The organism is Hymenobacter negativus (genome assembly GCF_017571495.1).
GTDB classification, from domain to species: Bacteria; Bacteroidota; Bacteroidia; order Cytophagales; family Hymenobacteraceae; genus Hymenobacter; species Hymenobacter negativus.
Window position 1 is genome coordinate 57,672 of record NZ_JAGETZ010000013.1, and the last position, 167,900, is coordinate 225,571.

General features: G+C 58.8%; 128 protein-coding genes and 1 pseudogene. 65 read left to right on the top strand and 64 right to left on the bottom strand.

What is annotated here, in order from left to right:
• Positions 1-141 precede the first annotated feature (141 nt).
• The 7 genes from J4E00_RS22315 to J4E00_RS22345 form a co-directional block, all read right to left on the bottom strand.
• The gene (locus J4E00_RS22315) at positions 142-570 is read right to left on the bottom strand and encodes a cytochrome c maturation protein CcmE (RefSeq protein ID WP_208177500.1); all 429 of its coding nucleotides are present in this window, start codon (positions 568-570) and stop codon (positions 142-144) included.
• 108 nt (positions 571-678) lie between these two features.
• Positions 679-927, bottom strand: coding sequence for a CcmD family protein (locus tag J4E00_RS22320; RefSeq protein ID WP_236050043.1), 249 nt, complete (start codon positions 925-927; stop codon positions 679-681).
• Positions 917-1,672 carry a cytochrome c biogenesis protein CcsA gene (ccsA, locus tag J4E00_RS22325; RefSeq protein WP_236050045.1) on the bottom strand — a complete coding sequence of 252 codons (756 nt, stop codon included), beginning with the start codon at positions 1,670-1,672 and terminating at the stop codon, positions 917-919. The genes J4E00_RS22320 and ccsA overlap by 11 nt, the downstream gene beginning before the upstream one ends.
• Before the next feature lie 21 nt (positions 1,673-1,693).
• Complete coding sequence (locus J4E00_RS22330) at positions 1,694-2,362, bottom strand: heme exporter protein CcmB (protein ID WP_208177624.1); 669 nt, start codon at positions 2,360-2,362, stop codon at positions 1,694-1,696.
• 56 nt (positions 2,363-2,418) lie between these two features.
• Positions 2,419-3,948 carry a T9SS type A sorting domain-containing protein gene (locus J4E00_RS22335; RefSeq protein WP_208177501.1) on the bottom strand — a complete coding sequence of 510 codons (1,530 nt, stop codon included), beginning with the start codon at positions 3,946-3,948 and terminating at the stop codon, positions 2,419-2,421.
• A 123-nt stretch (positions 3,949-4,071) separates the two neighbouring features.
• A complete protein-coding gene (locus tag J4E00_RS22340) occupies positions 4,072-7,332 on the bottom strand; it encodes a PD40 domain-containing protein (RefSeq protein ID WP_208177502.1) in 3,261 nt (1,086 codons plus the stop codon).
• A gap of 187 nt (positions 7,333-7,519) precedes the next feature.
• The gene (locus J4E00_RS22345; RefSeq protein WP_208177503.1) at positions 7,520-8,596 is read right to left on the bottom strand and encodes an NAD(P)/FAD-dependent oxidoreductase; all 1,077 of its coding nucleotides are present in this window, start codon (positions 8,594-8,596) and stop codon (positions 7,520-7,522) included.
• An 80-nt stretch (positions 8,597-8,676) separates the two neighbouring features.
• Between J4E00_RS22345 and J4E00_RS22350 the strand changes: the two genes are divergently transcribed.
• The 5 genes from J4E00_RS22350 (at position 8,677) to J4E00_RS22370 (ending at position 16,967) form a co-directional block, all read left to right on the top strand.
• Complete coding sequence (locus J4E00_RS22350; protein WP_208177504.1) at positions 8,677-9,318, top strand: MBL fold metallo-hydrolase; 642 nt, start codon at positions 8,677-8,679, stop codon at positions 9,316-9,318.
• 130 nt (positions 9,319-9,448) lie between these two features.
• The gene (locus tag J4E00_RS22355; protein WP_208177505.1) at positions 9,449-10,168 is read left to right on the top strand and encodes a CDP-alcohol phosphatidyltransferase family protein; all 720 of its coding nucleotides are present in this window, start codon (positions 9,449-9,451) and stop codon (positions 10,166-10,168) included.
• A 148-nt stretch (positions 10,169-10,316) separates the two neighbouring features.
• Entirely contained in the window at positions 10,317-14,312 is a 3,996-nt protein-coding gene (gene porU, locus J4E00_RS22360) for a type IX secretion system sortase PorU (RefSeq protein ID WP_208177506.1), read from the top strand.
• A gap of 49 nt (positions 14,313-14,361) precedes the next feature.
• Positions 14,362-15,597: a type IX secretion system outer membrane channel protein PorV gene (gene porV, locus J4E00_RS22365; RefSeq protein ID WP_208177507.1), complete on the top strand. Its 1,236-nt coding sequence runs from the start codon at positions 14,362-14,364 to the stop codon at positions 15,595-15,597.
• 68 nt (positions 15,598-15,665) lie between these two features.
• Positions 15,666-16,967 carry a M16 family metallopeptidase gene (locus J4E00_RS22370; protein WP_208177508.1) on the top strand — a complete coding sequence of 434 codons (1,302 nt, stop codon included), beginning with the start codon at positions 15,666-15,668 and terminating at the stop codon, positions 16,965-16,967.
• A gap of 124 nt (positions 16,968-17,091) precedes the next feature.
• Here the strand turns inward: J4E00_RS22370 and J4E00_RS22375 are convergent, their stop codons facing one another.
• The gene (locus J4E00_RS22375) at positions 17,092-18,471 is read right to left on the bottom strand and encodes an NAD(P)/FAD-dependent oxidoreductase (RefSeq protein ID WP_208177509.1); all 1,380 of its coding nucleotides are present in this window, start codon (positions 18,469-18,471) and stop codon (positions 17,092-17,094) included.
• A gap of 218 nt (positions 18,472-18,689) precedes the next feature.
• Positions 18,690-19,382 (bottom strand): carboxypeptidase-like regulatory domain-containing protein, encoded by a 693-nt coding sequence (locus J4E00_RS22380; RefSeq protein WP_208177510.1) that lies wholly within the window; start codon positions 19,380-19,382, stop codon positions 18,690-18,692.
• A 100-nt stretch (positions 19,383-19,482) separates the two neighbouring features.
• On the opposite strand from J4E00_RS22380, the gene J4E00_RS22385 reads away from it, so the two are divergent.
• From J4E00_RS22385 to J4E00_RS22410, 6 genes are all read left to right on the top strand, one after another.
• A complete protein-coding gene (locus J4E00_RS22385; RefSeq protein WP_208177511.1) occupies positions 19,483-19,872 on the top strand; it encodes an ArsR/SmtB family transcription factor in 390 nt (129 codons plus the stop codon).
• A 69-nt stretch (positions 19,873-19,941) separates the two neighbouring features.
• A complete protein-coding gene (locus tag J4E00_RS22390; RefSeq protein WP_208177512.1) occupies positions 19,942-20,262 on the top strand; it encodes a (2Fe-2S) ferredoxin domain-containing protein in 321 nt (106 codons plus the stop codon).
• Positions 20,263-20,389: 127 nt separating this feature from the next.
• Complete coding sequence (locus J4E00_RS22395) at positions 20,390-21,646, top strand: BamA/TamA family outer membrane protein (RefSeq protein ID WP_208177513.1); 1,257 nt, start codon at positions 20,390-20,392, stop codon at positions 21,644-21,646.
• 633 nt (positions 21,647-22,279) lie between these two features.
• Positions 22,280-23,713: a carbohydrate-binding protein gene (locus J4E00_RS22400; protein WP_208177514.1), complete on the top strand. Its 1,434-nt coding sequence runs from the start codon at positions 22,280-22,282 to the stop codon at positions 23,711-23,713.
• A 78-nt stretch (positions 23,714-23,791) separates the two neighbouring features.
• Complete coding sequence (locus J4E00_RS22405) at positions 23,792-26,254, top strand: carbohydrate-binding protein (RefSeq protein ID WP_208177515.1); 2,463 nt, start codon at positions 23,792-23,794, stop codon at positions 26,252-26,254.
• A gap of 135 nt (positions 26,255-26,389) precedes the next feature.
• Positions 26,390-27,697, top strand: coding sequence for a glycosyltransferase (locus tag J4E00_RS22410; RefSeq protein ID WP_208177516.1), 1,308 nt, complete (start codon positions 26,390-26,392; stop codon positions 27,695-27,697).
• Here the strand turns inward: J4E00_RS22410 and J4E00_RS22415 are convergent.
• From J4E00_RS22415 to J4E00_RS22425, 3 genes are read right to left on the bottom strand one after another with little or no spacing between them, the layout of a single operon-like run.
• Positions 27,648-28,244, bottom strand: coding sequence for a class I SAM-dependent DNA methyltransferase (locus J4E00_RS22415; protein WP_208177517.1), 597 nt, complete (start codon positions 28,242-28,244; stop codon positions 27,648-27,650). The genes J4E00_RS22410 and J4E00_RS22415 overlap by 50 nt on opposite strands.
• Positions 28,241-28,996: a PIG-L deacetylase family protein gene (locus J4E00_RS22420; protein WP_208177518.1), complete on the bottom strand. Its 756-nt coding sequence runs from the start codon at positions 28,994-28,996 to the stop codon at positions 28,241-28,243. Before J4E00_RS22420 ends, J4E00_RS22415 begins: the two co-directional genes overlap by 4 nt.
• Before the next feature lie 18 nt (positions 28,997-29,014).
• Complete coding sequence (locus tag J4E00_RS22425) at positions 29,015-30,223, bottom strand: acyl-CoA dehydrogenase family protein (protein ID WP_208177519.1); 1,209 nt, start codon at positions 30,221-30,223, stop codon at positions 29,015-29,017.
• Positions 30,224-30,417: 194 nt separating this feature from the next.
• Here J4E00_RS22425 and purH point away from each other — a divergent pair, with 194 nt between their 5' ends.
• From purH to J4E00_RS22460, 7 genes are all read left to right on the top strand, one after another.
• Complete coding sequence (gene purH / locus J4E00_RS22430; RefSeq protein ID WP_208177520.1) at positions 30,418-31,953, top strand: bifunctional phosphoribosylaminoimidazolecarboxamide formyltransferase/IMP cyclohydrolase; 1,536 nt, start codon at positions 30,418-30,420, stop codon at positions 31,951-31,953.
• 374 nt (positions 31,954-32,327) lie between these two features.
• A complete protein-coding gene (locus J4E00_RS22435) occupies positions 32,328-33,353 on the top strand; it encodes a rod shape-determining protein (RefSeq protein WP_208177625.1) in 1,026 nt (341 codons plus the stop codon).
• Positions 33,354-33,505: 152 nt separating this feature from the next.
• Complete coding sequence (mreC, locus tag J4E00_RS22440; RefSeq protein ID WP_208177521.1) at positions 33,506-34,444, top strand: rod shape-determining protein MreC; 939 nt, start codon at positions 33,506-33,508, stop codon at positions 34,442-34,444.
• Complete coding sequence (locus J4E00_RS22445; RefSeq protein ID WP_208177522.1) at positions 34,441-34,968, top strand: hypothetical protein; 528 nt, start codon at positions 34,441-34,443, stop codon at positions 34,966-34,968. The genes mreC and J4E00_RS22445 overlap by 4 nt, the downstream gene beginning before the upstream one ends.
• Positions 34,969-35,111: 143 nt before the next feature.
• Positions 35,112-36,971, top strand: a complete 1,860-nt coding sequence (gene mrdA, locus J4E00_RS22450) for a penicillin-binding protein 2 (RefSeq protein ID WP_208177523.1) — start codon at positions 35,112-35,114, stop codon at positions 36,969-36,971.
• 121 nt (positions 36,972-37,092) lie between these two features.
• Complete coding sequence (locus tag J4E00_RS22455) at positions 37,093-37,809, top strand: 3-ketoacyl-ACP reductase (protein ID WP_208177524.1); 717 nt, start codon at positions 37,093-37,095, stop codon at positions 37,807-37,809.
• A gap of 165 nt (positions 37,810-37,974) precedes the next feature.
• Complete coding sequence (locus J4E00_RS22460) at positions 37,975-38,943, top strand: hypothetical protein (RefSeq protein ID WP_208177525.1); 969 nt, start codon at positions 37,975-37,977, stop codon at positions 38,941-38,943.
• A gap of 151 nt (positions 38,944-39,094) precedes the next feature.
• On the opposite strand, the gene J4E00_RS22465 is transcribed toward J4E00_RS22460, so the two are convergent.
• The 5 genes from J4E00_RS22465 to J4E00_RS22485 form a co-directional block, all read right to left on the bottom strand.
• Positions 39,095-39,793 (bottom strand): M15 family metallopeptidase, encoded by a 699-nt coding sequence (locus J4E00_RS22465; protein ID WP_208177526.1) that lies wholly within the window; start codon positions 39,791-39,793, stop codon positions 39,095-39,097.
• A 12-nt stretch (positions 39,794-39,805) separates the two neighbouring features.
• Positions 39,806-40,630 carry a hypothetical protein gene (locus J4E00_RS22470; protein ID WP_208177527.1) on the bottom strand — a complete coding sequence of 275 codons (825 nt, stop codon included), beginning with the start codon at positions 40,628-40,630 and terminating at the stop codon, positions 39,806-39,808.
• Positions 40,631-40,772: 142 nt separating this feature from the next.
• Positions 40,773-42,173: an NADH-quinone oxidoreductase subunit N gene (locus tag J4E00_RS22475; RefSeq protein WP_208177528.1), complete on the bottom strand. Its 1,401-nt coding sequence runs from the start codon at positions 42,171-42,173 to the stop codon at positions 40,773-40,775.
• Between the two features lie 122 nt (positions 42,174-42,295).
• A complete protein-coding gene (locus J4E00_RS22480; RefSeq protein ID WP_208177529.1) occupies positions 42,296-43,762 on the bottom strand; it encodes a NuoM family protein in 1,467 nt (488 codons plus the stop codon).
• A gap of 391 nt (positions 43,763-44,153) precedes the next feature.
• Complete coding sequence (locus J4E00_RS22485) at positions 44,154-45,476, bottom strand: serine hydrolase (RefSeq protein ID WP_208177530.1); 1,323 nt, start codon at positions 45,474-45,476, stop codon at positions 44,154-44,156.
• Between the two features lie 291 nt (positions 45,477-45,767).
• On the opposite strand from J4E00_RS22485, the gene J4E00_RS22490 reads away from it, so the two are divergent.
• The 4 genes from J4E00_RS22490 (at position 45,768) to J4E00_RS22505 (ending at position 48,882) form a co-directional block, all read left to right on the top strand.
• Positions 45,768-46,553, top strand: coding sequence for an outer membrane beta-barrel protein (locus J4E00_RS22490; protein ID WP_208177531.1), 786 nt, complete (start codon positions 45,768-45,770; stop codon positions 46,551-46,553).
• A gap of 16 nt (positions 46,554-46,569) precedes the next feature.
• A complete protein-coding gene (locus J4E00_RS22495) occupies positions 46,570-46,962 on the top strand; it encodes a VOC family protein (RefSeq protein ID WP_208177532.1) in 393 nt (130 codons plus the stop codon).
• A 79-nt stretch (positions 46,963-47,041) separates the two neighbouring features.
• Positions 47,042-47,992 carry a helix-turn-helix domain-containing GNAT family N-acetyltransferase gene (locus tag J4E00_RS22500; RefSeq protein WP_208177533.1) on the top strand — a complete coding sequence of 317 codons (951 nt, stop codon included), beginning with the start codon at positions 47,042-47,044 and terminating at the stop codon, positions 47,990-47,992.
• Positions 47,993-48,003: 11 nt separating this feature from the next.
• On the top strand, positions 48,004-48,882 hold the full coding sequence (locus J4E00_RS22505) for a glutamate--tRNA ligase family protein (RefSeq protein WP_208177534.1): 879 nt from the start codon (positions 48,004-48,006) through the stop codon (positions 48,880-48,882).
• Positions 48,883-48,899: 17 nt separating this feature from the next.
• Here J4E00_RS22505 and J4E00_RS22510 read toward each other — a convergent pair whose 3' ends face one another.
• Both J4E00_RS22510 and nfi read right to left on the bottom strand, forming a co-directional pair.
• Complete coding sequence (locus J4E00_RS22510; RefSeq protein ID WP_208177535.1) at positions 48,900-50,696, bottom strand: T9SS type A sorting domain-containing protein; 1,797 nt, start codon at positions 50,694-50,696, stop codon at positions 48,900-48,902.
• Positions 50,697-50,869: 173 nt separating this feature from the next.
• The gene (nfi, locus tag J4E00_RS22515; RefSeq protein WP_208177536.1) at positions 50,870-51,559 is read right to left on the bottom strand and encodes a deoxyribonuclease V; all 690 of its coding nucleotides are present in this window, start codon (positions 51,557-51,559) and stop codon (positions 50,870-50,872) included.
• 96 nt (positions 51,560-51,655) lie between these two features.
• On the opposite strand from nfi, the gene J4E00_RS22520 reads away from it, so the two are divergent.
• Positions 51,656-52,243 carry a DUF1990 family protein gene (locus J4E00_RS22520; protein ID WP_208177537.1) on the top strand — a complete coding sequence of 196 codons (588 nt, stop codon included), beginning with the start codon at positions 51,656-51,658 and terminating at the stop codon, positions 52,241-52,243.
• Positions 52,236-52,946: a DUF1990 domain-containing protein gene (locus tag J4E00_RS22525; RefSeq protein WP_208177538.1), complete on the top strand. Its 711-nt coding sequence runs from the start codon at positions 52,236-52,238 to the stop codon at positions 52,944-52,946. The genes J4E00_RS22520 and J4E00_RS22525 overlap by 8 nt, the downstream gene beginning before the upstream one ends.
• A gap of 15 nt (positions 52,947-52,961) precedes the next feature.
• On the opposite strand, the gene J4E00_RS22530 is transcribed toward J4E00_RS22525, so the two are convergent.
• Positions 52,962-53,648, bottom strand: a complete 687-nt coding sequence (locus J4E00_RS22530) for a head GIN domain-containing protein (protein WP_208177539.1) — start codon at positions 53,646-53,648, stop codon at positions 52,962-52,964.
• 14 nt (positions 53,649-53,662) lie between these two features.
• Complete coding sequence (locus J4E00_RS22535) at positions 53,663-53,887, bottom strand: hypothetical protein (RefSeq protein ID WP_208177540.1); 225 nt, start codon at positions 53,885-53,887, stop codon at positions 53,663-53,665.
• 218 nt (positions 53,888-54,105) lie between these two features.
• Here J4E00_RS22535 and J4E00_RS22540 point away from each other — a divergent pair, with 218 nt between their 5' ends.
• The 3 genes from J4E00_RS22540 to J4E00_RS22550 all read left to right on the top strand — a co-directional run bounded on the left by J4E00_RS22540 (position 54,106) and on the right by J4E00_RS22550 (position 56,744).
• Positions 54,106-54,552, top strand: a complete 447-nt coding sequence (locus J4E00_RS22540) for an SgcJ/EcaC family oxidoreductase (protein WP_208177541.1) — start codon at positions 54,106-54,108, stop codon at positions 54,550-54,552.
• 24 nt (positions 54,553-54,576) lie between these two features.
• Complete coding sequence (locus J4E00_RS22545; protein WP_208177542.1) at positions 54,577-55,557, top strand: helix-turn-helix transcriptional regulator; 981 nt, start codon at positions 54,577-54,579, stop codon at positions 55,555-55,557.
• A 134-nt stretch (positions 55,558-55,691) separates the two neighbouring features.
• Entirely contained in the window at positions 55,692-56,744 is a 1,053-nt protein-coding gene (locus J4E00_RS22550) for an NAD(P)-dependent alcohol dehydrogenase (RefSeq protein WP_208177543.1), read from the top strand.
• Between the two features lie 263 nt (positions 56,745-57,007).
• Here the strand turns inward: J4E00_RS22550 and J4E00_RS22555 are convergent, their stop codons facing one another.
• The 3 genes from J4E00_RS22555 to J4E00_RS22565 form a co-directional block, all read right to left on the bottom strand.
• Positions 57,008-58,546 carry a serine hydrolase gene (locus tag J4E00_RS22555; protein ID WP_208177544.1) on the bottom strand — a complete coding sequence of 513 codons (1,539 nt, stop codon included), beginning with the start codon at positions 58,544-58,546 and terminating at the stop codon, positions 57,008-57,010.
• A gap of 114 nt (positions 58,547-58,660) precedes the next feature.
• Positions 58,661-59,176 (bottom strand): hypothetical protein, encoded by a 516-nt coding sequence (locus J4E00_RS22560; RefSeq protein ID WP_208177545.1) that lies wholly within the window; start codon positions 59,174-59,176, stop codon positions 58,661-58,663.
• 39 nt (positions 59,177-59,215) lie between these two features.
• Entirely contained in the window at positions 59,216-60,031 is an 816-nt protein-coding gene (locus J4E00_RS22565; protein WP_208177546.1) for a ribonuclease H-like domain-containing protein, read from the bottom strand.
• A gap of 85 nt (positions 60,032-60,116) precedes the next feature.
• On the opposite strand from J4E00_RS22565, the gene J4E00_RS22570 reads away from it, so the two are divergent.
• Positions 60,117-61,403: a helix-turn-helix domain-containing protein gene (locus J4E00_RS22570; RefSeq protein WP_208177547.1), complete on the top strand. Its 1,287-nt coding sequence runs from the start codon at positions 60,117-60,119 to the stop codon at positions 61,401-61,403.
• Positions 61,404-61,488: 85 nt separating this feature from the next.
• Here the strand turns inward: J4E00_RS22570 and J4E00_RS22575 are convergent, their stop codons facing one another.
• Both J4E00_RS22575 and J4E00_RS30320 read right to left on the bottom strand, forming a co-directional pair.
• Positions 61,489-62,196 carry a T9SS type A sorting domain-containing protein gene (locus J4E00_RS22575; protein WP_208177548.1) on the bottom strand — a complete coding sequence of 236 codons (708 nt, stop codon included), beginning with the start codon at positions 62,194-62,196 and terminating at the stop codon, positions 61,489-61,491.
• A gap of 39 nt (positions 62,197-62,235) precedes the next feature.
• Positions 62,236-62,295: pseudogene (locus J4E00_RS30320) on the bottom strand (RCC1-like domain-containing protein); the annotation flags it as partial.
• A gap of 416 nt (positions 62,296-62,711) precedes the next feature.
• On the opposite strand from J4E00_RS30320, the gene J4E00_RS22585 reads away from it, so the two are divergent.
• On the top strand, positions 62,712-65,219 hold the full coding sequence (locus tag J4E00_RS22585; protein WP_208177549.1) for a TonB-dependent receptor domain-containing protein: 2,508 nt from the start codon (positions 62,712-62,714) through the stop codon (positions 65,217-65,219).
• Positions 65,220-65,252: 33 nt separating this feature from the next.
• Here the strand turns inward: J4E00_RS22585 and J4E00_RS22590 are convergent, their stop codons facing one another.
• Positions 65,253-65,984 (bottom strand): LytR/AlgR family response regulator transcription factor, encoded by a 732-nt coding sequence (locus tag J4E00_RS22590; protein ID WP_208177550.1) that lies wholly within the window; start codon positions 65,982-65,984, stop codon positions 65,253-65,255.
• 60 nt (positions 65,985-66,044) lie between these two features.
• On the bottom strand, positions 66,045-67,064 hold the full coding sequence (locus tag J4E00_RS22595; RefSeq protein ID WP_208177551.1) for a sensor histidine kinase: 1,020 nt from the start codon (positions 67,062-67,064) through the stop codon (positions 66,045-66,047).
• Positions 67,065-67,277: 213 nt separating this feature from the next.
• On the opposite strand from J4E00_RS22595, the gene J4E00_RS22600 reads away from it, so the two are divergent.
• From J4E00_RS22600 to J4E00_RS22610, 3 genes are all read left to right on the top strand, one after another.
• Positions 67,278-68,135, top strand: coding sequence for a carboxypeptidase-like regulatory domain-containing protein (locus J4E00_RS22600; RefSeq protein ID WP_208177552.1), 858 nt, complete (start codon positions 67,278-67,280; stop codon positions 68,133-68,135).
• Positions 68,136-68,261: 126 nt separating this feature from the next.
• Positions 68,262-69,164: an ABC transporter ATP-binding protein gene (locus J4E00_RS22605; RefSeq protein WP_208177553.1), complete on the top strand. Its 903-nt coding sequence runs from the start codon at positions 68,262-68,264 to the stop codon at positions 69,162-69,164.
• Between the two features lie 162 nt (positions 69,165-69,326).
• On the top strand, positions 69,327-72,983 hold the full coding sequence (locus J4E00_RS22610; RefSeq protein WP_208177554.1) for an ABC transporter permease/M1 family aminopeptidase: 3,657 nt from the start codon (positions 69,327-69,329) through the stop codon (positions 72,981-72,983).
• A 359-nt stretch (positions 72,984-73,342) separates the two neighbouring features.
• Here J4E00_RS22610 and J4E00_RS22615 read toward each other — a convergent pair whose 3' ends face one another.
• From J4E00_RS22615 to J4E00_RS22640, 6 genes are all read right to left on the bottom strand, one after another.
• The gene (locus tag J4E00_RS22615; protein ID WP_208177555.1) at positions 73,343-73,747 is read right to left on the bottom strand and encodes a carboxypeptidase-like regulatory domain-containing protein; all 405 of its coding nucleotides are present in this window, start codon (positions 73,745-73,747) and stop codon (positions 73,343-73,345) included.
• Between the two features lie 254 nt (positions 73,748-74,001).
• Entirely contained in the window at positions 74,002-74,667 is a 666-nt protein-coding gene (locus J4E00_RS22620) for an SdpI family protein (protein WP_208177556.1), read from the bottom strand.
• 31 nt (positions 74,668-74,698) lie between these two features.
• Complete coding sequence (locus J4E00_RS22625; protein WP_201984004.1) at positions 74,699-74,953, bottom strand: autorepressor SdpR family transcription factor; 255 nt, start codon at positions 74,951-74,953, stop codon at positions 74,699-74,701.
• 113 nt (positions 74,954-75,066) lie between these two features.
• Positions 75,067-75,450, bottom strand: coding sequence for a hypothetical protein (locus J4E00_RS22630; RefSeq protein WP_208177557.1), 384 nt, complete (start codon positions 75,448-75,450; stop codon positions 75,067-75,069).
• A gap of 98 nt (positions 75,451-75,548) precedes the next feature.
• Complete coding sequence (locus J4E00_RS22635) at positions 75,549-76,151, bottom strand: RNA polymerase sigma factor (protein ID WP_236050048.1); 603 nt, start codon at positions 76,149-76,151, stop codon at positions 75,549-75,551.
• Between the two features lie 238 nt (positions 76,152-76,389).
• The gene (locus tag J4E00_RS22640; protein ID WP_208177558.1) at positions 76,390-84,240 is read right to left on the bottom strand and encodes a T9SS type A sorting domain-containing protein; all 7,851 of its coding nucleotides are present in this window, start codon (positions 84,238-84,240) and stop codon (positions 76,390-76,392) included.
• 376 nt (positions 84,241-84,616) lie between these two features.
• On the opposite strand from J4E00_RS22640, the gene nuoK reads away from it, so the two are divergent.
• The 3 genes from nuoK to J4E00_RS30070 all read left to right on the top strand — a co-directional run bounded on the left by nuoK (position 84,617) and on the right by J4E00_RS30070 (position 89,005).
• A complete protein-coding gene (nuoK, locus tag J4E00_RS22645; protein WP_208177559.1) occupies positions 84,617-84,961 on the top strand; it encodes an NADH-quinone oxidoreductase subunit NuoK in 345 nt (114 codons plus the stop codon).
• A gap of 118 nt (positions 84,962-85,079) precedes the next feature.
• The gene (gene nuoL / locus J4E00_RS22650; protein WP_208177560.1) at positions 85,080-87,032 is read left to right on the top strand and encodes an NADH-quinone oxidoreductase subunit L; all 1,953 of its coding nucleotides are present in this window, start codon (positions 85,080-85,082) and stop codon (positions 87,030-87,032) included.
• A 377-nt stretch (positions 87,033-87,409) separates the two neighbouring features.
• Positions 87,410-89,005 carry an OmpA family protein gene (locus tag J4E00_RS30070; protein WP_208177561.1) on the top strand — a complete coding sequence of 532 codons (1,596 nt, stop codon included), beginning with the start codon at positions 87,410-87,412 and terminating at the stop codon, positions 89,003-89,005.
• Positions 89,006-89,266: 261 nt separating this feature from the next.
• Here J4E00_RS30070 and J4E00_RS22660 read toward each other — a convergent pair whose 3' ends face one another.
• Positions 89,267-91,942 carry a TonB-dependent receptor gene (locus J4E00_RS22660; RefSeq protein ID WP_236050066.1) on the bottom strand — a complete coding sequence of 892 codons (2,676 nt, stop codon included), beginning with the start codon at positions 91,940-91,942 and terminating at the stop codon, positions 89,267-89,269.
• A gap of 57 nt (positions 91,943-91,999) precedes the next feature.
• The gene (locus J4E00_RS22665) at positions 92,000-92,362 is read right to left on the bottom strand and encodes a winged helix-turn-helix domain-containing protein (RefSeq protein WP_208177563.1); all 363 of its coding nucleotides are present in this window, start codon (positions 92,360-92,362) and stop codon (positions 92,000-92,002) included.
• Between the two features lie 267 nt (positions 92,363-92,629).
• Between J4E00_RS22665 and J4E00_RS22670 the strand changes: the two genes are divergently transcribed.
• Positions 92,630-93,700, top strand: a complete 1,071-nt coding sequence (locus J4E00_RS22670) for an NAD(P)-dependent alcohol dehydrogenase (protein WP_208177564.1) — start codon at positions 92,630-92,632, stop codon at positions 93,698-93,700.
• Positions 93,701-94,024: 324 nt separating this feature from the next.
• Here the strand turns inward: J4E00_RS22670 and J4E00_RS22675 are convergent, their stop codons facing one another.
• Genes J4E00_RS22675 through J4E00_RS22690 form a run of 4 tightly spaced genes read right to left on the bottom strand, consistent with a single transcriptional unit; the run spans position 94,025 to position 96,276 of the window.
• Positions 94,025-94,750 (bottom strand): DUF72 domain-containing protein, encoded by a 726-nt coding sequence (locus J4E00_RS22675; protein ID WP_208177565.1) that lies wholly within the window; start codon positions 94,748-94,750, stop codon positions 94,025-94,027.
• A 32-nt stretch (positions 94,751-94,782) separates the two neighbouring features.
• Complete coding sequence (locus J4E00_RS22680; RefSeq protein WP_208177566.1) at positions 94,783-95,670, bottom strand: DUF72 domain-containing protein; 888 nt, start codon at positions 95,668-95,670, stop codon at positions 94,783-94,785.
• Entirely contained in the window at positions 95,553-96,062 is a 510-nt protein-coding gene (locus J4E00_RS22685; protein WP_208177567.1) for a DUF2243 domain-containing protein, read from the bottom strand. Before J4E00_RS22685 ends, J4E00_RS22680 begins: the two co-directional genes overlap by 118 nt.
• A complete protein-coding gene (locus tag J4E00_RS22690) occupies positions 96,049-96,276 on the bottom strand; it encodes a hypothetical protein (protein ID WP_208177568.1) in 228 nt (75 codons plus the stop codon). The genes J4E00_RS22685 and J4E00_RS22690 overlap by 14 nt, the downstream gene beginning before the upstream one ends.
• A 204-nt stretch (positions 96,277-96,480) precedes the next feature.
• Between J4E00_RS22690 and J4E00_RS22695 the strand changes: the two genes are divergently transcribed.
• A complete protein-coding gene (locus J4E00_RS22695) occupies positions 96,481-98,943 on the top strand; it encodes an alpha/beta hydrolase family protein (protein ID WP_208177569.1) in 2,463 nt (820 codons plus the stop codon).
• A gap of 249 nt (positions 98,944-99,192) precedes the next feature.
• Here the strand turns inward: J4E00_RS22695 and J4E00_RS22700 are convergent, their stop codons facing one another.
• The gene (locus tag J4E00_RS22700) at positions 99,193-104,352 is read right to left on the bottom strand and encodes a M36 family metallopeptidase (protein WP_208177570.1); all 5,160 of its coding nucleotides are present in this window, start codon (positions 104,350-104,352) and stop codon (positions 99,193-99,195) included.
• 523 nt (positions 104,353-104,875) lie between these two features.
• Here J4E00_RS22700 and J4E00_RS22705 point away from each other — a divergent pair.
• From J4E00_RS22705 to J4E00_RS22725, 5 genes are all read left to right on the top strand, one after another.
• Positions 104,876-106,165: a T9SS type A sorting domain-containing protein gene (locus J4E00_RS22705; RefSeq protein WP_208177571.1), complete on the top strand. Its 1,290-nt coding sequence runs from the start codon at positions 104,876-104,878 to the stop codon at positions 106,163-106,165.
• A 137-nt stretch (positions 106,166-106,302) separates the two neighbouring features.
• Complete coding sequence (locus J4E00_RS22710) at positions 106,303-107,316, top strand: T9SS type A sorting domain-containing protein (protein WP_208177572.1); 1,014 nt, start codon at positions 106,303-106,305, stop codon at positions 107,314-107,316.
• 231 nt (positions 107,317-107,547) lie between these two features.
• On the top strand, positions 107,548-108,918 hold the full coding sequence (locus J4E00_RS22715; RefSeq protein WP_208177573.1) for a PQQ-dependent sugar dehydrogenase: 1,371 nt from the start codon (positions 107,548-107,550) through the stop codon (positions 108,916-108,918).
• An 845-nt stretch (positions 108,919-109,763) separates the two neighbouring features.
• Entirely contained in the window at positions 109,764-111,455 is a 1,692-nt protein-coding gene (locus J4E00_RS30075) for a T9SS type A sorting domain-containing protein (protein ID WP_208177574.1), read from the top strand.
• Between the two features lie 227 nt (positions 111,456-111,682).
• A complete protein-coding gene (locus J4E00_RS22725; RefSeq protein ID WP_208177575.1) occupies positions 111,683-113,671 on the top strand; it encodes a 7TM diverse intracellular signaling domain-containing protein in 1,989 nt (662 codons plus the stop codon).
• Between the two features lie 3 nt (positions 113,672-113,674).
• On the opposite strand, the gene J4E00_RS22730 is transcribed toward J4E00_RS22725, so the two are convergent.
• Both J4E00_RS22730 and J4E00_RS22735 read right to left on the bottom strand, forming a co-directional pair.
• The gene (locus tag J4E00_RS22730; RefSeq protein ID WP_208177576.1) at positions 113,675-114,598 is read right to left on the bottom strand and encodes a pirin family protein; all 924 of its coding nucleotides are present in this window, start codon (positions 114,596-114,598) and stop codon (positions 113,675-113,677) included.
• A 41-nt stretch (positions 114,599-114,639) separates the two neighbouring features.
• Positions 114,640-116,631, bottom strand: a complete 1,992-nt coding sequence (locus tag J4E00_RS22735; RefSeq protein WP_208177577.1) for a gliding motility-associated C-terminal domain-containing protein — start codon at positions 116,629-116,631, stop codon at positions 114,640-114,642.
• 353 nt (positions 116,632-116,984) lie between these two features.
• Between J4E00_RS22735 and J4E00_RS22740 the strand changes: the two genes are divergently transcribed.
• From J4E00_RS22740 to J4E00_RS29645, 18 genes are all read left to right on the top strand, one after another.
• Positions 116,985-118,574, top strand: coding sequence for an ABC-F family ATP-binding cassette domain-containing protein (locus J4E00_RS22740; protein WP_208177578.1), 1,590 nt, complete (start codon positions 116,985-116,987; stop codon positions 118,572-118,574).
• 47 nt (positions 118,575-118,621) lie between these two features.
• On the top strand, positions 118,622-119,155 hold the full coding sequence (locus J4E00_RS22745; RefSeq protein ID WP_208177579.1) for an NUDIX hydrolase: 534 nt from the start codon (positions 118,622-118,624) through the stop codon (positions 119,153-119,155).
• Positions 119,156-119,503: 348 nt separating this feature from the next.
• Positions 119,504-120,046: a hypothetical protein gene (locus tag J4E00_RS30080; RefSeq protein ID WP_208177580.1), complete on the top strand. Its 543-nt coding sequence runs from the start codon at positions 119,504-119,506 to the stop codon at positions 120,044-120,046.
• A gap of 527 nt (positions 120,047-120,573) precedes the next feature.
• Positions 120,574-121,296, top strand: a complete 723-nt coding sequence (locus J4E00_RS22755; protein WP_208177581.1) for an NADPH-dependent F420 reductase — start codon at positions 120,574-120,576, stop codon at positions 121,294-121,296.
• 350 nt (positions 121,297-121,646) lie between these two features.
• Positions 121,647-121,868, top strand: coding sequence for a cupin domain-containing protein (locus tag J4E00_RS22760; RefSeq protein WP_236050049.1), 222 nt, complete (start codon positions 121,647-121,649; stop codon positions 121,866-121,868).
• Positions 121,869-122,055: 187 nt separating this feature from the next.
• The gene (locus J4E00_RS22765) at positions 122,056-122,493 is read left to right on the top strand and encodes a hypothetical protein (protein WP_208177583.1); all 438 of its coding nucleotides are present in this window, start codon (positions 122,056-122,058) and stop codon (positions 122,491-122,493) included.
• A gap of 102 nt (positions 122,494-122,595) precedes the next feature.
• Positions 122,596-122,814, top strand: a complete 219-nt coding sequence (locus J4E00_RS22770) for a hypothetical protein (RefSeq protein WP_208177631.1) — start codon at positions 122,596-122,598, stop codon at positions 122,812-122,814.
• Complete coding sequence (locus J4E00_RS22775; protein ID WP_208177584.1) at positions 122,814-123,020, top strand: Txe/YoeB family addiction module toxin; 207 nt, start codon at positions 122,814-122,816, stop codon at positions 123,018-123,020. The genes J4E00_RS22770 and J4E00_RS22775 overlap by 1 nt, the downstream gene beginning before the upstream one ends.
• Positions 123,021-123,236: 216 nt before the next feature.
• A complete protein-coding gene (locus J4E00_RS22780; protein ID WP_208177585.1) occupies positions 123,237-123,476 on the top strand; it encodes a hypothetical protein in 240 nt (79 codons plus the stop codon).
• Positions 123,473-123,892 (top strand): type II toxin-antitoxin system VapC family toxin, encoded by a 420-nt coding sequence (locus J4E00_RS22785; protein WP_208177586.1) that lies wholly within the window; start codon positions 123,473-123,475, stop codon positions 123,890-123,892. Before J4E00_RS22780 ends, J4E00_RS22785 begins: the two co-directional genes overlap by 4 nt.
• 272 nt (positions 123,893-124,164) lie before the next feature.
• Positions 124,165-124,587 (top strand): hypothetical protein, encoded by a 423-nt coding sequence (locus tag J4E00_RS22790; protein WP_208177587.1) that lies wholly within the window; start codon positions 124,165-124,167, stop codon positions 124,585-124,587.
• A 91-nt stretch (positions 124,588-124,678) separates the two neighbouring features.
• Positions 124,679-125,449 carry a DUF3800 domain-containing protein gene (locus J4E00_RS22795; protein ID WP_317196660.1) on the top strand — a complete coding sequence of 257 codons (771 nt, stop codon included), beginning with the start codon at positions 124,679-124,681 and terminating at the stop codon, positions 125,447-125,449.
• Positions 125,450-125,663: 214 nt separating this feature from the next.
• On the top strand, positions 125,664-126,101 hold the full coding sequence (locus tag J4E00_RS22800; protein WP_208177588.1) for a hypothetical protein: 438 nt from the start codon (positions 125,664-125,666) through the stop codon (positions 126,099-126,101).
• Positions 126,102-126,415: 314 nt separating this feature from the next.
• Positions 126,416-127,021, top strand: a complete 606-nt coding sequence (locus J4E00_RS22805; RefSeq protein ID WP_208177589.1) for a hypothetical protein — start codon at positions 126,416-126,418, stop codon at positions 127,019-127,021.
• Positions 127,022-127,082: 61 nt separating this feature from the next.
• Positions 127,083-128,315, top strand: coding sequence for an ATP-binding protein (locus J4E00_RS22810; RefSeq protein WP_208177590.1), 1,233 nt, complete (start codon positions 127,083-127,085; stop codon positions 128,313-128,315).
• 144 nt (positions 128,316-128,459) lie between these two features.
• On the top strand, positions 128,460-131,069 hold the full coding sequence (gene clpB / locus J4E00_RS22815; protein ID WP_208177591.1) for an ATP-dependent chaperone ClpB: 2,610 nt from the start codon (positions 128,460-128,462) through the stop codon (positions 131,067-131,069).
• Positions 131,070-131,151: 82 nt separating this feature from the next.
• Positions 131,152-131,949 (top strand): toxin-antitoxin system YwqK family antitoxin, encoded by a 798-nt coding sequence (locus J4E00_RS22820; protein WP_208177592.1) that lies wholly within the window; start codon positions 131,152-131,154, stop codon positions 131,947-131,949.
• 126 nt (positions 131,950-132,075) lie between these two features.
• A complete protein-coding gene (locus tag J4E00_RS29645; RefSeq protein WP_236050050.1) occupies positions 132,076-132,207 on the top strand; it encodes a DUF6364 family protein in 132 nt (43 codons plus the stop codon).
• 367 nt (positions 132,208-132,574) lie between these two features.
• Here J4E00_RS29645 and J4E00_RS22825 read toward each other — a convergent pair whose 3' ends face one another.
• Positions 132,575-133,195 carry a TetR/AcrR family transcriptional regulator gene (locus J4E00_RS22825; protein ID WP_208177593.1) on the bottom strand — a complete coding sequence of 207 codons (621 nt, stop codon included), beginning with the start codon at positions 133,193-133,195 and terminating at the stop codon, positions 132,575-132,577.
• Here J4E00_RS22825 and J4E00_RS22830 point away from each other — a divergent pair.
• Positions 133,176-133,649 carry a VOC family protein gene (locus tag J4E00_RS22830; protein WP_208177594.1) on the top strand — a complete coding sequence of 158 codons (474 nt, stop codon included), beginning with the start codon at positions 133,176-133,178 and terminating at the stop codon, positions 133,647-133,649. The two genes, J4E00_RS22825 and J4E00_RS22830, sit on opposite strands and share 20 nt — an antisense overlap.
• Positions 133,650-134,564: 915 nt before the next feature.
• On the opposite strand, the gene J4E00_RS22835 is transcribed toward J4E00_RS22830, so the two are convergent.
• On the bottom strand, positions 134,565-135,485 hold the full coding sequence (locus J4E00_RS22835) for a helix-turn-helix domain-containing protein (protein ID WP_208177595.1): 921 nt from the start codon (positions 135,483-135,485) through the stop codon (positions 134,565-134,567).
• Positions 135,486-135,697: 212 nt separating this feature from the next.
• Here J4E00_RS22835 and J4E00_RS22840 point away from each other — a divergent pair, with 212 nt between their 5' ends.
• Positions 135,698-136,588, top strand: coding sequence for an AraC family transcriptional regulator (locus J4E00_RS22840; protein WP_208177596.1), 891 nt, complete (start codon positions 135,698-135,700; stop codon positions 136,586-136,588).
• 83 nt (positions 136,589-136,671) lie between these two features.
• Positions 136,672-137,409 (top strand): SDR family oxidoreductase, encoded by a 738-nt coding sequence (locus tag J4E00_RS22845; RefSeq protein WP_208177597.1) that lies wholly within the window; start codon positions 136,672-136,674, stop codon positions 137,407-137,409.
• 76 nt (positions 137,410-137,485) lie between these two features.
• Here the strand turns inward: J4E00_RS22845 and J4E00_RS22850 are convergent, their stop codons facing one another.
• From J4E00_RS22850 to J4E00_RS22895, 10 genes are all read right to left on the bottom strand, one after another.
• Entirely contained in the window at positions 137,486-138,355 is an 870-nt protein-coding gene (locus tag J4E00_RS22850; protein WP_208177598.1) for an aldo/keto reductase, read from the bottom strand.
• A 308-nt stretch (positions 138,356-138,663) separates the two neighbouring features.
• Positions 138,664-143,346, bottom strand: coding sequence for a hypothetical protein (locus J4E00_RS22855; protein WP_208177599.1), 4,683 nt, complete (start codon positions 143,344-143,346; stop codon positions 138,664-138,666).
• Between the two features lie 68 nt (positions 143,347-143,414).
• Positions 143,415-144,464: a hypothetical protein gene (locus tag J4E00_RS22860; protein ID WP_208177600.1), complete on the bottom strand. Its 1,050-nt coding sequence runs from the start codon at positions 144,462-144,464 to the stop codon at positions 143,415-143,417.
• A gap of 49 nt (positions 144,465-144,513) precedes the next feature.
• Positions 144,514-145,356, bottom strand: a complete 843-nt coding sequence (locus J4E00_RS22865) for a hypothetical protein (RefSeq protein WP_208177601.1) — start codon at positions 145,354-145,356, stop codon at positions 144,514-144,516.
• Between the two features lie 107 nt (positions 145,357-145,463).
• Positions 145,464-146,084 (bottom strand): hypothetical protein, encoded by a 621-nt coding sequence (locus J4E00_RS22870; protein WP_208177602.1) that lies wholly within the window; start codon positions 146,082-146,084, stop codon positions 145,464-145,466.
• 5 nt (positions 146,085-146,089) lie between these two features.
• Positions 146,090-146,956, bottom strand: a complete 867-nt coding sequence (locus J4E00_RS22875; protein WP_208177603.1) for a hypothetical protein — start codon at positions 146,954-146,956, stop codon at positions 146,090-146,092.
• A complete protein-coding gene (locus J4E00_RS22880) occupies positions 146,949-147,953 on the bottom strand; it encodes a hypothetical protein (RefSeq protein WP_208177604.1) in 1,005 nt (334 codons plus the stop codon). Before J4E00_RS22880 ends, J4E00_RS22875 begins: the two co-directional genes overlap by 8 nt.
• A gap of 98 nt (positions 147,954-148,051) precedes the next feature.
• The gene (locus J4E00_RS22885; RefSeq protein ID WP_208177605.1) at positions 148,052-150,490 is read right to left on the bottom strand and encodes a hypothetical protein; all 2,439 of its coding nucleotides are present in this window, start codon (positions 150,488-150,490) and stop codon (positions 148,052-148,054) included.
• A gap of 567 nt (positions 150,491-151,057) precedes the next feature.
• Positions 151,058-151,957, bottom strand: coding sequence for a hypothetical protein (locus tag J4E00_RS22890; RefSeq protein ID WP_208177606.1), 900 nt, complete (start codon positions 151,955-151,957; stop codon positions 151,058-151,060).
• A 146-nt stretch (positions 151,958-152,103) separates the two neighbouring features.
• Complete coding sequence (locus J4E00_RS22895; protein ID WP_208177607.1) at positions 152,104-152,577, bottom strand: hypothetical protein; 474 nt, start codon at positions 152,575-152,577, stop codon at positions 152,104-152,106.
• A 335-nt stretch (positions 152,578-152,912) separates the two neighbouring features.
• Here J4E00_RS22895 and J4E00_RS22900 point away from each other — a divergent pair, with 335 nt between their 5' ends.
• Both J4E00_RS22900 and J4E00_RS22905 read left to right on the top strand, forming a co-directional pair.
• A complete protein-coding gene (locus J4E00_RS22900; RefSeq protein WP_208177608.1) occupies positions 152,913-153,506 on the top strand; it encodes a HupE/UreJ family protein in 594 nt (197 codons plus the stop codon).
• Positions 153,507-153,594: 88 nt separating this feature from the next.
• On the top strand, positions 153,595-155,952 hold the full coding sequence (locus J4E00_RS22905) for a M1 family metallopeptidase (RefSeq protein WP_208177609.1): 2,358 nt from the start codon (positions 153,595-153,597) through the stop codon (positions 155,950-155,952).
• Positions 155,953-156,128: 176 nt separating this feature from the next.
• Here J4E00_RS22905 and J4E00_RS22910 read toward each other — a convergent pair whose 3' ends face one another.
• The 9 genes from J4E00_RS22910 to J4E00_RS22950 form a co-directional block, all read right to left on the bottom strand.
• Positions 156,129-156,800, bottom strand: coding sequence for a cytochrome b/b6 domain-containing protein (locus tag J4E00_RS22910; RefSeq protein ID WP_208177610.1), 672 nt, complete (start codon positions 156,798-156,800; stop codon positions 156,129-156,131).
• 23 nt (positions 156,801-156,823) lie between these two features.
• The gene (locus J4E00_RS22915) at positions 156,824-158,065 is read right to left on the bottom strand and encodes a pyridoxal phosphate-dependent aminotransferase (protein ID WP_208177611.1); all 1,242 of its coding nucleotides are present in this window, start codon (positions 158,063-158,065) and stop codon (positions 156,824-156,826) included.
• A gap of 73 nt (positions 158,066-158,138) precedes the next feature.
• Entirely contained in the window at positions 158,139-159,113 is a 975-nt protein-coding gene (locus tag J4E00_RS22920) for an N-acetylmuramoyl-L-alanine amidase (protein ID WP_208177612.1), read from the bottom strand.
• 80 nt (positions 159,114-159,193) lie between these two features.
• Positions 159,194-159,982 (bottom strand): hypothetical protein, encoded by a 789-nt coding sequence (locus J4E00_RS22925; RefSeq protein WP_208177613.1) that lies wholly within the window; start codon positions 159,980-159,982, stop codon positions 159,194-159,196.
• 117 nt (positions 159,983-160,099) lie between these two features.
• Positions 160,100-161,788, bottom strand: a complete 1,689-nt coding sequence (rny, locus tag J4E00_RS22930) for a ribonuclease Y (protein WP_208177614.1) — start codon at positions 161,786-161,788, stop codon at positions 160,100-160,102.
• A gap of 132 nt (positions 161,789-161,920) precedes the next feature.
• Entirely contained in the window at positions 161,921-162,214 is a 294-nt protein-coding gene (locus J4E00_RS22935; RefSeq protein ID WP_208177615.1) for a cell division protein ZapA, read from the bottom strand.
• A gap of 40 nt (positions 162,215-162,254) precedes the next feature.
• Positions 162,255-162,722: a hypothetical protein gene (locus J4E00_RS22940; protein ID WP_208177616.1), complete on the bottom strand. Its 468-nt coding sequence runs from the start codon at positions 162,720-162,722 to the stop codon at positions 162,255-162,257.
• A gap of 200 nt (positions 162,723-162,922) precedes the next feature.
• Positions 162,923-164,467, bottom strand: a complete 1,545-nt coding sequence (locus tag J4E00_RS22945) for a hypothetical protein (protein ID WP_208177617.1) — start codon at positions 164,465-164,467, stop codon at positions 162,923-162,925.
• A gap of 196 nt (positions 164,468-164,663) precedes the next feature.
• Positions 164,664-167,678 carry a M16 family metallopeptidase gene (locus tag J4E00_RS22950; RefSeq protein WP_208177618.1) on the bottom strand — a complete coding sequence of 1,005 codons (3,015 nt, stop codon included), beginning with the start codon at positions 167,676-167,678 and terminating at the stop codon, positions 164,664-164,666.
• Between the last annotated feature and the right edge of the window lie 222 nt (positions 167,679-167,900).

The following is a 167,900-nucleotide window of genomic DNA, read 5'->3' on the forward strand; positions in this document are numbered from 1 at the left end:
AGAGCGGAAAAAAGAACGTCATGCTGAACGCAGTGAAGCATTCCTACTGCACCACTAATCTTCTCAATTGGATTAGGTGCGCGGTAGAAATGCTTCACTGTGTTCAGCATGACCGCCAAGGGATTCCTCAATACACTGTCTTTACTTAACCGAAGCCGTTGCGCCTTTCAAATCCTTCTTGACGTATTTGCTGGGACACTTCAGCAGGATGTTGTCGGCCATGAATACGTTGCCCTTCATACACCCGGTAATAACCACTTGCTCGGACGTTTCGAAGTCCTGCGGCTGCGGCTGGTTATACACCACGCGTTGTGCAACGTGCGTACTATCCACCAGTGTGAAGGCGAAGTAGTTGGGATCCGTCATCGGGTCGTACTGCAGGTCGATAGGGCGCTTCTGGCTGTCGCGCAGTAGTTTGCCCACTACGTGCACTTTGGTGTTGTTGCCCTCGGCGGCGCGTTGCCGGGCCTCGCTGAAGCCTACGTACACGCTGGCATCGGCGGTGGTGCTGAGAATGATGGCGGAGGCTACCGCAATAATGGCCAGAATAAAAAGGTGCGACTTCTTCATAGGACCGCAGAATTGATTGATTTCAACAGATTGAAACGGAGTATTGGGTTCCGGTTTCTTTCCAGGATTACAGGCTGCCAACAGTCGCTGGTGCGCCGAGGTGCCCGGCTAGTTTTTTATTTCCTTTTCGAGGCGGCTCACCTTGCGGTCGAGGTTAATAAGGTAGCCCAGCAGGCCGACCACAATGATGGCTACCACGGCTACCACCACGTAGATTTTACCGCTGGCGCGCAGGTCGTCGGCCATGGCAGGTGCCACCTCGGGGGCCTGCGCGAAAGCCAATGAAGCTAGCATCAGCAGTGGCAAAATCAGCCCGAAGAATCGGCCCAGCGGGCGTGTGAAAAGCTTATTGTTCATCATGTTTCAGTTTCAGGAAAACGTAGCGGCTGCTGACCTGCGCCACCCAGAAGGCAAATAGAATCCAGCCAATAACGGCTGGGTAAAACACCTTGCGCATAGTGTTGTCGAGGTCATATTGGTTGAAGCCGGGGTTGCCGGTCTGACCGGGGTGCAGCGAGGGCCCACTAAGGCGGGGCAGCACAAACAGCAGTGGAATAGCTGCCGCAAAAGCAAAAATGTTGTAAATGGCCGAGACCCGAGCCCGTTGCTGCTCATCCTGAAACGAGCCGCGTAACACCAGGTAAGCCCCGTAGATAAGCATGGCCACGGCCGCCCCGTTCAGGCGCGGGTCGGGTGTCCACCACGCGCCCCAGGTGAAGCGGGCCCACAGGCTACCCGTAGCTAGGCCCAACAGTCCCAGCACAATGCCGGTTTTGGCCGACTCGTGAGCCAGTACGTCGAGCCGGGATGACGGCTCGCGCAGGTACCGAATGGAATACCACACCGACACCAGCAGTACCATAATCATGGCAAACCACATCGGTACGTGGAAAAATAGATTGCGAATGCTCTCGTTCACGATGGGCAGCGCCGGCACCGGGGATAAAAAGCCTGCCACCGTAGCGCCCACAATCAGCAGCACAGCCAGGCCTTTCCAGATTGCGCCACCGCCGCGCTGCTCTACCAGGCGCTGCCCGCCCCACACGCCCGCCACCGTCATGGCCACGCCCGATACACTACCGATAATTGCCGCTGTCGTCATAAGTATTCGATTAGAATTCGATTAGCCGCGCCACAAAAAAGGAAACAACACATAAGAAGTGGCGCCTACTATCATGTTCAGCGCCAGCAAGGTGAGCAGCGACTGCTGGCTAACGCCGCGGTCCAGCCCATCCAGCGCATTCTTGCTCACCTTGATGAGCAGCAGCAGCATGGGCACCATCAGCGGGAAGCCGAGGATGGCCATGAGCGTAGCGCCGTTGCCGCCTGCCTTAGCTGCAATACCCGACACCAGTGTGAGCGTAGTAGCAAAGCCGATGGCACCCAGCAGCAGGTTGGCCACAAACAGCGCCAAGTCCTGAATGGGGTTGCCTAGGAAGACGGTGTAGAGGAATAGGCCGAGCAGCGCCACGGCCGTCAGCAGCAGGGCGTTATAAATGATTTTGGCCAAAACAACAGCTTGGGGCCGCACCAGCGTATAGTAGTACAGGCGCTGGCCGGGGCTTTCCTGCATGAAGCCCTTGGCTACGGCGTTGATGGCCGCGAAAAGCAAAATGACCCAGAGCAGCGCGTTCCAGGCCGGCGGCGGGGGCGTGCCCCCGCGCAGGCTGAAGCTCAGAAAGCACACAAACACTGTGCTGCCCACGTAGAGCAGCAGCCCGCCCAGCGCCGCCCGCTGCCGCCATTCCAAGCGGAAGTCTTTGGCTAGCAGGGTGGAAATTTCGCGAAGCAGGGGCACAGTCGGAAGTTCGGTTTGGGGCCGCAAAGATACGTCCGACCTACCCCGAATTATTCCCCTACGACCACTTTTGCGGTAGCCGTCCGGTCTTGCTGCCTTACGGTCAGCACGTAAAGACCTTGAGTCAACCGGTCTGCTGGAAGCGTGAGTTGTCCGTTGGCAGGCGTGGCCTCCGCCGCATAAACCACCTGGCCCAGCGCATTGCGGAGTGACAACCTGACCGGCGCATTGTTGGGCAGGCGCAGGGTCAGTGCATCGCGCACGGGGTTCGGATAGGTGGCCAGTTCCAGTACTGAGGCAGGGCGGGCGGCCAGCACGGTGGTAGGCCGCATAGGCATGAAGTTGAGCAGGCCCAGCGCGGGCTGGTCGACCTGATGCACGATGTGGCTTTCGGCTACGGCGGCCGAGTTGGTGCCCCAGTCATTGTTCTGGGCCAACATGTTGTCGGGCATGTTCAAGTAGAAGTCGTACACCTGACCACCGTTGCCGTTGCTATAAAGCTGGTTGAGGCCTATATTCAGGCTGTCGGTGCTGCTGGCGTCGCCGAAGCTCATGGTAGGGCCGGGCGTGGTGCTAGTAGTGGAGGTGCGCAGCACGGTTACGCCCCAAAGGTTGCCGCGCAGCACATTGCGGCTGGCCACGCCGGTGAGCGTCGCGCCGCCTTGCAGGTTGATGCCGCTGCCCCCCGTGTTAGCATTGGGGTTGATGTTGTTATTCTCAATAATATTGCGCGTAATAACTGCACTAATACCCGAGCCCAGCAGCGCAATGCCGTAGCGGTTGTTGGCAATGCGGTTCTGACGGATGCGCACCTGCGTGGTACCAACTGCACCCACCAGGTTGGAAACCGAAATGCCTCCGGCCATATTGTAGCTACCCCCGATAACGCGGCACTCTTCAATTACGATGGGTGTGGCCCCGCCAATGCCCAGGTTAATCTGTGGATAATTAGCGTTTTCGGTGTCGTTGTTGCGGAAAACACAGTTCTGAATAGTGGGTGAAGTATTCCGATTAGATGGACTTAGAACCCCAGAGCGAGCATTGCTATAGATATGGCAGTTAAGGATACGTGGCGCTCCGCCCGACGGGCTGATGGCCCCACTGTTGGTGTTGACAGTGCCGATACGTGACACCTGATAGCGTACTACGCAGCTGTCCAGCAGCAGGTCGCAGTCGACAGTTTTGATACCGCCGCCGTATTCCACAATGGTTTTGCGGAGCCGCGAGCCTTGGCTAGTAGCCGAAAACCAAAAGCTATGAAACGGCGCCGTAGCCACCTGCGCCGTGATTTTGACGGAGTCACTCGGGTTGACCAGCAGTACACCATCGACGTTCACTTGGGCCAGCGACGCTAAGCGCAGGGTGGCGTTGGTGGTAATAGTCAGCGTATCGGTAGGGCTGAGGCGCAGGTTACCATTTACGGCATAGATGCCGGGGCTGGAAAGCACCACATTGGAGCCAGGCGCGGCTGCCAACTGAGCCAAGGTCCAGCGCACGCCGGTGCCGGGCGTTTGAAATTGGGCATGGGCATTGGTACCAGCAAGTGTGAGTATTAGGCCAGAAAGTAGCAGCTTTTTCATAGCGGAAAGGACTAAGGTTAGAACACAAAGAACGCAAAACCACTGATATCAGCCTTGGCACCCAACGAAAAAGGCCCCTGGCAATTAAGCCAGGAGCCTTTTCAAGATTCGTTAAATTAACTGCTAAAAGTCGTAGCCCAGCGTGAAGTAGAATTTCGGGCCGCTGGTTATGTAGTCCTGCTGGCCCCAGGCTACGTCCATCTTGCCATAAAACCCTAGCAGCGTGGTGCGAATGCCCGCGCCGTAGCCAATCAGGAAGGGGTTACGGAAGTTAATGACCGTGGCGGAGAAGTAGCTGCCGTTGCCGGGCTTTATCTCCGTGTTGGCAGAGTTGTCGGTGCTGAACGGATTGGTGCCTGAGTAGGCCGTGCCGATATCGGTGAAGCCGGTAAGCTGCAAGTTGCGGAAGAAGCCCGAATAGATGGGACGGTGCGCGAAATACTGTACAATAGGAATGCGCAGCTCACTGTTGAACAGCACGTAGCGAGGGCCAGTGCGGGCGCTGTAATCGAATCCGCGCAGGTTGGTAACGAAATCCTGGTAAAAGGTCTGGTCGGGAGCAAATGGGGTGGAGCGGCCACCATCCTGATACCCGGCGTTTAGCCAGTTGTCCATGCCGCCCAGGCGGAATATCTGTTCCCGCGCCCCAAAAAACTGGCCGTAGCTGGCCCGGTTCGCCCACACAATAGACCGGCTGATTTTCTGGTAGTGCCGGAGGTCAATCACGAACTTACCAAAGCTCAACCCGCCGTCATTCATGTTGGTCATGTTCAGCAAGCTGGCTTTCATGCGGGTCCCGTGCACCATGTTTACACCGGTCGCCACGCTGTTGTCAAACACCAGCTCGCCATTGTAGCCAATGTAATTGGTGCTTAAGTCCTGCTCCGTCGATACATTGCCGAGCTGGGTGCGCGAAATAGTGACGAAGCGCGGGCCGCCCCGCACACTTAGGTTGTGCGTGAGTGGGTAGGCAATGGTAGTCGCTACCTCGTGCCGGCCGTAGCGGAAGCGACCGGCTTCCAAATCGAAGAAGTAGGCCTGTTTCTGATAAGACACGCCCCAGTCGTAGCGGTGCGTCAGGTTAGTATAGGAAGCCCGCATGTTGCTGGTACGCAAGTCGAACAAGCCAAACAGACTAGCATCAATGCGCTGATTTTCCAATACATCCGTCAGCGCTGCCCTGAATTGCAGGCCCAGGCCCAGCAGCGGGTCCACGTACAGGGCCGTCGATACGTTGTCGGCCATGAAACGGGTGTCGTAGCGGTAGGGGCCGGTGATGGCAGGAGCTTCTGCCTGAGCTTTGGCTGCTGCCGCTGCTGCAGTAGAAGCCGGCGTTGCCGTCGAGCGGCGGCGCTTAACCGCAGACACGGGCTCATCTTCCTCAAACTGGTAGTCGCTGGTATTCACGGCCTCATTGGCTTTGCGCAGGGGGCGACGCGTTGCGGGAGCCGACGTTGTATCGGTACCAGCCGGGGCTGTAGCAGCGGCGGCTACGGGTGCGGCGGGCTTGGGAGTTGCCGGTTTGGCAACAGCCACCGACCGGTCTTCCAGCGTTTGCTGACGAGCGGTTTTGGTGAGGGGTAGCGTGGTGGGCAGCGGGTACTCGGGATACACGTACAGAATATCGCGGGCCTGGGCTGGGGCCACAAACACCAGGGCCGAAGTGGCCGGGTTGTAATCGAAATCCTGCGTATTGGCTAGCCAGTTAGTGAGTAGCGTTTTCTGTTTGGTTTTCAGTGAGTAACGATACACAGCTCGCACGCCGCTCTCTTCGCCAAGAAAGAGAATTTCGTCGTCGGAGATGGCGCGGGGCCGGGTTTCGTTTGAAATGGTGCTGACCAACGTGGTCACCGGTGTCGGTCGGCCATCGAGGTGGTACTCAAACAAATCGTAGTTATTCACCACGTTCTGGAAATACGCCGGCCGGGCCTGCCCTGCCGAATCCAGGTAGCGGTTAGAACTGAATACTAGGCCCTGCCCACCGGGTAGAAACACCGGCTGCACATCATCGAACAAGTCATTGGTGAGCTGCTCTACCTGCCGGCTACCAGCACGAAGTAGGTAAATGTCATTCTGCCCGTTGCGCACCGCGCTAAAAGCCAATGCCTTCCCATCGGGTGAGTAGTTCATGCTCAGAATCTGGTCGTAGGCCGCGAAGAGTGAGGCTGGCCGCGAAAACTGAATGGCTTCCCGCACACGGCGTATCAGGCTGCGGCCTTCGGCATCGCGCAGGTGTAGGGCCATCTCGCCCCGCTTCATCTCGGCCACCGCCACTTGGCCATTGCCGCGCCAAGCCAAAATGGGCAGACGGGTTTCCACTTGCTGGTCCGGGGTTTTGTAGCCGCCCCGGCTCAGAATGCGGCGGTGCTTGCCGGTGCGGTCCACTACTACCACGCGGTAGCGGCCACCCTCGTTCTGGGCGTAGGCTATCTGCTGGCCGTTGGGGCTTACGATGGGCTGCGAGAACACATCCGCGTGGCGGTTGCGGCCACTTTGCCGAAATTTCTTGTCGGGCTCAACCAGCGTGGCCACGGGCTGGCCGTTAATGTCGCGGTAATAAGTGAGCCAGTCCTTCAGAAATACCTTGAAAGGCACGTTCAGCGAAGAACTGATGCCTACTTCCACATCGCGGGTAATGCGCGTGAGGTTCAGAATGTTCTGAATAGTGGTGTAGCCGTAGCGCTCGGCCACATAGTTCCAGATGCTTTGGCCAGCCAGCGTAGAGTTGCGCAGGAAGAACGGGGCTGTGCGGTTGCCAGTAGGGTACTGTTTGCTCATGTCGCGCATATAGCCGTCCATGTCCACGCTCCAGCCCTCGGCCGCATAGGTCGAGGCCCCCTTGATGAACCAGTCGGGCAACTGGAGCAAGTAGCTGCTTTGCAGCACTTCCTTCAGCGAGCCGCCGTACATCATGTCGTTCAGCAGCACTTCGGTAATCTGGGTACTCAGCTCGCGCTTGAACTCCGTTTCCTGACCGCCAAACGCAATCTGGACCTTGCTCATGCGGGCCAACGGGGTCTCGCCGCCGTTTATCTGCTGCTGGGTGGCGGTAAGGCCAATATTGCTCTGCCGCAGGTCACCTATCGAGTTGTAAAACAGTAGCGTGGACTTCGAATACGGATAGTAGCCGATGAGCGCGGTGATGCGTTGGAGCTCCTTTTCGGCGTACTCGGCCGCACGGCGGGCACTGGCCTCGCCGCCTTCGTAGTACATCACGTTGAAATTCTGCGTAGTCAGCTGCTGCCACCGAAACGACTTGTACTGAATGCGCACCCGGCCAAAGGGCTCCTGCGCCGTCTGAGCCCGGGCGGCGGGCGCAGCCAGCAGCGGCAGCAACAACGCCAAGCCCCCCAGCGCACGCTTCGTGAATAAGGAAATCATCATAATGGAAGCAACGAGCAAAAACGAAAATAAATCCGCCGGAACCCTAAAAAAAATATGGCCGGTTTGGTAAACACCAGCTTCGCCCACCAGCCGCGGACGAATACTGACTAAAAGGCGGTTAACGTGGAAAGGTTGCGGTGGTAAGCCTATAAATAGCAAGACCCGCCTCCCCGCTTCGCAAAGACGGTTAGCCGACGCTGGCTAGCCGCAGCTTTTCGTAGCGCCACAAGCTCACGTCGGGCCAGATTTCGGCCGTGCCCTCCAGCCAGTCGGCCAGCAACACGGCTAGTCGCGGGGCCAGCATCACGCCCTTTGAGCCGTAGCCACCGCAAAAGCTTAACGCCGGTACCACTGGGTGCGGGCCGAGCAAAGGCCGCCGGTCGCGCACGGCTGGCCGCACCCCCGCCCGCTGCCCGGTTACCACGAACGGCAGGTCAGTAATCACAGTCAGTCGGGCGGCTAGCTCTTCGCGGCCCACAGCCGTCGGCCCGTCGCTAAACGGAGGCCAGCGGTACGTAGCACCCACCCGAAACTTTGTTCCGCCCACCGGCACCACATAGGCTCCCCGATTGAGAACCTGCGTCGTGCTCAGGCCCGGGCACTCCACGTCCAGCACCTCGCCCTGGTTGGGGGTGAGGGGCAGCCACTTGAAATACGGATTACGCACAGCCGCCGCCCCTTCGCAGCAGATGACGTGGCGTGCCCGCACCTGCCCGGCATAAGTGGCGCCGGTCGGGTCGGTAACCAGCTGCGCCCAGTCAAAAGTTTCGCTGCGCAGCCAGCCCTCACGGGCGCCCTCGGCCGCCAGGGCCGCCAGCATTTCGCGCACTGCTACGTGGCCGCCGTGCTGCAGCCAAGCTCCGCCAAACGGCGCATGCACGCCCGGTAGGCCGGGGTCGGTAGTTGTGAGGCTGGCCACGAAGTCGCCCCACGGCTGTTCGGCGTTGCGGGCCAGCATGGCGTTCTGTTCCTCGAGCGAGCCAAAGAGCTTGAAAATGGGCGTTGCGGTAAAAAAAGACTGGTCGTAGCGCTGTTCCAATTTCCGGTAAAACGTAGCAGCAAAAGGCAGCAATTCGTCTGCTTCCCAGCTGAGGGCGAAGCGCTTGCCGGCCACCGGGTTCATGAGCCCGGCCGCTACATTGGAGGCCGAATTGGGTTGGCCGGGGTCGTACACTAGTACTTGGTGGCCCCGTTGGCGCAACACATATGCCAGTGTGGCGCCCGCAATGCCGTGGCCCACCACCAGAAAATCACAGTCCGTCATGGCCGGCAAGGTAAGCACAGCGCCCCCTATTACGCCAAGCGTCCTTACCTTTCCGCCTTGCTAAAATACCTTGCCTTGTTATGACTGTCGTCGGTTTCACATTCAACACATTCTCCGAAAATACCTACCTGCTGATTGATGACGCCACCCGGCAGTGCGCCATCGTAGACCCCGGCTGCTACTCGCCGGATGAGCAGCAGGTGCTACGGCAGTACATCGAAACTAATGACTTGCGCGTTTCGCTGCTGCTCAACACCCATGCCCACATCGACCACGTGCTTGGCAATCAGTTTGTGCTCGATACCTGGCCCGGCACGCCGTTTCTGCTGCATCGCCTCGATTTGCCCACGCTCCGCTCCGTACCTACCTACGCCGCAAACTATGGCTTTCCGCAATACCACCCCGCCGAGCCTACCGGCGAGCTGGTAGCCGGCCAGCCCGTGCACATTGGCGAGACCGAGCTGGAAGTACGCTTCACGCCCGGCCATGCGCCCGGCCACGTAGTGTTCTACCATGCGCCGACGGCTACCGTTATTGGCGGCGACGTGCTGTTTCAGCGCAGTATCGGCCGCACCGATTTGCCAGGTGGCAACCATGCCACGCTCCTGCACAGCATCGAGCACGAGCTGATGACCTTGCCGGATGCGACCACCGTGTACCCCGGCCACGGCCCCGCCACCACTATAGGGGAGGAGCGGCACAGCAACCCGTTTTTAAATTAAGCTTTTGCAGAAGAGCTCCGCTGAATATGCCAATCAGGTATAAGCTGTGCTATCAGGCAAGTAATCAATCATCTTTGTAGAAGCGCGAGCAAGCTGCTCCGCACTGCATGCCCCGTTACGTTTAATTATTTTGAAAAAACACCTGCCCAACGCGGTTACCTGCATCAACCTCCTGTTTGGTTGCCTAGCGCTGACTGCCATCTTCAACGGCCAGTTGGCATTAGGAGCCTATTTTGTAGGCGCCGCCGCTGTGGCCGACTTTTTCGACGGCCTGCTGGCGCGGGCCCTGCGCGTGTCCTCCGCCATTGGCAAAGACCTGGATTCGTTGGCCGACATGGTGTCGTTCGGTGTGGTGCCGGGCGCTATTCTATTTCAACTTCTCCTTAAGTCGCTGACTGCACCAGAACCTGGATTACACACGCTGGCTGGCTGGGGAAGCTACTTGCCTTATTTAGGCTTTATTGTCAGCGTATTCTCGGCGCTACGGCTGGCCAAGTTCAACAACGATACCCGGCAGACTACTTCCTTCATTGGCTTGCCTACGCCAGCTTGCACGCTGGTGGTAGCCTCGTTGCCCCTCATCTTGTTGAGCGACCAGTTTGGCATCACTTCCATCATCTTAAATCCTTTGGTGCTGCTGGGCCTCACGGTGCTGCTCTCAGGCTTGCTGGTGGCCGAATTGCCGCTGTTTGCGCTCAAGTTTAAGAACCTGCGCTGGGCCGATAACCGGCGCCGTTTTCTCTTTGTGCTACTGGCGGCAGGATTATTGCTAGCACTGCATGCTACCGCCGTACCGCTCGTGGTACTCATCTACGTGTTGATGTCGGTGCCAAAAACCGCGGCGCGATAAAATAGATTTGGGGTGGCAGCTACAATAAATAGATTATTTGGTTGTTAAGAAGCTACTGCCGGGTGAACCTGCCGCCCGGCGGCGCTGTTGCCGGGCCACACAGGTGGCGAGACAATGCTGGCGGCGGGTGATAAGACACAATTTGCGTATGCGTCCTTTTTTTCTCTTTGTTGCGTTCGCGGGCTTATTATTGGGGGCAGCTCGGCCGGTACAAGCCCAGCCCGACGGGCCCACCATCCACCGCGACCTTAAGTGGGGCAGTTATGGCGAGGTGGTCTATCCCAACGGCCGCAAGCAAAAAGTGCCCGTCACTGCTGATGCTAGCACTCTTTTCAACGACCAGGTAGGTTGGATATCTCAGCGCTTATCGGGCGCTGCGGCCCAAGGACAGTTCACCAGCCTAAAATATGAGGTCTTTCCAGCGGCCGATGCCCGGCTGTACGATGCCAGCAAGCTGCCCGCCGACCCCGAGCCTCAACTGATAACCGGTATTGAGGCCAAGCGACCGGTGACGTTTTTGCGCCTACGCCCCGTGCGCCGCAACCCCCAGACCGGCCAGCCCGAACGGCTGATGTCCTTTGACTACAGCTACGAGCCCAGTTCTGGCACTGCCGCGCGTGGCACAGCTTCCACCCGTTTCTATGCTTCCCAATCGGTACTGAACCAAGGCAGCTGGTATAAGATGGGTGTGGCCGAAAGCGGTATCTACAAACTCGACAAGACAACTTTAAGCAGCATGGGCGTCAGCCTGCAAGGCTTGAACCCCAATAACCTGCACGTCTTCGGCAACTCAATGGGGATTCTGCCCCAGCCCAATGCTACCAAGCGCCCCGATGATTTGGTGGAAAACAATATCATGTTTGTAGGGAATGCAGATAGCAATTTCGACGACAACGAATACTTTCTTTTTTACTCGCCTGGTGCGCATACCTGGGAAGCGCTAGGTGGCGTATTCCGTCACCGCAACAATATCTACACTGATACCACCTATTACTTTGTGAAGGTGGATGCCGCCGCCGGCCGACGGGTAACCACGACCGCGCCGCTGACTGCCAACAGCGCTACGGCCAATGTCAGCACGTTTACCTACCGTGACTTCCACGAGTACGACTTGGTAAACCTGCTAACCTCGGGCCGCAACTGGGCTGGTGAAGGGTTCCGCAACAATGGGCAATTGGAAATAGGCTTCGGTACTATTCCTGATTTGGTGTCAGGGAGCCAGGTAAAGGTGGTGGCCTCGGTACTGGCCAGTGCCAGTACAAGCAGCAGTTATCAATTTACACTAAACGGTGCCCCTTTGGGTAGCATCGTATTCCAAAATGGTCTAATCGCACAAGCGTATTATCCCATTGCTAAGACTGAAACGAGCACATTATCTGCCACTTTGGGCTCAGGTACCGACTTGCGGGTAGGCATGACGCTGAACAGCGGTGACCCTGGGGCGACAGGCTATCTTGACTATCTAGAGGTCAACGCCGAGCGTCAGCTCCGACTGGCTGCTTCCCAACTGGAATTCCGCTCGCTGGCTAATATCGCGCCGGGAGCCCGCAAGCAGTTTACATTCACTGGTCTGCCGGTCGGTGCTGTGGTGTGGGACGTAACCGACCCGCGTCGCCCGATGGGCCGCTCAATTGTCAATAGCAGCTTTATCGATACTTCCGACACATTGCGGGAGTATGTGGCCTTTCAGCCTACCGGCTCATTCAAGACGCCACGCGCCTTCACGAAAACGGCGCTGCCTAATCAGAACCTCCACAGTTTAAATAGCAGTTCCAGCGCGTTGCTCGACCTGATTATTGTGACCTATCCGGCATTCAAGGCGCAGGCACAGCGGCTAGCTGACTACCGCACCCGTCACGACAATTTGCGTACGAAAGTGGTGACTACAACGGAGGTATACAATGAATACGGTTCGGGTGGACAGGATGTAACGGCTATCCGCGACTTTATGAAACAGCTGTACGACCGCGACAATCGGACACCTTCTCACCGAAATCTATCGCTGCTGCTGTTCGGAGATGCCTCATTCGATTATAAATCTGACCCTTATAATGACGCATCAGCTGAGCCGACATGGTGGCGCAACCGGGTGCCGTTCAAAAGCGACGCCAACTTTGATGCGGCTAACCAGAACTATGTGCCCACGTATGAGTCGCGCGAGTCGCTGGCAGCTTTCTATCAGGGAGCTTCTTACTCATCAGATGATTACTATGCTCTACTCGACGATACGGAGGGTGAGTGGGTGGAAGGTGGCCTCAATGAGTTGATGGATATTGCAGTGGGGCGTCTGCCAGTGCGTACTCCTAAGGGCAGTCCTGGCGATGCTACTCAGGCTCAGCAGATTGTAGATAAGATTATCAGTTACGATGCGACAACATCATTTGGCAAATGGCGCAATCGTATCACTCTTATGGCTGACGATGGCGATGCCAATTTGTTCATTAATAATAGCCCCACAGCACTGGGTTCTGATGCGTTAGCAACTATTATTGGAAACGATGCGCCAGTGTACAATCTTCATAAAGTGTACTTGGACCTCTACCCCCAGATTTCGGTAGCGGCAGGGCAGCGCTCACCCGATGCCAACCGGGCAATCGACCAATCCATCGAGCAAGGCTCACTTATTGTGAATTACCTCGGGCACGGTGGTCCCAAAGGATTGGCTGATGAGCAAATTGTGACCAATGCCTCGGTAATGGCACTACGCAACCCCAATAATCTAACGTTTCTCACGACCGGCACCTGCGATTTCAGTACATACGATAATCCTGACTTTGTATCGGCTGGCGAGCAGGTGCTCACTGATAATACAACGGGTGGTGCAGTGGGTCTTTTCACTACAACCCGCGTGGTAGAAGCCACCAGCAATGCAGGGTTGGTTAAAGCCTATTTCAATCGGGTGTTGCATCCAATTAACGGCATTATGCCTTCTATCGGATACGTGGTAATGCTGAGTAAGAATGATTACTTAGCTGGCGGCATCAACAATCGAAACTATTCCCTGCTAGCTGACCCCAGCATGACGCTAGCTTACTCGAAGCAAACGGTGATACTGGATAGCATCCGGCAGCGCAACCCTGCTAATACTGGTTGGGATACGACCAGCACTTTCAAGGCACTGGCTCGCATTCGCCTGCATGGCCGCGTGCTGAATGGTGGGGCTTTGAACACCAGCTTTACCGGCCGGGCTCAGGTCACGATTTATGACAAGCCCACTACAGTTCGTACACTTGGCAATGAACCCGTAGATGCTGTGCAGGATGTAACTATTCAGGAAAGCGTGATATACGGCGGGCAGGCTAACGTTGTGAATGGGGAGTTCTTCCTGACTTTTGTAGTGCCCAAAGACATCAACTACAAGCGGGGGATGGGCAAAATCAGTCTCTATGCTTCCGATGCTAGTCACGTCGTTGATGCGAATGGCTACCAGCTGAAAGCGGTGGGCGGAGCAATGGGCGGGGCGCTTGCTGATAGCCTTCCACCGCGCATCAACCTATTCATGGATAACCGGTCGTTCGTGTTCGGCGGTCTCACGGCCCAGAACTCAACCCTGCTGGCCGACCTCAGCGACGAAAGCGGTATCAATACGACGGGTGCAGGCATTGGTCACGACATCACGGCGACTCTCGATAACGACCCCAATAAGGTGTTGGTGCTTAACGAGAGCTATGTGTCGAACGTGGGCGACTTCACGTCAGGCAGCGTTAATAACTTATTTAAAGACTTGGCCCTCGGTCCGCACATGCTGCGTCTGAAAGCCTGGGACACCTACAACAATTCGGCTGAGAAGGAAATTGAGTTCATGGTGGCCCACGATGAAAAGCTGGCTCTCGACCATGTGCTGAACTACCCCAATCCATTTGCCAACTCTACTACGTTTCTCTTCGACCACAACCAGGCCGACGGTGTACCCGATAACCTCGACGTGCAGGTTCAGATTTTCACTGTAGCCGGCCACTTGGTGCGTACCCTCAACGCCACTGTTTCCACTACCGACTCGCACCAGAAGAGCATCACCTGGAATGGCCGCGACGAATACGACGACCAACTGGCTCGCGGCGTATACGTGTACCGCTTGAGCGTGCGCTCGCAGCGCAACAATACGGTGGCATCGAAATACGAAAAACTCGTCATCCTTAATTAATCCGCGTTTATTTGCGCCTCGGCCGCGCATGGCCGTTTTTTTCTCCCTTATGCAGCTTTCCAATTCCCGTTCGCGCCTGGCGCTGACTGCCGGCCTGCTGGCCACGGCCGCTACGGCCCAGGCCCAGCTTGTGCAACACACCATCACTACGGCGGTGCCTATTCTGACGCTTAGTCCTGATGCGCGGGCGTCGGCGCTGGGAGAAGCCGGAGTAGCTACATCACCTGATGCCAATTCTGCCTATTTCAATCCGGGTAAGCTTGGGTTTGTGCCGTATAAGTATTCGGTAGCTGCCTCATACTCGCCTTGGTTACGCAACATCACCGACGACATGAGCCTGTCGTACCTCTCGGGCTATGGCAAGGTGGGCCAGCGCTCAGCCTTTGGTGCTTCGCTGATGTACTTCGACCTGGGTACCATCGATTATCGCAATGGCAATAACCTGCCCCAAGGCTCCTTCAACCCCAAGGAGTACGCTATAACAGTTTCTTATGGTCTGCAGTTAACTGACAACTTCGGGGTCGGTGTCTCAGCACGCTATATCCGCTCCAACCTGGTGGGCACTGTGAACGGCAATGACGCCAAGCCGGGCAATGCTGCTGCTGTTGATTTAGGGGCTTACTATTCTAAGGATTTAACCATTGGAACCGGGCTGTACAATCTGGCCCTGGGAGGCTCGATTAGCAATATCGGCAACAAGATTACCTACAACGAAGTTGAGAGCCCGAGCTTCCTACCTACTACCCTGAAGCTGGGTACGGCTATCACGCGTGAGATTGACCAGTACAACAAAATCTCGCTGGTGTTTGACGCTACCAAGCTGCTGGTGCCCTCGCCCTACTATGAGGACCCCTACAACCCTGCCGACCCCATTCAGAAAGCGCGGGTAGACGCCACAAATGACAGTCGCAACAGACAGGGCATCGTGAGTGGCATATTTAACTCGTTTAGCGACGCGCCCGGCGGTTTTAAAGAGGAGTTGCGTGAGATTAATCTCTCTACCGGTCTGGAATACAACTACAACGACCTGCTATATGCCCGGGGCGGCTATTTCTACGAGGCAGCCGATAAAGGCGGACGTCAGTACGTGAGCCTGGGCCTGGGCGTGCGCTACCAGGTGTTTGGCATCGATGGTACTTACCTGGTGCCTACCGGCGACAACTCGCAGGCCAACCCACTGGCCCAAACCATTCGGGTGTCACTGCACTTCAATTTTAACAAATTGTCGGAGGCCTTTGATGATAACGGTGCCGGCGGCACCAGCGGCGAAACTCCCTCAAACTAACGCCTCCTTTTTTAGTTGCACCACAGCTCCCCTTCTCGGTTGAGGAGGGGAGCTTGCTATTACCGCTTATGCTTACTGCTTCTTCCATGCTCGACCGTACCATTGCCCCACCCGTGCAGCCGCTGGCCCGAGTGGAACTGCCCGCTGCCGATGTGCAGGTGCTGCCCGGCGGCGCCCGCCTCCATACACTGGCCAACGATGCCCAGCCCGTAGTGCGCCTGCAAGTGGTGTTCCGGGCCGGCAAAATAGCCGAGTCCCAGCCAGGGCTGGCTTCCCTCACGGCTCGCATGCTGCTGGAAGGCACTACCACCCGCACTGCCCGCCAGATTGCCGACGAAGTAGCTTTCTACGGTGCTTCGCTGGAATGCGACGCTGGCTTCGACCGCTCCACGCTTACGCTGTATTGCCTTACCCGCCACTTGCCCACGCTGCTGCCGCTGGTGCTTGATGTACTAACTAATCCTGCCTTCCCGGCGGCCGAGTTGGAGCAGCTAAAAACCCGTACCATTCAAAACGTACGCGTAGAGCGCAAAAAGACCAGCTATTTAGCCTCCGAGCGCTTCAATGAGCTAACCTTCGGGGTCGATACGTCCTACGGCCGAGCCTTCGATAGCGCCGCCTACCAAGCCCTGACGGTTGAAGAAGCGCAGGCTTTCCACCAGACTGCCTACGCATTCAGCAACGCTGAGATTTTCCTCTGCGGAGATGTTGCTGCTGAGCAGGAACTGGTAGCAGCAGCTTTTAGAAATGACACAATGACCGCGCCTGCACTCAATACTGTTGTGCCAGTAGCTGAAGCCGCGCCAACCGCCACCCCCGACCGTGTGGCCGTGGCCGGCAGCTTGCAGGCTTCTATTCGGATGGGGCGGCGCTGGCCCAGCCCTAAGCACCCCGATACTCACCGCCTCAAGCTGCTGGTGAGCGTGTTGGGTGGTTATTTTGGCTCGCGGCTAATGCGTAATATCCGGGAAGACAAGGGCCTGACGTATGGCATTTACGCCAGCGTAGCTCCGCGTGAGTTCGGTACCTCGCTTGTTATCGGCACCGATGTGAAGGGCGAAAGCGCCGGCTTCGCGGTGAGCGAGATTGAAGGAGAGCTTCGCCAACTGCAGGAAGAACTGATTCCAGCTGAAGAGCTGGAAACGGTGAAGAACTACATCCTGGGCAAATTTGCTAATGAGCTATCCACTGTTTTTGAGCAGTGCGATAAATATAAAAACATCATTTTTCTGGACCTGCCAGCTGATTATTACACCCAATTTGTGCAGCAAACTGAATCGGTCAGTGCTGAGACATTACGTGAGTTGGCGCGGGAATACCTCACGCCGGCCGATATGCAAATTGTCATTGCCGGGCCAGCAGGGGAGTAGTATTACAGCTTGTTTGAATTGAGGCTGCCATGCTGAGCAGCGCGAAGGACCTCGTCACGTTGAAACAAATCGTTCCAACGTGACGAGGTCCTTCGCGCTGCTCAGCATGGCAGTTGCTTTATCGTTAGCCGCCTACCGGGGCCTGAATAGCCGGCGGTGTAGCATTATACTCAGCCGTGGCAGTGCGATGCTCGGCCGTTTTCTTACCCTTGTCGTCCTTCATGTCCTTGCGGCTGAAAGGCCGGATGATGAGCCGCAAGGCTTGGTCGGTGCTGAAGTAACTGAAGGCCCAGTCCACAAATGCTACCACTTTGTTGCGGAAGCCTACCAGCGTCATCAGGTGCACAAACAGCCACGTCAACCATCCAAAAAAGCCGTTGAAGTGGACGTTCTTTGGTAGGTCCACTACAGCTTTGTTGCGGCTCACAATGGCCATTGAGCCCTTGTTGTTATACACGAAGTCGCGGGGAGTTTCGCCACGCAGCAGTCGTTGGAGGTTGTTGGCGAGATGGTCAGCGTGCTGTTGAGCCACCGGCGCCAGCATGGGCAGCCCCTTGGGCATGTCGTCGGTTACCATGTTGGCCACGTCGCCGATGGCGAAAATGTTAGACTGGCCCTGCACCAAGTTCCAGCTATTCACCGTGATGCGCTTGTTGCGGGTGACGGCTTCGGCGGGTAGGCCGGGCACTTCGGCACCGTTCACGCCGGCAGCCCACACCAGGTTTTCAGTTGGAATAAACTCGGTATCGGAGAAATAAGCTTTGCCGTCCTCGTAGCGCTTGATGGACGTATTGAGTTTCACCATTACCCCCAACTCATCCATATAGCGTTTGGCATCGGCTTGTGAAGCCGGCGACATTGGCCCAAGTAGGGCCGGACCGGCTTCAACCAGAAAAATCTGCATGGCTTGCAGGTCGAGTTCCGGGTAGTCTTTGGGCAGCACGTGCTTGCGCATTTCGGCCAGTGAGCCGCTGATTTCTACCCCGGTGGGGCCTCCACCTACTACCACTATATTCAGCAAGGCCTGCTTTTCAACCGGGTCGCTGGTAAGCAGGGCTTTTTCGAAATTCTGGAAAATGAAGCTGCGCAGATTCAGGGCATTGGGAATGCTCTTGATTTGCATCGCATTACGCTCGATGCTTTCCAAACCGAAGAAGTTGGTGAGCGAGCCGGTGGCCAGTACCAGGTAATCGTATTTGATATCGCCTACACTGGTTGTCAGCATATTGGTGGCAGGGTCTACGCGCTGCACGTCGGCCATGCGGTAGAAAAAGTTGGTCTGGCCCGCGAAAATCTTCCGAATCGGGTACGCAATGCTGTCTGCCTCCAGGGCTCCGGTGGCTACCTGGTAGAGCAGCGGCTGGAAGTTATGATAATTGTTGCGGTCGACGACGACCACTTGCACAGGTGCATGGCGCAGGGCTTTTGCCAAACGCAGGCCACCAAAACCACAGCCGACAATGACAACACGGGGCTTATCCGAAACGGGAAGGTTGGTATCCATAGGGACCACAGATTGAGTTGATTTCAACTGATTAAACAGATTTCTGTGGTTTCGGGTTGGCTATTTGCTCGAATTACTTGTGTTTGTGGTTGAGCTAATTAGGCCGATTTATCAGTCGCTTCGGCACCAGGCTGGCAGCACCGAGGCGGGCATAAAAAAGGTCGGCTCTTCGCGGGCCGACCTTTTCCTGGTAGCTGGCTAAGCCGCTAAGCCTGTGCTTAGTAATCGTCGTCGCTGGCCTTCTTTTTGAACTCGCCTTTCTTCACCTGCTGAATCAGCTGCAGCCAGCTGAAGGGGTTGAGCAGGGGGTTGTTGGAGTATTGGTTGGGGGCAATGCCCATCTTGCGGTCGTAGTCGTACTGCTGGGTACTCATGGTTTGCCGGAAGTTGGCCACGGCGCCCATCGGCTGCGTCCGGAAAATCTTGTTCATGAGTTCCTGGTTCAGGTTGTCGGCTGCCGCGCTGCCGCGCTCGGTGGGCAGGCGCAGGGCCAGGAAGGCTTTTTTGAAGTCGCGCTCAGTAGTGTAGGGGAACACGCGTACTTCAGGTAGTACCGTGGCATCTTCCTTCAACTGGATGATGACGGAGTAGCTCAGGCGCTGGAAATCCTTGGGGATGACGATGGTTTGGTTGGCGTAGCCCAGCGAGCGAATCACGATGCTGTCGCCGGCCAGCACGGCCATTGAGAAGTAGCCGTAGGCGTTAGAGGTGGTGCCGCGGCCGGCCTTGGGCACGTAGATGGTGGCGCCCGGCACGCCCAGCAGGCTGTCGCCGGTGGCGACAATGCCCGTGAACTGGACAATTTTGCGCTTGCCCTGGGCGTGTGCGGCCGGTGACGCCAGCAACAGCCCGCCTAGCATAGCCAGCGCGAAAAACAGAGGAAAGCAACGAAGGCGCAAAGAATCAGGCATGTTCAAGGGGCAGGAAGACAAATATACGGCGCCGGGTTCGGGGCCGATGGTAACTTTGGACGGAAAGTAGGACGGGCAAACTTCCATTCCCAGACAGCAGATGCGCTTGAAACATTTCACGGTTGCTTTTGGGCAGCAACTTTTTAAATCATTGGGTGATGAAAGCCGGGTTCGCATCCTGCATTTGCTGCTGCGCAATCGGGAAATGGTGGTAGCTGACCTGGAGCAAGTGCTGGACTTTACCCAGACCAAAACCAGCCGGCAATTATCGTACTTGAAGAATGCAGGTTTGGTGAACGTGCGCCGGCTCGACAACTGGATGTACTACTCGCTTAAGGAAGAGACGGCCGAATTGCTCCAGCAGTTGCTGGGCTTTATGGAGAAAGACCCACAGCTGCTGCACGACCAGCAGATTTACCAAACCCTGTGGTCGAACCGCGAGCTGGCCGCGTATAAGCTGCAAAACCGCCACTGGCACGGACCAGTGTAGGGGTTTGTTAGGTTAATAAATAATGTCGACTATGCTTAGCATGACGTTCAGTTTCATATTCCGCATCACATGAGTGAAGTTCGCCGCCTGTTTGTGTGCACCAACCAGAAATCTGGGGTAGGCGAGGACGTGGCCAAAGCCCTGAAAAAAGAGTTGAAGATTCAGGGGTTGAAAAAGCTGCTCACTGGAGGCGAGAAGCAGCGCGTACGGGTGCAAACCTGCAACTGCCTTGACTTGTGTAAGCAGTGTAAGAAAGGGGCTGGCGCGGCGCTCATTGTATATCCGGAGGGCACCGCTTATGGCAACGTGCGGCCTGGCGATGCTACTGAAATAGTAGCCGAGCACCTTGGACGTGGCCACGTAATAAAGCGCCTGCGCATCGACCATTAAGTCAGTGCACGCAAGCATTCACAACCTGAGAAACACCATTTGCCTGCCGTTGGCTGTCCGTATTCCAACCGTAAAGCGATGCAATCCGTTGATAGGATAATTCATCTGCTTTTCACCCCACCGCTCCATGCGCTTTTCTCTTGCAGCCCTGCTTCTGACCGGGCTGGCCTTCACTGCCGCCGCTACGCCGGTTGCCCCTCCCGATTCCGCTTCCACTACTCCCGGCGCTGGCCTTGCGCCATTGTCGACCCGAATGCCAGCCCGTGGGCCGCAGTCCTTCGGTCAGATTGGTAAGAACAAAACGCTGACGCTACTGCCCATCCCGGTGCTGTTTTACCAGGCCGAAACTGGGCTGGGCTATGGCTTAGGCGGCTTGTTGAGCGGCCGTTTTTCGGCTGATACCCTCACCCGACCGTCCAACGCCCGCGTCCAGTACTGGACTACCACCGAAGGACAGTCGCTTATTCAGCTAGTGCACACGGTGTACACGCCGGGCGAAAAGTTCTACCTCAACGGTGAAATCAGCGCCTACGACATTCTGCTGTACTACTATGGCAAGGGCGCAAAATCTGCCAGCGCCAACGAGTCAGAAACAGAGTACAAGCTGTTCATTATTAACCAGCGGCTGCAGAAGCAGATTGCGCCAAAGCTGTTTTTTGGCGCCCAATACCGCTACACCAAAATCACGGGTGTGAGCAGCCCCGCTACCAATACCGACAACAACGCCACCAGCGTGTTCTATACCGACCCGCGCATGACGGAGCGCGAGCGGCAGAATACCCAGATTTCCGGCCTCGGCCCAGTTATCACGTATGATACCCGCGACGTGCCGCTGGCGGCTTTCCACGGCAACCTGCTAGACTTTGGAGCCACTTTCAATGGTACGGGCCTGGGCTCCGACTACCGCTTTGTGCGCTACCAACTCGATGCCCGTCACTTCCAACCCATTGGGTCCAACAACACCATTCTGGCAGCGCAGTTTCTTGGGCAGTTCCACACCGGCGATGTGCCGTTTCGCGAGCTGGCCGGCATCGGCGCTAACTTAGGCGGCACACTCTACAATAACGCCAACCTATTGCGTGGCATCTACGAGCAGCGTTTCCGCGACAGGCAGATGATTATGTTTCAGGCCGAGCTTCGCCAGAAGCTGTTCCCCAACTCCGACAACGAATGGCTGAGGCGGTTTGATGGCGCCATCTTTGGCGGTGTGGGCAACGTGAATCAGTACATCGATAAATTCAACATCGGTGACACCAAGTATGCCGGTGGCGCGGGTATCCGCTTCAACTTTATCCGGCGCGACCGGGTGAATCTGCGCCTCGATTACGCGGGCGGTACCGGCAGTGCGCCGGGCATTCTGTTTGCCATAGGCGAAGCTTTCTAGCCTTCGGCTAGGTAAACCAATCTGACCCAGCAACGCACTGCATGGAATTGGGGCCGGCAGCTAGCGTACCCAGATACGAGTAACTCTGATAGTAGAAGCTCCTCCGGAAACGGAGGAGCTTTTTTGTGTACAGGTTGGTCTGGAGAAACCCGGCAGAAAGGCTGTGTATGGAGTAGAATCAAAGCAGGATTTTTCAGGAATATATTACTAGTAGTTCTGCAAACGATTCCGGTGATTCAGATTGAAGGAAAAAACTTGCTGTTATTTCTCTAAAAACCACTTGTTTTTTATCCGCTAGCAGAATTGGAAGACGGATGCGAAAGCAGCGTGCAAAAGGCCTTGTCACGTTACGTATGGCGTGTGCCGTAAGTGTATATGAGGGTAGCAGCTATGCGGCTATGCTGTGGCTAAGTGGTTTTTAGGGCTTGCGTTTCAAAAAACCAGGTGGGTATATTTGGTCAGTTCCGCTCTCCGCTTTGAACCCTTTTTGAGGGTTTTGCGCGCCGGTTTCCGGCATTCGAAGCGGCTGACCAGACTGCAGCTGGTCACCGTTTGGTAGCGCCTGCAACAGGGATGATGCCGCGGAAGAGCGCATCTGTCCGTTCATACCAACCTCACTAAAACCCACCTTCGATGAACAAGCTTTTTACCACGCTTTGGCGTGCCTTGGCCGTATTGGCCTTGTGCAGCCCGACGGCCGCCCGGGCCCAAACTTACCAGCAGGTCTGGGCCGATGAATTCACCAACGGCATCAGTTCCAGCTGGGTATTTGAAAACGGCGGCGGCGGCTGGGGCAACAACGAGAAGCAGTATTACCAGCCGGCCAACGCCACGGTGGTGAACGGTGAGCTCCAGATTACGGCCCGCAAGCAGAGCGTGGGCGGCCTGCCCTACACGTCGTCGCGGCTGAAAACCCAGGGCCTGCGGCAGTTTACCTACGGCAAAGTGGAAGCCCGTATCAAGCTGCCGTTGGGGCAGGGGCTGTGGCCTGCATTCTGGATGCTGGGCAGCAACATTAACACGGTGGGCTGGCCCTCTTGCGGTGAAATCGACATCATGGAGCAGGTAAATGCCGACAGCCGCACCTACGGCACCGTGCATTGGGACAACAACGGCCATGCCCAATACGGTGGCAACACGGCTATTTCGGCCAATACCTACCACGTTTACAGCATTGAATGGACGCCGACTTACATCCGCTGGTTTGTGGACGGCAACAAGTTCCATGAAATCAACATTACCAACGGCACCGGCGGTACTGAGGAGTTTCAGAAGCCGTTTTTCCTGCTGCTGAATATGGCCGTGGCCGGCGACTGGCCCGGCCAGACCGTGGACGAAAGCAAGCTGCCCGCCACCATGTCGGTCGACTACGTGCGCGTGTACCAGCTCACTAACACCCCGCCCGCTTCCTCCTCCGTCACACTGCAGGCCGAAGCTGCTAACGTAAACAACGGCATGACTGTAGAAGCCTGCTCGGATACGGGTGGCGGCCAGGACATGGGCTACATCGACGCTGGCGACTACCTGGTCTGGAACGCCATCAATTTCCCCACCACCGGCACCTATAACATCGAGTACCGTGTGGCCAGTGGCGCTAATGGCGGCACTATCTCTTCGGATTTGAATGCGGGTTCCATTCAGTTGGGCAGCACGGCCATCCCGGCCACCGGCGGCTGGCAGAACTGGACCACCGTCTCAAAAACCGTCACGGTAAATGCTGGTACTTACAACTTTGGCGTATATGCCCAGACCGGCGGCTACAACCTCAACTGGGTCCGCATTACCAAAGTCGGGGCCCGCTCGGCCTTGGCTACCTCGGCCGCAGCTGACGGTAAACCGACCATGAGCGTCTACCCGAACCCCGTCGTCGACCGGCTGACGCTGGAGGCCAAGCCGGAGTTTCTGGGTGGCGAGGTCTGCATCCGGAGTGTGGAAGGCCGTGAGGTGTGGCGGGGCACCTACCGCGGCGAAACCGTGGACGTCTCGGCCCTCAAAGCAGGTCTGTACACCCTGACAATAGCGGCCAAAGACCAGCCTACGGTGGTGAGCCGCTTCAGCAAGCAATAACGTGAAAAGAGGAGCGGGCGCAGCCTGCTCCTCTTTTTTTAGCTTCAACCATTTTCACTCCTTTCCCTTCCAAAACGCATGAAAACATTTTATTCAGCTGGGTTGAGCGCGGCCCTGCTACTCGGGGGCCTAAACAGTGTGCAAGCCCAAAGCCAGCGGCTATCCGGCCCTGGTGGCTATGCCCTGGGCACGGCGCAGGCGTTGGTGCAACAGCTCGAAAACCAAGTAGCTACCGGTGCCGCCCGGCGCACTACACCTACCGTAACGCTGCGTGTAGCGGCTAGTCAGGCGTTTACCGGCCAGGTCAATTACCGTGAAGATTTAACCAAAACGGGCGAGTATGTAGTGGGCGAAATCCAGGGCGTGCCCGGGTCTTCGTTCCTGCTTCGCATCGAAGACAAAACGGTGGAAGGCAACATTATCCTGCGCAAAACCCGGCAGGCCTACCGCTACTCGGCCGATGGCCAGGGCAACGTTTCCGTGCAGCCCGTGGACATTGATAAGGTGGTGTGCGTGGACTACAACAAGCCGGTGGGCTACCAGAGTCCGGTGCAGGCCACCAACGGTGCTGCCCGTGCTGCTGTGGTGTCGCTCCAGAGCTTTCCCGGCGCCCGCGGCTGCGTAATGCTCGACTGCGACGGATATAGCTTACCCGCCGGCACCGGTTGGAACAACGGCAATGCCTACAATGCAGCCTCGCCAAACATGACCGATGCCAATGTGCAGGCCATGTGGGAGTTGGTAAGCGAGGATTTTCGCCCGTTCAGCATCAACGTGACCACCGATGAGAACGTATTCAATACCTACCCCAAAAACATGCGCATGCGTTGCGTGATATCACCGGGTAGCGGCAGTACCATTGCGCCGGGTGCCGGCGGGGTAGCCTATGTCACGTCCTTCAAAACCAACGATGACACGCCTTGCTGGGTGTTCATGTCAGACCCGAAATCGGGTGGGGAGGCGGCTTCGCACGAAGTGGGCCATACGCTGGGCCTGAGCCACGACGGCCGCATCAGCCCCAACGAGGGCTATTACACCGGCCAGGATAATGCCGGTGCCTGGGCACCCATCATGGGGGCGGGCTACTACAAACCCGTTACGCACTGGAGCCGGGGTGAGTATAATTCGGCTAATAATCAGCAAGATGACTTAGCTATTATGTCGGGGACGACCTACAACGTGGGTTACCGCAACGACGACCACAGCAATAGTACTGCCGGTGCTACCGCGCTGGGCCGCAACGGTACCAGCCTGTCGGGTGGCGGCATTATTGAGCGCACTTCCGACCAGGATTATTTCACCTTCAGCACCGGCGGCGGGACCGTAAGCCTGAACGTAAACACCGTGAGCCGCTACGGCGACCTCGACATTGTGGCGCGCCTTTTCAATAGCAGCGGCGGGCAAATTGGCACCTACGATACTGCGGGTGGTGGCAACCTCAACGTCTCGTTCAGCGTGAGCCTGGGCGCGGGCACCTACTACCTCCAGATTGACGGCACCAGTTCCGGCAATCCGGCCACGGATGGCTATTCTGATTACGGCTCGTTGGGTACGTTCAATATTTCGGGCACTGCGCCCGCACCGTCTAGTGGCGTGGCCACCGTGTATAAGGACTGCAACTACGCCGGCACGGCCGTAGGCCTGCCCGTGGGCGACTACAATCTGGCAGCGCTACAGGCTCGGGGCATTCTCAACGACGACATCTCCTCACTAACTGTGAACGGTGGCTACCAAGTGGTTGTGTATGAGAACGACAACTTTACTGGAAACACGCTTACCGTTACGGCCAGCAATAGCTGCTTAGTGAACAATCCGCTCGGGACAGGCAATTGGAACGACAAAGCCACTTCACTGCGGGTGCAAACGGCCTCGGCCGCTTTCAGCCAGCAGCTGGAAGCTGAAGCAGCCAACGTGAACAACGGTATGACGGTGGAAGCCTGCTCGGATACGGGCGGCGGGCAGGACATGGGCTTCGTCGATGCCGGCGACTACCTGGTCTGGAACGCCATCAGTTTCCCCACCACCGGCACCTATACCATCGAGTACCGCGTAGCCAGCGAGTCCAGCGGCGGCACCATTTCGGCGGATTTGAACGCGGGCGCCATTCAGCTGGGCAATACGAACATCCCGGCCACTGGCGGCTGGCAGACCTGGACCACCGTCTCGAAAACCGTTACGGTAAATGCCGGGACTTACAACTTCGGCATCTACGCTCAGACCAGCGGCTACAACCTCAACTGGGTCCGCATCACCAAGCAGGGCGCTGCCCGTGTGGCTTCCGCAGCCGAAGCAGCTGATGCGGCGCCTGTTGCCAGCGCCATCGAACTCTACCCAAACCCCGTTGTGGACCAGTTGCTGCTGCGCTCGGCACAAGAGTTGTCGGGCAGTCCGTTTCAGATTATAGACCACTGGGGCCGGACCGTAGCTAATGGCACCGTCAGCTCCAATGGTGTAAATGTTTCGGCGCTGAAACCTGGCATCTACACCATTCGGGTAACTACCGAAGGCAACATCCAGACCATGAAACGCTTCATTAAATAATGGCCGAGTAAGGCCAAAATTGCCCAGGTGGCCCAGCTTATTTTTCAGGAGTTGAAAGTCAGTGAAATACTGATTTTAGCCCTTGAATAGTAAGCTGGGCCTTATCCTTTAGGCCAGAGCGGCGTAAACTGGGCCGTGAACCACGCTACTCCCGCCCGTTTCCTGGCCGCCCACGAGGCCACCGATACCACCCTGATTTCTCCATCCGCTTCGGCATTGACGGAATCACCAAGCCGGGGCCGTTATGCCTCGTTGTTGCATCAGCAGCTGCCACCACCGCGCCCCGAGCTGCTGGTCAGCGTCATCATCCCGGCCAAGAATGAGGTGTCCGCGCTACCAGCTACGCTGGCTGCCCTGGCTGCTCAAACCACTTTAGCTGGCCGGCTGCTGCTCAGTAGCAGTTTCGAGGTCATTGTTCTCGCCAACAATTGCACCGACTACACCGCCGCCGTGGTGCGCCAGCAGGCCCAGCGGTTTCCGCAGCTTGTGCTACACGTAGCCGAATTGTGCCTGCCTGCCGCCAAAGCCCATGTGGGCCGGGCGCGCCGCCTGCTCATGGACGAAGCCTGCGCCCGATTGGAGCGGGTGGGCCGCCCCGCTGGCATCATCGCCAGCACCGATGCCGACACCTGCGTAGCGCCGACCTGGCTAGCGGCCATCCAAGCCGAAATTCTGGCCGGAGCTGATGCCGTGGGTGGCCGTATCCTCACCGAAATGACGGGTCGTGCCTTGCAGCCCCTGCGCCGCATTCAAGCGCGTGACGCCGCCTACCGCCAGCTCTGCGCCCGCCTCGAAGACCTTATTGACCCCACGCCTATTGACCCCTGGCCGCGGCACCATCAGCATTTCGGGGCCAGCCTGGCCCTCACGGCCCGAGCCTACCGTCAGGTGGGTGGCCTGCCCGAAGTTCGTTTTTTGGAAGATGAAGCCTTGTGCCAGGCCCTGATACGCCACGATTTGGGTTTGCGCCACAGTCCGGAAGTGCAGGTGCTCACCTCTGCCCGCCGCGATGGCCGGGTGGAAGTAGGCCTCTCGTGGCAGCTGCGCGAGTGGCTGCACATGAGCCAGCAGCAGCGCGAGCCGCAAGTCGCCAATCCCAGCCAGTTGGCAGCAGTCTGGCAACTGCGCCGACAGCTGCGCGCTTACTGGGCCAGCCAGTCAGAGCTTCAATCCAACCTGCTGGCTGCCCAGTTGGAGCTGCCCGCCGGGGTGCTGCTGGCCCGTATGCGCCGGGCCACTACGTTTGGAAGGCTGTGGGATTGGCTGGTGAAAAAAGGTCATGTCCCAGCGGTTAGCATCATGCCTTTATCACTGGCCCTGCGGGAATTGCCGGAACTCATTAAACAGTACGAAAAGCAGGGCAGGCCGAAAGAAGTAGCCATTGGCCTGTCAGCTAGCGCTTTTCCAGCAAGTCGAGCCGATAGGTGGCGTGCCGTTGCGTAGCGAGGTGCCGCAGGGGACCATCAGCAGCAGCTTTGGCTAGGAAAAACTCGTGCACTTCGTCGCCGGTCAGGGGGTAATCATGGACTGGCGGCGTCCAGTGCACCAGCAATAACTGGCCGTCAGGCGTCAGGCTGTTCAAGATTTGTTCGGTAGCACGGGCCAGGTCAATTGGCGACCAGTAATACCCCACTTCAGAAACCAGCACCAAATCGAACTGCTGGGCCGGAAATTCTTCTGGCACACGCAGTAGCTTGATGTCTACCTGGGGCAGTTCCGCGCATCGGGCCCGCGCCTGCGCCAGTGCGGCTTCGCTTACATCCACCGCTAGCAAGTGGTCGCACCGTGGTGCCAGTTGCGCCGTGAGCACGCCGAGCGAGCAGCCAATCTCGAATGCTTGGGCGTAGTGCGGCCGTGGCAATGCTGCCAACGTAGCCGCGTATTTTTCCCGCTCGTAGGGGCTGGTTTCAAAATCCCACGGGTCGCGGTTGGCCTGATAAACGTGGTCAAAATATTCCGGCGGGAGGGAGTTGGGCTGGTTCTCGTTCATAAATCAGCGGCTTCAAAAAAGACTTCATACGGCCCAGCGAAGTGCGCGAGCATTTCTTCTGACAACAGAAAGCCGCTCGGGTCATCGGTGAAAACGCCGGGCGCCACCTGCGAGCGGTGCGCCGCAATGGCCCGTTGCTTCTGTGCCGCTACGGCACTTACATCCACGCGGAATCCACGCACACCATCCGTTGGTGTGGGCAAGTCTGCGGGGGCGGCCCGTTCCCAAGCCCATACCACATACTCCAGGCGGCGCGGTGGCTGCGTCATTTCTAGTAAAGCTGCCGCTACCAGCTGGCTGGTCGCGCGATGGTCGGGGTGAGGGTCGCGCCGCCAGGGCACCAGCACGGTAGCTGCCTGATGCCGTTCCAGAAACCGACGAAGCTGAGCCACCGCTTCCAGAAAGCCGGGCTCCTGGGCCTGGCCGGGTACCCGGCCATCGGGAAGGCCTAATAGCAGCGGCTCGGTTTGGTCGGCACCAAGAATAGTGAGCGCATGCCGGAACTCACCCGTTCGCACCGCCTGCCGTGCCGGCGTTGAAAAAAGCACAGATTTGGGGTGTGACATGCTCCCGTCGCTCACCAAAACTGCCGCCACTGGCTGGCCTACCTGGTGGAGCAGCGCCAGCAGCCCGCCGCACCCCAGCGCCTCATCATCGGGGTGGGGGGCAATGACGACGGTAGCGCCCAAAGCTGCGGCAAAGATGGATGGCCGCAGTGGGTAATCGGCAAAAGGCAGGGTTGTGTCAGGCAAAGTAGAAAGGGGCAAAAGTTAGAAATTCTTGCCGTCGAGTACGAAGCGGCCCACGTCGGCCAGGGCGCCGTCGGGTGCCGGCTGACGCAGGTAGTGGGTCAGGTCGCGGTGCAGGCGCTCGAAGGGTAGGGGCTGGAGCAAGCCGCGGGCCCCCACGCAACGTTCGGCTAGCTGGAGCATATCGAGGCATATTTTTTCGATTGCCGTACGCATCATGTTGGTGTAAGCTACGGTAGCTTCGGCTCCTTCGGTAGTACCAGCGCCGACACGAGCGGCGTGTTCGGCAGCACCACGCACCCACTGCCGGCCACTTTCCAGCATGATGGCCATTTCGCCCAGCCGCTGGCGCTGGTAGGGGTCATCGGTGCGGCCGAGGGAGCGCAGAAAGTGGCGGGTTTCCTCAAAAACGGCTTCAGCACCACCTAGCTGCACAGCTGCAAACCGGATGGCCCCACCACTAAACGCTGGTTGCTGATAGTACGCGTTGGGGGAGCCAATAAGGTCTTCGGGCCCAATTTCCAGTCCCGTCAAATCGGCTCGGAAGCTGGCCGTAGCCCGCATTCCCAACGGCCGCCAGAAGGAACGGTCCAGTACCGGTGGCTGCGCATCGGCTGGCAGTACAAACAGCTGCCACCCCCGGCCTTCAGGCAGTGCCCCGGTGATAAGCGGCCGCGCCAGATGCCCCGCGCCGGAAGCAAAGGTTTTGGCCCCGCGCAGGCGATAGCGGCCATTTGGTAGGGCTTCCAGGTGCACGCCATCGGTTGGATTTTCCGTGTTCCAAACACCAAATAGCAGCCCGGCCCGGGCATCGGCCGCGTAGCGTGCTGCCTGGTCCGCGCTACCCAACTGCTGGATGAGCAGCAGCGCATTCAGGTGTCCCTCAAACACACGGCCCACCGACAAATTGCCACGCCCGATGTGCTGCAAAACCCGCAGCAGCGGCAGCGTAGCGGCTGGCGTATCAAGGCCAGCGCCACCCAGCCCGGCCGGCAGGGTAGCGGTGAGTAGCCCTGCCTCGTGCAGCCAATCAAATTCCTGGGTCGGAAAGCCGCTCTCCACATCCGTTTCACCTGCTTCTGCGAACAGGCGTGGAGCTAGTTGAGCTGCGGCTGCTTCTGCCTGCGCAGGGGTAGTGGGCACAATTTGCAGCGGCACTGCATGGTTGGGCTCGGCGTGGACTGGGCTGGTTTCAGGCGAATGGAGCAGGGGCAGGAAATCAGCCGACATACCGGAATTGGGAAAGGTGCAGGGGGAGCTAGCTATACTTCAGAAGGCGGTTCAGTGTTCATTTTTATTGATTTGCTGCCGGTTTTGGGTAGAATAAAAATTCAACCATGTTTCTATTGGGACCTCGCCAAACAGCAGGCGTACCTTTGCGGCGGCAATAGTGCTTCGTTTTTTCCTGCAAAAACTCAACTTTTATGTCGTCTCGTCCCATTCGTGCTGCGTTGCTCTCCGTGTATCATAAAGACCGTCTCGCGCCGTTGGTGCAGGTATTGCGGCAGCACGGCGTGACGCTGTACTCCACCGGCGGCACCCAGAAATTTCTGGAAGATGAAGGCGCCGAAGTAACCGCCGTAGAAGACCTGACGGGCTTCCCCGAAGTGTTTGGTGGCCGCGTGAAAACCCTGCACCCCAAGGTGTTCGGTGGGATTCTGCACCGCCGCCACGACGTGGCTGACCTGGCCGAGGCCGAGTACCACGCCATTCCACCCATCGACCTGGTAGTGGTCGACTTGTATCCTTTTGAAGAAACTGTCGCCAGCGGTGCTGAAGAGGCCGACGTCATCGAGAAAATAGACATTGGTGGCATCTCCCTGCTGCGCGCCGCTGCCAAAAACTACCGCGACGTGTTGGTGGTAAGCAGCCGCGACCAGTACGCCGCCGTGACCGAGCTACTGACCGCCAAAAACGGCGGCACCGATATCGAAGACCGCCGCTACTACGCAGCCGCTGCCTTCGCTACCACCTCGCACTACGATACCGAAATTTTCAAGTACATGAGCCAGGGCACGGCCGTGGATGGTGGCGTCCTGCGCGTCAGTGCTCAGCCCGCCACACCACTGCGCTACGGCGAGAACCCCCATCAGGCCGGTACCTTCTACGGCGACCTCACGGCACTGTTCGACCAGCTCCATGGCAAGCAGCTGAGCTACAATAACCTGGTAGACGTGGACGCCGCCGTGGCCCTCATGGCCGAGTTCACCGACGGCGCGCCCGCCTGCGCTATCCTCAAGCACACCAATGCCTGCGGCGTAGCCCAGGCCAGCACCCTGCGCGACGCCTACGTGAATGCCCTGAGCTGCGACCCAACCTCTGCCTTTGGAGGCGTCATCGTTGTGAACAAGGAAGTTGACGCGGCTACGGCGGCCGAGCTGAATCAACTGTTCTTCGAAGTGCTGATTGCGCCCGGCTTTGCTGCCGATGCGCTGCCTGTGCTCCAGAGCAAGAAAAACCGGATTCTGCTACTGCAAAAGCCAGTGGCGTTTCCGAAGAAGCAAATCAAAACCCTGCTCAACGGCATCATCGAGCAGGATGCCGACCGCCAGACCGAAACGGCCACTGATTTCCGCACCGTCACCCAATCGGCTCCTACTGCCGAGGAGACGGAGGCCCTCGTATTCGCCGCCAAAATCTGCAAGCACACCAAGAGTAACACCATCGTGCTGGCCCGTGCCGGCCAGCTTCTGGCCTCCGGCGTTGGCCAGACCAGCCGCGTTGATGCCCTGCGCCAGGCCATTGAGAAGGCTGGCAGCTTCGGCTTCGACCTGCACGGTGCCGTAATGGCATCTGATGCTTTCTTCCCCTTCCCCGACTGCGTGGAAATTGCTGGTGCCGCCGGCATCCGCGCCGTGGTACAGCCCGGCGGCTCCATCAAAGACGGCGACAGCATCAAAGCCTGTGACGACCTGGGCATGGCAATGGTGCTGACGGGGGTGCGGCACTTCAAGCACTAAGCATTCCTTCAGTATAACAAGAGGTTATCTCGTCATCAATAACCTTAACTACCTCAAGTTGCAGACTAGCTACTTAGCAGCGGCTGGTTTGTAGAAATGAGTGGCTAAGGAAAAAGGCCGCTTAGCGGTGACAGAGCAACTTGGGATAATTAAAAATACCCAAGCCCCGGTGCTGTACAGTGCCGGGGCTTGTTGCGTTAGAAAGGATATGGTTTTAATAAGGACGGATTGCTTCGGCTTTATCCCGCAATGACACGCCGGTATTTCCACAAATGCCATAACTCCGTGCACAAAGCCCGCACAAACCTTCCGTACCTTTGCGCATTATTCTGCCCGGCCCTAAAACCGGGCTCCGCCTTATCGCCGCTAACTCAATGGGTTTCTTTAATTTCCTGACCAGCGACATTGCCATCGACCTGGGCACGGCCAATACGCTCATCATTCACAACGACAAAATCGTGGTGGATGAGCCGAGCATTATCGCCAAAGACCGTACCACCAATAAAGTCATCGCCGTGGGCCGCCAGGCTCAGCAGATGCATGAAAAGACGCACGACAACATCCGTACCATCCGCCCACTGAAGGACGGGGTAATTGCCGATTTCCACGCCGCTGAGGAAATGATTAAGGGCATGATTAAGATGATTGACACGCGCAATCGCCTGTTTCAGCCCTCACACCGCATGGTCATCTGCATTCCGTCGGGCATTACCGAAGTGGAGAAACGTGCTGTGCGGGATTCCGCCGAGCACGCCGGAGCCAAGGAAGTCTGGATGATTCAGGAGCCCATGGCTGCCGCCATCGGCATCGGCATTGATGTGGAGCAGCCTGTGGGCTCAATGATTATCGATATCGGAGGTGGCACGACGGAAATTGCCGTTATCGCCCTATCGGGCATTGTGTGCGACCAGTCGATTAAAACCGCCGGCGACGTTTTCAACCAAGACATCCTCGACTACATGCGCCGGCAGCACAACCTGCTCATCGGCGAGCGCTCGGCTGAGCGTATCAAGATTGAAGTAGGCGCCGCTCTCACCGAGCTCGACGTGCCGCCGCCCGACCATGAAGTGCGCGGACGCGACCTGATGACGGGCATTCCGAAGGTTATCAAAGTGACTTTCTCCGAAATCGCCATTGCACTCGATAAGTCGGTGGCCAAAATTGAGGAAGCCGTACTGAAAGCCCTCGAAATCTCCCCGCCCGAGCTGTCGGCCGACATTTACGAAAACGGCATTCATCTCACCGGCGGCGGTGCGCTGCTACGCGGCCTCGACAAGCGCTTGGCTGCTAAAACCAAACTGCCCATTCACATTGCCGAAGACCCGTTGCGCGCCGTAGTGCGTGGTACCGGCAAGGCCATTAAAGACATCCAAGCATTTAAAGGCGTGCTGCTGACTTAATTACAGAACGAAACACCAGCGCGTCATGCTGAGCGTAGCCGAAGAATATCTACCGCGAGAGTAATTAATTACTGTTGCCCGTGAGATGCTTTGGCTACGCTCAGCATGACGTTCTGTTAGTTGCCGTTCTTCTAAATAATTAATTACCACCCGTGCGGAACCTGTTTCTTTTCTTATTTCGCTTTCGCGGGGCGCTGGTATTTAGCTTGTTGGAAGTTTTCAGCCTTTATCTGTTCGTTACCAATAACTCTTATCAGCGGGCGGCGTTTTTTCATTCGGCCAATGCGTATGCCGGCGTGGTGCTGGCCCGCCGTACTCAGATAGCTGATTACTTCCATCTGGCCGAGGTCAACCAGCAGCTGGCCGTTGAAAATGCGGGCCTGCGCCAGCAGCTTTACCTGCCCGATACCACCCGGCGCGAAGCCGATTCGGTGGCCATTCCACCGGCCCGAACTGACTCACTCCGGCGGGTGCGCTACTTGCGGCCCGCCGCCAAGCCCGATACTTTGCTGCTCGGACAGCAGCGGTTGGCTGCTCGCGACCCTAGTTATCCACTTATTCCGGCCCGAGTTATCAACAGTGCGCTCTATAATGTGGATAACTACATCACATTGAACGTGGGTCGCGCCAATGGTGTGCAGCCGGGCTTGGGCGTGGTGGGGGCCGACGGGGTGGTGGGCCGCGTGAAAGTGGTGAGCGAACATTACGCCACCGTGTACAGCCTGCTACACTCACAGACCCGCATCGCATCCAAAATCAAGCGCGATAACACGTTCGGTACCATCCGGTGGCTGGGCGATGACCCAACCCATGCCTTGCTCGACAACGTGCTGCGCGAAACCAAGCTCGTGAAAGGCGACACCATCGTGACCTCCGGCTACAACGCGGTATTTCCGGAAGGCATTTTCGTGGGCACCATCGATTCTTTTGTGAAGGAGCCGGACAAGAATTTCTGGACCATCCGGGTGAAGCTGGGCGTCAATTTTGCGAATCTGACCTACGTGTATGTGGTGACCAACCGCGGCCGGTCCGAGCGCGATACCCTGGAAGTGCACACGGGCATTCAGCCGAAAGGAGGAGAGCATCCATGAGCGGACTACGATTTATCCTGATTCAGGTGTTGCGCTTCGGCCTGTATGCGGGCGTGCACGTGCTGCTGATTAGCCGACTGGTGCTATTCGACTTGGGCTGGTGCTTTTTCTACCTGGGCTTCCTGTTGTTTTTGCCCATCAATACGCCCATTGTGGTCCAGCTGCTGTTGTCGTTTGCCATGGGGCTCACGATGGATATTTTCTACGATACCGGGGGGCTGCACGCGGCGGCGGCGGTATTGCTGGGCTTCCTGCGGCCGTGGGTACTGCGTCTGCTTACCCCGCGTGATGGTTACGACAGTGCCGATACCGTGAACGTTCACCAGATGGGCTGGCAATGGTTCACGGTGTACCTCTCGCTGCTGGTGCTGCTGCACCACACGGCATTCTTCCTGCTGGAGCTGGGCAGTTTCCTGCATTTCGGCATCACGCTGGGTAAAGTTCTGGTAAGTGCACTCTTTACCAGCCTTGCGCTGTTAATTGTGCAGCTGCTGTTTTTTCCGGTGCGGAGGGGGAGAAATTAGAAGTTGATTTTGTTATGCCTATCAATTAGCACGTCATGCTGAGCGTAACCGAAGCATCTCTACCGCAGGAATAAATAATTACTTCGGCACGTGAGAGGCTTCGGCTACGCTCAGCATGAAGTTCAAGAGAATCCAAACTATCAATGCAGTACCTCGAAGGCCGCAAATACGTTGTCCAAGGCATCTTTTTGGTGGTGGCCCTCATCTTCCTCACGCGCCTGTTTTTTATGCAGGTGTTGGACGGAACGTATAAGCTAGCGGCCGACAAGAACACGCTTCAGCGCCTGGTGCAGACGCCGTACCGGGGCCTGATTTACGACCGCAAGAACCTGCCGCTGGTGCAGAACACACCCGTGTACGACCTTATGGTGGTGCCCCGGGAAGTGAAGCAGCTCGACTCGGCCAAGTTTTGCGAGCTGCTGCAGATTCCGATTGAGGACCTGCGTGCCCGCATGCTGGCGGCCAAAAAGTACTCGCGCAACAAGCCCTCGCCCGTAGTGCAGAACCTGACGACGCAGGATTTGGCCGCGATTCAGGATAAGTTGATGGACTTTCCTGGCTTCCGGCCGCAGACGCGCATGGCGCGGGCCTACAACACGCATAATCTGGCCCACGCCCTGGGCTACGTAGGTGCCATTACGCCGGCCTTCCTCGAAAAGCCGAAGTACGCGAAGTACCAGCCGGGCGAGAATATCGGGATTTCGGGTCTGGAAGCGTACTACGAAAGCACGCTGATGGGCCGCCGGGGCGTGCAATTCAAGATGGTGAACGTGCGCGGCATCGAAAAAGGCAAGTTCCGGGATGGCGAGTTCGATACGCTCTCGGTGGCTGGACAGGACCTGCACCTGACCATCGATTCGGAGTTGCAGGCGTATGGTGAGAAGCTGCTGGCTGGCCGCCGTGGCTCCATCGTGGCCATCGAGCCGAAGACGGGCGAAATCCTGGCCTTCGTGTCGGCCCCGCATTTCGACCCCGCGCTACTTACTGGCAAAGGCGCGGGCAACCGCTACATGGACCTGTTGAACAACCCCAACCTGCCGCTATTCGACCGGCCCCTACAGGCGTCGTACTCGCCGGGCTCGGTTTTCAAGCTGGTGAATGAACTAGTGGCTTTGCAACTGGGCGTGGTCACGCCCAACACGCCTTTCGAGTGCAATCAGAAGCTGGTGCACTGCACTCACCGCCACGAATATCCGCGCAACGTGGACATTGCCATTAAGCAAAGTTGCAACCCCTATTTCTACCAGGTGATGCGAGCGGCCATCCTGCGCGGCCAGGCCCCCAACAAGTACGACGACTCCCGCATTGGCCTGGCGCAGTGGCAGAAGATGGTGAAGTCCTTTGGCCTCGGCGAGAAGCTGGGGGTGGACATGAGCCAGGAAAAGCGCGGCCTTATTCCCTCGCCAGAGTTTTATGACAAGAAGTTCTTCGACAAGAAGCGCAACCGCCAGCAGCGCTGGAGCTACCGCAACGTGTACTCGCTCAGCATTGGGCAGGGCGAGGTGCAGGTAACTGGCATTCAGATGGCCAACATCCTGGCTACTATTGCCAACCGCGGCTGGTACTACACACCGCATTTCGTGCGCGGCATTGGCAACGGCGGCCCGCTGCCGCAGTTCCAGCAAAAGCACTTTACTGCCGTCGATACGACGCTGTTCAAATACGTCATCCCCGGCATGCAGATGGTAGTAGACGGCAACGGTGGTACCGGCGAGCTGGCTTCGCTGGCCCAGTTTGGCATCACCATGGCCGGTAAAACCGGCACCGTACAAAACCCCCATGGCTTCGACCACGCCACTTTTGCCGCCTTTGCCCCGGTGAATGACCCGAAAATTGCCATCGCCGTGTTCATCGAAAACAGCGGTTTCGGCGGTACCAGCGCGGCCCCCGCCGCCGGCCTTATGATTGAGAAGTACCTGCGCGGCCACGTAGCCGGCTACCGCAAGCGTTGGGAAGATTGGGTGATGTACGGCGACTTCACCCGGAAGCTGCACTCGATGTAGGGCTGGCAAATAGGAAAAGAGAACGTCCTGCTGAGCGCAGTCGAAGCGTGATGTTCTCTGAGAAGTGCCCAACCTTTCGCGCCCATCCCCGGTTTTACCTCCTCACAACCCCCGAAAACACATGGAATCCCTTCAAGGAAAAGTCGCCCTTGTTACTGGCGCGGGCAAAGGCATCGGCCGCGCGGTAGCCCTCGCCCTAGCTGCTGAAGGCGTGCAGGTTGGCCTGCTGGCCCGCACCGCCAGCGACCTGCAAGAAGTAGCCGCCGAAATCATTGCGGCCGGAGGCAACGTCATCACTACCGTAGCTGATGTGGCCGACCGCCTCGCCGTGAACCTGGCCGTGGCCCGAATTCACGAAGAGTTGGGACCGATTGACATCCTCATCAACAACGCCGGTATTGGAAGCTTCGCCAAGTTTCTGGAGATGGAGCCCGAGCAGTGGGAGCACATCATCCAGGTAAACGTGATGGGCACCTACTACGTGACCCGTGCCGTATTACCCGTGATGATTGCGCGCCAGACCGGCGACATCATCAACATTTCTTCCACCTCCGGCCTGCGGGCCGCCGCCGGCAGCAGCGCCTATAGTGCCTCCAAATTCGCCGTCATGGGCCTCACCGAAGCCCTGATGCAGGAGGTGCGCAAGCACAACATCCGCGTGTCGGCCCTCACACCGAGCACCGTGGCCACGCCACTGGCCATCGGCAACAACCTCACCGACGGCAACCCCGAAAAGGTGATGCAGCCCGAGGACCTGGCCGAGTTCATGGTGTCGCAACTGAAGCTAAACCGCCGCATCTTTATCAAAGAGGCAGGCATGTGGTCGACTAATCCGTAACTCAGGTTTTGCTGGTTGCCAAGGCGCCCCCGTGACGTGAGTTGCGGGGGCGCCTTACTCTTTCCGGCCATCTGTATAGTGCTTTGGAAGCAGCATAACAATTTGATTATGCAGGGCTAATGTTGAAAGAGGGAGCTTTGCGCCTCCTTAATTCAGTCCATTTCCATGAAGCATTTCATACGCCTTGCTACTTGTGCCGTCGCGGCGCTTGCCCTCACGCAGTGCAGCACCGACCGCGCAGCCGAGGTGAAACCCATCGCCCCGGCCCACCTAGCTGATGCCACAGCCGTTGGAACCCTGGTTGGCCCGCTGGCCGAGAAGAAATTCTACAAGCTATTTGACGGCTACAAAAGCGGCGATGATTTTGAAGGTAGTGGCGTGTACGTCAACGGCGGACGCTACTACGTGGTGTTCGACAACCGCTACAAGCTTGGCTCCATCGCCAGCAGCCTACCCGAAAATAGCGCCCAGAACACGCTCACTGGGAGCGGCTCGGGCTCGTCCAACTTTGAGGCCATCACCTACGACGCCAACAATACCCCACATTACTATGTGACAGAGGAAACCGTGCCGCACAATGGCGCCTATTATCCCCGTGTTCGCCAGTACGATGCCAGCTTGGGCTACCAGAACAGCCTCTGGACTGATGTCGCTTTCAGCAGTGCCAACAGCAACAAGGGTTTCGAGGGTACCGCCTATGTGCGCCGCGACTCCGACGACTACCTTCTGGGCCTTATTGAAGGCACTGGTCAAATCAAAGTCCTGAAGAAAACCAGCAGCGGCTGGGTCACCCAGGCCACCATGACTGTGCCCGTGGCCTTCCCCGACTACAGCGATATTGACATCTCGGGTAGCCGAGTGGCCATTACCACCCAAGAGGGTAGCCAGCTGTGGGTAGGTACTCTCAGTCCTCTCACCTGGAGCTTTACCGATGCCGGCCGCGTCTATGATTTTCCGCGCGGCAGTAGTACCGGCACGGTGGGCGCCGGCTCCAACGTACTTTATGGCAACATTGAGGGCGTGAGTTGGGTTGACGCTACCACTTTGGTCTGCGTCAGCGACAAGGCCGGTAACTCGCAGCCCAGCTACCAGCAGTACAAGGACCAGAGCATCCACGTATTCCGGCTACCGTAGTAAGGGCAGTTAGATAGGCGGTTGGCGGCACTGGCCTAGATTCGAACTACTTAAAAGCGAGTGATAAGGCCAATCGGTTAGCTAGGCGTAGCCAAAGCGTTGTGTATGACCAGCGTTTCGTAATCTGGTAGAGCAGCGGTTTGCTTTCTGTCTAGAGCTTATCGAACGGAACATCCTGAATTGGATACGATTTCCATTCCTTATAATCGAAGTGCCACCACTCGGCTGGCAGCACCGTGAAGCCATGCGCTTCCATGAGGCGGCGCAGCAGGTCGCGCTGTTCGCGCTGCCGGGCTGTGCCGCCGGTATAAGTTGCGTAGGAGCGGGGGCTCATCTCGTCATAAGCGCCGGGCATCTCAATTTCCTGACCTGTGGCGAGGTTGCACAAGCTCAGGTCGACGGCGCAGCCCCGGTTGTGACGTGAGCCCTTGCGCGGGTCGGCCACAAACTCCCTTTTGGCGGCGGGCGTGCGGTCCCACATCTGTTTGGTGATGCGCCAGGGCCGGTAGCCGTCGAACACCAGCAGTCGGTAGCCCAGCGGCTTTAGCTCCGCATTCACCTGCACCAGCGCTTCAGCCGCGGGCCGCTGCAAAAATACCCGCGCCTGCGGATACAGCACCTGCCCCATAAAATTGTGCACCGTAGCATAGCGGATATCCAGCTTGATAGTCGGGTCGAGCCGAACCAGTTCCACCAGCTCATTGGCTTGAAACGGGCCGGCTTCATGCGGCGGCTGAGCCGCGCAGCTGCTACAAATGATAAGGAAGAGCAGCAGCCACAAGCGTTGAATAACGGCATCCGCCTTGTTCAGGCTAGCATACTGGGTAAATGGAGAAGTGTTAGTCCACATTTGCTGAAAGGACTAGTGACGTTTGGAACTGCCTTTCGGCAAATCTTTTACGGCAATGCCCGGCTGCCCTTTGTCTTTGAAGCCTTGAAACACGCCATATTCTGCCAGCACTTTTCGCTTGGTTAAAACTGAATCGAACACTAAGCCGGTTGGCCTTACTTTGTAATATAGGGTGGGGACATACATCATTCGGTGTTGCCCTTTTTCATCGTCCCATTCTTCGCCGTAGCCATAAAAACCAGCAAATTCCAATTCTGCATCTTGGTCGTAGTTTTTGGCAGGCCCATTAAATGTGAGTATGGTGTCGATTCTGGTTACCCGATTATTTTGAATGAAATAGCGCCGTGCTAATTCTTTAGATGGTCTGTTGTCGAAGGCGACCAATAGCTCCCCATCAGTCTGCCCAGTTGGTATCCAAATGGGATACCGTTTACGAATTTCTGGCTGTTCAGAAAAATCATAAGTCATCCCATTTGCCGTATCCCTATAAATAACTCTGCCCTTTTGCAAAATCGAAAAGGTAGCTTTTATATCCCACGGGTCATGAATAACAGCTGTAGCTGGTTGCTGAATAGATTTGATAATAACGACTAGGCCCGGTGCCACTGTCCGACGTTCCTCAAATGGAATATGCAAAGCGGGGACATCTTCCAAAGGCGATGCTTGCGCTGATTCAGCGAATGTGTCGGCAGCAGAAATGTGAGTGGCTGCAAGCGTATCGGGTCGCAGCTTCGGAACGGCTTTTGAGGATGGAGTTTCAGCAGTTGCCGAAGTTTTGTTGCTCTCGCAACCAGCTACCAACAACCAGATGAGCAAGGCTCCTACTAAGGAGCGCATGGGTAGACATTGCATGACAGCAATCTGCTTTCGTGGAAATCAGGGCTGAAGGTAGAAGCTTTCAGGCCTTAAGAATAGGGCAGGGCAAATAAAAAAGGCGACCTGAATAGGGCGCCTTTTTCTTCAATCAAAAACTTTCGTTCTACAACAGTCCGCTCATAAAGCCAGGCACAATGCCCAGCACAATGGTCAGCAGCGCCAGCACCACCAACGTTGCGGTCTGGATACCATCGACCGGAACTGGGGTGGCATCGGCCGGAACTGGCTGCATGTACATGGCAATAATGGGGCGCAGGTAGTAATACAGGCCTACCATGCTCATAATCACGGCAAATACCACCAAGCCGATGTAGCCCTGGCCCACGGCCGCAATCAGCAGGAACAGCTTGCCCAGGAAGCCCCCGGTAAGCGGGATGCCGGCCAGTGAGAGCATAGCCACCGTCATCACAAAGGCCAGCAGCGGGTTGGTTTTGCCCAAGCCGTTGAGGCCAGCATAGCCGTCCTGCAGACGGTGCTCATTCACAAGCTTTAGCACGCCGAACGCCGCTACCGTGGCAATGGAATACGCCAGTGAGTAAAAGAAAATGGCACTGGCCGATTCGCCTTGCAAAGCGCCTTTGCTAGCTACGAGTCCGATGAGCAAATAGCCGGCATGGCTTACGCTAGAGTAGGCCAGCATGCGCTTGGGGCTGGTTTGCACGGCCGCACCCACGTTGCCGAGCAGCAGCGTGAGGGCGCACATAGCTTGAATAGTCGGCATCCAGAAGCCCTGGGCACCGGGCAGGGCCACAGCCAGCAGCTTGAGGAAGGCAGCAAAACCAGCCGTTTTCACCACCGTGCTCATGAAGGCGGTGAAGAAAGTGGGCGTGCCCTCATACACATCGGGCGTCCAGAAGTGGAACGGCGCAGCCGACACTTTGAAGCCGATGCCGATAATCATCATCAGAATGCCGATGTAAAGCATCGGTTGCAGGCTGGCATTAGCGGGGGAGGCGATGGCAGTGGCTAACTCTGACAGGACAAACTTGCCAGTAGCACCATACAGCAGCGCAATGCCGAAAAGCAGGATGCCGGTGGCAAACGCGCCCATCAGAAAGTATTTCAGGGCGGCTTCGTTCGAGCGCGAGTCGCGCTTGCGCGAGCCCGCCAATACGTACATGCTGATGCTCAGGATTTCGATGCCCACAAAGAGCATCAGCAGGTGGTCGTAGCCCATCATCATGATGGCGCCCACCAGTGAGAACAGCAGCAAGGCGTAATATTCGGCTAGATTGGGTTCCCCGTCGGTCACGTAGCTGCGCGAGAAGGGCAGCAGCAGGATGGTAGTAAGCAGCACAATGCCCGTGAAGGCCACCGTGTAGTTATTCACTACCAGCATATTGTTGAAGTAGGGCGCATGCACGACGTTCCAGTCGGCGTAGTTGGCCCCGAACACGGCCAACAGCAGCAGCATAGCGCCGGGCAGCAGCACCTTATTCGAGCGCAGGAAGCCCAGGAACAGGTTGAGGATGCCGAAGACGGAGAGGAGAATGATGGAAGTCATGTTGCTTCACCCCACCACCCGGCTCCTTTCCCTCCGGGAGAGGGGGAGCCAGACGATACCTTGGGGCTTTTGGTTTAAGTAAATCAAAAGCCCTCCCCCGGAGGGGAGGGGTTGGGGAGGGGTTAGCGGCCGACCAGCGTCAGGATATTCGCCACGGCCGGCTCCGAGATGTGCAGGAACGAACCAGGGAACAGGCCCAACCAGAACACCAGCGCGATGAGCGGCACCAAAATCAGCAGCTCGCCACCGGTGAGGTCGGTGATGGTTTCGGAGAACGAGGAGTCAGGGCCGAGCATTACACGCTGGAACATGCGCAGCAGGTACACGGCCGAGAAAATGATGGTGAGGCCCGCAATTGCGCCCACCCAGGCATTGTACTGGTACACGCCCGCCAGCAGCAGGAACTCGCCCACAAAGCCGCCGGTGAGCGGCAGGGCCACCGTGCTCAGCAGCATTACCAAGAAGCACACCGAGAGGATGGGCGTGCGACGAGTGAGACCACCCAAGTCCGGGATGTGGCGGGTACCCGTGCGGCGCTCAATGGCATCGGCGATGAAGAACATGCCCACCACGTTCACGCCGTGGGCCAGCATCTGGATGACGGTGCCTTGCAGGCCGATTTGGGTGAGCGAGAACACGCCGGCCGCCATCAGGCCCACGTGGGAGAGGGACGAATAGGCGATGAGGCGCTTCACATCCTGCTGCCGAATGGCGATGATAGCACCGTAAATGATGCCGATAACCGAGAGAATGATAACCGGCTTCTGCCACTGGCTCACGCCCAGCGGCACCACCGGCAGCAGCCAGCGCATGGTGCCATAAATGCCCATTTTCAGCATGATGCCCGAGAGAAGCATAGTGGCCGGCGCGGGGGCTTCGGTGTAAGTATTGGGCTGCCAGGTGTGAAAAGGGAAGATGGGCATCTTCACGGCGAAGGCGGCGAAAATCAGCCAGAACAACCACGACTGCTCTGATGCGCTCAGCTTCAGGCCATAAAATGCGGAAAGCTCTGACGAGTGGGCTGCCAGTGAGCCAGCTGCCGGGCCGGTTTGCAGGTACAGGTACACGAAGCCGGCCAGCATCAGGAGCGAGCCCACTACGGTGTAGAGGAAAAACTTGAGGGTGACGGCGATGCGGCGCTCACCGCCCCAGGCGCCGGCCAGCAGGTAAATCGGAATCAGGGCCACTTCCCAGAAGAAGTAGAACAGGAAGGCATCGAGCGACACAAATACGCCCAGCAGTCCCGTCTGCATAAACAGCACCAGGGCGTAGAACGTGGATGGGTTGTCGTAGTCGCGCTTGAAGGCCGAGAGCAAAATCAGCGGGACCAGGAAAGTGGTAAGCAGTACCAGCAGCAAGCTCAAGCCATCGAGCCCAACGTGAAAGTTGATACCGGCCGAAGGAATCCAGTTGTAGTTGAGGTTGTAGGCGGCCGAGCCATGGGCACTGAAGTCGAACGCGGCGTAGGCCGCAAGACCGAATTCAACGAGCGAGGCCCCGAAAGCGAGGGCGCGGGCGGCGGCTCCCTTAACGAATAGCAGCAGCAGAGCGGCGGCCAAAGGGAGAAAAAGCAGTACAGCAGTCAGCATCAGCAGGCGGATTGGGCGCGTTGCGGCATGGGGGAACCCACTCGCAAATTGACCGCAAACTTACGCACTGCCAGGTAAGGCTGCGCAGTATTTTTGGAACTTCTACGCTTAAGTAGATGACTTGATGCGCGACCGGAAGCTCGTAGCCAATTCTGAAAAGCCAGACAAATTGTGTTTCATAAGCAAAAGATGGCCCCGATTTCTACTGTGGAGTAGTTAGTGCTGCTTGCTTTTGCCGCTTAGCGGATGCACGTCGGCGCTTTTTGACCATGTGTTCCTGCATAATACTTTGGCCCAACCCATAGCGGGTGCGCGTGCTGGACGCAACTGCGCTCGCTAAAGCCGCCCACAACAATTTGCTCGATGAATACCGCCGCCTCTGGCTCGATATCTAGCGGGCCACTTTCCGGCTCATCAGCACGCGTCCGCTGGCATCCAGCCATTGCGCCACATACAGCCCTGAGGACTGAGCGGCAACCGAAACAGACGTCTCGGTGCCAGTGATTGGCTGGCGCAATACTTCGCGGCCCAGTGCATCGAGCAGGCGCACGCTGGCAGCCGTTTTAGCGGGCTGGCGCAGGGTGAGCACCTCCGCAGCCGGGTTGGGGAAGGCCAGGAAACCTGCTGCATCGGCCGCGGCGGCCGTGGCCGTGGGCCGGCAAAAAACGGCCATGATTTTAGTCCACAACTCGTTGTCGAAAGAAGATGCCGCCAGGCGGCTGGCTCCGGCCGAGTTGCCCTGACGCACCACCACGAGGCCCAGACTGGGCACCACGTACACCTTCTGGTCATTTTTGCCGAGGGCGGCAATCATGTCGGCAGGGGCGGCGGGGATGACCGAGCCGGGGAAGTTGGTTTGAGAAGCAGGCAGGCGGTAGCTGCTTTGGCCGTTAATCCACCAGAGGTAGCCGTAGCTGCGGTTGATGGTTTGGCTGGGCGTGGTCATGCGCCGAAAATAGGCTGTGTCGGTCATGATTTGGGTGCCGTTCCAACTGCCCCGGGCCAGGATAAACAGGCCGAAGCGGGCCATGCTGCGGGCTTTGCTGTAGAACACGTCGTTGGCCCACAAGCCCGACATGCCGATGCGGGCACCCAGGCGCTGGCTGGTGTAGCTGCTGATGTTGGTTGCGCCGCTGGCTTGCACCAGCACGTCTTGCAGGGTGCGGTAGGCGCCGGTGTGGTAGGCCCAGCGGCTGGCGGGCGGCGCGAGGTAGAGCAGGCAGCTGGGCGTGGTGCTCTCGTTGTCACAGGGGGCTGGCGGACTGTCGTCGAGCCCGGTCGTCATAGTGAGTTGATGGCGAATAAGGAGTTGACGTTGCTGCGCGCGGGTAGCATTGGTCCAGCGGCCAAGGTACTTGGAGGTGCTATCGGTGATGCTCAGCAAGCCGTCCTGCTGGGCCAGGCCCACCAGCGTAGCCGTGAGCGACTTGCCTGCCGATGCCCAGTACCAGGCCGAATCGGCGGTGTAGGTGCCATAATAGTGCTCCACTACCATCCGGCCATCCTTCAACAGCAGCAAGGACTTGCTGCCCTTGCGCCCGGCAAAGGCAATAAGCGAGTCGAACTGCGGCTGACACCAGCCCAGGCTGGCGGGCGCAGTGGTAGCCCAGGTAGCCCCCGTGACCGGCGGAAAGTAGAGGGCCGTGGGTTGGGCCTGGGCCAGTTCAGTGCTCAAAGCCAGGAGGAGCAGGATGTAGTGTAGGTATCGGAGCATAGCAAGCAGCAAATCAGGATATTTACTGCAAGACACAGCTCGGCCATCCAGGTTTAGCTAAAGCAGCCAAAGGATAGGCGCTAGGAGAGTCTGTAATGTCATAAAAAATAAACCCTTACGATTGTCTGCCAATGATTTATGGCCTGAGTGCTCTTTTTTGAAAGTCCAGTTTTGAAAGATGTTTATTTCTTCTATAACTGTCGGACGGTCACCTTTGCCAGCATCGTTCATCGGCAAGCTGTCAGTTCTTACCTCAGTCTGCATTCCTTTCCCATTTTCATAGCCCTCAGCATGCGCAACTTTACTCTTTTTCTACTAATTACTGGTTTGAATGTGAGCTTGGTCCAGGCCCAAACCAGCGTTAGCTTTGGCCCGCGCTTGGGCGGCAACCTTTCCACGGCCACCTTTAGTAGTTTGGAGCAGACCACTGGCGGCAGCGGCACCCTCACTTCCAGCAGCACGCCGCTGTTGGGTTGGCAAATAGGGATGGCCGCCTCCTTTGGCAAAGGCCCTTGGATGGTGCAGCCAGCCCTGATATTTACCCAGAAGGGCGTGAAGCAAAAAGCAAGCGCATCTGACAGCTTCGGCAGCCAAACCCTTACTGCCACAATTGACGCCACTAGCCGCGTCAATTTTCTCGAGCTGCCCGTCAATGTAGTGTATGCCTTCGGGGCCGATGGTCAGGGCTTCCAAGTATTTGCCGGGCCATACCTGGCAATAGGCGTGGGTGGCAAAGCCGAGATTTCGGAAAAGCTGACTTCCAGCGACCCCAACAGCTTATTCAACGGGGAAGGCAACGGGAGCAAGGGCTATGCCTTTGGCAATACATTCGTGGAACCAGACCCTAACAGCCCGAATGACTTCGCGTTTGATGCCCGGGTGCGTCGGTTCGATGCCGGGGCCAACCTTGGGGTGGGCTACCGCACCGGGCCATTTCAGGTGCAGTTGAGCTATGCTTTCGGCCTGCTGAATGCCCAACCCGATTACCCGGTCAACTACCAGATTGAAAACACCACCGGCTACCACCGCAATACCCAACTTACCGCCACTTACTTTTTGCCCCAGTTCAGCCGGTAGCCCGGTGTTGTATAGGATGCTTGTTCCCACCCTCCGCGTAGCTCGGCCCACCGACAACCTGCCAGCGTTGCTTCGCTTCTACTGCGACGGCCTCGGCCTGCAACAGCTCACCGCTTTCGCTGCGCACAACGGCTTCGATGGCGTAATGCTTGGGCACCCGCAGGCGCCTTACCATCTGGAATTCACGCACCAACCCGGGCATGCCGTTGGCCGGGCCCCCACAGCCGATAATCTCCTGGTCTTCTACCTTCCAGACGCCGCAGAATGGCAAGCCGCCGTGCGGCGTATGGAGGCCACTGGCTTTGCGCCGGTACCATCCTACAATCCGTACTGGGACGAGCTGGGACGCACTTTCGAAGACCCCGACGGCTACCGGGTCGTGCTGCAACGGTCGGCCTGGAGTTTATAGCGGGCAAGCTGAATTGAAGAAAAAATTTGGTGGCAGCAAATCCATTATTAAGTTTGTGTAAGTACTTACATAAATTCTAATGGATTTTTTACAGCAGCTTGGACCCGTAGCATTGGGTAGCCGCCTGCGTCGGCTAAGCGAATACCTCACCAGCGAAGCAGGGAGCATTTACGCCGATTACGGACTGAATTTTCAGCCCCGTTGGTATCCGGTGTTCTATCTGGTAGCGCACCGGCCGGGCATTTCCAGCAATGAAATTGCCGAGCAGATTGGGCATACCCACGCCTCGGTAAGTCAGATTGTGAAGGAACTAGTTGGCAATGGCCTGCTCACAATGACGCCCGATACCCAGGACCAACGCCGCCGGCTGATGGCCCTGACGCTGCTGGGCCACGAGGTGCTGCCGCAGTTGCGCACCCAAACCGACGACGTGCGCCGTAGCATGCAAGCGCTGCTGACGGCTGCAGAGGTAGATTTATGGCGGGCCCTTGACGGCTTCGAGCAGCAGCTCCAGCAGCTTAGCTTGCGCCACCGGGTAGCCGAAGCCCGCACGCAGCGTGAGGCAGCGCCGATGCAACTGCGCGATTTCCGGCCGGGCGACCAGCCCATCTTCCGGCAATTGAACGAAGAATGGATTTCCCACTATTTCACCCTCGAACCGGCGGACTTCAAGGCCCTCGACCACCCCGAAGAATATATCCTGCAGCCCGGTGGCTGCATCCTATTGGCCGAAATCAACCAGCAGGTGGTAGGAACCTGCGCGCTGATAAAAATGCCGGAAGGCAGCTATGAACTGGCTAAAATGGCCGTCTCGCCAGCTGCGCAGGGACAAGGCGTGGGGCTGTTGCTGGGCCAGGCCGCCATTCAGCGCGTGCGGGACCTGGGCGGTGGGCGAGTCTATTTGGAGAGCAACTCGAAGCTTGGGCCCGCCCTGGCCCTGTACCGCAAGCTTGGGTTCCGGGATTTGGCACAGCCGAATCCGTCGCCCTATGACCGGGCCGATGTGCAAATGGAATTGCTGCTAACCTAATGCATACACTTATGCCCGGAACTACCTCCGTTGTGTCGCGCCTTGCGCCCACGCCCAGCGGCTACCTGCACCTCGGCAATGCTGTGAACTTCGTGCTGGCCTGGCTGCTCACGCGGCGGGCGGGCGGCACCCTGCACCTGCGCATCGACGACCTGGACCGCGCCCGCCTGCGCCCGGCGTATCTGGACAACATTTTCCGCGTCATCGACTGGTTGGGCATTGACTACGACCACGGTCCCACCGGCCCCGATGACTTCCTGCGGCACCATTCGCAACTGCTGCACCTGCCCGACTACAACAGCGTGCTGCGTCGTCTGGCCCAACAACCCGATTTGGTACGCGCAAGCCAGCGCACCCGTACCGGCGGCCCGGCGGCTACCGTACCACTTGAAACGCCCGGGGCCGCGTGGCGGGCACACGTTCCTACTGGCACCGAAATCCGCTTTGCAGATGCCTGGCAGGGCAAAGCCGGAGTTCCACTTGGTGCGTTGATGCCGGATTTTGTGATTCGCAAAAAAGACGGTGTAGCCGCTTATCAGGTAGCTTCGGTGGTGGATGACTTGCGGCTCGGCACCACCCTCATTGTGCGCGGACTGGACTTGGAGCCCAGCACGGGCGCGCAGCTCTGGCTGGCCAGCCAGTTATCGGAAACCAGCGCGTTTAATGCCCAGCGCATCGCGTTTCATCACCACCCGCTGCTAACCAACGAGGCCGGCCAGAAACTATCCAAAACGCAGCAGCAGCCGTTAGACACGGGCGTGCTGGGCCAGGCGCAGGGACAGCGGGCCGTATTTGCGGCCGTAGCATCGTTGTTGCACCTGCCAACAACAGCGGGGGAGTCGCTGGCCGCTTTGCAACAAGCGTTCAGCAACTCCCCCGAGATTTGGTAACTCGTTATTTCAGTGAATTATTCCTTCACAAGGCGGGCACGGACGCTGCCCGTTGCAGTACGTGCTTCTAATAGGTAGATACCAGCGGCCAGGCCCGCAACGGGTACCGTGGCCGTGTTGCGGCCCGTGGGTACCGCACCCGTCCACACGAGGCGGCCGTTGAGGTCGGTGAGCAGCAGTTGGGCATTGCCTTTCAGGTGGTCGAGGTCGATTTGCACGGCATCGGAAGCGGGCACCGGGCTGGCCTGAATGCTCAGCCCATCGGGGCCGGGTTGGCCCACGCGCGTGGCCAGCGGGCCCGTGGTCCCAAACACCTTGAATGCCATGGCTTGGTTAACGCTGGTCGCACCAGTACCCGTGCCGGCATCAACCAGCGCCGTCCAGGTGGTGACGCCGGCTGTGGTGCTGCCTTGCAGAGCGTTGGCCCCCGTCTGGGTGCGGGCGCCCACGGTGGTCACGGGCACGTAGAAATGGGTGCCGCCCCCAGTCACGGTCGACGACCAGCTAACCCAGTAGGTGCCGGGCGTCAGCACTACGGCGGGCGCAACGGTGGCCTGCACCTCCCAGACTTTGCGGGTGGTGCCGGGGGCAGCAGGTGTAGGATAGAGGCTGTTGAAAACGCGGTAAGTCAGCGCGTCAGTGGACGTACCCAATCGGTTGGTGGTTGCGTCGCCGAATACTACCGTGGCGCCCGCGGTGCCCGGCTGCCCGCGCCACACGCGAATGGATAAGGTAGCGAAAGGCGAAGGCGTGGCCGCTGCCCCGGTTTGGTAGCCGAAAAAACTGAAGCTATTCACCGTCCAGCTCTGGCCCGCTGGCACCACAAAGTCGTCGGCTAGTTCGAGCGAAGGGCTGAGTGATTGGCTGGCGGTGTAGCCGGAGTTGGTGTTGGCCACGGCCGTGTTGCCGGTGTCGTTCTGGACCTCGCTCCACTGCGTGCCCGTGGGCGCGGCGACCCCGCTTTTGCTGGTAGCCCCGGTAGCAATGGAGCTGGCGGTCAGGCTGGTGGCTCCATTATTGAACAGCGGCGTGCCTGCACTAGGCGTGGTGGTCGTGCCCAGGACCCTGAAGGCCATGGCTTGGTTGACAGTGGTGGCGCCGGTACCGGTGCCAGCATCGGTGAGGGCCGTCCAGGTGGTGGTGCCCGAAGCGGTAACGCCTTGTAGGGCATTGGCCCCCGTTTGGGTGCGGGCACCCACGGTGGTCACGGGCACGAAAAAGTGCGTGGCATTGGCCGTCACGTTGGACGACCAGCTAATCCAGTAAGTGCCGGCAGGCAGTACCAAAGCCGGGGAAACGGTAGCCGCTACTTCCCACACCTTGCGGGTGGTGGTAGGTGCTGCAGCCGTGGGGTACAGGCTGTTGAAAATGCGGTATGCTGCCGCATCGGTGGACGTGCCCAGCCGGTTGGTGGTCAGGTTGCCGAAAACAACGGTGGCGCCCGCGGTGCCTGGCTGCCCGTTCCACACCTGAATGTATAGCTCGGTGAAGGGGGAAGTGGTGGCTCCGGCTCCGGTTTGGTAGCCGAAAAAGTTAAAGCTGCTCACCGTCCAGCTTTGGCCCGCCGGCACCACAAAGTCGTCGGCCAACTGGTAGCTCAGGCTTTGGTTAGCGGTGTAGCCGGAGTTGGTGTTGGCCACGGCCGTGTTGCCGGTGTCGTTCTGGACCTCGCTCCACTGCGTGCCCGTGGGCGCGGCGACCCCGCTTTTGCTGGTAGCCCCGGTTAAAATAGAGCCGTTGGTGAATAGCTGCTGGGCCCAGCTACTGAAAGTAGCGGATGTGAGTAGCGTAAAAACAAGGAAGAGCTTTTTCATTTTTAGGAGTGGAAAGGTGGAAAATGTGAAAGCAATAACAGGTTCAGTCCTTAAATATATATTGTTAGTAATATAAAACAAGCCTTTTTCAAAAAGTAATGTCCTGTCAACGTTGGTATTCAACATTGACAGGACATGGGTTTGGCAGCATTTGCGGCGGAGGTAGCCGCTGGTTATCGCACCTCTTTCTTGAACTCTTCGGCCCAGTGGTCGGCAAGCCGGGTGGGTTCGGGTAGCTTGTAGCCTTTCAGGCAGGCCAGGGTGAGGCGCGTGGCCGTGGCTTGGTCGCAGCGGTGGCCGGGGCTCACGAACAGCGGCAATACTTTGTCCTTGCTGCGGATAACTTCGCCAATCAACTCGCCGGATTTTGCATCGATAAGCGGCGAGATGTTGCCGCGCTCCAGGCCGGGCTCTTGGAATGTGCCGGTCAGCTTCTGCTTGGCCACGCCGAAGGTGGGCATATCGAGCAGCACGCCGAGGTGCGCGGCAATGCCCATGCGGCGTGGGTGCGCAATGCCTTGCCCATCCACCATGATGACATCCGGCTTGTTTTGGAGCTTGGCAAAAGTGTGAATAACATTGGGCGCCTCGCGGAACGAGAGGAAGCCGGGCACGTAGGGCATGTCTACGGGGCCATGGTTATACACTTTTTCTACCAGCTCCAGCGAGGGAAATTTCAGCACCACGAACACCGACAGAATGGTGTCCGGGGTGGGGAACGACGAGTCGCAGCCCGCAATCAGACGCGGCTCCTGGGCCAGCGGCTCGGCGCGCACGCGCAGGCGCATTTCCTGCTGTTGCTGGGTGAGGCTTTGAACGAGGACGGGGTCGGGCGGCGGGCCAGGTGGGCGGTAGTAGGCCATTGAAGACGGAAAAATCAAAGTGGAGCGAAATAGCCCAACCGTAGCATCCTACGGCGACGACGGGCGTATTAAGAGCCATACGTTTCTTCGTCGGTCATGTCTGATTCTGTTTCCACGCACTCTGAGCAACCTGCTTCCTCCGGCTCCGGTCCGCTGCTGGAGCGCCGCTATTTTATCGATGTGGCCCGGCCTCGTCGCTCCCCAGCCCAACTCATGGCCGCGGTGCAAGCCGATGTGCCACACTTCTCGCCCGATGCCCTGGCCAATTTCAAAAAGAAAGACGGCGACGACAGCGAGCTGAGAGTTGGCGACGAGTTCAGCATCACCATTCTGGGGCCTTGGGATGGCTGCGTGCGCGTCACCGAGGTCAGCGCCACGACTTTCGAATTCATCACCCTCGAAGGCCACCCCGAAGCCGGCCGCATTCGCTTCGAGGCGCATTACCTGGACGAAAACCCCGATGTGCTGCGGTTTGAAATCCGCTCTTCGGCCCGCTCGCGCGACGGCCTGGTGGCTTTTGCCTACGATACCATCGGCGGTGGCAAGCTGCTGCAGGAGGCCACTTGGGTCGAGTTTTGCCGGCGCGTGGCGGCGGCCAGCGGTGGCCAGGCCTTGGCCGATGTTGTGGTCGAGACTTTCCGGCATGGCGGCACCGGCCACGTTGAACACACTCGCCATGAATAACCAGACCGCCTCTGTGCCTGCCTCAGCCAAGCCTCCCATGTGGGAGCAGTACCGTGCCCGCCTCGACGCCTACACCAACGCCAAGGTTAACTACGATTTCTCGCGCCAAAACGAGTACACCAGCGAAACCGGCTGGCGCCTCGACGACTACGAAGCTGACCTGCCCGCTGAAGCTCCCGGCCCGCCCGAAGCCGCCGGCTCTTTCGCCGCTGCCCAGGACGTGCTGCGCCGCTACGCCTTCCCACCGCCCGACCTCATCACCGGCATCTTCAACCCCGAAGGCCCGCTCGAAAAGCGCATCATGGTGCTGCGGGCGCAGTTTCTGTTCTTTAAATTCTACTTCGGCGTGCGTGTGAGTGAGGTGACCGACGAAGAAGCCCGCGATACGCCCCACGGCCCCGAGCGGGTGTGGGGCTACGGCTACCGCACCCTCGAAGGCCACTTCGAACGCGGTCAGATTGACTTCACCATCCACAAAAACCTGAAATCCGGCGCGGTGCAGTTTCGCATTCATGCCGTGTCGCAGCTCGGCCAGATTCGCAACCCTTTCTATTGGGTCGGTTTTCGGCTGTTTGGGCGCATGCTCCAGCGCAAGTTCGCCCGCGAGTCGTTGCGCCGCATGAAGGAAATGGTGAGCCAAGCGCTGGCCACGGGTACCCCGCCCGCAATGCCCGCGCGTGCCGCCTTGGTGAAGGAGCATTAGCTACGAGTGCGCCGCTTATCCTACGTGCCGGATTTCGCCTTCACCGTAATGGCGCACATCAAGCAGCCGGCCGGGACCGGCGTAGTGCACGAAGCCTGCGCCGAGGTGCTGAATGGTAATGGTTTGCTCGGCGCGCAGCTGGAGGTTGCCTTCCCCCAGGTTGCGAAGCTTGAGGTGCTGGGCCGTGAGCTCGCCGCAGTCCAGGTCGCCTTCCGATAGGTTGGTGATTTTGACCGCGCCCGCCGTGCCGGCTAGCTGCACCTGGCCCTGGCAGGCGCAGTGCAGGGTGAGCTGGTTGGCCTGCAGGCGGAGCTGGGTATTGCCAATGGACTGAATTTTGATTTCCAGTGGCTCGATGGCCAGCAGCGGCTCGGGGCAGATGACGTGGCCTTCGCTGGCAATGTCGAGGTGCTGAAGCTGGCGCACGTACACCGCTACGTGCAGCTGCGAGTAGGCGGGCCGCCGCAGCTTGTCCTCGGTGGTGACGTAGAGCGTGCGGCCGGCATTGGCGATGCTGACGTGCTCCAATAGGTTGTCGTCGGTTTCGATAACGACCTTTTCTTCTGTGCTTTGGCGCAGCTCTACGGTGCCGTGCACGCTCAGGTGCAGGCGGGTGAAAGAGCTGACGGGTTGCGTGCGCACCGCAAGGGTGCCGTTGCCTTGGACTTGCATGAGTTGGCGGAGTTGTTTGAATGAAAACATGAGGGACAATGAGGTCAGTCGGGGAGGGGGGTGCAGGCGTGGCCGTGGGCATGCAGCAGGGCTGCCACGGCCCGGGCATCGGGTGGGCCAGCGGGGCTTGCCACGCGCAGAATGCGGTCGCAGTCGTCCAGGTCGAAGGTGATGCGCCAGGTAGGAAAGCGGACCCGCAGGCAGCGCAGAAGGGAGGTAGCTATGCACGGGCAAGCCACGTCGGTGCGAAAAACTTCAACTTCGGGCATAAGCAAGCGGCGCGGCCGGTAGGAGGTCCGATGCCGGTGCAAACTTCCTCGCCCAGTCAAGCCAGCGCGTTACACTTGCCGGAGCCAGACGTACAGAATCAGGAAACCGTCGCTGAGAAGCAGCAAAAACTCCGGCTCATGTAAGTAGAAGTTCGTTTCTTGTAACTGCGCCAGCGGCTCATCACCAGACCTTTGTCTCATTACCTGGCTTTTCTGCTATGAATGAGTCTGCGCTAGCTGCCCGTGAACAAATCCAACTCCTCTTCGACCAACTGGCGGCCGTTTGGCAAGCAGGGGATGGCGAACAATTTGCCACCAATTTTACCGACGATGCTGATTATGTCGTGTTCGATGGTACCCATTTGACTGGCCGAGCGGCCATCGCGCAAGCCCACCAGGAGTTGTTCAGTGGTGTATTGCGCGGCTCCCGGTTGGTGCGCGGCGCCGTCACTGATTTCCGGCTGCTAGCCCCGACCGTGGCGCTGATGCACAGCACCGGCGCGGTGCAGATGCGCTGGCAGAAGCAGGCACCCGCTGGGCGAGAATCTATCCAGACGATGGTGGCGGTGCTGGAAGGCGGGTGCTGGCAGTTTGCCGCCTTCCAGAACACCCGCATTAAGCCGCCCGGCCTGCTTGCCAAGCTGTTACTGCGCCTGATGAAATAACTTGCTTCTCCTTTCCCCACGGCCATGCCCCTTGAAGTCCGCCACGGCAGTAGCCAGCTCCTTATTCACCGCAACGACTACGTGGCCAGCGACTTTCACGCCACGGAGCTGGTAGAGCACGTGCGCGAAATTGAGCTGCCGATTGGCAAAGGCTACCAGGCGCACTGGTATTTCGAGGGCATCCGGCTGGCTTATTCGCGCTGGCGCTACCGGGAGCCCTTCACCGCCGAGTGGCACACCGACCTCGACGTGGTGCACCTGCACTTCAACCTGCGCGGCCGCACCATTATCGAGAACCGCCGGGCCGGTACCGTGCTCCACCTGGCCAGCTACCAGCACAATCTCTCCTACGCCCACGGCTTCGAGGGCACCATCCGCAACGAGGAGCTGGAATCGGAAACTTTCATCCTGCAATTCACTAAGCCCGCGTTCTTGGAGCTGGCCCAGCATGCCAACGAGCCGCTGCGCCGCTTTTGTGCCGCCGTGCTTCAGGGCCAGCAGCTGGTGCTCAGCGAGCAGGGCCTGCACCTCAACCTGGCGCTGCACACTGCCATCCGCGAGGTGCTGGACTGCCGCTTTGCGGGCCCACTGAAAAAGCTGTTTCTCTACTCCAAGGCCCTGGAAATACTGGTGTTGCAGGCCGATGCCTTCGAGCAGGCGCAGGCCCCGCGCCGCTACGCCCGTACCGACTACGACCAGGAGCGCCTGCTCTTTGCCCGCGACTACCTCGTGCAGCACCTGGCCCTGCCGCCCAGCCTGCCTGAGTTGGCCCGCTTGGCGGGCCTCAACGAGTTTAAGCTGAAAAAAGGCTTCAAAGAGCTGTTCGGCCAAACTGTGTTCGGCTACCTCAGCGACTACCGTCTGGCCGACGCCCGGGCCCAGTTGCAGGACCGTCAGAAAACAGCCAGTGAATTAGCGTTTGAGCTGGGCTATTCATCAGTGCAGCACTTCAGCACGGCGTTTAAAAAGAAGTTCGGCGTAAGCCCCACGGAGCTGAAAGGCTAGCCATCGGGAGGGCGAAAGCCAACAGCCAGGCCACGCAATCAGGCAGGTTTTGCCCCGCTGGCCCAACCTTCGCCCGCTTATGGAGTTTAGTCCTCGGCCCCTGGGCTACATTCTATATCCTGTTTCCCTTAAATATGCTCCCAACGAAAGCTTATGCGGCTCCGGCCGTAAACGTTCCCTTAGCACCTTTCAACTTTGAGCGGCGCGACGTCGGCCCGCACGACGTACTCATTGACATTCAGTTTTGTGGCGTGTGCCACTCCGACCTGCACCAGGTCCGCGACGAATGGGGCGGCTCTATCTTCCCCATGGTGCCCGGCCACGAAATCGTGGGCCGCATCACGCAGGTGGGCGAGCACGTCAAGAACTTCAAAGTGGGCGACCTGGCCGGCGTGGGCTGCATGGTCGATTCCTGCCGCACCTGCCCCAACTGCCAGGAGGGCCTGGAGCAGTACTGCGAAACCACTGGCATGGTGGGCACCTACGGCGGCATCGAAAAGGAAACCGGCCGGCCTACCTACGGCGGCTACTCCAGCCAGATTGTGGTGGATGAAAAGTACACCCTCAAAGTATCCGACAAGCTGGACCTCGCCCGCGTAGCGCCGCTGCTGTGCGCCGGCATCACCACCTACTCGCCCCTGCGTCAGTGGAAAGTGGGGTCTGGCCACCGCGTAGCCGTGATGGGCCTCGGCGGTCTGGGCCACATGGCCGTGAAGCTGGCCGTCGCCATGGGCGCCGAAGTCACCGTCCTCAGCACCTCGCCCAACAAGGAAGCCGATGCCAAAGAGCTAGGTGCCCACAAGTTTGTGGTAACCAAAGACGAGGCCCAGCTGAAGTCCGTGCGCAACTACTTTGACTTCATCATCAACACCGTGTCGGCCCCGCTCGACCTGGCTGCCTACCTGAACCTGTTGCGCCGTGACGGCACCATGATTCTGCTAGGCGTGCCGCCGGAGGCGCCGCAGGTCCACGCCTTCAACCTGATTGGCAAGCGCCGCCGCATCGCCGGTTCGCTCATCGGAGGCATCGCCGAAACCCAGGAAATGCTGGACTTCTGCGCCGAGCACAATATCATGTCCGACATCGAAATCATTGACATGAAGGACATCAACGAGTCATACGAGCGCATGCTGAAAGGCGACGTGAAATACCGCTTCGTGATTGATTTGGCGACACTGAACAACTAGCGTTTTAACTTTAAATAATGAGGCAGTTTAGAAAGCTGTTTTTCGCAAGTTCACCTGTCATCCTGAGCGGAGCGAAGGACCTTAGCACGCAGGCACGAAGCATTCAGTAGTGCTAAGGCCCTTCGCTCCATTTAGGATGACATTTCCTAAACAGCTTCAATGATAGAGGTACGAAGTATCCCATCTTTATCATTGGTTCATTCAACGAAAAGAGGCTCCTGCAATCAGCGGGAGCCTCTTTTCGTTAAAGTCTCATTCTTTATTTACTGCTTGCTAAATACGTAAGAGTCTTGCTCCAGCCCGTCGTTCACCCGAATTTCTAGCGTTTTCACCTGCCCGTTTTCAACCGTGAAAGGCGCCGGGAAAATGCCGTAAGCTGCGTGGTTAAATGTGCTGCGGAAGGTGTCGCCGTCCATGTAATCCAGCGTGGTGGTGAGGGCGGGGTGGTGCGAGAAGTGCACGAGCAGTTGCTTGCCCTTCGGCTCCACTGTGATGATGCCGTAGACAGGATGCGTATAAGTGCCGGCGTATTCCTTGAGGCTGCGGGCGGGTTTATTTTTCTTGGCGACGCGGGCGGCGAGGTCAGCCACATTCTTGGTGGTTTCGGCGTTGCCGGGTTTGGCGAAGCCGTAGAGCTGGCGGCTGCGGTCCACGTATGGCACGCCGAGGTAGGCGTCGAGCAGCTGGTAGCGCAGGGCTTCAAAAAAGCTCTGGTTATCCTGGTTGGTGAGCACGGCGATGCCCAGGTTTTCCTCGGGCACAAAGCACACGTTGGTTACGAAGCCGTTGGCGCCACCGGTGTGCCAGTAAATCTGGCGGGCGTTGTAGTCAGCTGACAGCACGCCCAGGCCATAGGTGCGGAAGTGCGTGGGGAAGATGGGCGACTTCGTGCTGCTCACCAGCGTATTGCCTTCGCGGGTGCGACGCAGCGTGGCCCAGGGCAGAATGCGCTGGCCGTTGTATTTGCCGCTGTCGAGCTGGAAGCGCAGCCAGTGGGCCAGGTCGTTGGTGCAGGAAACCAGGCTGGCGGCGGGCCCGAAATTGTCCACCACATCAAACGGCACGGGCGCGAGTGGGCCGAAGGCGGTGGTGTAGGGCTGGGCAATGTTGGGTCGCTGGCTGGCACCAGTGGAGTTGGGGTAGGTATTGGTCATGCCCAGCGGCGTGAGCAGGCGCTGCTGCACGAAATCCTGCCAGGTAGTGCCGCCGGTGGCTGCAGGGATAATTTCGCCGGCTGCCAGGAAACCGTAGTTGCTGTAGCCGTAGGTTTGGCGAAAAACACCGCTGGGTTTTAGATAGCGCACTTTTTGCAGGATTTCGGCCCGGCTTAGGGTGGAATTCCAGAAGGTGAAATCGCCCTGGAAGGTCTTGGTGCCCATGCGGTGCCCCAGCACATCGCGGATGGTGACGAGGCGCGTGCTGGTGGAGTCGTAGAGCCGGAAATCGGGCAGGTACTGGCGCACCGGGTCGTCCAGTTTGAGCTTCTTTTCCTCCACCAATTGCGAGATGGCGGTGCCGGTGAAAAGCTTGGAATTAGAGGCAATGAGGAACAGCGTGTTGCCGTCGACCGGCTCGGGCTTACCCACAGCCTTCACGCCAAAGCCCTGCGAGGTCACCACCTGCCCGTCCTTTACCACCACCACGGCCAAGCCGGGGATATTCCAGAGCTTGAGGCCGCGCTGTACGTAGCTGGCCAGGCTGTCGCGCACGAAGGCGTTGCCGGTCGCGGCCGTTTGAGCGTGGGTTCGGAGCGAAAAGGACGCGGCCGAAGCCAGCGTAGCTAGGAAGAGCAGGGGGCGCATAGAGGTACTGTAAAGTCAAAAAAGAGCCGGTTAAAATGCTCAGGAGAACATTTCAACCGGCTCAAAGCTAAGCAGGCGGGCGGGCACGGGGCTTTGCCGGTTTTAGCTGGCGGGCTACTTGGTGAGCTCCGGCGGATTATTCAGGCCGTCGCGGCGCTGGCCGTTGACGGTGGCTTCACGGCGGGTAATTCGGTAGCCATCGCAGCGCTTCTCGCCGGGCTCCTGCGTCAGTTGAATGTCAGTGATGTCGTAGGAGCGGCTGGCCGCTGGCACCAGTAGGCGGTAGTTGCTGGTAGCCGTGCCGTAATCAGGTACGGCGAACTGTGGCGCATGGCCAAACGGATAATACAGAGACAGAAATGGCTTGGCGCTGCCCACTGGCGCAGGCGACCTAAGCTGGCGGAGGGTATCGATAGGCCGTTGAAAATCAGCGGTAGCGTAGTGCACCAGGTAGGCCGAACGCAGCTCAGCCCGCCGAAACCCCGCTCCCGTACTGGTCAACGTATCGGTGCTGAAGACCAGTATGAACGTGGGCGGCGGCGGCATGTTAAGCGGGCAGGAGAGTTCGCAGCCGGTGAGCAATAGCAGCGCGACAGCCGTTGCGCGGCCGGGTAGTAAAGCAAGATTCATTGGGCAGGAAATAGGAAAGGAAGAGTAGTGGATGGCTGGCTAAACGACCTGCATCAGGGGGGCGGAGGGCCAGGGGGTGGGCGTGAGCGTGACGAGCGGCCACAGGGCTTGCTGGCCGGTGTAATGCAGGAAAATGCGGGCCGTGGTAATGATGTCCTTCTCGCAGTAGCGCACGATACGGGCGAGGTCCTTCTCGACCCAATACGTGTGGCCGACGTGGGAGCCGTCGATGTCGTCTTTGGGAGAGGGGATGCCGAACACGCCGGCCAGCAGGGCCAGCGTGATGTGGCCTTTGTTGTCACCGAATTTCCAGAGCTCCATGGTGTCGAGCAGGTGGGGGAGGTCCCAGGGCTTGTGGCCAGCCACGTCGAGCATGGGCGGAATGTCCTGCCCACAGATGAGCATGCGCCGGCCCAGGTAGCCGTAGTCAAACTCGCGGCCGTTGTGGGCGCAGAGAAAATGGCCGTCAGGATGAGCGGTTTCGAGCTTGGCGTAGCGGCTGGGGCCGTAGGGTGCGTAGCGCTGCAGAAACTGGCCGAAGTCGCACAGGACCTTGCACTCGTCCGCACCAGCGAAGGACTTGGTACGAAATTCTAGGGTTTCGTCCTTGAGCTCGCGGAAGAAGCCTACCGAGATGCACACCACCTTGCCAAACTCGGCGTAGAGGCTGCTATTGCTGAATAGCTCTTCGTGGGTGCGGCCCTCGGCCAGCTCGCGGGCGTGGCGCTTCTCGCAGAATTTCTGCCAGAGCGGCTGGTGGGTAGCGGGCAGGTCGGCGTGGGTAGCGTAGCCGGGCACAGTTTCGATGTCGACGAAGAAAACGCGGGTGAGGTCGACGTGGCGAAGGATGTTCATAGCACAGAAAAAACGGGCTACCTCAAAGCTAAGCCAAAATAGCAGCAATTCCAGTGGGGAGGTACCGCACCGTATTTTCGTCGCTATGTTGTTCTCCTTCGGCCTGCATAGCTCCTTGCTGTTGCCTTTTGTGGTGCCGGGGGCCGTGGCCACGCTCTGGCTGCTGAGCCGAGCCTGGCGGCGCGGTAATGCCTCCGATGCCCTGCTGGCGCTGCTGCTGCTGGTGCCCACCCTCAGCGTGAGCCAGTGGATGCTGGGCTACGCCGGGTGGTTCGATAGCCACGACGGCCACTCCACCGTCATGTTTTACCTGCCCTGGCGGGCCAATATGCTGCTCGGCGGGGCTTATTATCTATATTTTCGCAGCCTTACGAACCAGGATTTTCGCTGGCGCCCAGCCCTGAAGCACCTGCTGCCGGGCCTGCTGGAATGGGGCGCCTTTGCGGCCGTGGCGGCCTACGACCTAGGCTGGTACCGGGGCGTGCTGGGCTGGCCGCTGCCTGATTTTTATGGCACCAAAGGCCCCGCCGCCACGGCATTCGACGAGTTGGCCCTGCCTGCCGCCCTGCTCAGCTCGGCGCTGCTGCTGGGCTACGGCCTGCGCCTGCTGGCCGACTACCGCCGCTACGCCCGCTACCTCAACGACAACTTCTCGGACCCCGAGCGGCTGCGTTTTGCGGGCCTGCGGCAGCTGCTGGCCTTGCAAGCCCTGGTGCTGGTGCTGAGTTTGGTATTCACGGTGCTCAACCAGATGTATGACCTCAGCTACGACACGGCCTGGTATTTCTTTGCCCTGCGCGGGGTCCTGATTTACGGGCTGATTGTGGTGGGCATTCAGGCCAACTACGCGGCGGCCACCAGCTCGCTCCGCTTCGGGGCCACGCCGTCTGCGATAAAAACTGCGGAGTTGGAACCGCTCGCAACGCCTATTGAATTGCCGATAGCCGCCGAATCGGTTGCAACTGCCGCGCCGGCCGAACCGCCGGTTTCCACCGCTGCGCCGGCCCCGGCTGAAGCCGCGCCGGAGCTGGCCCCGGAACTGCAGCCCTGGCGCGACAAGCTGCTGCGCCTGATGGCCGATGAGCAGCCCTGGCTGGAGCCCGAGCTCACCCTTACCGAGCTGGCCCACCGCCTGCGCACCAACCCGGCCCTGCTCTCCAAAGTCATCAACGCGGGCTGCGGGCAAAACTTCAACGACTTTGTGAACACCTACCGGGTGGCCGAGGCCCGGCGCAAGCTGGCGGACCCGCGCTTTGCGCACTACTCCCTAGTAGGTGTGGCGCTGGAGAGCGGATTTAATTCCAAGTCCACGTTTAACCGGGTGTTCAAGAAGCTGCTGGGGCAGGCCCCCAGCGAAGTGGGAAGGGGGTAGGAGCTGAAGCCGGAAAAGCCTGTCATACTGTGACAAGCGCAGCACGACGGACTTTCCATTTTATCTGCTCTGCTATTCCCAGGCCTTACTCCACCACGAGGCGGGCGGCGCGGTTACCGGCGCGTACCAGGTACACGCCGGCGGGCGGGCCGGCCACGGACAGGGTGGCAGCGGCCGGACGCACAAGCTGACCCAGGCTGTTGTAGACTGAAAGGAGTGCCTCGGCGGGGAGGCCGAGGGCTCGCACCGGGCCACCGGCAACGGGGTTGGGCACCAGCACCAGCTGGCTCGTGGTGGCCCCGCTGGGCACGAAGCGCACGGGCGAATACGTTACGCGGCCGTCGGCGTCGGTTTGAGCGAGGCGGTAGTAGGTGGCGGCGGCCGTGGCATCGGCAAACGAGTAGGTGTGCGCGCTAGCCAACGAGCCGGCCCCGGCCACGAAGCCCAGGTGGCGGAAACTGGCCCCGTCGGCGGAGGCTTCGATGCCGAAGCTGGCGTTGTCACGCTCCGAGGCGGTGGCCCAGGTGAGGCGCACGGCGGCCGGGCCGGTGCGGGCGGCCGTAAAGGCGGCCAGCTCCACGGGCAGGGGCTGGAAGCTGCGCAGCGGGCTCACCCGGTCGAAGCGCTGGGCGCTGGTGGTGCTGCCGTCGCCGAGCTGGCCGTTGGTGTTCTGGCCGGTGCTGGCAAAAGCGTAGCCCGAGGAGTTACGGGCCAGCGAGAAGTCGGCCATAGGTCCGGAAGCCAGCGTGGTCCAGGTGGTAGCGCCCGTGGCCTCCTGCGTGGGCGTGAGCATGCTGCTGGTGGTGGCGTTGCCCAGCTGGCCGTACTGGTTCTAGCCCCAGGCGTAGAGGCTGCCGTCGGCTTTCAGGGCCAGGCTGTGGGAAAGGCCTGCTGGTGCAGTAGGTCACCCAAGGCCTCCGCAACTCGGGTCAGGAAGCTGCCTTTAACATGCGTGTAAAAGCCCCCACGGCCTAGCCGTGGGAGCTTTTGCGTTTGGGAAGGTAGGGCACCACCGGTCCGGCCAAGGTCTCAAATGCCATTTGGGACGTCCCAACTTACAATATGGAGCGCAGCAAGTGGGGGCCGGCCAGACCTTTGAACCCGAAAGCTGCCCGCCCCACCATGCGGTACGCAACAAATAAATAATCCAGCCCCGTGTAACGTTAAGGCCCCCGCGCAGATACTCTCCGTGTTTACATCCGGCTATAATGCCACTACCAAGTATTTAAATGCCGCCCACAGGCAACCCTGCCCCCGGCCTTGTCATCTGTTAGGGGCTGTCCCTCCTTCCTTTTTTCTGTTGCGCTTATGAAACTATCTACACACTACCTGCTGGGTGGCCTGTTGGGCCTGTTGCTGACCGGGGCTATCTGCCCAGCCCACGCCCAGACGCCGGCTCCCGCCACACCGGCCGCACCAGCCACCGGCTCCCTAACCGGCACCGTGCTCGATTCGCTCAAGAAAGAGCCTGTGCCCTACGCCACCGTGGTGCTGCTGCCCGCCACCGGCGAGGCTCCCATCACCGGGGTAGCGGCCGATGATGCCGGCAAGTTTGCGCTAAACAAGCTGGCTCCCGGTAGCTTCCGACTGCGTGTGAGCTACGTGGGCTACGGCACTCAGACGCGCCCCGTCACGGTAACTGCCGGCGCTACAGCGCTGCCCACATTCTACCTGCCCGTAGCCGGCACCGCGCTGGGCGAGGCCGTCATTGTAGGTACGAAGCCGGTGGTGGAGGTGCGCCCCGACCGCATCGTGTACAATGCCGACCAGGACGCGACTAATGCCGGCGGCAACGCGGCCGACGTGCTGCGCAAGGCCCCACTGCTGGCCGTGGACGGCGACGGCAACGTAAAAATGCGGGGCTCCAGCAACTTCAAAGTACTGGTGAATAATAAACCCTCGCCCACGCTGGCCAGCAACCTGGCCGAAGCCCTCAAAGGCATCCCCGCCGAGCAGATTAAGTCAGTCGAAATCATCACCACGCCGCCGGCCAAGTACGACGGCGAAGGCACGGCCGGCATCATCAACATCGTGCTGAAGAAGGGAGTGGAGCAGGGCCTGAACGGCCGTGTAAGCGCCTCGGGTGGCAACCGCAACTCGAACGTCAACGCTGCACTCAACTTCAAGACCAAGAAGCTGGGCTTCACCTCGTCGGGGGGCCTGGGTGGCTGGTACGGGCCGAACGAGTCGACCCGCGTCCGCTACGGCAAGGTTGATAATTCGACCCTGACCCAGAACGGCACGGGCGACTATGGCGGCTTGTGGAATTACGGCAGCATCGGTCTCGACTACGACGTGAGCGAGCACCAGAGCCTGTCGTTGGCGGCGTCGCTGAACACCTACCGCGGACACGACTACAATAACCTGCTGAACGACTACGTGACCGACAATCAGGTCAATAATCAACTCTTCACCCGCACCACCAACAGCCTGTTTAGCGGCTTCAACGGCGAGCTGACGGGCACCTACACCAGGACCTTCGCACTGCCCCGTAAGGAGTGGAGCGTGGTGGGCCAGTACGCTGAGAACAGCGGCACCTTCGGCTACGATTTCGACCAGTTCGCCAACTCCCGCGTCAACCTCGAAACCGACCGGGCCAGCTACCGCGAGCGCAGCCGGGGCCGCACACCAGGCACCGAAGTCACCTTCCAGACCGACCTGACCCAGCCCTTTGGTGAGAAGCAAACCCTCGAAACCGGCCTGAAAGCCATCTGGCGCCACACCGGCTCGGTGGCCGACGTAGACGGCAAGCAGCAGGCCGATGCGGACTTTGTGCGCCTGGCCGGCCGCTCCACCGACTTCGACTACGACCAGAATGTGCAGGCCGCCTACGCCACCTACACCGCCAAGGCTACTAAAAAGCTCAGCATCAGCCTGGGCGGCCGCCTGGAGCGCACCTCGCTTTCGGCCGATTTCCGCACCACGGGCTCGGAGATTCCGGCCCGCAGCTACCTCACACTGCTTCCCAATGGCAATGCTCAGTATGCCTTCAGCGACAACAACAGCGTGCGCCTAGCCTACAGCAAGCGCATCACCCGACCCTACATCGACTACCTGAACCCGTTCATCGACCGCTCCGACGCGCAGAATATTTCCTTTGGCAACCCCAACCTCGACCCGGAACTGACGGACTCTTATGAGCTGAGCTACAACACCAACGGCAAAGCCGGCTCGCTCAACATCTCGGGTTCGGTGCGGCGCACGGGCAACGCCATTGAGTCCATTCGCCTGCGGCCCGAGGAGGCGGGAATTACGGATGCATTGCCCGGCAGCACGGTCCGGACCTACGCCAACGTGGCTTCGAATTCCTTTTACCAGCTCAATTTCTATGGGTCGGCTAAGCCCGCCAAGGGCTGGGACATCAGCGGCGGGCCAGATGTGCAGTACATCGTGCGCCGCAGCCCGGCGCTGGGCGTCGAGCGACGTGGCTTCACGGCTGGCCTGAACCTCAATACGTCTTATAAGTTGCCCAAGAAATTCACGCTGCAGGGATTTCTCTATAGCTCGCTGCCTTCGCCCGAACTGCAAGGCCGCGGCTCGGCCAACCTGTATTACCAGTTAGGCGTCAAGAAAACCTTCCTCAACGACAAGGCCGACCTGGTGCTGAACCTGGCCACGCCCTTCAACAACTACTGGCGCTACCGCAGCACTACGGATACGCCCTCCTTCAGCGAAACCAGCAACAACTACGCCTACCAGCGCGGCTTCCGCCTCAGCTTCAGCTACCGTTTCGGCAATGCGCAGCAGGGCAAGCAGCGCAAATCCATCTCGAACGACGACGTGAAAGGCGGCGGCAGCAAGCAGGGCGGACAGTAGGCCGTGAGCAGGCGGGACATCAACCCCGCCACTTTACCGCAAGTGCCGCAGCACTTCCTGGCGGTAGGTGCTGCCTACGGGTACTTCGCGGGCTCCCACCAGCAGCACGTTGCCGCTGAGGCGCTCCACGCTGGCCAGGTTCACGAGGTAGGATTTGTGAGTGCGCAGAAACTGCCCGGCGGGCAGCTGGCTTTCCATCTGCTTCATGGTTTCGGCCGTGAGCAACACGCGGCCCGAGGCGAGGTGGCACTTCACGAAATTGCCGTAACCCTCCACAAACAGCAGCTCACCGAAGCGGACCCGCTCGGTGCCAGCATCGGTTTTCAGGAAAATTGAATCGGTAGCAGGTTCCTGAACAGGCGCAGCCGGGGCAGCGGCTGTCGGCGCTGCCGTGGGCACGGTGGCTTGCAGCCGGTTGATGGTTTTGATGAAGCGCTCGAAACGAATGGGTTTCAGTAGGTAGTCGACCACACCCAGGTCGAAGGCATCGAGGGCGTGCGCCGCGTGTGCGGTGCAAAGCACCACGGCCGGCGGCTGGGGCAGCGCCCGCAGCAGTTCCAGCCCCGTGAGCTCGGGCATATCCACATCCAGAAACAGTACGTCGACGGGCGTGGTGCGCAAAAACGTGAGGGCCTCCACGGCTCCGTAGCAGCTACCGGCCCAGGTAGCCAGGCCCGGCAGGCGGTCGAGGTAGGCGCGCAGCACCGTATGGGCCAGCGGCTCGTCGTCAACCAGCAGGCAGCGCAGGGGGGCAGGAGTTGGCATAGGGGTAGGGGAGGATGTAGCGCAGACTTTGCTATCGGCGCGGCGTAGCCAAAGTTCGCACTACAGCACAAGCTGCAAATTGGCGGTATAAAAGGTTTCGCTGGCCTCAATGGCTAGCCGGTGGCGGGTGCCGGGGTAGAACTGCGCCAGCCGCGCCCGCAAGGTAGGCAGCCCCAACCCCGAGGGCGCGGGCCGGAAATGCGGCGGAATGCTGTTGCCGGTGTGTAGCGTGAGGCCCGTATCCGTCTGGGTAAGGTGAATGCGGATGGTGTTTTCGCCGCCGGGCCCAATGGCGTGCTTAAAGCAGTTTTCGACCAGCGGCAGCAGCAGGAGCGGGGCCAGCGGCTGGTCGGGGTGGGGCAGGTCGGCGGTGAATTCGACGGTGGTGTTGTCGCGCAGGCGCAGCTTTTCGAGCCCGATGTAGTTGGCTAGGTATTCGGCCTCGGTGCCCACGGTCACGGTGCTTTGGCGCGAGCTGTCGAGCTGGTAGCGCATCAGGCCGGCCAACTGGAGCAGGGCCTCAGGCATCTGGTCGGGTGCGGCCAGGCTCAGACCATACAGGTTGTTGAGAGTATTGAAGAGGAAGTGCTGGTTCACCTGCGCTTTGAGGAGGCTGAGCTCGGTTTCGAGCTGCAGGGCCCGCAGCTGCTGCATCTGGAAGTGGCTCACAATGCCGCGGCGCACGTAGCGTGCAACGGTGGACAAGCTCACCGCGAGCAAGATGTTGCCCACTGCGTGCCCGTACAAATAGGCTGTGGAACTGGTCTGGCCATGCGGGTCAATTACCTTGATTTGGACCACTTCGTCGAAGAGGTTGAGCAACGCCCCGCCTGCCAGCAGCGTGGCCACCGTAGCCAGCGCATAGAGCGCGTAGCGTCGACGCTCCATGAGGTGGGTGAGGAGCCAGAAGTGGGTATAAATGGTGAGCGCCGCCACCATTAGGAGTACCGCCGACGAACGCAACCCTTCCTCGGCGTGCGCAGGGTCGCGCCAGATTATCAGGCTGATGTTGGCGACTACCAGCAGCCACGCTATTCCGTGCCGAATAACCCGCCGCCCCAATAAAGTTGAAAGAGTCATGCCGCAAAGCTACTGGTCCCGCCCAGGCGCTGTCAAAGCAAGATGACGAACACCGAATAAGCGTGACGAATGCCGGTTTTTGCGGACGAACGGGACTCATCCGGCAGGAGCGGGTGGTGGTCACGGCCGGCCGGCAGTTGGTCATTTTGCCCGGTGCTTGGTGGCGGGGACCTTTCATCTTTGAGCCATCAAGTCACCCAATCAGCCCACCGTATGCCACTGCCCCGCCTGCTTACCGCCTTTTTCTGCTCTTTCTTTAGCGCCGGGCTGCTGCCCGCTGTGGTGGCCGCCCAGGCCACGGCCCTCACCGGGCAGGTACTCGACCAGGCCACCCAGACTCCGGTGGCTTACGCCAGCATTGGCGTGCTGCACCGGCCGGCCGGTACCGTGGCCGATGCCCAGGGCCGTTTCACCTTTGATGTGCCCGCCGCCTACGACCAGGATTCGTTGCGGCTGGCCCTGCTGGGCTACGCGCCGCTCACGGTACAGGTGGCCGATTTCCGCCGGCAGCTAACCCAAGCGGGCGGCCGGGTGCTGCTGCGGGCCGCGCCCACGCCGCTGGCCGAAGTGCTGGTGCGGCCCGGTACTGCCACGCGGCGCGTCATCGGCAATTCGACCGTGTCCAATACCATTTCGGGTGGCTTTAAAATGAACCGGCTGGGCAGCCAGCTGGCCCAGGGCCTGCACCTGCGGCGGCCCGCTACGCTGGAGGAGGTGTCGTTCCACGTAGCCGAATGCACCTACGACAGCCTGTTCTACCGCGTCAATGTCTATCAGGTCGTAAACGACGTGCCCACGGCCAGCCTGCTGCCCGAGCCCGTTTACGTGCGGGTGCGCAAAGGCGAAACCAAAACACGCTTCGTGGCCGACCTGCGCCGTTTCCACCTCACCGTGCAGGGCGACATAGCCGTGGGCCTCGAAATGGTAAAGGGGCTGGGCCCCGGCGAGCTGCGCCTCAGCATGAGCTTGCTGAAAGGCCCCATCTACATTGCCAACCAAAGCGCCGCCGATTGGGAAAAGATGCGCGGCTTCGGCCTAGGCATCGACGCCACGGTGGCCGAATACCGCTAAAGAGCACCCGGCAGGCAACTCCGGCCGCATTTTCAGCATCCGTCAAAGCAATAGGCTGTAACACTGGCTATCTTCCCCCGATTCAATCAATCCTAACTCATACGTCATCACCTTTTTTCTGCATCAATGGCCCTTTCCATCACCAATCTCTCCAAGACCTACCCCAACGGGACGCAGGCCCTCAAAAACGTCAGCCTCGAAATCCCGAACGGCATGTTCGGCCTGCTGGGCCCCAACGGCGCCGGCAAGTCCAGCCTGATGCGCACCATTGCCACCCTGCAGGATGCCGACACCGGTTCCATCAGCCTCGATGGCATCGATGTGCTGCGCGATAAAGAGGCCGTGCGCCGCGTACTGGGCTACTTGCCTCAAGAGTTCGGTGTGTACCCCAGCGTGAGCGCCGAGGATTTGCTCGACCATTTCGCCACCCTCAAAGGCATCGCCAATGGCAAGGAGCGCAAAGAAATGGTGGCCGCCCTGCTGCACCAGACCAACCTCTACGACGTGCGCAAAAAGTACGTGGGCGGCTACTCCGGCGGCATGAAGCAGCGCTTCGGCATTGCCCAGGCCCTGCTCGGCAACCCGCGCCTCATCATCGTGGACGAGCCCACCGCCGGCCTCGACCCCGCCGAGCGCAACCGCTTCCACAACCTGCTGAGTGAGATTGGCGAAAACCTGGTGGTCATCCTCAGCACCCACATTGTGAGCGACGTGGCCGACCTCTGCCGCCACATGGCCATCATCAACAAGGGCGAAGTGCTGCTCACCGGCGACCCGCTCACGGTGATGAACAACCTGAAAGGGAAAATCTGGCGCAAGCTGATTGAGAAAACCGAACTGCCCGCACTGCAAGCCAGCCAGCAAGTCATCAGCTCGCGCCTGTTCGCGGGCAAAACCGTGGTGCACGTGCTGGCCGACTCAGCGCCGGACAGTGGGTTTGAAATCGTGAATCCGGACTTGGAGGACGTGTATTTCTCGGAAATCAGAAACTACGAAGTGCGGAGTAAGGGTGGGGCGGTAATGGCCTAGCAGCCCCCACCGCCAGCTCCTGAAACAGTCATGCAGCACGCAGCGAAGCAGCTTGCGTGCAGCAGTAACTAAAACGGCTGAACGATTGAATTGCTGCCACAAGCGAGACACTTCGTTTCGTGCTGCATGACAGCTTTTACTCACCTCCCAACTGTCATTCCGATGTTCCTTCCCATACTTCTTTTTGAACTCAAATACCGCCTGCGGCGGCCCGCTACCTGGATTTATTTCCTGCTGCTATTCCTCATGGCCTTTTTGCTGGTGACGGCGGCCGGTGGGGGCTTCGGCACGGGTGTGAATGTTTCGCTGGGCGGCGACGGGCAGACGGTGAAAATCAACGCCCCGTTTTCGGTCAACATCATCACTACGCTCTTGAGCGTGTTTGGCGTCATCATCGCCTCCTCGCTGATGGGCAACCCCGTGTACCGCGACTTTGAATACCGCACGCATTCGCTGTTTTACACCACGCCCATTAGCAAGTTCGGCTATCTGGCTGGGCGGTTTTTCGGCTCTTACCTGGTTGCCGTGCTGGTATTTAGCGGCATTGGCATAGGGGCGGCCGTGGCTGGCGTAATGCCCTGGGTAGAGGCCGACCGGTTTCTGGCCAGCGCCCCGGCCGGTACCTACGTGTGGCCTTACGTGGTGATGGTGCTGCCCAACCTGCTGTTTGCGGGCGCCATCTTCTTCACCGGAGCCACGCTTTCGCGCAACATCCTGAGCACCTACATCGGCTCAGTGCTGCTGCTGGTGGTGTATTTGATATCTACTGCCTATCTCAGCGACCTCAAGAACGAGCATCTGGTAGCGGCCCTCGACGCCTTTGGCCTCTCCGCCCTTGATTTCACGATGCGCTACTGGACGCCAGCCGAGAAAAACCACCTGCTGCTGCCGCTCTCCAGCTACGTGCTCCTAAACCGCGCCGTTTGGCTGGCCTTCGGACTGGCGCTGCTGGGTCTGTGCTACGCCCGCTTCCGGTTCTCGGTTTTCGCCTCTGAAAAGCCGGACAAGAAGTCGCGCCGTGCTGCCCTGGCCGTCGAAGCCGACGCCGACGCAGCAGTGGCCCAACCGGGTGGCCTGCGCCTGCCGCGCGTATCGCAGGTGTTCTCGGGTGGCATGAGCCTGCGCCAGTGGTGGAGCCTGACCAAGCTGGAATTCCGGGGCATTGTGCGCAGCCGCTACTTCGTGGCCATTGCGGGCGCGGGCGTTATCCTGCTGCTGGCTACGTCGTCGCAGGTCGGTAAGACGTTTGATACGTCCACGTTCCCGGTTACCTACGAGGTGCTGGAATCCATTACCGGCTCCTTTTTTCTGTTCTTCCTGGCCATCATCATCTTCTACGGCGGCGAGCTGGTGTGGCGCGAGCGCGAAGCCGGTGTGGCCCAGATTGCCGATGCCGTGCCGGTCCCCAGCTGGGTGCCCTTCCTGAGCAAGCTGGCCGCGCTGGGCCTGGTGCAAGTGGTGCTGCTGGCCGTGGTGATGGTGTGTGGCCTACTCATCCAGACTTTCAAAGGCTATTTCCACTACGAAATCGGCCTCTACCTGCAGGCACTGTTCCTGTACGAGTTGCCCATGCTGCTGCTGCTCTGCGTGCTGAGCATGGTGACGCAGGTGGTGCTCAATAATAAGTACCTGGGCTTTGCCGTGATGGTGGTGTACTACGTGGCCAACATTTTTCGGAGCCAGATTGGGCTGGGGCACCGGCTGCTGGGCTATGGTGGTTCGCCTTCGCCTGGGCGTTATTCTGATATGAATGGCTATGCCCACTTCCTGCCGGCCTTTTGGTGGACCAAGCTGCTGTGGTCTGGGGTAGCGCTGCTGCTGGTGCTGCTGGCCACTTTGCTCTGGGTGCGCGGCACCGATACCACCGCCCGCCTGGCCGAAGCCCGTCGCCGCTGGAGCACCGGCAGCAGCGCCGCCCTCGTGCTAGGGCTGCTCGTGAGCCTGGGCGCAGGCTACTACATCTTCTACAACACCAACGTGTTGAATAAATACCTGACGCCCAAAGAAGGCGAAAAGCGCCAGGTAGCCTACGAGAAACAGTACCGCCGCCTCAAGGACGTGGCCCAGCCCCGCATCACAGCAGTGGATATGAACACGGAAATTTTCCCCAGCACCCGCGCCGTGCGTTTCCGCGGGCAGTTCACGCTGGTGAATAAGCACGCCCGCGCCCTCGATACGGTCATCGTCAGCATTCCCGTGGAGCAGCATCCCCGCGTGCTGGCGCTGAACCTGGGCAAGGCTGGCCAAGCCACGTTGGCCCTGAGCGATACCACCTACGGCGTGCGTCTCTACCGCCTGGCTCAACCGCTGGCCCCCGGCGACTCGCTGGCCCTGAGCATGGACATCTTCTACCAGGAGCGCGGCTTCCCCAACTCGGGCTCAAATACCGACATTGTGTACAACGGTACCTTCATCAACAGCGGCTACCTGCCCAGCCTGGGCTACCGCGAAGACGCCGAGTTGAGCGGCGACCAGGACCGCAAAAACTACGGCCTGAAGCCCAAGCCCCGCATGGCCAACGTGAACAACCTCAAGGCCCGCCAAAATACCTACATCAGCCAGGATGCCGACTGGATTCGCTTCCGCACCACCGTCAGCACCGAGGCCGACCAGACGGCCATTGCTCCCGGTTACCTGCAAAAGGAATGGGTGAAGGGCGGCCGCCGCTACTTCACCTACGTGATGGACCGGCCCATGCTCAACTTCTACACCTTCCTTTCGGCCCGCTACAAAGAGCATAAAGCCCAGTGGGTCGATTCGGCTGGCCACCGCACTATTCCCATCACCATCTACTACCAGCCTGGCCACGAGTACAACCTCCAGCGCATGACCGAGGGTGCCCAGGATGCCCTAGCTTACTGCTCCCGCAACTTCTCGCCCTACCAGCACCGCCAGTTGCGCATCCTAGAGTTTCCGCGCTACCAATCCTTCGCTCAGAGCTTTGCCAACACGGTGCCCTTCTCCGAGGCCATCGGCTTCATTGCCAACGTGAACGATAAAGACCCTGAAGACCTGAACTATCCCTACTACGTGACGGCCCACGAGGTGGCGCACCAGTGGTGGGCCCACCAGGTTATCGGCGGCAACGTGCAGGGCAGCACGCTCATGGCCGAAGCCATGGCCGAATACTCCGCCCTGATGGTGCTGCGCCACCACAACGGTCCCACCGCCATGAAACGCTTCCTCAAATTTGATATGAACCGCTACCTGCAAGGGCGCGCCTTCGAGCAGAAGAAAGAAGTGCCGCTGGCGCTGGTCGAAAACCAGCAGTACATCCACTATGCCAAGGGCTCGGTGGTGATGTATGGTCTGCAGGATGCCATGGGCGAGGCCACTCTCAACGCGGCCCTAAAGCAGTATGTGGCCGCCGTGGCCTACCAGCAGCCGCCTTATACCAACTCCCCGGAGTTCATCGGCTACCTGCGCCGCGCTGCCCCCGACTCGCTGCAGTCCTACATCACCGACCAGTTCGAGCGCATCACCCTGTATGACAACCGCGTGACCGCCGCCACAAGCAAGAAACTGCCCGACGGCCGATATCAGGTTGATTTCACGGTGAAGTCGGCCAAGTTCTACGCTGATAGTCTGGGCAATCAAAAGCCAACCGACCAAACGCATGATGCCCTGCCCGTGGCCATTTTCCCTGAAATTGGCCCGGACAAGAAGCCCGTGCCGCCGCTGTTATTCCAGAAGCGCCACCTGCGCACTGGGAATAACACGCTACGTTTCGTGGTGGCTAAAAAGCCCGCCTCTGTGGCCGTGGACCCCTACAACATGATAATCGACCGCCAACTCGACGACAACACCAAAGACTTGTAAAATGCCCGGATAAATCGCACTGAAAAAGCCCCGACCAAGTTGGCCGGGGCTTTTTGCTTAGATATGGACAAGGCTGAATGGCTTTTGTGAAGCTGCTTCCACTTGCGCCTGGATTGCTTCCGGGTAGTCTCAACACCATGCGTGAGCGGCTGCTGGCACGTCACCAGCATGATGTGCGGGGATTGCTCAGGCGCACTATGGGTTCGTCGGCCGCGGCGTTGAGGGTGATGGCCTCAGAGTACGAAAAAACCCTGACCTCAAAGGCCAGGGTTTCTTCAGTGAAAGAAAGAGCAGAGGTTAAGGTGAGTTGTTTACAGAGCTGGTAAAGCGGATGGATAGGAGAGTGTTTTGCTGAAGAGCTAATTGACTGCCGGCATCTTGCTGCGCAGTAAATACACCGAGCCCAGGGCCTGTACCGAAGCCAGCCGCACGGTTTCATCCTGCAGGCCACCAAAGCCGCAGGTCAGCTCCACCGTTTTGGTGTCGGCAGGCACGCGCAACTCAAATTCGCCTTCGGCATTGGTTACCACCACGGTTTTGGTGCCGCGCAGCCACACGGTAGCGCCGGGCAACGCGCCTTCTTTGCCCTGCACCACGCCATGAAGCACTTTGGTAGCAACGGACTTAATGCCATCTTCCGGGTCAGCGCTTTCGGTTGCTTCCGGCCTGGGTGCTACGTTGGTATAGGCATATTGGGCGTGGCTCGGCAACGCGTCGAAGAGAAGGACGAAAGCGGCTAGAGCAGTGGCGAAGCGAGGGGTCATTGTAATTGTTTGCACTGAAGCAATTTTCATTTGGATGATACAAACTTACTGCTGCAATTCAGCATTTTGCAAGTATTATTCAAAATAAATTCACGTTTTTTCTATGATAAAGGCAATAATGCAATTTCGGTTTTAAATCCAAATTCCACGAAAAAGCCCTCGTATGTTTCATACGAGGGCTTTTTCGTGGGGCAAAAGCAAAACGACCGGAATAAGCTACCGGAACCGATGCAACTAATGAGTTGGGCTATCTGCTATGCCATATTGCGCAGCCGCTCCTCTTGTTGAAAGACAGCGTAGGAATACGCATAGCAAAACGCAGCCGTTAACATAATCAACGTTATTATAATCAGCTGTATATGTGCAGGCGGAACGATGAGTCCTAATCCGGCAATTACCAGCCCCGAAATGCAGAAAACGATTCCGCCTACCCGGTGCGTGCGTCCCCACACCACGGGGTTTTCCAGCGTCCAAGGCGTGCGGATGCCCACAAAGTAATTGGGCTGCACCGTGGTAAGGTAGTTGCCCAAATAAGCAAAAAACAGTCCCACTAGCACCGTCAGTCCCCGGCCTCCACTACTAGCCGGATGCACGGCGACATACAAGCTATAGCAGGGCAACCCGCTCAGCATGAGCACCACTGCCAGGCGCAGTTTCTGGAAGTTAACGCTGTTGCCATCGAGGCGACGTTTAGGGTCGAGGCGAGGCAGAATGCCAAAGAACAGGGCCATGGCCAGTGGCACGCCCAGCGTGAGCAGCCACATGTTGGCGCGGGCGGTGTAGCCGTTGGCCTGCCCATCAGCGGCAAAGTGGGTGGGGACCTGCGCGGGCAGTTGGGGCCACAAGTAGGCTAAATACAGCGAAGGGGCCAGCACGACCACCAGCGTGAGCAAGTGCCAAGGCAACAGGTTCTTTTTCATGGGATGGAATGGGGAAAAGCGAAAAGGAAACTTAGGATTTGAACTGGTATAGCCAGCCCAATAGCTCATCAAAGACGGTCATATTCAGTGTGTAGACCACGAATTGGCCTTGCTTTTGGCTCGTAACAAGGTCGGCTTGGCGCAGCAGGTCGAGGTGGTGGCTGATGGTGGGCGCTGAAAACTGAAATTGCTCGGCAATGGCGCCGGCTGTGGCGGGCCCATTGCGTAGCCGCTCCAGAATAGCGCGCCGGGTGGGGTCGTTCAGAGCTTTGAAAAGCGCATTCATTCTGGCGGTTCAATGTTTAGGCAAATGTCTAAATAAAACTGGAATAAAAAAGCGCGGCCCCTAGGAAAGGGACCGCGCTGATAAAATATATTCTAATAAGGATAGTGCGATAGTTAAGCCGGCTGTTGGGCCTGGGCTTCGGCTATGGGTTCGGCGTGGCGGCCCCAGGCAGCGCTGCAGCGGCTGCGCATCTGCTGACGAAATTTCTCGCGGGCTTCGGGCGTAAGGTGCTCCATGCGGCCGGCCATGCGCTGCTGCCATTCCTTGCGCTTGCGCGCCCAGGCAGCCGAGCGGCCTCCGCCGGGCTTGAAGCCGAACAGAATGCGGCTTAGAACCAGGAGGCCATAAGTTTGGGGCAGGCTGATGGCCGGCAGGTGGAACAGGTCCGGCATCAGCCAGTTCCAAAGCGCCTGTGTGACGAAGCCAATAGCGACGACAAACAGCGCGGCAAAAAGAAAGAAACGGAGGCTGCGGAGCAGCCAGAATTTACGGTCCATGAGTGGGATAGTTATCAGTTGCTTGTTGTCAGTTGTTCGTCATAAATGCTGTAGAGTTTTCTCTCTAACAACAGACAACGAGCAACTGGCAACTAAAGCTAATCGGTGAATAATTCGGTGTACAATTTCTGCAGCCGTTTGCGGAGATGCAATACGGCATAGTGCTTGCGCGAAATCAGCGTTTTGAGTGGTACGCCGGTTTCTTCCTCCATCTCGCGGAAGGTCTTGTCCTCCAACTCGTGCCAGATGAAGACCTCGCGCTGGGCTACTGGCAGCTCGGCCAATGCTTCTGAAAGCGCTTCCATGAGGGTTTCGCGCAACAGGCGGTTTTCGGGCGAGTCGTCGGGGGCTGGCAGCAGGTCGGCCAGGAGCAGGCCTTCGCCGTCGTCGGAAGCTTCGGCGGCACCGAAAGCTTCTTCCAGGCTCACCGGGCGCTTGCGGCGGTAGAGGTCGGTGATGCGGTTGCGGGCCACCCGGAAGAGCCAGGCCGCCGCCTGTTCTACGGGCTTGAGCAGCCGGTAGCTTTCCACGAGCTCAGCAAAGACGTCCTGCAGGAGGTCTTCGGCTTCGGCTTCATCGGGAATGCGGCGCCGGATGAACTGCAGCAGCCGGGGCCGCTGCTGACGGACAGCTTCGGCAATCTGGCGGTCTTGCTGCGAAGCCGTCATCGGCAGGATAGGAGTAGGGAGCGAAAGTGCCATGGGATTCATTCTGCACCAACAGACGCAAAGCTTGCAGCAATATTTTACGGCTTGCGAACCAACTGCAAATTCAGCATAAATTAAATGGCACGAGTACCCCGAATTTTCAATTCGGCCCGCATGGTACAAGCAACCCGAGCGCGCCGAAATGAAAGTCGGGGTACTCGTGCCATGCCTGAAAACCAAACAAGCGACCCTGTCAGAGCCGCTTGCTTGGTTTCAGTAGCAATGGAAGTGGCTACTTCGTCACTTCCAACCGCTGGGTAACGGTGCCAACGGTGGTTTGCACCGTTACCACGTACATGCCGGCGGCCAGGGCCTGGTTAGGCTTGATAGCCACATCTGGCTGCGTGAAATCAACCGAGTACTGGCTCACGAGGCGGCCCTGCAGGTCGAACAGGCGCACGGCGGCCGGGCCGGTGGGCACGTTCTGGCTGGCAATGTGGAAGCTGCTGCCCGTGCTTGGGTTGGGATAGAGCGTAATCGAAGCCGGGCCGCTGGCTTTGCCAAAGCGCACGGTAGCTACCGGGCTGTAGCTGTACGTGCCATCGCGGTCCACCATGCGCAGGCGATAGTAGCTCTGGCCGGGCAAGGGCTGGGCGTCGCGGCTTTCGTAGTTGTGCAGGCGGGTGCTGGTGCCCTGAGCTGCCACTTGCGTCAGTGCTTCAAAGCGCAGGCCGTTGGCCGAACGCTGTACTTCAAAGTAAGCGCTGTTCTTCTCCGAGGCCGTAGTCCAGGCTACTTGCACGGCAGTGCCTACGGCTGTGGCTGAGAACTTGGTCAACTCCACGGGCAGGGGGGGCAGGCCCGACAGCGGGTTGTCCACGGCATTGGTCGAGGCCAGAGCGAAGAACGAGGTGCTGTTGATGACGGTGGGCGCCGAGATGGTGTAGCCGCGCGGAGCGGCTGGCGAGTACACACCCGCGCCGCCTGCGTTGCTCCAGGGGCCGGCATTGCCGGTCGAGCGGGCCACGCGCAGGTTGCCGGGTACGTTCACCTGTTCATCCACAATGCCCTCGGTATTGAAGCTGAGCTGCACAGTAGGTTGGGTGATGATGCCCGACAACAGCTGAATGCGATAGTAGCGGTTGGCCGAAAGGTTCGACAGTGAATTATCAGTGGTGCCGCCGGGGGCACCGTTGAAAATCTCCACCAACACCACCGGGCTTGCCGAAGCCCCCTGCGGCTGGATGGTGACGGGGCGGAAACGCCCGCCCAGGCCCACCGGGAATTCGCGGCTGGCAGCTGCCGCATCGGGCAGGCTGATGGCCAGACGGCCGCTCACGTAAGCCGACGTGCCGGTGCCCACGATGGGTTGCGTAGCCGTGTTGGTGAGGCGCAGCGTGTTGCTGGTACCCGTCGCAATTAGGCCATTGCTGAGGGTGAACAGGCCACTCACCGTCACGTCGGTGGTTCCGCTCAGGCTGAGAGTGCCGCCGCCGCTTTTCTGGAGGTTGTAGAAGGTGGGGTTGCCGGTTACGAATCGGTTGGCATTGGCCAGGAAGCGCACCGTGCTGGTGCCGCCCGTGAAGGTACCGCCCGCGTTCGAGAAGCTGCCATCGAGCTGCACCGTGCTGGCGCCGGCCGCAAAATTGCCGCCGTTGATGTTGGCAAAGTCGCCGCCAATCCGCAGGGTGTTGGCATTGTTCACGGCGAAGGTGGCTTGGTTGGTAAAGTTGCCGCCCACCGTCACGTCGCCCACGGCGGCCTGGAAATTGCCGCCCGCTGCGTTGATGAACCCGTCGGTCACGGTCAGGTTGCCGTCGCCGGCCAGGAAAGTGCCGCTGTTGGTGAAAGCCGAGCCCACCGTGAGCGGGCCGGGGCCCACATTGGCGTTGTAGGTGCCGGCATTGCTGAAGGTGGTGCCCACACTCACCGCGCCGCTGCCGTTGCTCACGGTGCCGGTGCTGGTGTTCGTGAACGACGTGCCCGTGCTCACCGCGCCGCTGCCAATGGTCAGCTGGCCCGAGTTGAGCACGAAGGCCTGGGTATTCAGGCTGCCTTCGCTCAGGTTGAGGTTGCCGCCAAGGGTAGCGCCACCGGTGGCCGAGGTCAGGGTGAGGCTCTGGCTGGTGGGGTTGAGTACGGTGGTACCCGCTGCCACAGTCAGGGCGCCGTTGATAGTTAGGTCGAGGTTGCTCAGCTGCTTAGTGTTCCCGCCTGTGAATTGCAGGTTATTATAAGTGTCCCGAGCTGGTAGCTGCACTGCTGCCGTATAGTTCACAGTACCACCAGTGCCGCCGGCCATAAACTCGCTGTAGTTGCCAGCTGGGAACAGCGACGAGCCAATGCGCAGTGTGCCGGGCCCGGTCACGGTGTTGAAGTTGTTGGCGCCGTTGGCGCCCAGGTCCAGGGTCCCTTGGAGGCTCAGGTTGGCTGCGCCCCGGCCGGGACCGTTGGCGCTAATCAAGTGGCTGGCCAGAATTACCACCGGATTGGCCAGCGTGGGGAAGGTGCCGGGTAGTATGGCCGAGTCGCTGCCGTCGGCATTGAAGGTCCAGGCAGCAGCATCGTTCCAGGTAGCTCCACCGGCCAGGCCGGCGGTAGCAGTGCGGCTGTAGTAAGTCGGCACCGTGCCAAACTCGCTGCTTTCGCCACCGGTGTAGTCGCCATCGAAGTAGCCGACGCTGGCCAGGGTCAGCGTATTGGCAGCCGGGCTCACCGTACCAGCGATGCCGTTGATGGGCGTCCAGACGCCGTTCAGGAAGCGGCCCAGCACGTAGCTGGCTTCGGTGCCGTTCACGTCGTTGCCGGCGCTGGCATCCACATAGGAGAACACCTGCGTCACCACCGGCGCGCTGAAACCGGTGCTGCTCAGCTTCCAGTAGTAGCTCAGCTCGCGGGGCAGCGGGTTGGTGGTAGAGGGGTGGGCCGTGTTGATGGGCCGCACCGTTAGGGTGCCAGCCGCGGCGTTGGCCGTTACATTGAGGCGCACCGGTGTGTACTTGCCGGCCACGCCCATGGGGAACGTAAAGTCCGAAGCGCTGCCCGGGTAGGATTTGCGCACGCCCAAGTCAGCTACGATGCCGTTGGTCCGGATGCAGCGTGTCGCGTTGAACGTGCCCGTCACTGCCCCGGCGCCCGGGTTGCTGAGCGACAGCAGGTTCGAGCCAATGGTGAGTGCGCCGTTAGTGAGGGTAAGTACGTCGGTGATTTCCTGGTTGGTAATGGTGGTAGCGCCGGCCGCGTTGTTCAGTACCACGTTGCCGAAGCGGCCGGTGCCGCTGCCGCCCACGTTCTGGTTGCTGGTGCCGGCCAGCGTCAGGCTGCCACCAGTGCTGCTGGTGTGGGTAGCCGAGTTCAGCACGTCGCCCAGGGCCGTAATCGTCTGGCCATTATCAGCCAGTGTGCCTTTGCTGAGCGTGAGGGTGCCCGCCACGCGGGCATTGCGGCCGCTTTGCAGAGTCAGGGTACCGTTGGCCTGGGCGTTGTTCAGCACCAGATTGCCAAACACTGTCAGATTAGGGGCCACCAGCGTCAGCGCCGCGAGCTGCTGGGCCGCGATGCCACCGGTGAAGGTAGTCGTTTGCGTGGCCAGACCGGGGCGGAAGCCGCCGCTGATTAGGTCCGTGCTGGTCAGTGCGTTGTTATTAACCAGGTTCTGACCAATGTTCAGGCTCAGGTTGTTGGCATTGAAAAAGGAATTGTTGTTGCCAATAGTGAGCGAGCCTTGCAGCGTGAGGGCGTTGGTGCCTACCAGCTGGCCGGTGTTGGTGTTCGTGCCGTTGGCGCCGGCCTCCACGCGCAGGTCGTAGAGCGGCACCGACGAATCAACAGTCACGTTCACGTTGCCTGCGCCGGCGGCCAGGTTGCCCAGCACCACCGTGCCAGCGGTTACCACCGTCGAATCGGGGCGCAAAAAGAAGTCGGCAATCAGCACTGCGTTCTGGTTTGAGCGGCGCAGGGCCAGCGTACCGCCCGTGAGACGGAAGATGCTGCCGGTGCCCTGTACCTCAAATACGCCGCGTTCTTTATTGCCTGTGGCCGAAGCCCCAAACCCGCCAACTTCCACCGTGCCGCCGCTCTGGTCGTAGCGCAGCGAGCCATTGGTGTTGGAAGTCGGCCGGCGGACCTGGCCGTTCACATACAGCGTGCCGCTGCCGCTCACACGCACGGTGGGCGCGCCGGCGCTGGCGTATTCCAGGTCATTGCCCGCGCTGGTAGCTGCCGTGCCCACGCTCAGGGTACCTTGCAGCACGCGCAACTGGCCGCCAAGCTGCAGGTCGGCCGCCGGGTCATTGGCCGTGGCCACAGTTACGGTCGCGCCGGCGGCATCTACTGTTAGGCCGGCTTTTTCGTTGATGACGTAGGCGCTGGCCGCGTCGTGCACCGTCAGGGTGCTGCCGGGCCGGGCGTAGCGTAGGGTACCATTAGCCAGGGTGAGCCAACCGCTGGTGGGCGTAGTAAGGGTGCCGGCTACGTCCACGGTCAGAGTAGGGGCCTGGCTGTTGCCTTTGTTCACACTGAGGGCGAAGAGCTGGGTTGTAGCCCCGGCTGCGGTGCCAGTTAGGCTAGCATCCTGGCCACCGGTAAACGTCAGCGCTGTGCGTTTGGCACCGGCTGTGCCGAAGTCCAGCGTGCCATTATTAATGAGCGAGCCGCCTACGAGCAAGGCATTGGGAATAGTTGTTGCCGCGCCACTGCCGTTCACGTCGAACGAGGCACCGGTATCCACGGTCACGTTGCCGCCTACCGTTAGCGTACGGTTGCCGGCAGCGCCGTTGGCATAGCGCAGCGCACCGGCCTGTACTGCCAGCAATGAGTCGATGACCAGGTTGCCGGCCGTGCCGCCGCTGAGCAGCACCTCGCCGCCGTAGCTGGCAGCAGTACCGGTTTTTACCTGGGCGTACACCCGCAAATCCTGGTTCGGCAGGCTTACCTGCTGGCTAGTGACAGCATTCAGCCACAGGCTTTTATAAGAAGTGATGGGCAAGCTGGTGAACGAAGTGACGGGCAGTGTGAAGTTCTGCGTGCCCGTGGTGTAATACTCCACCGTGCCGCCGTTGGGCTGGAGAAACGCGCCAAAGTCACCGCCCGGAAACTGGGCCGTGGCCGTCGCCGAGCTGATGCGCAGCCGGCCCGCGCCGCTGGCCGTGGCGTCGGGCAAGGCGCCGAAATTGTGGCCCGTGAGGGTTTGCACATCGAGGGTTGCGCCCCGGTCAATCACCAGCGAGCCCGAGCGGGCGTCGTTGGCCGTCACCGTCACGGTATGAAACAGGCCTGCGGTGGCCGAGCCAATGAACACGGGGTTGCCCGGGCCGGGAATCGACGAAGCCGCCGCACCGGTAAAGCCGGCGGTGCTCCAGGGCGTGGTGGCAGGGTTGGCATCTTCCCAGTTGCCGTTGCGGGTCGAGTAGTAAGCTGTCACTGGCCCGAAGGCTGCCGATTCGCCGGCCGTGAATTCGCCATCGGTCTGGCTCAGGCCCGGGAATTGGATGGTCGAGCTGGTGCTTCCTTCCACTACCTGGTTCACGTTGTTGCTGCTCGTCCAGCTCACGGGCAGGTAGCGGCCGGGGACGTAGCTGGTCAGTGTGCCCGCGGCGTCCGTGTTGACCATCGTAAAGGAGGCGCTGATGCTGCCGGCCGGAATGGGGCCGAAGTCAATGCTGCGCACCTTCCAGTAGTAAGCCAGCGAGTTGGTGCTGGTTACGAATGGGTTGCGGGTATTGGTTGGGCTTACGCTCACCTTGCCGTACAGCGGCAGGGCCACGCTCAGGGCAATGGTGGCCGGAGTGTATTTCGAGCCCGTGCCCACCGGGAAGGTGAAGGAATCGGCGCCGCCGTAAGTTTTGCGCAGGCCCAAGTCGCTCTGGTTGCCAGCGGTCCGAATCATGCGCTGGCTCGAAAAGCCGCCTGTGCCCGCCACCACCGCAGCCGGGTTGATGCTGGTGAGCGACAGTCGGTTGATGCCGATGCTCAGTACGTGGTTGCTTTGCAGGGTGAGCACACTGGCCACGCTCTGGTTGGCCGTGAGCGTGGCGGCTACCGCCCCCGCCGCAGCCGTGCTGTTGATAATGAGGTTGCCGAATACGCCGTTGCCGTTGCCGCTAATTACCTGACCGCCCGGGCCAGCCAGCACAATGGCGCCCGTGCCACCGCCGCTGGTGTGCGAGGCCGAATTGACTACGTTGCCCAGTACGCTCACCGTTTTGCTGCCGTCGTTGAGTACGCCGTTCAGCAGACTCAATGTGTTGGTTATCGTAAAGGTTGTGGCCGTACCGTCGAGCGAAAGGGTGCCCGCCGACTTGTCCACCGTTAGGTTGTAGAATGTGTTCAGCGTCGAGCCGATGCTGCCGTTATTAGTCAGCAGTTGGTCCTGGCCACCGCTGAAGCGTGTGGTGTTGGTGGTGGGCAGGTAGGTGCAGCCCGCGCCAATAGTAAGGGTGCCCTGGATATTTACATCCTGCGAGTTGGCATCTACCGTCGCTGGATTGGTTCCGCTGAGGGTGAAGTTGTTGAGCACCGTGAGCGGCTGGGCCGTGGTGGTGGCGCCGCTGGTGTAAGCTGGCGTCACACCTACAGCATCGAGCAGCGCTTTGCTGGTGCCGCCAGCCGTAGGCTTGCTTACGCTCAAGTTCCAGAGCGGTGCCGTGCTCAGGATTTTGCAGTTGGTCGTGGTGTTGGGCAGCAGCAGTTCGATGGTGCCGCCGGTGACAGTGGCATTGTCGGAGTTCACCCCAATGTGAAACAGGCCGCTGCTGTTCTGTGGGTTTTGCACCCGGATGGTGCCGCCGGTCATGCGGAACGACTGCGTTTTATATGGATGCGAGAAGCGAGCAAAATCACTGTCCGAGCCCGTGCCACTACACTCAAATACCCCACCACTTATGGCGAAAGAGCCTCGGTGACTGCTCGAGGTGTTCGATGGCCGGAACTTCTCCACCACCGTTGTGCCTCCTTCAATCGAAATCTGGCCATCTTCCCGGATTACGGTCCCTTCGTGCCCCAGGCTTTCAAACCGTCCCGCGCTGATGCGGAATGAGCCGTACACCACCAGCGCGCCCGTGGTATTATTGCGCACGGTAGCGCCCGCAATCCACAAACCGGGGCTGTTGGTTGGCGAGCCCAGGTCATAGTTAGCCGAGGCGTTGCTCAGGCGGGGCAGGTCGATATTCGCGCCCAGCTTAGCCGTCCCGCTGTTAATAATAAGGAGGTCGCTGGCCGCGGCGTAGTTCAGGCGCAGGTTGCCGCCTGCTACCTGCGTCGAAGTCACGCTCAGCGTCGCGGTGTTGCCCGTGCCCTTACTAACCTGCAACTGGCTGAGGTCGGTGGGGCCGTTGCAGGCCAGCGTCGCATCGGTTGCGCCGATGAAGCGCAACAGGCAACGCTGGGCATCGGTGCCGTTGCGCAGCGTCACGGTGCCGTTGTTGACCAAACTGCCGCTTACTGTCAGAGTGTGCGCGCCATCCACGGCCGTTACGCCCAGCGTAGTACCAGTGCCCACCGTGATGTCGCCCAGCACATTGAGCGTGCGATTGGTGGTACTGGCTTGGCCCATGGTGAGGGCCACGGCGGCGCTGCCGGTGCTGCGGGCCAGCGTCAGGTTGCCCATCACGTTCAGCGAATTGGCGTTGAACTGTGCGGCAAAAGCAGTATTGGAGGTGTTGAGCAGGCGCAGGTTATTGTACTGCCCGGAAGCCGGTTGGGGCAGCGTTCCCGTTGGGCTTGCCCAGTTATAAAACTCCACGGTGCCAGTGTTGGCATCATCGAAGTCGTTGTTATTCACCACCGGAAAGTAGGCCCGGCCAATCCGTAGTGTTCCCTGGCCCCCCAGCCGCGTCAGGTTGCTGGTGAAGCCCGCCGTGGCGCCTAAGTCCAGCGAGCCTCCCCGCTGAATAACCACTGAGAGGCTGGTGGTGCTGACGTCAGCAGTCAGGTTCAGCACAAAGCTGTTGGTCACCACCGCTATGTCGCCGTTGCTGGGCACCCTTCCATTCACGCTGGTCGAGCCCGTGGGGTCGGTGGTCCAGGCGGTGGGGTCGTTCCAGTTGCCACTAGTGCCCCCACCATTAAAAGTGTAATAACTAACCTGAGCCGTAGCTGTAAACCCGGATACAGTTAGTAGAAAAAGTAGAAATATTTTTTTCATGCAGAGAAATTTATAATGGCAAAATGCAATATGAAGCTTTGGTGTGCTTGCTGATGAGCTAATTATTTCAGTTGAAAAAAACGTGATAAAATGCTGTATTGGACCTATTTATTCAGAATTTCTTCAAATTTGGCTCAAAGATATAGTCTGTATTATATTGGATAAAAACAAAAAGATGGGCGGCGTATAATAGTCATGTAAAAAATTTATTTTGTATAATTTGATGAATTATGCTTTTGACAACACATGCAGTGGTAAGCAGATAGCTCATACAGCAAAATGCCCGATTCATGGCCCGGATTATGGTTTTTCAGGATACCTTTGCCTACTTAAAGGCCGCAGGGCCTTATCGCCGGCTTTTTCGTTGTTGCCTCGCATGGACCCAACCGTTTCTCAGACCGTTCCCGAAGTCATTCGGACCGTTCCGCTTCAATACTACGTTTTCTTCGCCTCGGCCCTGTTTGCCATCGGCGTCACGGGGGTATTGGTGCGGCGCAATGCCATCATCATCTTCATGTGCGTCGAGCTGATGCTTAACGCCGTGAACATTTTGCTGACAGCCTTTTCGGCATACCGCGCCGATGCTAACGGACAGATTTTTGTGTTCTTCATTATGGCCGTAGCTGCTGCCGAAGTATCGGTGGGGTTGGGCATCATCGTCATGATTTACCGCAACTTCCAGACCACCGACGTTAATCTATTGAGCCGCTTGAAGTGGTAAAAAACGACTGACATCCTGAGCGGAGCGAAAGACCTTATCAATTGCGAACGATTAGTTCAGCGGTGACAAGGTCCTTCGCTCCGCTCAGGATGTCAGTTCTTTAGCATAGCCAACTCCCATGCAAGAAACCGTTCTCCCTGGCGCCAACGCCCCGTATTCCACGTTTCTCTACGTTCTGATTCCGCTGTTGCCCTTCTTGGGCTTTCTGGTGAATGGGCTACTGAACAAGAAGCTGTCCGGCACCGTGGCCGGTCTCATCGGCAGCGGCACCGTACTGGGTTCGTTCCTGATTTCGGTGATGCTGTTTCTCAATTTTCAGTATCAGTACACGGTCCAGCTGTTTGATTGGATTTCGGTGGGCTCGCTGCAGATTCCTTTTCAGTACCAGATTGACCAGCTCAGCCTGATTATGCTGCTGCTGGTGACGGGGGTAGGCTTCCTTATTCACGTCTACAGCATCGGCTATATGCACCACGACGAGAACGTGGGCAAGTTCTTTAGCTTCCTGAACTTGTTCATCTTCAGCATGCTGCTGCTGGTGATGGGGGCCAACTTCGTTATCCTCTTCATTGGTTGGGAAGGTGTAGGCTTGTGCTCTTACCTGCTCATCGGCTTCTGGAACAAGAACACCAATTACAACAACGCCGCGAAAAAAGCCTTTATTATCAACCGCATCGGTGACCTGGGTTTCCTGCTTGGTATCTTCCTCATTTACCTCACTTTCAATTCAGTGCAGTACGCCGAGGTGTTCCAGAAGGCTTCACTTGGCCAGTTCGGCACGTATGGAGTGGGCATCTGTACGGCTATCACGCTGTTGCTGTTTGTGGGTGCAATGGGTAAATCGGCCCAACTGCCGCTCTACACTTGGCTGCCCGATGCCATGGCCGGCCCCACACCGGTGTCGGCGCTTATCCACGCCGCAACCATGGTAACAGCCGGCATCTACATGGTGCTGCGGGCCAACGTACTGTTCACGCTGTCGCCCGATACGTTGCAGGTAGTGGCTATTGTAGGCGCGGCTACGGCTCTGTTTGCGGCTACTATTGGCTTGGCACAGAACGATATCAAGAAGGTGCTGGCGTACTCTACCGTGTCGCAGCTGGGCTATATGTTCCTGGCGCTGGGCGTGATGGGCTACTCCACGGCCCTGTTCCATGTGCTCACCCACGCCTTATTCAAAGCGCTGATGTTCCTTGGGGCTGGCTCCGTAATTCATGCCATGAGCAATGAGCAGGACCTGCGTCGCATGGGCGGCCTGCGCAAGGCGCTACCTATCACGTTCCTGACCTTTCTCATTGGCTGCCTGGCTATTTCAGGCATTCCGCCATTCTCAGGCTTCTTCTCAAAAGATGAAATCCTGGCCCATGCCTTCGAACACAACAAAGTGCTGTGGGCCATGGGCTTGCTCAGTGCATTCCTGACGGCATTCTATATGTTCCGGCTGTTGTTTCTGGCCTTCTTTGGTGAGTTCCGGGGCACGGAGGAGCAGAAGCACCACCTGCACGAGTCGCCCGCTTCAATGACCTTTCCCCTCATCGTGCTGGCTATTCTGGCGGCTGTGGGTGGCTTTATGGGCGCGCCGATGTTCACAGGTGGGCACCACTATCTAGCCGAATACCTGGCCCCGATTTTCACCTACTCGCAACGCATCATGCCGGCTGCTTTCTCGGCTGAGCCCGACCACAACACCGAATTGATGCTCATCGGGCTGTCGGTAGCGGCTGGGGTATTGGGCATTGCGCTGGCCTACGTGATGTACGTGGCCCGCGCCCAGCGTCCAGCCGAAGACGAGGCGCAACGCTCCGGTCCCGAAAGTTTAGTGTATCACAAATATTATATCGACGAGCTGTACAACGCCGTCTTTACCCGGCCTATTATGGCCCTCTCGACGGGGCTCTACAAGTTCGTGGAAAATGGCGTTATCAACCCCGTGGTAAGCGTATTTGGCCGAGCGGTAAATGGTGGTGGGCAGCTGCTCCGCTATGTGCAGACCGGTGCCGTAGAGACCTACCTGATTCTGATGGTTGTGGGTATTGTCCTGATTCTGGGTTTGAATTTCGGTCGGTTCTAAGTCACTGTTTTTCGCCTTTCAGGGGCACGTAATATCCATTGCAACAAAGCCGCCCACTAAGTGTGGGCGGCTTTGTTGCTTCTAAAGAGTTCGGAGTTCATGGAGTGAAAAGTAGCCAACCCTAAGATGATTATTTTCCTCCAAATGACGACTTAGCTCATCACTACCGGGCTAGCTAGAATTGTAAAATGAGTAAATTATGAAGAATATATTTTCGAATTTCGTAGTGATATAGCTAGCCAGTGAGTTAGCTCAACGGTGGAGTAGGTGGAAAGTCATTGTAACAACTTTTCTGAATAAAGGAAAGTATAGCCCCACATCAATCGCAAGTCCTCGAATGGCAGGCGATAACCCCACACTATACCCCACCAAAAACTATGTTTCTAAAACCTCAACTCCTTCGCGGACTGGCGTTAGGAGCTGTCGTGCTCGGCATGGCAACTACCCACGCTCAGGCCCAGACACCTGATAGAAAAACGGCCCTTAGTGGCAACGTTGGCTTGCTTCAATACAATGGTAACATGGGTTCCGACTTTTGGAACCGTTCCGGCAATGACCTCATGGTTGGCGGCGGTGGCACCGTTACCCGCTACTTGTCGCCCACGTTCGACCTGGCTCTGCTGGGCTACTATGAAACTTACAAGTTCAGCAGCGAGCTGCGGGCGGGCGAAAACTTCGATGCCCGCATTGGCATGGTTGATTTGGGCATCAAGCTCAAGCTAAACAACGGCAAGATTCTGAAAGAGGAGTCGTTCATTCAGCCCTACCTGATGGGTGGCGGCGGCATGTTCCTCTCGAACAGCTCGGGGCGTGCCAACGGCCAGAACTTTGGCATCAACCAGATTCGTCGGCCTGAGGTGTTCGGCCTGGCTGGTCTGCGCTTCCGCGTGAGCGAGGCGGTGGCCCTGGACCTGACCATCAGCCAGCACTATCCCTTCACCGAGCGCGTGGATAACCTCTATGGCCCCACCAACCCTGCCGATAAGCTGTACGACCGGTTCCTGCTAAGCCAGGCCGGCATCACAGTGGCCCTGGGCAAGATGAAGGATGAGGACAAAGACGGCGTGTCGGACAAGAAGGATAAGTGCCCTGGTACCCCTGCCGGCGTAGCCGTGGACCCCAACGGCTGCCCGCTGGATAAAGACGGCGACGGCGTGCCTGACTATCAGGATAAGTGCCCCGACGTGAAAGGCGTAGCCGCGTTGCAAGGCTGCCCCGACCGTGACGGCGACGGCGTGACCGATGCCGACGACGCTTGCCCAGATACCCCTGGCAAACCTGAGCTGAAAGGCTGCCCCGATGCCGACAATGACGGCGTGATTGACCAGAACGACAAGTGCCCCAACACACCTTCCGGTGTGCAGGTTGATGCAAGCGGCTGCCCGCTGGATAAAGACGGCGACGGTGTGCCCGACTATCAGGACCGTTGCCCCAACCGTCCCGGCCCGGCCTCAAATAAAGGCTGCCCCGAAGTGAAAGCTGAGACCAAGAAGCGCCTGTCGGAAGCCACGAAGTACATCAACTTCGAATTCAACAAGGCTGTGCTACTCCCCAGCTCGTACCCCACGCTGAAGGACCTCGCCAAAATCATGGAAGAGTATCCCGACTACACGCTGGCCATTTCGGGCCACACCGATAGCAAGGGTGCCGACAACTACAACCTGAACCTCTCGGATGCTCGTGCTGCTTCGGCCCGCACCTACATGCTGAGCCAGGCTGTGCCCGCCGACCGCATCGTGTCGCACGGCTACGGCGAAACCAAGCCGATTGCTGACAACGCCACTGCCGCCGGCCAGGCCCTGAACCGCCGCGTAGAGTTCGACCTCTACCTGACCGGTGACCCGAACGCCTCGGAAGTGAAGTACGGTCCGGCCCCGACCATCGTGCCCGAGCCCGAAAAAGCAGCCCCGGTGAAAAAGGCCCCGGCCAAGAAAGCCCCCGCTCGTAAGAAGGCACCGGCCAAGCGTAAGTAAGCGCAAGGTTGAGTAAGAAAAGGCCCACTCGATGAGAGTGGGCCTTTTTGCGTTTGGTGCGGTCCTGTTGTTACGGGGCCAGAGGTCGTGGCACTCCGTCCTGTCGATTCGACCGGCATTGAAATGTGATGAAGCCCTCAAGTCCACAGCAAGGTTCTCGCAAGCAGCAAGCCCCAGTGCTTTTCGCATATTTGGGGCGAGTGGTATTGGCCGGACGGATTACCACATTTCGCTACAATCTCTTCGCAAAGACGATATTGCCTAAAACACCGCGTACGTCACGGCCAGGTAATACAGTCCACCCACGCTGGGACCGCCGAGGTAGGACACGTAATAATTATTCAGCACATTGCTGGCGCCCAGCTTGAGCCGGACCTGCGCGGCGGGTACGGCATAGCTCAGCTGGGCATCGAGCGTATTGTAGGCGGGCACGTTGCCATTCACCAAAAAGGTCTGCGAATAGTAGGCTTGCTGCCAGCGGTAATTCAGGCCGAAGCCGACGTTGTGGTAGGCATTCTCGTTGGCCAGGCTGAGGTTGTAGGCCCAGCGTGGGGTATTAAAGCCGTCTTCCAAGCCGTCACCATTCTCAGTGCGGTCGAGGCGGGTGTAGGTAGTATTGGCGCCGAGGAGATAGCCGCCTGCCGCCTCGTAGCGCAGGCCGGCCGAGCCGCCGTAGTTGTACACCTGGCTTTGCGAGTTGGTCCAGAGACGGTAGCGGGCCTGGCCGGTACGGGCATTCAGGGCCGTGGCAATGGTGTTGAGGTCCGAGCCGGTGTTCAGGGGCTGGCCGGCGCTGGTTTGGGGCACGTAGGCTTCGACCTGGGCGATGAAGTCGCGGTAGGAATTATAGTAGAAATCTACATCGAGCAGCAACCGGCCCGTGGTGCCGAAAACAGCCTTATAGCCCACTTCAAACGAGCGGATGTACTCCGGTTTTAGGTAGGTATAGGGATTTTTGACCAGCATGTCCTGGTTTTGGACAATGGCCTGCTGACGCTTCTGAGCCGCCGTGGCCGAGGAGGTATTGGCATTGATAGCCGCTGTCACGGCGTTGTTAAAGGCATCGATGCTGGTGCGCAAATAGCTGTTCTCAAACACGCCATCCGACATCACCCGTAGCCCGCCAATACGCTTCACCTGTCCACTGTTCACGTTCGAAAACCCTTCAAACAAGCTCGGGAACCGGTAGCCGCTCTGCCCACTAATACGAAAATTCTGCCGCGGCGTGGGTGAGAACACGGCCGTGAGGCGCGGGTTAAATTTTGCAGCGAAGTAGTCGTTTTTATCGGCGCGCAGGGTAGCGGTGAGGCGCAATTTATCGCTCATGAACCGGCCACCAGCCTGCAAAAAACCACCGGTTTTCGAGTAAGCCAGGTTGTCGGTGAGTGGTTCCCGGCCGGGGTTCGGATTGATGAAGTAATTGCCATCGGGCACCACGATGTAGGTGCGGTGGTCGGCTCCGGCTAGCAGGTCGAGGTTGGTAGGCAGGGCGTGGCCGCCGCGCCGCAACGCCTCGGCAATGTTCACCTGTGTCTCGCCATGGAGCAGGTCGGCGCGCACGTGCAGGGCCGCGCCCTGGTCCCAGTTGTTGATGCCCTGCAGCTCGCCCAGGCGCTGGTTGAATGCCTCGGTGCCGGGCTGCAGGCGGCCGGCATCGGCGGCGGTGCGGGCGGTGGCGTGGGCCATGGCCACGGGCTGGCCGGTGGCCACGGCGGCATTCCAGGCAGCGGTGTAGTCGGTGTTCCATTGCGCATCGGGCTTGAAGCTGCGGTCGATGTTTTCGCCCATTGAGCGCAGGTTGTAACTCTGGCCGGTGCTTTCACGGGTGAGGTAGGCACGGGCCTGCACCACGGGCGTGGTCAGGGTGAGGGCATGTTGCTGGAGGCGGTAGTCCTGCAGGCGGAATCGGTTCGAGCGCTGGTACACGTTATCGAAACCAGCCACGCGGTAGGTGTAGGCCAGCTCCGTACCGGGCCGGAAGCGGTAGTGCAGCGCCGCATCGGCCTTGAGGGTTTTGATATTATAATCCACCAAATCCCGCTCATCGTAGCCGGTGCGGGCCACGGCATACTGCTTGCCACCGAGCGTGAGTGTGCTGCGGTCCGACGACTCATTGCCGTAGCGGTTCACCTGGTCCGGGGCGGGGTTGTCGGCCCCGAACAGGTCGGTGGTGGCGTTGCCGGTGGGGTTGAGGTCGGTCTGGTCGTTGGCAATCCAGTCGTAGGCGCGCAGGTAGGTGCCGTTGATTTTGACCGCCAGCTTATCGGCCACCAGCACTTTGGCGTAGCGCACGCTGGTTTCGGAGTAAACTTTTTCGGAAGAGCCGCCTGCCCCAAGCGTCTTCACATTTGGGTCGTTGAAGTGGTTGAGGCCGGTTTGCTGGCGCACGCTCAACCCCTCGGAATTGAATGGATTCTTCGTCTGGAAATTCGCCAGCCCGTTGATGGCATTCAGCCCGTACAGCGCCGAGGCCGTGCCCGGCACAATTTCCACCGCGTTGATATCCAGTTCACTTGGCCCCAGTACATTCCCGATGGGGCCACCGATGTGCGGCGCTTGGTTGTCCACGCCATCCACCAACTGGGCAAAGCGTACATTGGTGGTATTAGCGAAGCCCCGTGCGTTAATCACTTTGAACCCCAGGCTGGGTGTAATCACCTGTACGCCCTTCAAATGCTCAATGGCATCGAAAAACGACGGCGCGGGTGTGAGCCGCAACGCACGCGGGTTGAGCTTTTCCACGGTCACCGGCGACTGTAAAAAGCTCTCTTCTTCCCGCGAAGCCGATATCACAACTTCACTCAGATTCAGGTTTTTGCGGGTGGTATCGGCCGGCGCAACCACTTGGGCGTTGGCAGCTTTTACGCCGCATAAGGTTCCCCAAAAAACCAGGGAAAAACGGCAGAATTGGGGGGCAACAGGAGTAGTGGAATGCATCAAGCCAGTAGGGTGAGGTGGCGTTATATTTACGAAGATATAACGATTCGCCGCTTGCTAACTGCCTTGCAACCGCTTTGTTTCAGTGGCCATGAATTCCTGAAAACGGTCTTGTAGCTCCCTAAATGCCACAATGGCCTCCTGGCCGGCCTCTGTGACAGCGGCGCCGCCGCCCTTGGTTCCACCGGTTTGGGTGGCGACGAGCGGAGTGGTGGCCTGCGCATTCATGGAGCTTACCAGGTCCCAGGCGCGCTTGTAGGACATGCCCATGGCCTGCGCCGCCTTCGAGATGGAGCCCAGCGCGGCAATGTGCTCGAGTAGTTCCAGCCGGCCAATGCCGAGGAAGCGGCCATCCTCGGTTTCGAGCCACAAGCGGCCGTTGAGGCGATAGGTTTTGGTAGGCAGCAGGGGGGGTCTCATGCGGCAAAGATGCGCGGGCCATTAGAACATGCGTTGGTCATGTGGGCGGAAGGGAGGATTCTGGGGCAAGCGTACTGGCGGGAAAACCGCCTTCGTCTACGGATGAGGCTACTTTTTGCCTAAATCTTTTAGGGGGCAGAAGGCCAACCGCAGGGCGGAAAGGCCGTTGAAAAAGCCTGCTCTTTCTTCAAAAATAACGGTGCCGATTTCAACACCTACACTCTTTTAACTCATCCGTTTCCACATTTATTTTCCTCCTACAACATCATGGAAGTTTTCAAAACCAAAGCCTACGGTGCCAGCAATTCCATTTTCAATGGCCTCTCCGAAATGGAGATTGAGCGCCAAGCGCCCAAGGCCGACGAAGTGCACATCGACATTCTGTACTGTGGCGTGTGCCACTCCGACATCCACCAGGTGAAAAACGACTGGCACAACACCATCTATCCCTGCGTGCCGGGCCATGAAATCGTCGGTCGCGTTATCGAGGCCGGTAGTGCTGTGACCAAGTTCCGGGTGGGCGATATCGTGGGCGTGGGCTGCATGATTGATTCCTGCGGTACCTGCCCGGCTTGCCGGGAAAAGGAGGAAAACTACTGCGAAGGCCCCGTGAGCTGGACAGCCACTTACAACGGCTACATGAAGCCGCAAAACAAGGATTTCAATACCTTCGGCGGCTATTCAACCAACATTACGGTCAAGGAATCCTTCGTGCTGCGCATCCCCGATGCGTTGGATATCAAGGCGGCGGCGCCTATTTTGTGCGCGGGCATCACCACTTATTCGCCCCTGAAACACTGGAATGTGGGCCCCGGCAGCAGCGTGGCCGTGGTGGGCATTGGCGGGCTGGGCCACATGGCGGTGCAGTTGGCGCGGGCCCTGGGCGCGACGGTCACGGCCATTACCCGCGACAAGGACAAACAGGCCGATGCCGAGAAGCTGGGCGCTCACGAAGTCCTGATTTCGTCAGATGCCGATGCCATGACGGCCCACGAATTGAAGTTTGATTTCATCCTCATCACCATCCCCGATGCCTTCGAGGTGAATGACTACGTGAAGCTGGCCAAGCGTAACGGCGTTATCACCACCGTAGGCCTGCTGGGGCCATACAAAGCGCCCCTCAACAACCAGGAGGTGGCCATGCACCGCCGCTCCGTGGCCGGCTCCATCATCGGTAGCATCGCCGAGACGCAGGAGGTACTGGAGTTTTGCGCCGAGCACAACATCGCGCCCGAAGTGGAAATGATTGAGATGCAGGATATCAACAAGGCATTTGATAAGATGATGGACGAGGAGGTGCGCTTCCGCTACGTTATCGATATGGCCTCACTGAAGTAACCGCGCTTCGGACCCCCTCCAAAGGGAGTGGAAACGGATATTCCAACCCGAGTTATTCAGCATGCAGAGTAGCGCGTAGCGGTGGCAGTTTTGTATACATAGAGTAAAAAAAGCTGTGTAGTGGTGACAGATGTTCTAGCGCTTCTGTCACCGCTACCCGGCTTTTTTATCCCTATTTCTAGTAATTCCTACAAACATATCCCCGCGTTGCGGCTATTTCGCGGCTTGGATTGCCTGCTGAAAATCGCCTGGCTCTCCTCTTCATAGGCTTCGCGCTTCAGGCGAACCGGGGCTGGGATGCGGTCCCACACCCGCGCCATATCGCTACGCTTCTAGCATCCCCAACATCTGCTGCGCATTGCCGATGGCCGAGGCATCAATGTCATTATTAAAATAGAGGTACGCCTCTTCTACAGGTTGCTGGGCCCTGACTTGCTCCATCACACGGCGCAGGAAGCCTTCCTCGTAGGGCGAGCGGTACAAGTCTGGTACGCCGTGGAAGCGGTAGTAAAGCAGGGGCGAAGTGGCTACTACGGCATCGGGCAGCTGCGGGTGGCTCTGGGCGCAGAAGCTAACGCGCCGCTGAGCCAGCTGGTCGTAGACCTCAGGCCGCCACCAACTGGGGTGCCGAAATTCCAGCACATTCTGAAAGCTGGGGTCGAGGCTGTCGAGGATGCGGGTTAGGCGCTCGGGTTCGTAGACCATGCGGGGCGGCAGCTGAAACAGAATGGGGCCGAGCTTCTCCTGGAGGCCGCAGCCTGTCGTGTCGTAGAAGTCGCCCAGCAGCTGCTGCACGTTGTGAAACTGCTTGTAGTGCGTGATAAGCTTGGGCGCTTTTACCGCAAACCGGAAGTCGGCCGGGCTCTGCTTGTACCAGTTTTCGAGGAAGGAAAGCTGTGGGAAGCGGTAGAAGGTCACGTTCAATTCCAGGGTGCGGAAATGCTGGCTGTAGTAGTCGAACCACAGCCGCATGGGCAGCTTTTCGGGGTAGAAAGCCCCGCGCCAATGGCGGTAGTGATAGCCCGAGCAGCCGATGTGAAAAGTAGCCATACACGCTGCAAACGCGTTTGGCCGTGGGGAGGTTAATGCCCAGCTTGCAACAGCCGCTGCATTTGGCGCGCATTTTCTACCCCCACAGCCCCGATGCCGTTGTTGAAAAACAGGTATGCTTCGCGCACATTCTCGGCCGCCGTTATTTCGGCCGCAATGCGAGCCAGAAACTCCGGATTGTAGGAGGACTTATATAACTCCGGCACGCCGTGGAAGCGGTAATACACCGTACTGGTGTTGGCTACCACCTCATCGGGCAGCTCCAGGGGTGGCGGGTAGCTCTGGCCCACAAAGGCGATGCCGTGCTTGGCAAGCAGGCGCTGCACCGGCCCGTCCCACCAGCTGGGGTGGCGGAATTCGACTACGTTTTGAAAAGTAGGGTCCAGGCTGTCGAGCAAGCGCTCAAGCAGTTTCTCGGTGTAGGCCGCTTTGGGCGGCAGCTGGAACAGGACTGGCCCCAGCTTGTCGCGCAGGCCTTCGGTCACGGTACCGTAGAAGTCGGCCAGGATGAGCTGGGCCTCGGCGTTGAATTTCTTGTAGTGCGTGACCTGGCGCGGCGCTTTCACGGCAAACCGGAAATCGGCCGGGCTTTGGGTATACCAGGTTTCGAAGGCCTTTAGCTCCGGCATGCGGTAGAAGGTCGCATTCAACTCCAGGGTGTTGAATTGCGTGCAGTAATATGCAAACCACTTGCGGGACGGCAGGCCCTGGGGGTAAAATACACCTTCCAGTCGCGGAAAGAGAAGCCGGAACAGCCGATATATAAAGTGGGAGCGGGCATAAAACCGAATGGTGAGAGGTATCAGCGGTTGGGGCTGGCTGCCGCCGGAAATGCGGCAGTATCGGCGCGCCCCGCCCGAACCAATGCCCCGCCGGCTAACACAAGCAGCACTCCCAAGGCTAGAAAGCCCAGGTCCCACGGCAGCTTATCGGCTGCGTACTCGCGCACGTGGTGCAGGCCTAGAATTTCATGGTCGATAATGCCCTCTACGACGTTGAAAAGGCCCCAGCCCAGCAGCAGCGCGCCGCCCAGACTGCGGCCCGAGCGCGGCACATCGGCCCGGCCGGTAGCATTCCAAAGCAAGGCCAGGCCTACGGTCGTGAGTACCCACACCGCCGCGTGAAACACGCCGTCCCAATACATATTCACCTTGGCGCGCACCAGCGTATCGGGCGGCAGCTGAGCCGATAGCATGTTGTGCCACTGCAGTATCTGGTGGAGCACGATGCCATCGACGAAGCCGCCCAGGCCCGCGCCCAGCAACAGGCCGGCGGCAACGAGAGGCGTGCGGGTAAGGTTAGCGGGTGCCATAGCGAAGCCAGCGTTTGTCCCAGAAAAACAGCCCCAGCCCCGCAGCCAGTAGCAGTGCCACCGGCAGTAGCACCAGCAGCAGGCGCTGGCCATAGGCCGCATCGTGAATTCCGGCTTCGACCCGGGGCCGACACCAGGCACAGGCTTGGGCCTTCGGTAGGGCCGCCAACAAGCTGAACAATGCCACCAGTAAGGCAGAAACGAGGTTTTTCATAGACCAGGGAAAGGATAAGGGTGGTACGAACAGGCCCGTTTGAGGTTGGTTTGGTATGGAAATTTTGAGGGTCTTGTCGGCACACGTCGCAAACGCACGCCAGCAGGACCATACTTACTAGGGCTCCTGCATCATTTGCTTCAGCATCGTGTCTGTTACCTTTCGAGAGCGGCACCCGGTCGCCTTCGCTTTTCATTCCCGCGTATGAAAAAACTGCTTTTTTCCGCCACGCTTTTGCTTGCCGCTGCCGTGTCTCCAGCCCAGGATTTCAAATACCAAACGCCGCCCAAAGCCATTCAGGACCTGCTGCTAGCGCCGCTCACGCCGCGCCTGAGCCTCTCGTCCGATGGCCGGACCATTGCCCTGTTGCAAGTGCAGGATTTTTCCACCGTGGCCGAGCTGGCGCAGCCTGAATTGCGCCTGGCGGGCCTGCGCTTCAACCCGCGCACTAATGGGCCCAGCCGGGTCAGCTATGCGGTGGGCATCAAGCTGAAAAAGCTGCCCAACGGCCCCGAAATCGAGGTAAAAGGTCTGCCCGCGCAAGCCCGTATCAGCAGCCCGACCTGGTCGCCGGATAATGCCACCGTGGCTTTTGCCCTTACCACGCCCGGCTCCGGCACCGATGGCCGGGTGGAGCTATGGGTGCTCGACGTGGCCAGTGCCACGGCCCGCCGCCTGCTGGCCCAGCCGCTGAATGATGCTTTCGGCAGCTCTTTCGAGTGGGTTTCGGATAGCAAAACGCTGCTGGCCCGCACCGTGCCGGCCGGCCGGGGAGCCGCGCCCTCGGCCGATACAGCGCCCACCGGCCCGGCTGTGCAGGAGAGTGGCGGCGGCAAAAAGTCGGGCGCCCGTACCTACCAGGATTTGCTGAAAAACCCGGCCGATGAGCGGCTGTTCGACTACTACGCCACCTCGCAGCTGGTGAAGGTGAGCCTGGCCGACGGCAGCGCCCAGCCCCTGGGCCAGCCCGGCGTTATTCAAACGGCTTCGCCCTCGCCCGATGGCAAGTACGTGCTGCTGCGCACTCGCCACCGGCCCTATTCCTATCAACTGCCCATCAGCAGCTTCCCGCAACGCATCGACGTGCTGGACTTAGCTGCTGGCAGTGTAGTAAAAACCGTGGCCGACCTGCCGCTGGCCGACAACGTGCCCACCAATTTCGACGCCGTGCCGGCCGGCCCACGCAGCCACAGCTGGCGCACCGACGTGCCCGCCACGCTCTATTATGTAGAAGCCCAGGATGGCGGCGACCCCAAAGTGAAGGTGGATGTCCGGGATAAATTGTTCACGCTCAGCGCCCCTTTCACCGCTTCGGCGCAGGAGCTCGCGGCCTTACCGCTACGCTTCGGTGGCATGAGCTGGGGCACCGATAAGCTGGCCCTGGCCGAAGGCTACCGCTGGGCCGACCGTCACCAAACCACTTGGCTGTTGAATCCCAGCGCGCCCGCCACCCCGCTCACCGTGCTGTTCGACGGCTCTGAGCAGGACACTTACCACAACCCCGGCACGCCCTACGAGCACCGCAATGCCCAAGGCAAATACGTGCTGCTAACCGGCGGCTCCACGGGCCAGAGCATCTACTTGCTGGGCGAAGGCGCCTCGCCCGAAGGCGACCGGCCCTTCGTGGATGAGCTGGATTTGGCCACTAAAAAGACCATCCGATGGTGGCGCTCCGAAGCTCCGGCCTACGAAATTCCGGTGGCCATTCTCGATGCCAGCGGCAAGCACCGCGAGCTGCTCACCCGCCGCGAGTCGCTGACCCAAAACCCGAATTATTACCTGCGCGATGCCAGCAAAAAGGCGGCGCCCAAGGCTATTACCAACTTCGCCAATCCCTACGCGGCGTTCGGCGGTAGCTTCAAAAAGCAGGTGCTGCACTACAAGCGCGCCGATGGTGTGGACCTCACGGCCGACCTCTACATGCCCCAGAATTACAAGAAAACGGACGGTCCGCTACCTACTTTGATGGAAGCGTATCCCGTTGAATTCAAGGATAAAAGCAACGCTGGGCAGGTGAGCGGCTCGCCCTACACCTTCACCCGCCTGAGTTGGGCCTCTCCGGTGTATTGGGTGACGCAGGGCTACGCCGTACTGGCCAACGCTAGCGTGCCAATAGTGGGAGAGGGCAGCAAAGAGCCTAACGACACTTACACCGAGCAGCTGGTGAGTAGTGCCAAAGCCGCCATCGACGAGGGGGCCCGCCTGGGCGTGGTGGACCCTGCGCGCGTGGGCGTGATGGGCCACAGCTACGGCGCTTTCATGACGGCCAACCTGCTGGCGCACTCCAGCCTGTTCAAGGCCGGCATCGCCCGCAGCGGGGCCTACAACCGCACGCTTACGCCCTTCGGTTTCCAGGGCGAGGAGCGCACCTACTGGCAGGCCCCGGAGGTATACAACGCCATGTCGCCCTTCAACTTTGCCGACAAAATCAAGACGCCCATCCTGCTTATCCACGGCGAGGCCGACAACAACTCCGGCACCTTTCCCATTCAGAGCGAGCGGTTCTTTGCGGCCCTGAGAGGCCAGGGCGCCACCGCCCGCTACGTGGTGCTACCCGCCGAAGCCCACAGCTACGCCGCCCGCGAAAACCTGCTCCATATGCTCTGGGAGATGGATTCGTGGCTGAATAAGTACGTGAAAACGCCGACACCGCAGCCGGCCAATTGATGACGTCACGGCAGGGATAAACAGCAAAGCGCCCGGCACTACCGCGTAGTAGTGCCGGGCGCTTCGCTGTTCGTGGCTATGTGCCTCAAGTGGAATTACTGGCAGCAATACGACTGCAGAAACTGCAGAATAGCTATTAAAAACACTGGCTGTCTCCACAGGCACCCAATGGGTTGCGTTAGGAAATAGCCAGTGTTTTTAATCAGCCGAATCAGGCTAAATCATCGCAGTAGACGCGTTGGGGCTGGGCTACTGCTTGAGGAGCTTAAGCTGCTTGACGCCGGTGGCAGTGGTAAGGCGCACCAGGTAGAGGCCCGTGGCCTGGTCTTTGGCTTCCCACTGCACGTGCTGGGGCTGGCTGGCTCCGGCGCTACCGGAAGCCAGGTGCTCGACCAGTCGCCCAAGGCCGTCGTACACGTCAAGCGTATAGGTGCCATCTTGGGGCAGCGCAAAATCCAGGCGCACCTCCGTGGCGAAGGGCGAAGGATAACCCTGTAAGAACATGGCCGCCGTGGCGTCGGCTCCCGTGCCTTTGGTGGTTGCCTGGCCATTGGTCAAAGATTGTGCGCCCACGGGTTCAGTGCCGTACACCAGCTGGCCACTGAGGTAAACCGTCATCTGCGGATGCTCGGCCAGTGCGGCGTAGGGGCGGTAAGAATAGTCCTTGGATTGGTCGAAGAATGACCAGCTGGCGTTGTGCATCCGGAAAATGATGTCGCCGGTGCTGCTGTGTGGGGCCAACAGGCCCAGGCTCGCGTCGAAGTTCATCTCTGCATATTTTTCAGTTCCCTGCTGGCCGAGGCTCAGGGTCAGGTTGCTGCGGTTCAGTGTCGCATAGTCCACGTTGCCGACCACGGGCGAGCTGCCATCCGGACTAAACCAGTAGCGTAGGCTGAGGTCCGAATAGGTCACGGGCAGGTTGCCCTCGTTGACGACCTGGGCCAGGGTGGCAATAGTTTGTGTGGTCGTTGCCGCTGCCAGGTTTTGGGCATACGCTTTCAGTTCCGTCACGATGGGCGCTGGGGTCGGCTCCTGGCCCCCTACCAGCGCCCCGTTGCGGTAGACGGTGATGCGCGAAGTGGGGAGGTAGGTGCTGTTCAGGGAGAAAGAGTAGTCATCGGTTTCGTCGAAGCTGGTCCAGTTCTGCTTGTTGATGCTGGTCAGGATGTCGCCCGAGCCCTGACCGGGCTGGAGCAGGCCAGTTGCGGGCAAGAAAGAGTATTCCACGTAGCCAAAAGCGCCTTGCAGAGGGGCGGCCAGCGGCACATAGTGCGCCTGCACGAGAGAGGTGCCCAGCAGCGCCCAGTTCACCGACGCGTTGACCGGGGCAATGTCCTCCACCGTGAGCCAGTAGCGCAACGTTAGCTCCGCCAGCGGCACGGCTGCCGTCCCGTTGTTGACAACCTGCAGGTTGGGCTGCACGCTGTTGTCGGTGGGCAGGGCCGGGTTGCCGTTCTGATAGAGCACCCGAATAATGGCCGAAGCCACCGGCGCATAGACGTTGGTATAGGTCGAAGACGCCGCGTTGCCATTACCGGCTGCGTCCTGCGATAGGTTTGCGGCAATGAGGACGGTGACCGGCCCGGCGGCTGCGGGCACTACCTCAAACGTGTAGCTGTTGCCGCTGCCACTGAAGTTCGTCACCGTGCCATTGGTCACGGTCACGTCGGCGGCCACAAAGCCTACCACCGGTTCGGAGAAGAGCGCCGCTACCGGGATGGGTGAGGTAGTGGTCGGGTTGGTGGCCGGGCTGCTGAGCGTCACGGTCGGTGCGGTCGAGTCCACGGTGAAGACGTTGGTGTTGCTGTTGGCGCTCACGGCCAGGCCGCTGAGCTGGGCCGTGGCCCGCACCGAGTGGCCCCCCTGGCTGAGCGCCGCCGGTTGCAGCAGGCTGAAGCTGCCCCCGGCCGCCGTAGTGGTTCCAACGCTGACACCATTCACATACACCGTTACGGTGCTGCCGGCAGGGGCCGTGCCCGCGTAAGTGGGCGTGGTGTTTTTGAGCAGGCTGTTGTTGGCCGGAAGCAGCAACACCGGGGCGGCGGTAACGCCCTGCGTATAAGTCAGGGTGAACGGTGTCGCCGCCACGTTGCCATCGGCGGTGCTGTTTTGGGCCGCATTAGCCGGCACATTCACTGTCACCATGCCGTTGCCGGTTGGTGTCACAGTGAGCGTGTAGGTGGTGCCGCTGCCGGCAAAGTTGCCGAGTGTGCCATTGGTCAGGGCCACATCGCCGGCCACAAAGCCCGTCACGGCCTGCGAAAAGGTGACCGTCACCGGGAAGGGGGAGGTGCTGGTACTGCCGCCCGAGGCACCCGCCGAGCTGCTGATAACCGCCGTGGGCAGCACGCGGAAGCTAGTGCCGGAAACGACCGTGCCGTTGGTAGTAGTTACCGTAATGGGGCCGGTAGTAGCTCCCGCAGGTACGGGCACGGTGATTTGCGTAGCCGAATTGATGACCACACCGGTGGCAGTCGTGCCGTTGAAGATTACGGTGGCGGGTGCGACGAAATTGGTACCCGTGATAACCACGCTGGTGCCTACCGGCCCGCTGCCCGGCGTGAAATTGGTAATGGTGGGGTAGGGGGGCGCAGGCAGCAGGAAGATGGCCTGGCTATAGCTGTCCAGCAGGACGTTGCTGCTGCTAAGCACATTCACCTGCTGGAAGTCGCCGCAGCCATTTTCCACCTTGATATCGTCGATGTACCACCCTTCGCCGCCCACCGTGACATCGGACTGCATCTGAAACCGCACCCGGATGGACTGCCCACTGAAAGAAGACAGGTTAATCACGCTACGCTGGAAAGCGGCAGCTCCGGAGGCATTAGAGGAAAGGCCTGAGAAACACGGTCTCCCAACGGAGGCCGTAGCGCCGCCGAATATTGTGTTGTACCCGTTTTGCAGGAAGTAGGGGGCCGCGTCCACCCAGGCTCCGTTGTTAACCGAAATGGCCACCATGCCGCCGTCAAAATGGCGCTCGGTGTTGTAGTAGTGGTAAAACGACAGATTGGCAAGGCCCGCCACTGTAAACGGTGCCGAGGTCAGCGTGACGTCGGAGGTTGTGGCGGGGTCGCTGGCTTTCCAGGAATGGGTAGCGCTGTAGGCCCGGGTGGTGCTGGAGGCCCAGCTATTGGCCCCGCTTATCACTGCTGCCGTTAGGCCGCCCGCAGTATTGGCGTCGCGGTCGTCGTTGATGGGAGTCGTAACGGCGCAGCCCTTGCCCGGTGCCGTCCGGGCCTGAATTTGATAGGTGCGCTGCTGCCCCACCACAAAGGCCTGGTTAGCAAACGTAACGGTGCTGCCCGCCAGGATTCCGCCCGTGCTGCTGAGGTATTGCAGGTCGGCCGGCAGCTGGTCGGTGATGTTCACGGGCGGGGTGGGGCACCCGCAGGTGGCCGTGATGGTCAGGTTGAACTGATTGCCCACCAGCGGCGTGGTATTTTTGGTCAGCTTCAGCGTTGGCGTGTCGAAGGCCGGTGTCTGGTCGGCGGCGCTGGTGGAAGCACCCTGGCGGGCACTCACGCCCATGCCGCGCCGGGCGAAGGCACTCCAGATGGCGCAGTGGTACTGCCCGTTGTAGAGCAGGGAGTCGGCCGCCAGAATGGCATCGCGCGCATCCAGGAATCCGGGCTGGCAGGGCTGCATCTTCAGGCCCTGCATCACAAGTTGCAGGGCCACGTTGTTGCCGCCCGTGCTGGCACTGTTGTACAGGTTGGGGCTAATGGCGTTTTGCTGCTGGATAATGCTCCAGGTCATGTCCCAAAGCACAGAGCACCAGACCTCGCCGATATTGTGCACCTCCGTGCTCAGCGCCACGTTGGCGTAGGTGAGCGGGTCGATGCTCATGTTGGTGCTGTAAGGATAGCGCCGAATGCCAGCTCCCGTGGGGTTCTGGCCCAGCACGTAGGTACCAATAGGGCGCGCTGTGGCCCCATCGGTGGTTTGCGCGCTGGCCCAGTTGGTGGTCATCATCAGCCCGAAGTAGTCGCTCCACCCTTCGCCGCCCTGTTCGGCATTGCCGAGGCAGCTGGCGTTGGCCGGGCCGCCCGTGAGCCGGTTGCTGATGCCGTGGCCGTACTCGTGGGTAATCACGCCGCTATCGAAATCGCCGTCCCGGCCGGGGTTCGTCAGCGTAAACAGGTACATCTGCATGCGGCCGCTGCCACCGTCGGGCGGGGTGCTGAAGTTGGCATTGTTTACGCCGAGGCCGTCCTGGGCTTCGGCCTTCACGTAGTCATTGCCGGCCCCGCCCCGGCCAATGTTGTCGGTCTGGAAATTGCCGGCGGCTTCCGTAAAGCCATACTGATACATGACGTCGTGCATCAGGTTGTTCCAGTAAAACAGGTTCACCGTGGCGGCCCGCCGGTTTTTGCCCAGCGTGGGCACCTTCGTAAAGTCGGGTGCATAGTTGAAAATCAAGGAGCTGGCTGTGCCCGTGGAAGTAGCAAAGCGGCCGGGCGCGTTGAGGCGAAGGCTGTCGTCGTACGCCCACACATTGTTGCCACGGGTATCGGTGAAGTTGGTGGTGCCGTTGAAATGCCAGCCGTGGGTAGTGGCGGCATTGCCAGCTCCGACCCGCAGCCACGGGTTGATGTCAAGCTGGGGCGGGGTCACGTCGGGCCGCTCGCCGGCGAAGGGTATCACAATGTAGCGGGACGGCGTCACGGTCAGGGTGCTTGTCGGCGCGGTGGGACGGTGCAACACCTGGCCCTGCGGGTGGGCCACGGTGCGGGGCGCAGCAACGGCTTTGTTCCCGAACGTTTCATTCACCGTCCAGTTGTCCTGGCCCAGCACCTGGCCCGTGGCCGCGTCCACCCGGATGTTCAGCCAGTCGGGCGAGTCCAGCAACTCAATGTTCACGTTCCAGGCAAGGCGCGGCGCACCCTTGTCTGTGGCCCACACCAGGCGGACTTCAATGGGGCGGCGGGCCACTCCGGCCGGAGTGAAACTTTGCAGCCGCTCAACGCCTTGGGCCGGGCTCATAGCATTAGCTTGCTCCCCCGATTTGGCCCCGGTGCTGGTCAGGGCTTTGGCCACGGCGGTGGCGGCCATCACCGTGGTCGTAGCCGGCTGCCCAACAAAAGCCTTGTCAGTTAGGAAAGCCCCTGTGTGATGGCGCAGCGTTCCGGCCTTAAAAACAAGCGTTACCACTTGGTTATAAACCGGAATGCCGGCGTGTAGCTGCTGCGGATAAGTATACAGCAGGCCTGTCGGCTCGGTATGAGCACTGGAGATGCGGAAGTCCGTGACTGGAATGTCGGCCCCGGCCCACTGCTGGCGGGTTTGGGCCGCTAGCTCGGTGGCTTGCCGGTCGGTTTCGGTTTGGGCGTGCGCCGGCAGGGCGGCTGCCAGCAGTAGCACAGCCATGGGGCCGCCTAGCCAGCGACGAAGTGCGGAGAACTGTTTCATAAAGCTTGGTGATTTTGGAAGTAAAGCACTGGAAAACAAATAATTTGCCAGTGAAAAGCTCTTTTGGCTCCATTCATGTGCCAGCGCTCCCTGTGCTGCTATCCTGGATAGAATTCCGGCGCAATAATAAAATATAATATATTATATTTAATATATAATGATGAAATAAAATCTAGGATAAAGTCAAACACCGCTCTTGTGCATGCTTGGGCAAGCTGGATGAGTAAGTAGCTTCTTACTAGCTGCTCCATGCTTTCTACTCTGCCCGAACTCTCAAAGCCTAGGCCGCATCCCGCACATGGTGGAAAGTAACTCAGGTAATTACTTACTCACTGCCGGAAAGCCATTGCCAGGCAACTTTTGCGGAACGTATAAAAGTGGCAACGTTCCCGGCATCGTTTGCGCAGATATAATGGGTGGTTTGCTGGGTATCCTGGTTTATAATCAGCTATTTCAATTCCTGACTTGCTCGCAGGCCTGGTTTAGGATTTCTATAGCTGCCTGCCCTCCCAAAATTCCCACCATGAAAATACGCTTACTCACCGTGCTGGCAGCTGCCAGCCTGACCACCATCTCGGCCTTTGGCCAGGGAGCTCCTTTCGGCCTCTACGGCTATGCCAGCATGACGACCGGCACCACGGGCGGCACCGGCGGCACTTCCATCACGGTAAGCACCGGCACGGCCCTGATGACCGCCATTCGGGCCAACAGCTCAAACGCTCCACTCACCATCTACATCAACGGCACCATCACGCCCGCCAACACGCCCTCGACCTACGACAAGATTGAGATTAAGGACCGCAGCAACATCTCCCTTATCGGGGTGGGCACTAGCGGCGAGCTCAACGGCATCGGCATTTACGTGCGGCGGGCCAGCAACATCATCATCCAGAATCTGAAAGTTCACCACGTGCTGCTGGGCCCGAAAGATGCCATCGGAATCGAAGGTCCCGCCAACCACATTTGGGTGGACCACTGCGAGTTGTACAGCCAGCACCAGGGCGTGGGCAAAGACGACTACGACGGCCTGCTCGACGCCAAAGACGACTGCGAGTACCTCACGTTTTCGTGGAATTACCTGCACGACCACTGGAAAGCCAGCCTGAGCGGCTACACCGAAGCCGACATCTACAACCGCAAAATTACCTACCACCACAACTGGTTCGAAAACATTGAATCGCGCCTGCCGCTGTCGCGCGGCGGCCAGTCGCACGTATTCAATAACTATTACAAAGACATCGTTTCCACGGGCATCAACTCGCGGGTTGGAGCCTGCGTGAAGATTGAGAACAACTACTTCGACAACACCAAAAACCCCTACGTGAGTGCCTACAGCACCGTAATTGGTTACGGTGATATATCGGGTAATTCGTTGAATAACAATACGGTGTTCCAGTATTCCGGCGACACGTTCCCGTTGGGCCCCTGCACGCTGCCCATTCCCTACACCTACGCCAGCGTGCTGACGCCTGCCGCCAACGTGCCCGCCGAAGTGATGGCCGGCGCCGGCGTTGGGCACCTGGGCAGCGCCCTGGCCACGGCCAAGAGCACCGATATCCCCACGGCACAGGCTTATCCCAATCCCACGCACGGCGCCACCGTCTTTGCGTTTTCTCTATCCAAGCCCAGTAGCGTGCAAATCACGCTCTTTAGCATAACGGGCGCCAAAGTGGCCGAAGTGCTGAACGCTCCGCTGCTGCCAGCGGGCCCCCACACAACCACTTATACCAGTGCTGCGCTACGCCCTGGCGTCTACTTCTACGAGGTAAAAACCGCCACCGGCTCCTCCTCGCAAAAGCTGGTCGTGGAATAGCACTTGCTTGCGCCGTCTGTCGTCCTGAGCGCAGCGAAGGACCTTCGCTGTGCTCAGGACGACAGACGGCGCGGGAGGACAAAAACGCGAAAATAGCCGCATAAACAACACCAATTTTACCTTTCCTTTTTCAGAATATGAAACACGTTACTCGCTCGATTTTCGGTGGCCGCCTGCTCATGCTGAGCCTGCTGGCAACCTTTCCCCTCAGCACATTGCGCGCCCAAACGGCTGCCAGCTACACAGCCGCAGCAACGGGCAGCAGCCTGGCTGCCTACAACCTTTTGCAGCCGACTACTACCGCCGCCGTGCGTACGGCCGGCACCGCCGATGAAGGCTACTATAACACCTTGCCGATTGGTTTTACGTTCCGCTTTGTGGGTGCCAACTACACCACGGTTTCGGCATCCACCAACGGCTGGCTGACGCTGGGCCAAAGCATTACCGCTGCCACCCCCACCAACAGCCTGGCTACGGGCACGCCCCGGCCCATTATTGCCCCGCTGTGGGATGACATCAGCTTTGGCACGGCTGCCACACCAGCCGACCCCGCCCTCGATGGTGACTTCTTTTACCAAACCACCGGCGTGGCCGGCAGCCGCATTTTTACGGCCGAGTGGCGCAATGTGCGCTGGACGCCTGCCGCGGCCGGGCCCGTGACGTCGGTTATGGTGCGCCTGTTTGAAGGTACCAACGTGGTGCAGTTCCAGTACGCAGCCGGAACCAGCGGCGCGTCGGGCAGCACCCGGAGTGCTTCGGTGGGCCTCGCCGGGGCCGCCGGTGATTACCTGGCGGCTTCCGACCTTTCGGCCACAGCCACATTCAGTTCCACCACGGAAGCCTCCATTGGGAGCCGGGCCACCAGCGGCCGCATCTTCACATTCACGCCTCCCGGTACTCCCTCTGCCACCCGCGGCAGCGTAGCCAAAGAGGGATTGCAACTGGCACCTAATCCTGCTCAGGGCCAGGTGCAGGTGCTTGGGGCCGAGCCCGGGGCGGTAGTATCGGTGTTTGACCTGCAAGGCCGTCTGGCTCGCCGGTATTCGGCCGCATCAACCCTCGACTTGCGCGGCCTGGCCCCGGGCATGTACGTGCTGGCCGCCCAGGTAGCCGGCCTGCCCGCCCGCACGGCCCGCTTGGCAATAGAGTAGAGCAGTTGTCTGCCCCGGTCCCACGGCAAGGTCGTCCGACCGGTTGTTGTTGCACAGCACCTGCGGCTCCTCGCAAGTCAGCCTATCTGCAAAAGCCCCACTGGTATGCCAGTGGGGCTTTCGTTTTATAGATTATTGATTGAGCAGCAGTTGCAACAAATGCGGAGTAATCCAGTAAAACCGGAAGCTCGGCTCTCCGCCGCGTTGCTGATTCTATCCCTGTTCAATCTTATGTCCTCTCTCCACTATATTTTGCCAGCTGGTCTGGTGCTGCTAACGGCCTGCGGTGGCCCCGACAAGCAGGAAAAACAAGAAGCCCAGGCCAACACCCCCGCCCAAACCGTGGAAACGCCCGTGGCCGATTCGGTGCACCTGCCCGCACCTTACGCAACGGAATCCACTACCAAGCGGGTCAACATCATCGACTGGCCGGCGGGCAAAACGCCCACTGCACCCGCCGGCTTCACCGTAACCGAGTTTGCCGGCCAGCTGCAGAGTCCGCGTTGGATATACGTGGCCCCTAATGGCGACGTACTGGTAGCCGAGGCCGCCACCTTGCCCAAGGGGGCGAAGAAAGCCGTCGCTGCAGCCCTGAAGCTTGACAAGTCCCGGGCCTTGCAAGCCACCAGCGCCAACCGCATTACCCTGTTTCGGGATGCCGATAAGGACGGCAAGCCGGAAGTGCGCAGCGCCTTCCTGGCCAACCTCGACCAGCCGTTTGGGATGCTGGTGATTGGCAATAATTTTTACGTTGCCAATACCAACGGCGTGCTGCGTTTCCCATACCAGGCGGGGGCTACCAAAATCACCGGCTCGGGCCAGCGCATCCTCGACCTGCCCGAAGGCGGCTACAACAATCACTGGACCCGCAACCTACTCGGCAACGCCGACGGTTCTAAAATCTACGTGACAGTGGGCTCGGGCTCAAACGTGCAGGAGCACGGCGCGGAGAACGAAGTGCGCCGCGCCAACATCCTGCAAATCAACCCGGACGGCACCGGTGAGAAAGTCTACGCCAGCGGCTTGCGCAATCCCATCGGCCTGGCCTGGCAGCCCGGTACCACCACGCTCTGGGCCGCCGTGAACGAGCGCGACGAGCTGGGCGATGAGCTGGTGCCCGACTACCTGACCAGCGTGAAAGAAGGCGGCTTCTACGGCTGGCCCTACTCGTACTACGGCCAGAACGAAGACCCCCGCCGCAAAAACGAGCGCCCCGACCTCGTGAAAAAAGCCATTGTGCCCGACGTGCCACTCGGCGCCCACGTTGCCGCCCTCGGCCTCAGCTTCTACGATAAAGCCGCCTTCCCCGCCAAGTACCACAACGGCGCCTTCATCGGCGAGCATGGCTCCTGGAACCGCTCCAGCTACTCCGGCTACAAAGTATCTTTTGTACCCTTTCAGAACGGCAAGCCCGGCAAGCCGGAGGATTTTCTCACCGGCTTCCTGGTTGGTAATGGCTCGGAAGATGCCTACGGCCGCCCGGTGGGTGTCGTCACCTTACCCGACGGCTCCATCTTGGTAGCGGATGATGCCGGTAACAAAATCTGGCGCGTGAGCGCAACCGGCACCCCTAGTGGAGGTGCCAGCAAAACCAGTCGCTAGCTGAAGAAACATCGGGCAGAATAGTAGCCACGCTGGCAGTCTAGAATTATCATACCAGAGCCGCGTAGCGGTGACAGAAACCCAACAGTTTCTGTCACCGCTACGCGGCTTTTTTTCTTTAGCCACTTATTTTTAGAAGTCTGTCGTTGAGCGGGCCACCGTTTTGGGGTTGTTTGTTGTGCAGTTCCGAAGCTGCCGCCGGCCTGTTTTCTATATACCCCCGATACCCCAGGCAATGCCTGAGCAGTTATTTGGCTCAATAGCACAGCACCCCGAAGCCATGCTTCAGCCTGCTTGGGAATCGCTAATTAAGCCGATGCATGGCTTTGGAATAATCGTGCTGCCGCCTGCTGCTGATGCAAACGGCTGCTAAGAAGCGCGGCAATTAGGGCCTTATAAGATTCGGGCATTTGTCGGATTTTTTCTTGTTTCTCAACCGGGCTAAAGCCGAACCTTCAGCCGAACGTAGCGGGGTCGGTTGCACCATAAGCAGGGTTGGGTCTTGTGACGGAAGAGTAATAAGGAATTGAAAAAGCGCTTTCTAAAGCGTCTGGTGGGGTATTCGATGATAGGAATTGCCGCAATACTGCCAATACATTTGAGCAGTTCGCAGCCCGGCAAACGGTGCTGGTATCGGGTTTAGGCCCCGCTCTGCTATTCAAAATTTCGGGATGCCAGCCTTGCTGGCCTGACTACTTCCTGCCGGGGTAGAGCGGCGTGCACCCTGCCTTGCGGGAGCTGGTTCCGAGCAGCTCAGAGCGAGGGAAAATCCGTCCCCGGCCCGCTGCCACCAGCTGCGGATTTTTAACAATCACCTATTTTTTCACTATCCCCCACACGTACCCGTGAAAGAAACTTCCTTACCCAAAAACCGCTGCCGGACGTTCCTGAAAAGCGTCGTAGCAGTTAAGCGCAAACTTGCCAGGACGGTGCTGGCTGGCCTGGCAGTAGCGGCCGCCGTGAGCACAAGCAGCTCGGGACAAGGCCTGAGCCCGTACGTGTTTGGTATCAACTACACGCAACGGAATCTGGACGCCACTAAAGTGAACGACCTCAAGTCGGCAAATCTTACCATCATTCGTCTGGGTGGTAACGAACGAAATAATTCCTCCAGGTTTCGGGACAAAACGTACTGGAATACCGACATCGAGTATGTGAAATACACGCTCGACGCCGAGCCCATCATTCAGCTACCCATCGCACTGACTGCTGCCCAAGCCGCCGAGTGGGTGACCTATTTCAACGTCACCAAAGGCTATAATATCAAGTTCTGGAGCATTGGCAATGAACCCGAGCCTGGTGGCAACCCCCAGGATGACTTCATCCAGAATTGGATTAATGGTACAAACTTTAACCAGGCACCCGATAACAATTTTGACTACAATGGCTGGGAGGCCCGTTGGATTACCATCGCCAACGCCATTAAAAATACTGATAATGATGCCAAAGTTTTTGGCCCGGAATTTCGGTGTTTTTACCCTGGAGCTATCTCCCGGGAGTATGCAAAGTTTATTACCAACGTCGGTAGCCGGTCGGTAACCAATAATTCAGCCCTGCCCTTGCTGGACATATTTGCCTTTCACTATTATCCGACAAGCTTTAAAACTGAAAGCGAGCTGAAACGCAGTTTCGACAGCGTGCAGAGCAAGATTAATGCTGCAAATAACAGCCGTCCGTCGTCGTGGAGCAGACTGCGTATGGGCGTGACGGAATTTAATGGCGAAAAAACGGGCAATTTGCTGCCTTGGGATTTTAGTGCCGGACAATTTGTGTCACTGATGACCAAGCTTGCTATTGCCAATGATGCTTTCTGCCTCACCCCTTGGAGCGTGTACGAAAGCGGTGGGCAAAAAGCAGGGTTTAGTGACTTTTCATTCTACAATACCGCAGGCACACGGCGTTCGACGATGCACCATTATGCATTTCTCAGCCAAAACATGCGCGCTAACTACATGCCGCCAACCCAGTCCGGCTATGCCGACGAAATTATGGCACTGGGCATGCGCGAATCGGGTACTGCCAACGCCGGCTATACCATTATGCTGATGAACAGGAATGCGAATTCGCTGACCTATAACATCTCGCTGACTGGTAATTACCAGGGTACGACGACCAGCGACGTTCAGATAAAGTTCTCGGGGTATTCCGGGGTTTCGGGCACCGCCCTGACGGGAACCATCCCCACAAAAACCACCATTATGTACCGTCTTAATTCATCCGGGGGGCTTGTCTCGAAGAAAACGTATGACCAGACAGATGCCTCTCCGGCTCGCCCGGCGCTGGCCAGTGCTCCCGATATTGCCGCCACTTCGGAAGTGCTGGCCGTGTACCCCAACCCCGTAACGGGCAGCTTCTTGCTGAATGGCCTAGTTGAGCCCGGCGATATTACGGTGCGCAATTCCCTCGGCAAGGTGTTGCTGCGCCAGCATGTGAAAGCCAATGAGCGCGTCGACATCAGCCGCCTACCAGCCGGGTTGTACCTGCTCACCATTGGGACCACTCAAGGAGAAGTAGTGCAGAAAATTGTGAAAGAATAGTGCCTGTACCGGCTGACAGGGGTGCCCGGGTGAGGCAGGTCCCATAGGTTTGGCTGGCAGCGGGCGGCGGCAAGGGGAAGGGCGAGCGCAGCTCGGCCTTCCCCTTGTTTTTTGGGCTTCCGGCCGGATGGCTCCACTGGGTTGGTCCGGTGCCGCGTGCCCGGTGCAGTAAATCTGCCCGTGCTCAACAATTCGTACAGGTAGCCTACCATATGCCTGATTCACCAATGCCAAGCTTTCTACAGGTATTCCGGTCGGTCTTGTTCCTGCTGTTGCTGTTTGGGCTGGGGCACGGCCGCGCAAAGGCAGGCGGACCGGTGCGACTGTGCGCCAAAACACAGTGCGTGATGCTGGACACGGCCTGCTTCCAAGTACTGGCCGATGCTTCTGGCCAGCTGACGTTGGCCCAGGTGCAGCAGCCGGCCATAGCGGCCCGGTTTGGAATAGTGCCCGAGCAGCCGTATACCATGCGCCACCCCGGCACGGTATACTGGTTGCGGTTTCGGGTGTGCAACCAAGACTCCACCCAGCGCCAGTGGGTGATGGAGCTTTTCGATTCGCACGTGACCCACGTGACGTGGTACCGGCCCGGTCCCAACGGCCAATGCGACAGTGTGGTAACCGGAGCGGGCCATCCCTACGCCACCCGCTTATACCAGTACCGCGACTTTATTTTTCCGCTGCGCGCTATCCCAGCCGCCGGGCAGACCTATTACCTGAAGCTGCGTTCCGTTTCCAGAACCAGTCTTCGAGGCATTCTTTGGAACGAGCAGTCGCTGCTGGTCCACCTGCGCAACGACGCCACCTGGCTGGGGGTTTTCTACGGCATCCTTGGCATCATCCTGCTCTATAACCTGTGCCTGTTTGCGTTTGTCCGGGAAAGCACCTACCTCTACTACGTGCTGTACGTGCTCAGTTGCGCGCTGCTGTTCCTGACCGAGGATGGCCTGGGCTTCCAATTTTTGTGGCCCAACTGCCCGCGCTTCAACCTGTTGGCCAACTGCTGCGCGCCGGTGCTGCTGCTGTTGCAATTTGCGCTGTACTCGCGCCGCTTCCTGGACACCGCCCTGCACCTGCCGCGCTTCGATGCCTGGCTGAAAGGCTTGGCCGTGGGCAGCGCCGGGCTCATTCTGCTGGATGTGCTGCTGCTAAAAACCGGCCAAAGCTATTGGGTGTATGGCCTGCCCTACGGGGCTTTCTATGTAGCCGCGGCGGTCCTGTTCAGGCGGGGCTCGCGGCCGGCCCGGTTTTACCTGGCAGCCAATATGGTGGTGGCTCTTAGCGTTATATTTCTCATTGCCCGTAAGCTGGGAATCGAGCTGCTCAGTGAGCACCCCATGACGGTGTACAGCCTGAACATTGCCTTCGTGCTGGAAGTCGTGGTGCTGTCGTACGCCCTGGCCGAAAAAATCCGGGGCATTAAATGCGAAACGTTGCATACGCAGCAGGAACTGCTGAAGCAGCTGCGCAAAAAACAGCGGGCTCAGGAACTGCTCGTGGCCCAATTGCAGCAAAACCAGGAGCTGAAAGATACCCTCAACACCGAGCTGGAAAGCCAAGTGCTGCGCCGCACCACCGAGCTGCAGCAGCAGTCCCAAACCATTGCCCTGCGCAACCAGGAACTGTCGGAAGCCAACACCCTGCTCAACTCCCAGGCCCGCACCATCGAGCAGCTCAACCAGGAGCTCAAGCGCGACCTGCAGCAAACCCAGGAAGCCCGGGTGTTGAGCAAGCTGGTCAATTTCGAAGACTTCAGCCGCATTTACCCCAACCGCGACGCCTGCCTGCGCTACCTGGCCGAGCTGAAGTGGCAGCGCGGTTTTCGCTGCCGCAAGTGCGGGCACGAGAAAAGCTGCGACGCCCGAGAGCCCCACGCCCAGCGCTGCACCCGTTGCGGCTACCTGGAATCAGCCACGGCCTACACGCTGCTGCACCGCTGCAAGTTCGATATTGTGAAGGCCTTGTATTCGGTGCTGCTGGTGCACACCCACCAAGGCGAGTATTCCTCACTGGCCCTCTCGCAGGTGCTGGAGCTGCGCCGGGCCACCTGCCACAACTTCATTCAAAAGGTGCACGCCGCGATGCAGATGCGCCAGCAGTCCGCTGATTACGATAAGACCGAGAGCTGGACGCACGTACTGCTTGAGGAGTACCAACCAATTGAAAACGACCAAAGCATCCCCGGTTCGGCTGAGGTGCCGGGCAGCTATGCCTAGCTTCTAGGAAAGCGCTTGCGGGGCAGGCGAGCCACCCGTACCAGCCGGCCGGGTGCGGTCGTCGGGCAGCGGTACAAACTCGGCGTTGTCGTTGGGTGGCAGAACAATGCGGCCGGCTTTCCAGTCGGCTTTGGCTTGCTCAATGCGCTCGCGACGCGACGATACAAAGTTCCACCAGATGAACCGCTCGCCCAGTGGCTCGCCGCCCAGCAGCATGAGTGTGCTGGGCTCGCGGGCCACCAGCACCGGGTCGAGGCCGGGCGTAAACACCAGCAGCTGGCCCGGCGTGTACACGCGGCCATTTACTTCCACGCTGCCCTTGGCCACGTAAGCGCCGCGCTCGGGGTAGCCGCGGGGCAGGCCAAAGCGGGCCCCTGCCTGCAGCGCAACGTGCAGGTAAAACAGCGGCGAATGGGTCTTGACGTCGTTTTTTAACCCGAAGGCATCACCGGCAATCAGCCGCATCCACACGCCGGTATCGGTGAAAATGGGGAGTTGCTGGGGTTGGTAGTTGGCGAAGGTAGGCGCTTGCTCCTCGTTGGCCTCGGGCAGGGCCACCCAAGTTTGAATCATTTCCAGCGCCCCACCGGCCAGCGCGGCCGGGTCCTCAAACCGCTCGGAATGGGCAATGCCGGAGCCGGCCGTCATCCAGTTCACCTCGCCAGGCCGGATGATTTGCTCCACGCCCAGGCTGTCGCGGTGCGTCACCTGCCCGCCAAACAGGTAGCTCACCGTGCTCAGGCCAATGTGCGGGTGCGGCAGCACATCCAGGCTGGACATTTGGGCGGGCGGCGTATTCACCGGCCCGGCATGGTCCATAAAAATAAACGGACCCAGCATGCGCCGTAGTCGGTAGGGGAGGATGCGCTTCACCGCAAAGCCCGGCATAATGGCGGCGGGGCGGGCATCAATAATCAGGTCGAGCATGGCGGAAAATTAGCGAAGCGGCGCGGTAAATGCCGGTTATCTTACTTCACTACTTCAAACCAGCCCTTGTAGCGGGTGCCATCGGCTAGCTGGCAGAGGTAGTAGAAGATGCCCGGCCCCAGGCCCTCGCCGCCGTACGTGTTGTGATAATCATCTGAATGATACATCCGGCGGCCCCAGCGGTTGAAAACGGTCAGGCTGGTGTTGGGGTAGCGTTCCAGATTCTCAATGGTGAACACATCGTTCTGTCCATCGCCATTAGGCGTGATGACGTTGTAGAAATACAGACAGCGGTTGTCGAGGCTGACGCGCAGCGTGGTAGGGCAGGGGAGCGCCGGGTCGGCAACGAGCAGCGTAGCCGTGCTGCCCTCCGGAATGTCAACCACGGCGGTGTTGGTGCCCTGACCTTCCACCAGCGTGCCATCGGTCACAGTCCACTGGTAGGCGGCAGCAGGGCCTGCTACCGTGTAGCGCAGGCCGGTACTGGCCTTGCGGCAATACACGAGGGGGCCGGTTACTACAGGCCCGGGCTGTACTTCCACGGTACGCACCACCGAGTCGGTGGGGCAGCCGGAGGCAAACAGGCCGCGCACCGCCACCGTGCGGGTCCCGGCGCTGGTCCACTGCACCTGCACCGAAGTTCCGTTAGCCGGGCCCAGCACCTGCCCGCCCTGCACCGTCCACCGGAAGCCGGTGTAGCGCGGGTTAGCTAGTGTGGTGTAAGTGGCCGTGCGCCCAAGGCAGAGCACCGAATCGCCTCGAATTCGGGCCGGAGCGCCCGGTTTGGTGACGGTGATGCGGAACACGCCGGCAATGCTCTTTTGATTGCAGGCCTGGTCGGTGACGGTTACGATGACATCGTAGGGCGAAGGGCGCGCCAGTCCGCAGCCCGCTTGCAGCCGGAACGCCCCAGTTACCGAGCCGGTGCCGTTGGCCTGCACGCTGCCCACGGCAGCGGAACCCGCCCCCGATAGCCCATTCACGGTGGCGTCGACGCGGCCGGGGCCATCGAGCAGGGCGCTGCCCACGGTCATGGTCAGGGGCTGCGCATCGGGGTCGGTGGCCGTGATGTTGAAGGCCAGTGCTTGTCCTTCTTCCAGCTGAAAATCGCGGCGGGCCAGGGTGGCGGCCGTGAAGGCCGGCGGATTATTCGGGCCGCCGGAGCAAACCCGCACCACAACCTGAATATCGCGCCGAAGCGTGCCCAGCAGGATTTCGCGGCCATTAACGGTACGAAATTCCTGTACATCAATAGCCAGCAAGAAGGTGCCCTGGCTGCGGGCCACATAGCGGGCCAGGCCGGTACGGGCATCAATGGCCGCATAGCCCGTGGGGCCGAAGGGCTGCTGCGAATTGTAGCTGTTTACATAATTCACGGGCAAGTTCACAGCGGCCCCGTTGGGCGTGCCGAACCGGTAGCTGAGGCGGTCGCCGTCGGCGTCATAAGCATTGTTGAGCACCGAAACGGTGTCGCCGAGGCAGATAACGGCGATGGCATCGTCGGAGAAAATCGGCGAAGTATTGGGCAGCGTCCCGGGCGGCATACTCACCGACAGCGTCATGGTTTCGTTGCCGGAGTTGGTAAGGTTGGCAATGCCAGCATTGCGGTTGCCCAGGCTGAACTCCGTTCGGTAGCCCTCGTTCACGGCTGGCAGGCTGACGGTGGCGTTGTAGATGGCCAGCGTCACGCGGGGCACCAGCACCGGGCAGCCGGGCACAGCGGCTGGAGTAATCTCTGAAAATGAGGCGCGGGGCACCATCTGTTGCAGCAGCCGGCCCCCGCCAGCAGCTTGGCTGAACACCGCAATGGTGATATCCGTGACCCCATCGGGAAAGCGCGAATCGGTTTCTTTATTGAAGTACACCCGGGCCGTAATGCGGTAGCGAAATGGCGTGGCCGTGCTGCCGCTGGCATCGAGGTACTGATAGGTTAGCTCGCCCCCCACCAAATGAGTAGCCGCGGCTGGTATCAGCCCTGCCCAAAGCCAAAGAAAGGCCAGTAAAAAGCCAGTGCGGAATAGAAGTATGGGCATGAGCGAGGTGGGAATCAGGATGAGTATTCAAGTTACTGACTCGGTATACAATTTGCTCACTCACTGATGCTTTTTGGTCGGGCCCGGGTTCATGGACTGCCCTTTGGCAGGCGCTGTCACACCCAGTATATAATGCCCCACACCAGCCTGCTGCCGACGCGCTGGGAATAAACTCCCGAAACCAAGCGTGTATAGAGGCTGCCGGCTTGCCTGGCGCAACAACCAGAAAGCAAGCGTAAGTTTGCAGGCGTAAGTCTAAAAATCGGTTTATGTAATAGGTGATTTCTTTCAACAATAGGACGGCCCAGTCGCACGGCGAAGGGCTGTAATATGCTGTTTTTGAAGAAGAAATCATGCTAAATATACAAAACCTTGGGTACGCACACCCCAATAAAGACGTGCTGTTCGACGGCCTGAACCTGGTGATTAACTCTCACCAGAAAGTGGCCCTGATTGGGAATAACGGCGCCGGAAAGTCCACGCTCCTTCAACTTATTGCTGGTCTTTTGCTGCCCGCCACCGGGCGCATAAGCGCCAGCGCACCACCGTACTACATTCCCCAGCATTTCGGGCAGTTTGATGGCCTGACGGTGGCCCAGGCCTTGGGCGTTGAAGGAAAAATTGTGGCCTTGCAGGAAATCCTGGACGGGCAGGCGACGGACGCCAACCTTGCCGCGCTGGACGACGACTGGACCATTGAGGCGCGCAGCCAGGAGGCCCTGCAACACTGGGGCCTGGCAGAGCTGTGCCTGACGCAGCCGATGGCTGCCCTCAGCGGCGGGCAAAAAACGCGGGTTTTCCTGGCCGGCCTCGCCATTCATCGGCCCGAAATCGTGCTGCTGGACGAGCCCAGCAACCACCTGGACACCGGCGGTCGGCAGTTACTCTATGACTTTATCAGCACCAGTCCGGGCACCATGCTGGTGGTAAGCCACGACCGCAAGCTGCTCAACCTGCTCGACTCGGTAGCGGAGCTGAGCAGGCGCGGTATCACGCTTTATGGCGGAAACTATGACTTCTACGCCGGGCAAAAACAGGTGGAAAATACGGCGCTGCACCACGACGTAAAAAGCAAGGAGAAAGCCCTGCGCAAAGCCCGGCAAACCGAGCAGGAAACCCTGGAGCGCAAGCAAAAGCTGGATGCCCGGGGCAAGAAAAACCAGGACAAGGCCGGCCTGCCCGCCATCATGCTTGGCATGATGCGCAACAGCGCGGAAAACAGCAGCGCTCGCCTCAAAAGCCTGCACGCGGAGAAAGTGGGCAATGTTTCGCAAGAGCTAAGCGAGCTGCGCAAAGGATTGCCCGACCTCGACAAAATGAAGTTTGGCTTCGATAATTCGGCGCTGCACAAGGGCAAAATCCTCATCACGGCCACCGGTCTGAACTACAGCTACGGCCCGCATCCGTTGTGGCGCCCGGCGCTGAGTTTCCAGTTGCACAGCGGCGAACGAGTGGCGTTGCGGGGTCTCAACGGCAGCGGCAAGACCACGCTCATCCGTCTGCTTCTCGGCCAACTGGCCCCACAAGCTGGTACTCTATACCGAGCCGAGGTGCAGGCGGTATACATCGACCAGGATTATTCGCTCATTAACAGCCAGCTAATGGTGTATGAGCAGGCGCAGCAATTCAACACCACGGCCCTGCAGGAGCACGAAATCAAGATTCGCCTCGCCCGTTTCCTGTTCACGAAAGACGACTGGGACAAGCCCTGCCGTGCCCTGAGCGGTGGCGAAAAGATGAGGTTGCTGTTGTGCGGCCTCACTATCCGCAGCCAGGCGCCCGACCTCATCATCCTCGATGAACCCACCAATAACCTCGATATGCAGAACCTGGAAATCCTGACGGCTGCCCTCAACGACTACCAAGGTACGCTGCTGGTGGTATCGCACGATGCCTATTTCCTGGAGCAAATCCGGGTGGAGCGAAGTATCCAGCTGGCATAGCGCTCAAGTCTTGCGTATTGTTGTTCCATTGCTGCTTTGCTTGCTAAATGACGCCACCCACCACTCTGCGCGAATCCGCTGTGCTTATCCCCGTATTTCGCAACGCGTCCGGCGAAGCTACGCTCGTGTTGGTGCGCCGTGGCGACCACGGCGTGCACGGTGGGCAGCTAGCGTTTCCCGGTGGTAAACGCGACCCCACCGACGCCTCGCTGCTGGGTACGGCCCTGCGCGAAACTGAGGAGGAAATCGGCCTGCCGGCTCCTGCCATTGAAGTGCTGGCTGCGCTGCCACCGGTCCAGACGCGCACTTCGGGCTTTCACATTGCTCCGTTTCTGGCCCGCATAGTCCCGCCGCTCACCTGGCGCTTCTCGCAGCCCGAAATTGCCGAGGTCCTCGAAGTCCCTCTCCGGCACTTCACCGACCCTGCCAACGCCGGGCAGGAACTGTGGCACTTCCCCAGCCAGCCCACGCCCGAGCTGATTTCCTTCTGGCGGGTGGGGCCGCATCACCTGTGGGGAGCCAGCTACCGCATGCTGCTCCCGCTGTTGCCGCGCTTGCTGGCAGGGGAGTGGGAGCTGTAGCGTCAGCGCTGTTTCCCGGTCGCACGGGTGCGCCCTAGTGCCATAAACCGACCTTGATTTCTCTTTGATTCACAGCACCTCTTTGCACCTTGGTAATAGGTCAGAGGAGGGGTTCAATAAATTTTGGCCAGATACTTTGAAATGCAAAGTTCTTTTGCTTGCTTTGTATTGTTCTTCCGCACACCGCTAGCTCTCAGTTGTCTATCCAAGTAAAGGCTGGTTTCAAAGCATGGTTCTAGGCCAGTGCATGCCCGTCTTCGGCTTTGGTTTCGGGATGGTGCAGAAACCTGAGCTTTTCCTAATTCTGTTCGTTTACCCGCATTTTTATTCACTTAAAGTCCTGCAATTATGACGCTCCCTCAAAGCATTGCTCGCTTGGTGCTGGCCACAGCACTGTTGTTGTTGATTCCTCTGGTAGCTATGCAGTTCACCAAGGAAGTAACCTGGACATTGGACGATTTTATTGTTGCAGGCCTGCTGCTATTTGGTGCGGGCCTCACCTACACGCTGGTGGCGCGTATGGGTGGCAGCGGTACCTACCGGGTGGCGGCTGGCATAGCGGTGGTAGCCGGCCTGCTGCTCGTTTGGGGAAATCTGGCCGTGGGCTTCATTGGCAGTGAAGACAACCCGGCCAATCTGCTCTATGGCGGGGTGCTGGCCGTTGCTCTCATTGGTGCTATTGCCGCACGCTTCCGGCCGCTAGGGATGTCCCGCGCAATGTTTGCGACGGCGCTTACGCAGTTTTTGGTACCGCTCATTGCCATGCTAATCTGGCGGCCGGAGGTTGACATGGGCATGTTCCAGTTGCTGGCGCTGAATACCGCCTTTGCTGGCCTATGGGTCGGTTCGGGCTGGTTATTCCGGCGGGCCAGTCCCTCGCCGCTGAAATAGCATAGGGTACCTGCCGATTTCCCGACTGCTAGGGATGTCCAACTCCGTGTTTGCTGCACCACTGGCCTATGTACTGGGCACGGCCGTTGCACTGCTCGTCTGGACGAGCACCAGCACTGCTGCTGAATTCTAGGCACCTATAGTAAATGTGCTGGTCGCGAAAGGGGGCATTTGCGGGGTTGTGGGCCGTTGCGGCACTGCTGTTTCGCCGCGCCAGCGCTACCGACTTGGCTGCTATACATCAATTGACGCAACAAATGCGGGCTCCGTGCTGCCCATACTTATTCGCAATTCTGAACCCAAAGGCATCAGCGCCGGCAAAGACTTCTTTTGTCGGCGCCGATGCCTTTGATGCTTTCACGGCTGACGGACCCATATTGTTGCGCCCACTAGCACTGATTATCTGCAAGGCTTAGGCTCACTGCTGATAGAGCATCATCCACAAAACAATACTGAGGGGCGAGTGGTCTTAGGGCGTGCCGCTTTGCCAGAAAGTGGCTGACCAACATTTGCTCATCTTAAGCACTATGAACATTGGAATCATCGGCGCCGGCCACATCGGCAGCGCTTTGGCCGTACGGCTCACCAGTCTCGGCCACTCGGTATACATCGCCAACTCGCGCGGCCCCGAAACCCTGACGGACCTGGCCCAGAAAACCGGCGCTACTCCCATGCCGGCCCGCGAAGCGGCACGGCACGGCGAGATTATCGTGGTCACCATCCCATTGAAAAGCATCCCTGACCTGCCCAAGGACCTATTCGAAGGCGTGTCCGCCGAGGTGCCCATTATCGACACGAGCAACTACTACCCGCTGCTGCGCGACGGCCAGCTGCCCGAGCTGGAAACCAGCGACCTCACCGAAAGCGAGTGGGTGCAGCAGCACCTGGGTCGCCCGGTGCTCAAGGTGTTCAACAACATCTTCGCCGCCCACCTCGAAAACAACGGCCAGCCCGCTGGCACGCCCGGCCGCATCGCGCTGCTGGTGGCCGGCGACGATGCCACTACCAAGCAGAAGGCTATGGCCCTGGTTGAGGAACTGGGCTTCGACGCCGTGGATGGCGGCAGCCTGCACGAGTCGTGGCGGCAGCAGCCGGGCTCACCGCTGTACTGCACCGATTTGCCGGCTGCCGAAGTGCAGCAGCATCTTGCCAGCCTGGGCACCCAGCGCACACCTGAGCAGCACGCCCAATTCCTGGCCAACCAAGAGGCGTCGGAAAAACAGCTGCAGGCGCAAGGCGTCAAGCTTTAGTGCTTCTCAATCGTCAGGCAGTTGTTTCTAACCAAGTCCCAACAAAAAAGCCCCGGCAATTGCTGGGGCTTTTTTGTTGGGACTTGGTTAGAAAATTATTGTCCCGGCAACCCATAAGGAGCGTTGCTGAGGCCGCGACTACAGAAAACGGGAAATCCTGCGTTACGTAACCATACAGGAATGGCCCTCACAATGAGTGCTTCCCACACTTACGCTGGCATCGGCGTAATTTCACCATGACCATCCCCCCGCTTACCGTCATAGATGTCCGGCACGAAGCACCGGGAGTAGAAAGCTATAAAAATATTCCCGTTGCGTTGGTAAATGACCACGTAGTGAGACTCAGTGTCATGAATGAGCCATTTTATTGGCATTACCATCCCAACAGCGACGAAGTGTTTTGGGTGGTAGAAGGCACCCTGTGCATCGACTTAGAAGAAGGGACGGTAGAATTATCGCCTGGCCAGCTATTCGCTATTCCTGCCAACGTCCGCCACCGTACCCGCCCCCTGGGAGTCCGGTCGGTCAACCTCACTTTTGAGCGTGCGGACATTGAGACGATTAAAGTCTAGTCTTCAGGAAAAAGGCAAAGCGCGCGGGTCGCATTAGCTCGGGCTTTGCTGTTACAAGCCAGTTCCTGCGCGCCGCTGAGGGAACAGCAGATGCTGTGATGCCCCGCGTGCCCGCTGCGGAAGAAACCGAAGCTTCGGAGTAGTGTCAGTGACAGGGGAGAAGTCTACTGTTTCCTTAACTTGGCGTATGAATTTGCCTTCTTCTGCTTTCGTCGCCACGTTTGGTGAATGCGACTTATATGTGGTAGAAGGCCACAATTGGGTTCTGAAACGCGGCTCTCATTCTCTCGACACCGCTACGTTGAAAAACGACAAAACGCCCGGTTGGCTGCCGCTGCTGGAGCAAGACTATGCGGATTTTCAGGAAGCCCTTGTTCACGGCCTGACCCATCTAGGGCCAGAAGAATCGGCGCTCCGATTGGTGGCCTTTCCAGCGCAAGACCTAGTTCTGCTCGGATTGGCTAGTCCCTCCGCTTACTGGGTCGATTTGGCTTTGCGATGGGTAGGGAAGATGGGAACATGGCCCGCGCTGCTTCCTGCCCTGCATGCATTGTCGCTCGACCCTTACTTACCTCAATCGACTCGACACACCGCCAAACGACTTTACTACACCGGTAAGCTGTAACCACCCGCGCCCCGCGCGCCCGCTACGAAAGAAACGGGGGCTTCTTAGGTAGCGGCAAGCAGGCGTGAGGAACTATGCCGATTCTTCGTAGTTTTGGATAGTATGAAAATCACGCTGGAAATCCCTGACAACAAAGCGGCCTTTATGATGGAGCTGCTGCAAAGCCTGCCTTTCGTGAAAGCCACGCCGGCCCGCACCAAAGCCAAGCGGCAGGACGAAACCGAATACCTGCTGAGCAACCCGGCCAATTCCCGCGAGTTGCTGGAATCCATTGAGCAGATTCGGCAGGGACAGGCTGTGCAGCGCGACCTGCTGGACTAATGCTGGTCAGCTTCTCTCCTAAAGCGTGGACGCACTATCTGTACTGGCAGGAAACCGACCGCGACATTCTGCACAAAATCAACGACCTCATTCGTGAGTGCACCCGTACGCCGCACAAGGGCACGGGCAAGCCTGAGGCGTTGAAAAACGAGTTGCGCGGCTTTTGGTCTCGCCGCATCAACCACGAACACCGCTTGGTGTACTAGGTGCAAGGCGAAACGCTTTTCATCGCCGCTTGCCGCTACCACTACGAAAAGTAGCCCCCACCCACCCCCGCCCCGCGCGCGCTGCGAAAGAAACGGGAGCTTCTGAAGTAGCTTTAGGTTAGCCTGCTATAGCTGCCGCTGAAGAAACTGAGGCTTCTGTGTAACTTAGTCTGAGAAGCAACGGTTTCTTGCTTCACCATCTGTTGTCTGCTAACTATGACTACCACACTCGTTTTAGAGCCTACCAATGAGTCCGACTTGCACTTGCTGCTGAGTCTGGCGCAGCGCTTGGGCGTGAAAGCCACGGCTTCGCCGGCTGCGAAGCTGTCATTGGAGGAGCGGGAGCGTCGGTTTATGGCCTTATTCGGCTCTTGGCAATCAGATGAAACCGGCGATGAAATTAACAAGATGCTGCGTGATTCTCGCCAGAGCAACAGGCCTGATATCGAGCTATGAGTGTCGGCTATTTGCTTGATACCAACATCTGTGTCCATTTTCTGCGGGGAGAACACCGCCTCAATAAAAAGCTGGCCGCAATCGGTTTGGCGCAATGTTTCATTTCGGAAATCACCATCGCGGAATTGCTATTCGGTGCCGCCAATAGTGCCCCGGCTTGGCAAGTCCGGCAGCACCAGCAAGTAGCAGAGTTTCGGGAACTGTTTGCCGAGCAAGTGCTGCCCATTGCACCCGCGCTGGAAATATTCGCCGGCCAGAAAGCGGCGTTGCGGCGGAGCGGCCGGCCAATTGATGATTTTGATATTCTCATCGGTAGCACGGCGGTTGCCCACGGCCTCACGCTCGTCACGCGAAACACTCGCCACTTCGCAGGTTTGGCTAACCTGCCGCTGGAAAACTGGATTGATAATCCATAAGCCCCACCCACCCCCGCCCCGCGCGCCCGCTGCGGAAGAAACGGGAGCTTCTTAAGTAGCTAGGCTCGAACTGATTTCCAAGGCAAAGCGTATCTTAGTAACGATGAAAACGACTGTTCAACTTCTTCCAGATGCTTCGGCTCCCGATGTAGTGCTTAGCGAAGCGCGAAAGCTTACGGCCTTCAAAACCCTGCGCCAGCGGTACGAGGCGCACGAAAAAGCGACGGGCTTAAAGTCAAGCGAGGCATTCGCGCAATTGCAAGCAGAGAAGGGTGCTCAATGACCCGCATTGTCTGCGGTGCGAGTGCGACCGGCACGGTGGCTACATCGAATACAGCATTCGCCACCTGCACCCCAATTGGGACGTGCTGACCCAGACCTATGAAATCCGCTCGATGACCGACGACGGGCGGTTCATCTACCACAGCGACTTTCAACTATTCCCGCTGGGCAGTAGCATTCCGGCCGATTTCAGCCAATACCCGCGCGCAGCAAAGGCCGCCCTGTGGCAGGCCATTTTCCGGGTGAAGCGCTACTATCTGGCCACGTTTGAGCCCGACATCGTGCAGCACCTCATCAAGCAGCCCTTTTCGGTGCCGCAACGGTTTGCCTTCTACCGCCAGCACCTGAACCTGCCCAACTACGACATCAGCCACGACCGATACAATATCTGGTACGTGCTCAAAGCAGAGTAGCCCTGCCCACCCCCGCCCCGCACGCCCGCTGCGGCAGGAACCGAAGCTTCTTAAGTAGCTTGCTAGCTTCATTAGAAGCTCCTTCTCATGTATCTACCTCTACGCCGACGAAAGTGGCGATACCGGACTCACAGCCAGCCCAACCAAGTACTTCATTTTATCCAGCCTAGTGGTACACGAAACGAGGTGGCGGGATTTTCTGAATGATATTGTGACATTTCGGCGGCACTTGCGGGCAACGAAAGGTTTGAAGCTACGAGAGGAAATTCACGCCGCTCCCTTTATCACCAATCCAGGCGCTTTAGTCCGCATCCGGCGCAATGACCGGCTCGACATATTGAAGCAATGCCTGGATTTTCTGAGCAACCGCAGCGACATTCGCATTTGCACGGTGGTCGTGAACAAAACCACGAAGCAGGCTGGCTACGACGTGTTTGAAAACGCTTGGCAGGCGCTCATCCAGCGGTTCGATAACACGCTACGCAACCGCAACTACCCAGGCGCATTCGCCGACCAGCGTGGCCTCGTGTTGCCCGACAACACCGATGGCGGCAAACTCACGACCTTGCTACGGAAAATGCGGCATTACAACCCAGTTCCCAACAACGTCGCCCACCAGACCGTAGGCGCGGGCTACCGCAACTTGGCATTGCAATCCGTCATTGAAGACCCTTTCATGAAAGATTCTGCGCACTCGTTCATTCACCAGTTGGTCGATGTAGTAGCGTATGCCGCTCGGCAGTTGTATGAGCCCAATGCCTACATGCGCAGCAAGCAAGGACACAATTTCTACGCCCGCCTGCGCCCTGTGCTCAATGCCTACGCCAACCGGGCGCATCCGCTGCACCTCGTGCAGCTATGAAAATAAAAGGGGCCACCTTGCGGCGGCCCCGGGTGAATCCTACTAGGGCGACTAGCACCCGTTCAGATTCACTGCAAACTTACAGCTTTCTGTAAGATTAAGTTGCATATATGCAAACAAGCCCCCGCCCCGCACGCCCACTGCGGAAGAAACGGGAGCTTCTTAGGTAGCGTCAGTAACAGGGGAGAAGCCTACTGTTTCCTTAACTTGGCGTATGAATTTGCCTTCTTCTGCTTTCGTCGCCACGTTCGGGAAATGCGACTTATATGTGGTAGAAGGCCACAATTGGGTTCTGAAATGCGGCTCTCAAGTTTTCGACACCGCTACGTTGAAAAACGACAAAACGCCCGGTTGGCTGCCGCTGCTGGAGCAAGACTATGCGGATTTTCAAGAGGCCCTTGTTCGCGGCCTGGCCCATCTAGGACCAGAAGAATCGGCGCTCCGATTGGCGGCCTTTCCTTCGCAAGACCTGATTCTGCTCGGCTTGGCTAGCCCCTCCGCTTACTGGGTCGATTTGGCTTTGCGATGGGTAGGGAAGATGGGAGCATGGCCGGCGCTGCTTCCTATCCTGCATGCATTGTCGCTCGACCCTTACTTACCTCAATCGACTCGACACGCCGCCAAACGACTTTACTACACCGGTAAGCTGTAACCCACCCCCGCCCCGCGCGCCCGCTGCGAAAGAAACGGGCGCTTCTGTGTAGCTTGCCTAGCCTTCAGTGACATAAGCAACACGCGATAAACCTTTGACTCCTCCGAGTAGTATTACTGTTGCCTGTTACTACTTTGGCTCGGACCTTGTAACTTTGCTTTTATGAACACGACAATCCCTAAGTCTGATGCTACCAAGCCGGTTGCGCCTGTGGTTACACCTTCAAACAGATGTGTAAACCAAACAGGTGCTTTTCGTCCTGTACAGCCGAAAGAGTTGGAAGCCAAGCGTCGCAAAGCCTATCCGTATCTGTTTTGATTCCACGCGATTTTCCGGGTAATGCTTACCCGTTCCGCTTCATAACCGAAAAGCCGCCCTATTCCCCGGGCGGCTTTTTGCTTGAGCGATATATCTGCCCGTTTCAGACTAAGAAAGGACGTCATTATATCATTCAGGCAGAAAAATACCAGCACCACATTTACGTGCTGAAGTTCTACCTAAAAGTGCATCGATTCGAGCGCGACCCTGAACCGAAGTATGCATATCAAACCAACGATGGGCCGGCTGAAGCTATTCGGATTCTGAATACTTGCCTAGCTGTAATGCTGCACATTATAAAGCGCGACCCATTGGCGTCCGGCGGTTTTATTGGTACTCCGAAGCCAGCCGAAGCAGAGAAAGACCCAACGAATGCGCAGCGCTTCCGCATCTACTCGCAGTTAGCCAGTGACTTTTTCCCTCCTGAGCGGTGGGACCACCAGCACAGTCCAGAAAAGAATGCTTATTTGCTTCTCAATAAAGAGGCATTGGCTAAAGAGCCAGCTCTGCTTGAAAACGCACAGGCTATGTTCCATGCCTTATACCCTGACTTCTCGACAAATGTGACTTGGCGTCCTATCAACGTTGCTCGTATAGGATAGAAAGCCAATTCTCTGTCGCTTAACTTGGAATGCAGTCAATAGAAGTTTAAAGTAAAATATTATGGCTAAGACTAAAATGATGACTAGAGAAGATAAATTAGCTAAACTCGATGAAGTATTCAGCCCTACTGCTCCCATCGAAAAGAGAGATTTGTTTTTCGGTCGTATAGGTCAGCTAAATGATTTGTATGGTGCGATTACCCAACGAGGTGCACATGCAGTGCTTTATGGCGACAGAGGGGTAGGAAAAACATCATTAGCTAATATGGCAATGACTGCTTTCCCAGAGGTAGTAGCTACCAAAGTAACTTGTAACAGGACAGAAGATTTTAAATCTATCTGGCAGGAGGCGCTGAAAAAAATTAGGTTCTATACCAGCCGCAAGGGAATTGGATTCAACGCGGAGGTGAGGCACGAATCGGTGCAATTAGATTTATTCTTGCCAGAAAAGGATGAGATTGGTTCTGTAGATATTCTACAGGTTTTTGAGAATCTCTCGACTCGTTTGCTTATTATTTTCGATGAGTTTGATAGCATCAGTAATGATACTATCAAAACCAAGATGGCAGACACTATCAAATCTTTGTCAGATAATGTACCGAATGTAACAGTACTCGTAGTTGGAATAGCTGATAGTGTTGCCCAATTATTGGGTGAGCATCCTTCTTTAGAAAGATGTTTGATTCAAATTCAAATGCCACGTATGTCTGAAGAAGAATTGAAGCAAATTATTGATAATGGTTTGCGTAGGCTTGAGTTAGAGATAATCGATTCTGTTAGAGAAAAGATTATTGAATATTCCTCGGGATTCCCTCATTATACCCATGCCTTGTGTAAATCAGCAGCTTATTATGCGGTGATAAATGATTCTAACACTATATCGTTGAGGATGCACTTTACTTACGCGGTAAAAAAAGCGATACAAACGACATCACAGTCATTGCGTAATTCTTATCAGCGGGCAATTATTAATTCTAGAGGTCCATCACATTTTGAGGAGGTGCTGGCGGCTTGTTCGTTAGCCAATTTAGACGAATACGACTGCTTTACTAACAGCAGCTCTTTGTCTCATTTTAAAGGCAAGAAAAAGACAAAATCTGAAATGACTACTGGCGAATTCCGGTATTACCTAGATGCTTTATGTAAAGATGAAAAAGGGCCCATACTTGAAAAAATAGGGCAGGGTTTTAATCTGCGTTATAAATTCATAAATCCTATAATGCGAGCATTCATTCGATTGAAGGTATACGATAAAAAAATCGAAGCTAATAAAGTGTTCGAGCAAGAAGACTAGTTGAAGAAATTTTGTCATATTTTAAACTGCAAAGAGTATTCACGCTCCGCCAAAAAGTCCGAAAAAGCACTCTTGCACCCCCTTTGCTAGTCCCCTCGTACAAACTTCCTAACCCGAAGCACCTACCTAAAGAGACTACGCAACATGGACTTTAAAAACTTCACCATCAAGGCGCAGGAGGCCGTGCAAAAGGCCACTGAAATCGCCGGGGGCAACCAGCAGCAGGCCGTCGAGACGGGTCACCTGCTGAAGGGCCTCTTCCAGAGCGACGAGAACGTCTTCTCGTTTCTGGCCAACAAGCTCGGGGCCAACCTCAACATCCTCACCCCGCGCCTCGACGCCATCGTGGCCGCCTACCCGAAAGTGAGCGGCGGCTCGCCCTACTTCGCCAACGAGGCCGCCGCCGCCGTGCAGCGCGCCAACGCCGCCATGAAGGACATGGGCGACGAATTTGTGTCCGTGGAACACCTGCTGCTGGGCCTGCTCGGCGGCCGCGACGCCGTGGCCACCCTGCTGAAAGACACCGGCTTCAACGAGAAGGACGCCAAAGCCGCCATCCAGGAGCTGCGCGGGGGCCGCAAGGTCACGAGCCAGAGCGCCGAAGACCAGTACCAGAGCCTGAACCGCTACGCCCGCAACCTCAACGAGCAGGTGCGCAGCGGCAAGATGGACCCCGTGATTGGCCGCGACGAGGAAATCCGCCGCGTGCTGCAAATCCTCTCGCGCCGCACCAAAAACAACCCTGTGCTGCTCGGCGAGCCCGGCGTGGGCAAAACCGCCATCGTGGAGGGCCTGGCCCAGCGCATCGTGGCCGGCGACGTGCCCGAAAACCTGCGCGACAAAACCATCATGAGCCTCGACATGGGCCTGCTCGTGGCCGGCGCCAAGTACAAGGGCGAGTTTGAGGAGCGCCTCAAGGCCGTCATCAAAGAAGTGACCGACTCCGACGGCCAGATTGTGCTCTTCATTGACGAGATGCACACCCTCATCGGGGCTGGCGGCGGGGGCGAGGGCGCCATGGACGCCGCCAACCTGCTCAAGCCCGCCCTGGCGCGCGGCGAGCTGCACGCCATCGGCGCCACCACGCTCAAGGAATACCAGAAGTACATCGAGAAAGACAAGGCCCTGGAGCGCCGCTTCCAGGCCGTGATGGTGGACGAGCCCTCGCAGGAAGACGCCATCAGCATCATGCGCGGCATCAAGGAGAAGTACGAGCTGCACCACGGCGTGCGCATCACCGACGACGCCGTGATTGCGGCCGTCGAACTGAGCTCGCGCTACATCACCGACCGGTTCCTGCCCGACAAGGCCATCGACCTCATGGACGAAGCCGCCGCCAAGCTCCGCATCGAGCTGAACTCCATGCCCGTGGAGCTCGACGAGGTGCAGCGCCGCATCATGCAGCTCGAAATTGAGCGCGAGGCCATCCGCCGCGAAGACAACAAGGACCGCGAAACCGTGCTCAGCAAGGAGCTGGCCGAGCTGGGCGAAAAGCGCGACAGCCTCAAAGCCCGCTGGGAAAGCGAGAAAGGCGTGCTCACCGGCATCCAGGAGCAGAAAGAAGCAATAGAACGCTTCAAGCTGGAAGCCGAGCAGGCCGAGCGCCAGGGCGATTACGGCCGCGTGGCCGAGTTGCGCTACGGCAAAATCCAGGAAGCCGAGCAGAAGCTGAAGCAGCTCCAGGACCAGGCCAACGCCAACAAAGACGGCGGCTCGATGCTGCAGGAAGTCGTCACCTCCGAGGACATCGCCGAAGTGGTGGCCAAGTGGACGGGCATCCCGGTGAGCAAAATGCTGCAGTCCGACCGCGAGAAGCTGCTCAACCTCGAAGCCGAGCTGGGCAAGCGCGTAGCCGGCCAGAGCGAAGCCATCGCGGCCATCTCCGACGCCGTGCGCCGCTCCCGCGCCGGCCTGCAAGACCCCAAGCGGCCGATAGGTTCGTTCATCTTCCTAGGCACCACCGGCGTGGGTAAAACCGAGCTGGCCAAGGCCCTGGCCGAGTACCTGTTCAACGACGAAAACGCCATGGTGCGCATCGACATGAGCGAGTACCAGGAGCGCCACGCCACCTCGCGCCTGATAGGCGCGCCTCCCGGCTACGTGGGCTACGACGAGGGCGGCCAGCTCACCGAGGCCGTGCGCCGCAAGCCCTACTCGGTGATTCTGCTCGACGAAATCGAGAAGGCCCACCCCGACGTGTTCAACATCCTGCTGCAAGTGCTCGACGATGGCCGCCTCACCGACAACAAAGGCCGGGTGGCGAACTTCAAGAACACCATCATCATCATGACCTCCAACACGGGTGCCGACATCATCCAAAAGAACTTCAAGGAGCTGAACGAGTACAACCACGACGAAGTGGTGGACCGCACCCGCGAAGAAGTCGTCGAGCGCCTCAAGCAGCACATGCGCCCCGAGTTCCTGAACCGCATCGACGAAATCGTGATGTTCCAGCCGCTCAAGCGCAAGGAAATCCGCCGCATCGTCGACATCCAGTTCCGCCAGATTCAGCAGCGCCTGGCCGAAGCCGGCATCAGCCTCGAAGCCACCGACGAGGTGCTCGACTTCCTCGGCGAGCAGGGCTTCGACCCGCAGTTTGGCGCCCGCCCGCTCAAGCGCGTGCTCCAGCGCATTATTCTCAACGAGCTGTCGAAAGATATCCTCTCCGGCCGCGTGTCGAAAGATGCCGTGGTAGAAGCGGTGCTGGAAGACGGCGCGGTGAAGTTCGAGAACGTGGAGATGCCAGCAGTGTAATTGTTGAGGAGTCTTGAATGGGAAAGCCCCGCCGGCGTCGTGCTGGCGGGGCTTTCTGTCATTTGCAGTTTATCTTACTACTATGAAACGTATTTTAAATAAATGCTTAAGATTAATAGTGCTTGCTGGGCTTGATTCTATGGCGGTAGTAGTTTGTGCACAGCCGTCAAAGTCTGAAACAGTGCTGCCCGCGCACACCATAAGAATCAGAGATAATCACGCTTCCAACAGTGAAGCACGGTTAAAAAGCTTGCGCTTAGAAAATGAAGCTGATACATTATTTGTAAAGAAAAGCTGGAGTGAAGACATGGGCCACGTGTATGCTGTGGGATACAGATTTAAGGAAAAAATACCCGATGGTATTTATAGATATTTTGTAAACGATACTATTGAGAGTGAAACGGTGCTTGTAAATGGGAAGCTAGAGGGAATACAGAAACGTTATACGAATGGCATCTTGTGGGAGGAGACACCATATCATTTAGGTAAGGCTAATGGATACGGTCGGTCATATGATTGGGAGGGGCCTCACAATTTGCACCTCATTGCTTATTATCACGAAGGTGATTTATACATTATAACAGGCCTTGACGCGGCTGGAAACGTAGTTAGTAGGTCATACTTTGTTGCAGGTGACGGCGGTGGCGGCCCGTACTGGGGAGAAGATAAAAAAACTGGATGGATAGGTCCGACGCCACTTACTCAAAATGGCATAACGGTAAAGGATGGTGGGTCCCGTGATGGCTTATATGAGCTTGTTAGTCCTTTGGGTAAATACCAACTTTTCTTTAAGAGTAACCTTATTGCATGGTGGAAATGGCTGGATAAAGAAGGGAGAATGGTCGTAGAAGTTCACGCGGAGCCGGGGCGGCGCTTGTGAATCTACTTTCACATCTAACAGAAACGCCCGCTACCCCGGCCGCAGCAGCCACGGCGGCGGGGCGGAGCCGCAAACCAGCCGCGAGCGGGCCGCGTTATCTTTACTTTAATCTAACCTTCTCCGGCCATGTCCATTACCCTTGAGTTGAGCGACGAAGTAACCCCGCAGGCCGAGCAATACGCCCGGCAGCAGGGCCGCAGCTTGGCCGCTTTGGTCGAGGAGTACCTGCGCCAAGTGGTGGCCAAACAGGTGGCCTAACCATTGGCCCCGGCCGTGGCGGAGTTGTATGGTATCCTATCGTTGCCGGCCGATTTTGACTACAAGACCCAGCGCGACGAGCCCGCTTCGTGATGCGCCATCTCTTTCTGGATACCAACGTCGTGTTCGACTACCTAGGCCGCCGCGAGCCCAACGGCGCGGCTGCAGGCGCCTTGTTTCAGGCCACCTACGAAGGCCGAGCCACGCTGCATGTGGCCAGTTTGAGCTTCAGCCACATTTTCTACACCTTGCGCAAGCAATGTTCGAGAACGTGGAGATGCCGGCGGTGTAATAACCGCGCGGTTCTGAATGGTAAAGCCCCGTCAGCACAGTGCTGGCGGGGCTTTTCTTGTGAACACCAGTTGCCTTACTTCTGTAGGGCTTTTATAACGCAAGCTAACGTGATTTCCAGCTTAGACTCGAGCTGTTGGAAGTCGCCCGGCAGGTGTAGGCTCCCTTCCAGGGCGAAGCGGATAAGTTGGTAGAGTGGAGCAAAAGCAATAGCCCAATATGCTTCTACAGGCAGGTCAGCTATTTGCCCTTTCTCGATGGCATGAGCATAAAAATCACGTCGTTGTTGTCGGGCAGCAGGGTCTTCCCGGTCCAAAACTGCTGCTACTAGGGGTGAGTTAATGAACTGTTCGGTGAAGCGGAATTCAATGGGGTGGGCTACAAAATACCTAAATGTATTATGCCAGAGCAGCCGCAGCCCCACTGCAAAGTCCATTGTGGCACTGAACCCCTCCAGCATGGCCTTGTCGCTGTGCTGACGCACCTCCAGGTAAACCTGGTGGAGCATGTCCAAGCGGTTTTCAAAATACAGGTAAATAGTGCCGGCCGACACGCCGGCTTTGGTTGCCAGGCGCTGCATGCTGAGCCCATGCAGCCCTTCCTCCACTATCATGGTGAGCGCCGCCCGCCGAATGGCCGCCCCTTTATCAGAAATTTTTTCTTTCGCCATATCAACAATGAATGAACGTTCATTCATTTTTTATACATTTGTGCAATTAATCACCGACAAAGGTGCCGGTGAGTCGTCCAACTTTCTATCCCCCACTACAGCCATGCAGCTTAAGCATCTAAACCTAGTTGTACCCGATGTACCCCAAGCCCAAGCATTTTTCGAAACGTTTTTCGATTTTCACGGTGAGCAAAACAAGAACAACATGCTAACCATTCTCCGTGACCCGCATGATTTTGTGTTGGTTATCACCCGCCTGACTGCCGACGACCCGGCTAATTACCCACGCTGGTTTCATATCGGATTTATCGCGGATACTCCAGAGCAGGTCCATGCCAAATACGAACAGCTGCATGCTGGCGGTGTAGCAATAGAGGCCAAGCCACGCGTATTACATGGAAGCCTTGTTTTTTACTTTTATGCCTTTGGCTACTTGCTCACAGAGGTAAGCTGTCCTCTGCCCAGTCCACCAATAAACTAGCAGTGTGCACCCATAGCCGGCAGGCAGAGGTTCTTGGCGCTGATTGGTGTGCCCTTGGCTGTCAGCAGCGCTGCCCATTTCAGCCCAAGCCACGGGCATTTCTATTTGCCCGATGGCGGCCCACTATTGCTTTTGAGTGTTACTTACGCACTTATCCTTTCGATTTCGGAATTCCATGGGGTTTAGCCTCCGGTTGCTGTTTATAACGGCTGTTTTTTTGTTGCCCGTTGCTTCCTGCCAGCAAGCAAGCTATTCTTTCCAGGGAGTGCAACAGGAGCCTGCCCATCTTGCGATGCCGATAAGTAGCGTACCGTTGCCAGCAGCGACCGAACCGCCTGCAATAGCTCAACCAACTCTCATTAGCCAGGCGCTAGCAACGAAACACCCTCGCCAACGGCCGGCTCGCACTATCCGGCTGCCAGTTGGGCGGGCCGTTGTGCTTCGCAATTCTCGTCTTCATCCCCAAATACTCGTGCGCACCTTGGCACACCCAGCGTCAGGCGTAGCCAGCCAGTCCCGGCGTGCTCCGGCAATCAGCGAGAATGTCAAGTTTGTCGCCATTTTCATAGGGGGCACATTGCTATTGCTTGCCTCGGGCTTGTTTCTCCTAATTGGGGTAGGTGGTCCACTCGCTGTAATGGGAGGAGTTATGTTGCTGCTGGCAGGACTGGCCGCCACCTTATTCACATTCTACGTAGCATCGTATAAGCATGGTAGATAAGTAGTTAGGTTTCTGATAATCTGTTCAGACTCATGCTTCCTTCGCCATTATTGCTCGCGTTACCAACTCTCGCTACCACCGCGCCGAGCGGACCCCAATCTGGGACGGGGAAGATGACGAAGAGCGCCGTCCACCAGCCCCCAACCAGTAGTTCCAGAGCGAGGCCGAAAGCAATGACAAAGTCAGTCATTCTGTTAGGCTGACTCTCGGAATGCGGCGGGGGTGAGGCCCGTCTTGTCCTTAAACAGGCGGCTGAAATACGAGGGGTTTTCGAAGCCTAGAGAGAACGCCGTTTCGCGAATGCTCAGGGAGGTGCCCAAAAGCAGCTGCTTGGCTTTTTCGAGCAGCGCGGAGTGAAGGTGCTGCTGCGCGTTCTGGCCCGTGTGCGTGCGGAGCACATCGCCCAGGTAGGCCGGCGATACGTGCAGCGCCTCGGCAAAGTGCTGCACGGTGGGCAGGGGCTGCTCGGAAGTGTGGTCCAGATAGGTAGCAAGCAGGGCCTCGAAGCGGCTGAGCAGGTCGGGGCCGTTGGCGGGCTGCATAGGAAACTGCCGGTGGTAGGCCCGGCTGGCGTACTGTAGCAGCACGTCGAGCTGCGTGCTCAGCAACTGCTGGCTGAAGGCATCGGCGGGCTGCTCGCTTTCCTGCCGCAGGCCAGTGACAGCGTAGGTCAGGAGTTGGTCTTCGGTGGGCGACAAAGCCAGAGCCTGCTGCACGCGGTACGCAAAAAACGGGTAGCTGCCCGGGAACGAGCCGGCGGGACGGCGGGCCAGTAAATCGGGGTGCACCACCACCATCCAGCCCTGTGGCTGCGCCGGCACGGCCACTCCGCCCGGTGGGCAAAACTGCACGGGCTGCCCCGGCGCATAAAATCCCAGCACGCCCTGCCGATAGTCGTACACCTGCTGCCCGTAGGGGAGCTGCCCGTCGAAGTGCCGCTTCAGCACGATGAGGTAGAGGTGGCGCAGGGCGGGTTTGGCTGCAAAGGCGGGCGGCGGGTACTGCGCCAGGTCAATCACCGTCAGAAGCGGATGACTGGGTGGGGCAAAGCCATAGTGCGTAGTAAAGTCGGCCACCGTGTTCAGAACGGTGAAGCGGCTCGTTGTAGATTTCATGCGTGTATCAACAAATAATGGCGTTTTCGTACTTTGTTGTCCTGCACATTAAGCAGCTTGTTCAAGTGAACACTGAAATGCCGTTGTGGTTGTACCTGCCAAAAAGAAGTTGTGAATAATTCGCCGTGTCTGTCATCTTGGGCTACACCAGCCTTCGACTCGAAAGCTTCGCATGACAGCCGCAAACAGTTGCCAAATTAGCAATTCAAACAATGCAGACGCTCAGCACCCAGCAGCAGGTACCCGTATATCCGTTTGAGCGGGACGAGGTAACCGGGAGCAACTTGTTCACCATCGTGCGCTCGGAAGGCGAGCTGCCCTACGAAGAGAACCTGCTGATACCGCACCGCAAGGCCTATTATCTGCTGGTTTTTGTGAAGCACAACCGCGGCCGCCACTGGGTAGATATGACCCCTTACGAGCGGAAAGACAACACGCTTTACTTCACCAGGCCAAGCCAAATCCTGGTAAAGGAGGCCGCCACGCCTTTGTGGGGAGCCTACCTCACGTTTACAAACGAGTTCCTGGCCTTGCAGCAGAACGCGGCGTTGCGGGAGCTCCCGCTCATCCAAAACCCGTACAACGGGCACGAGCTGCTGCTCACGGCGGCCGACGGCGACTTTGTGGAGGAGATGCTGGTCAAAATCGAAGCCGAATACAACCGCCCCGGCGAGTGGCAGCACCGCATGCTCACCGCTTACCTGACGGTGCTGCTCACGTACCTCAGCCGGCTATACATGGAGCAATTCACGGGCGACGAGCCGTCGGCTGACCAGCGCTTGCTGAAAACCTATCAGGCCAAGGTGGAGGAATGCTTCCGCGAGCTGCACGAGGTGGGTGCGTATGCGGCGCTCCTTCACATTTCGGCGGGCCACCTGAGCGAAGTTGTGAAAGCCCAGAGCGGCCGTCCGGCCATTAAGCACCTGCACGAGCGGCTGGTCCTTGAAGCCAAACGCCTGCTGCTGTATAGCGCGCTTTCGCTCAAGGAGCTCGCCTTCGACCTTGGGTTTTCGGATGCGTCCTACTTCAATCGCTTCTTCAAACGCGAAACCGGGACAACGCCGGCCGAGTACCGCGCCACCATCCGCAAAATGTACCAGTAATACCGCGGAATGGGTGCCAGCTACGCCAATAGGCCCCGGTAATTTTGTGTTGTTAATCAATTAGCCAATTGACCATCACCACAATGAAGACAGTACTCATCACCGGGGCAAACAAAAGCATTGGCTTTGAAGCCGCCCGGCAAATGCTCCAGCACGGCTACCACGTATACCTGGGGAGCCGCGATTTGCAAAAAGGCCAGCAGGCCGCCGACCAACTAAAAGCCGAAGGTTTCTCCGAGGTGGAACCCATCCAGATTGACGTAACCGATAGCGCCTCGATAGCCGCCGCCCGGCAGGCACTGGGCCAGAAAAACACCGCGCTGGATGTGCTCATCAACAATGCGGGCATTCTCGGGGAACCGTCGCAGCCCGCCCTTACCAGTCGCATCGGCATGATTAAAGAGGTGTTTGAGACTAACCTCTTTGGCGTGATTGAGGTGACGCAGGCCTTCATCGACCTGCTGCAACAGGCGCCGGAGCCCCGCATTGTCAACGTGACCTCAGGGCTGGGTTCGCTCACGCTGCACAATGACCCTTCCTGGAAGTACTACCCAGTGAAAGGGGCCGCCTACCAGCCATCCAAAGCGGCCCTGAATGCCTACACCATCATGCTGGCGTACGAGCTGCGCGATACCGCCTTCAAGGTGAACGTGGTGGACCCGGGCTATACCGCCACCGATTTCAACCACCACAGCGGCCCCGGCAGCGTATCCGATGCTGCCGCACGTCTGGTAAAAGCCGCCACCCTTGGCCCAGATGGCCCCACCAGCCGATTCTTTAGCGATGACAATGCGCCGGAGACGGGCATCAGCCCCTGGTAGAAGGTAGCGCTTGCTAAAAAAGGCCGTCCTGCTGAGCATAGTCGAAGCAGGACGGCCTTTTTTGCTTGTTATATATCTACGAAACCTGGCCTAGCTTATCCAATTCCTGCATGTCCTGAGCGGTGAGGCGCAGGGACGCCACCTGCATGTTTTCTTCCAGGTGGGCAATGCTGCCGGTTCCGGGGATGGGGACGATGTTGGGCGCATGGTGCAGCAGCCAGCTCAGCGCGAGCTGCCGCGCGGCAACCTGGTGCCGGGCCGCTACCTGCTCCACGGTGCTCATGTCCTGCACCAGGCCCCCGCCGATGGGAAACCACGGGATAAAGGCAATGCCCTGCTCCCGGCAATATTCCAGCACGGGCTCCGAGGCGCGGTCGAAAAGGCTATACCGGTTCTGCACCGAAGCCACTGGGAAAAACTGCTGGGCCAGCTTGATTTCCTCCACGCTCACTTCCGACAAGCCTAGGTGCCGCACCAGGCCCTGCCGCTGGGCCTCGGCCAGAAAGGCGAAGGTGCGCTCGGCGGGCACACGCGGGTCGATTCGGTGCAGTTGGTAGAGGTCGATGCGCTCCCGCTTGAGGCGGCGCAGGCTGCCGGCCAGGGCATCGTGCAGGTGCTGGGGAGTGCCGTCGAGCAGCACGCCATCGGGGGGCGGGCCGAAGCTTACGGCCCCGCCCTTGGTGCCGATGACCAGCCCCGGCGCGTAGGGATGCAGGGCTTCGGCAATTAGCTCTTCCGATATGAAAGGGCCGTACATATCGGCTGTGTCAATAAAATTGACGCCGAGCTCTACCGCCCGGCGCAGCAGCGCGAGTATGGCCGGGCGATTGGTGGGCTGCCCCCAGGCTGGCTGGGCCGTGATGCGCATGGCGCCAAAGCCGAGCCGATTGATGGGTAAGTCGCCGCCTAATAAGAAAGTGGTTTCGGCTATTGATGGGTTGTCCATGAGTGAGATGAGGTAAGTGGTGAGCTGCTGTCCTGCCCGGGCCAGTCGTTTGCCGGCGGCCTTGGCACAGCCCCTTTGTGAGGAGCAAAATTCTGACCTGGAACCACCGGGCGAGCTATCCAAATTCCGGTTTGTGTGGCACAAATTGTAGAACCGGTCAGCTTTTCGGCCCGGTCGAATGGCTGCACCGTCAGACCAAGCCGAAAAGCAGTTTGCGCTACCCCGACGAATACTTCCGGGGCTCGGTCGGAGTATTCGTCGGGGTAGCGCAAACTGCTTTTACAGGCTCAGGACCCGCTTAGTTGGCCTCAGCTTTCCTTCTTGCCACGGGGCTTGGTCGGCTTGCCAGTGCTTGCCTTGGGCTTGCTCGCAGCCTTGCCGGTTGCCGGCCTGCCTGCCTTGGGCTTGCTGCCGGCGACCAGGCTCCGGGTTGCCCGTTTGGCCATGCGGAACGCGGGCGAGTCGCCGACCAGAAGCTGCACGACGGGGCCTTTTTGGGGCATCCAGTCCGTGCTGAGGGTTTTGGAGTCGGTGTAAAGCACGTCGTATTTCAGCTCGAAGTTCTCGCCTGCATCGTTAACCCAGGCCGCACTGAAGGCGCGTGCGACTTTGGAGGTGAAGATGTAGGGCTTGCCCATGTCGACGCCGTTGTAGCGGACCGTGACGGTCACGCGCGACACCGTATTGTTGAAGTCGGCGTTGATGCTGATGGACGGCTGGAACTTGCGCACGGCCGTGCTCTGGTTGTAGAAGCGGGGGTCCGAGAACGGGTTCTGGAAGCCCAGGGCGGTGAGCGACGGCAGGGGCCCGTTCGGCTCCAGAAACCAGTTTTGGTTCTGTTGCAACTCGTACTGGAAATCCAGGCTCTGCACCGAGTTGACCTGGAACTTGCCCACGTCGTCGGGCGAGGTTTCCTTGACTTGCTTAATGATGGCCTGGGTGGCGGCGAATTCGGCCGTTTGCTCGGCCCAGGCGCGGGCCGAATCCAGCATTTCCTGGGTAATGCCATTGCCCGGCTTGTCGGGAATAAGCTTGATGGTGGTGCTTTGCGACGCCGAGAATGACTCGCTGATGGCCACCACGATGCGCTTTTCGTTGCCCCACACGCTGGCAATGGCGTTGTAGATTTCTTCCAGCACTTCTGCAATGTCCTCGAAGCCCTTGATGAGCTCCTGGCCAATCCATTCGAGCCAGTGCGCGGCATCTTTGAGGAATTCCCAAATCAGGTTCTTCACCGCGTCGTAAATGATGCCGGGGATGTCGGAAAGCCGTTGCGCGTTCACGTCCAGGTCCAGGCCCGGGATGGTAAACTTGATGGAGCCAAACTCGAACACCGATTCCTTGAGGTGTAGGAAAGCGCCGTCGGCGTTGATGCCGAACGAGAGGCCCACCTCAATGAGCACCTTCAGGTCCAACTTGCCAAGCTTGATGTTGAACAGCTCAAATTCCGGGTCGTTGATGTGCACGTTGCCGTTGATGTCGAAGCTAAAGCCGGTGTCGGAGTTCAGCGAAGTTTTCACGGCCAGCCCGGCTCCGAGCGAGTCGTCGCCGATGGAGGCGGCGAAATCCAGCAGCAGCCCGGCTGTGGTGACGTCGATGGTAGTGGCGACGTGTAGGCCCAGGAAATCGACTTTGCCATCGAGGAAGAAGTGGGCCGGCCGCGTGGTAGTGGCCTCGGCCGCCGCCATCAGCGCTTTTTTGCCGCGAATACGTTTTTTTGGCGCCGCCAAAGCAGCTTGTGCGACCAAGGCTTCGGGCGTGGGCACCTGCGTGGGGTAGGTGGCCATGCTGAACTGCGGGCCCTTGGTGGGGTCCTGGTTGCCGGTCAGGGAAAGGTAGTCCTTGACGATGACAATGGGGTCAGTCAGCTTCACATCGACCGCGAAGCCCTTGCTGGGGATGATTTCGAGCTTCACCACCAGGTGCAGCATGAACACATCGAGCTGGCCAGCCAGGAACACGCCCGGGTTGAACGTGAGCCCGGCACTGGGCGGACCCAGCGTGACGCTGCCGCCACCGGGCGGCATGCAGTAGTAGAACTGCGGCTCCAGCGCCACCCGAATGCGGCCGTCGTGCTCGGTGTGCAACTCGTAGTGCATGATGACATTGCTGGCCGGGTAGTCGGTGATGAACCACACGCCGGGCTCGTCCAGGTCGGTTTCACCCACTATCAACAGGCTGGAGTTCAGGCTGAACGAGTAGGGGCCACCCGGTCCGGCCTGGTCGAAGGCCACGTTGATTTCGTCAAATTTCTTGGCGTTCAGCGCGGTGGCCGTGCCGGCGGGCAGGTAGAAGGTGTCGGTGCCGCTTACGCCCACCTGGGCCAGCAGGTCGTCGAGCCAGACCGGGGGCTTGTCGCCGCCCGTCACCGCACCCACCACGGTATCGGCAATCTGCTTGAGGGTAACGTCGCTGATGGCCCCGGCAAACAGGCTCTTGGCGGGGTCGCCGGAGTCGAAGAAGAAGGCCAGCGACGAATCGTAGCTGGTGCCGTAGGCCTGCAAGTCAATCTGGGCGGCAAAGCCGAGGCTCGGAATGCCTTCAAAATTAATGCCCACTACCACGACGAGGTTTGAGAGCGTAATGGGCCCGAAAGTGACTGTGCCAATCATCGACACGCTCAGAAAGGCGGCGTTGGGCGTGAGCTCGAAGGCCACGCCGGCCGTGAGGCAGTCGCTCATATTGGCCGCGCTGCACGACGATAAATCCTGCTTCTTGCCCGAGCCGTCCTCAATGACCGTAGTCACAATGCCTTCGAGGTAGAACTGCGGCTCGCCGGCCTCCATGCGCGCGCCGATGTTGCCCTTGAGCAGGGTCGTGTCGTTGATTTTGCCCTCGATGCCGGCTTGCACGAAGGCGTTCTGGGTGGGCTGCAGGCCGATGAAAACGAACAGGTTAAACTTCAGGTCGATGTCGAGGCCGAGCATCATGGGCACCAACTTCAGGTTTTCCTGCTCCTCGATGTTCAGCTGCATGCTGCCGTAGAAGTAGAAGCCGGCCTTCACTGGCCCGGCCCAGTTGGGCACCTGAATGTTCTTGCCGGTGCCGCCCTGAAAATCGGTGGTGAGCGGAAACTGGAAGCCGCCGGCCAGGTTGGCCGACGTGAACACGAACACCAGCTCGTTGACCTTAAACATTACGTCCATGCCCTTGAGCATGCTCAGCGAGTCGAAGGCGGCGATTTTGGGCGCGTTCAGCTGCAGGCCGGCGGCAAAGGCCCAGCCGGTGCTCTGCTTCAGCACCTGCAGCACAATGGAGCCAAACGAGGGCTGCGCCAGCACGGCAAACGTGTAGGTAGCCGCCACGCCACTGCCCTTGCGCTGCACGTACAGGCTGGTTTGCGGAAATGGAATGACCGGCAGCCAGTCGGGCAGCTCCCAGGCCGTGGGCAGCAGGCCGTCGGCAATTTCCTTGATGTCGACGTCGAACGACGGAATCAGGGCCGTGACTTTGAAGTCGCCGGGCGTCTGGTACTCGAAGTCGGTTTCGACGGAAAACAGTTTCATGCCGCCCACCATGCCGCCGGTGGTGGCGGTGCCATCGTTGGCAATGTGGAAGTTGGCGTACAGCACTTCAAACGCGGTGGTGCCGCCAAACTCGAACCTGAGCGGTTTGCTGGGGTCGAGGCCAGCGTAGAGGGCGTAGGAGTTGTTGGGCTTGCGGAACTTGAAATCCACGCCCAGCTGGTTCAGGGTAATGTCGGGCAGATTGATGGCTGCTGGCAGGTACTTGTTCACGATGTCGCCCACCGGGATGGTGAGCGCGCTGCCTGGCGCCAGACCCGCCTGCACCTCGTACTCGGCCGGCTTGTCCGCCGCGAAGTTGGCCGAAGCCCGCACGTTCAGGGCAATGGGCTGGCCAGCCGTGGGCAGCGAGAGCTGGCCGCCCACAGCCAGGGCAATGAGGCGAGTGGCCGAGTCGAACGGGTTTTGCACGTTGGCCGTCACGACTACCTGCGACACGTTGGCGAAGTCACCCAGCTGCCAGCCGGTACCTCCGGCCGGCATCCCGATTTCCAGCGCCACTACCACCGGCTTCAGCGAGCTCGTGCCAATGCCCACGCTGATGGTTTTCAGGTATAAGTCGGTGCTGGCCTGGTACTCGCTGGGCAGGGCCTCGTAGAGGTCGTTGCCGCCGATGAGGTTCTGGAATTCCTGGGCAAACTGCGTGGGTGTGGGCAACGCGATATTGCTGAAGCGGCCCGTGAAGGTCATAATCCCGAGGGGCATCGGGGTGAGCAGGGTATAGATTTCGAGGCCTTTGTTGTTGCCAAAATCAAACTTGGTGCCCAGCAGCAGTCCTACTTCGTTGGTCAGGTCATCGAGGCGGCACACCAGCTGAATTTCAACGTGGTTGGCCAGCAGCGGCACGTACTGGGTGAGCGTTTGCTGGAAGCCGAGCGTGAGCGTCATGGTCGGCGTGCCATCGTAGATGGCCAGCGGGCCCACGGCCGTGGTGTGCACAAACTTGCCCAGCACGCTCATCAGTGGGCCAAACGTGGGGCTGGTGCTGGCCGGGGCCACACTGCCGTAGAAGTTCAGATTGGGGACGAAAATACCGTTTTCGAGGGTGCTGTCGGTGTAGTCGGCCGAGGCAAAGACGTACTTCGGTACCGTGCCGCTTTCCAGGCCCACCTCATCGAACACCGTGCCCTGGAGCTCCGGAAATGCGGTGGTGAAGCTCCAGTCGGCTGTCAAATCCAGCTTGATGAGTACCTGTGCGCTGCCTCCGCTCAGAAAAAACACCATGGTCAGGGCCGCATCGGCGTGCTCGTAGAAGCTGCTGGCCACGCCACTGACGGCGATAGTCTGGCCGGAGGCGTCGACTTGCGGGGCGGCTGCGCCAGTCAGCTGCCAGGCTTGCTGCTCCACAACGTTGGCGAGCAAATCGGTAATGGCCTGCGACTCGTACGGTGCCGGGTCGAAGCTAAAGGTTTGCGCCTGAGCATCGTATTGCCCGGTCACGGTGGCTTGCAGGGTCGAGAAATCCATGGACGGAAAGGGTAAAAGGGTGCCGGGCCTGCCGCAGGGCAAGCCACCATGCCCCAGCCAAAGCCGGGCTAATAAGTGAGGGTGAACCCGATGGGCAGGTAGGCGCTGACGAGCCCGCGGTAGGCCCGGAAGGCATCTTCCAGCTTGGCATAGCTGCCGTCAGGCAGAGCCAGCACGTCGTCGGCGTCGGCAATGAGGCGCTCCAGGTTAGCCAGCGGCGGGCCCAGTGGAGCCGTCATCCATTTGTCGGTGCTGGTATTGTAGGTGTTAAAGACGTGGTCGAAGATGTTGGCCACGCCCATGTTGGTGCAGCTGAAGCCCTTGAGCTCGGACGTCTTGCGGAAGAAGAGGTTGTCGGCCGTTTGCACCAGGGCCTCTTCCATGCTCATGGCCACGCTGGCGTTGGTTGCCAGGCGGTTGGGTACGTTCTGGGTGAGCTGCTGATAGGGCCCTTTGGGGCCGGCCAGGTTATTAAACGCCCACGCACCGTTTGAATTTGGTGTGTCCACGTTGTCATCAATCGGCACATTGAACGTACCCATGAGCAGCAGGCCGTCGCCTTGTTGAAAAGCCGGGACCAGCGGAATGGTATCGCAGGCCAGCCCTATGGTTCGGCCGCTGTCCCCATCCCACGCCGGCGCATGAAACAGGACCACCGCCAGGTACTTGGTGGTGGCAGCGTCGAGGAGCTGGAAATACCCCAGATACGGTGGCATATCCTGCGACTTGGTGTGCACACGTGGAAAACCAAAAATGTTCTTCGAGTCGAATGGCAGCGGGAAATCGTATTGGAAGTAGTCGGTGAGGCTGGTCTTGCTGGGCAGGAATTTTTCGCTGTTCCACACAAAGCAATACTGCTCGTTGCGGCCCAGGCCCAGCTGCGGGCTGGCTTGGGCGCGCCACTTGTCGGGCTGCCGGTCGCGGTTGTCGAGCTCATTGATGAGGGCCGTAGAAAAGGCCTCGGCCAGGCCGGCATAAATGCCGCAGAAGCCAATGAGGTTGGTGCCCGTATACTGCATCACGGAGGCCACGAACTGCACGTACTGGACCTGCGTGGCTAGGTGTTCGTTGGGGCCGTATTTGCCCAGGTTCCAGGTCATGATGTTAGTCTGCGCCATGATATACCAGCTTGGAATTGAAAATAAAAAACCGCATCGGCCAATGGTGCTAAATGATTTGCAGCATGGTGGCGGTGTGGTCCGACATGCGCTGAGCCAGGCCCGCTAAGCCCGCGCCCGGCCCAGCATCCATTGTAATTGAGCTGGCCGAAGCCACAGGCACAATCAGGCCAGGGGGCGCTGCTCCTGCGATGTCGGAATACCAATAGTCGTAGAGGCTGCCGCTGTAGGTAGTGCCCATGCCGGCGGCCCCAGCTGGGTAGAAAGGGGCATTGGCCGAGTAGCCGTCGGCCCCCCCGCGTGGCGTGATGAAACCCACGTTAAAGTCGCCACCCATATAGCGCGCCACCAGCGGCACGGCGGGCAGCCCGTTGCTTGCAGCCCCCATCCGGTTCAGCATGTTGCCAATCTGTGCTGCTACCGTAACACGGTTGGCCTGTAAAGTGTAGAGATTGTGCAGAAACCCCACCGCAATGTTGCCAGCTGGCGTCGTGACGATGATGTATACCAAGCCCCGGTAGTCGGCCGATGAAGTAGGCGGCAGGCCCAGGTTGTTGAGCGCGGCCGTGGTCGCGGCGCGTTGGTGCAGCAGCATCACGCCGCCTCCAATCTGGAACAAAATCCGCCCCACGCCCACCAGCGGATACGCCGGGTTGCGGCCCAATCCAATGTATTCGGGGCCTCTGGCCAGTGCGGTGATGCCACAGGATACATTGCCCACGAAATTGGCTCCCAGCCGTGCGCACGAATTGGTCAGAGCAGTGCGGGAGGAACGGTTGTTCGTGATTTCAGTGAAGCCAGCCACCGCCACCGGCGCCATGCCGACGCCCAGCCCCGCCACAATGTTGGCAAAGCCGCCACCCACCGCGTTGTTATAAGCCTGATTGCGCATTCTGGGGCTATAGCCGCCCCCATAGCGCCGCATGTTTTGGTGAAATAAATAAGCCATTCGGAACGTCGTAATTAGATGACAGGCGAAGTGGAAAAGGGCCGCCGGGGCTAGCGCACCCACTTGAAAGTGCGCTGGTAGGTGTAGGCCGCCTGCGAGTCGAAGTGCACCTGCGCCGTGATGTTGCCCAGTCGGGCCCAGGCCGTGAGCCGGTACACCACGTTCACGAGGCCGGCCGCCGTGTTGCCGCCGAACCAGGCCTTAAACAGGGCCACCGCCGCTGGCGGCATGTCGCTCACGGTAAAAACGGCGGTCTGGCTGCCGCTCAGCGAGGGCAACGTTTGCACCGTGCCGCTCACCGTGCCGCCTGCATCGGCGTAGTTGAGCGAGGCCCGGTTGGGGTCGACGCCGCCCTGCGGGATGTCGATGAAGTTCATCGCCTGGTACTGCGGGTTTGCCACGCCCTTGTTCTGAAGCAGGGTTTTAACCGCCAGAATGATGGGAGCCGGCACCGCCAGAATGGTGGTTAGCTGGCACTGCGCCGAGATAAACTGGCCGGTCTTGTCCACATACTCGGTGAGGTGGAACTGCGGCGCACCGCTTTGCATGGCCAGCGTAGGTACCGGCACAATGTAGAAGATGCTGCTATCGTCGATGTCCTGAAAATACGTCCAGTCGACCCCGGCCTCGGAGTAAGTGCCCTGGCTCGCTGCGTTGATGATACCGGCCATGATGGTTAGGAGGTTGGTGAAGAAAATTGCTGCCGCAGCTGGCGGGCCAGCGTGAGTACTTCGGCCGTCCAGTGGATTTCACCGGCGGCATCAGAGCAGAGCGGCGCGGGGCCTGCCACAGCCCTGATGTTGGGGATGGTGCGCAGGGCTTCCAGGGCCGGCTGTAGCTCACTGGCCCCGGCGGCCACGGCGTGCTCGAGGGCGTAGTGCCACTCGGCTGGGTGCGGGTAATAGGGTGTGAAGTGCGCCGTGCGTTGCGGCGCGTCGGCCACCAAGGCGGCGGCTTCGTTTATCATGGCGCAGGCTTCGGGGTAGCCGGCGGTGGCCTGCAGGCCGGCCCAGGCCAGCATGGCTACCACGTTGGTGTTGGCGCAGCAGTCGATGGGGTTGGCCACGTTGGCCGTGGTAAACCAGGTCAGGAACACGCCTTCGGGCTGCCAGCTGTGCGCCAGTTGGTGGCGCAGGGGGCCAGTGGCCCGGTATTTCAGTAGGTAGTTTTCGGCGATGTAAGGGAGGGCTTCGGCGGGCCAGTAGCCCGCCCGCACCAGCTCCAGGGCAATAACTGCTGTGTCGTCGGCATCGGGGTAGAGAGCCGTACGCAGCCAGAACGGTGGGAATTGCTGCGGGTAGAACGCGAACGAGTAGGGGTAAACCGGGTACTTGCTGCGAAGTAGAAAAGCATAGGCTTTGCGTTTGGCTTCGGCTAGGGCCGGCGTGGCCGGCACATGGGCCAGCTCGCGCAGCACCAGCCCGGTCACAAAGCAGTTCTTGTCCTCCACTTCGCCATAGGGCAGGCGCACCGTGGAGAGAAAAACCCCACCGGGCGACTGCCGGGCGCAAATGCCGGCCACCAGCGTATCAAAATCACTCATTGCTATGGCCTAATCCTGCACCCGGCGGGCGCAAGCCAATGTGCGAGATGGCCGGCGTGCCCAGGCCCACCGTCACGCCAAACATGCCGTGGTGCATCCAGTGGCCCTCGTGCGCCGCGGTGGGGCCGCTCAGGTCGTGGTAGTACGCCATGTCGACGCCGCATTTTTCGAAGTAGCGTCCCAGCTTACGGTGCGCGTAAGCATCCGCCCCGAACATCGTTTCGGCAAAAGTGTAGAACGAGAACAGGCGCGGGGCCGGGTCTTGGGCAGGCAGGGTGTAGCTGAAGCCAAAAATTGGGCCCGGCAGTTCCTGGTGCATGGGCCGGCCGTAGGCCAGCTGAAACGCATCGAGCACAGTTTTGTAATTCGATTCCAGGCCCTGTGGCTGCATCAGGGCGGGTAGCTCCCAGGGCCGCAACTCATCAACGCGGAAGTAGAATTCCAGCTCGCCGGTGGCTGGGTACCAGCCAATCATCTGGAGCACGATGGCCCGGCCCTGCACGCCCACCGGCCGTTGCAGGCGGGCGTTGAGGTAGGCCAGCGCCGTGGCTTGCCCGGCGGGCGGCACCTCGGCGTAGAGCTTGTAGGCCGTGTCGTGGGCCGAGTGGCGCACGCCCAGCCAGGCCCCGTAGCGCAGGCCGCTGGGCGCCTGAATCTGCGTGAGCAGCGCCAGGAGCGGGTCGTCGGCCAGCGAGCGGCCCAGCAGCGGCTCCACCAGTTCCCGCGCCTGGCTGAGGCGCCGGGCCGGCTCTTCCCTGGCGGGCGCTACTTCCAACGTGTAGCGAATGCTGTCGTTGAGCGTGGTGCAGGTAAACTCGAAGGGATAGCCGCCATCGGTGAGCAAACTGGTGCTCCAGCGCGCCGGGTCGGCCTTATCCGTGAGCAAGGGCTTCAGCAGGTGCGGCAGCACGGCATCAAGCTGGGCGGCAGCGGCCGGAAAATGCTGGCGCGAAATGTCGAGGCCACGCTGGGCCGGCGCTGATAGGGCAGGGGCCATGGGGTTGTTTTTTAGTTGTTCGTTGTCCGTTTTTAATTGTGCGTTGCTCGTTGTCCGTTTTAGATGGCCTGACAACGAGCAACGCACAAAAGCCTGGGTTAGTAGGCCAGCACGGCACCGTTTGGCTTCCATTGGCGTACGCCTTTGGCGGCAGAGGCCGGAGGGGCAGTGGTCGCGGCTTTGGGCAGGGCAACCAAGGTGCCTTGCTGCGTACCCTGGGCCAGCTTCATACCGTCTTTGTACACGTACTCGGCCACCCAGTCAAACTCCATCTCCGTGAAATTCATGGGCAGGCTGGTGAGCGGGAAATGCACCGCGTACGAGTGTTCTTTCGTGGTATCCAGCGTCATGGCCTGCACGGCAATGTTCTTGGCATAGGTGGCTTTCGTGCCTTCTTCAACTCCATCCAGCAGGGTGCCGGTTGAAGTGGACGGTATGTAGCGCACGGCCTTGATGCGCACATTGATGCAGGTCAGATTCGTCCAGTCCACGATGCCAGGGTCGGCCGTAATCATGGCGAAGGTCTTCGCAGCGCTCATCGAGAAGAACACCACACTCTGCGGATTGAACAGGTACGGCCCGAAGTCGTACTGGTCCATGTCGCTGGTAATCAGCGAGGCATGAATCATCAGCGGCGAGAGCTTAGAGTTGGCAAACAAGTAGAGGTCCTGCTCCGTGGGGCTCGCCTTGTTCTCCCCCTTGGCACTATCGGCGCTATAGGCCGGCAGGCTGATGGTTTGCAGCTGGAACCGGGGCCGTGGCTGGTCAGTGGCTGTCGAATCTTCCGGAAACACCAGTTGAATGGGGCTTTCCTGCGTGGGGCGGGGCAGGACCTTGCTAGCCGGGATTTCGGGGAAGTACGGCTCCCCTTCGTAGTACACGTTCACCTCGGCCTTATACACATTGTCCATGTCGACCACCACCGATACCGACTGCACCAGGTCGGGCTGATTGAGGTATATCCACTGCCCGTTTTGCTGCTTGGCGTCAGACGTGTAGGGGTTGGCCTTCGCGTCGTCCTTGAAAATGTAAGTGACGGTGTAAACGTAGTCCGTATTGATGGGCGCGGCCGACAGGCTGGTGATGTTGTGCGTGGCGTTCGTGCTATCAAGCGTAAAGCGCTCCAGTACCGGCGGAGCCTGCGGAATATTAAAGACAAAATCAACAATAATCTCCTTAACCACGGTGCTCACCTTCTTATTGGCGAAGAAGATGCTAGCATCAAACGTCACGTTGAGGATGCCGATGAGCTCCAGTGTAATGGTATAGGCCGAGGCCTCAATGCCTTGTACCTCACCACTCACCGACGGCTGCTTCGGGTCCTTGTACACGGCCATATATTCCAGCGAGTATACGCCGCCGGCCATGTCGTCCCAGTCGGCCTCCCAGGTAAACGGGGTGCTGTCGGTGAACGTGTGCGTCCGTTCCGGCTTGTCGTCCAGCGTGGGGTATTTGATGGTCACCTGCAGGCTTTGCAGCTCCTGCGCGTCGGTCATGTACGGACCCGTGCCTGGAGCAATGGCGGGGTTGAGCGACTTCTCGCTGCCCACAAAATTGCATTTGGGCGTCACCTGGGCCACAAACTTGCGCTTGTCTACCACCGGCTCCAGCGAAGCAATCTGTTGGATGGTCAGGCCCAAATCACCGAAGCTGGGCAGCACCGTCTGGGGCTGCAAGCGCCACAGAATGGTCTGGTCTTCTTCGTACTTTTCGCTGAACGACGAGATTTGCGACACGCTAAATGACTGGGTGCCGCTGGCGTTGTTTTCCAGCGCAATGGCCGCTGCCACTTGTTTGGCCACCAAGTCCATTATCACGCTTTGGCCCCAGGTTTTCAGCTTATCCACCACCTCCTGGGGCACGTTGGGGTTTATTTTCTTCACGTGGACCGTGGAGGCGTTGGACGAGGCCAGTTGCTTGCTGATGTCGTAGGTGTAGCTCGATGAGCTGGCCCAGTGGGTGTGCTCGTGCGAGGTCACTTGGTAGTCGAGCGCGGTTTTCGAGTCGAACGTCAGCTCCATTTCCACGCTCGGCATCATGGCAGGCACGATGATGCTATACTGCACCTCAAACGGACTGCCGCCCTTCTTATTGAGCACCTCCTTGAAGGTTTTCATCTGGTCGGCATCGAGCCCCAACTGGAAAATGGCACCGTTGCTGCCAAAGTCGCTGCCGGCCACCTGCTGGCCCGTCGTGCCGCCCTGGCCGTCCGGGTACGTGATTTCCACGATGGTGCCGGGCTGAAAGGGCAGAGTCAGGAACCGTGGCTTCACCCCAAACCGCGTATTGATGTCACTCGTTACAGCCATCACGGCCTCGTCGGGCACGCTCAGCTGCACTTGCAGGGTGCAGTAGCCGCTACCGTTCAGCGGGTCGCTGGTGTTGTACTGCACCAGTTGAATTTTAGGTAGCTCATTGGCCGTCATCCACGCCGGCTGCGGGGTGATGTAGAAGATGGTCGAGTCATCAGTATCACCGTGGTATTCCCAGGTAAAGTTGCTGATTTGGACGGTGCCTCGCTTTAAGATGTCAAGCATGTTGGGGAAGGTTAGGAGATGGTAAAGTGAAGAGCTTCCGGGAGCCAGCGCCGCCCAAGCCAGGGCTGCTGAAATAAGATGTTGCTAATGCGCCAGGGGTTATTAAACCTGATGAATAGTGCCGGATAAGCAGCGAGTTGTATTGTCTGTAAGTGAATGATTTTGATAGAGTTGATAATGCAAATGTATTGGCCGATTCCATGCCCGGTTCGTGTAGAAACACCCGTTTTAAAAACCCGTTATTTCTACTTGGAAGCAGGTGAAAACACCTGTTTTAGGTCAGCGCGACAGGCGCTGCACACCAACCCGGACCACGGGATTTTCTGCAGTGCGCACAGTGAATAAGCCGCTGCTCGCAGCGGAGCAAGAGGTTTTCCGCAGGGTGAGTCACGCCGGAAAACGATGCGATGACTTTGGGATGGAAGCCCTGCTCCCCATCCTGCGTCCACTGGCGCCAGAACCACGCCTTGGAAAATGAAAAAGGCCCTTCGCATTATCGCGAAGGGCCTTTTCTGGAATCGTATAAGCAGGGCCTGGAAGCCTCATGCAACGCTTGCGCGTAGCTACTTAGCGGCGGCGGGCCGCTTTGCGTTCCATGCGTTCCCGGTACTTGCGGCCAGCCGCCAGGTGCTGGGGCTTGAGGTGAGTACGGACGGATGGCGGTAGCGGGTTGCCGGCCAGGTAGTTGTCGCGCAGGGTGCGGAACTTCGTGTCGGAGTAAGGGGCGTTGTGGACAAACATATACGTCACGCCACCGGCCATCAGCAGCAGACCGGCGGCCACCTGGCCTGCGGGTGGGTCGCTGCTCTGGGTTTGCCCGTAGGGCGACGTCGAAGTCCCCGTTTTGGTAGCGCCCGTCATGAGGCCCAGGCCGGGCAGGGCCAGCAAAATGGGCAGCTGCCCGCCCAGCCGCTTGGCATTGAAATACCCCTGAATGGCATCGAGGGTATCCTGGCGGGCATCGGCCTGCTGCTGCACCAGCGAAACAACCGGAGCGGAAGCATTATCAGGCGCTACACCTTTAGTCAGTAAGGGATTATCGGCTGAAGAGGTGCTGTGCAGGGGCGTAAAGTTTCCCCGCAGGCGGCGCCTCACTCCAGCTGGTAGGTGGCCGGTGGCCGCCAGGTCGCGCAGCACGCGGCGCTCGCGCCCCCACCCAAACTGAATGAGCTTCTTGGTACCCAGCAGCGCCAGCCCCGAGCCGATGACCACGCCGGGCGTCCAGACACCGGCACTGGTGCTTTGCTGAGCCGGAATGATGGACGCTGCCATACCCGCCCCGCCAAAGGCCAGCCAGCCAAACCCGCCGCCTCGGCGACTTTTGAAGAGCTCATGCACGGCCCGGGCCGTATCCTGCCGGTTGAGGGTGAATGGGACCCAGCCGGTAGAGGCAGGTGTAGGCGTTTGCCCGTGAGCCGTGCCCAAAGTGAGCAAAAGAAGGAAAGCCAGAACGTAGCGGTGCAGCATAAAAAAGTGGGCAGAACAAAATTTTCGGCAATTTACCGGACTTTTGCTACACCTGCCACCGCTTCGGCAGCAGCTCAGGAGCTGCCATCGGCCATGATGCTAAGAGCCTGTTGGAGTAGAAACTGAATGCGAATGAGGTAAAGCACCTAGCGTAAGTTCTTCCGCAGGCGGCAGCGGATTTTGTTCGGCAGCTGGCCCGTGGCTTCATACCGCGCAATCATTTTGGCTTCGTGCTTCGGGCCGAAGGCAATGAGCTGCTGAATGCCGACGCCCATAATTGGCGCCGCGATTACGCCATAAATCACGGCAAAGCCCTCAAAGCCGAAATGAATGCCGCCACCGCCCCAGCCATAACCCCCGTTGGAATGCTTGGGAGCGCCCTCTGCTGCGGCCGAAATGCCGGCCAGGGCCAAATCGGCTCCAATGGCTCCGATGGTCATGATGTTGCCTATCCGACGGTGCTTTGCATAGATGCGGTGGATGGCTCTCACCGTATCGGCGGAAGTGAATCGGGCAGGCGCGGCGGCTCGAACAGAATCGGCCGAAACCGAGGTTGGGGAAACCGACTGGGCTGATACCGGACCGGCGAGCAGGAGCAGAAAAAAGGCGTGGCGCAACATGGGAACTGACGTGTAAATGTGGGTGATTGATGAGGCGAAGTAAGAGGCCTGATTACGCCTTTCCAAATAATGAGCAGTGTGTTATAAAATCCCTTTTTGGAATAAAGTAATAGTAAATAAATAATTGAAATTCAATATTATAATGCAGGTAAAATTGATAGTTATTTAGCCGCGTAAAGTCCTGAGATTTCACATTTATAGTTTTGAAGCGCTTCGGATTGCTTCGCTACCGCCACGGTTTAGAGGAGCCTGAAATTCTGATTTGCACGGTGTTTTCGTCGAAGCGCCGACCTTCGTATTCTGCCGGACCTTCCCCACCGGGCAGCTTCGCACAGATGTCTGTATTCGTAACCTACCTGCAACTGGGCTTCCTGCACATCTGCACGCCGCGCGCGGCCGACCATCTCACGTTCCTGCTCGCCCTGTGCGCGCCCTACGTACTGAGCGACTGGCGGCGCGTGCTGGCCCTTGTCACGAGCTTCACCATCGGGCATTCGCTCACGCTGGCGCTGGCCACGTTGGGCATGGTCGCGTTCAAGCCAGCGCTTATTGAAGCCCTGATTCCGATTACCATCATGGTTACGGCCTTGGTAAATATGCGCGGGGCCAGCCGGGTGTTCACGCGCCGGATGCCGGTGCTGGCCGCCGCGCCCAATGCCCTGGCCTTAAGCTTCGGTCTCATTCACGGGCTAGGCTTTTCCAACTACCTCCGCACTTTGCTTGGCCCCAATAGCCGGCCGGTAGAGGAACTGCTGGCTTTCAACGTCGGCGTCGAACTGGGGCAAATCCTCATCGTAGCGGGCATTTTGCTGGTTGGTGCGGTGCTGCTGGGTAGCCTCCGCGTGGCCCGCCGCGACTGGCTTCTGACGACCAGCGGGGCTGCTCTGGGCATTGCCACGGTCCTGCTGATGCAGCAGCTGTGGCCGTAGGTAGTCAGATGGCCGCACGCAACCCTGACGTAACTTTAGCGACTTTCCCGGCTATTTCCTCTTCTGATTTTTCACTAACGCTTTTTCTATGCGTCGTCTTTTATTCGTCGGTTTGGTGCTGGCGGTGGCGGGCCCACAGGCTGCCTCTGCCCAAACCACCAATTCCGGCACCGACAAATTCGCGCAGCTCGAAACGATGCTGCCCACGCCCAACTCCTACCGCACGGCCAGCGGCGCCCCCGGCACTGATTACTGGCAGCAGCGGGCCGACTACGATATCAAAGTCACGCTGGACGATGCCAAGCAGGCCATTTCGGGCCGCGAAACCATCACCTATACTAACCTCTCGCCCGATGTGCTGCCCTACCTCTGGGTGCAGCTCGACCAGAATATTCTGGATAAAAACTCGATGACAACGGCTACCCAAGTTGGCCAGCTACAGGATAAGATGTCGTTTCAGGCCGTGGAAGGCCTGCTGTCCGATTTCGATGGCGGCTTCAAAATCGAGAGCGTGACCAGCAAGGATGGCAAGGCCCTGAAAACGGTGACTAACCACACCATGATGCGCGTGGATTTGCCCACCCCATTGCGGCCCCACCAGTCGGTTTCGTTCAATGTGAAGTGGCACTATAACATCAATGACCAGTTGAAAATCAGCGAGCGCAGCGGCTACGAGTTTTTCCCGGAGGACAAGAACTACCTCTACGAAATCGCGCAGTTTTACCCGCGCATGGCTGTGTATTCGGATAACCAAGGCTGGCAGCACAAGCAGTTTTTAGGCAGCGGCGAGTTTACCCTGCCTTTCGGCGATTACAAGGTGAGCATCACCGCACCGGCCGACCACATCGTGGGCGCTACCGGCACGCTTCAGAATGCCGCCCAGGTCCTCAGCGCCACCCAGCTCAAGCGCTTCGAGCAGGCCAAAACTGCCAAGAAGCCCGTGCTCATCGTGAGCCAGGACGAGGCCGTGAAAAACGAAAGCAGCCGCGCCACCGGCACCAAAACCTGGACCTACGCCGCCAAAAACGTGCGCGACTTCGCCTGGGCCAGCTCGCGCAAATTCATTTGGGACGCCATGGGCATCAGTCAGAACGGCAAGCCGGTGATGTGCATGAGCTACTACCCCAAGGAGGGCAACCCACTCTGGGGCCAGTACTCGACGCAGGTAGTGGCGCACACCATTAAGACCTACTCGAAGTTCACCATTCCGTACGCCTACCCGGTGGCCATCTCGGTGCACGGCCCGGTGGGCGGCATGGAATACCCCATGATTTGCTTCAACGGCGGCCGGCCGGAGAAGGACGGCACTTACTCGCCGGAGCGGAAATACGGGATGATTTCGGTGATTATCCACGAAGTGGGCCACAACTTCTTCCCGATGATTATCAACTCCGACGAGCGGCAGTGGACTTGGATGGACGAGGGCCTGAACTCCTTCGTGCAGTTCCTGACCGAACAGGAGTGGGAGCGCAACTACCCCAGCCGCCGCGGCGAGCCCCGCAACATCGCGGCCTACATGGCCACGGATAAGAGCCTGCAAACTCCGATTATGATTAACTCGGAGTCGGCGCTGCAATTCGGCAACAACGCCTACGGCAAGCCTGCCACGGCCCTCAACATCCTGCGCGAAACGGTGATGGGCCGCGAGCTGTTCGACTACGCTTTCAAAACCTACGCCACCCGCTGGGCCTACAAGCACCCCACGCCTGCCGACTTCTTCCGTACCATGGAGGACGCCTCGGCCGTGGACCTCGACTGGTTCTGGCGCGGCTGGTTCTACACGACGGACCATACCGACCTGTCGCTCGAATCGGTGAAATCCTACAATGCCAGCACCCGCAACCCGCAGGTGGAAAACGCCCGCCTGCAACAGCAGAAGGCTGCCGCGCCACAGTCCATCACGGCCCAGCGCAACGCCGAGGAAATCAAACAAACCTTAGTAGAAGAAAAGCCTGAACTGAAGGACTTCTACAACGACTACAACCCCCTGGCCGTGACGCCTGCCGACCAGCAGCGCTACACTGCCATGCTCAGCACACTGTCAGAAGAGCAGAAGCAGCGCCTCGGCGATTCGCAGAATTTCTACGAACTGAACCTGCGCAACGCGGGCGGCTTGGTAATGCCCGTGGTTCTGCAAATGACTTACGCCGACAATTCCCAGGAAATCCAGACCATTCCGGCCGAAATCTGGCGCAAAAACAACGAGCAGGTGACCAAAGTCATCGTAACCAAGAAGCCCGTCATCAGCTTTGTTATCGACCCATTCCAGCAGACGGCCGACACGGATTTGAGCAACAACGCCTTCCCGCGTCAGCCCGCTGCCTCGCGCTTCGAACTGTTCCAGCAGCAACAGCAAGCCGCCCCCAACCCCATGCAGTTACAGCCCAAAGCCTCCGCCAGCCCCATGCAAAAGCTGGAGCAAAAACCAGTAGGCAGCGGTAATTAGTAATCGCCTGTCATGGCGAGCGAGAGGCGGCAATCCGTCTAATTATCAGCAACAAACCTGGTAATGCAAAAAGCCCCGACTCTGCACAGAGTCGGGGCTTTTTGTTGTTCAAGAGCGTTTGATAACTTCTTGGAGTTGGTTGCGGGGCGCGGTGTTCCACTCACCATGGAAGGTGGCTATGCCTGCTTCGGCACCTTATTTCCGCCTATCATGCGGGAAATCAAGCCATTGTCTTCCTTGATTTCAGCCCAAACTACGCCTACCACATGTAGCACGATAAAGCCAATGATGAGGTACATCGTCACATTGTGCGTTTCTTCGGCCAAATGGTGAATGGGGCGCAGGAATGAAACGTCTTCGTAAATCAGTATAAGACCAGTCACCACCATTATGGTGAGGAAGAGGTAAAATAACGCGTAGGTGGTTTTAGCAAACAAGATTTTACCGGTCTCGCTTTTATTGGCGGGAGGAGCCAAGCGGTAGCGGCGCATGATTTCCATGAGACGCGCCGAAAAGCGCAACTCCGAAGGACCTATCAATTGCAGGAAAACCCGTAGCACAAAAAAGGCTACTATCGCCCAGCCAAAATACTTGTGCCAGTCCCAGATTCGCTCGCTGATGATGTGCGCGAAAGCCCGGCCCTGCTGTGCGGTGATGGCCACACTGTCCTTACTCAGCGCCTGCTGAAACTCCGGTACCGCCGACTTGGAGTTGACAATTACCTTCTGAAACAAAATGGTTATCAACTGCAAAGTTATCAGTGCGGCATTGCCCCAGTGCCAGAAGCGCAACGGCGCCCGGTAGTCTTTGATGGGCACTTCGACGGCAGGTGCAATGGTTTCGTTCATCAGGGCGGGCAGTTGAGTGGGCGTTAGAGCGCTAAGGCTGCCGCTTTTACGTCGGCAATGCGCCATGGTTCAACGCGGCCAGGATATACCAGCAGCGCGTGCGCCAGGCAGTTGAGCGCTGCTGCCAAATCGGTGCGGTTGATGACGTAAGCCAGGCGTACTTCCTGCTGGCCCAAGCCCGGCGTCTGGTAGAATCCGTTGGCGGGCGAAAGCATCAGTGTCTGGTTATCAAGCGTAAACTCTTCCAGCAGCCACTGGCCAAACTTCTGCGCATCGTCCACGGGCAGGCGGGCTACCACGTAGAAGGCGCCGCCCGGCACTGGGCACACCACGCCCGACATGGTCCGCAGGCTGCTCACCGTAAGGTCGCGCCGCGCCTGGTACTCGGCACGGGTGCCGTCGAAATAGGAGGGGGGCAGGTCGGCGGCGGCTTCGGCGGCCAGCATTTCCAGCACCGGCGGGCAAATTCGCATCTGCCCGAAGTGAAAGGCCGCCAGCCACACGTCCGGGTTGCGCGTGACGAGGGCGCCCACGCGGGCTCCGCAGGCGCTGTAGCGCTTCGAAATAGTGTCGAGCATCACCACGTGCTTTTCGCCGCCGGCCAGGCTCAGGGCACTGGTGGCGTGGGCACCGTCGTAGCAGTATTCGCGGTAAGCCTCATCGGAAAGCAGGTACAAATCGTGTTTGATGCACAGACTGAGCAGCGCTTCCAATTCATCCTTCCGGTACACGTAGCCCGTTGGATTGCTGGGATTGCAAATGAGAATGGCGCGGGTGCGGGGGCTAATTACTGCCTCAAAATCGGCCAGTGGCGGCAGGGCAAAGCCATCCTCGATGTGCGCCGTGACGGCCACAATGCTCACGCCTGCGGCAATGGCAAAGGCTGTGTACGTGCCGTAAAATGGCTCGGCCACAATGATTTCATCGCCGGGGTTGAGGCAGGTGAGCATGGCGAACAAGATGGCTTCGCTGCCCGCCGTGGTCACCATGATATCTTCGAAACGTGCCGGGATGCCGGAGCGTTGGTAATAGCTTTCCAGCTTTTGGCGGTAGCTGTCGGTGCCCGCGCCGGGGGCGTAGCCCAACACCTCAATGTCGGCGTTGCGCACGGCGGCCAGCATTTCGGGGGGCGTCAGCACATCAGGCTGGCCAATATTCAGCGGATAAACAATCTTGCCCTGTTGGCGGGCGGCTTCGGCATACGGCAGCAGCTTGCGAAACGGTGACACGGGCATGGCCTGCCCGCGCTTGGATACTTCTAGCATAAAATAACATTAAACCCCCGGCCAGCGCCGTAACGCCCTCCTCAATAGGCTAAATATAGCCGCCCCTAGCCGGTTATAAGCACTTCTTATACAGATTATACAGAATCCGGTTGTCGGCCTCCGAAAGCGGCGCATTCACGTCCTGCTGAATGAAATGCAGCTTAAAGGCCCGGATTGCTGCGGGTAAATCTTTGGTATCGTAGCCAATAATCCGTAATGCATCACGCTGGTTAAACAACGTTATCGGACCATTGAGGCGGGCCAACTGGCGGTCTATCAGTGTGGTATCGGTCTGCACATCAGTAGGCGGCGTTTCCTCGCTTTGCAGCGGGGGCGGTGCCAGTAGGCGGCCGGCCAGCGCCACGGCGCTGTCGGGACCGAAGGGGCTGGGCAAGGGGCCAGCATCGTACCACAAGCCAAAACCCGACCCGGCCAGCCGCTTCCAGGGAAAAAGAGCGCTGGGGTCATTTTTGCGAGTGGGCGCAATGTCAGCATGGCCAATAAAATTGGCCGTTGGAATGCCGTAGGCCTTCTTCAAGCTAGTCAGTACCTGTATTAAGCTGGCTATCTGGGGCTCGGAGAAAGGCTCTTTCCCGTTGTTATCCAGCTCAATGCCAATGGACGAGGAGTTGATGTCCGTGGTATTGCCCCAGCGGGCCACGCCACCGTGCCAGGCCCGCAGGTAATCGTTTAGCATGTGGTACACACGGCCATCGCGCCCAATCACATAATGTGCGCTCACCTGCGTGCTAGGCAGCGTGAATGTTTTGAGTGTCTGCGCTGTAGAATCCTGTGCCGTGTGATGAATAACGACGTAATTCGGCTTGCGCAGGTTAAAGTTGGTAGTGCCCACCCAGTATTTTCCAGCCATCAGGCTGTCGCCGCCTGGATTGGGCACCGGGGTAGCACGCAACGATTTAGCGTAGGATTTCACCTGCGCTTTGTAAGACTTATTAGTGGTGGCGTAGGGGTTTTTCTGGGTGACGCAGGAAACCGAAATACTGGCAAGGGTTATTACAAAAGAACCCAGGCACAAGGGGCGAATCATACGAGTATATCGGAAGAAATAAAATAAGCCGTTACTTAAAACGCAGTAGCCGCATGGCCGGCCCAGCGGCACCATGCTGCTTACTCAATATTGCTGTTTTCGCGGTATTGACGCAGCAGGCAGTGAGGAAAAAAGCTGATGCCTAGAGTGATGTAACCCCGCGGCTTTTGGACTTGGTAGTCAGTATTGCTGGAGCCAGCGGTGTTTTGATAGCCAAAAGTAGTAGAGGTGCCCAAAGTAAACTGCAACTGCACGGGACGGGTGTCAGCCTCCCCGCTACCTGGCCGCACACGAAAGAAAAACATGGGTTCACTACGCGTCATGCTGCGAAGGTCCAGCGGTACTCCGACATCGCTCAGCGAGGTGAATTTTACCTGCGTAACCCTGTAGGCGGCCCCAAATGAAACGGTGTTGCTGGCTTGCAAGCTGCCGTACACCTCCCCAAACAGCTTGTTGTAGTCTGCGTCAAAGATGTGCTGCGTACGCTGTCCGAGGAAGATGATTTGGCCGTCGTTGAGGTAGCGCGCTTCGCTGTGGGCCTGTCCGAAGCCGGCCAAGCCACCTAGTAGCCATTGCGAGCCTATCGGCCAGTAGGTGCCTGCCGCTACTTCGTACTGATGGCCACGGTAATAGGTGCTGTCGTTGGAGCCACGCGGCAAGCTGCTGTAAGCGGCTCGCACCAGCAAGTGCCGCACCGGCGAATAAGCTGCCGCTGCCTCGTACCGGCCGTTCACATAAGTGCTGCCGGTAAGCTCAACTTCGTTCTTGTCTTTAATCTGCGGGGCAGCGCATTGAATGGGCATGTACACGGCACAGCTGCCAAGCAGCAGGCTGGTACCCGCGCTTAATAACAGTAGTAGTTTTTTCATCGTCAGGATAGGTGGAAAGGAGATGGAAGGTAGGAACGAAACAGCCCCCGCAACAAGAGTCACGAGGGCTGTTTTTGGTTGCTTGCCTGCACAAGCGGAAGTGTGTGCTACCGTGCGCTACTTAGCGTAAGCCACGGCGCGCATCTCCCGGATTACGGTGATTTTAATCTGGCCGGGATACTGCATCTCCTTCTCGATTTTCTGCGAAATCTCAAAGCTTAGCTCAGCAGCGCGCTCGTCGGTCACGTTCTCGGCATCCACCATCACGCGCAGCTCGCGCCCGGCCTGAATGGCAAAGCACTGGTTTACACCTTTGAAGCCATTGGCGGTTTCTTCCAGCTGCTTCAGGCGCTTGATATAGCTTTCCATCATCTCGCGGCGGGCCCCAGGGCGCGAGCCCGAAATGGCGTCGCAGGCCTGCACTAGTGGCGAAATCATAGCCGTCATCTCAATCTCGTCGTGGTGGGCGCCGATGGCATTCACTACATCGGGGTGCTCTTTCCACTTTTTGGCCATCTCCATGCCCAGGATGGCGTGGGGCAGTTCTGGCTCTTCGGTGCTCACCTTGCCGATGTCGTGGAGCAGGCCGGCGCGCTTGGCTTTCTTCACGTCGAGGCCCATTTCGGCCGCCATGGTAGCACAAAGGTTAGCTACTTCGCGCGAGTGCTGGAGCAGGTTTTGGCCATAGGAGGAGCGGAAACGCATCCGACCCACCATCTTAATTAACTCGGGGTGCAGGCCATGAATACCCAAATCGATGATGGTTTTCTCGCCAATTTCGACGATTTCCTCCTCGATGTTCTTGCGGGTTTTGGCCACAATTTCCTCCACGCGGGCCGGATGAATCCGGCCGTCCTTCACGAGCAAGTGCAGCGAGAGGCGAGCAATCTCGCGGCGTACTGGGTCAAAGCCTGAGATGATGATGGCCTCGGGCGTGTCGTCCACGATGATTTCAACGCCGGTGGCGGCTTCCAGCGCCCGGATGTTGCGGCCCTCGCGGCCGATGATTTTGCCCTTCACGTCGTCGCTTTCAATGTTGAAAATCGACACGCAGTTCTCAATGGCGTGCTCCGAAGCGGTGCGCTGAATGGTTTCCAGTACAATCTTTTTGGCGTCCTTGGTAGCCGTCAGCTTGGCTTGGGCCACGGTGTCTTTCACGTAGGAGCTGGCCTGAATCTGGGCTTCGTTTTTCAGGCTTTCTACCAGCTGTTCGCGGGCTTCGGCGGCGGTCAGGTTGGCGATGGTTTCGAGTTGGCGCTGCACAGAGTGCAGCTGCTCTTCGGCCTCGCGCTGTTTTTCCTCTAGTTCAGCCATAGCCTCTTCATGGTCGAGGCGGCGCTTTTCGGCTTGGCTTTCCAGCTTGTCGCGCAGTTGCTGGGTATCGGTCTGGTTTTTCTCGCGCTGGCGGTCAAGGTCGGCCTCCTTCTTCTGCAGTTGTTCGAGCTGGCGCTGCGTGGTTTCGGTGAGCATTTTGATGCTCTGCTCTTGCTCCACCACGCCCTGACGGCGCTGGGTCAGCTCGCCCTCTAACTCGTTTTTGAGGCGGCGGCTTTCCTGGTCAAACTCGTTGCGGAGGGTCTTGAACTTATTCTTCGACTGCTCAAGCCGCTCGTCGGCCTGTTTGATTTTTTCATCACGAAGACGGTTGCCTTTCTCCTCCGCGTCGCGAAGGATTTGTTGGGCGCGGGCCTGGGCCTCGCCCTCATGGTCAAGCCGGGCTTTGCCGGCCAACTGTCTACCCACCACAATGCCCGCCACTAAGGCGACCACCGCGGTCAGTATACAGTATAATATGATGGGTGACATGTAATTATGGTTTTTGGGGGTGGGTAAAAAACCATAACTAGGTAGAACGAAGATGCCCGGGCCGAACAGCAGCGGCCGATTGCCGCGCCGCCCAGCCGGGCCAACGAGTTGTGTGCGTGCCGGACGGGGGTATTACCCCGCCAGCACCACGCCGGATAGTAGCTCGTCGAAACGAGCCAGCCGTTCGGTTAGCGCCGCATCGGTGCCATCCTTTTCCTTGCTCACTTTCAATTGGTCGGCCATGGTGGCTAACGCAACCATGGCCAGCAAGTCCTGCTTGTCCTGAATGCCGTAGCCTTCTCTGAATTCGCGTAGCTTGTCGCTCAGCAGCCGCCCGGCCAAGCGCAACCGTTCCTCATCCTGCACGTCAACGCGCATGGGATAGTCCCGGTCAGCAATACGAATTTTGATGGCTAGTTCGCTCATACGGCGATAGTTACGGCGGTGGGGTGAGGGGTCGTTCGGTTTAGTCTCTCAAATAGGCAAGACACTTGTCCAGTTCGCGGATGTATTCGTTGAGGCGCAGTTTAAGTTCGTTGGCGTGGGTGGGTTCCCCAGCTATGGTGTGTACAAGTTTAACAATATTTTCTTGGTTTTGGCGCTCTTTCAGCAGCCGGTCCTTCTCGCGTACATCGGCCCGGAGTTGCTGCACGGTCGTGTTGGCATCGGCCAGCTCCTCACGCAACTGCTGATAGGCAGCCACTAAGGTGGTAATCTGCCGCTCCAGGCGGTCGAGTTGTGCAAGCTGTTGAGATGAGGCCACGGGCGAATAAATTTTGGGTGAAGATAAAGCGGCGCGCCGAAAGCTACGCTTTATCCCGGGCTTGCTCGCAGCTTGTGCCTCAGCGCGGTTTGAATTTAGCCTCGGAACTTGAGCAAAACCAAAACGCCACCCCAAACGTGCCGCTGCATCCCTACCGCCGTCATAATCCATTAGTTAGGATTAGCTGGGCAGTAGAAATGCGGCGGTAAGCTTGCTGTGGCGTTCTGGTGTCCCTTCAGACGACCGTTCAACGGATGAGCTTTTGCCCTTTTGGGTCTTGGCATTGATTTTTACTGCCGCGTCGGGCTACTTCCTCATCTCTTCAGGCGTGGTCCCAGCCATTTGGGTGGGCTTACTGCCTGTCAGATGCGTTACTTTTTGGCGTTAGCGTTGGTGTTGTCACGGGCCACGTCGGGTATCGACCACAGGAAGGCAGTACGCAGGCGCTTGTTAAAGCGCGGCATGGTGCGGGCCACGTACGTATCGCTGATGTAGCCCGGGTCGGTGGCGCTGGGGCCGAAGGACGCCTGCATGTGGCAGCTCATGCAGTTGGTCCGGATGCCAAAGTTGTTGTTGACCACCACGCCTTTGGTGCGCAGCTGGGCCGGCAGGGTAAAGGTCTGGCTGCTAAAAGGCGCTTCGAGATAGGGATTGAAGGTATAAACCGAAGCGCCCTCGTAGATGCCATCTTTGGGCACCGGTGGCTGGGCCGGGTTCACCATCTGATAGGATATGGACATGGCATAGTGGCGGGGCGCTCCCGTGAGCTGCTTAGGCCGGGCCGCTACCACGGCTGCTGAACTGGGGTCGGGCACAAGGTCGGGGTTGGGGGTCCACCACATGGTTTGCCAGGTCCAGTTGTTGATTTCCTCGGTGGCAATGTGCATGCCAACGAGGATGGCATAATCACCGGTTCGGGCAATGTGCTGGGTGGTATCGTGCTGGGCCTGGTTGAGGGCCTTGGCTTCGTCGGCGGTAAGCTGGTAGTAGATAAAATCAGTCAGGTTGTAGGTGTTGTTGGCCGTAGGACCGGTGCAGCTGAAAGGGGCATTGCCCTGCGCTTTGTTCGGTTTGACGCGGTTGAGCGGGTCGACGTAAATGCAGGAAGACCACAGCGACTGGTAGAAGCCGCCCTTGGGCGGAGTGGGCGGGCTGCCGGTCCAGGTCTTCATCTTGTATAGTGCGCCGGCCTTCGAGGCAGGCACTATCTCATACATGGGCTTGATGGCGGTGGCCCGATTGGAGAAGCCCGAAATGCCCGGCGTTCCCTGATTGAGCATGTTCTGAAGGGTGGCGGGCAGAAAGAGCTTCTTCCGCACAATGGTATCGGCGGCGTCGGGGCTGTAGCTCACCATTTCGAGCACCGTGGTATCGGCCCCGTCGCTGACGCGGTGCGCAGCTGCCAGCGCATCAAAACGGCCGCGGAGCTTGGGGTCCCGGTTGAACTGGCGCGGCCGGTCCAGGGCCCGCTTGATGGTGCCTAGCGGGCGAACCAGCTGGCCCTTGAACTGGGTGGGGTGGGCGGCACTTTCCAGCGTAAGGGCATTGACCTCGGCTTTGGTGTGCCAGGTTTCGAATACCCGCAGCCGGGCGCCGCCGTATGATTGCGACGTGAGGCTGGTGATGGCCGTCCAGATACCCCAGCCGTGTTGGCTGATGGCGGTGTTGTTGCCGGCCGCTACCCAGCCGTTGATGGTGCTGCTGTCCTGCGGAAAAACGAAGCCTGGAATGCCCGGGTCGGGCAGTGGCACGGGCTGCACGCCGGGACCAGCCTGACTGCCCAGCTGGCCGGAAGCGGAATCAACTGGCTGGCCGGTTGCTGTCGTGGCGGTTTCCGATTTCGAATTATTGGTGGAACATCCGCTTAGCCCGAGGCCAAGGGATAGCATGGCTGGTAGAAGGTATTGCTTTTTCATAAGCTGCTGAAAATGTTAAGGAGTCGTGCAGCCAAAGCTCCGGGTTAAGGAATTGCCGGGTAAGGGTATAAATACCTGATTTTTACAGCTTTCAGTTTATAGTTGCCGAGGCAGTAGATTGGATAATAAAAAACGTCGTGCCGAACAGGGTTCAGCACGACGTTGCTACTAAAGTTTCGCTTATATAACCGGCCGCTTAGCTTTTGCCCTTCTTGGTTTTGGTTTTCACCTTGCCACCGTCTTCGGTTTTTGCTTTCTCCTTGCCTTCGGCGGGCATGGCCATTGAGGCAGGCGCGGGAGCAGGCATTTTCTGCATCATGGTTTCGGCGGCGGGCTTGCCATCCATATCCAGTTCTACCACGGGGTAGCCGAGGGCTTGCAGGGCGGGCAGCTGCTTGTTGTCACCAACTACCACGATGTACATCTTGTCGGCGGGCAGGTACTGCTTGGCTGAGGCCTGCACGTCTTCCTTCTTCAGGTTTTTCAGGATGTCGGTTTGCTGCTGCACGTAGCTCGGGTCGAGGTTATACTCCACCAGGCGGGCCAGGAAGCCGGCTTTCTGCTGGCCGGTTTCGTACTTGAGGGCGTCGCTCTGGCCCACGGACGACTGCACGAAAGCCAGCTCCTCATCCGAAATGCCGTTGGGGTAATTCGTGATTTCGCTCATGAACTCCTTCACCGAGGGGGCCGTAGCATCAGCCCGTACGCCGGCCTGGGCCGTGAACGGACCCGCGTAGCGCGTGCCGCTGAAGCCCGAGCGGGCACCGTAGGTGTAGCCCTTGTTCTCGCGCAGGTTCAGGTTGATGCGCGAGTTGAAGGCGCCGCCGAGCAGATAGTTGGCCAGGTAGGCGCGGTAGTACGGGCCTGTGGCATCGTAGGGGAGGTTAGGCAGGTAGCCCACCCGGATTTCCGACTGCGCCGCGCCCGGCTTGTTCACGAAGTAGATGGTGGTTTTGTCGGGCTGCACACCGGCTACATCGGTTGGGATGGTCACGTCTTTCTTAGTCCATCCCTTCAGGAAGCCCAGCTTGGAGTCGAGGCCCGCCTGGTCCACATCGCCCACCACTACGAGGTAGCTCACGTTGGGCGCGTAGTAGGTGTTGTAGAAGCTCTTTACGTCGTCGAGCGTGAGGCTGCTCACTGAGGCGGTGGTGCCCGCCACGGCGGTACCGGCGATGCTGTTTTGGCCGTAAATCAGACGATTATACGTCAGGTCGGCGATGACGGCAGGTTGGTTGGCGAAGTTGGCAATCTTCTCCAATTGCTGCTTTTTCAGGCGGTCGAAGTCTTCCGCATCGAAGCGCGGGTGCAGCAGGCGCTGCTCCAGCAAGGCCATGGTGGCGGGCAGGTTTTTGGTGAGGCTCTGCACGTACACAGTGGTCTCGTTGTCACCGGCATACACCGAGATGTCTGAGCCCAACTTGTCGAGTGCAGCTGACAGCTGCTCGCCGGTATATTTTTCCGAGCCTTCGTTCAGCATACTGGCCGTCAGTTCGGCGATGCCGGCTTTACCAGGCATGCTCTGCTCCAGGCGGTGGCCGCCGCGGATGCTCAGGCGCATGGTTACTGCCGGAATCTCGGTGTTCTTCGTGCCAACTATTTTCAGGCCGTTGGGCAGCGTTTCCTGGTACAAGGCCGGCACTTTCACCACCGGGTTGGCCCCGGAAGCGGGCTGCTTGTTGCGGTCGAAGGTATCGGTCGCCTTGTTATACTTGAGACCCTCGTACCCGTAGTTGGGCGCTTTATAGGCCGATTTATCAGCAGTATAGTTGTCGGATTTGGCGGCGGCCACGCTGCCGGATTTGGGCAGTACGCTCAGAATTACGGCGTGCTTGCCCTTGATGTACTGGTTGTACACGCGCAGAATGTCGGCCTTAGTCAGGCTTTGCAGGCGCTTGGTTTCGACGGTGATGTAGTTCGGGTTGCCGAAGAAGGTTTGGTTGGCGGCCAGCTGGCTCACCTTGCCCTGCACACTAGCCAAGCCGCTCACAGTCTGGGCTTCGGTCTGGGCTTTGAACTCCTGTACGTCGGCATCAGTCACGCCGCGCTTTTCAAACTCCTTCAGCGTGTTACGCACAATCACCTCCGTGCTGTCCAGCGTCTTGCCGGGGAAGGGCAGGGCTATCAAATCGAAGAAGCCGCCCAGCTCCGAGTTCAGCTGGTAAGACTGCGCCTGCACGGCTTTCTGGTTCTTCACCAGGTTTTTGTAAAGCAGCGAGTTCTTGCCGCCGCCCATAATCTGGGCCAGCGCATCGAGTGGCATCTCGTCGGGGTGGCCGTGAGGCACCGTCGGGAATACCACTTGCAGCATGGGGAAACGCACGTTGTCCTGGTAGCTCACGTAGCGGTCGGCGGTCAGGACGGGCGCGGGCAGCTTGGTCTTTTCCACCGATGGGCCGCGCTTGATGGGACCGAAGTACTTCTCCACCAGCTTCACCACGTCGGCCGTTTTCACGTCGCCGCCCACGGTGAGCGTGGCATTATTGGGGCCGTACCAGCGCAGGAAGAAGTTCTTGAGGTCCTGCAAATCGGCGCGGTCCAGGTCTTCGAGGTAGCCGATGGTGAGCCAGGAGTAGGGGTGGCCGTAGGGGTACAGCGTCTTCGAAATGTATTCGCTAGCCAGGCCGTACGGGCGGTTGTCGTAGTTCTGGCCGCGCTCGTTTTTCACCGTCGAACGCTGGATTTCGAATTTCTTCTGGCTCACGGCATCGAGCAGGAAGCCCATGCGGTCGGCCTCCAGCCACAGGCCGGTTTCGAGCTGGTTGCTGGGCAGGGTTTCGAAGTAGTTGGTGCGGTCCTGGTTGGTGCTGCCGTTGAGGTTGCCGCCGGCGGCCGTCACCAGCTTGAAGTGCTGCTGGTCGCCCACGTGGTCGGAGCCCTGGAACATCATGTGCTCGAAGAAGTGGGCGAAGCCCGACTTCCCAATCTGCTCCCGCGCCGAACCGACGTGGTAGGTCACGTCGACGTGCACCAGCGGGTCGGAATGGTCTTCGCTCACGATGAGTGTGAGGCCGTTAGGGAGCACGTACTTTTCGTAAGGAATGACCAGTTGGCCGGGCTGCTTGGTCACTTTTTCTAGCAGCTTGGTACCGCCGGGCGTAGTAGCTAAGGCTGTTTTGGCGGCTGGCGCTTTCGCCGCGGGCTTTTGCTGAGCAAAGCTGACCGAAGTCACCAAAGCAAGGCCCAGCGTGGAGAGGAAACGGAGGTTCATTCTTGAAGAAAAAGGTGAAGGAGTAGGAAACCAGACAGGTAATTGAGCTGCAACTTACTGCTGACGCGCGCAATCGGAACCGGATTAGCGTCGAAAGCCGGGCTTGCGCAGCAAGGGCAAAGGATGCATCGTCAGGGTTGCGCTGGCGTTACACATGGCTTCATGCCAACCGAAAAAAATAGTCTGCAGAAGCCGCAAGGGGTTTCGCAGAAGTCGCAGAAC

Bases quoted from the DNA above. Each gene is read 5' to 3' on its own strand.
- J4E00_RS30080 (WP_208177580.1), top strand. From the start codon at position 119,504: ATGACGCTCCCTCAAAGCATTGCTCGCTTGGTGCTGGCCACAGCACTG.
- J4E00_RS22835 (WP_208177595.1), bottom strand. From the start codon at position 135,485: ATGAAATCTACAACGAGCCGCTTCACCGTTCTGAACACGGTGGCCGAC.
- J4E00_RS22670 (WP_208177564.1), top strand. From the start codon at position 92,630: ATGGAAGTTTTCAAAACCAAAGCCTACGGTGCCAGCAATTCCATTTTC.
- J4E00_RS22640 (WP_208177558.1), bottom strand. From the start codon at position 84,240: ATGAAAAAAATATTTCTACTTTTTCTACTAACTGTATCCGGGTTTACA.
- J4E00_RS22475 (WP_208177528.1), bottom strand. From the start codon at position 42,173: ATGACTTCCATCATTCTCCTCTCCGTCTTCGGCATCCTCAACCTGTTC.
- J4E00_RS22890 (WP_208177606.1), bottom strand. From the start codon at position 151,957: ATGCTGCACCGCTACGTTCTGGCTTTCCTTCTTTTGCTCACTTTGGGC.
- nuoL (WP_208177560.1), top strand. From the start codon at position 85,080: ATGCAAGAAACCGTTCTCCCTGGCGCCAACGCCCCGTATTCCACGTTT.
- J4E00_RS22865 (WP_208177601.1), bottom strand. From the start codon at position 145,356: ATGCGCAATCAGGCTTATAACAACGCGGTGGGTGGCGGCTTTGCCAAC.
- J4E00_RS22770 (WP_208177631.1), top strand. From the start codon at position 122,596: ATGAAAATCACGCTGGAAATCCCTGACAACAAAGCGGCCTTTATGATG.
- J4E00_RS22390 (WP_208177512.1), top strand. From the start codon at position 19,942: ATGAGTGAAGTTCGCCGCCTGTTTGTGTGCACCAACCAGAAATCTGGG.
- J4E00_RS22765 (WP_208177583.1), top strand. From the start codon at position 122,056: ATGAATTTGCCTTCTTCTGCTTTCGTCGCCACGTTTGGTGAATGCGAC.
- J4E00_RS22875 (WP_208177603.1), bottom strand. From the start codon at position 146,956: ATGAGTGATTTTGATACGCTGGTGGCCGGCATTTGCGCCCGGCAGTCG.
- J4E00_RS22685 (WP_208177567.1), bottom strand. From the start codon at position 96,062: ATGGCACCCGCTAACCTTACCCGCACGCCTCTCGTTGCCGCCGGCCTG.
- rny (WP_208177614.1), bottom strand. From the start codon at position 161,788: ATGTCACCCATCATATTATACTGTATACTGACCGCGGTGGTCGCCTTA.
- J4E00_RS22745 (WP_208177579.1), top strand. From the start codon at position 118,622: ATGACGCCACCCACCACTCTGCGCGAATCCGCTGTGCTTATCCCCGTA.
- J4E00_RS22840 (WP_208177596.1), top strand. From the start codon at position 135,698: ATGCAGACGCTCAGCACCCAGCAGCAGGTACCCGTATATCCGTTTGAG.
- J4E00_RS22710 (WP_208177572.1), top strand. From the start codon at position 106,303: ATGAAACACGTTACTCGCTCGATTTTCGGTGGCCGCCTGCTCATGCTG.
- J4E00_RS22415 (WP_208177517.1), bottom strand. From the start codon at position 28,244: ATGAACGAGAACCAGCCCAACTCCCTCCCGCCGGAATATTTTGACCAC.
- J4E00_RS22495 (WP_208177532.1), top strand. From the start codon at position 46,570: ATGCTTGTTCCCACCCTCCGCGTAGCTCGGCCCACCGACAACCTGCCA.
- J4E00_RS22690 (WP_208177568.1), bottom strand. From the start codon at position 96,276: ATGAAAAACCTCGTTTCTGCCTTACTGGTGGCATTGTTCAGCTTGTTG.
- J4E00_RS22695 (WP_208177569.1), top strand. From the start codon at position 96,481: ATGAAAAAACTGCTTTTTTCCGCCACGCTTTTGCTTGCCGCTGCCGTG.
- J4E00_RS22785 (WP_208177586.1), top strand. From the start codon at position 123,473: ATGAGTGTCGGCTATTTGCTTGATACCAACATCTGTGTCCATTTTCTG.
- J4E00_RS22435 (WP_208177625.1), top strand. From the start codon at position 32,328: ATGGGTTTCTTTAATTTCCTGACCAGCGACATTGCCATCGACCTGGGC.
- J4E00_RS22900 (WP_208177608.1), top strand. From the start codon at position 152,913: ATGTCTGTATTCGTAACCTACCTGCAACTGGGCTTCCTGCACATCTGC.
- J4E00_RS22945 (WP_208177617.1), bottom strand. From the start codon at position 164,467: ATGAAAAAGCAATACCTTCTACCAGCCATGCTATCCCTTGGCCTCGGG.
- J4E00_RS22735 (WP_208177577.1), bottom strand. From the start codon at position 116,631: ATGCCCATACTTCTATTCCGCACTGGCTTTTTACTGGCCTTTCTTTGG.
- J4E00_RS22905 (WP_208177609.1), top strand. From the start codon at position 153,595: ATGCGTCGTCTTTTATTCGTCGGTTTGGTGCTGGCGGTGGCGGGCCCA.
- J4E00_RS22810 (WP_208177590.1), top strand. From the start codon at position 127,083: ATGGCTAAGACTAAAATGATGACTAGAGAAGATAAATTAGCTAAACTC.
- J4E00_RS22530 (WP_208177539.1), bottom strand. From the start codon at position 53,648: ATGTTTTCATTCAAACAACTCCGCCAACTCATGCAAGTCCAAGGCAAC.
- J4E00_RS22780 (WP_208177585.1), top strand. From the start codon at position 123,237: ATGACTACCACACTCGTTTTAGAGCCTACCAATGAGTCCGACTTGCAC.
- J4E00_RS22590 (WP_208177550.1), bottom strand. From the start codon at position 65,984: ATGCCAACTCCTGCCCCCCTGCGCTGCCTGCTGGTTGACGACGAGCCG.
- J4E00_RS22825 (WP_208177593.1), bottom strand. From the start codon at position 133,195: ATGAATGAACGTTCATTCATTGTTGATATGGCGAAAGAAAAAATTTCT.
- J4E00_RS22885 (WP_208177605.1), bottom strand. From the start codon at position 150,490: ATGCTTGACATCTTAAAGCGAGGCACCGTCCAAATCAGCAACTTTACC.
- J4E00_RS22395 (WP_208177513.1), top strand. From the start codon at position 20,390: ATGCGCTTTTCTCTTGCAGCCCTGCTTCTGACCGGGCTGGCCTTCACT.
- J4E00_RS22755 (WP_208177581.1), top strand. From the start codon at position 120,574: ATGAACATTGGAATCATCGGCGCCGGCCACATCGGCAGCGCTTTGGCC.
- J4E00_RS22600 (WP_208177552.1), top strand. From the start codon at position 67,278: ATGCCACTGCCCCGCCTGCTTACCGCCTTTTTCTGCTCTTTCTTTAGC.
- J4E00_RS22555 (WP_208177544.1), bottom strand. From the start codon at position 58,546: ATGCGCCCCCTGCTCTTCCTAGCTACGCTGGCTTCGGCCGCGTCCTTT.
- J4E00_RS22375 (WP_208177509.1), bottom strand. From the start codon at position 18,471: ATGGATACCAACCTTCCCGTTTCGGATAAGCCCCGTGTTGTCATTGTC.
- J4E00_RS22675 (WP_208177565.1), bottom strand. From the start codon at position 94,750: ATGGCTACTTTTCACATCGGCTGCTCGGGCTATCACTACCGCCATTGG.
- J4E00_RS22940 (WP_208177616.1), bottom strand. From the start codon at position 162,722: ATGGATTATGACGGCGGTAGGGATGCAGCGGCACGTTTGGGGTGGCGT.
- J4E00_RS22740 (WP_208177578.1), top strand. From the start codon at position 116,985: ATGCTAAATATACAAAACCTTGGGTACGCACACCCCAATAAAGACGTG.
- J4E00_RS22730 (WP_208177576.1), bottom strand. From the start codon at position 114,598: ATGCTCGACCTGATTATTGATGCCCGCCCCGCCGCCATTATGCCGGGC.
- J4E00_RS22400 (WP_208177514.1), top strand. From the start codon at position 22,280: ATGAACAAGCTTTTTACCACGCTTTGGCGTGCCTTGGCCGTATTGGCC.
- J4E00_RS22380 (WP_208177510.1), bottom strand. From the start codon at position 19,382: ATGCCTGATTCTTTGCGCCTTCGTTGCTTTCCTCTGTTTTTCGCGCTG.
- J4E00_RS22345 (WP_208177503.1), bottom strand. From the start codon at position 8,596: ATGACGGACTGTGATTTTCTGGTGGTGGGCCACGGCATTGCGGGCGCC.
- J4E00_RS22570 (WP_208177547.1), top strand. From the start codon at position 60,117: ATGTTGTTCTCCTTCGGCCTGCATAGCTCCTTGCTGTTGCCTTTTGTG.
- nfi (WP_208177536.1), bottom strand. From the start codon at position 51,559: ATGGCCTACTACCGCCCACCTGGCCCGCCGCCCGACCCCGTCCTCGTT.
- J4E00_RS22800 (WP_208177588.1), top strand. From the start codon at position 125,664: ATGAATTTGCCTTCTTCTGCTTTCGTCGCCACGTTCGGGAAATGCGAC.
- J4E00_RS22565 (WP_208177546.1), bottom strand. From the start codon at position 60,031: ATGAACATCCTTCGCCACGTCGACCTCACCCGCGTTTTCTTCGTCGAC.
- J4E00_RS22935 (WP_208177615.1), bottom strand. From the start codon at position 162,214: ATGAGCGAACTAGCCATCAAAATTCGTATTGCTGACCGGGACTATCCC.
- J4E00_RS22320 (WP_236050043.1), bottom strand. From the start codon at position 927: ATGAACAATAAGCTTTTCACACGCCCGCTGGGCCGATTCTTCGGGCTG.
- J4E00_RS22820 (WP_208177592.1), top strand. From the start codon at position 131,152: ATGAAACGTATTTTAAATAAATGCTTAAGATTAATAGTGCTTGCTGGG.
- J4E00_RS22350 (WP_208177504.1), top strand. From the start codon at position 8,677: ATGACTGTCGTCGGTTTCACATTCAACACATTCTCCGAAAATACCTAC.
- J4E00_RS22595 (WP_208177551.1), bottom strand. From the start codon at position 67,064: ATGACTCTTTCAACTTTATTGGGGCGGCGGGTTATTCGGCACGGAATA.
- J4E00_RS22845 (WP_208177597.1), top strand. From the start codon at position 136,672: ATGAAGACAGTACTCATCACCGGGGCAAACAAAAGCATTGGCTTTGAA.
- J4E00_RS22925 (WP_208177613.1), bottom strand. From the start codon at position 159,982: ATGAAAAAACTACTACTGTTATTAAGCGCGGGTACCAGCCTGCTGCTT.
- porV (WP_208177507.1), top strand. From the start codon at position 14,362: ATGCAGCTTTCCAATTCCCGTTCGCGCCTGGCGCTGACTGCCGGCCTG.
- J4E00_RS22910 (WP_208177610.1), bottom strand. From the start codon at position 156,800: ATGAACGAAACCATTGCACCTGCCGTCGAAGTGCCCATCAAAGACTAC.
- J4E00_RS22660 (WP_236050066.1), bottom strand. From the start codon at position 91,942: ATGCATTCCACTACTCCTGTTGCCCCCCAATTCTGCCGTTTTTCCCTG.
- J4E00_RS22335 (WP_208177501.1), bottom strand. From the start codon at position 3,948: ATGAAAAAGCTGCTACTTTCTGGCCTAATACTCACACTTGCTGGTACC.
- J4E00_RS22830 (WP_208177594.1), top strand. From the start codon at position 133,176: ATGAATGAACGTTCATTCATTTTTTATACATTTGTGCAATTAATCACC.
- J4E00_RS22880 (WP_208177604.1), bottom strand. From the start codon at position 147,953: ATGGCCCCTGCCCTATCAGCGCCGGCCCAGCGTGGCCTCGACATTTCG.
- J4E00_RS22470 (WP_208177527.1), bottom strand. From the start codon at position 40,630: ATGCGCTCCTTAGTAGGAGCCTTGCTCATCTGGTTGTTGGTAGCTGGT.
- J4E00_RS22445 (WP_208177522.1), top strand. From the start codon at position 34,441: ATGAGCGGACTACGATTTATCCTGATTCAGGTGTTGCGCTTCGGCCTG.
- J4E00_RS22535 (WP_208177540.1), bottom strand. From the start codon at position 53,887: ATGCCCGAAGTTGAAGTTTTTCGCACCGACGTGGCTTGCCCGTGCATA.
- J4E00_RS22540 (WP_208177541.1), top strand. From the start codon at position 54,106: ATGAATGAGTCTGCGCTAGCTGCCCGTGAACAAATCCAACTCCTCTTC.
- J4E00_RS22620 (WP_208177556.1), bottom strand. From the start codon at position 74,667: ATGAAAAAGAACCTGTTGCCTTGGCACTTGCTCACGCTGGTGGTCGTG.
- J4E00_RS22605 (WP_208177553.1), top strand. From the start codon at position 68,262: ATGGCCCTTTCCATCACCAATCTCTCCAAGACCTACCCCAACGGGACG.
- J4E00_RS22665 (WP_208177563.1), bottom strand. From the start codon at position 92,362: ATGAGACCCCCCCTGCTGCCTACCAAAACCTATCGCCTCAACGGCCGC.
- J4E00_RS22725 (WP_208177575.1), top strand. From the start codon at position 111,683: ATGCCAAGCTTTCTACAGGTATTCCGGTCGGTCTTGTTCCTGCTGTTG.
- J4E00_RS22545 (WP_208177542.1), top strand. From the start codon at position 54,577: ATGCCCCTTGAAGTCCGCCACGGCAGTAGCCAGCTCCTTATTCACCGC.
- J4E00_RS22425 (WP_208177519.1), bottom strand. From the start codon at position 30,223: ATGTCGGCTGATTTCCTGCCCCTGCTCCATTCGCCTGAAACCAGCCCA.
- J4E00_RS22855 (WP_208177599.1), bottom strand. From the start codon at position 143,346: ATGGATTTCTCGACCCTGCAAGCCACCGTGACCGGGCAATACGATGCT.
- J4E00_RS22950 (WP_208177618.1), bottom strand. From the start codon at position 167,678: ATGAACCTCCGTTTCCTCTCCACGCTGGGCCTTGCTTTGGTGACTTCG.
- J4E00_RS22550 (WP_208177543.1), top strand. From the start codon at position 55,692: ATGCTCCCAACGAAAGCTTATGCGGCTCCGGCCGTAAACGTTCCCTTA.
- J4E00_RS22370 (WP_208177508.1), top strand. From the start codon at position 15,666: ATGCTTACTGCTTCTTCCATGCTCGACCGTACCATTGCCCCACCCGTG.
- clpB (WP_208177591.1), top strand. From the start codon at position 128,460: ATGGACTTTAAAAACTTCACCATCAAGGCGCAGGAGGCCGTGCAAAAG.
- J4E00_RS22490 (WP_208177531.1), top strand. From the start codon at position 45,768: ATGCGCAACTTTACTCTTTTTCTACTAATTACTGGTTTGAATGTGAGC.
- J4E00_RS22500 (WP_208177533.1), top strand. From the start codon at position 47,042: ATGGATTTTTTACAGCAGCTTGGACCCGTAGCATTGGGTAGCCGCCTG.
- J4E00_RS22775 (WP_208177584.1), top strand. From the start codon at position 122,814: ATGCTGGTCAGCTTCTCTCCTAAAGCGTGGACGCACTATCTGTACTGG.
- J4E00_RS22700 (WP_208177570.1), bottom strand. From the start codon at position 104,352: ATGAAACAGTTCTCCGCACTTCGTCGCTGGCTAGGCGGCCCCATGGCT.
- J4E00_RS22705 (WP_208177571.1), top strand. From the start codon at position 104,876: ATGAAAATACGCTTACTCACCGTGCTGGCAGCTGCCAGCCTGACCACC.
- J4E00_RS22505 (WP_208177534.1), top strand. From the start codon at position 48,004: ATGCCCGGAACTACCTCCGTTGTGTCGCGCCTTGCGCCCACGCCCAGC.
- J4E00_RS30070 (WP_208177561.1), top strand. From the start codon at position 87,410: ATGTTTCTAAAACCTCAACTCCTTCGCGGACTGGCGTTAGGAGCTGTC.
- J4E00_RS22315 (WP_208177500.1), bottom strand. From the start codon at position 570: ATGAAGAAGTCGCACCTTTTTATTCTGGCCATTATTGCGGTAGCCTCC.
- mrdA (WP_208177523.1), top strand. From the start codon at position 35,112: ATGCAGTACCTCGAAGGCCGCAAATACGTTGTCCAAGGCATCTTTTTG.
- purH (WP_208177520.1), top strand. From the start codon at position 30,418: ATGTCGTCTCGTCCCATTCGTGCTGCGTTGCTCTCCGTGTATCATAAA.
- J4E00_RS22615 (WP_208177555.1), bottom strand. From the start codon at position 73,747: ATGACCCCTCGCTTCGCCACTGCTCTAGCCGCTTTCGTCCTTCTCTTC.
- J4E00_RS22635 (WP_236050048.1), bottom strand. From the start codon at position 76,151: ATGGCACTTTCGCTCCCTACTCCTATCCTGCCGATGACGGCTTCGCAG.
- J4E00_RS22460 (WP_208177525.1), top strand. From the start codon at position 37,975: ATGAAGCATTTCATACGCCTTGCTACTTGTGCCGTCGCGGCGCTTGCC.
- J4E00_RS22485 (WP_208177530.1), bottom strand. From the start codon at position 45,476: ATGCTCCGATACCTACACTACATCCTGCTCCTCCTGGCTTTGAGCACT.
- J4E00_RS22860 (WP_208177600.1), bottom strand. From the start codon at position 144,464: ATGGCGCAGACTAACATCATGACCTGGAACCTGGGCAAATACGGCCCC.
- J4E00_RS22895 (WP_208177607.1), bottom strand. From the start codon at position 152,577: ATGTTGCGCCACGCCTTTTTTCTGCTCCTGCTCGCCGGTCCGGTATCA.
- porU (WP_208177506.1), top strand. From the start codon at position 10,317: ATGCGTCCTTTTTTTCTCTTTGTTGCGTTCGCGGGCTTATTATTGGGG.
- J4E00_RS22630 (WP_208177557.1), bottom strand. From the start codon at position 75,450: ATGGACCGTAAATTCTGGCTGCTCCGCAGCCTCCGTTTCTTTCTTTTT.
- J4E00_RS22575 (WP_208177548.1), bottom strand. From the start codon at position 62,196: ATGCTCACGCCCACGCAGGAGGCCACGGGCGCTACCACCTGGACCACG.
- J4E00_RS22465 (WP_208177526.1), bottom strand. From the start codon at position 39,793: ATGTGGACTAACACTTCTCCATTTACCCAGTATGCTAGCCTGAACAAG.
- ccsA (WP_236050045.1), bottom strand. From the start codon at position 1,672: ATGACGACAGCGGCAATTATCGGTAGTGTATCGGGCGTGGCCATGACG.
- J4E00_RS29645 (WP_236050050.1), top strand. From the start codon at position 132,076: ATGTCCATTACCCTTGAGTTGAGCGACGAAGTAACCCCGCAGGCCGAG.
- J4E00_RS22510 (WP_208177535.1), bottom strand. From the start codon at position 50,696: ATGAAAAAGCTCTTCCTTGTTTTTACGCTACTCACATCCGCTACTTTC.
- J4E00_RS22455 (WP_208177524.1), top strand. From the start codon at position 37,093: ATGGAATCCCTTCAAGGAAAAGTCGCCCTTGTTACTGGCGCGGGCAAA.
- J4E00_RS22480 (WP_208177529.1), bottom strand. From the start codon at position 43,762: ATGCTGACTGCTGTACTGCTTTTTCTCCCTTTGGCCGCCGCTCTGCTG.
- J4E00_RS22340 (WP_208177502.1), bottom strand. From the start codon at position 7,332: ATGATGATTTCCTTATTCACGAAGCGTGCGCTGGGGGGCTTGGCGTTG.
- J4E00_RS22405 (WP_208177515.1), top strand. From the start codon at position 23,792: ATGAAAACATTTTATTCAGCTGGGTTGAGCGCGGCCCTGCTACTCGGG.
- J4E00_RS22915 (WP_208177611.1), bottom strand. From the start codon at position 158,065: ATGCTAGAAGTATCCAAGCGCGGGCAGGCCATGCCCGTGTCACCGTTT.
- J4E00_RS22850 (WP_208177598.1), bottom strand. From the start codon at position 138,355: ATGGACAACCCATCAATAGCCGAAACCACTTTCTTATTAGGCGGCGAC.
- J4E00_RS22585 (WP_208177549.1), top strand. From the start codon at position 62,712: ATGAAACTATCTACACACTACCTGCTGGGTGGCCTGTTGGGCCTGTTG.
- nuoK (WP_208177559.1), top strand. From the start codon at position 84,617: ATGGACCCAACCGTTTCTCAGACCGTTCCCGAAGTCATTCGGACCGTT.
- J4E00_RS22625 (WP_201984004.1), bottom strand. From the start codon at position 74,953: ATGAATGCGCTTTTCAAAGCTCTGAACGACCCCACCCGGCGCGCTATT.
- J4E00_RS22525 (WP_208177538.1), top strand. From the start codon at position 52,236: ATGAATAACCAGACCGCCTCTGTGCCTGCCTCAGCCAAGCCTCCCATG.
- J4E00_RS22610 (WP_208177554.1), top strand. From the start codon at position 69,327: ATGTTCCTTCCCATACTTCTTTTTGAACTCAAATACCGCCTGCGGCGG.
- J4E00_RS22715 (WP_208177573.1), top strand. From the start codon at position 107,548: ATGTCCTCTCTCCACTATATTTTGCCAGCTGGTCTGGTGCTGCTAACG.
- J4E00_RS22560 (WP_208177545.1), bottom strand. From the start codon at position 59,176: ATGAATCTTGCTTTACTACCCGGCCGCGCAACGGCTGTCGCGCTGCTA.
- J4E00_RS22520 (WP_208177537.1), top strand. From the start codon at position 51,656: ATGTCTGATTCTGTTTCCACGCACTCTGAGCAACCTGCTTCCTCCGGC.
- J4E00_RS22385 (WP_208177511.1), top strand. From the start codon at position 19,483: ATGCGCTTGAAACATTTCACGGTTGCTTTTGGGCAGCAACTTTTTAAA.
- J4E00_RS22760 (WP_236050049.1), top strand. From the start codon at position 121,647: ATGAATGAGCCATTTTATTGGCATTACCATCCCAACAGCGACGAAGTG.
- J4E00_RS22920 (WP_208177612.1), bottom strand. From the start codon at position 159,113: ATGATTCGCCCCTTGTGCCTGGGTTCTTTTGTAATAACCCTTGCCAGT.
- J4E00_RS22870 (WP_208177602.1), bottom strand. From the start codon at position 146,084: ATGGCCGGTATCATCAACGCAGCGAGCCAGGGCACTTACTCCGAGGCC.